194 protein-coding genes, 3 tRNA genes and 1 pseudogene are annotated in these 217,056 nt (G+C 72.5%); 102 read left to right on the forward strand and 96 right to left on the reverse strand.

From position 1 onward, the window contains the following. The first annotated feature begins 65 nt into the window (after window positions 1-65). A complete protein-coding gene (locus ACTMTJ_RS27960) occupies window positions 66-338 on the forward strand; it encodes a hypothetical protein (RefSeq protein ID WP_441221073.1) in 273 nt (90 codons plus the stop codon). Here the strand turns inward: ACTMTJ_RS27960 and ACTMTJ_RS27965 are convergent. The 3 genes from ACTMTJ_RS27965 to ACTMTJ_RS27975 form a co-directional block, all read right to left on the reverse strand. Further along, a complete protein-coding gene (locus ACTMTJ_RS27965; RefSeq protein ID WP_441221075.1) occupies window positions 301-1,080 on the reverse strand; it encodes a succinate dehydrogenase/fumarate reductase iron-sulfur subunit in 780 nt (259 codons plus the stop codon). The two genes, ACTMTJ_RS27960 and ACTMTJ_RS27965, sit on opposite strands and share 38 nt — an antisense overlap. A 103-nt stretch (window positions 1,081-1,183) precedes the next feature. Beyond that, a complete protein-coding gene (locus ACTMTJ_RS27970; RefSeq protein ID WP_441221077.1) occupies window positions 1,184-3,091 on the reverse strand; it encodes a fumarate reductase/succinate dehydrogenase flavoprotein subunit in 1,908 nt (635 codons plus the stop codon). After that, on the reverse strand, window positions 3,091-3,750 hold the full coding sequence (locus ACTMTJ_RS27975) for a succinate dehydrogenase cytochrome b subunit (protein WP_441221079.1): 660 nt from the start codon (window positions 3,748-3,750) through the stop codon (window positions 3,091-3,093). The genes ACTMTJ_RS27970 and ACTMTJ_RS27975 overlap by 1 nt, the downstream gene beginning before the upstream one ends. Before the next feature lie 78 nt (window positions 3,751-3,828). Between ACTMTJ_RS27975 and ACTMTJ_RS27980 the strand changes: the two genes are divergently transcribed. The 4 genes from ACTMTJ_RS27980 (at window position 3,829) to ACTMTJ_RS27995 (ending at window position 6,632) form a co-directional block, all read left to right on the forward strand. Next, complete coding sequence (locus ACTMTJ_RS27980) at window positions 3,829-4,710, forward strand: LysR family transcriptional regulator (protein WP_441221081.1); 882 nt, start codon at window positions 3,829-3,831, stop codon at window positions 4,708-4,710. A 4-nt stretch (window positions 4,711-4,714) separates the two neighbouring features. Beyond that, the gene (locus ACTMTJ_RS27985) at window positions 4,715-5,080 is read left to right on the forward strand and encodes a YybH family protein (protein WP_441221082.1); all 366 of its coding nucleotides are present in this window, start codon (window positions 4,715-4,717) and stop codon (window positions 5,078-5,080) included. Between the two features lie 63 nt (window positions 5,081-5,143). Beyond that, the gene (locus ACTMTJ_RS27990) at window positions 5,144-6,220 is read left to right on the forward strand and encodes a hypothetical protein (RefSeq protein ID WP_441221084.1); all 1,077 of its coding nucleotides are present in this window, start codon (window positions 5,144-5,146) and stop codon (window positions 6,218-6,220) included. Between the two features lie 40 nt (window positions 6,221-6,260). Beyond that, on the forward strand, window positions 6,261-6,632 hold the full coding sequence (locus tag ACTMTJ_RS27995) for a hypothetical protein (protein ID WP_441221086.1): 372 nt from the start codon (window positions 6,261-6,263) through the stop codon (window positions 6,630-6,632). Here ACTMTJ_RS27995 and ACTMTJ_RS28000 read toward each other — a convergent pair. Continuing rightward, the gene (locus ACTMTJ_RS28000; RefSeq protein ID WP_441221088.1) at window positions 6,610-6,981 is read right to left on the reverse strand and encodes a winged helix-turn-helix transcriptional regulator; all 372 of its coding nucleotides are present in this window, start codon (window positions 6,979-6,981) and stop codon (window positions 6,610-6,612) included. The genes ACTMTJ_RS27995 and ACTMTJ_RS28000 overlap by 23 nt on opposite strands. Before the next feature lie 22 nt (window positions 6,982-7,003). On the opposite strand from ACTMTJ_RS28000, the gene ACTMTJ_RS28005 reads away from it, so the two are divergent. The 3 genes from ACTMTJ_RS28005 (at window position 7,004) to ACTMTJ_RS28015 (ending at window position 9,625) form a co-directional block, all read left to right on the forward strand. After that, entirely contained in the window at window positions 7,004-7,312 is a 309-nt protein-coding gene (locus ACTMTJ_RS28005; RefSeq protein WP_441221090.1) for an NIPSNAP family protein, read from the forward strand. 129 nt (window positions 7,313-7,441) lie between these two features. Continuing rightward, window positions 7,442-8,815, forward strand: a complete 1,374-nt coding sequence (locus tag ACTMTJ_RS28010) for a hypothetical protein (protein ID WP_441221092.1) — start codon at window positions 7,442-7,444, stop codon at window positions 8,813-8,815. Between the two features lie 204 nt (window positions 8,816-9,019). Beyond that, window positions 9,020-9,625 (forward strand): response regulator transcription factor, encoded by a 606-nt coding sequence (locus ACTMTJ_RS28015; RefSeq protein ID WP_441221094.1) that lies wholly within the window; start codon window positions 9,020-9,022, stop codon window positions 9,623-9,625. Between the two features lie 511 nt (window positions 9,626-10,136). On the opposite strand, the gene ACTMTJ_RS28020 is transcribed toward ACTMTJ_RS28015, so the two are convergent. Further along, entirely contained in the window at window positions 10,137-11,003 is an 867-nt protein-coding gene (locus tag ACTMTJ_RS28020; protein ID WP_441221096.1) for an SDR family oxidoreductase, read from the reverse strand. 71 nt (window positions 11,004-11,074) lie between these two features. Here ACTMTJ_RS28020 and ACTMTJ_RS28025 point away from each other — a divergent pair, with 71 nt between their 5' ends. Continuing rightward, a complete protein-coding gene (locus ACTMTJ_RS28025; protein ID WP_441221098.1) occupies window positions 11,075-11,455 on the forward strand; it encodes a winged helix-turn-helix transcriptional regulator in 381 nt (126 codons plus the stop codon). On the opposite strand, the gene ACTMTJ_RS28030 is transcribed toward ACTMTJ_RS28025, so the two are convergent. Beyond that, window positions 11,452-12,210, reverse strand: coding sequence for a TetR/AcrR family transcriptional regulator (locus tag ACTMTJ_RS28030; RefSeq protein ID WP_441221100.1), 759 nt, complete (start codon window positions 12,208-12,210; stop codon window positions 11,452-11,454). The two genes, ACTMTJ_RS28025 and ACTMTJ_RS28030, sit on opposite strands and share 4 nt — an antisense overlap. A 67-nt stretch (window positions 12,211-12,277) precedes the next feature. On the opposite strand from ACTMTJ_RS28030, the gene ACTMTJ_RS28035 reads away from it, so the two are divergent. The 5 genes from ACTMTJ_RS28035 (at window position 12,278) to ACTMTJ_RS28055 (ending at window position 17,190) form a co-directional block, all read left to right on the forward strand. Further along, entirely contained in the window at window positions 12,278-13,222 is a 945-nt protein-coding gene (locus ACTMTJ_RS28035; RefSeq protein ID WP_441221102.1) for an ATP-binding cassette domain-containing protein, read from the forward strand. After that, a complete protein-coding gene (locus tag ACTMTJ_RS28040) occupies window positions 13,219-13,995 on the forward strand; it encodes an ABC transporter permease (RefSeq protein ID WP_441221104.1) in 777 nt (258 codons plus the stop codon). Before ACTMTJ_RS28035 ends, ACTMTJ_RS28040 begins: the two co-directional genes overlap by 4 nt. A gap of 10 nt (window positions 13,996-14,005) precedes the next feature. After that, window positions 14,006-14,926, forward strand: coding sequence for a bile acid:sodium symporter family protein (locus tag ACTMTJ_RS28045; protein WP_441221106.1), 921 nt, complete (start codon window positions 14,006-14,008; stop codon window positions 14,924-14,926). Window positions 14,927-14,937: 11 nt separating this feature from the next. Continuing rightward, window positions 14,938-15,360, forward strand: coding sequence for an acyl-CoA thioesterase (locus ACTMTJ_RS28050; protein WP_441221108.1), 423 nt, complete (start codon window positions 14,938-14,940; stop codon window positions 15,358-15,360). A gap of 276 nt (window positions 15,361-15,636) precedes the next feature. Then, window positions 15,637-17,190 carry a GH25 family lysozyme gene (locus tag ACTMTJ_RS28055; protein ID WP_441221110.1) on the forward strand — a complete coding sequence of 518 codons (1,554 nt, stop codon included), beginning with the start codon at window positions 15,637-15,639 and terminating at the stop codon, window positions 17,188-17,190. An 18-nt stretch (window positions 17,191-17,208) separates the two neighbouring features. Here the strand turns inward: ACTMTJ_RS28055 and ACTMTJ_RS28060 are convergent, their stop codons facing one another. Then, window positions 17,209-18,582, reverse strand: coding sequence for a PLP-dependent aminotransferase family protein (locus ACTMTJ_RS28060; protein ID WP_441221112.1), 1,374 nt, complete (start codon window positions 18,580-18,582; stop codon window positions 17,209-17,211). Between the two features lie 113 nt (window positions 18,583-18,695). Between ACTMTJ_RS28060 and ACTMTJ_RS28065 the strand changes: the two genes are divergently transcribed. From ACTMTJ_RS28065 to ACTMTJ_RS28115, 11 genes are all read left to right on the forward strand, one after another. After that, a complete protein-coding gene (locus tag ACTMTJ_RS28065; protein ID WP_441221114.1) occupies window positions 18,696-19,535 on the forward strand; it encodes a nitrilase-related carbon-nitrogen hydrolase in 840 nt (279 codons plus the stop codon). A gap of 17 nt (window positions 19,536-19,552) precedes the next feature. Continuing rightward, window positions 19,553-20,953 (forward strand): dihydropyrimidinase, encoded by a 1,401-nt coding sequence (gene hydA / locus ACTMTJ_RS28070; protein ID WP_441221116.1) that lies wholly within the window; start codon window positions 19,553-19,555, stop codon window positions 20,951-20,953. Between the two features lie 5 nt (window positions 20,954-20,958). Beyond that, window positions 20,959-22,434, forward strand: a complete 1,476-nt coding sequence (locus ACTMTJ_RS28075; RefSeq protein ID WP_441221424.1) for a CoA-acylating methylmalonate-semialdehyde dehydrogenase — start codon at window positions 20,959-20,961, stop codon at window positions 22,432-22,434. 3 nt (window positions 22,435-22,437) lie between these two features. Beyond that, a complete protein-coding gene (locus tag ACTMTJ_RS28080; protein ID WP_441221118.1) occupies window positions 22,438-23,454 on the forward strand; it encodes a TIGR03842 family LLM class F420-dependent oxidoreductase in 1,017 nt (338 codons plus the stop codon). Window positions 23,455-23,506: 52 nt separating this feature from the next. After that, window positions 23,507-24,352 (forward strand): ABC transporter permease, encoded by an 846-nt coding sequence (locus ACTMTJ_RS28085; protein WP_441221120.1) that lies wholly within the window; start codon window positions 23,507-23,509, stop codon window positions 24,350-24,352. Beyond that, window positions 24,349-25,164, forward strand: coding sequence for an ABC transporter ATP-binding protein (locus tag ACTMTJ_RS28090; protein WP_441221122.1), 816 nt, complete (start codon window positions 24,349-24,351; stop codon window positions 25,162-25,164). The genes ACTMTJ_RS28085 and ACTMTJ_RS28090 overlap by 4 nt, the downstream gene beginning before the upstream one ends. Next, window positions 25,164-26,006 carry an ABC transporter permease gene (locus tag ACTMTJ_RS28095; RefSeq protein ID WP_441221124.1) on the forward strand — a complete coding sequence of 281 codons (843 nt, stop codon included), beginning with the start codon at window positions 25,164-25,166 and terminating at the stop codon, window positions 26,004-26,006. Before ACTMTJ_RS28090 ends, ACTMTJ_RS28095 begins: the two co-directional genes overlap by 1 nt. A gap of 21 nt (window positions 26,007-26,027) precedes the next feature. Next, a complete protein-coding gene (locus ACTMTJ_RS28100) occupies window positions 26,028-27,158 on the forward strand; it encodes an ABC transporter substrate-binding protein (protein WP_441221126.1) in 1,131 nt (376 codons plus the stop codon). A gap of 57 nt (window positions 27,159-27,215) precedes the next feature. Beyond that, a complete protein-coding gene (locus ACTMTJ_RS28105; protein WP_441221128.1) occupies window positions 27,216-27,665 on the forward strand; it encodes a cysteine dioxygenase in 450 nt (149 codons plus the stop codon). 85 nt (window positions 27,666-27,750) lie between these two features. After that, window positions 27,751-28,236 (forward strand): rhodanese-like domain-containing protein, encoded by a 486-nt coding sequence (locus tag ACTMTJ_RS28110; RefSeq protein ID WP_441221130.1) that lies wholly within the window; start codon window positions 27,751-27,753, stop codon window positions 28,234-28,236. A 117-nt stretch (window positions 28,237-28,353) separates the two neighbouring features. Next, complete coding sequence (locus ACTMTJ_RS28115; protein ID WP_441221425.1) at window positions 28,354-28,827, forward strand: winged helix-turn-helix domain-containing protein; 474 nt, start codon at window positions 28,354-28,356, stop codon at window positions 28,825-28,827. An 83-nt stretch (window positions 28,828-28,910) separates the two neighbouring features. On the opposite strand, the gene ACTMTJ_RS28120 is transcribed toward ACTMTJ_RS28115, so the two are convergent. Next, complete coding sequence (locus tag ACTMTJ_RS28120) at window positions 28,911-29,807, reverse strand: AMIN-like domain-containing (lipo)protein (protein WP_441221132.1); 897 nt, start codon at window positions 29,805-29,807, stop codon at window positions 28,911-28,913. Window positions 29,808-29,965: 158 nt separating this feature from the next. Between ACTMTJ_RS28120 and ACTMTJ_RS28125 the strand changes: the two genes are divergently transcribed. Further along, window positions 29,966-30,370 (forward strand): thiol-disulfide oxidoreductase DCC family protein, encoded by a 405-nt coding sequence (locus tag ACTMTJ_RS28125; RefSeq protein ID WP_441221133.1) that lies wholly within the window; start codon window positions 29,966-29,968, stop codon window positions 30,368-30,370. Here ACTMTJ_RS28125 and ACTMTJ_RS28130 read toward each other — a convergent pair. Then, a complete protein-coding gene (locus ACTMTJ_RS28130; protein WP_441221427.1) occupies window positions 30,338-31,171 on the reverse strand; it encodes an MFS transporter permease in 834 nt (277 codons plus the stop codon). The genes ACTMTJ_RS28125 and ACTMTJ_RS28130 overlap by 33 nt on opposite strands. After that, entirely contained in the window at window positions 31,168-31,602 is a 435-nt protein-coding gene (locus ACTMTJ_RS28135) for a hypothetical protein (protein ID WP_441221135.1), read from the reverse strand. The genes ACTMTJ_RS28130 and ACTMTJ_RS28135 overlap by 4 nt, the downstream gene beginning before the upstream one ends. Window positions 31,603-32,001: 399 nt before the next feature. Here ACTMTJ_RS28135 and ACTMTJ_RS28140 point away from each other — a divergent pair, with 399 nt between their 5' ends. From ACTMTJ_RS28140 to ACTMTJ_RS28160, 5 genes are all read left to right on the forward strand, one after another. Next, window positions 32,002-32,604 (forward strand): winged helix-turn-helix domain-containing protein, encoded by a 603-nt coding sequence (locus ACTMTJ_RS28140; protein WP_441221137.1) that lies wholly within the window; start codon window positions 32,002-32,004, stop codon window positions 32,602-32,604. Between the two features lie 13 nt (window positions 32,605-32,617). Further along, a complete protein-coding gene (locus ACTMTJ_RS28145; protein ID WP_441221138.1) occupies window positions 32,618-33,322 on the forward strand; it encodes a uridine kinase in 705 nt (234 codons plus the stop codon). Window positions 33,323-33,348: 26 nt separating this feature from the next. Then, complete coding sequence (locus tag ACTMTJ_RS28150; protein WP_441221140.1) at window positions 33,349-34,218, forward strand: DUF72 domain-containing protein; 870 nt, start codon at window positions 33,349-33,351, stop codon at window positions 34,216-34,218. Between the two features lie 95 nt (window positions 34,219-34,313). Further along, entirely contained in the window at window positions 34,314-35,081 is a 768-nt protein-coding gene (locus ACTMTJ_RS28155) for a hypothetical protein (protein ID WP_441221142.1), read from the forward strand. A 12-nt stretch (window positions 35,082-35,093) separates the two neighbouring features. Further along, a complete protein-coding gene (locus ACTMTJ_RS28160) occupies window positions 35,094-35,423 on the forward strand; it encodes a hypothetical protein (protein WP_441221144.1) in 330 nt (109 codons plus the stop codon). Window positions 35,424-35,476: 53 nt separating this feature from the next. Here ACTMTJ_RS28160 and ACTMTJ_RS28165 read toward each other — a convergent pair whose 3' ends face one another. Both ACTMTJ_RS28165 and ACTMTJ_RS28170 read right to left on the reverse strand, forming a co-directional pair. After that, complete coding sequence (locus tag ACTMTJ_RS28165; protein ID WP_441221146.1) at window positions 35,477-36,214, reverse strand: DUF72 domain-containing protein; 738 nt, start codon at window positions 36,212-36,214, stop codon at window positions 35,477-35,479. A 266-nt stretch (window positions 36,215-36,480) separates the two neighbouring features. After that, window positions 36,481-38,877: a beta-glucosidase family protein gene (locus tag ACTMTJ_RS28170; RefSeq protein ID WP_441221148.1), complete on the reverse strand. Its 2,397-nt coding sequence runs from the start codon at window positions 38,875-38,877 to the stop codon at window positions 36,481-36,483. Between the two features lie 349 nt (window positions 38,878-39,226). Here ACTMTJ_RS28170 and ACTMTJ_RS28175 point away from each other — a divergent pair, with 349 nt between their 5' ends. The 6 genes from ACTMTJ_RS28175 (at window position 39,227) to ACTMTJ_RS28200 (ending at window position 46,028) form a co-directional block, all read left to right on the forward strand. Continuing rightward, window positions 39,227-40,531 (forward strand): extracellular solute-binding protein, encoded by a 1,305-nt coding sequence (locus tag ACTMTJ_RS28175; protein ID WP_441221150.1) that lies wholly within the window; start codon window positions 39,227-39,229, stop codon window positions 40,529-40,531. A 119-nt stretch (window positions 40,532-40,650) separates the two neighbouring features. Then, window positions 40,651-41,580, forward strand: a complete 930-nt coding sequence (locus tag ACTMTJ_RS28180; protein ID WP_441221152.1) for a carbohydrate ABC transporter permease — start codon at window positions 40,651-40,653, stop codon at window positions 41,578-41,580. After that, window positions 41,577-42,413: a carbohydrate ABC transporter permease gene (locus ACTMTJ_RS28185; RefSeq protein WP_441221154.1), complete on the forward strand. Its 837-nt coding sequence runs from the start codon at window positions 41,577-41,579 to the stop codon at window positions 42,411-42,413. Before ACTMTJ_RS28180 ends, ACTMTJ_RS28185 begins: the two co-directional genes overlap by 4 nt. Before the next feature lie 126 nt (window positions 42,414-42,539). Continuing rightward, window positions 42,540-43,754 carry a sensor histidine kinase gene (locus ACTMTJ_RS28190; protein WP_441221429.1) on the forward strand — a complete coding sequence of 405 codons (1,215 nt, stop codon included), beginning with the start codon at window positions 42,540-42,542 and terminating at the stop codon, window positions 43,752-43,754. A 242-nt stretch (window positions 43,755-43,996) separates the two neighbouring features. Continuing rightward, entirely contained in the window at window positions 43,997-44,635 is a 639-nt protein-coding gene (locus ACTMTJ_RS28195) for a response regulator (RefSeq protein WP_441221431.1), read from the forward strand. A gap of 232 nt (window positions 44,636-44,867) precedes the next feature. Further along, on the forward strand, window positions 44,868-46,028 hold the full coding sequence (locus ACTMTJ_RS28200) for a hypothetical protein (RefSeq protein WP_441221156.1): 1,161 nt from the start codon (window positions 44,868-44,870) through the stop codon (window positions 46,026-46,028). Between the two features lie 181 nt (window positions 46,029-46,209). On the opposite strand, the gene ACTMTJ_RS28205 is transcribed toward ACTMTJ_RS28200, so the two are convergent. Both ACTMTJ_RS28205 and ACTMTJ_RS28210 read right to left on the reverse strand, forming a co-directional pair. Continuing rightward, the gene (locus tag ACTMTJ_RS28205) at window positions 46,210-47,703 is read right to left on the reverse strand and encodes a glycoside hydrolase family 43 protein (RefSeq protein WP_441221433.1); all 1,494 of its coding nucleotides are present in this window, start codon (window positions 47,701-47,703) and stop codon (window positions 46,210-46,212) included. 75 nt (window positions 47,704-47,778) lie between these two features. Further along, window positions 47,779-48,903, reverse strand: a complete 1,125-nt coding sequence (locus ACTMTJ_RS28210) for an endo-1,4-beta-xylanase (RefSeq protein WP_441221158.1) — start codon at window positions 48,901-48,903, stop codon at window positions 47,779-47,781. 187 nt (window positions 48,904-49,090) lie between these two features. On the opposite strand from ACTMTJ_RS28210, the gene ACTMTJ_RS28215 reads away from it, so the two are divergent. The 3 genes from ACTMTJ_RS28215 (at window position 49,091) to ACTMTJ_RS28225 (ending at window position 52,202) form a co-directional block, all read left to right on the forward strand. After that, complete coding sequence (locus ACTMTJ_RS28215; protein WP_441221160.1) at window positions 49,091-50,104, forward strand: LacI family DNA-binding transcriptional regulator; 1,014 nt, start codon at window positions 49,091-49,093, stop codon at window positions 50,102-50,104. Between the two features lie 317 nt (window positions 50,105-50,421). Beyond that, window positions 50,422-50,745, forward strand: coding sequence for a BatC protein (locus ACTMTJ_RS28220; RefSeq protein ID WP_441221162.1), 324 nt, complete (start codon window positions 50,422-50,424; stop codon window positions 50,743-50,745). Then, complete coding sequence (locus ACTMTJ_RS28225; protein WP_441221163.1) at window positions 50,745-52,202, forward strand: cupin domain-containing protein; 1,458 nt, start codon at window positions 50,745-50,747, stop codon at window positions 52,200-52,202. Before ACTMTJ_RS28220 ends, ACTMTJ_RS28225 begins: the two co-directional genes overlap by 1 nt. Before the next feature lie 175 nt (window positions 52,203-52,377). Here the strand turns inward: ACTMTJ_RS28225 and ACTMTJ_RS28230 are convergent, their stop codons facing one another. The 6 genes from ACTMTJ_RS28230 to ACTMTJ_RS28255 form a co-directional block, all read right to left on the reverse strand. Then, window positions 52,378-53,028, reverse strand: a complete 651-nt coding sequence (locus ACTMTJ_RS28230) for a hypothetical protein (protein WP_441221165.1) — start codon at window positions 53,026-53,028, stop codon at window positions 52,378-52,380. Further along, the gene (locus ACTMTJ_RS28235) at window positions 53,025-55,664 is read right to left on the reverse strand and encodes an FtsK/SpoIIIE domain-containing protein (protein WP_441221166.1); all 2,640 of its coding nucleotides are present in this window, start codon (window positions 55,662-55,664) and stop codon (window positions 53,025-53,027) included. Before ACTMTJ_RS28235 ends, ACTMTJ_RS28230 begins: the two co-directional genes overlap by 4 nt. Then, window positions 55,657-56,541, reverse strand: a complete 885-nt coding sequence (locus ACTMTJ_RS28240; RefSeq protein ID WP_441221168.1) for a hypothetical protein — start codon at window positions 56,539-56,541, stop codon at window positions 55,657-55,659. Before ACTMTJ_RS28240 ends, ACTMTJ_RS28235 begins: the two co-directional genes overlap by 8 nt. An 8-nt stretch (window positions 56,542-56,549) precedes the next feature. Then, entirely contained in the window at window positions 56,550-56,810 is a 261-nt protein-coding gene (locus ACTMTJ_RS28245; RefSeq protein ID WP_441221170.1) for a hypothetical protein, read from the reverse strand. Window positions 56,811-56,996: 186 nt separating this feature from the next. After that, entirely contained in the window at window positions 56,997-57,368 is a 372-nt protein-coding gene (locus tag ACTMTJ_RS28250; protein WP_441221172.1) for a hypothetical protein, read from the reverse strand. Next, the gene (locus tag ACTMTJ_RS28255; protein ID WP_441221174.1) at window positions 57,365-57,586 is read right to left on the reverse strand and encodes a hypothetical protein; all 222 of its coding nucleotides are present in this window, start codon (window positions 57,584-57,586) and stop codon (window positions 57,365-57,367) included. Before ACTMTJ_RS28255 ends, ACTMTJ_RS28250 begins: the two co-directional genes overlap by 4 nt. 102 nt (window positions 57,587-57,688) lie before the next feature. On the opposite strand from ACTMTJ_RS28255, the gene ACTMTJ_RS28260 reads away from it, so the two are divergent. Continuing rightward, window positions 57,689-57,922 (forward strand): hypothetical protein, encoded by a 234-nt coding sequence (locus ACTMTJ_RS28260; protein ID WP_441221176.1) that lies wholly within the window; start codon window positions 57,689-57,691, stop codon window positions 57,920-57,922. Window positions 57,923-58,770: 848 nt separating this feature from the next. On the opposite strand, the gene ACTMTJ_RS28265 is transcribed toward ACTMTJ_RS28260, so the two are convergent. The 3 genes from ACTMTJ_RS28265 to ACTMTJ_RS28275 form a co-directional block, all read right to left on the reverse strand. Continuing rightward, a complete protein-coding gene (locus tag ACTMTJ_RS28265; protein ID WP_441221178.1) occupies window positions 58,771-60,243 on the reverse strand; it encodes a S1 family peptidase in 1,473 nt (490 codons plus the stop codon). 131 nt (window positions 60,244-60,374) lie between these two features. Continuing rightward, window positions 60,375-61,346: a LysR family transcriptional regulator gene (locus ACTMTJ_RS28270; RefSeq protein WP_441221180.1), complete on the reverse strand. Its 972-nt coding sequence runs from the start codon at window positions 61,344-61,346 to the stop codon at window positions 60,375-60,377. Window positions 61,347-61,447: 101 nt separating this feature from the next. After that, the gene (locus tag ACTMTJ_RS28275) at window positions 61,448-62,044 is read right to left on the reverse strand and encodes a hemerythrin domain-containing protein (protein ID WP_441221182.1); all 597 of its coding nucleotides are present in this window, start codon (window positions 62,042-62,044) and stop codon (window positions 61,448-61,450) included. 195 nt (window positions 62,045-62,239) lie between these two features. Between ACTMTJ_RS28275 and ACTMTJ_RS28280 the strand changes: the two genes are divergently transcribed. From ACTMTJ_RS28280 to ACTMTJ_RS28290, 3 genes are all read left to right on the forward strand, one after another. After that, on the forward strand, window positions 62,240-63,064 hold the full coding sequence (locus ACTMTJ_RS28280; protein ID WP_441221184.1) for a GDSL-type esterase/lipase family protein: 825 nt from the start codon (window positions 62,240-62,242) through the stop codon (window positions 63,062-63,064). 555 nt (window positions 63,065-63,619) lie between these two features. Continuing rightward, on the forward strand, window positions 63,620-64,927 hold the full coding sequence (locus ACTMTJ_RS28285; RefSeq protein WP_441221186.1) for a M20/M25/M40 family metallo-hydrolase: 1,308 nt from the start codon (window positions 63,620-63,622) through the stop codon (window positions 64,925-64,927). Window positions 64,928-64,955: 28 nt separating this feature from the next. Continuing rightward, entirely contained in the window at window positions 64,956-65,624 is a 669-nt protein-coding gene (locus ACTMTJ_RS28290) for a hypothetical protein (RefSeq protein ID WP_441221188.1), read from the forward strand. A 136-nt stretch (window positions 65,625-65,760) separates the two neighbouring features. Here the strand turns inward: ACTMTJ_RS28290 and ACTMTJ_RS28295 are convergent, their stop codons facing one another. From ACTMTJ_RS28295 to ACTMTJ_RS28325, 7 genes are all read right to left on the reverse strand, one after another. Beyond that, window positions 65,761-67,968, reverse strand: coding sequence for a hypothetical protein (locus ACTMTJ_RS28295; protein ID WP_441221190.1), 2,208 nt, complete (start codon window positions 67,966-67,968; stop codon window positions 65,761-65,763). 39 nt (window positions 67,969-68,007) lie between these two features. Then, window positions 68,008-68,670: a DUF4386 domain-containing protein gene (locus ACTMTJ_RS28300; RefSeq protein ID WP_441221192.1), complete on the reverse strand. Its 663-nt coding sequence runs from the start codon at window positions 68,668-68,670 to the stop codon at window positions 68,008-68,010. Window positions 68,671-68,906: 236 nt separating this feature from the next. Further along, a complete protein-coding gene (locus ACTMTJ_RS28305; RefSeq protein WP_441221193.1) occupies window positions 68,907-69,722 on the reverse strand; it encodes an SCO1664 family protein in 816 nt (271 codons plus the stop codon). Window positions 69,723-69,858: 136 nt separating this feature from the next. Next, window positions 69,859-70,446, reverse strand: a complete 588-nt coding sequence (locus ACTMTJ_RS28310; protein ID WP_441221195.1) for a DUF3090 domain-containing protein — start codon at window positions 70,444-70,446, stop codon at window positions 69,859-69,861. Window positions 70,447-70,629: 183 nt separating this feature from the next. After that, the gene (locus tag ACTMTJ_RS28315) at window positions 70,630-71,325 is read right to left on the reverse strand and encodes an MSMEG_4193 family putative phosphomutase (protein ID WP_441221197.1); all 696 of its coding nucleotides are present in this window, start codon (window positions 71,323-71,325) and stop codon (window positions 70,630-70,632) included. A 10-nt stretch (window positions 71,326-71,335) separates the two neighbouring features. After that, window positions 71,336-72,169, reverse strand: coding sequence for an undecaprenyl-diphosphate phosphatase (locus ACTMTJ_RS28320; protein ID WP_441221198.1), 834 nt, complete (start codon window positions 72,167-72,169; stop codon window positions 71,336-71,338). Window positions 72,170-72,218: 49 nt separating this feature from the next. Further along, window positions 72,219-73,271, reverse strand: a complete 1,053-nt coding sequence (locus ACTMTJ_RS28325; protein WP_441221200.1) for an LLM class F420-dependent oxidoreductase — start codon at window positions 73,269-73,271, stop codon at window positions 72,219-72,221. An 87-nt stretch (window positions 73,272-73,358) separates the two neighbouring features. Here ACTMTJ_RS28325 and ACTMTJ_RS28330 point away from each other — a divergent pair, with 87 nt between their 5' ends. After that, window positions 73,359-74,339, forward strand: coding sequence for an aldo/keto reductase (locus tag ACTMTJ_RS28330; RefSeq protein WP_441221202.1), 981 nt, complete (start codon window positions 73,359-73,361; stop codon window positions 74,337-74,339). A 69-nt stretch (window positions 74,340-74,408) separates the two neighbouring features. Further along, complete coding sequence (locus ACTMTJ_RS28335; protein ID WP_441221204.1) at window positions 74,409-74,600, forward strand: DUF5703 family protein; 192 nt, start codon at window positions 74,409-74,411, stop codon at window positions 74,598-74,600. A 130-nt stretch (window positions 74,601-74,730) separates the two neighbouring features. Here the strand turns inward: ACTMTJ_RS28335 and ACTMTJ_RS28340 are convergent, their stop codons facing one another. From ACTMTJ_RS28340 to ACTMTJ_RS28370, 7 genes are all read right to left on the reverse strand, one after another. Then, complete coding sequence (locus ACTMTJ_RS28340) at window positions 74,731-75,240, reverse strand: pyridoxamine 5'-phosphate oxidase family protein (protein WP_441221206.1); 510 nt, start codon at window positions 75,238-75,240, stop codon at window positions 74,731-74,733. After that, window positions 75,241-76,326, reverse strand: a complete 1,086-nt coding sequence (locus ACTMTJ_RS28345) for a serine hydrolase domain-containing protein (RefSeq protein ID WP_441221208.1) — start codon at window positions 76,324-76,326, stop codon at window positions 75,241-75,243. It lies immediately after the preceding gene. Between the two features lie 47 nt (window positions 76,327-76,373). Continuing rightward, the gene (locus ACTMTJ_RS28350; protein WP_441221209.1) at window positions 76,374-77,741 is read right to left on the reverse strand and encodes a BNR-4 repeat-containing protein; all 1,368 of its coding nucleotides are present in this window, start codon (window positions 77,739-77,741) and stop codon (window positions 76,374-76,376) included. Window positions 77,742-77,783: 42 nt separating this feature from the next. Then, entirely contained in the window at window positions 77,784-80,612 is a 2,829-nt protein-coding gene (locus ACTMTJ_RS28355; protein WP_441221211.1) for an NACHT domain-containing protein, read from the reverse strand. A 29-nt stretch (window positions 80,613-80,641) separates the two neighbouring features. Further along, window positions 80,642-81,361 carry an ABC transporter permease gene (locus ACTMTJ_RS28360; RefSeq protein WP_441221213.1) on the reverse strand — a complete coding sequence of 240 codons (720 nt, stop codon included), beginning with the start codon at window positions 81,359-81,361 and terminating at the stop codon, window positions 80,642-80,644. Next, the gene (locus ACTMTJ_RS28365; RefSeq protein WP_441221215.1) at window positions 81,358-82,797 is read right to left on the reverse strand and encodes an ABC transporter permease subunit; all 1,440 of its coding nucleotides are present in this window, start codon (window positions 82,795-82,797) and stop codon (window positions 81,358-81,360) included. The genes ACTMTJ_RS28360 and ACTMTJ_RS28365 overlap by 4 nt, the downstream gene beginning before the upstream one ends. 71 nt (window positions 82,798-82,868) lie before the next feature. After that, window positions 82,869-83,786: an ATP-binding cassette domain-containing protein gene (locus tag ACTMTJ_RS28370; protein ID WP_441221217.1), complete on the reverse strand. Its 918-nt coding sequence runs from the start codon at window positions 83,784-83,786 to the stop codon at window positions 82,869-82,871. Window positions 83,787-83,873: 87 nt separating this feature from the next. Between ACTMTJ_RS28370 and ACTMTJ_RS28375 the strand changes: the two genes are divergently transcribed. Both ACTMTJ_RS28375 and ACTMTJ_RS28380 read left to right on the forward strand, forming a co-directional pair. Then, window positions 83,874-84,536 carry a response regulator transcription factor gene (locus ACTMTJ_RS28375; RefSeq protein WP_441221219.1) on the forward strand — a complete coding sequence of 221 codons (663 nt, stop codon included), beginning with the start codon at window positions 83,874-83,876 and terminating at the stop codon, window positions 84,534-84,536. After that, window positions 84,536-85,591 carry a sensor histidine kinase gene (locus ACTMTJ_RS28380; RefSeq protein ID WP_441221221.1) on the forward strand — a complete coding sequence of 352 codons (1,056 nt, stop codon included), beginning with the start codon at window positions 84,536-84,538 and terminating at the stop codon, window positions 85,589-85,591. Before ACTMTJ_RS28375 ends, ACTMTJ_RS28380 begins: the two co-directional genes overlap by 1 nt. Window positions 85,592-85,609: 18 nt before the next feature. On the opposite strand, the gene ACTMTJ_RS28385 is transcribed toward ACTMTJ_RS28380, so the two are convergent. Continuing rightward, the gene (locus ACTMTJ_RS28385) at window positions 85,610-87,265 is read right to left on the reverse strand and encodes a DEAD/DEAH box helicase (protein WP_441221222.1); all 1,656 of its coding nucleotides are present in this window, start codon (window positions 87,263-87,265) and stop codon (window positions 85,610-85,612) included. A 23-nt stretch (window positions 87,266-87,288) separates the two neighbouring features. Between ACTMTJ_RS28385 and ACTMTJ_RS28390 the strand changes: the two genes are divergently transcribed. Together ACTMTJ_RS28390 and ACTMTJ_RS28395 are read left to right on the forward strand one after the other, a co-directional pair. Beyond that, on the forward strand, window positions 87,289-88,509 hold the full coding sequence (locus ACTMTJ_RS28390) for an MFS transporter (protein WP_441221224.1): 1,221 nt from the start codon (window positions 87,289-87,291) through the stop codon (window positions 88,507-88,509). 9 nt (window positions 88,510-88,518) lie between these two features. Next, window positions 88,519-90,594: a molybdopterin-dependent oxidoreductase gene (locus ACTMTJ_RS28395; protein ID WP_441221226.1), complete on the forward strand. Its 2,076-nt coding sequence runs from the start codon at window positions 88,519-88,521 to the stop codon at window positions 90,592-90,594. A 56-nt stretch (window positions 90,595-90,650) separates the two neighbouring features. On the opposite strand, the gene ACTMTJ_RS28400 is transcribed toward ACTMTJ_RS28395, so the two are convergent. From ACTMTJ_RS28400 to ACTMTJ_RS28415, 4 genes are read right to left on the reverse strand one after another with little or no spacing between them, the layout of a single operon-like run. Continuing rightward, window positions 90,651-91,862 carry an MFS transporter gene (locus tag ACTMTJ_RS28400; protein WP_441221228.1) on the reverse strand — a complete coding sequence of 404 codons (1,212 nt, stop codon included), beginning with the start codon at window positions 91,860-91,862 and terminating at the stop codon, window positions 90,651-90,653. Continuing rightward, window positions 91,859-92,779 carry an aKG-HExxH-type peptide beta-hydroxylase gene (locus ACTMTJ_RS28405; protein WP_441221230.1) on the reverse strand — a complete coding sequence of 307 codons (921 nt, stop codon included), beginning with the start codon at window positions 92,777-92,779 and terminating at the stop codon, window positions 91,859-91,861. Before ACTMTJ_RS28405 ends, ACTMTJ_RS28400 begins: the two co-directional genes overlap by 4 nt. A gap of 9 nt (window positions 92,780-92,788) precedes the next feature. After that, entirely contained in the window at window positions 92,789-92,968 is a 180-nt protein-coding gene (locus tag ACTMTJ_RS28410; protein ID WP_441221232.1) for a hypothetical protein, read from the reverse strand. Between the two features lie 44 nt (window positions 92,969-93,012). Beyond that, entirely contained in the window at window positions 93,013-93,648 is a 636-nt protein-coding gene (locus tag ACTMTJ_RS28415) for a hypothetical protein (RefSeq protein ID WP_441221234.1), read from the reverse strand. Window positions 93,649-93,809: 161 nt separating this feature from the next. Here ACTMTJ_RS28415 and ACTMTJ_RS28420 point away from each other — a divergent pair, with 161 nt between their 5' ends. Together ACTMTJ_RS28420 and ACTMTJ_RS28425 are read left to right on the forward strand one after the other, a co-directional pair. Continuing rightward, window positions 93,810-95,774, forward strand: a complete 1,965-nt coding sequence (locus ACTMTJ_RS28420; RefSeq protein ID WP_441221236.1) for a sensor histidine kinase — start codon at window positions 93,810-93,812, stop codon at window positions 95,772-95,774. Beyond that, on the forward strand, window positions 95,762-96,412 hold the full coding sequence (locus ACTMTJ_RS28425) for a response regulator transcription factor (protein ID WP_441221238.1): 651 nt from the start codon (window positions 95,762-95,764) through the stop codon (window positions 96,410-96,412). The genes ACTMTJ_RS28420 and ACTMTJ_RS28425 overlap by 13 nt, the downstream gene beginning before the upstream one ends. A gap of 10 nt (window positions 96,413-96,422) precedes the next feature. Here ACTMTJ_RS28425 and ACTMTJ_RS28430 read toward each other — a convergent pair whose 3' ends face one another. From ACTMTJ_RS28430 to ACTMTJ_RS28485, 12 genes are all read right to left on the reverse strand, one after another. Beyond that, window positions 96,423-100,877 carry a glycoside hydrolase family 2 TIM barrel-domain containing protein gene (locus ACTMTJ_RS28430; protein WP_441221240.1) on the reverse strand — a complete coding sequence of 1,485 codons (4,455 nt, stop codon included), beginning with the start codon at window positions 100,875-100,877 and terminating at the stop codon, window positions 96,423-96,425. A gap of 227 nt (window positions 100,878-101,104) precedes the next feature. Next, window positions 101,105-101,962 (reverse strand): family 43 glycosylhydrolase, encoded by an 858-nt coding sequence (locus ACTMTJ_RS28435; protein ID WP_441221242.1) that lies wholly within the window; start codon window positions 101,960-101,962, stop codon window positions 101,105-101,107. Next, entirely contained in the window at window positions 101,959-103,395 is a 1,437-nt protein-coding gene (locus ACTMTJ_RS28440; RefSeq protein ID WP_441221244.1) for an RICIN domain-containing protein, read from the reverse strand. The genes ACTMTJ_RS28435 and ACTMTJ_RS28440 overlap by 4 nt, the downstream gene beginning before the upstream one ends. A 164-nt stretch (window positions 103,396-103,559) precedes the next feature. After that, on the reverse strand, window positions 103,560-104,630 hold the full coding sequence (locus ACTMTJ_RS28445; RefSeq protein WP_441221246.1) for a LacI family DNA-binding transcriptional regulator: 1,071 nt from the start codon (window positions 104,628-104,630) through the stop codon (window positions 103,560-103,562). A gap of 136 nt (window positions 104,631-104,766) precedes the next feature. Beyond that, entirely contained in the window at window positions 104,767-105,654 is an 888-nt protein-coding gene (gene kduD, locus ACTMTJ_RS28450; RefSeq protein WP_441221248.1) for a 2-dehydro-3-deoxy-D-gluconate 5-dehydrogenase KduD, read from the reverse strand. Between the two features lie 2 nt (window positions 105,655-105,656). Then, window positions 105,657-106,481: a 5-deoxy-glucuronate isomerase gene (gene iolB, locus ACTMTJ_RS28455; protein ID WP_441221250.1), complete on the reverse strand. Its 825-nt coding sequence runs from the start codon at window positions 106,479-106,481 to the stop codon at window positions 105,657-105,659. A gap of 25 nt (window positions 106,482-106,506) precedes the next feature. Continuing rightward, a complete protein-coding gene (locus ACTMTJ_RS28460; protein ID WP_441221252.1) occupies window positions 106,507-107,691 on the reverse strand; it encodes a glycoside hydrolase family 88 protein in 1,185 nt (394 codons plus the stop codon). 23 nt (window positions 107,692-107,714) lie between these two features. Further along, on the reverse strand, window positions 107,715-108,371 hold the full coding sequence (locus ACTMTJ_RS28465) for a hypothetical protein (RefSeq protein ID WP_441221254.1): 657 nt from the start codon (window positions 108,369-108,371) through the stop codon (window positions 107,715-107,717). Window positions 108,372-108,376: 5 nt separating this feature from the next. Beyond that, window positions 108,377-109,270, reverse strand: coding sequence for a carbohydrate ABC transporter permease (locus tag ACTMTJ_RS28470; protein ID WP_441221256.1), 894 nt, complete (start codon window positions 109,268-109,270; stop codon window positions 108,377-108,379). Further along, a complete protein-coding gene (locus ACTMTJ_RS28475) occupies window positions 109,267-110,172 on the reverse strand; it encodes a carbohydrate ABC transporter permease (protein WP_441221258.1) in 906 nt (301 codons plus the stop codon). The genes ACTMTJ_RS28470 and ACTMTJ_RS28475 overlap by 4 nt, the downstream gene beginning before the upstream one ends. A gap of 55 nt (window positions 110,173-110,227) precedes the next feature. Next, the gene (locus ACTMTJ_RS28480) at window positions 110,228-111,508 is read right to left on the reverse strand and encodes an ABC transporter substrate-binding protein (RefSeq protein ID WP_441221260.1); all 1,281 of its coding nucleotides are present in this window, start codon (window positions 111,506-111,508) and stop codon (window positions 110,228-110,230) included. Then, window positions 111,505-113,490 (reverse strand): DUF2264 domain-containing protein, encoded by a 1,986-nt coding sequence (locus ACTMTJ_RS28485; protein ID WP_441221262.1) that lies wholly within the window; start codon window positions 113,488-113,490, stop codon window positions 111,505-111,507. The genes ACTMTJ_RS28480 and ACTMTJ_RS28485 overlap by 4 nt, the downstream gene beginning before the upstream one ends. Window positions 113,491-113,684: 194 nt before the next feature. Here ACTMTJ_RS28485 and ACTMTJ_RS28490 point away from each other — a divergent pair, with 194 nt between their 5' ends. From ACTMTJ_RS28490 to ACTMTJ_RS28520, 7 genes are all read left to right on the forward strand, one after another. Continuing rightward, entirely contained in the window at window positions 113,685-115,592 is a 1,908-nt protein-coding gene (locus ACTMTJ_RS28490) for a heparinase (RefSeq protein WP_441221264.1), read from the forward strand. Further along, window positions 115,589-116,677 carry a substrate-binding domain-containing protein gene (locus ACTMTJ_RS28495; RefSeq protein WP_441221266.1) on the forward strand — a complete coding sequence of 363 codons (1,089 nt, stop codon included), beginning with the start codon at window positions 115,589-115,591 and terminating at the stop codon, window positions 116,675-116,677. The genes ACTMTJ_RS28490 and ACTMTJ_RS28495 overlap by 4 nt, the downstream gene beginning before the upstream one ends. Before the next feature lie 97 nt (window positions 116,678-116,774). Next, window positions 116,775-117,971, forward strand: a complete 1,197-nt coding sequence (locus ACTMTJ_RS28500) for an ROK family protein (RefSeq protein ID WP_441221268.1) — start codon at window positions 116,775-116,777, stop codon at window positions 117,969-117,971. Between the two features lie 74 nt (window positions 117,972-118,045). After that, window positions 118,046-119,440, forward strand: coding sequence for a family 43 glycosylhydrolase (locus ACTMTJ_RS28505; RefSeq protein WP_441221270.1), 1,395 nt, complete (start codon window positions 118,046-118,048; stop codon window positions 119,438-119,440). An 11-nt stretch (window positions 119,441-119,451) separates the two neighbouring features. Beyond that, window positions 119,452-120,906: a glycoside hydrolase family 43 protein gene (locus ACTMTJ_RS28510; RefSeq protein ID WP_441221272.1), complete on the forward strand. Its 1,455-nt coding sequence runs from the start codon at window positions 119,452-119,454 to the stop codon at window positions 120,904-120,906. A 79-nt stretch (window positions 120,907-120,985) separates the two neighbouring features. Beyond that, window positions 120,986-124,177 carry an RICIN domain-containing protein gene (locus tag ACTMTJ_RS28515; protein WP_441221274.1) on the forward strand — a complete coding sequence of 1,064 codons (3,192 nt, stop codon included), beginning with the start codon at window positions 120,986-120,988 and terminating at the stop codon, window positions 124,175-124,177. Window positions 124,178-124,303: 126 nt separating this feature from the next. Continuing rightward, window positions 124,304-125,101 carry a SigB/SigF/SigG family RNA polymerase sigma factor gene (locus tag ACTMTJ_RS28520; protein ID WP_441221435.1) on the forward strand — a complete coding sequence of 266 codons (798 nt, stop codon included), beginning with the start codon at window positions 124,304-124,306 and terminating at the stop codon, window positions 125,099-125,101. A 3-nt stretch (window positions 125,102-125,104) separates the two neighbouring features. On the opposite strand, the gene ku is transcribed toward ACTMTJ_RS28520, so the two are convergent. Next, window positions 125,105-126,019 carry a non-homologous end joining protein Ku gene (gene ku / locus ACTMTJ_RS28525; protein WP_441221275.1) on the reverse strand — a complete coding sequence of 305 codons (915 nt, stop codon included), beginning with the start codon at window positions 126,017-126,019 and terminating at the stop codon, window positions 125,105-125,107. Window positions 126,020-126,149: 130 nt separating this feature from the next. Between ku and ACTMTJ_RS28530 the strand changes: the two genes are divergently transcribed. Both ACTMTJ_RS28530 and nhaA read left to right on the forward strand, forming a co-directional pair. After that, on the forward strand, window positions 126,150-126,737 hold the full coding sequence (locus ACTMTJ_RS28530) for a hemerythrin domain-containing protein (RefSeq protein WP_441221277.1): 588 nt from the start codon (window positions 126,150-126,152) through the stop codon (window positions 126,735-126,737). Between the two features lie 158 nt (window positions 126,738-126,895). Continuing rightward, the gene (nhaA, locus tag ACTMTJ_RS28535) at window positions 126,896-128,119 is read left to right on the forward strand and encodes a Na+/H+ antiporter NhaA (RefSeq protein ID WP_441221279.1); all 1,224 of its coding nucleotides are present in this window, start codon (window positions 126,896-126,898) and stop codon (window positions 128,117-128,119) included. Window positions 128,120-128,131: 12 nt separating this feature from the next. On the opposite strand, the gene ACTMTJ_RS28540 is transcribed toward nhaA, so the two are convergent. From ACTMTJ_RS28540 to ACTMTJ_RS28555, 4 genes are all read right to left on the reverse strand, one after another. After that, window positions 128,132-128,920, reverse strand: a complete 789-nt coding sequence (locus tag ACTMTJ_RS28540; protein ID WP_441221281.1) for an endonuclease/exonuclease/phosphatase family protein — start codon at window positions 128,918-128,920, stop codon at window positions 128,132-128,134. Then, window positions 128,917-129,075, reverse strand: coding sequence for a hypothetical protein (locus ACTMTJ_RS28545; protein ID WP_441221283.1), 159 nt, complete (start codon window positions 129,073-129,075; stop codon window positions 128,917-128,919). The genes ACTMTJ_RS28540 and ACTMTJ_RS28545 overlap by 4 nt, the downstream gene beginning before the upstream one ends. Further along, window positions 129,068-129,253, reverse strand: a complete 186-nt coding sequence (locus tag ACTMTJ_RS28550; protein WP_441221285.1) for a hypothetical protein — start codon at window positions 129,251-129,253, stop codon at window positions 129,068-129,070. Before ACTMTJ_RS28550 ends, ACTMTJ_RS28545 begins: the two co-directional genes overlap by 8 nt. Before the next feature lie 249 nt (window positions 129,254-129,502). Then, the gene (locus ACTMTJ_RS28555; RefSeq protein WP_441221287.1) at window positions 129,503-130,021 is read right to left on the reverse strand and encodes a MarR family winged helix-turn-helix transcriptional regulator; all 519 of its coding nucleotides are present in this window, start codon (window positions 130,019-130,021) and stop codon (window positions 129,503-129,505) included. A gap of 5 nt (window positions 130,022-130,026) precedes the next feature. Between ACTMTJ_RS28555 and ACTMTJ_RS28560 the strand changes: the two genes are divergently transcribed. Continuing rightward, window positions 130,027-131,187 carry an MFS transporter gene (locus ACTMTJ_RS28560; RefSeq protein ID WP_441221289.1) on the forward strand — a complete coding sequence of 387 codons (1,161 nt, stop codon included), beginning with the start codon at window positions 130,027-130,029 and terminating at the stop codon, window positions 131,185-131,187. A gap of 4 nt (window positions 131,188-131,191) precedes the next feature. Here the strand turns inward: ACTMTJ_RS28560 and ACTMTJ_RS28565 are convergent, their stop codons facing one another. Together ACTMTJ_RS28565 and ACTMTJ_RS28570 are read right to left on the reverse strand one after the other, a co-directional pair. Then, entirely contained in the window at window positions 131,192-131,512 is a 321-nt protein-coding gene (locus ACTMTJ_RS28565) for a plasmid stabilization protein (protein WP_441221291.1), read from the reverse strand. Window positions 131,513-131,529: 17 nt separating this feature from the next. Beyond that, window positions 131,530-132,378, reverse strand: coding sequence for a glucose 1-dehydrogenase (locus ACTMTJ_RS28570; protein ID WP_441221293.1), 849 nt, complete (start codon window positions 132,376-132,378; stop codon window positions 131,530-131,532). Between the two features lie 74 nt (window positions 132,379-132,452). On the opposite strand from ACTMTJ_RS28570, the gene ACTMTJ_RS28575 reads away from it, so the two are divergent. Further along, a complete protein-coding gene (locus tag ACTMTJ_RS28575; RefSeq protein ID WP_441221295.1) occupies window positions 132,453-133,211 on the forward strand; it encodes an alpha/beta fold hydrolase in 759 nt (252 codons plus the stop codon). 45 nt (window positions 133,212-133,256) lie between these two features. On the opposite strand, the gene ACTMTJ_RS28580 is transcribed toward ACTMTJ_RS28575, so the two are convergent. Beyond that, on the reverse strand, window positions 133,257-133,628 hold the full coding sequence (locus ACTMTJ_RS28580) for a VOC family protein (protein WP_441221296.1): 372 nt from the start codon (window positions 133,626-133,628) through the stop codon (window positions 133,257-133,259). A gap of 36 nt (window positions 133,629-133,664) precedes the next feature. Beyond that, window positions 133,665-134,843 (reverse strand): MFS transporter, encoded by a 1,179-nt coding sequence (locus tag ACTMTJ_RS28585; RefSeq protein ID WP_441221298.1) that lies wholly within the window; start codon window positions 134,841-134,843, stop codon window positions 133,665-133,667. Between the two features lie 193 nt (window positions 134,844-135,036). Between ACTMTJ_RS28585 and ACTMTJ_RS28590 the strand changes: the two genes are divergently transcribed. Next, complete coding sequence (locus tag ACTMTJ_RS28590; RefSeq protein ID WP_441221300.1) at window positions 135,037-136,155, forward strand: DNA glycosylase AlkZ-like family protein; 1,119 nt, start codon at window positions 135,037-135,039, stop codon at window positions 136,153-136,155. Here the strand turns inward: ACTMTJ_RS28590 and ACTMTJ_RS28595 are convergent. After that, window positions 136,129-136,692: a protein-tyrosine phosphatase family protein gene (locus tag ACTMTJ_RS28595; protein ID WP_441221302.1), complete on the reverse strand. Its 564-nt coding sequence runs from the start codon at window positions 136,690-136,692 to the stop codon at window positions 136,129-136,131. The two genes, ACTMTJ_RS28590 and ACTMTJ_RS28595, sit on opposite strands and share 27 nt — an antisense overlap. A gap of 18 nt (window positions 136,693-136,710) precedes the next feature. Next, window positions 136,711-137,877, reverse strand: a complete 1,167-nt coding sequence (locus ACTMTJ_RS28600; RefSeq protein ID WP_441221304.1) for a TIR-like protein FxsC — start codon at window positions 137,875-137,877, stop codon at window positions 136,711-136,713. Window positions 137,878-138,021: 144 nt separating this feature from the next. On the opposite strand from ACTMTJ_RS28600, the gene ACTMTJ_RS28605 reads away from it, so the two are divergent. From ACTMTJ_RS28605 to ACTMTJ_RS28640, 8 genes are all read left to right on the forward strand, one after another. Next, window positions 138,022-139,068, forward strand: a complete 1,047-nt coding sequence (locus tag ACTMTJ_RS28605) for a LacI family DNA-binding transcriptional regulator (RefSeq protein WP_441221437.1) — start codon at window positions 138,022-138,024, stop codon at window positions 139,066-139,068. A gap of 180 nt (window positions 139,069-139,248) precedes the next feature. After that, on the forward strand, window positions 139,249-141,342 hold the full coding sequence (locus ACTMTJ_RS28610; protein WP_441221306.1) for a glycoside hydrolase family 36 protein: 2,094 nt from the start codon (window positions 139,249-139,251) through the stop codon (window positions 141,340-141,342). 5 nt (window positions 141,343-141,347) lie between these two features. Continuing rightward, a complete protein-coding gene (locus ACTMTJ_RS28615) occupies window positions 141,348-142,655 on the forward strand; it encodes an ABC transporter substrate-binding protein (RefSeq protein ID WP_441221308.1) in 1,308 nt (435 codons plus the stop codon). A 2-nt stretch (window positions 142,656-142,657) separates the two neighbouring features. Continuing rightward, a complete protein-coding gene (locus ACTMTJ_RS28620) occupies window positions 142,658-143,602 on the forward strand; it encodes a carbohydrate ABC transporter permease (protein ID WP_441221310.1) in 945 nt (314 codons plus the stop codon). Between the two features lie 61 nt (window positions 143,603-143,663). After that, window positions 143,664-144,494 carry a carbohydrate ABC transporter permease gene (locus ACTMTJ_RS28625; protein ID WP_441221312.1) on the forward strand — a complete coding sequence of 277 codons (831 nt, stop codon included), beginning with the start codon at window positions 143,664-143,666 and terminating at the stop codon, window positions 144,492-144,494. A gap of 9 nt (window positions 144,495-144,503) precedes the next feature. Further along, on the forward strand, window positions 144,504-147,185 hold the full coding sequence (locus ACTMTJ_RS28630; protein ID WP_441221314.1) for a hypothetical protein: 2,682 nt from the start codon (window positions 144,504-144,506) through the stop codon (window positions 147,183-147,185). A 653-nt stretch (window positions 147,186-147,838) separates the two neighbouring features. Beyond that, window positions 147,839-148,102 (forward strand): hypothetical protein, encoded by a 264-nt coding sequence (locus ACTMTJ_RS28635; protein ID WP_441221316.1) that lies wholly within the window; start codon window positions 147,839-147,841, stop codon window positions 148,100-148,102. Between the two features lie 702 nt (window positions 148,103-148,804). Continuing rightward, a complete protein-coding gene (locus tag ACTMTJ_RS28640; RefSeq protein ID WP_441221318.1) occupies window positions 148,805-149,692 on the forward strand; it encodes a Vgb family protein in 888 nt (295 codons plus the stop codon). Window positions 149,693-149,706: 14 nt separating this feature from the next. On the opposite strand, the gene ACTMTJ_RS28645 is transcribed toward ACTMTJ_RS28640, so the two are convergent. Both ACTMTJ_RS28645 and ACTMTJ_RS28650 read right to left on the reverse strand, forming a co-directional pair. Further along, the gene (locus ACTMTJ_RS28645) at window positions 149,707-151,935 is read right to left on the reverse strand and encodes a carbohydrate-binding protein (RefSeq protein ID WP_441221320.1); all 2,229 of its coding nucleotides are present in this window, start codon (window positions 151,933-151,935) and stop codon (window positions 149,707-149,709) included. An 8-nt stretch (window positions 151,936-151,943) separates the two neighbouring features. Then, the gene (locus ACTMTJ_RS28650) at window positions 151,944-154,673 is read right to left on the reverse strand and encodes an exo-rhamnogalacturonan lyase family protein (RefSeq protein ID WP_441221322.1); all 2,730 of its coding nucleotides are present in this window, start codon (window positions 154,671-154,673) and stop codon (window positions 151,944-151,946) included. Between the two features lie 124 nt (window positions 154,674-154,797). On the opposite strand from ACTMTJ_RS28650, the gene ACTMTJ_RS28655 reads away from it, so the two are divergent. From ACTMTJ_RS28655 to ACTMTJ_RS28675, 5 genes are all read left to right on the forward strand, one after another. Further along, a complete protein-coding gene (locus ACTMTJ_RS28655) occupies window positions 154,798-156,744 on the forward strand; it encodes a DUF2264 domain-containing protein (protein WP_441221323.1) in 1,947 nt (648 codons plus the stop codon). 57 nt (window positions 156,745-156,801) lie between these two features. Then, window positions 156,802-157,866, forward strand: coding sequence for a LacI family DNA-binding transcriptional regulator (locus ACTMTJ_RS28660; protein WP_441221325.1), 1,065 nt, complete (start codon window positions 156,802-156,804; stop codon window positions 157,864-157,866). Window positions 157,867-157,923: 57 nt separating this feature from the next. Continuing rightward, window positions 157,924-158,931, forward strand: coding sequence for a hydroxyacid dehydrogenase (locus ACTMTJ_RS28665; protein WP_441221327.1), 1,008 nt, complete (start codon window positions 157,924-157,926; stop codon window positions 158,929-158,931). A 221-nt stretch (window positions 158,932-159,152) separates the two neighbouring features. After that, window positions 159,153-159,347 (forward strand): hypothetical protein, encoded by a 195-nt coding sequence (locus ACTMTJ_RS28670; protein ID WP_441221329.1) that lies wholly within the window; start codon window positions 159,153-159,155, stop codon window positions 159,345-159,347. A 91-nt stretch (window positions 159,348-159,438) separates the two neighbouring features. After that, window positions 159,439-161,619, forward strand: coding sequence for a glycoside hydrolase family 15 protein (locus ACTMTJ_RS28675; protein ID WP_441221331.1), 2,181 nt, complete (start codon window positions 159,439-159,441; stop codon window positions 161,617-161,619). 548 nt (window positions 161,620-162,167) lie between these two features. Here the strand turns inward: ACTMTJ_RS28675 and ACTMTJ_RS28680 are convergent. After that, the gene (locus ACTMTJ_RS28680) at window positions 162,168-163,364 is read right to left on the reverse strand and encodes an RNA polymerase sigma factor (RefSeq protein ID WP_441221333.1); all 1,197 of its coding nucleotides are present in this window, start codon (window positions 163,362-163,364) and stop codon (window positions 162,168-162,170) included. Window positions 163,365-163,366: 2 nt separating this feature from the next. Then, window positions 163,367-163,714, reverse strand: a complete 348-nt coding sequence (locus ACTMTJ_RS28685; RefSeq protein ID WP_441221335.1) for a YciI family protein — start codon at window positions 163,712-163,714, stop codon at window positions 163,367-163,369. An 82-nt stretch (window positions 163,715-163,796) separates the two neighbouring features. On the opposite strand from ACTMTJ_RS28685, the gene ACTMTJ_RS28690 reads away from it, so the two are divergent. Further along, window positions 163,797-164,795 carry a hypothetical protein gene (locus tag ACTMTJ_RS28690; RefSeq protein ID WP_441221336.1) on the forward strand — a complete coding sequence of 333 codons (999 nt, stop codon included), beginning with the start codon at window positions 163,797-163,799 and terminating at the stop codon, window positions 164,793-164,795. Here the strand turns inward: ACTMTJ_RS28690 and ACTMTJ_RS28695 are convergent. Together ACTMTJ_RS28695 and ACTMTJ_RS28700 are read right to left on the reverse strand one after the other, a co-directional pair. Continuing rightward, complete coding sequence (locus ACTMTJ_RS28695) at window positions 164,776-166,014, reverse strand: hypothetical protein (protein WP_441221338.1); 1,239 nt, start codon at window positions 166,012-166,014, stop codon at window positions 164,776-164,778. The two genes, ACTMTJ_RS28690 and ACTMTJ_RS28695, sit on opposite strands and share 20 nt — an antisense overlap. Before the next feature lie 85 nt (window positions 166,015-166,099). Continuing rightward, window positions 166,100-167,029, reverse strand: coding sequence for a LysR family transcriptional regulator (locus ACTMTJ_RS28700; RefSeq protein WP_441221340.1), 930 nt, complete (start codon window positions 167,027-167,029; stop codon window positions 166,100-166,102). A gap of 117 nt (window positions 167,030-167,146) precedes the next feature. Between ACTMTJ_RS28700 and ACTMTJ_RS28705 the strand changes: the two genes are divergently transcribed. Continuing rightward, entirely contained in the window at window positions 167,147-168,124 is a 978-nt protein-coding gene (locus tag ACTMTJ_RS28705) for a DMT family transporter (protein ID WP_441221439.1), read from the forward strand. A gap of 56 nt (window positions 168,125-168,180) precedes the next feature. On the opposite strand, the gene ACTMTJ_RS28710 is transcribed toward ACTMTJ_RS28705, so the two are convergent. The 11 genes from ACTMTJ_RS28710 to ACTMTJ_RS28760 form a co-directional block, all read right to left on the reverse strand. Further along, window positions 168,181-169,005 (reverse strand): alpha/beta fold hydrolase, encoded by an 825-nt coding sequence (locus ACTMTJ_RS28710; protein WP_441221342.1) that lies wholly within the window; start codon window positions 169,003-169,005, stop codon window positions 168,181-168,183. 185 nt (window positions 169,006-169,190) lie between these two features. After that, complete coding sequence (locus ACTMTJ_RS28715; RefSeq protein WP_441221344.1) at window positions 169,191-169,685, reverse strand: hypothetical protein; 495 nt, start codon at window positions 169,683-169,685, stop codon at window positions 169,191-169,193. Between the two features lie 670 nt (window positions 169,686-170,355). After that, window positions 170,356-171,369, reverse strand: a complete 1,014-nt coding sequence (locus tag ACTMTJ_RS28720) for an SMP-30/gluconolactonase/LRE family protein (protein WP_441221346.1) — start codon at window positions 171,367-171,369, stop codon at window positions 170,356-170,358. Continuing rightward, the gene (locus ACTMTJ_RS28725) at window positions 171,366-171,959 is read right to left on the reverse strand and encodes an acetoacetate decarboxylase family protein (protein WP_441221348.1); all 594 of its coding nucleotides are present in this window, start codon (window positions 171,957-171,959) and stop codon (window positions 171,366-171,368) included. Before ACTMTJ_RS28725 ends, ACTMTJ_RS28720 begins: the two co-directional genes overlap by 4 nt. Before the next feature lie 21 nt (window positions 171,960-171,980). Continuing rightward, a complete protein-coding gene (locus ACTMTJ_RS28730) occupies window positions 171,981-173,192 on the reverse strand; it encodes a hypothetical protein (protein ID WP_441221350.1) in 1,212 nt (403 codons plus the stop codon). A gap of 49 nt (window positions 173,193-173,241) precedes the next feature. Continuing rightward, window positions 173,242-173,313, reverse strand: a tRNA-Lys gene (locus ACTMTJ_RS28735). A 4-nt stretch (window positions 173,314-173,317) separates the two neighbouring features. Beyond that, window positions 173,318-173,400: transfer RNA gene (locus ACTMTJ_RS28740), tRNA-Ser, on the reverse strand. Window positions 173,401-173,427: 27 nt separating this feature from the next. Next, window positions 173,428-173,501: transfer RNA gene (locus tag ACTMTJ_RS28745), tRNA-Gln, on the reverse strand. A 239-nt stretch (window positions 173,502-173,740) separates the two neighbouring features. After that, entirely contained in the window at window positions 173,741-174,643 is a 903-nt protein-coding gene (locus tag ACTMTJ_RS28750; RefSeq protein WP_441221352.1) for a cyclase family protein, read from the reverse strand. Window positions 174,644-174,769: 126 nt separating this feature from the next. Beyond that, on the reverse strand, window positions 174,770-177,568 hold the full coding sequence (locus tag ACTMTJ_RS28755) for an immune inhibitor A domain-containing protein (RefSeq protein ID WP_441221354.1): 2,799 nt from the start codon (window positions 177,566-177,568) through the stop codon (window positions 174,770-174,772). A gap of 239 nt (window positions 177,569-177,807) precedes the next feature. Beyond that, a complete protein-coding gene (locus ACTMTJ_RS28760) occupies window positions 177,808-179,511 on the reverse strand; it encodes a tetratricopeptide repeat protein (protein WP_441221356.1) in 1,704 nt (567 codons plus the stop codon). Window positions 179,512-179,774: 263 nt separating this feature from the next. Between ACTMTJ_RS28760 and ACTMTJ_RS28765 the strand changes: the two genes are divergently transcribed. From ACTMTJ_RS28765 to ACTMTJ_RS28790, 6 genes are all read left to right on the forward strand, one after another. Beyond that, window positions 179,775-180,794 (forward strand): polysaccharide deacetylase family protein, encoded by a 1,020-nt coding sequence (locus tag ACTMTJ_RS28765; RefSeq protein WP_441221358.1) that lies wholly within the window; start codon window positions 179,775-179,777, stop codon window positions 180,792-180,794. A 372-nt stretch (window positions 180,795-181,166) separates the two neighbouring features. Next, window positions 181,167-181,352, forward strand: a complete 186-nt coding sequence (locus ACTMTJ_RS28770) for a hypothetical protein (RefSeq protein ID WP_441221360.1) — start codon at window positions 181,167-181,169, stop codon at window positions 181,350-181,352. A gap of 92 nt (window positions 181,353-181,444) precedes the next feature. Beyond that, window positions 181,445-181,627 carry a hypothetical protein gene (locus tag ACTMTJ_RS28775; RefSeq protein ID WP_441221446.1) on the forward strand — a complete coding sequence of 61 codons (183 nt, stop codon included), beginning with the start codon at window positions 181,445-181,447 and terminating at the stop codon, window positions 181,625-181,627. Window positions 181,628-181,763: 136 nt separating this feature from the next. Continuing rightward, on the forward strand, window positions 181,764-182,003 hold the full coding sequence (locus ACTMTJ_RS28780) for a hypothetical protein (protein WP_441221362.1): 240 nt from the start codon (window positions 181,764-181,766) through the stop codon (window positions 182,001-182,003). A gap of 151 nt (window positions 182,004-182,154) precedes the next feature. Next, window positions 182,155-182,988 (forward strand): alpha/beta fold hydrolase, encoded by an 834-nt coding sequence (locus ACTMTJ_RS28785; protein WP_441221364.1) that lies wholly within the window; start codon window positions 182,155-182,157, stop codon window positions 182,986-182,988. Between the two features lie 144 nt (window positions 182,989-183,132). Continuing rightward, a complete protein-coding gene (locus ACTMTJ_RS28790) occupies window positions 183,133-183,717 on the forward strand; it encodes a hypothetical protein (RefSeq protein WP_441221365.1) in 585 nt (194 codons plus the stop codon). Here ACTMTJ_RS28790 and ACTMTJ_RS28795 read toward each other — a convergent pair. Both ACTMTJ_RS28795 and ACTMTJ_RS28800 read right to left on the reverse strand, forming a co-directional pair. Further along, complete coding sequence (locus tag ACTMTJ_RS28795; RefSeq protein ID WP_441221367.1) at window positions 183,704-184,360, reverse strand: phosphoribosyltransferase family protein; 657 nt, start codon at window positions 184,358-184,360, stop codon at window positions 183,704-183,706. The genes ACTMTJ_RS28790 and ACTMTJ_RS28795 overlap by 14 nt on opposite strands. After that, window positions 184,353-185,018, reverse strand: a complete 666-nt coding sequence (locus ACTMTJ_RS28800; protein ID WP_441221369.1) for a dienelactone hydrolase family protein — start codon at window positions 185,016-185,018, stop codon at window positions 184,353-184,355. The genes ACTMTJ_RS28795 and ACTMTJ_RS28800 overlap by 8 nt, the downstream gene beginning before the upstream one ends. Window positions 185,019-185,106: 88 nt before the next feature. Here ACTMTJ_RS28800 and ACTMTJ_RS28805 point away from each other — a divergent pair, with 88 nt between their 5' ends. The 4 genes from ACTMTJ_RS28805 to ACTMTJ_RS28820 all read left to right on the forward strand — a co-directional run bounded on the left by ACTMTJ_RS28805 (window position 185,107) and on the right by ACTMTJ_RS28820 (window position 186,891). Next, complete coding sequence (locus tag ACTMTJ_RS28805; RefSeq protein WP_441221371.1) at window positions 185,107-185,436, forward strand: glyoxalase superfamily protein; 330 nt, start codon at window positions 185,107-185,109, stop codon at window positions 185,434-185,436. A gap of 12 nt (window positions 185,437-185,448) precedes the next feature. Beyond that, entirely contained in the window at window positions 185,449-185,862 is a 414-nt protein-coding gene (locus tag ACTMTJ_RS28810; protein WP_441221372.1) for an ArsR/SmtB family transcription factor, read from the forward strand. After that, entirely contained in the window at window positions 185,855-186,295 is a 441-nt protein-coding gene (locus tag ACTMTJ_RS28815; protein ID WP_441221374.1) for an SRPBCC family protein, read from the forward strand. The genes ACTMTJ_RS28810 and ACTMTJ_RS28815 overlap by 8 nt, the downstream gene beginning before the upstream one ends. 122 nt (window positions 186,296-186,417) lie before the next feature. Further along, the gene (locus ACTMTJ_RS28820; RefSeq protein WP_441221376.1) at window positions 186,418-186,891 is read left to right on the forward strand and encodes a GNAT family N-acetyltransferase; all 474 of its coding nucleotides are present in this window, start codon (window positions 186,418-186,420) and stop codon (window positions 186,889-186,891) included. A gap of 68 nt (window positions 186,892-186,959) precedes the next feature. Here ACTMTJ_RS28820 and ACTMTJ_RS28825 read toward each other — a convergent pair whose 3' ends face one another. Both ACTMTJ_RS28825 and ACTMTJ_RS28830 read right to left on the reverse strand, forming a co-directional pair. Beyond that, window positions 186,960-188,582 (reverse strand): galactose-binding domain-containing protein, encoded by a 1,623-nt coding sequence (locus ACTMTJ_RS28825; protein WP_441221378.1) that lies wholly within the window; start codon window positions 188,580-188,582, stop codon window positions 186,960-186,962. A 24-nt stretch (window positions 188,583-188,606) separates the two neighbouring features. After that, complete coding sequence (locus ACTMTJ_RS28830; protein ID WP_441221380.1) at window positions 188,607-190,655, reverse strand: sigma-70 family RNA polymerase sigma factor; 2,049 nt, start codon at window positions 190,653-190,655, stop codon at window positions 188,607-188,609. Window positions 190,656-190,870: 215 nt separating this feature from the next. Here ACTMTJ_RS28830 and ACTMTJ_RS28835 point away from each other — a divergent pair, with 215 nt between their 5' ends. The 7 genes from ACTMTJ_RS28835 to ACTMTJ_RS28865 all read left to right on the forward strand — a co-directional run bounded on the left by ACTMTJ_RS28835 (window position 190,871) and on the right by ACTMTJ_RS28865 (window position 199,292). After that, window positions 190,871-192,130, forward strand: a complete 1,260-nt coding sequence (locus ACTMTJ_RS28835) for a pectate lyase (protein ID WP_441221382.1) — start codon at window positions 190,871-190,873, stop codon at window positions 192,128-192,130. 100 nt (window positions 192,131-192,230) lie between these two features. Continuing rightward, window positions 192,231-194,321, forward strand: a complete 2,091-nt coding sequence (locus tag ACTMTJ_RS28840; protein ID WP_441221384.1) for a cellulase family glycosylhydrolase — start codon at window positions 192,231-192,233, stop codon at window positions 194,319-194,321. A gap of 151 nt (window positions 194,322-194,472) precedes the next feature. Then, on the forward strand, window positions 194,473-194,814 hold the full coding sequence (locus ACTMTJ_RS28845) for a YciI family protein (RefSeq protein WP_441221386.1): 342 nt from the start codon (window positions 194,473-194,475) through the stop codon (window positions 194,812-194,814). 85 nt (window positions 194,815-194,899) lie between these two features. Continuing rightward, on the forward strand, window positions 194,900-195,235 hold the full coding sequence (locus ACTMTJ_RS28850; RefSeq protein ID WP_441221388.1) for a YciI family protein: 336 nt from the start codon (window positions 194,900-194,902) through the stop codon (window positions 195,233-195,235). 97 nt (window positions 195,236-195,332) lie between these two features. After that, window positions 195,333-196,583 carry an RNA polymerase sigma factor gene (locus ACTMTJ_RS28855; RefSeq protein ID WP_441221440.1) on the forward strand — a complete coding sequence of 417 codons (1,251 nt, stop codon included), beginning with the start codon at window positions 195,333-195,335 and terminating at the stop codon, window positions 196,581-196,583. Between the two features lie 195 nt (window positions 196,584-196,778). Next, entirely contained in the window at window positions 196,779-198,248 is a 1,470-nt protein-coding gene (locus ACTMTJ_RS28860; RefSeq protein ID WP_441221390.1) for a YfbK domain-containing protein, read from the forward strand. Window positions 198,249-198,542: 294 nt separating this feature from the next. Further along, window positions 198,543-199,292, forward strand: coding sequence for a TIGR03089 family protein (locus ACTMTJ_RS28865; protein WP_441221391.1), 750 nt, complete (start codon window positions 198,543-198,545; stop codon window positions 199,290-199,292). A gap of 95 nt (window positions 199,293-199,387) precedes the next feature. Here ACTMTJ_RS28865 and ACTMTJ_RS28870 read toward each other — a convergent pair whose 3' ends face one another. Next, a complete protein-coding gene (locus ACTMTJ_RS28870) occupies window positions 199,388-200,740 on the reverse strand; it encodes a transaminase (RefSeq protein ID WP_441221393.1) in 1,353 nt (450 codons plus the stop codon). Between the two features lie 117 nt (window positions 200,741-200,857). On the opposite strand from ACTMTJ_RS28870, the gene ACTMTJ_RS28875 reads away from it, so the two are divergent. After that, on the forward strand, window positions 200,858-200,995 hold the full coding sequence (locus tag ACTMTJ_RS28875; RefSeq protein ID WP_441221395.1) for a hypothetical protein: 138 nt from the start codon (window positions 200,858-200,860) through the stop codon (window positions 200,993-200,995). Window positions 200,996-201,042: 47 nt separating this feature from the next. Here ACTMTJ_RS28875 and ACTMTJ_RS28880 read toward each other — a convergent pair whose 3' ends face one another. Further along, entirely contained in the window at window positions 201,043-201,576 is a 534-nt protein-coding gene (locus ACTMTJ_RS28880; RefSeq protein WP_441221397.1) for a TIGR03086 family metal-binding protein, read from the reverse strand. Between the two features lie 66 nt (window positions 201,577-201,642). On the opposite strand from ACTMTJ_RS28880, the gene ACTMTJ_RS28885 reads away from it, so the two are divergent. The 4 genes from ACTMTJ_RS28885 to ACTMTJ_RS28900 all read left to right on the forward strand — a co-directional run bounded on the left by ACTMTJ_RS28885 (window position 201,643) and on the right by ACTMTJ_RS28900 (window position 205,224). Continuing rightward, window positions 201,643-202,419 (forward strand): AraC family transcriptional regulator, encoded by a 777-nt coding sequence (locus tag ACTMTJ_RS28885; protein ID WP_441221399.1) that lies wholly within the window; start codon window positions 201,643-201,645, stop codon window positions 202,417-202,419. Between the two features lie 13 nt (window positions 202,420-202,432). Then, window positions 202,433-202,966 (forward strand): GNAT family N-acetyltransferase, encoded by a 534-nt coding sequence (locus tag ACTMTJ_RS28890; RefSeq protein ID WP_441221401.1) that lies wholly within the window; start codon window positions 202,433-202,435, stop codon window positions 202,964-202,966. 118 nt (window positions 202,967-203,084) lie between these two features. Further along, window positions 203,085-203,855, forward strand: coding sequence for a YaaA family protein (locus ACTMTJ_RS28895; protein WP_441221403.1), 771 nt, complete (start codon window positions 203,085-203,087; stop codon window positions 203,853-203,855). Between the two features lie 37 nt (window positions 203,856-203,892). Next, window positions 203,893-205,224: an APC family permease gene (locus ACTMTJ_RS28900; protein WP_441221405.1), complete on the forward strand. Its 1,332-nt coding sequence runs from the start codon at window positions 203,893-203,895 to the stop codon at window positions 205,222-205,224. Window positions 205,225-205,360: 136 nt separating this feature from the next. Here the strand turns inward: ACTMTJ_RS28900 and ACTMTJ_RS28905 are convergent, their stop codons facing one another. From ACTMTJ_RS28905 to ACTMTJ_RS28915, 3 genes and pseudogenes are all read right to left on the reverse strand, one after another. Beyond that, complete coding sequence (locus tag ACTMTJ_RS28905) at window positions 205,361-206,122, reverse strand: pectate lyase (RefSeq protein WP_441221406.1); 762 nt, start codon at window positions 206,120-206,122, stop codon at window positions 205,361-205,363. A gap of 271 nt (window positions 206,123-206,393) precedes the next feature. Then, window positions 206,394-207,467, reverse strand: a complete 1,074-nt coding sequence (locus tag ACTMTJ_RS28910; RefSeq protein WP_441221408.1) for a glycosyltransferase family 4 protein — start codon at window positions 207,465-207,467, stop codon at window positions 206,394-206,396. A 21-nt stretch (window positions 207,468-207,488) separates the two neighbouring features. Continuing rightward, a pseudogene (locus ACTMTJ_RS28915) lies at window positions 207,489-207,857 on the reverse strand (hypothetical protein); the annotation flags it as partial. Window positions 207,858-207,981: 124 nt separating this feature from the next. On the opposite strand from ACTMTJ_RS28915, the gene ACTMTJ_RS28920 reads away from it, so the two are divergent. Further along, on the forward strand, window positions 207,982-208,203 hold the full coding sequence (locus tag ACTMTJ_RS28920; RefSeq protein WP_441221410.1) for a hypothetical protein: 222 nt from the start codon (window positions 207,982-207,984) through the stop codon (window positions 208,201-208,203). Here ACTMTJ_RS28920 and ACTMTJ_RS28925 read toward each other — a convergent pair. The 5 genes from ACTMTJ_RS28925 to ACTMTJ_RS28945 form a co-directional block, all read right to left on the reverse strand. Beyond that, complete coding sequence (locus ACTMTJ_RS28925) at window positions 208,159-209,622, reverse strand: PhoX family protein (protein WP_441221412.1); 1,464 nt, start codon at window positions 209,620-209,622, stop codon at window positions 208,159-208,161. The genes ACTMTJ_RS28920 and ACTMTJ_RS28925 overlap by 45 nt on opposite strands. Before the next feature lie 231 nt (window positions 209,623-209,853). Continuing rightward, window positions 209,854-213,249, reverse strand: a complete 3,396-nt coding sequence (locus tag ACTMTJ_RS28930; RefSeq protein WP_441221414.1) for an alpha-L-arabinofuranosidase C-terminal domain-containing protein — start codon at window positions 213,247-213,249, stop codon at window positions 209,854-209,856. Between the two features lie 66 nt (window positions 213,250-213,315). Then, window positions 213,316-214,302: a galactofuranose ABC transporter, permease protein YjfF gene (yjfF, locus tag ACTMTJ_RS28935; protein WP_441221416.1), complete on the reverse strand. Its 987-nt coding sequence runs from the start codon at window positions 214,300-214,302 to the stop codon at window positions 213,316-213,318. Beyond that, window positions 214,299-215,318 (reverse strand): ABC transporter permease, encoded by a 1,020-nt coding sequence (locus ACTMTJ_RS28940; protein ID WP_441221442.1) that lies wholly within the window; start codon window positions 215,316-215,318, stop codon window positions 214,299-214,301. Before ACTMTJ_RS28940 ends, yjfF begins: the two co-directional genes overlap by 4 nt. Before the next feature lie 38 nt (window positions 215,319-215,356). Continuing rightward, a complete protein-coding gene (locus ACTMTJ_RS28945) occupies window positions 215,357-216,847 on the reverse strand; it encodes a sugar ABC transporter ATP-binding protein (RefSeq protein WP_441221444.1) in 1,491 nt (496 codons plus the stop codon). Between the last annotated feature and the right edge of the window lie 209 nt (window positions 216,848-217,056).

Genomic DNA, 217,056 nt, shown 5'->3' on the forward strand with positions numbered 1-217,056 from the left:
TGCAACGGCCCGAAGACGACCCCGCGACCGAAGAGGACACGACGGCGGGAGGCCATAATGGACGGATGCTGAGGTGGGAGTACGCGTTGTTGGTCCGTCGCCGGGAGGCGTCGGGGCCGTCCGAGTGGCGCATGTCGTATACCTGGTACTCGCCGGACGGGACCCGGCAGGATGTGTCCGCGCTCGGCGACACCGCGGTCTCGCACCTCAACCGGGCCGGTGCCCGCGGCTGGGAGCTCGTGGCCACCGAGGAAGACATCAACAACCTCGAAGGCACCACGGAGGTCCATCGTTACTACCTCAAGCGCCCCTTGCCCGAGGCCGAGGCGCTCCCGTAGAGCGCCGGCGGGCCGCCTGGAGGTAGTCGCGGTTGAGCTGGCCGATGGTCTCCAGCGGGATGCCCTTCGGGCACACGGCCGTGCACTCGCCCGTGTTGGTGCAGCCGCCGAAGCCGGCCTCGTCGTGCGCCGCCACCATGTCGAGGACGCGCGACTGGCGTTCCGGCTGTCCCTGTGGCAGGCGGGCGAGGTGGGTGACCTTCGCGGCGGTGAAGAGCATCGCGGAGCCGTTCGGGCAGGCGGCCACGCAGGCGCCGCAGCCGATGCAGGTGGCGGCCTCGAAGGCGGCGTCGGCGTCGGCCTTGGGCACCGGGATGGCGTGTGCGTCGGGGGCGCTGCCGGTCGGCGCGCTGACGTAGCCGCCGGCCTGGATCACGCGGTCGAGCGCGCCGCGGTCGACCACGAGATCCTTGACGACGGGAAAGGCTCGCGCCCGCCACGGTTCGACGTCGATCGTGTCGCCGTCGCGAAAGTGTCGCATGTGGAGCTGGCACGTGGCGGTCGCCGGCGCCGGGCCGTGCGCGACGCCGTTGATGACGAGGCCGCACGCGCCGCAGATGCCCTCGCGGCAGTCGTGGTCGAACGCCACCGGCTCGGCGCCGTCGAGGGTGAGGCGCTCGTTCAGCGCGTCGAGCACCTCGAGGAAGGACATGCCGGGCGAGACGTCGGCGACCTCGTAGGCCACCATCCGGCCACGCTCCCGCGGGCCGGCCTGCCGCCAGATGCGCAAGGTCAGATTCACGGCAGCCGCCTCACAAAAGAACTCGTCGATCCGCGTGCTCGCGGGTTGGCGTGCCGCCAGACGCGCAAGGTCAGATTCACAGCAGCCGCCTGAAAAAACGATCTCATCGATAGCTCCGCTGGCTCGGCGTCACGTGCGCGAACTCCAGGTCCTCCCGATGCAGCACCGGCGCCCCACCGGTCCACTCCCAGGCCGCCACGTACGCGAAGCGCGCGTCGTCGCGCAGTGCCTCGCCGTCCGGGGTCTGGCTCTCCGCCCGGAAGTGGCCGCCGCACGACTCGGTGCGGTGCAGCGCGTCCACGCACATCAGCTCGGCCAGCTCCAGGAAGTCGGCCACCCGGCCGGCCCGTTCCAGGGACTGGTTGAACCCGGCGGACGACGGCACCCGGACGCGGGCCCAGAACTCGTCCCGCAGCGACCTGACCAAGGAGATCGCCTTGCGCAGGCCGGCGTCCGTGCGTTCCATGCCGCAGTGGTCCCACATGATGCGGCCCAGCTCGCGGTGGAAGGAGTCGACGGTGCGGTCGCCGTTCACCGAGAGCAGCCGCGCCACGCGATCCCGCACGTCGGCGAGCGCGGCCGACGGGTCCACCGGCGGGAAGGGCCCGTCGGCGAGGTAGTCGTTGATCGTGTTGGGCAGCACGAAGTAGCCGTCCGCCAGGCCTTGCATGAGCGCCGAAGCGCCGAGCCGGTTGGCGCCGTGGTCGGAGAAGTTGGCCTCGCCGATCACGAAGAGGCCGGGGATCGTCGACTGGAGGTCGTAGTCGACCCACAGCCCGCCCATCGTGTAGTGCACGGCGGGGTAGATGCGCATCGGCACCTCGTACGGGTCCTCGCCGGTGATCCGCTGGTACATCTCGAAGAGGTTTCCGTAGCGGGCGGCGACCGCCGGCCGCCCCAGCCGCGCGATCGCGTCCGCGAAGTCCAGGTACACGCCCAAGCCGCCCGGCCCGACTCCGCGCCCCTCGTCGCACACGTTCTTGGCGGCGCGGGAGGCGATGTCGCGAGGGACGAGGTTGCCGAACGACGGGTACATCCGCTCCAGGTAGTAGTCGCGCTCTGCCTCGGGGATGTCGCCCGGCGCGCGCCCGTCGCCGGAGCGGAGCGGCACCCACACGCGGCCATCGTTGCGCAGCGACTCGCTCATCAGGGTCAGCTTCGACTGGTGCGGGCCGCTCTGCGGAATACACGTGGGATGGATCTGGGTGAAGCACGGGTTGGCGAAGAGCGCGCCCCGGCGGTGCGCGCGCCAGGTGGCGGTGACGTTGCAGCCCTTGGCGTTGGTGGAGAGGAAGAAGACGTTGCCGTAGCCACCGGTGGCGAGCACCACCGCGTCCGCGAGCTCGGTCGTCACCTCGCCGGTGACAAGGTCGCGCACCACGATCCCGCGCGCCCGCCCGTCGGCCACGACGAGGTCGAGCATCTCGTGCCGTTCGAACGAAAGGACGGACCCGGCGGCGACCTGCCGGGACAGCGCCTGGTAGGCGCCGAGCAGCAGCTGCTGCCCGGTCTGCCCGCGCGCGTAGAACGTGCGGGACACCTGCGCGCCGCCGAAGGAGCGGTTGTCGAGCAGCCCGCCGTACTCCCGCGCGAACGGCACACCCTGCGCCACGCACTGGTCGATGATCTCGACGGAGACCTGGGCGAGACGGTACACATTGGACTCACGCGAGCGGAAGTCGCCGCCCTTCACCGTGTCGTAGAAGAGGCGGTGCACGGAGTCGCCGTCGTTGCGGTAGTTCTTGGCCGCGTTGATGCCGCCCTGCGCCGCGATCGAGTGGGCGCGGCGGGGGCTGTCCTGGTAGCAGTACGACTTCACCCGGTACCCGGCCTCGCCGAGCGTCGCGGCGGCCGAGGCGCCGGCGAGGCCCGTGCCCACGACGATGACCGTGAGGCGGCGGCGGTTGGCCGGGTTGACCAGCCGGGCCTCGAAGCGCCGCCGGTCCCACCGCGTCTCGAGCGGCCCATCCGGCGCGCGCGAGTCCTTGATCGGAGCACCCTCGGAGAACATCAACCCACCAAACCCACCATCACGGCGAACGGAACGGACAGGAAGCCGGCGCACAACCCCACCGCGACCACCAGCGCGACCACCCGGGCGCGGCGCTCACCAGCCGCCGTGTGCTGCCCGAGCGTGCGCACCGCGCTGAACACCCCGTGCCGCAGGTGGAAGCCGACCGCCAGCACGGCGAGCGTGTAGAAGAGCGTCACGTACCACCGCTCCGGCGCGAAGTCGGCGACCACGTTGGCGTACGGGTGCGCCCGGTCGCCGACCGGGTTGAGCGTGCCGGTGGTGAGGTCGAGCACGTGGTACACGGCGAAGAGCAGGATGATCACGCCACCCCACCGCATCGTGCGGGCGGCGTAGCTGCCCTGGACGGGCCGGCGGTGCGCGTACCGGACGGGGCGCGCGGCCCGGGCCCGCAGCGCGAGGGAGGTCGCCGCCGCCACGTGGGCGACCAGCGCCACGGTGAGCACGGACCGCTGGATCCACAGGTACCCGGAGTGGGGGAGCAGTGGCGCGCCGATCGTGCGCAGCCAGTGCGCGTAGTGGTCGAACGACTCGGCCCCCACGAACACCTTGAGGTTGCCGACCATGTGCGCCACCAGGAACAGCATCAGCAGGATGCCGCTCACCGCCATCAGCGCCTTTTGACCGACCGTGCTCACGCGGCCGACGTTAGGTCGGTGCGTTCGATTCGTCCAATACATCGTTGCCGCAGGAGCGATAGCTGTAGGCTATCGAGCGTGCAGCTCCAGCAGCTCCGGTACTTCGTGGCCGTCGCCGATGAGCGCCACTTCACACGCGCGGCGGCCGGCCTCGGCGTGGCACAGCCGACGCTGAGCAAGCAGATCCACAGCCTGGAGCGCGACATCGGCGCCCCGCTGCTCGACCGCACCCGGGGTGCCGTGACGCTCACCCCGGCCGGCGCCGCGCTGCTGCCGATCGCGCGGCGTGTGCTCGCCGACGTGGAGACCGCCCGCCGCGAGGTGCAGGAGCTGGTCGGCCTGCGCCGCGGCCGGGTGCGGCTCGGCGCCACGCCCAGCCTCTCCACCAGCCTGGTCGCGCGGGTGCTGCCCCGCTTCCGCGCCGCCCACCCCGGCATCGACCTGCACGTCGAGGAGAGCGGCTCGCAGGACCTCGTCCGCCATCTCACCGAGGGCGGCCTCGACCTCGCGCTGGTCATCCTGCCGCCGCACGGCATCGACCCGGCCCTGCGCGCCGAGCCGATCCTCCGCGAAGACCTCGTCGTCGCCTCGGCCGTACCCCTCCCGGCCGCCGCCGGTGGCATGCCCATCGCGGAGCTGCGGCACCGCCCGCTGGTCATGTTCCGCAAGGGGTACGACCTGAGAGACGCCACCTTGAACGCGTGCCACGCGGCCGGGTTCGAGCCGTCGTTCGCGGTCGAGGGCGGCGAGATGGACGCGGTGCTCAGCTTCGTCGCCGCGGGCCTGGGCGTGGCGGTGGTGCCGAGCATGGTGCTGGCCGGCCACCCGGCGCTGCACTCCGCGCCGCTGGCCCGGCCCGGCATCCAGCGCACGGTCGCGATCGCCGAGCGCCGCGAGTCCACACCCACCCACGCGGCCGCGGCACTGCGCGGCGCGATCATGGATTTCCTGCGAGACTGAGCGCGTGGATCACTCCGACGTGCTGCGCTGGGTCGACGCGTACGAGCGGGCGTGGCGCTCGCCGGGCACCACGACGCTCGGCGAGATCTTCACCGATGACGCGAGCTACCTCCAGGGGCCGTACAGGGAGCCGGTCGTCGGCCTGCCCGCGATCGCGCGGATGTGGGAGGCCGAGCGGGAGGGGCCCGACGAGGCGTTCGACATGAGCCGCGACGTGGTGGCCGTCGAGGGCGACACCGCGGTCGTCCGGGCCGAGGTGCGCTACGGCCCGCCGCTCGACCAAGAGTGGCGCGACCTGTGGATCCTCCGCTTCGCCGCGGACGGGCGGTGCGCCTGGTTCGAGGAGTGGCCGATCGCCCCGGGCCATTGACACCTGGCGATCAATCGGCGGATCTTGGGACGATACGGACTATCTCCTGGGGAGGTGGTCCTCATGTCCACGTCGTTGTCCGACACCCCGACCCGCACCGGCCGCGCCACGGAGGTCGCCACGCCGCGCGAAGACCTCGTGGCGGTGGTGCTGGGCGCCTGCTTCGTCGGGGGCGCGCTCTCCGACGGGTGGGCGCACGTCAACATCCTCGACACGATCGAGGGGTTCTTCACGCCATGGCACGCGCTGCTCTACTTCGGCTTCGCCGCCACCTCCGCGTGGATCTTCTTCCTCGCGTACCGGCGGCGTGAACGGCACCCCTACTGGTGGCGCGACGCGTGGCCCAGCGGCTACCGCACCGGCGCGCTCGGCGTCCTGATCTTCCTCGGCGCCGGGCTCGCCGACATGGTGTGGCACGAGACGATCGGCGTGGAGGTGGGCCTCAACGCCGCGTTCAGCCCGAGCCACATGGCGCTGGTCTTCGCCGCGGTGCTGATGCTGAGCAGCCCGCTGCGCTCGTGGTGGGCGACCGGCGCCGGCGGCGGCCTGCGCCTCGCGACCGGCGTGGCCTCGCTCGCGCTCACGGCCATGTTCGCCACGATCCTGCTCAGCCACTCGATCGCGTTCCGCACCGCGCGTCCCACCGTGCCCTACGAGGCGATCGACGACGCCCGCGCCGCGGACCTGCCGGCGCAGGTGCTGGCGGTGCAGGGCGTCGGCGCGTACCTCGTCACGACGATCCTCCTCGCCGCGGCCGTGCTGCTGGCCCACCGGCGGCGGCCGACGCCCGGTGTCGCGACGGCGGTCGTCGGCGGCGTGGCGCTGTTCATGATGGTCATGAACGAGTTTCCCGCCCCGCAGGCCGCGGGAGCGCTCGGCGCGGTGCTCGGGGCGGCGGTCGCCGACCTGGTCCTGGTACGGCTGGACGCCACCCGCGGCACGGACGCGGCGCTCCGCCTGCCGATCGCCGGCGCGGTCTTCGCCGGTGCGGTGTGGAGCGGCCACCTGCTCGGCCTGCACCTGGCAGAGGGCGTCCGCTGGCCGGCCGAGATGTGGACCGGCCTGGTGGTGCTCTGCGCGATCCTCGGCGCACTGCTCGGCGGCCTGCTCGCCCGTCCCGCTGCGCATGCGCACAGCTGACTTTCAGTAGCCTTTCAGCCCTCGGCGCTACCGTCGCGGCATGGACGAAAGCAGGGCCCAGCGGGTCGTCGACGCGCTCCGCGACCGCGGCGTGCCGGCACACCTGGAGCGGGCGGGCGTCGCGCAGTACGGCGTACGGATCGCGCTGCGCGACGGCCGCCAGGCGATGTGGGACACCGACGGCACCGCGGGCCTGGAGGCCCAGGTCATGCGCGACGGCGTGCTGGTCGGCTTCGTGCCGCACATCCAGGGCTCGGAAAACTTCGACGAGCACCAGGTAGTCGACGCGATCGCCCGCACCGACTACGACCAGCCGATCGCCCGGCAGCGCGCCACGGCCCCGCCCGCCGCCGCACCGCTCCCGCGCGAGGGCGGCTTCTTCCGCCGCTTCAGGCAGGGCTTTCGCGAGTAGCGCGGCTCAGGTGCGCCCGCCCCCACGCGCGCGCCTCCTCCACCAGCGGCAGCACGGTCTTGCCGTAGGTGGTCAGCGAGTACTCCACCGGGGCGGGCGCCTCACCCGTCGGCTGGCGCGCCACGATGCCGTCGTCGACGAGCTCGCGCAGCTGCTCGGCCAGCACCTTTTGCGAGATGCCGGGCACGGCCTGCCGCAGCGCCGCGAAGTGCCGCGGCGACTCGGCCAGCCAGTAGACGATGATCAGCTTCCACTTACCGCCGACCGCCGCGAGCGCGGCCGTGAGTGGGCACCCGGTGACAGGATTGGGCCGACCGTTACCTCGAGGTGCGTTCTTGGGCTCGCCCACGGCCGTGATTATAGTCCGCTTCATGATTGTGGAAGTACGCACATATCGGATCACGCCCGGCCGCCGAGCGGAATTCGTCGAGATCTTCGAAAAGCGCGTCGTGCCGCTGCACCGCGAGTACGGAATCGCGGTGCTGGGTCCGTTTCTCGACACCGAGAACCCCCACCGTTTCATCTGGCTGCGCGGCTTTCCGTCGCTGGCCGAGCGCGACCGGATGAAGGCCGCTTTCTATGGCGGCGACGTGTTCAGGAACGAGCTGGAGGGCATCCTGATCCCGATGCTGGAAAGCTACGACGTAACCCTCTGTCAATCCACTGACCTGTTCGGCTGACATTTTTCCGCCGCTGTCATCCCTCCCGGGGAATGCGACCTTGTCGATGTCTTGATATCGTCCGCTGATCGTACGATCGCGGAGGGTGACACAGGCCTGATGACCAGTACGCCGGCATGTCGGACAGCGGTGCGCGCACTGCTGCTGGCCGGTGCGGCGGTGGTCGCCTACCTGGTGCTCGCCCTCTTCGACAGACCCGCGAGAGCGGATGGCGGCGGCCTGGACCTGGGCCCGCTCCCGACCGACCGTTTGGCGGCCACGCTGCCGCACCACGCGCCCGAGCCGCCACCCGCCCCACCGGAGGTCACCCGCGGCGACGCCCCACCCACGATGACGAAGGCCACGCGGGGCGACGCCCCGCCCAAGGCGGCGAAGGCCACCCGCGGCGACGTGCCGCCCACGGTGGCGAAGGCCGCGCGGGGCGACGCCCCGCCCGGGGCGGCGAAGGCCACAAAGGGCGACACCCCAGACCGCGACACCGGACCGGACCGCCTCCCAACTGGTGACGCTGGCCGAGATCGCACCCCAAGCGGTGACGCTGGCCGAGATCGCACTCCAGACCGCGACGGCGGTCGGGACCGCGCCTCAGGCGGTGACACCGGACTGACGGCCGCCATTTTCGGGGATCCCGCGGATGGACCGACCGACACCGCGACGGCCCGCACCCTGGTGACCGAGATCCTGGCCGACACGACGACCGCCGCGACCGGGGCGCCAGCGGGCACCACAACGAAGACCCCGCCGAGCGGCGCCCCCACGACCGCCGCCACCGGGATCCTCGCGGACACGACCGCCGAGGCCGGCCGCGCCCTGACGACCACCGCGGCCGACACCCTTGGGGCCGCCGTGCCGATCGGCGCCCTGACCACCACCGGGACCGGGATCCTCGCGGACACCACGGCCGTCGTCAGCGACACCCTGCGGGCCACGGCGGCCGGTCTCGTCGGGGCCGTCCCCTTGGAGCCTGTCCTCCGGCTGGTGGAGGCCGCCGTGTTCCGCCCGCTCCAGCCTGCCCCGGGCCCGGTGGTCGGCGGGCCGACCCCGGCGCCGGCGCCACCGCTCGCGCCGAGCGACCCAGCCGTCGTCCCGAGCGAGCCACCGGCGGTGCCGCAGGCGCCGCCCCTCGCGACCACGCCGGCCGTGGACGCGGCCGCGCGCCAGGCGACCGCGCCGGCCCCGCGGATGGACCGCGCGGCGGCCGGCATCGTGGGGGCGGTGGCCGGCGCCACCAGGGGTATCACCACGCCACCGTGGCCGCAGGACGCCGCCGCTGGCCGTGGGATCGCCGCCCGGGGTGGCGCACCCCTGCCCGGCTCGGGTTTCGGGGGGTGCGTGCCCGCGGGGTGCGCGCACACCACTGACGTGATCACCGGCGGTGGGCAGCCGCTGGTGTTGTCGGCCGTGTTCGCCGTGCGGCCGGAGGCGCGTGGCCGTCTTGTCGCGCCGCGCGCCGGCTTGGCCTTCGCCGGGCGGCGGCCCGGCGTCACGCCGCTTCCTGGCTGATCGCACCGCCTCGCAAAGGCGCCACAGGCAGCCCTTTCGCTAGATCGACTAGTGGGGCGGCGATGGAGTGCGCCCACTTTTCGGATTCGTGGTGTTGCGGTGTGCGGGTCGGCAGCGATGACCCATAGAGCGACGCGGAAATATCCGGCGGTCCACAAAGGACCGGAATAGAGCTGCGGGCACCAGAGATCGGAGAACACCCTCGTGATCCGCATCATGGTCGTCGAGGAGATGGGGTTGTTGCGGAGCGCGTTGCGCACCGTGCTGACGAGCGAACAGGACCTGGAGGTGGTGGCGGAGATCGACGACGGCACGGAGATCCTGCCGGTCGCCGGGCGGGAGCGCCCGGACGTGGTCGTCGTGGACGTGGACCTGACCGCCGCCGACACGCGTGGCCTGCTCATGCGGCTGCGTGAGGAGGTGCCGCGGGTGGCGGTGCTGGCGCTGAGCGGGCGCTGGACCGCCGACTCGCTGCGGCGGGCGCTGGCCGCGGGGACGCTCGGTTTCGCCGGCACGGACGTGACGCCGGCACAGTTCGTGCGGATCGTGCGGTCGGTGGCCGCCGGCAACCGGGTGATCGACCCGGCGGTCGCGGCGGCCGTGCTCAACCCCCCGCCCAACCCACTGACCAACCGCGAGCGGGAGATCCTCAGCGCCGCCGCGGAGGGCCTCCCGCCCAAGGAGATCGCCAACCGCCTCTACCTGGCGCACGGCACCGTGCGCAACCGCATGTCCGCGATCCTCCGCAAGACCGGGGCGCGCAACCGCCTCGAAGCCATCCGCCGCGCCCAGGAGAGGGGGTGGCTTTAGAGACCTTCAGGGTCCGCTCGAATAGGTTTCCCGGATTCGCGTCAGCTGCGGACCGCCGCTCCCGCCGGAGACCGCTGCGGCCGGCGGCTCGCAGCGCTCGCCGAAACCCCGGCCTCCGCTGCCAGGCCCGCGGTCCACGATCTACAGAAGACGGCCTTTGCGGGCCGGTTGCTGGCTGGTCTGTCGGGAAGGCTGTCGAGCCGCGCGCATTGATGCTTCACGCCCGACGGCCTCCCCGGGTGGCGGCGGGCCGACCAGGGTGGCCACTCTAGGGAAGCAGAGCAAACGCGTCCCGCGCGCACCTACCCCAACCCGGGCCTAAGGCCCGGCGCAGCCGCTGGGGTGAGCGTGACCAGCGGCGGATGGGTGAGGCCGCGGGAGCAACGGCATGGACCACGACGGGCGTCGCGGTAGCTCACATCTGCGCGCCTTGGCCCCAGAAGGGCAGCCCTCTCACCGCCTGGACGTCCAAGAGGGCTGCCCTCTTGAGGGGCGAGCGGCAGGGGAGGCGCTAGGAGAGGCGGGCCAGGCCCTCGGCGACCGACACGGCGAGGGGCGTCGTCTGGCGGCCGATGAGGCGGCTCAGGTCGCCGGTCTCGACGAGCAGCTTGCCCTCCTTCAGCGACACGTCGCAGCCGGCCAGCACCTGGGCGTAGCCCTCGGGCAGGCCCGCGCCCACCAGCGCCTGGGTGTACTCCGCCGGCGGCAGGTCGCGGTAGGCGACCTCCTTGCCACTCTGCCGGGACACCTCGGCGGCGAGCTCGGTGAGCGTGAACGGCTGGTCGCCACCCAGCTCGTACACCGTGTTGTCGTGGCCCTCACCGGCGAGGACGGCGGCCGCCGCGGCGGCGAAGTCGGCGCGCGGGGCCGCGGAGACCTTGCCGTCGCCGGCCGAGCCGAGGATCGCGCCGTGCTGGAGGGCGGGGGTGAGGTTGTCGGTGTAGTTCTCCACGTACCAGCTGTTACGCAGGAACGAGAACGGCAGTCCGCTGGCGCGGACGACCTCCTCGGTGGCGGCGTGCTCCGGCGCGATGGGCAGGTCGGTGTCGTCCGCGTACGGCGCGCTGGTGTACGCGATGAACGACACGCCGGCCTCGACCGCCGCCTCGACCGCGTTGGTGTGCTGCGGCACCCGCGCGCCCACCTCGCTGCCGGAGACGAGCAGCAGGCGGTCGACGCCCTTGAACGCGTCGGCCAGCGTCGACGGCTGGTCGTAGTCGGCCACGCGCACCTGCACGCCCAGCGCGGCCAGGTCGGCGACCTTCTCCGGGCTGCGCACGGCGGCGACGATCTCGCCGGCCGGGACGCCCCGGTCGAGCAGCGAACGAATGACGAGGCGGCCGAGGTGGCCACTGGCTCCGGTGACGGCAACGGTCATGAGGGACTCCACTAACTCCTAGAAAGCACTAACCAGTGGAGAGTACCCCATCATCAGGTAGTCTGTGGAACATGACGGAAGAGGCCCTGGAGGATCTTGTCGCCGACGTGTTCGCGCGCGCCTGCACCTCCCGCCTCGTGCTGGAAAACGTCGCCGGCAAGTGGGGCATCCTCGCCCTCGCCGCGCTCTCCGAGGGGACGTACCGGTTCAACGCGCTGCGCCGCCGGGTCGACGGCATCAGCGAGAAGATGCTGTCCCAGACGCTGCACGCGCTGGAGCGTGACGGCCTCGTGCGGCGCGACGCGCAGGCCACGATCCCGCCGAAGGTGGAGTACTCGCTGACCGAGTCGGGCAAGCGCATCGCGGAAAAGCTGATCGAGCTGATCGAACTGGTCGAGGGGGAGATGCCCGCGGTCCGCGCGGCGCAATCCGCCTACGACGAGCGGGCCTAGCGTCCCTCGATCAGCGCGGCCACCCCGTCGAGCAGCCGCGCCAGCCCGAACTCGAACGCGCGCGCCGGGTCGAGCGGCGCCTGGTACTCCTCGCCGGCCGCGGCGCCCACCCGGGTGGCCAGCGGAAAGCGGTCGGGGTCGTAGACCTTCTCCAGCTGCGGGGCGATCTCGGCCCACCACTCGTCGTCGGTCTTGCCGGTGTCCTTCGGTAGCGAGGCGGCGGCCAGCGCGCTGCGCACCGCGCCGTGCACGTAGTCGCCGACCATCGTCACGACGAGGTCCATCTCGACGTCGGTGAGGCCGATGCCCTCCACCGCCGCCAGCTGGTAGTCGTACTGGGCGATGAGGTTGGGGCCGGGCACCGGGCGGTTCGTCGCGACGTGCAGCAGCCAGGGGTGGCGCAGGTAGAGCGCGTACGCCTCGCGGGCGACCAGCTCCAGCCGGGCCCGCCAGCCGCCCGGCACGTCGTCGGGCTTGGCGGTCTCCGCGCAGACCCGGTCGAGCATGAGGTCGAGCAGCTCCGCCTTGCCGGGCACGTACGTGTACAGCGACATCGCGGTCACCCCGAGCCGCTCGGCGACCCGCCGCATGGAGAGGGCGGCCAGCCCCTCGGCGTCGGCGATCGCGGTCGCCGCCTCGATGATCTGGTCGGCGGTGAGGCGCGGCTTGGGTCCGCGGCGGACGCGCTCGGGCGAACCCCAGAGCAGCTCCATGATCCGCTTCGGGTCACTTCCGCCGGTGTACTCGGTGGTCACTCTGTACAGCGTAGAGCTATACTCCCCGAGCGCCTATTCTGTACGGCGTAGAGAGTTTGAGGGTGTCATGGCTTCTGACCTCGCGGTCCAGGTCGAAGGACTGCGCAAACGCTACGGGGACAAGGCGGCGCTCGACGGCTTCGACCTGCGTGTGCCGGCCGGCACGGTGCACGGCCTGCTCGGGCCCAACGGGGCCGGCAAGACCACCGCCGTGCGCGTGCTGGCCACGCTGCTGCGGGCCGACGGTGGCAAGGCGCTCGTCGACGGGTACGACGTGGCGCGCCAACCCGCCGCCGTCCGCGAGCGGATCGGGCTCGTCGGCCAGCACGCGGCGGTCGACGAGGTGCTCGGCGGGCGGGAGAACCTCGTGATGTTCGGCCGCCTCTTCCACCTCGGCAAGCGGGAGGCCGGGCGGCGCGCCGACCACCTGCTCGAACGCTTCGGGCTCGCCGACGCCGGCGGCAAGCCGGTCAAGCGGTACTCCGGTGGCATGCGCCGCCGCCTCGACCTGGCCGCCAGCCTGATCCTGCGGCCGGCGGTGCTCTTCCTCGACGAGCCGACCACCGGCCTCGACCCGCGCGGGCGCAACGAGGTGTGGGCGGCGGTGCGGGCGCTGGTCGCCGACGGCACCACCGTGCTGCTCACCACGCAGTACCTGGACGAGGCCGACCAGCTGGCCGGCCAGATCTCGGTGCTCGACCACGGGCGGGTCGTCGCCGCCGGTACCCCGGATGAACTGAAGTCCCGGATCGGGGGTGACCGGATCGACGTGGTCGTGCGCGCGGACGCCGACCTCGCCGCGGCCGCGGCGGTGGTCAAGGAGATCGCGGAGGCCGAGCCGGAGGTCGACCCGGACGGCCGGCGGGTCTCCGCGCCGGTGCGCGACCGGGTCGCCGCGCTCACCGACGTGGTGCGCACCCTCGACGCCCGCGGCGTCGCGGTCGAGGACATCGCGCTGCGCCGCCCCACGCTCGACGAGGTGTTCCTGCGGATGACGGAGGTGAACGCGTGAAGTGGCGATGGGCGCTCGCGGACGGGTGGACGATCACCCTGCGCGACCTGAAGCACTGGGCCGCCCAGCCCTGGCAGATCGTGTTCGGGCTGCTGTTCTCGGTGATGCTCGTGCTGATGTTCGGCTACCTCTTCGGCGGCGCGATCGAGGTACCCGGCGGCGGCGACTACCGGGAGTTCCTGCTGCCCGGCATGTTCGCGATGACGATGCTCTTCGGGCTGGAGGCCACCTACACGGCCGTCACCACCGACGCCGACCGCGGCGTGACCGACCGCTTCCGGGCGATGCCGATGGCCGGCTCCGCCGTCGTGGTGGGACGCGCGTCCGCCGACATGCTCAACTCTGTGGTCACCCTCGCCGCCATGGCCGTCTGCGGCCTCGCGGTCGGCTGGCGGTGGCACGAGGGGATCGCGCCGGCGGCAGGGGCGTTCGGGCTGTTGCTGCTGCTGCGGTTCGCGCTGCTGTGGATGGGCATCTGGCTCGCGCTGGTGCTGCGCAGCCCGGAGGCGCTGATGGCGCTCCAGATCCTGGTGTGGCCGCTGGGCTTTCTGTCCAATGTGTACGTCTCACCGGCGACCATGCCGGGCTGGCTGGGCGCCCTCGCCGAGTGGAACCCGCTCTCCGCCACGGTCAGCGCGGCCCGCGAGCTGTTCGGCAACCCCAGCTGGGACGGTGGCGAGCACGCCGTGCTGCTGGCCGTGCTCTGGCCGCTCGCGCTGATCGCGGTGTTCTTCCCCTTGTCCGTGCGCGCGTACCAGCGGCTCAGCCGGTAGCCTCGCGCCGGTGTTCGTCCTGGCCCTGATGGCGGCGGTCGGGGTCGCCGCGCTGCTGCCCGCGCGCGGCCCCGCCGCCACCGTCGCGTCGGTGGCCACGGCCGTCGCCATCGGCGGGCTCTTCTTCCTGTACGGCGCGCGGATCGCCCCGCGCGCCGCCTGGGAGGGCGCCCGCCACTGGCGGCTGCACGCGGTGGTGCTGCTGTGCACGTTCGCGCTATTCCCGCTGCTCGCGCTGGGCGGGCGGTGGCTGGACGGGCCGGTGCTCACTCCCGCCCTCTACGACGGCCTGGTGTACCTCAGCGTGGTGCCGTCCACCGTGCAGACGTCGATCGCGTTCACCGCGCTGGCCGGCGGCAACGTGCCGGCCGCGGTCTTCAGCGCCTCCTTCTCCAACCTCGCCGGCGTGCTGCTCACCCCGCTGCTGGCGGCGGCGTTGCTGGGCGGGAGCGCGATCTTCTCCGCCGGCTCGCTGGGCGAGATCGCCGCCCAGCTGGTGCTCCCGTTCGCGGCCGGCCAGGCGGCCCGCCCGTGGATCGCCGCCTGGCTCGAGCGGCGCTCCTTCGTGGCCCACGCCGAACGCGGCGCGATCCTGCTCGTCGTCTACACCGCGTTCAGCGCCGGCGTGGTCGCGGGCGTCTGGCACCAGGTCTCACCCGGCCGGCTGGCGGCACTGCTCGCCGTGCTCGCGGTCCTGCTCGCGCTCGTGCTCGGCCTGACCTGGCTCGCCGGCCGCCTGCTCGGCTTCGACCGCCCGGACCGCGTCACGATCGTCTTCTGCGGCTCGAAGAAGAGCATGGCTACCGGTCTGCCGATGGCCGCGGTCATGTTCGGCCCGGCGGCCGCCGCGATCCTCGTCGTGCCGCTGATGCTCTTCCACCAGATCCAGCTCGTCGTCTGCGCGATACTGGCGAGACGCTGGGGTCGGTAGTCTCGGCCCCCATGGGGGATCCATTCAAGGTCCGCGTGGGGGTGCGCGGCTACGAGCTCGACACCCTCGGCCATCTCAACCAGGCCGTCTACCTCCAGTACGCGGAGCACGCGCGGTGGGAGGTCCTCCGGGCCGCCGGCGCCACGCCGGAAAAGTTCCTGGCCAGCCGCTCGGCCCCGGTCATGCTGGAAAACACGATCCGCTACCGCGCCGAGCTGCGCGCCGGCGACGAGGTCGACGTGACGTGCGCCTTCGAGTGGGCCGGCGGCAAGACCTTCAGGCTCCGGCAGGAGCTGCGCAAGCCGGACGGCACCCTCTCCGCGGAGGTGACGGCCGTGGGCGGCATCCTCGACCTCGACGCCCGCCGCCTGGTCGTCGACCCCCGCGCCCACCTGCGCAAGCTCGCCGACAACCCCGAAATCCTCGACGCCTAGAGAGCTTTGGCGCCCGGGTCGCTGTCCGTGGTGGTGTTGCTTCGAGGCATTTTCCCAGGTCCGCGTCAGCTGCGGACCGTATGCTCCCGCGGGCACCGCGCCGGACGGTGCGCGGCGGCGTGGCGACCACCGTCCGGCCGCGCCTGAGCCGCGCCGCGTGGCACGGCACGGTCCCGGTGACCGTCGACGGCCCGACCGTGTGCCTACCTCACCTCGGCCTCGAGGGTGCTTGAGCATCGCCGGCCCGCGGAGGACGCTGTTCGTGGGAGGCGGGCCATGGTGCGCAGGGGTCTGGCGGTGCTGTTCGGTGCGGTGCTCGTCGCCGCGGGTCTGACCGTTGTCGGCGCGTCGCCGGCCGGGGCGATTCCGCCGCCGCCCGGTTACCCGATCCGCGGGGTCGACGTCTCCTACTACCAGGGGCCGTCGCTCGACTGGGCCGCCCTCGCCCGGGGCGGCGCGAAGTTCGCGTACATCCGGGCCAGCGAGCAGGACGGGCAGCCCGTCCCCAACAACAACCCCGATCCGTTCCTCGCCACCAACCTGGCCGGGGCCCGCGCCAACGGCCTGTACGCCGGTGCGTACCACCGCGCCCGCCCGGACCTGAGCAGCGGCCGGCAGCAGGCCGGCGTCCTGCTCGACTTCGCGCCGTACACCGTAGACGGGCGCACCCTGCCGCCGATGCTCGACATCGAGTGGCCGCGGCCCGCGTGGGGGCTCGACGACTGTTTCGACATGACGCCGGCCCAGATGGTGGCCTGGATCGAAGACTTCGTGAACGAGATCGCGGTGCGCACCGGCCGCCAGGCGATGATCTACACGAACACCAACTGGTGGAACCCCTGCACGGGCGGCAGCACCCGCTTCGCGGCCAACCCGCTCTTCATCGCCAACTACTCGCAGGACCCGCCGCCGCTGCCGGCCGGCTGGCCGTCGTTCGCCCTGTGGCAGCACGCGGCGGGAGCGCAGATCCCCGGCTCCGACTGGGCCACGCCGGACCTGGACGTGTTCAACGGCGGCTACGCGGCCCTCGCCCAGCTTGTCGGCGGCCCGGCCACCAGCCTGCTGGCCACCGTCAACGACAAGTACGTGAGCGCGGAGAGGGCCGGCGCCGACCCGCTCATCGCCAGCCGTCCCGCGATTGGATCCTGGGAGCAGTTCGACCGGATCGACGCCGGCGGCGGGTTCGTCGCGCTGCGGTCGCGGATCAACGGCCTCTACGTCTCCGCCGAGCGGGCCGGGGCGGCGCCCCTGATCGCCAGCCGGCCGGCGATCGGCGGCTGGGAGAGGTTCCGGGTCGTCGACAACGCCGACGGCACGATCAGCCTGCTGGCCAACGCCAACGGCAAGTACGTGAGCGCGGAGAAGGCGGGTGCCGCGCCGCTCATCGCCAGCCGCACCGCCATCAACACCTGGGAGAAGTTCCGCGCGGTCCAGCCGCCGCCCCTGGTCACCCTGCTGGCCAGCGTCAACCGCCGGTACGTCAGCGCGGCGAACGCGGGCGCGGCACCGCTGGTCGCCAGCCGGCCGGGGGTCGGGTCGTGGGAGCAGTTCGACCAGGTCGACGCCGGCGACGGGTTCGTCGCGTTCCGCTCCCGCGGCAACGGCCGCTACGTCTGCGCCGAGCAGGCCGGTGCCGCGCCGCTGATCGCGAGCCGGACGGCGATCGGTGCCTGGGAGAAGTTCCGGATCATCGACAACGCCGACGGCACCACGAGCCTGCTGGCCAACGCCAACGGCAAGTACGTGAGCGCCGAGCAGGCGGGTGCCGCCCCGCTGATCGCCAGCCGCACCGCGATCGGCACCTGGGAGAAGTTCTTCCGCCTGGTCTAGGGCCTGTTGAAACAGGCCCTAGCGGGCGGCGCGGTGCAGGGGGCCGGCGCGGTGGCCGCTGGCGCGGTGGCGTGCCCCGGCGGCCTCGGCGAGGATGGCGGCCAGGTCGTCGAAGCCGTCGCGCACCAGGCCGACCGTCACCCGGATGTGGTCGCCGCCCAGCGGGCGCACCTCGAACGGCGCGCCCGGCGCCGCGCCGATCCCGTGCGCGGCCAGGGTGACGAGGGCGACCTGCTGGTCGCGCACCGCGATCCACATGTTGATGCCGTCGGCGGCGGTCGCCTCCACCCCGTGCCCGGCGAGCGCGGCCAGGAGCAGGTCGCGGCGGCGGGCGTACTCGCGGCGGGCGCCGGCCACCGCGCGCACGGTCGCCGGGTCGGTCAGCAGGTCGAGCAGCACCGCCTGGAGCACCCGGCTGGACCAGCCGGGGCCGAGCAGCCGCCGGTCGGCGACGGCGGTGACCAGCGCGGCAGGGCCACCGACCGCGGCCAGCCGCAGGTCCGGGCCGTGGCTCTTGGAGAAGCTGCGCACGTGTACCACCCGGTCGGGCAGGTGCGCGCCGAGCGAGACGGCCGGCGCCGTGGCGATGTCGCCCACGTGGTCGTCTTCGACCACGATGATCGACTCATGGTCGGCGAGCAGGGCGGCGAGGTCGGCGGCGCGCTCCGCGGTCATCGAGACGCCGGTGGGGTTCTGCGCCCGCGGCTGGAGGAAGACCGCGCTGGGGGATTGCTCCAGCGCCGCGGCCAGCGCGGCCGGCACCGGCCCGGCGGCGTCCAGCGCCACGGGCACCGGCACCGCGCCGACCGACTCCAGCAGGTCGAGCAGGGGCGGGAAGGTCGGGTTTTCCACCACCACGTGGGCGCCGAAGCGCACCACCGCGCCCACCACCCGGTCGAGCGCGTCGAGGGCGCCGTCGACGACGGTGAGCTGCTGCGGCGGGTACGGCCAGCGCTCCCGGAGCACCACCTCCAGGCGGGGGAGCACCGGGTCCTCCAGGTACGACGTGGTGAGCCGGGTGTCGCCGATCCGGCGCAGCGCGGGCGCGAGGTCGGGGAGCAGGTCGTGGTCGGGCACGCCGGTGGAGAAGTCGTGCGGCAGCGACGACGGGTTGGCGACCAGCCGGGAGAAGCGCATCTTCTGCCGGGGGCGGGTGGGTGTGAGCACGAAGGTGCCGGAGCGCCCGCGCGTCTGGATCGCCCCCGCGCTGGCCAGCGAACGCCAGGCCTCGCTGACCGTCGTCGGGCTGATGCCGAGCGCCTGCGCGACCGAGCGGACCGTGGGCAGGCGGGTGCCGGCGGGCAACTCGCCGTTGTGCACGAGGCGGCTCACCGCGGCGGCGATCCCGCGGGCGGTGCGATCGTTGACCGCACCGGCGATGAGCTGGAGCATGTTACTCCTACGCAATATCCTGTAACAATCTCGCCATTGTCCGCCCGCACCTGTGTCACTAAAGTCCTACGCCATCAGCTGCGAAAAGAACAGAGCCGAGAGGGGACGACCCCATGGCAGACCTTGTCCGCGCCGCGCTCGTCCAGACCACGTGGACCGGCGACAAGGAATCGATGATCAAGGCTCATGAGGAGTACGCCCGCCAAGCCGCCGCACAGGGCGCGAAGGTGATCTGCTTCCAGGAGCTCTTCTACGGCCCGTACTTCTGCCAGGTCCAGGACAAGGAGTACTACTCGTACGCCGAGTCGATCCCCGGGCCGACCACCGAGCGCTTCCAGGCGCTCGCCGCCGAGCTCGGCATGGTGATGGTCCTGCCGATGTACGAGCAGGAGCAGCCCGGCGTCCTCTACAACACCGCCGCGGTCGTCGACGCCGACGGTCGATACCTCGGCAAGTACCGCAAGACGCACATCCCGCAGGTCAAGGGCTTCTGGGAGAAGTTCTACTTCCGTCCCGGCAACCTCGGCTACCCCACGTTCGACACCGCGGTCGGCCGCATCGGCGTGTACATCTGCTACGACCGCCACTTCCCGGAGGGCTGGCGCGCGCTCGGCCTCGGCGGCGCGACGATCGTGTTCAACCCGTCCGCCACCCACCGCGGCCTCTCGTCCTACCTGTGGAAGCTGGAGCAGCCGGCCAGCGCCGTCGCCAACGAGTACTTCGTCGGCGCGATCAACCGGGTCGGCGTCGAGCCGCTCGGGGACAACGACTTCTACGGCACGTCGTACTTCGTCGACCCCGAGGGCAAGTTCGTCGGCGAGACCGGCGACCCGTACCAGGCCGAGCTGATCGTCCGCGACCTCGACCTGGCCCTGCTGGCCGAGGTGCGCGACCGGTGGGCCTTCTACCGCGACCGCCGCCCGGACGCCTACGGCCCGCTCACCCAGCCCTGATCCGGAGGAACAAGAACATGACCCTGCTGATCACCGGGGGCACCGTGATCGGCCCCACCGGCGCGAGCCCGGCCGACGTGCTGGTCGACGGCGAGAAGATCGTCGCGATCCACGCGCCCGGCACCGGCCCGTCGGACACCGAGACCCTCGACGCCACCGGCAAGTACGTCATCCCGGGCGGCATCGACGCGCACACCCACATGGAGCTGCCGTTCGGCGGCACGTTCGCGTCGGACACGTTCGACACCGGCACGAAGGCCGCGGCGTTCGGCGGCACCACCACGATCATCGACTTCGCGGTGCAGCGCACCGGCGAGGTGGTGCAGGACGGGCTCGCCGCCTGGCACGCCAAGGCCGACGGCAACTGCCACGTCGACTACGCGTTCCACATGATCCTCGGCGGCGTCGACGACGACTCGCTCAAGGCCATGGACCAGCTCGTCAACGACGAGGGCATCAGCAGCTTCAAGCTCTTCATGGCGTACCCGGGCGTGTTCTACTCCGACGACGGCCAGATCCTGCGGGCCATGCAGAAGGCGCGCGACAACGGCGCGGTCATCATGATGCACGCGGAAAACGGCATCGCGATCGACGTGCTGATCCAGCAGGCCCTCGCCCGCGGCGAGACCGACCCGATCCACCACGGCCTCACCCGGCCCGAGGCCCTCGAGGCCGAGGCGACCCACCGGGCGATCATGCTGGCCGAGGTGGCCCAGGACTGCCCGCTGTACATCGTGCACCTGTCCGCCAGCCGGGCCCTGGCCGAGGTGGCGGCGGCCCGCGACGCCGGGCGCAACGTCTTCGCCGAGACCTGCCCGCAGTACCTGTACCTGACGCTGGAGGACCAGCTCGGCGCGCCCGGCTTCGAAGGCGCCAAGTGGGTCTGCTCCACCCCGCTGCGCAGCAAGCACGAGAGCCACCAGAGGGACCTGTGGCAGGGGCTGCGCAGCAACGACCTCGCGATCGTCTCCACCGACCACTGCCCGTTCTGCTTCAAAGACCAGAAGGAGCTGGGCGTCGGCGACTTCTCCAAGATCCCCAACGGCATCGGCGGGGTCGAGCACCGGGTCGACCTGCTCTACCAGGGCGTCGTCGACGGCAAGCTGTCGCTGGAGCGCTGGGTAGAGACGATCGCCACGACACCGGCCAGGATGTTCGGCCTCTACCCGCGCAAGGGCGTCATCCAGCCCGGGTCGGACGCCGACATCGTGGTCTACGACCCGAACGGGCGCACCCGGATCAGCGTCGAGACCCACCACATGAACATGGACCACTCGGCGTACGAGGGCTACGAGATCGCCGGCAAGGTCGACACTGTCCTGTCCCGCGGCGAGGTCATCGTGCGCGAGGGCGCCTACCACGGCTCGAAGGGGCGGGGCCAGTACCTGCCCCGCGGGCTCTCGAGCTACCTGGTGTGATGGCTATGCGAATCGTTCCACATTGGATCAACGGAGCCCAGGTGGAGGGCGCGGGCGACCGCCGCCTCCCGGTCTGGGACCCGGCCACCGGCGAGCAGCAGGCCGAGGTCGTCGCCGCGACCGGCGCGGAGGTGCGCGCCGCCGTCCAGGCTGCCCTCGACGCGCAGCCCGGCTGGCGGGCGGCCTCGCTGTCCCGCCGCGCCGAGGTGATGTTCCGCTTCCGCGATCTCGTCGACGCCAACCGCAAGGAGATCGCCACGCTGCTCTCCTCGGAGCACGGCAAGACCGTGGCCGACGCGGGCGGCGAGGTCGCCCGCGGGCTGGAAAACGCCGAGTTCGCCGCCGGCGCGCCGCACCTGCTCAAGGGCGGATACAGCGAGCAGGCGGCCACCGGCGTCGACGTGTACTCGATCCGCCAGCCGCTCGGCGTCGTCGCCGGCATCACGCCGTTCAACTTCCCGGCGATGGTGCCGATGTGGATGTTCTGCAACGCGCTGGTGGCCGGCAACACGTTCGTGCTCAAGCCGAGCGAGAAGGACCCGTCCGTCTCGCTGCTGCTGGCCGACCTGTTGCGCCGGGCCGGGCTGCCGGACGGCGCGTTCAACGTCGTGCAGGGCGACAAGAGCGCGGTCGACGCGCTGCTCGCCGACCCGGACGTCCAGGCGGTCTCGTTCGTCGGCTCGACACCCGTGGCGAAGGCGATCTACGAGGCGGGCACCCGGGCCGGCAAGCGGGTGCAGGCGCTCGGCGGTGCGAAGAACCACATGGTCGTGCTCCCCGACGCCGACGTCGGCGCGGCGGCCGACGCCGCCGTCTCGGCCGGCTTCGGCTCGGCGGGGGAGCGGTGCATGGCCGTCTCCGTCGTGGTCGCGGTCGGCGCGGCCGGCGACGCGCTCGTCCCCGCGATCGCCGACCGCCTCGGCAAGATCCGCGTCGGTCCGGCGTCCGACCCGGACTCGGAGATGGGGCCGCTGATCACGCGGGAACACCGCGACCGCGTCGCCTCCTACCTCGACACCGCGGGCGGCGACGTGGTGGTGGACGGGCGCTCCGTCTCGGAAGGTCCGGGCTTCTTCCTCGGCCCGTCCCTTGTGGACAACGTCGAGAAGGAAAGCGCCTACTACACCGACGAGATCTTCGGGCCGGTGCTGTCGGTGGTGCGGGTCGACACCTACGACGAGGCGCTCAAGCTCGTCAACGACAACCCGTACGGCAACGGCACGGCCATCTTCACCCGCGACGGCGGGGCGGCGCGCCGCTTCCAGTACGACGCCGTGTGCGGCATGGTCGGTGTCAACGTGCCCATCCCGGTGCCGGTGGCGTACTACAGCTTCGGCGGCTGGAAGGCCTCCCTCTTCGGCGACCTGCACATGTACGGCCCCGAGGGCTTGCAGTTCTACACCCGCACCAAGGTGGTCACGTCGCGGTGGCCCGATCCGGCAACGTCCGAAGTGGACCTGGGCTTCCCGAAAGTGAGATAGCGTATGGACATCGGCGTCGTCTTCCAGTGCGACCCACCCGCGTCCACCGTGGTCGACCTCGCGGTGGAGGCGGAGGCGGCGGGGTTCAGTCACGTGTGGACGTTCGACTCGCACCTGCTGTGGCAGGAGCCGTTCGTCATCTACTCGCAGATCCTCGCGCGGACGTCCAATGTGGTCGTCGGCCCGATGGTGACCAACCCGGGCACCCGCGACTGGACCGTGACGGCGTCGCTGTTCGCCACGCTCAACGAGATGTACGGCGCCCGCACCATCTGCGGCATCGGCCGGGGCGACTCGGCGCTGCGCACGCTCGGCCTCCCGCCCAACAGCCTCAAGGAGCTGGGCGAGTGCGTGCACGTGATCCGCGAGCTGGTGGCCGGCCGCCCGGTGACCCTGCGCGGCAACGAGGTGCGGCTGCCGTGGGTCGAGCCCGGCACCGAGCTGCCGGTGTGGGTCGCCGCGTACGGGCCGAAGGCGCTCGCCCTGACCGGCGAGGTGGGCGACGGGTACATCCTCCAGCTCGCCGACCCGGACATCGCCGCCTGGATGATCCAGACGGTGCGGGGCGCGGCCGAGAAGGCGGGGCGCGACCCGGCGGCCATCAAGTTCTGCGTGGCCGCACCGGCCTACGTCGGCGACGACCTGGCCCACCAGCGCGAGCAGACCCGGTGGTTCGGCGGCATGGTCGGCAACCACGTCGCCGACATCGTCGCGCGCTACGGCACGAGTGGGGCGGTGCCGCAGGCCCTCACCGACTACATCGAGGGCCGCAAGGGATACGACTACGCGCAGCACGGCAAGGCCGGCAACACGCACACCGCGTTCGTGCCGGACGACATCGTCGACCGGTTCTGCGTGCTCGGGCCGGTGGAGTCGCACCTGACCAAGCTGCGGGCGCTGCGCGACCTGGGCGTCGACCAGTTCGCGGTGTACCTCCAGCACGACGACAAGGAGCACACCCTCGCCGCGTACGGCGAGCACATCATCCCCGCGCTGCGCGCCGAATCAGTGGCGGCATGAGCGCGGAGCGAAGCGGAGCGCACATGCTTCGCGGTCCGCAGGGGATGGTCGCGTGAAAAGGGCGCTCGCCACCGGGATCGGCGCGGTCGTCGTGGCGGTCCTGCTGTGGGAGGCGTACAAGTGGGTCGGCAGCGACGACGGCGCCACCGTCCTCGGCGTCCGGGTGCTGCCGCGGGCGGACGACGCGGCCATGCCGCACGTCCTCGACGTGCTGCGCCGCTTCGGCGAGCCGGAGCTGGCCGGTGGTGACCCGATAGCGCTCGTCGTGCTGAAGGCGTGCCTGTTCACGCTCCGCAGTGTCGCGGTCGGGTTTGGCGCCGGCGCGCTGATCGGGCTGCTGCTCGCGGTCGTGATGCAGCGCTTTCGGGTGGTCGAGCGCGGCCTGCTGCCCTACGTCATCCTCTCCCAGACCGTGCCGCTGATCGCGCTCGCGCCGGCGATCGCCGGGTGGGGCGGGAAGCTGTCGCTCGGCTCGTACCCGTGGCAGCCCTGGATGTCGGTGGCCACGATCGCCGCGTACCTGGCGTTCTTCCCGGTCGCCGTCGGCATGCTGCGCGGGCTCCAGTCGCCGCCCGCGGTGGCCGAGGAGCTGATGCACAGCTACGCCGCCGGGTGGTGGCACACGCTCGTCAAGCTGCGGCTCCCGGCGTCAACCCCCTATCTCTTCCCCGCGTTGCGGCTCGCGGGGGCCGCGGCCGTCGTCGGGGCCGTGGTGGGCGAGATCTCCACGGGTACCCGCGGCGGCATCGGCCGCCTCGTCATCGAGTACTCCCGGGAGGCGACCGCCGACCCGGCCAAGGTCTACACCGCGATGGTCGGCGCGGCGCTGCTCGGCCTGGCCGTGGCGGGGCTCGTGGGCGCCGCCGAGTTCGCACTCAACCGACGGAGGGCCGCATGACCGAGCGCTCGCGCGAGGGGACGGCCGGCTCAGCCGCCGCTGTGGAGCTGACCGGCGTCGGCAAGGTGTTCAACCCGGGCCGCGCCGACCAGGTCGTCGCGCTCACCGGCGTCGACCTGACCGTCGAGAGTGGGCAGTTCGTGTCGCTGATCGGCCCGTCCGGGTGCGGCAAGTCCACATTGCTGCGACTCGTCGCCGACCTTGTGCCGCCCACCGAGGGCACCGTGGTCGTCGCCGGCAAGCCGGCCCGGAAGGCGCGCCTGGACCAGGAGTACGGGATCGCGTTCCAGCAGGCCGGCCTCTTCGACTGGCGCACCGTGCAGCGCAACGTCGAGCTGCCCCTGGAGCTGCGCGGCGCCTCCCGCGCGGAGCGCCGCGAGCGGGCCCGGGAGATGCTCGACCTGGTCGGGCTCGGCGACTTCGCCGGCCACTACCCGCCGCAGCTGTCCGGCGGGATGCAGCAGCGGGTGGCGATCGCGCGGGCCCTGGCGGTACACCCGCCGCTGCTGCTGATGGACGAGCCGTTCGGCGCGCTCGACGAGATGACCCGCGAGCGGCTCCAGGACGAGCTGCTGCGGATCTGCGCGCGCACCGGCACCAGCACGATCTTCGTCACCCACTCGATCCCCGAGGCGGTGTACCTCTCCAACCGGGTCGTCGTCATGTCCCCGCGCCCCGGCCGGATCACCGACACCGTCGAGATCGACCTGGGTCCGCGCTCCGACGCGACCCGGCAGTCGGCCGGCTTCTTCGCGGGCATCACGAAGGTCCGCAAGGCGCTGCGCGGTGCGCCCGCGGAGGTGTCGGCCTAGTGACCGCGACCGTCGACCCGATCGCCGCGACCGACCCGACGGCGCCGATCACGCTTGGCCGCCGGCGGCGCCGCCGCGGGCTGTCCGGTCTGGTCCGCGGCCTGCTGCCGCCGCTGGTCGTCGGCGTCGGCGGGCTCGCGCTGTGGGAGCTGATCGTCAAGGCGGGGCGGGTCGCGCCGTTCATCCTGCCGGCGCCGAGCGCGATCTGGGAGCAGTTCTGGCTCAGCCGCGAGGTGATCTGGAAGACCGGCCTGGCCAGCGGCACCAACGCGCTGGTCGGCCTGGTCGCCGGCGCGGTGCTCGGCATCCTCGCGGCGATGGCCGCCAGCCGCTTCCGGCTGCTCGGCGAGGCGTCGATACCGGTCGCCGCGGCGCTCAACGCGCTGCCGATCATCGCGCTCGCGCCGATCCTCAACAACATGTTCGAGTCGACCAGCAGCATCCCGCGCCGCGTGGTCGTCGCGATCGTGGTGTTCTTCCCGGTCTTCGTCAACACGCTGCGCGGGCTGCGCCAGGTCGACCCCACCCACCGGGAGCTGATGGACAGCTACGCCGCCGGCGGCTGGACGTTCACCCGGCTGGTGCGGCTGCCCGGCGCCCTCCCGTTCGTGTTCACCGGTCTGCGCCAGGCGTCCTCCCTGGCCGTGATCGCGGCGGTGGTCGCGGAGTACTTCGGCGGTCTACAGGACGGCCTCGGCTCCCGGATCACCTCGGCGGCGGCGAACACCGCGTACCCGCGCGCCTGGGCCTTCGTGGTCGGCGCGTGCGTGCTCGGCCTCGTGTTCTACGCCGCCGCGCTCGCCCTGGAGCGGATCGCCACGCCGTGGCGCCGTTCCGGATAACCAAACCCCTTGGAGGATGCGATGAGAAGGTTGATTGGCGGCGCGCTCGCGGGTGTCCTCGCGCTCGCCGCGTGTGGCACCGCGGACGAGTCGGGAACCCCGAGCGGTGACGCCACCGGCGGCACCAAGACGGTCAAGCTCCAGCTCCAGTGGTTCGTGCAGGCCCAGTTCGCCGGGTACATCGCCGCGGTCGACAAGGGCTTCTACAAGGAGCAGGGCCTCGACGTGCAGATCCTGGAGGGCGGCGTCGACATCGTGCCGCAGACGGTGCTCGCGCAGGGGCAGGCCGACTTCGCGGTCGCGTGGGTGCCGAAGGCGCTCGCCTCGCGCGAGCAGGGCGCCCAGATCACCGAGATCGCCCAGGTCTTCCAGCGCTCCGGCACCTACCAGGTGTCGTTCGCGGACAGCAACATCAAGGCGCCGGCCGACCTCAAGGGCAAGAAGGTGGGCAACTGGGGCTTCGGCAACGAGTTCGAGCTGTTCGCCGGGATGACCAAAGCCGGACTCGACCCGGGCAAGGACGTCACGCTGGTGCAGCAGCAGTTCGACATGCAGGCCCTGCTGCGGCGGGACATCGACGCGGCGCAGGCGATGAGCTACAACGAGTACGCGCAGCTGCTCGAGGCGAAGAACCCGAAGACCGGTCAGCTGTACCAGCCCGCCGACTTCACGGTGCTCAACTGGAACGACGTCGGCACCGCCATGCTCCAGGACGCGGTGTGGGCCAGCAGCGAGAAGCTGAACGACAGCGCGTTCCAGGACACGGCGACGAAGTTCCTGACCGGCTCGTTCAAGGGCTGGGCGTACTGCCGGGACAACGCCGAAGAGTGCCGTGACCTGGTGGTCAAGCGCGGCTCGAAGCTCGGCGCCAGTCACCAGCTGTGGCAGATGAACGAGGTCAACAAGCTCGTCTGGCCCTCGCCGGCCGGCGTCGGCATGCTCGACGAGAACCAGTGGAAGCAGACCGTCGACCTGTCGCTGACCACGAAGAACCAGGACGGCCAGACGGTCATCACCAAGCAGCCGGAGGGCACGGCCTACACCAACGACTACGTCCAGAAGGCGCTGAACGCGCTCATGGCGCAGGGCGTCGACGTGAAGGGTACGTCCTTCGCGCCGAAGACGGTCGAGCTCGAGGAAGGCGGCGCGTAGAAGAGATTCGCGCCATCCCTACTAGACCGATGGGGTTTATAGGGTAGGGTATGGGCCATGACGTTGTTTCCGGACTTGCTCGCCGCGACGCGGCGGTGGGCGTCGGACCCCGACTCGTGGCCCATCCAGCCCCAGTACGACCCGGACGAGCGGTGGTACGCGCGGATCGCGGCGACCCGTGAGCACGAGGTCTGGCTCCTGACCTGGCTGCCCGGCCAGGAGACCGACTGGCACGACCACGGCGGCTCGGCCGGCGCGTTCACGGTGGTGTCCGGCGCCCTTGTCGAGCGGACGGTCAGCGGCGGGCGGGTGCGCCACCTGGACCTGCCCGCCGGCGCCGGCCGCCGCTTCGGGGCGCACCACGTGCACGGCGTCGCCAACCGGGGCGCCGTGCCGGCGATCAGCATCCACGCGTACGCGCCGGCGCTGCGGTCGATGACCCGCTACCGCCTGCTGGACGGCAAGCTCCGCGTGGCCGAGGTCGAGCGGGCGGGGGTCTCGTGGTGAGCCCGAGGAGTGAGCGTCGGCGGCCCGAAGCCGCCGACGGCGGCCCGCTCGCGAGCCCCGCGGTCGCGAACGAAAGGTGGGCACGGTGAGGACGGCACTGGCGTGTCCGGGCCACACGGGGGCTCCGGCCGGTTCGCGGGGGATCGACGAGATCCTGGCCGAGGCGCGGGCCAGGCTGCGCCGGCTGGAGCCCGAGGAGGCGCACCTCGCGTACCGCCGCGGCGCGCCCCTCGTCGACATCCGCCCGGCCGCCCAGCGCGCCGCCAACGGCGAGATCCCCGGCGCGCTGATCGTCGAGCGCAACGTCCTGGAGTGGCGCTTCGACCCGCGCAGCGCCGCGAAGCTTCCGATCGCCGGCCGGTACGACCTGCCCGTGATCGTCTTCTGCCAGGAGGGCTACACGTCCTCCCTCGCGGCCGCGGCCCTTCAGGACCTCGGGCTGCACCGCGCCACCGACGTCGCGGGCGGCTTCGCCGCCTGGCGCCTGGCCGGCCTGCCCGCCTTCGGCCCCGCCGACGTCTACGCGTATCTCGAGGCCACGGGTGACCCCCGCTTACGGCCGGCGACCTGAGGAGACTTCCCGATGACCGTGACCGCCATCCCGCAGCGCCGGCATCCCCAGCAGCTCACCGGGCCGGGCCGCGCGCCGAGACGCCCGGCGGGCGCTCCCTCGTCCCCGGCGCTGACCGTGACGTTCACGGTGCCGCTGGTCGGCGAGTCGATGAGCCCGCAGGCGTTCCGCCTGCTTGAGGTGGTCCGCGACCTGGTCGAGCGCGGCGAGGGCACGGTGACGATCACGCCGACCCCGGTGCCCCCGGCGCCACTCGCGCTGCCCATGGCGATGGAGGTGGCCGGCGCGCCCGGCCACCTCCACGTCTCCCGCGACTCCCGCACGGTCCGGCTCGGTGGCACGCCGCTCGAGCTGACCCGCCTGGAGTTCGACCTGCTGGTCTTCTTGGCCGAAAACCCGCGCCGCGTCTTCACCCGGCTCCAGCTGCTCGGCGCCGTCTGGGGCTACGAACACGCGGTGGCCCGCACGGTCGACGTCCACGTCCGCCGCCTGCGCGCCAAGGTCGGCGAAAAGATCCCTCTGATCACCACGGTCTACGGCGTCGGCTACCGCCTCTCCGACGACGCCCACGTGTCCCTGGCCGACGCCTAACCCCTCCCCGAGTCGATCAGGGACTTGGTGGGCGGGTCGCCCGGCGCGCCACGCCACCAACTCCCTGATCGACATTGCGTGAGCTAATGCTTGACGTCGACCACCAGGCGCGTGGGGTTCGTGAGGAGCATCACGCGGAAGCCGGTGCGCTTGCTGGTGTCGGCGAAGACGGCGACCGTGCCGTTCTCGTGGGCCACGATGGACACGGCGCGCAGCCGGGTTAGTCCGACGTGGATCTGGCGGGGGCCGGCGATCTGGGCCGGTGCCGTCGTCAGGGGCACCAGTCCGATGTAGACCCTGGTCGGGTTGGGCACGGTGTAGGCGACGTTGATCAGCGGAAACCGTGCGGTGCGCAGGTCGACCACGAGCCGGTCGTAGCCGGGGTGCGCGCCGGTGCGGACGCCGCCGATCGACACGATGTCGGGCAGCGGAGGCGCGCCGCCCTGGAAGCGGGCCGTGCCGAACGGCTGGGTCGGCTGGTGCGCCACGTCGACGGCGATCCGCGGCGGGTTGGACAGGCGCAGGACGCGGAAGCCGACCCGGTCGGCCAGCCCCAGGCCGGCGACGATGTGGCCCTCGAACGCGCCGCCGAACTTCACCTGCCGCAGGGTCGGGTAGCCGGGGTTGACCACCTTGTTCATGTTCACGGTGGTCGAGGGGACGCCGGTGAATGCGATGCGCAGGTCGGCCGGGCCGTCCAGCGGGATCGGGTGGCCGCTGGCGACGCCTTCCAGCGGGGCGTACTCGACGCGGTAGGCGGGCGTGCCGCCGGCGAAGTCGAACACCACCCGGTCGTACCGGTCGTGCCGCCCGTGCCGCACCCCGGTGAGCACCGGTCTGTCCGGCGGGGCCGTGGCCGTGCCCACGACGGGCGCGGTCCGGGTGGGCGCGGGCAGGTCGGCGGTGCCGGCGGCCGCCCCGGTCGCCACGAGCAGCGGTGTGGCGAGGGCCACCACCGCGAGTGGGTACTTGATCCACATATCGTCCTCCCTGGGGTTGTGATGGGAGGCAGACGCGGCAGGGGGGCGGCCGGTTTACCGCCGGCGTGCGGCACCATTGAGCGGGAGTCGCGAGGCTACGGCCTTGCGCACGACGGCGGACGAGCGCCGAGCGACGGAGCGGAGCAGGCAGGGTGGGTATGGATCGTCCGACCTTCGTGTACGACGGTGACTGCGCCTTCTGCACCACGTGCGCGGAGTTCGCCAAGCGGCGCGTGTCCACGGCGGCGCGGATCGTGCCGTGGCAGTTCACCGACCTCGACGCGCTCGGGCTGACCGAGGCCCAGTGCGCGGAGGCGGTGCAATGGGTCGACCCGGCCACCGGCGCCACCGCCGCCGGCCCGGACGCGATCGCGCTGCTGCTGCGCTCCAGCCGGCCCTGGTGGCGGGCCACCGGCGCGGTGCTCCGCGTGCCGCCGGTGCGCGCGCTGGCCTGGCCGGTGTACCGCTGGGTGGCCCGCAACCGCCACCGCATGCCGGGCGGCACGCCCGCCTGCGCCGTCCCGCGGCGGTCAGGTCTGGGCGACTCGCGCCCGAGCGCGTAGCCACTCGATCGGGCGCACCTTCTCCAGCGGCAGAAACGACGTCATCGCCACCAGGTGCGGGGCGAACGAGATGGTGATCGCCGCGTACGTGAACAGGTGGAACGAGTAGAAGAACCCGATCCCGGCGTACCGCCAGCGGCCGCGCAGCGCGAAGATGAGCGGGCTGGCCAGCTCGAACGCCACGATGCCGATCTGCGCCGCGATCAGCAGGTAGGGCACCTGGGCGATCAGGTCGGCGAAGTCGGTGCCCCGGCGGATGATCGCGCGGGCCAGCACCGAGCTCCACAGCCAGTCGACGCCGCCGAAGCGGAGCTTGGCGAACGCGGCCAGGAAGTACGTGCACACCACCGCGATCTGGGTGACCCGCAGCGCCCACCCGCCGGCCTCGGTCGGCGTGGCGTCGCCGTGGCGGGCCCGCCCCACGGTGGGCAGCACCGCGAGCGCCACGAGGAAGCCGAACCGGTCGTGGTCCACCTTCCCGTAGCTCATCGCGATGACCATCCACTCGAAGTAGAGCGCGAAGACGGTCCAGCCCAGCGCGCGCGGGGCGCGGCCGGTCGCGGCGGCCAGGCTCGTCACGACCAGGAGCCAGAAGATCCCGTGGACGAGCAGGGGAGTGGGAGTGGGCAGCGGCAGCAGGCGACCGACGAGCAGCGGCTGGTAGAGGTCGCCGGGCACGTCGGCGTGGGTGCGCACCCAGGGTGTGACGACGGTGATGTCGGCGACGACGAAGAGGTAGACGAGCGTGCGGAACGCCGCGATCCGCCCGCGTGGCACGGGCTCGAAGAGCCACCGCTTCACAGCCGCCACGACGCCACCACCTTGTCGGTGTGGGTGCGGGTGGGGCGGCTGTCGCGCACGCCCTCGTACCGGATCACGATGCGCACCTCGACGAGCGCGGGTGCGTCCGGGTTGCGGGCCACGTAGGCGTCGGCGACCTGCCGCAGGCGGGACGGATCGCCCTGGTACGCCGCCATCTGCCCCTCGATCTCGGCCCGCCGGATGCCGGTGCTCCGCTCGGTGAGCGACACGACCGCGCCGGTGGTGTCGACGCCCTCCACGCGGGTGTCCGGGGCCGGCTCGTCGGCGCCGGGTGCCGTCGAGTACATCCGGAAGGGGCCGAACGGGAAGTCGTCGTCGACGCCCGACAGGGTGCCGGCCAGCAGCAGCACGCCGGCGGCCACGGTGGCCAGCAGGCGCGCGGCGCGCCCACGGGTCGTCAGCGTGTCCACAGCACGGTGACGATACCCGACCGATTGTCACTGAGCGTCCGTGGCCCTTTCACCGCGCAATCGCGAAAGCCAGCGAGAGATATCGATTCCTGCAAAGGTTGTCGATTGTCACATTTCTGCAACGCCCACGCCTATTGACCGGGGACCGGGCGTACCGGGACCATCGTGACATGCGGTCTGTTGGGGATACTCGTGTGCCTTCTGCGATCCTATTCGTCCTACCTTACGCGTGGGTCTCTCCCTGGTCGGAAACCGTTTGACGGGTGGAATGTTGCCGGAAATTCCTCCGGCGGCACCGCTGTAAAGAACTCGAGTTTCCTGGGGATTCGTCTCGCGTACTTAACGCCGGCCCAATTCGCGTGCCGGACGCGGGCGATATCCGATCGTTGAGGAGGACCCATGTCGGTCGTCGCCACATCCACGCGCACCGGCTGGCACATGTCGCAGCCACCGGGCCCCGGCAGAGCGCCCGGCGGACGCCGCCCAGCCGGCGGCTCGCCCACACTCACTGTGACGTTTTCGATCCCACTCGCCAGCGACGACGGGCTCACCCCACAGGCCTTCCGTCTCCTCGAGGTGGCACGCGAGCTCGTCGAGCGCGGTGAGGGCACCGTGAGCCTCTCGCCGCCACCCACGGAGCCCGCCCTGGGCGACGACGGCGACGAGCCGATTCCGAGCGTCACCGGGCCGGCCGGCGAGGGCACCTTGCGCGTGCTGGCCGCCTCCCGCACGGTGCTGCTCGGCGACGAGACGCTGCGGCTCACCCGGCTCGAGTTCGACCTGCTGCTCTTCCTGGCGGAAAACCCGCGCCGCGTGTTCAGCCGCCTCCAGCTGCTGACCGGCGTCTGGGGGTACGAGCACGCCGGCGCGCGCACCGTCGACGTGCACATCCGCCGCCTCCGCTCCAAGATCGGCATGCACGTGCCGCTGGTCACGACGGTGTACGGGGTGGGCTACCGCCTCGCCGACGACGCCCACGTGATCGTGGAGCGCGACGCCTGATAAAGCTGGTGGGATGCGCGTGCGTCCCATCGCTCCTGACCTGCTGGTCGACGAGCTGGCCGACCGGCTCGCCGCCGACCGCCCCGGGCAGTGGCTCCGGGTCGCGGTCGACGGGCCGCCGCCGGCGACCCCGGAGATCCTCGCCGCCGCGCTGGTCGACCCGCTCCGCGCCCGCGGGCGGGCCGCCGTCCACATCCCGGCCGGCGGCTTCCTGCGGCCGGCGTCGCTGCGTCTCGAGTTCGGGCGGGACAACCCGGACGCCTTCTACACCGCCTGGCTCGACGAAGACGGGCTGCGCCGCGAGGTGCTCGACCCGCTCGCGCCCGGCGGCACGGGCGAGGTGCTGCCCAGCCTCTGGGATCCGGCGACCGACCGCGCCACCCGCGCGCCCTACCTGAGCGTCCCGCCCGCCGCCGTCGTGCTGGTGAGCGGCCAGCTGCTGCTCGGCGGCGGCCTCCCGTTCGACGTGGCGCTGCACCTGGTCGTGTCGCCCGCCGCGCTCGACCGGCGGATGCCGGCCGACCTGCGGTGGACGCTGCCCGCCTACGCCCGCTACGCCGACGAGGTAGCCCCGGCCTCCTTCGCCGACGTGGTCGTGCGCGTGGACGACCCACGGCATCCCGCGCTGGTGCTGCCAAGATCCGATCCGAGGAGCGGAGCGACGAGGCCGGATCGCGGCGGCACCTGGGCGGCCAGCGAGCGAAGCGAGCGCGGTTAGCACAGCGCTGGTGCAGACTGGGTGACGTGGGTGAGATCAAGGTAGGCACCGCCTCCTGGACCGACCGCACGCTGCTCGAATCGGGGTGGTACCCGGCGAGCGCCGACACGCCGGAAAAGCGCCTCGCCTTCTACGCCGAGAAGTATCCGCTGGTCGAGGTCGACGCCACCTACTACTCGCCGCCGGCCGAGCAGACCGCCGCGCTGTGGGCGGCCCGCACCCCGCCCGGCTTCACGTTCAACATCAAGGCGTTCAGCCTGCTCACCGGCCACCCCACCAAGGTCTCGGCGATCTACAAGGACATCCGGCCGGAGACCGAGAAGAAGAGCATCTACCCCGGCGACCTCGAACCAGCCGCGTACGAGCAGGTGTGGGAGCGGTTCCTCTCCGCCCTCCAGCCGTTGGTCGACGCCGGCAAGCTCGGCGCGTTGTTGTTTCAATTTCCGCCCTGGTTCACCATCCGCCGGTCCAACAAGCAGTACCTGCTGGAGGTGCAGCGCCGGGTGCGGCCGTTACGCGCCGTGTACGAGTTCCGCCACGCCTCCTGGTTCGACGGCGGAAACCGCGACGAGACGCTGGAGTTCCTGCGCAAGCACAAGCTGCCGTACGTCTCGGTCGACATGCCGCAGGGGCACAAGTCGTCGGTGCCGCCGGTCCTCGCCGCGACGGCCGACCTGGCGGTGGTGCGTTTCCACGGGCACAGCGAAAAGTGGACGAGCAAGGACATCCACGAGAAGTTCGGCTACCTCTACAGCGACCGCGAGCTGAAAGAGTGGGCGCCGAAACTGAAGAAGCTGGCCAGCGAGACGGCACAGACGCACGTTCTGACCAACAACTGCTACCGCGACTACGCGCAGCGGAACGCGAGCCAGCTCGTCGAGCTGCTGGGGGAGTAGCGTGATACCCCCTCCCGGGGTCGGTTAGGCGACTGCGGAAGGGAGTGCCGTCCCAGAAACTGTCCTGGTCGTCGAGGACGCCAAGGAGGTAGCTGATGGGGTGGAGGCTCAATCCGGCTCTGACCGCGTTTCGGGTGGCCGTCGACGCCCGCTACCCGCACCGCGACACCAAGTCGGACGGCACGATCGGCGACAAGGCCCACCAGACCCGCAAGTCCGACCACAACCCCGACAAAGACGGTTCGGTCGACGCGTGGGACATGGACGTCGAGCTCAACGGCCGCGGCAAGCCGTACGCGGAGGACGTCGAGCACCTCAAGCGCGTCTTCCAGGCGCACGAGGCGTCCCGCTACTGGATCCACGACGACCAGATCGCCGAACGCGCCAACGACTGGCGCCGCCGGCCGTACAAGCCGGACGACCCCGACCGCAACAAGCACATCAAGCACGTCCACTGGAACACGCGCCAGTCGATGGAGCGTTCGAAGGCGCTCTGGCGCGTCGGCGACGACGAAGACCTCGACACCGAGCAGGCGAAGCTGCTGCTGGACGTGCAGTTCCTGCTGTGCCGCGCGGTGCCCAACCCGGCCGGCAAGGGCCGCGTGCCGCTGCACGTGTGGGCCGGCTGGCTGACCGGCGCGGTCAAGTCGCTGGCCATCGCCACCGCCGGCGCCGACGAGGCCACCAAGGCGCAGCTGCGCCGCGACCTCGACGACCTGGACGCCCAGGTGCGGCCGTCCAGCGACGACGCCATCGAGGCGGTCCGCGCCGCCGACGACCTGGAAGACATCGTCCGCCGCCTCCGCGAGGTGCTCGGCGACCAGACCACCGCCGTCGGCACCCACCTGCTCAACGGCTTCTGAAAGGACGAAAGGGTGACCCCCGACCAGGCAAAGCTGCTCAAGGACTCACACTTCGTGCTGGCCCGCGGAGTGCCCAACCCGGCCGGCAAGGGCCGCGTGCCGCTGCACGTGTGGGCCGGCTGGATGACCGGCGCGGTCAAGGCGCTGGCCACCGCGGTGTCGCGTGTGGACGAGGCGACGAAGGCGCAGCTCAAGGCCGACCTGGACAAGCTACAGGCCCAGCTGGCCGGCGCCGCCGACGCCGACCCGGGCGACTCGGCCATCGAGATCGCCGCCCGCCTCCGCGTCGAGCTCGGCGACAAGGCCGCCGAGGTGGGGGCGCTGCTCGTCGCCCGCGACTGACGTTCTCCAGGCGGACTTCCCGGGTCCGCGTCACTCGTGGACGCGGATCCGGGTCAAGGGGTGCGGGTCGTGGGGAGCTCGCGGCGGCGGGCGAGTGTCGCGAACGTCGAGGCGTCGGCGACGGCGGCGCAGCCGGGGTCGTTGTTGAAGTAGACGTACGTGTCGACCGACGGGTCGACGCGGTCCAGCCACGACCGCAGCGCCGCCCGCCCGTAGTGCGGCCAGGGGCGGGCGCGGCCCTCGTGCATGCGCAGGTAGCCGAAGTCGGCCGTGTGCCACAGCGGCGTGACCGGGCGGCCCTTGCGGTCGGCCCAGCACAGGGCCGCGTTGTGTCCTTTGAGGACGGACTCGGTCTCGGGCGTCCACCACGACGCGTGCCGCGGTTCGACCGCCACGCGCACGTCGCGCGGGAAGAGGGCCAGCGTCGCGTCCAGCGTGTCCGGGTCGGCGCGCAAGGTGGGCGGCAGCTGGAGGAGCACCGGCCCGAGGCGGTCGCCGAGCGCCGTCGCGCGTTCGAGAAACCGGGCGACCGGCTCCTCGGGGTCGCGCAGGCGCTTGACGTGGGTGAGGTAGCGGCTGACCTTCACCGCGACGCAGAAGTCGTCCGGTGTGCGGGCCCGCCACTTGGCGAACGTGTCGCGTTCGGGCAGCCGGTAGAACGCGTTGTTGACCTCGACGGTGGCGAAGTGCTCGGCGTAGTGCTCCAGCCAGAGCCGCTGCGGCAGCCCTTCGGGGTAGAAGGGGCCGCGCCAGTCCCGGTACTGCCAGCCGGACGTGCCCACGTGGATCACGCCTGCTCAGTACCCGCTCCGCCCCGTGATCAAAAGCTGCCACGAGCCGCGGCTGAGCGGTCTTTCACCACGGCGGACATGAGGAGTCAGGAATCCGCGCGCACCTAGCCACGGCCGGGGCCGTAAGGACCCGGCGCAGCCGCCGGGGTGAGCGTGACCAGCGGCGGACGGGTGAGGCCGCGGGAGCAACGGCATGGACCACGGCGGGCATCGCGGTAGCTCAAATCTCAATAGGGGGTCGAAGCCACCCCGACTCCGGAAGGTCTCTAGTGGAGGGTGACCTCCGTGGTGAGCTGGCGGTCGGTGCCGACCTCGCGCTCGGCGCCGACGAGGCGGAGCGCGACGGTGTGGGCCACGTCGGTGCTGGAGCGGGAGAGGCGCAGCTCCAGCGCGCCCGGCTCGACGACCCGCGTGCCGGCCAGCCCGGTGAACGCGGACAGGTCGGCGTGCACCCGGAAGTCGACGCGGCGGGACTGGCCCGGTGCGAGCGCCACCCGCGCGTACCCGATCAAACGGACCACCGGGCGGGTGACCTGCGCGACCGGGTCGTGGAGGTAGAGCTGGACCACGTCGGCGCCGGGGCGGTCACCGATGTTGTGCACGGTCATCGAGACGGTGACCGCGCCCTCGGTCGGCACCTCGACCGGGTGGTCGGGGTCGTGCGGGGCGCCGTCGACGCGGACCCCGTCCCAGGCGAAGGCGGTGTAGGACAGGCCGTGCCCGAACGGGTACAGCGGCGTCGGGTCGACCGACGTGACCGAGGAGGCGTGCGCGAGCGGCGGGCCGAGGTAGGTGGTGGGGCCGCCGGCGGGTCGGCGGGGGACGCTGACCGGGAGGCGGCCGGACGGGCAGACCCGGCCGGACAGGACGCCGGCGACCGCGGGGCCGCCCTCCTCGCCGGGGAAGAACGCCTGCACGGTGGCGGCGAGCCGGTCGGCGTAGGCGCCCAGCGCGTACGGGCGGCCGGTCAGCAGCACCGCGACCACCGGCTTTCCGGTGTCGAGCAGCGCCTCCAGCAGGGCGCCCTGCGCCCCGGGCAGGTCGAGGCTCTCCACGTCGCAGCCCTCGCCGGAGGTGCAGGAGTCGCCGAAGATGCCCGCGCGGTCGCCGACCACGGCGACCACCACGTCCGCGGCCTGCGCGGCCGCCACGGCCGCGGCGAAACCCGCGGTGTCGGAGCCGTTGACCTCGCAGCCGGGCACGTGGGTGACGGTCGCGCCGGGCAGCTCGGCGCGGAGCGACTCCAGCGGACTGGGGATCGCCACGCCGGTCGGCAGCTGCGGGTGGTGGATGCCCACGTGCGCCGGGAACGTGTAGCAGCCGAGCATCCCGGTCGAGCCCTCGGCGAGCGGGCCGACCATGGCGATCCGGGCGTCCGGGCGGAGCGGGAGGGCGCCGCCGTCGTTGGCGAGCAGCACCACCGACTCCTCGGCGACCTCGCGGGCGAGGGCCCGGCCGGCCGGCGGGTCGAGGTCGATCAGGCCGTCGATCGGCGCGTCGCCGGCGGCCTCGACCTCGGCGGGGAACGGCTGCCAGTCGCTGTCGAGCAGGCCCAGCTCGAGCTTCTGCCGGAGCACGCGGGCGGCGGCCCGGTCGACGAGCGCCTCGGAGACCTTTCCTTCGCGTACCGCTTCGACGAACGCCGGGCCGAAGCACCGTACCGCCGGAAGCTCGACGTCGACCCCGGCGGCGAGCGCGACCGCGGCGGCCTGGACCGGCCCGTCGGCCAGGCCGTGGTGCAGCTCCAGGAAGGACACGCCGAAGTAGTCGGCGACCACGGTGCCGGTGAAGCCCCACTCGTCGCGGAGCAGGCCGGTCAGCAGCTTGGCGCTCGCCGCGGGCGGCAGGCCGTCGATCTCCGTGTACGCGTGCATCACCGACCGGGCGCCGCCGTCGCGCAACGCCATCTCGAACGGGAACAGCAGCACGTCGGCGAGCTCGCGCGGACCCATGTGCACGGGCCCGAAGTTTCGCCCGGCGCGGGAAGCGGAGTATCCGACGAAGTGCTTGAGCGTGGCCACCACGCCGGCCGACTCCAGCCCGCGCACGTACCCGGTGGCGAGCGTCGCGACGAGGTACGGGTCTTCGCCGAGGGTCTCCTCGGTGCGGCCCCACCGGGGGTCGCGGGTGACGTCGAGCACCGGGGCGAGGCCCTGGTGCACGCCGAGGCGGCGCATGTCGGCGCCGATCCGGGCGGCCATCCGCTCGACCAGCGCGGGGTCGAACGTCGCGCCCCAGGCCAGCGGCGTCGGGTAGACGGTGGCGCCCCAGGTCATCACGCCGGTGAGGCACTCCTCGTGGGCGACGGCCGGGATCCCGAACCGGCCGGCGGCCACGATCTCGCCCTGCACGCGAGCCAGCGCCCGGGCGCCCTGCGCCGGGTCGATCGGCGCGGTGCCGAACGGGCGGGAAAGCTGCCCCAGGCCGGTGCGGATCAGCCCGGTCCAGTCGAGCGTGTCGCCGACCAGCTCGTGCTGCTGCGGCGCCATGTCGTCGGGCGTGGCGTTCGCGCCGAGCCAGACGCCGTACAGCTGGGCGACCTTCTCCTCGAGCGTGAGCCGGCCCAGCAGGTCGGTGACCCGCTTGTCCGCCGGGAGGCTCGGGTCCTGCCAGGGCTCGGGGATGGTCACCGCGTCCGGCGCCGCGGCGCTCCGATCACTCATGGAGGAGTGTCTCCTGTCGTCTGCATCGCGTTGTTTCGGGCATGTTCCGGTATCCGCCTGCGCCTCCGATGCCGGGCTTCCGGGCCGCTCGGATCATCTTCCGGGATGTTTCCGGAACATCTTTCGGGCGTTTGGCGGTCTAGGTTGCCTTACGGTAACGCTTGTATCCGCCCAGCGATAGGGCTTGACCGCTAGTTCACGTCGTCGTAGCGTGCGCCACATCACCTTGAATTATCGGGCCGACGCCGAAAACTTCCGGGCACCTGGCGTCGGCTCCGCGACTGGCCTATCGGACCCACCACGGCCGCGAGCGAGCCGTTACGCTCCGGCCCACCCGAAGGGATGGCACATGACGACCCCCTCATACTTCTCGCGCCGATCGGTCCTGGGCCTCGCCGGCCTGGGCGCCGGCGCGGCGCTGCTCGGCGGCTGTGGCGACGACGGCTCCGGCGACTCCGGCAACAGCGGGGGCGGATCGGCCACGATCGACTGGTGGCACATCTCCAACGTCGACCCGATGCTGACCACGTGGGCCAACCTGGCCAAGGACTTCCAGACCGCCAACTCGGGCGTGGAGATCAAGATCACCCCGTTGGAAAACGAGGCCTTCAAGGCGAAGCTGACCACCGTCACCCAGGCGGGCACCCCGCCGGACATCTTCCACTCGTGGGGCGGCGGCGTGCTCAAGCAGCAGGTCGAGGCGGGTCTGGTCAAGGAGATCGACCTCGGTGACGCGGCCGCCAACATCAACAAGAACGGCCTGGACATCTACAAGGTCGACGGCAAGCAGTACGGCGTTCCGTTCGACCTCGGCATGGTCGGCTTCTGGTACAACAAGGAGCTCTTCGACAAGGCCAAGATCGCGGCGCCGCCGGCCACCTGGGGCGAGTTCATCGACGCGGTCGGCAAGCTGAAGACCGCCGGTGTCACGCCGATCGCCCTGGCCGGCTCGGAGAGCTGGACCGCCCACTTCTACTGGGCCTACCTGGCGATCCGCGTCGCCGGCGTCGACGGGCTCGCCGCGGCGGCCGCGGACGGCTCGTTCGACCAGCCCGACTTCGTGGCCGCGGGCGCCCGGTTCAAGGAGCTCATCGACCTCGACCCGTTCCAGAAGGGCTTCCTCGGCGCCAAGTACTCGGCGACCGACGGCCAGGCTGCCATCATGGGCAACGGCCAGGCGGCGATGGAGCTGATGGGGCAGTGGGCCCCGACGACCGAAGCGGCGTACTCCACCACGAAGAAGGGCATCGGCGAAAAGCTGGGCTTCTTCCCGTTCCCGGCGGTCGACGGCGGCAAGGGCTCGCTCGAAGACGCGTTCGGCGGCGGCAACGGCTTCGCGCTCGGCAAGGACGCGCCGCCGCAGGCGACCGAGTTCATCAAGTTCCTGCTCTCGGCCGACAGCCAGCGCAAGGGTGCGTCGAGCGACTCGATCCTGCCGGTGACCGCGGGCGCCGAAGACGCGCTCAAGGACGCCAACCTCAAGTCGGTGCACGCGGCCATCGCCAAGGCGCCCAAGTTCCAGCTCTACCTCGACCAGGCTTACGCGCCGGCGGTCGGCACGCAGGTCAACGACAGCGTCGCCGAGCTGGTGGCCAAGAAGGCCACGCCGGAGAAGGTCGCGCAGGACATCGCCAAGGTCGCGAAAAACCAGTAGCCGCTTTGAAAACGACGACGCAGGGGCCGGAAGGACGGCTTCCGGCCCCCTCTTCCCACCGGACCGCCACCCGCGCCGAGGCCCGCCGGGGGCTCGCCCCCGACCAGCTTCGGCCGCGGGTGGATGGTTCGCTGCGCCGACGCCGCCGCCTCGACAAACTGACCGTCGCGCTGTTTCTCGCCCCCGCGCTGGCGATCTTCGCGGTGCTGGTGGTCGGGCCGATCGCGCTCGCGATCTACACCAGCCTCTTCAAGTGGAACGGGTTCGGCGGGCTGCCGGAAAACTTCGTCGGCCTCGACAACTTCCGCCGGCTGATCGAGGACGACATCTTCATCGGCGACCTCAAGCGCGGCCTGATCCTGGTGCTGCTCTCGGTCTTCGTGCAGCTGCCGGTCGCGCTCGGCCTCGCGCTGCTGCTCAACCAGCCGCTGCGCGGGCGGGCCTTCTACCGCCTGGTGTTCTTCGCGCCGTACGTGCTCTCCGAGGTCATCACGGCCGTCCTGTTCACGATGGTCTTCTCGCCCAACCAGGGCCTGACCAACCAGCTGATGTCCGCGATCGGCCTGGAAGGCCTCCAGCAGGAGTGGCTGGCCGACACCTCGACCGTGCTGTACGCGCTGTTCTTCGTGATCAGCTGGAAGTACTTCGGCCTGCACATGATCCTGTACCTGGCGGGGCGGCAGGGCATCCCGAAGGAGCTGACCGAGGCGGCGGTCACCGACGGCGCGGGGAGCTGGCAGGTGTTCCGCCACGTGACGCTGCCGCTGCTCGGCCCGACGATCCGGATCAGCATCTTCCTGTCGATCATCGGTGCGATCCAGCTCTTCGACATGGTGTGGGTGCTCACCGGCGGCGGCCCGATCCACGCCTCGGAGACCATGGCGGTCACGATGTTCCAGTACGGCTTCCGCCGCTCCGAGGTCGGGTACGCCAGCGCGATCAGCGTCGCGATGTTCCTCATCAGCCTCGTGTTCGCGCTGCTCTACCAGCGGTTCGTCATGCGCCGTGACATCGAGGGCGCCATCACCACCATGCGGGAGAAGCGATGAGTACGCGGTCCGGGACGCGGGTGCGCCACTTCTGGCTGCACGTGATCGCGATCGTCGTCGGCGCGGGCGTCATCGTGCCGGTCGCCTTCGGCGTGCTGGGCGGCTTCAAGGACAACGGGCAGCTCTCCAACAACCCGTTCGCGCTGCCCAGCCCGTGGGTGCCGGAAAACTACACCAGCATCCTGCGCTCCAGCAGTTTCTGGCGGCCGCTGTTCAACAGCACGCTCATCGCGGTGGCCACGGTGGTGCTGCTGGTGCTGGTGGCCGCGATGGCCGCGTACGTCTTCGCCCGCTTCAACTTCCGCGGCCGCGAAGGCCTCTACACGCTCTTCGCCGCGGGGCTGATGTTTCCGTTCGCGGTGGCGATCCTGCCGCTGTTCGTGCTGCTGCGCGAGCTGAGCCTGCTCAACAGCCCGCTCGGCGTGATCCTGCCGCAGGTCGCGTTCGGGCTGCCGATGACGATCATCATCCTGCGCGCGTTCTTCCGCACCATCCCGGGAGAGGTCGAGGAGGCGGCGATCCTCGACGGCTGCACCCCGTTCGGCTTCTTCTGGCGGATCCTGCTGCCGATGGCCCGGCCGGCGCTCGCCACCGTCTCGGTGCTGGCGCTCGTGGCCAGCTGGAACAACTTCATGCTCCCGCTCGTCGTCTTCACCGACCCGAGCTGGTGGACGCTCCCGGTGGGCGTGCAGCAGTTCCAGGGCCAGTACGCCTCCGACACCGCGCGCATCCTCGCGTACGTGGTGCTGGCGATGATCCCGGCGCTCGCGTTCTACGCGGTCGCGGAGCGCCAGCTCGTCGGCGGCCTCGCGTCGGGCGCGACGAAGGGCTGAGCTCCCGTCCCGCCCGCCGCTCCGCGGGGGCGGCGGGCGGGAGCGGTGGGCCCTCGTGACCGGGCTCGGCGCGCGGGGCGGCGGCCCTCGCGACCGGGCTCGGCGGGGAGAATGGGCCGGGTGAGGATGCCGGCCCCGCTCTCCCCGCTGGTGAGCGGCACGACCTACCGCCGTGGCGTGCACCTGCTGCTCGGCGGCGTGATCCTCCTGCCGTACCTGCTGCTGGGCGTCGTGTTCGCCGACATGCTGGCCGGTCCGCGCGGCGGGCGCACGGCGGCGCTGCTCCTGCTCGTCGCGGCCGCGGCGATCGCCGCCGTGCCGGCCTTCCTGCGCGGCACCCGCTCCCTGGAGATCGCCGCCGCGCGGGCGCTGCTCGGCGTCGACCTGCCCGACCCGCCGCCCGGACCCGTCGCGCGGGAGACCCGGGTGCGGGGCGCGCTCTGGTACGCCACCCACCTCGCCACCGGTGGCGTCGTCGCCGGCGGGCTGCTGGTGGCGGTGCCGATGGCGCTGGTGTTCGCGGCCGGGTGGTTCGGCGTCAGCACCGACGCCACCGACGGGCTGCGGCTGGGCCCGCTCGACGAGGGCGACACCGGGTGGCTGACGCTGGTGGGGCTGATGCTGCTCGTCGCGCTCGTGTACGCGGTGGCCGGCCTCGGCGCGCTCGCCGCCCTGATGGCCCCGGTGCTGCTCGGCCCGTCGACGGCGGAGCGCATCGCCGCCCTGGAGGCGCGGGCGGCCGGCCTGGCCGAGCGCAACCGGCTGGCCCGCGAGCTGCACGACTCGGTGGGCCACGCCCTCACGGTGACGACGCTCCAGGCGGCGGCCGCCCGCGAGGTGCTGGACGCCGACCCCGACTTCGCCAAGCGGGCGCTGTCCGCGATCGAGGAGACCGGCCGGGCCGCGATGGCCGAGCTCGACCACATGCTCGGCCTGCTCCGCGACGGTCCCGCCGCCGCTCGCGCGCCCCAGCCGACGCTCGCCGACCTGGACCGCCTGGTCGCCGACGCCCGGATCGAGGTGCGCCTCGACCGGGCCGGCCCGCTGGCCGACCTGCCGGCGGTGATCTCCCGGGAGGGGTACCGGATCGTGCAGGAAGGGCTCACCAACGCCGCCCGGCACGCCGGCGGCCAGCCGGTGGCGCTGCGCGTGGCCGTGGCGGGTGAGACGCTCGCGATCGAGCTGACCAACCCGGTCGCCGACGGCGCGACAGCCGGCGGCGGGCGCGGGCTGGCCGGCATGCGGGAGCGGGTGACGCTCCTCGGCGGCGACATGACGGCCGGCCGCGACGGCGGCGTCTGGCGGATAGCGGTCCGGCTCCCTTCGGGAGCGGCCCGGTGAGCGCGGGCGACCCTGACGACGCGGCGGGTGCGGGAGGCGCGGCGGGTGCGGGCGGCGCGGCGGGTGCGGGAGGCGCGGTGGGCGCGGGCGGCGCGGCGGGTGCGGGAGGCGCGGTGGGCGCGGGCGGTGCGGATGGCGCGGGCGACCCTGACGACGCGGCGGGTGCGGGAGGCGCGGCGGGCGCGGGCGGCGCGGGCGGCGCGGGCGGCCCGTCGCGGTCGGGTCCGCGTCGGGTGGAGGGCGTGACGCGGGTGCTCGTGGTCGACGACGAGGAGCTGATCCGGGTGGGGCTGCGGGCGATCATCGCGGCCCAGCCGGACCTCGACGTGGTCGGCGAGGCCTCCGACGGCGCGGAGGTGACGCCGCTCGTCGCGAAGCTGCGGCCGGACGTCGTGCTGATGGACGTGCGGATGCCCGACATCGACGGCATCCAGGCCACCCGCCACCTGCTCGCCACCTCGGCCAGCCCGCCGAAAGTGCTGGTCGTGACCACGTTCGAAAACGATGAATACGTATACGACGCGCTCCGCGCCGGCGCCAGCGGCTTCCTGCTCAAGCGGGCCCGGCCGGCCGAGGTGGTCGACGCGATACGCGTGGTGGCGCGCGGCGAGTCGCTGCTCTTCCCGGCGGCGATCCGGCGGCTGGCCGGCGCCTACGGTGCGCGCCGCCGCCTGCCCGGGCCGGCCCTCACCGAGCGGGAGGCCGAGGTGCTCCGCCTCGTGGCGGCCGGGCACTCCAACGCGGAGATCGCCGCCGACCTCGTGCTCGGCGTGGAGACGGTCAAGACCCACGTTGGCAACGTGCTCGCCAAGCTCGGCGCCCGCGACCGCACCCAGGCGGTCGTGCTCGCCTACGAGTCCGGGTTCGTGACGCCGGGCTGAGCTCCCGGGGGAGGCGGCTCCCGTTCCCGGCCGGGTTCGTGACGCCGGGCTGAGCTCCCAGGGGAGGCGGCTCCCGTTCCCGGCCGGGTTCGTGACGCCGGAATGAGCTCCCAGGGGAGGCGGCTCCGGTTGCCGGCCGGGTTCGTGCCCCTGGGTGACTCCCTCGCGCGGGGGAGGCGGTTCCCGTTCCGGCGGGAGGTGTCGACGGCGTGCGCCCGCGAACGTGAGAGGCATGACCAGATCTCACGCCGCCGCGGCCTGGGCCGCGCTCTACGGCACGCTCGCGCTCGTCTGGACGGCGACCGGACGCGGCTTCCCGTTCGGCACCAACGACCCGGCGGGCGACGCCTCGCTCCTGCGCGGGCTCCCGGCCGAGGTGGGCGCCCCGCTCTTCGCGGTGGTGCTGCTCGCGACCGCGGTCGCCGCGCTCAGCCTGCCCACCCTCAACCCGCGGGGCGCCGCCCGCACCGCCCTGCTCGCGGCGGGCTGGTCCGTGGTGGCGGTGCTGCTCGTGGTCGTGCCCGACATGCGCCTGCTGGCCCGCGCCGGCTACGCGCCGATGCTGATCGTGGGTGCCCCGTTCGGGTGGCCACCGGTCGATTTTGCCGACGTGTTCACCTGGCCCGTGATCAACATGGCGGTGAGCGTGCTCGGCGGGCTGCTGCTGGCGCGGGCGCTGCTCGCCTGGCAGTTCCGCACCGCCGGCGCGTGCGTCTCCTGTGGACGGAAGGGCGGCACGGCGTCCGCGGCGCGCGTCGCCCGGTGGGGGCGGCGGGCGGCATACACGGCCGTCGCGATCCCGGTGCTCTACGCGGTGACCCGCTTCGGCTGGCTCGCCGTCGTGCTGCTGGGCGTGGTCGAGCTGGACCCGGCCGACTTCGACGACGACTCGGTGGTGTGGGCCGGGGCGGGGCTGGGGGCGTTCGCCTGCGTGGGCGCGGTGCTCACGCTCGGCCTGGTGCAGCGCTGGGGCGAGGTATTTCCCCGCTGGATGGTCGGGCTGGCCGGCAAGCGGGTGCCCGTCAAGCTCGCCACCGTGCCCGCGACGGTCGTGGCCATCTTCATCACCTCGGCCAGCCTTGGCCTGCTCAGCTCGGGCGCGATGAGCCACCTCGGCGACGAAGGGGTGTGGCTCGTCGCGCCCATGCTGCTCTGGCCCGTCTGGGGCGTCGCGCTGGGCGCGGCGACACTGGCCTACCACCTCCGCCGCCGCGGCACCTGCCGGGTCTGCGGCGCCGGCGACCAGGAAGCGCCGACGACCGCGTCGCCCACAGTGCGCGGCGCTGGCGGTCAGGGAGCGTCGATAACCGCGTCGCCCACAGTGCGCGGCGCTGGCGGTCAGGGAGCGCCGACGACCGCGCCCGCGGCGGGCTCACGATCATCGGCGCCGTGAGCGGAGCCGCGGATTGGGCTTGGCGCGCGGAGGTGGCAGTGGAGGCCGGGGGTTTCGGCTCGCCCGCGAGCCGCCGGCCGGAGCGGTCTCCGGCGGGAGCGGCGGTCCGCCGGTGACGCGGACCCGGGAAAGGAAATCAGGGGTGCTCCGGGTCCGCCGCGAACGGCGGACCCGGAAGCCGCTAGAGGTCGTCGCCGTCCTGTTCGTAGGCCAGCCAGTCGAAGCGGACCGTGCCGGACACCGCGTACATGCCGATGACCCGGCCGGTGAAGCCGCCGGCGACCTGGGTCGACAGGTAGCGACCGTCGAGCTCGTCGAGCACGACGAAGCGGCCGGTCGGTGTCTCGTAGCCCAGGCGCACCACGTCCGGCTCCTGCCTCGGGTGGTCGGGGCTGGGGCCAGACGGCTGGGTCTCCACGCGCAGCACGACCGGGCCGTCCGGCACCGGGCCGGCCGAGCGCCACCGGTCGAGCGCGCCGACCCGGGCCCGCACGCCCACCTCGCCGCCGCCGGCCTCGACCTCGTAGTGGTGCTGTTCGTCGAGGCGTACCGCCAGGCCGCCGCGGCCCTCGGCGGCGTCGACCAGCGCGCGTACCCGGCAGGCGTGGTGCTGCTGGCGGCGGCCGATGAACGACACCGACGGGTCGTCGAGCGAGCCGTCCTGCGCGTGCAGGGTGAGCCAGCCCGGGCGGTCCTTGAGCGACCAGGCGTGCGCCGGCCGGGAGCGGATCGAGATCCAGCACGGGCGCAGGTCGGCGCCGTCGAAGTCGTCGCGGGCCGGTGGCACCGGCACCGGCTGTGGCGGGAGGCCGCCGCTCATCCGGGTGTCCACCTCGCCGACGACCGGCCAGCCGTCGACCCAGGTGACCGGTGCCAGGAACGTCTCCCGCCCGAGCACGTGCCAGCCGGGTGGGCCGCCGCGCGGTCGGGTGCCGAGGAAGACCAGCCACCACGAGCCGTCGGCCGCCTGGACCAGGTCACCGTGGCCGGTGTTCTGGATCGGGTGGTCGGTGCTGCGGTGGCTGAGGATCGGGTTGTGCGGGCAGGGCTCGAACGGCCCGTCCGGCGCCGGCCCGCGGGCCACCGAGATGCCGTGCCCGGAGTCGGTGCCGCCCTCGGCGATCAGCAGGTACCAGGTGCCGTCGACCTCGTAGAGGTGCGGGGCCTCGGGCCACTGCGCGCCGGGTGTGCCGGACCAGATCTTGCGGGGGGTCTCCAGCGCGGCGCCGGTCGCGAGATCGACCCGGACCTGCTGGATGCCCATGAACGTGCACCAGGCGGTGCCGTCGGCGTCCCAGGCGAGGTCGGGGTCGATCCCGACGTCCGGCAGCCACACCGGGTCGGACCACGGGCCGGCCGGGTCGGTGCTGGTCACGACCAGCGTGCCGGCGTGCGGCACGACCGACGTGATCAGGTGGAACCGGCCGTCGTGGTAGCGGAGCGTGGGCGCGTACACGCCGCCGGAGGAGGGGGTGCTCGGCGGCAGGTCGAGCTGGGTGGTGCGGTCCAGCGCGTTGCCGATCTGCTCCCAGTGCACGAGATCCTGGCTGCGGAAGACCGGCACGCCGGGGAAGTACTCGAAGCTGGAGCAGGCGAGGTAGTAATGCCCCCCGACCCGGCAGATGCTCGGGTCGGGGTGCATTCCGGGGATGACGGGGTTGGCGAAGGTGCCGATCGGATCCTCCCGTCCGGTGCGTCACACGGCACCCCGTGGGGTGGGTGCCTCTTCGCTAGTCTGGCCCGCCGGCTATCAGCCGGCCAATGCCAGGGTCTGGCTTACCGTCTGGTACGCGGGCTTCTGCCCGTAGTTCTCGTCGAGCAGGTTGGCCGCGCCCTGGCCGGTGAAGACCCCAGGTACCCAGGAGTACTTGTCGGTGAACCCCCAGACGGTGAAGGACGTGCACCGCTTGGCGAGCAGGCAGGCGCGCAGCAGGATGCCGTACCCGTTGGCCTGTGCCTGGAGCTTCGGGTTGTCCGGCGGCATGACCATCCGCACGTCGACCTCGGTGAACGAGGTCTCCAGGCCGAGGGCCTCGAAACGCTGCACGTTCTGGAGGGCGCGGCCGTCGAAGCCGAACTGCACGCCGAGGTGGCCCTGCATGCCGAACCCGTGGATCGGCACCCGGTCGGCCTTCAGCTGCTGGACCAGCGCGTAGTACGCGTCGGCCTTCGCGTTGAGGCCCTCCACGTTGTAGTCGTTGATGTACAGCTTGGCCTTCGGGTCGGCCTGGTGGGCCCAGCGGAACATGTCCGCGATGTAGCCGGGGCCGAGCTTCTGGAGCCAGATCGTGTCGCGGAGCTGGGCGTTGTCGTCGATCACCTCGTTGACGACGTCCCACTGGTAGATCTTGCCGCGGAAGTGGCCGGCGACGTCGAAGACGTGCTGCTTGAGGATCTGGCGCAGCTCGGTGGCGTCGATGTCGCCGGACGCGACCCCGTCGGTGAGCCAGGTCGGAAGCTGGTTGTGCCACAGCAGCGTGTGCCCGCGCACGCTCTGGCCGTTGGCCTTGGCGTACGCGACGAGCTGGTCGGCGGGCGCGAAGTTGAGCACGCCGCGGGTGGGCTCGATCTCCGACCACTTCATGACGTTTTCCGCGGTGACGCTGTTGAACTCGGTCGCCACCTTGTCGTTGTAGGTGGCGTCGTTGGCGAGGGCCGACATGTCGACGGCCGTGCCGATCTTCATCCCGGTGCGCTTGGCGAGCTCCCGGAGGGTCTTGCTATCGGCGGCAACCTGTGTCGCGGATTCTTGCAGGATCGCCCCCGGAACGGCGGGGACCGAAGCGACGGGCGCGGCCGGCGCACCTGTCGCGTTGAGGGAGACGAGGACGGCCGCGGCAACAGCGGCGCCGGCGACCACGCGAGTCACCTTCATGGATTTCCCTTTCGGAGTAAGCTTCCGGAACACTTCCGTAACTTGTTCGGAACGCTATGCGTGTCGATGCGGGCCGTCAAGCCCTGGAAGTGCGACAGGATGGGCCTCGGAAGGCTGCCGGAGGGTCGAGTTCGGCTCGGAAGTGTTTCGGTCGTACGCTGGCCTCCTTAAGACGAAGGAGCGGAACGTGACGGTCGACGAGGGGCGCAGGATCACCATTACGGCGATCGCGCGCGAGGCCGGCGTGTCGGTGCCGACCGTCTCGCGCGTGCTCAACGGGCGCTCGGACGTGGCGCCGCAGACCCGGGAGCGGGTCGAGGAGCTGCTGCGCCGGCACGGATACCGGCGCCGGGCGGCCCGGCCGCGGGTCAGCGCGAGCCTGATCGACCTGGTCTTCAACGACCTCGACAGCCCGTGGGCCGTGGAGATCATCCGGGGCGTGGAAGACGTGGCGCACGCGGCCGGCGTCGGCACGGTGGTGTCCGCGATCCACCGGCGCACCGCCTCCACCCGGCAGTGGCTGCAAAACCTGCGTACGCGCGCGACGGACGGCGTGGTGCTGGTCGCCAGCGACCTCGCCCCGCCCGTGCACGCCGAGCTGCGCCGGCTCAACGTGCCGATGGTGCTGGTCGACCCGGCCGGCGTGCCGACGCTCGACATCCCGACGATCGGCGCCACCAACTGGACCGGCGGGCTGCGCGCCACCGAGCACCTGATCTCGCTCGGCCACGAGCGGATCGGCTTCATCGCCGGCAGCCCCTCGATGCTGTGCAGCCGGGCCCGCCTCGACGGCTACCGGGCCGCACTGGAGGCGGCCGGCCTGCCGATGCACGAGGAGCTCATCCAGCCCGGCGACTTCTACCACGAGTCCGGGCTGGAGGGCACGAAGGCGCTGCTCGCGCTCGACAAGCCGCCGACGGCGATCTTCGCGTCCAGCGACCAGATGGCTTTCGGCGCGTACGAGGCGGTCCGCCAGCGCGGCCTGCGCGTGCCCGACGACGTGAGCGTGGTCGGCTTCGACGACCTGCCCGAGGCACGCTGGTCGTCGCCGCCGCTGACCACGATCCGGCAGCCGCTCGCCGAGATGGGGCTGCTCGCCGCGCGCACCGTGCTGCGGCTCGCGCAGGGCGAGGCGGTGGAGACGCCGCGGGTCGAGCTCGCGACCGACCTGGTGGTGCGCGACAGCACGAAGGCCCGATAAGTTCCGGGACGGCGGGTGCCACCGCCCTTCCGTTACGCGCCGGACGATTTCCGGGAGATTACCGGTACGTCATTGACGTACGGGGGTCGGCAATCGATACTTGGGAACGCTTCCATTGATGGCGGTGAGCGGGAAGCCTTCCATGGACCGGGCACGGCGCGACAGACTGCCCAGCTGCCGCGCCGTGCCCCTCTTTGTTGAACGCCCGTGTCGGATTTGTCATCCCTTAGCCGGTCGAAAGCCCCTACGTTAGAAGTGTGTGTGGCCGGGTACTTCGGGGGCCCGGCACGAGGGTGACACGACATAGGGGGGCACCGATGCGAATCGACGAAGACGACTTCAACAGCAGCGGCGGCGGCAGCGGCGAGGGCCCGGCCGACGGCGGTGCGAACCCGCTGGGCCGTGACGGCGGCGCCGACGGTGGCGCGGGCGAAGGTCCCGCGGACGGCGGCGCAAACCCGGCCGGCGTTGACGGCGGCGCGGACGGCGGAGCCGGTGGCGAGGGCCCGGCCGACGGCGGCGCGAACCCGTCCGGCCGCGACGCCGGCGCCGACGGTGGCGCGGGCGAAGGCCCCGCGGACGGCGGCGCCAACCCGCAGGGCCAGGACGGTGGCGCCGACGGCGGCGCCACCAACTACTGATGGACACGGCGGTTCCGGACGGCGCGCCGGGTGGGACATCTCGCCCGGCGCGCCTCGGGTCTTCGCGGCCGGCTTTTTCGCCGAGGGCCGCGGGCGCCGCGCCGCAGGGCGCCGCCTCGCGGGAGGCGGGTGCGGCGCGCTCGGCTTCTCCGCCGGCCGCCGCGGGGCAGCCGGCCGCCGCGCGGCATGAGGCCGCCTCGCCGAAGGCGGGTGCGGCGCGGCCGGCGCTCGCGCGGTGCGTGGCGGTCGAGCCGGCGAAGTTCGCCGGCGCCTACTGGGGCCGTGCGCCCGTGCTCTCCCGGGCGGCCGAGCTGGCCGGCGCGACCGGCTTCCACGACCTGCTCAGCCCCGCCGACGCCGACGAGCTGCTCAGCCGCCGCGGCCTGCGCACCCCGTTCCTGCGCGTGGCGAAGGACGGCGCGGTGCTGCCCGTGTCCCGCTACACCGGTGGCGGCGGCGCCGGCGCCGAAGTCGGCGACCAGGTGCTCGACGAGCGGGTGCTCGCCCTCTACGCGGACGGCGCCACCCTTGTCCTCCAGGGCCTGCACCGGCTGTGGCCGCCGCTGGTCGACTTCGCCCGCGAGCTCGGCGGGCAGCTGGGGCAGCCGCTCCAGGTGAACGCGTACCTCACGCCCGCCGCCAGCCAGGGCTTCGCCACCCACTACGACACGCACGACGTGTTCGTGCTCCAGGTCGACGGCCGCAAGCGGTGGCGGATCCACGAGCCCGTGGTGGCCGACCCGCTCGAACGCCAGCCGTGGGGCGGCCACGCCGACGAGGTCTCGGCGGTCGCCGACGGCCCACCCGCGCTCGACGAGGTACTCGAGCCCGGCGACGCGCTCTACCTCCCGCGCGGCTGGCTGCACAGCGCCGCCGCCCAGGACGAGCCGTCGCTCCACCTCACCGTGGGGATCAAGGCGCTGACCCGATACGCGCTCGTCGAGGCCCTGCTGGAGCTTGCCGCCGAGGACCCGAGGCTGCGGGCCACGCTTCCGTTCGGCCTCGACCCCGCCGACCCCGACCAGGTCGAACCCGAGCTGACCGAGACCGTGGACGCCCTGCGCGACTGGCTCGGATCAGCCCAGCCCGGCCCGGTCGCCGACAAGCTCCGCGCCCGCGCCTGGCCGGCCGCCCGCCCCGCGCCGATCCGCCCGCTCGCCCAGGCGCGGGCCGCCGCCGCCCTGACCCCGGACGACCACGTGACCGTCCGCCCCGGCCTCAAGTGGCGCCTGACCGCCGAGCCCGACGACCGCGTCGCGCTGCACGCCTTCGACCGCACGGTGACCATGCCCGGCGGCTGCGCCTTGGCCCTGCGCGCCCTGCTGAGCGGCGGCCTCACCCGGGTCGGTGACCTGCCCGGCCTCGACACGGACGAAGACCGCCTGGTGCTCGCCCGCCGCCTGCTGCGCGAGGCCATCCTGATCCCCGGGCGGCCATCACCACACATGGAGATGTGAGCTACCGCGACGTCCGCGGTGGTCCCGACCGTCGCTCCCGCGGCCGCACCCGTCCGCCGTTGGTCATCTGGACCCCCTCCAGGGGGACCAAAAGACCACGATCACCAGGATTTGCCTACCCTGTCGCCGATCAAGGCCTTGCGGCAACAGGCACGTTGGCCATCGAGGCGCCCTTTCAGACGAGCAGGTAGAGGGCGACCGTCGTGGCGAGGCCGGTGGTCAGGACGACCGTGATCGTGGTGGCGTCGAGGGCGACGTGGCGGCGGTCGGCCACCACCCGTGCCGGCCACAGGCCGACGAACGGCGCTACCAGCAGCACCACCAGCGCGAGCACCGGCAGGCCCACCGCGAGGTCACCGCCGTAGGAGCGGCCGGCCCACAGGGCGGCTTCGCGCAGCCCGAACGCCACCGCCGCGCCGAGCGCGCTCCACGCCACCAGCCACGGGAACGCCTTCTGCGGCATCCGCCCCGGGCGCCAGGTCTGGTCGAGCAGGTCGGAGGCGGCCTCGATCATCTGGTGCGGGTTGTACTCCTCGCCGGCTTGCAGCGGCACCGGCGGTGGCGGGCCGCCGAATCGGGTCGCGGACGGGCCCAGCCGGCGGATCGTCGTGCGCCACACCTCCTCGGCCTCGGCGTCGATCCGCTCCACCAGCTCGGTCGCGGCGTCGAGTGCCTCCTGGGCGGCCTCGACCGCGGCGGCGGCCTCGCGTTCGGCGCGGGCGGCGGCGGCGACCTGGCGCTCGTACCACTCGTCGGCCTCCGTGCGCTGGGCGTCTACCCCCGCGTACGTCTGCGCCAGCCGCGCGATGGCCTGGTGGTAGCTCATCCGCCCAGTCCGTACGGGATGACGACCTCCGGGATGCGGTGGCGGGCGCGGTCGAAGAACAGCGCGCGCCACGGGCGGGGGTACCACGCCGGCCCGCCCTGCTGCGGGAAGAACCCGGTCAGGTCGGCGCCCTGCACGTCGAGCGCGACCCAGGCGCCGATCGCGTCCGTGCGGGAGCCGACGCCGCCCAGGTCGTCGCGGAGCCGGCCGACGCCGCGCCACCAGCCGAGCACGTGGGTACGCCGTTCCGGGCCGGTGTTGAGGATGCGGCGCAGGTGGTCGTGGCCGGTACGCCCGCCCTCGTTGACCGCGAGGCGAGAGGCGGCGGCGTCGGCCGCGAACAGGAAGATGTAGTGCGGCAGCGGACCCGGCTCGACCGACGGCAGCAGCGCGGCCAGGCCCTCCGTGTCGTACCAGCCGGTGTCGGCGGGCAGGTCGGCGCGGAGCGACTCGGCGGTGGCCGCCGCGTCCGGGTCGAGGCAGGCGACCGAAAAGCGGGCGTCGCCGTCGGCGTGCTGGCGGGCGAGGGAGCGGGCGGCGGCGGCGAGCACCGCGCACGCCTCGTCGACGCGGGTGCCGAGCACGGCGAGGTTGCGGCCGGGGGAGCGGGTGAGCGGCAGCCGGGCCGACCTCGCCCGCACGTCGATCGACTCGCCGAGCAGCACGACGGGGTCGCGGACGTCCGGGCGCAAGGCCTGGAAGTCCGGCGAGGCGGTGAGCCGGGGCACCGCGTCGCCGTCGAAGAGGCGGGGCGCGCCGAGCCACGGCGGCCGGTCCTGCCACAGCTTGTGCTGGAGCTCGCTCCACACGCGACGGTCGCTGGCGGCCGGGACGCGCACGATGCGGTTGGCGTCCGGCGCGCCGGAGTCGGCGTTGACGACCGCGTGGTGGCGGGGGAGCGTCTCGGCCGCGAGGTTGGTCTCGTGCAGGATGCGGCGCGCCTTGGGCAGCGCGATCCGGAGCGTGAACTGGGCGACCAGCGCCGGCCGCCCCCACAGCGCCTCGATGCCGGAGACGTCCTGCGAGGCGAGGATCAGGTGGATGCCCTGGGAACGGCCGCGTCGGGCCAGGTCTTCCAGCAGCGTGGCCGCCTCCTGGGCGAGCGCGTCGCGGCCGGTGAGCAGGATCTGAAACTCGTCGATCACCGCGACGATCCGCGGCCAGTGCCCCTGCGGGTCTTCGTGGCGCAGCTCGGCCAGCTTGGTGACCTCGTGCTCCTTGGCCGCGTCCGCCCGGCGGCGCAGCTCGCCGCCGAGGAAGCGGAGCAGCGCCAGCCCGAACTCGCGGTCGGTGTTGACGTTGACGCCGACCAGCCGGACGTGCGGCAGCCAGCTCGGGTCCCGCCGCCCCGGCGCGAACCGCGCGAACGACACGCCCTCCTTGAAGTCGAGCAGGTAGAAGGCGAGCTCTTCGGGGGAGTACCGGGCGGCGAGCGCGCCCATCCACGCGTAGATGAGGTTGGTCTTGCCGGTGCCGGAGGGGCCGGCGATCAGCGCATGCGGCGGGTAGTCGGAGAGTGTGACGTCGACCGTCCGCCCCTCCGGGCTGTCGCCGACCGGCGCGGTGAGGCCGCCGGCGGAGTGCTCGGTCCAGAACACCGGCGGGATCAGGTTGGCGAAGACTGCCGGCGCCGGCCCGGTCGACACCCGGTCGGCGATCTTGCGGCAGGTGGCGGTGACGAGCTCGGCCGGCGGCGCCTCGTCGAGGAACACCGGCAGCGTGCCGCACCCGGAGACCTGGGCCCGGTAGCCGTCGACGCGGATGACCTGCACCGAGGGGCGCGGCTCGACGGTGATGCCGCGCACGATCAGGTGTACGCCGCAGGCCGCGCCGGTGCGCAGGATCCGGTCCAGCTGCGCCCGCTCGTGGCGGGACGGCTCGTCGCCGCCGAGCAGCACCGCCACCCGCCACGGCTCGGGGCGCCGCCCGGTGCGCTTGGCCATCTCCTCCAGCGAGGCGTAGTCGCCCGCCAGCACCGTCTCGTTGATCCGCCGGATGTGGTCGACGAGCCCGTCCAGCAGCGGGGTGAGCCCGCCCGGCCCGACGAACGTCAGCAGCCCGGCCGGGGCCAGCGGCGCGAAGCCGGCGAGGCCGCCGCCAAGGCGCTCCGGGTCGTACCCGGTGATCTCGATCTGCCCGTGCGACGTGCGGCCGAGCGCGCGCAGCAGGAGCCCGGCCACGACGGCGTCGCCGCCCACCTGGATGTCGTCGACGAGCGCGACGTGCCCGCGGTCGAGGAGTGGCACGAGTGCCGGGGAGGTGCCGGCGCGCGGTATCCGCACCTCGCCGACGCGCAGCAGGTCCGGCCGTTCGCCGCGGGCCGCCGGCGTGGGATGCCAGGTCTCCCACGGCTCGCTCGCCGCGCCGGGCGCCCGCATCGCGCCGGCGACCCGGGCCTGGTGGGCGAGGTCGGCGAGCGTGGCGGTGTGATTCGCGTCGAGCTCGGCGAGCCGGCGGTCGCGCTCGGCGGCGGCGCGGGCGGGGCGCTGCGCGGCGGCCTGGCGTACCCGTTCCAGGCGGGCCTCCGCGGCGGCGAGGTCGGCCTTCGCCGCGTCCTGGTGGGCGCGGGCCGACGCGCGGGCGCGCGACAGGGCGGCGCGGACCGACTCGACGACCGACGTCCGGACGTCAGGCATGGGTCTCCGCGTCGGGCACCGGCTCGGGGGCCGACGGGTCGAGCGAGTCGGGCTCGCGGTCGAGCAGCCGCAGCAGCACGCCGGTGACGACGCTGCCGGTCACCGCGAAGTCGGCCGGGTGCGGCGGCGGCCCGTCGCGGTCCTTGCGCTCGACCGGCACCCGGCAGATCCGGCGCAGCTGGATGTCGAGGATCTCCGGGGGCAGCCCGGGCAGCAGGTCGCGCACTCGCGGCTGGATCTCCTTGGTCAGCTTCGGCAGGTCTTCGGCGCGCGGCTGATGGCGCAGCAGGTCGCCGGCGAGGCGGTGCAGCACGGTGGGCGTGAGCGCGGACAGGCCCAGCCCGACCGGCGGATCGGCGCCGCCCAGCTCGCGGTGCAGCTTGTCGCGGTCTTCGGCGCGCACGCCGGCGGCCACCCGGCGCAGCAGGTCGGGGCCCTCTTTCGCGGCGGAGTCGCTGCGCGTGGCGGGGCTGCCGTGCCCGGTCAGCACGGCGACCCGCTCGGACCACCACCGGCCGAGCCGGGGCGGCTCCGCGCCGCTGGGCGCCGGCCGCTCGCGCCGCTCACCCTCGGGCTCCTTCAGGGCGGTGCGCCACCTGCCGTCCGGGCCGGCCGCGCCGTCGTGGGCGAGGCCGATCGAGGTGAGGTACGCCAGCAGCGCGTCCTGTGCCACGCGAAGCGCCTGGGCGGCCTGCTCGGCGTGCTCCATCGCGCCGGCCAGCCGCGGCACGCCGAGCGGGTCGACCGACTCCTGGCGGACCCACATCAGCAGCTCGGCGGCGGCGCGCAACTTGTCGATGGCGACCGCGACCTGGCCGACCGGTAGGCCGTCCGATGTCGCGCGGACCTGGGCGCCGAGCTCCTGGACCAGGGACATGGCGGGCGCTACAGCGCGGCTGAGTACTGCTGTGCCTGCTCCACGGCGGCCATCGTGGCGGCGAGGCACTCTTCCAACTCCTGCGTGGCCTGCTGCAACGATGCCCGTGCCGTGCTGACCGCGTCGTGGCCGCTGCCGTCGAGCGCGACGGCGAGGCTCTGCTGCGCCTCGGTGAGCTTTTCGCTGGCCGCGTGGACTGCGGCCTGTCCCTCGCTCACCTGTTGGATCGCGGCATCGATAGCCGACTTGACCTCGGCGACGCTGGCCACGGGGGGACCTCCTGGGGGGCGGGGGGAGGTGCTATTCCATCACGGTAAACCGGATGCCCCCGCCTCGACCCCCTACCGATTTACCGCACAGCGCGAACAAGCGACTACGACGCGTCGATATCCGGAGCGTGCGGTGGGGCCGGCGCGGGACGCACCCGGCGCGAATGAGCATGAGTGACGAGTCAGTCAGTACGCCGGACTGAGGGTGCGAGGCCCGCGCACCTCGGCGCCGAGCGCCTGGACCCGCTCGCGCAGCCCGCGGTCGGCGGTGACCACCACGGTACGGCGGGGGCGGGCGGCCGAGACGAGGTCCACGATCGTGTCGTCACCCGATCCGGGTGCGTCGACCACGCGTACCGCGCCGGCCGTCTCGACGCCGCGCGCCCTGCCTTCGACCACGAGCACCACCTCCAGCGGGGGTGGCAGGTCGGGCAGGCCGTCCGCGGCGACCGGGAGCAGCGCGTCACGCAGCCGCGCCGCCGCGCCGGCCCGGTCGCGCCACCAGCCATCCGGACGGGAGCCGACCACATTCGCGCCGTCGACGACCAGCAGCGTCACGGCTCGACGCTCGGTGCCTCCAGGGCCAGCGCGGCCAGCAGCTCCTGCCGGTCGGCACGGGTCGCCTCCTCGCGGGCCAGCAGCGTCGCGTACTCGGCCAGCGCCGCCGCGTCCGGCGTGCCGGCGAACCGCTCGATGAACCGCTCCATGTCACGCACCGCGTCCAGGTGCAGCTCCGCGGCCCGCCGCGCCCGCCGCACGATGTCGTCGTCAGTCACCCGCTCTTGATATCCGATCGCGCGCCGAGGCACACGTGTTTGAGCCGGTCGCCTGCCGGCAAAGCCCCACGGTGGGACGATGGAACCCTTGGGGGTGATCTTGTGACGGACGACCGCGACCCGGCGCTGGACCGTTTCGCGCAGTGGTGGGACGGCGAGGCCGACGACGACGAACGCGCCACGATCAAGGCGGCGGTGGCCGGCAGCTACCAGATACCGCTCGCCCTGGCGACCCGCCTGTCGGAGCTCGGCGCGCTGGTGACACTGCCGACCGGAGACCAGGACCCGCGCCTGCCCGACGCGTACGCCGACTACGCGATCAGCCACCCGAGCTGACCGAAGGGCTTTCGAGAAGATTTCCCGGGTCCGCGTCAGTCGCGGCCGCCGCTCCCGCCGGAGACCGCGGCGGCCGGCGGCTCGCCAAGGCTCGCCGAAATCCCCGGCCTCCGCTGCCAGGCCCGCACACCAAGCCCAAACCCGAACGTCGCGGATCTGGAGACCTTTGGATTCGGGGTGGCCTGGGCCGGTGACTTCGGCGTGGTCCGGACCGCTGCTCCCGCGGCCCCGTTCGGTGCCTCTCGCGAGGGCCTGTGGTGCGGCTCGGGTTTGGTGTCCAGAGTGGTGCGGCAAGGCCTTGATCGGCGACGAAGGTGCGGGAACCCCGATTCTGGTGACGCTGCGTCAGGACGTCGTTGGTAGGGGCTTGTCCCGCGGGAGCTGGCATTGGGAGCGGTGCCCGCGGGAGCATACGGTCTATCGCTGACGCGGACCTCGGAAGCTTCTGCCTCGGATTTGACCGTGCGTTGTGGCCGGGCCCGCGAACCCTGACTCCGAAAGGTCTCTAGATGACGCCCCGCGAAGATCATCGGGGTCGCGACTTTCGCGGTTTGGCCGGCTATGGCCCGGCAGCAAGGGCTTCGCAAGCCCGGTGTCTCTCGCGCTTCGGTGATCGTTAGCCCAAAACCCGCGTTCTCGCCCGCGTGTTACACGGGTTTCGGGCTAACGATCATGGCGCCGCCCACATGCTGAGCCACATCCCCAAACACTGGGAAGATGGGCTGGCGATTCGCCTCGCCGGAGCGACCACGACGGACACCGCGGTAGCTCAAATTTCGAATCTCGACGGCGTGGTCGAAGCCCCTCTCGAGCAGATCAGATGAGGAGCTTCGACCACAAAAGCGGCCCTACGGGTTGCTGAAGCCGAGCGTGTAGCTGCCCGAGCCGCTGTACGCGTGCACGCGGTACCGGTAGTAACCGGCCGTCCCGCTGTACGACACGGTCTCGTCCGGGTTCGCGGACGTGCCGCTGGCGACGTTCGCCCACGCGCTGCCGTTCCACTTCTGGAGGTAGAGGTCGAAGTCAACGCCGGACGGGCCGTCGAGGCAGGCGCGGTGCGTGCCGGAGGCGGACGAGTAGTAGTAGCTGCCGTCCGGCTGGTACACGCTGGCGCCGCTGGAGATCGACCCGCTGCGGGTGAACTCGTACCCGGAGCACCCGGTGGGCGGCGGAGGCTCGCCGCCGCCGCTCGTGGTGAGCGTGAGGCCGTACGCGGAGAGGATCTCGTTCACCGGCTGGTAGTACGTGGTGCCGCCGGAGGTGCAGTTGCCCGAGCCACCGGAGGTGACGCCCTGCGCCTGCTGGCCGGAGAGCCACGAGCCGCCCGAGTCGCCCGGCTCGGCGCACACGTTGGTGCGGGTCAGGCCGGTGACGGTGCCCTCGGCGTAGTTCACGGTCTGGTTCTTGGCCGAGATCGTGCCGCAGTGCCAGCCGGTGGTGGAGCCGGAACGGCAGATCGACGCGCCCACGGCCGCCTCGGTGGAGCCGGCGACGGTGACGTTGCCGCCCGCGTAGTTGTTCACCCACGGCTGCGGCGTCCAGTTGGAGTTGACCTGCACCCACGCGTAGTCGTTGCCGGGGAAGGACGAGCCGCGGAACGTGCCCTGCGCGACCCGGTTGAAACCCTGCGTGGCGGTGCCGGTCGTGCCGCAGTGGCCGGCGGTGACGAAGCCGCCCGAGACGGAGAAGCCGATCGAGCAGCGCCCGCCCATGTAGTACGCGTCGCCGCCGCGCACGTCGTAGAGGGGCACCGGGTTTTCGCTGGTGGCGACGACCCGCACCGCCGCCGACCGGGCCGTGGCCGCGAACGCGCGGGCGGCCGACGTGTCGCCCCGGGCGAGCACGACGACGGTGTTGGTGACCACGTCGACGTACCAGCCGGGCACCGCGGCGGCCGGTGCCTTGGCGGCGTTGCGGTCCAGGGTGGACTTGACCGCGTCGAGCTGGGCCTCGCTGCGGGCGACCACCTTGGCGGTGGCGCCGGCCGCGGTGACCTTCGCGGCGTGCGCCTTGCCGGTGACCGCCACGACCAGCGAGGTCGCGCCGGCGGTGAGGTACGCGCCGCCGTACGCGGCACCGAGCTCCTTGCGCAGCCGCGCGTCGGTGCGGCCGGCGTCGTCTTCGCGGGCCAGCCGGGCCCGCGCCTCGTCGGCGCTCAGGCCGAGGTCGCGCTGGAGGGCGCCGAGCATCTCGGCCGAGGCGGCGCCGCCGGCCGGGGGTGTGCCGGGGCCGGGGGCCGCGGCCGTGGGTGCCGCCGGCAGCGCGACGGCGCCCACGGGCAGCAGCAGCGCGGCCGCCAGCATGGCGAATCTTCGCTTCATGGGGGCTCTCCTGGGGGTTGGAGTGAGGTGTTACGGCGGGACCCTAACGGCCGTTCAATAGATCTCGGCAGATACCAGTCGGGTAATACCGCGCCGTACCGCTCCGGGAGAGCCGGCTTGTGTCGGGGAGGTCAGAGGGGGGCGACCTGCTGGGCGCCGAACGGGGGGTTCTGGCTGAGCCAGCGCTGGTAGAGGGGGTTGCGGCCGACCATGTCCTCGTACGCGGCGACCGCGTGTCCGAGCACGTCGTCGGCGAACTTCGCGGCCAGCGCCTCGGGGTGCCAGCCGAGCAGCAGCCGCCAGCGCAGGGGAGCGCCGGCGAGCGGCCGGGTCACCAGGCCCGGGACCGGCCGGAACGTGGCCTGGCACAGCGCCACCGCCTCGCCCGACTCGACCATGTCGATGCAGCCGCGGATGTCCGTCTCGTACACCTTGCGGGGCGTGAACCCGGAACGCGCGCACGCCGCGGCGAAGCAGTCGCCGAAGCAGCCGTCACCGGGCGCGGCCACCCATTGGGCCTCCGACAGGTCGGCGAGGACGACCTCGTCGGACCCGGCGAGCGGGTGCGCGGTGGGCAGCATGACGAACACCGCGTCCACCGAGACCACCCGCCAGGCCAGGCCGTGTGCCGCCGAGGGCGCGGCGTCGCCGCACACCCCCACGAGCACGTAGTCGAGCCGCCCGCCGAGCACCATCTGGGCGAGCTCGTCCGCGTACCAGGACGCGTAGGTGCTGATCTGCGCTTCCGGCTGCGCGGCGGCCAGCCGGTGCACCAGGCCGCCGACGATCGGGCTGTTGGCCCCGCCGACCCGGTAGCGGGTCATCACGTCCCCCGTGCCGGCGAGTCGGGCCGCCTCGTCCTGCAACCCTTTCATCGCCGGCAGCAACACCCGGGCCCGGGCCAGCACCAGCTCGCCGAGGGCCGTGGGGCGCGCACCACGCCGGTCGCGCTCGAAGAGCGGGCCGCCGAGGGTGCGTTCAATGCGCTGGAGCTGTGCCGTGAGTGCCGGTTGTGCCAGCCCCAGCTGAGAGGCAGCCTTCGTAACGCTGCCTGTCTCCGCGATCGCGACGACCACTTTGAGGTGCCGCAACTCCAGGTTCATAGCGTGACGGTAGGACCAACGTGCGATCACCGAAAGACCTTCGGCTTGTGAAAGGTCCCCCAAACGCCAGGTTGACTGTAACCGAATGGTTAACGGGAAGATCAAAACAGCCGACTGGCATACCTGTCGGACAGGCTTTCCTGGCGTGTCGGGCGGCCGGTCGCCGCGTCCCGGAGCCGGTCGACGAGCCCGATAGCGGGATCGGTGATCTTGTTCCACGGCGGCGTGGCCGGCGCGCCCGGGTGCGGTCGCGTGGGTGCGGCCTCCTCGGCGGTCTCGATCCGGTTGCCCAGCCGCACGAGGTCCTCCTCCGATGCGACGGCGGCCAGCCGGTCGAGCAGGTCCGCGGTGGCGTAGGCGTGCCGCCGAAGTCGCTCTTCCGCGCCTTCGCCGGAGCGCAGGGCCGCGAGCAGCTCACGCGTCGCGGCGATCTCCCGGTCCGCGAGGGCCGGCCCGTCATCGGGTACCGCCGAGCGGACGGCCGGGTACAGGTACTGCGCCTCGGCGGACAGGTGCCGGGCGGCGGTCGCGGTGAGCACGTCGGACAGGTCGCGCCGGCGGCGGGGCGGCAGGCCGGGCTCGGACAGTGCGGCGCAGAGCGCGGCGAGCCGGCGGTGCTCGTCGGCGAGCACGTCGGCGGCGGGCCGGCCGGCGGGCGTACCCCGGCTCGGAGGGAGGGGCGGAAGGCCGAGGGTCACGGCCTGCTGGTACCCGGTGTGCGGGACCGGGAAACTGCCTGATTTGTGGGCCTTTTGTCGAGACACGCCGCTTAACCATTGCCACCGATGTGACGCAGAGATTACCGTCTGATCACCCCCTGCAACTTCGCCATCTCGCGTCCCGGAGGCTCACCCATGTCACTCCCGCGTCGCATGCTGCCCAGATTCAGGCCGATGCCGGCCCTCGCGGTCACCGTGGCGACCACCCTCATCGCCACCCTCGCCCTCGCCGCGCCGGCCGCCGCGGCCGACCCGTTCCCGTCCTCGATGGCGAGCACGGGCGACTCCATCACCCGCGGCTTCAACGCCTGCGGCTTCTACGTCGACTGCCCGTCGCGCTCGTTCAGCACGGGCACCGACACCGGTGTCAACAGCCACTACCGGCGCATCCTGGCGGCCAACCCGGCCATCAGCGGGCGCAACTTCAACGACGCGGAGAGCGGGGCCACCGCCTCCGACCTGCCCGGCCAGATCGACTTGGCGGTCGGCCAGGGCGTCGACTACGTGACCGTGCTGATCGGCGCCAACGACGTCTGCGCCGGCAGCGAGGCCGGGATGACGCCGGTCGCCACCTACCGCGGTCACATCGACACCGCCCTGGCCCGGCTGAAGGCCGGCCGGCCCGGCGCGCGGGTGTTCATCATGAGCATCCCGGACATCAAGCGGCTCTGGGAGGTCGGCAAGGGCAACTTCCTGGCCCGCAGCGCCTGGTCGCTCCTCGGCATCTGCCAGTCGATGCTCGCCAACCCCACCTCGACCTCGGCCGCCGACAACGCCCGCCGCGACCGGGTGCGGCAGCGGGTCGCCGACTACAACGCGCAGCTCGCGGCCGCGTGCGCGGCGTACGGGTCGCTGTGCAAGTACGACGGCGGCGCGATCTTCAACTACCGGTTCGTGCTGTCGCAGGTCTCCGGCTGGGACTACTTCCACCCGGACACCGACGGCCAGATCGTGCTCGCGTCGGCGAGCTGGGCGGCCGGCTTCTCCTGGAGTGCCTAGGAGACTTCGTCGCGGCTGCCGCCAGCCGCCCGACGCCCGTCCCGCCTGCCGTGCCGTTAGGTAACGCGGCGTAAGCGGCTAAGGGCGGCCGGACTTGAGATCTAGGAGATTTAGGGCTGAAATAGCGCCCTAACTCTCCTAGATCTCGAATCTTGCCCCTGTCCGCACCGTCGTAGCGGTTACTGCCGGCGACCACGCCCGCGGTGGTCGTGCGCCGCGTAGCGCACCCGGGCCGCGGGGCTGGTGGGGACGACCGCGGCCAGCGGCGGAGGGCAGTCCGCACGGCGGTGGGCGCATTGCCGCGCGCGGCTCGACGGCCGACCAGCGGGGCTTGTGGCGCGGACCTGGCAGCGCGGGTCGGGGATCTCGGCGAGCCCTGGCGAGCCGCCGACCCGCGCGGTCTCCGGCGGGAGCGGCGGTCCGCCACTGACGCGGACCCGGGAAACCTGTTTCGAAGGAGCTTTCCAGACCCGAACCCGAAAGCTCTCCGGTGGCTTTACCGGCGCCGCTTGTGGCGGCGCGGGGACCGGCCAGGTCGCCTGGTAAGAAGGGCGGATGAGCAGCCCACCGGTCGACGAGGTCGTCGACATCTGCCGCGACCTCCTGCGTATCGACACGACGAACACCGGCGACAACGCCACGAGCGCGGGCGAGCGGGCCGCGGCCGAGTACGTGGCGGCGAAGCTGGACGAGGTCGGCATCCGCTCCGAGATCCACGAGTCGGCGCCCGGCCGGGCCAGCCTCGTCGCCCGCATCGAGGGCACCGACCCCGGCCGCGACGCGCTGCTCGTGCACGGCCACCTCGACGTCGTGCCGGCCGAGCCCGACGAGTGGACGGTGCACCCGTTCGCCGGCGAGATCCGCGACGGCTTTCTCTGGGGTCGCGGTGCGATCGACATGAAGGACTTCGACGCGATGGTCCTCGCCGTCGTGCGCGACTGGGCCCGCACCGGCGTGCGGCCGCCGCGGGACATCGTGCTCGCGTTCACCGCCGACGAGGAGGCCGGCGGCGAGTACGGCGCGCACTTCCTCGTCGACAAGCACCGCGACCTGCTCGACGGCTGCACCGAGGCGATCGGGGAGGTCGGCGGCTTCTCGTTCACGGTCACCAACGACCTGCGCCTCTACCTCGTGGAGACCGCCGAGAAGGGGATCAACTGGCTGCGGCTGCACGCCCGCGGCCGCCCCGGCCACGGCTCGATGGTGCACGACGACAACGCGGTGACCGCGGTCGCCGAGGCGGTCGCCCGGGTGGGCCGCCACCGCTTCCCGATGGTGGTCACCCCGACCGTCCGGGCGTTCCTGGAGCACCTGTCCGACGCGCTGGGCGTCGAGCTCGACCCGGACGACCCGGAGACCGCGATCGCGAAGCTCGGCCCGATCGCCAACATCATCGGCGCCACCCTCCGCAACACCGCCAACCCGACCCGCCTCGCCGCCGGGTACAAGGACAACGTCATCCCCAGCCGCGCCACGGCCACCATCGACTGCCGCACGCTCCCCGGCCAGGCCGACCTCTTCCTGGAACAGCTGCGCGAGGTGATCGGCCCCGACCTGGAGATCGAACACGTGCAGCGCCAGCCGGCGATCGAGACCACCTTCGACGGCGCCCTCGTCGACGCGATGGCCGCCGCGCTGCGCGCGGAGGACCCGGGCGCGCGGCCCGTGCCCTACATGCTCTCCGGCGGCACCGACGCCAAGGCGTTCCAGCGGCTCGGCATCCGCTGCTTCGGCTTCGCACCGCTGCGGCTGCCGCCCGACCTGAACTTTTCCGCACTGTTCCATGGCATTGACGAGCGCGTCCCGGTCGAGGGACTACAGTTCGGCGTGCGTGTACTCGACCGATTCCTACGCACGTCCTGACTGACCCGCTGAAGGGACCCTCCTCACCATGACCGACCAGCACGCGGAGCTGGACGCCGCTCTCGAGCGGGTGATCGAAGCCGCGCGCGGCCACCTCGCCGCCGTCAAGGCAGCCGAGGGCCGCATCGACGACGACGACGTCTGGCAGGCGTACGTCACGCTCAACAACGCCTCCTACGAGTACGACGAGCTGTTGCTCGACGCGTTCGGCGAGGTCACACCCTGGGACGTCGAGTCCATCGACCCCGACGAAGCCGACGAGCGCTTCGGCGTCGGCCTGGGTGGCGTCGACGGCAACGAGCCGGAAGACCCGCACCCGGCCGTCGTCTCGGTACGCCAGCGCCGCGACTACCGCGTACCCAGCGTGGCCGCCCTGGTCCGCGTCGCCGAGGCCGCCCGCCGCTCCGGCCTGCCCGAAGACGAGGAAGAGGCCGAGCCGGTCGAGACCGTCGGCGAGGCCGTGCTGGAGCTCCTCCAGGCCGGCGACGGTTCGCTGGGCGCGCTCGACATCCCCGAGCTCGAGCCCCTCGACGGCGTGGTGATGGTGTCGGAGGTCGCCGCCCCGCTCGACCTCGAGTCGTACAGCGAGGACGACGCGGCCGGGCCGTTCGCGCCGGCGGCGGAAGACCGGCTGGTCGGGCGGCTGGACGAGCACCCGTTCATGCCCCTGGACGACGAGGTCGAGCAGACCTCGTAGACGGATCACCGCTGGCGCGGGGGCGGCAAGCCGCCCCCGCGCCCCGGCGCCGCCACACACGATCCGCTCGCGCGAGGCTGGGTCATGAATGAATGGCGCCCGTCTGGTAGGCCCTCAGCGAGGGAGCTGTTTCGGGTCACCTTTGCGCATCGGCGAAGCTATCGGCGAGCCGATCTTGCAGGCTGGCGTGGCGGAACTGATAGACCGGTCCGGCGGTTCGTAGGACATGCCGAGCGCGAGCGTCCTCAAAAAACGTCATCGCATTTCTCGGTAGCAAGCCGGCCCGACGTAGCCGCCAGAAGGTAAAGGACGCATGCCAGGTTGCCGAGCGTGGCAGCGCAAACGCAATCCCCGCCAAAGGGCCGAACAACAGCCCTACAAAAGGCGCAAACATGATACCGCCGAGCGTGAACACGAGTCCTACCGTAAGACCGGACACAATCGTGTACTCCCTGTCCCGGCGCCAACACGTGATCGGATCAACTGGACTATCTATTGTATTTGACGGTTGAGCCATCGCCGACATCAAGGCGATCGAAATCGCGGTAAGAAGCCCAAACAAAAGCGCACTCGCGACGCCTACACGAAGCCCAAACGAGAGCCCGCCGGCAAGCCCGAAAACCAGCGAGAAGCCACATCCCAACGCCACTCCAAGCCGGATGTTCTCCCCCCTCAGCGTTCCGCGCCATCGAAATCTAACCAGCTGCCGCGGCTGAACAAGCGGTCGGCTGGCGGCGAGGCCGGCTACGAATGCGAAGACGGCTCCAACCGCTAGGCCGACAATCTGCCCGACGATCGGGGTCACCCGCGTCCCGACCGCGAATCCTGCTGAGGCCCCAAAAGCTGCTCCTACGATCAAAGCAGTTGTGGCTACACGGGGGCCGGCGCCTACCCAGTCTGGCATACTCCACCAAGGCAAATCGCGACTGCAACTGTGGTTGAGTCGGTAGGCAAGAAAGCCTAACCAGCGTTGAGCTTCAGCGGAGCTGTAAGGCAGAGACGGCTTGCCTGATCGGGGTGCGAACGCAGCAGGTACAACGCGGTCAAGAAGGGCGCTTTCGACGGCGTCGCGGGTGCTGGTGGAAGCTGTTTCGACGAAGTGATCCAATTCTTTTGGATCAGAAAAGGTGTCGCGTACGAGCGTCAGCATCAACGGTGTGTCGAGGGCATGCGCCAGCACGCCGTCAGGACAATGGCGCAAATGAAGGATGAGGCGATCCCATGCTGCTGGCATAGGTTCAGGTCGACAACCCGCCAGGTAGTCTGCTTCGTCGTCAGCAGCCAGTGGCAAGAGCTCCAAGCTCGCCGCACCGGACAGCGGGCCTTTTGTCATCGAAGCTGCCAGTTCGTCACTACGAGTCAACAACACGAGCCGGAATGTCGCCTGATCACCTAGTGCCTGAAGCGCTCCCGTGCGTAGCGGCTCAGACATTTCGTCTAGTCCGTCCAACATAACCGCGATATGCCCGCGATGAACCAGCTTTCTCGCGGTCTTTCGGCCGAGCGGCCCCGACTCCAGGAGCGGAAAGTCAGCCACGAGCCGTTCTGCCACCCAATCTAGGACGCCCTGCGCGAACGGATCCCATCCGTGCATCGTCAGAAGAACTGGAACCGGCGTCATCGCACGATCTCTTTCGCTCAGGTTCGCTCTGTGTCTCAATGCATCGAGCAGCAGCAAGATAGCTGCACCGGATTTCCCCGAGCCGGCATTACCCGCGATGATTATTCTTCCGGAATCCAGGCCGCCATATATTCTGAACAAGTCGGCCAAGCCACCATTGGACAAGTCACGCTCACTGATACGCGACATGCCGGGCAGCACCGGAAAGCGCACAATGCGATTGCCAACCGCTTGGCCGATCGGCCCTCCGATCGATGATCCCGACCAGCGCCAGCGTACGGAAGCGGGTACCGGATATCGCAGTCGTCGCTCGCCGGCCGACCTCTCCCACTGGGCTCGAACAACGATGGCCAACTCGTCCATAAAAGAATCGACCAGCCGACCTGCCGGAGCCTGCCCAGCTTCGCCGCGGCGCCACAACCACATCACCAATGGGACACCCAACGCGATGACCGCTGCGGCGGACTGCGCCAACGCGAGTACTCGATCATCGGCGCCAACCAGGTATCCGATGATGGCCGCTGTCGTGCCGACGATCAAGGCTGGTCCGAGCCACGGCCGTGCTCCACGGCGGTGGGAATTGTCCACAACCACAGTATGCCGACTGTCGTCGACGTAACGGAACTCTTCCGGCCAGCGTGGTGTCCGTCGATCTTGCATATAGTTCGCCACATCAAAGATCACAGTCATCGCATCAAAGACCGCAAACACCGAGCGGATCACGCGACCCTCTTTTGAAAAGGGCGCAGCACGTTTCGGTGGTCAATGTGACACGGTGGCCGGTTCGGCGGTCCGAGGCAGCCGCACGCTCCCGAACAGGAGCCAGCCGCCGAGGATCACCTCGAAAAGGAATACGGGCACGAAGCGACCGACCGAGACCGCGGCCATATCTTCGGCACCGGGGAAGATGAGGACCGCCATGGTGAACGTGGCCAGCACGATGTTGGCGAACACGCCCCACCCGGCCAGCGCCCTGGGTACGTATCGCGAGGTGAACAGCAGGTAGCTGAAGACGGCGCTGCCGAGGCCGAGCAGGACCAGGCCGACACTGAATCCCGTGGTGTGTGCGCCGATGTACGTGTTGGCCAGGGCCTCGAGCTCGCCGGTTTCGAGCCTGCCGGTGTTCTCCGGATTGGTCAGCGCGGCGGGGACCGACAGGAAGGCGATCGTATTTGTGATCATGATCGTGGCTTGTGCCGTTCGCCAGAGGGCCGCGAGTAGGGCGAGGCCGGGATTCACCGATCGGAGCAGCACGTACAGCGCGACGGCCATGACGATGTCGCAGGCGAAGATGAGCACGTCGAGGGAGGCGGCCAGGCGAAAGAGCCGTTCCGATTCAAGGATGTTTGCGCGCGGTCGCCGTCGCGTCGGCGGCCACGATGAGGCTGGCCGGCACGAATACCTGGGCGAAGAAGCCGGCGCCATCAATAGCAGCAGGAGGAACCCGCGACGCGGGCCGTGGTGCGTTGCTGCGATTCGGTGTACATCGCGTGCCCCTCACGTTCGGGCCGGGGTGGTCCCGGCCGTCATGACCCCGATCGTGACGGGAGCGAGGGTGGTGGTTCATCGCGACATGGGCCGGAGTCCGACCGGCCGGTGGTGGGAGACAGAGGTCGTACTTCGGTCGCCGGCTCGCGGTAGGCCACGCCGCGACCGCCTGTTCAGATCGGGGGCCAGGGGACCGCGGGCCAGTCGTCCGACGGGGTGGGGAAGCGGCGCGTAGCCAGCAGCGCACCCACCCGCTCCAGCGTCCGCGCGACCTCCGCCCCCGTCAGATGCCCCGCCAACTCCTCGCCCAGTGACCCGCCCAAAGCCTCGCCGAGCCGCTCCAGGACCTCGACCGCTTCCTCGGGCAGACGTGACCGGCTCCAGCCCCACAGCACCGTGCGCAGCTTGTCGTCGACGTTGAAGCTCACCCCGTGGTCGCAGCCGAACACCTGGCCGCCGGCGCCGACCAGCACGTGGCCGCCTTTGCGGTCGCCGTTGTTGATGACCGCGTCGAAGACGGCCATCCGGACCAGCCTGGGGTCGTCGGCGTGGGCCAGGGCGTAGGCGTTGCCCTCCTCGTCGCGGGCCGAGGCGATGCGGAACCAGCCGGCCGGCAGCTCGAACGCAGGCACGAAGCCGACCAGCGCCTCGCCGTCGTCGGGTTCGTCGATCCACAGCTGGCATGCGCCGGGGCCGAGCGGGCCGTCGCGGAGGACGGTGGGCGGGACCACCCGCCAGCCGGTGGCGCGCGAGACGAGGTAGGCGGAGACCTCCCGGCCGGCCAGGGTGCCGTCGGGGAAGTCCCAGAGGGGCCGCTCCCCGCGCACCGGCTTGTACACGCAGCGGGTGGTCACCCCGTCGAGGGTGAGGAAGCCGCGCAGGGTGGTGTTGGAGGCGTCGACGAGGCGGCCTTCGATCTCGAACTCGCCCCGCTCCAGCAGCCGGAGCGCGTCGCCCTCGTCGAGCACCGGGGACGCCTCGACAGTCACGCGACGCGCCGCCGAGACCACGCCCCGGCGCCCCGCCGAGACGTCCCGGCCTCGCGCCGAGACCACGCCCCGGCGCCCCGCCGAGAGGTCCCGGCATCGCGCCGAGACCACGCCACCGCGTTTCGCCGAGAACGCTTCATCGGTGGTAGCCGTTGTGGCGGGGGCAGAGGTGCCCGCGCGGGTCGAGTGGCTGGCCGCACAGCGGGCAGGGCGGCCGCCCGGCCGCGAGCACCCGGCGGGCCCGGTCGATGAACGCCCGCGCGGCGGCCGGCGTGAGCCGCACCCGCAGGCGGTCGAGGTCGTCGTCGGGCTCCTCGTCGTCGTCCTCGTCGTCTTCGGTCAGCTCGGCGTCGCCGCCCAGCTCCACCTCGACCTCGGCCTCGCCGGCCGCGATCGCCTCGATGACCACGGTGGCGGTGTCGACGTCGTAGGCGAGCCCGAGCGTGCCCACACGGAACTCCTCGTCCACCGGCGTGTCGAGCGGCTCGTTGTCGGAGAGGGCCGCGGGTGCCTCGGGCAGCTCGGCGCCGAACCGGCGGTGCGCCTCGGCGAGGAGCTCTTCGAGCTTTTCGGCCAGCAACGACATCTGCACCTTCTCCAGTGCGACGCTGACCAGCCGGCCGCCGCCGCGGGCCTGGAGGAAGAACGTCCGCTCCCCCGGCGGACCCACGGTCCCAGCGACGAACCGCTCCGGCGGCTCGAAGGCGTGTACCTGGTGGGTCATACCTAAGACCCTATCCGTAGGGCGGCGCGTGTGTGCAGTGCGTTCAGCCACCGACCCGGCCGCCCGCCGCGGCGGCGCGGAGGCCACCTCACCACGGGACCGGGCCGGTGTTCAGCCACCGGCCGAGGCGCGAGACCGGGCCGGTGTTCAGCCACCGACCGAGGCGCGGGACCGGGCCGGTGTTCAGCCACCAGCGCGGCCGCCGACCGTGGCGTCGGAGTCGGCGGGGCGGGCGCGCCGCGGGCGCCGCCTTTTCCGGGGGACCAGGCCGGTCAGGTCGCCGCCGGTGTCGTTCAGGCGGAGGAGGAACGGGCGGGTGGGGGTGAAGCTGATCGCGGTCAGTGACGCCGGGTCGGCCACGATCCGTTGGAAGAGATCCAGGTGTACGCCGAGCGCGTCGGCCACGATGGCCTTGATCACATCGCCGTGGCTGCACGCCAGCCACAGTGCCTCCGGCCCGTGCTCGGCGGTGACCTGGGCGTCCCAGCGGCGCACCGCCTCGGCCGCCCGCGCCGCCATCGCGGCCATCGCCTCGCCGCCCGGGAAGACGGCGGCGCTGGGGTGCTGCTGCACGACCGGCCACAGTGGATCCTTGGCGAGCTTCTTGAGCGGCTGGCCTTCCCAGGCACCGTACCCGCACTCGGTCAGCCCTTCCTCCTCCACCGGCTTGGCGTCGGGGAGGGCGAGCTCGAGCGTCTGCCGGCAGCGGATGAGCGGGCTGGTGACGACGGCGGCGAGGGGGAGCGCCCGGAGCCGCTCGCCCACGGCGGCGGCCTGCGCCCGGCCCGTCTCGTCGAGCTCCACGGGGCGGCGACCGGCGAGCCCGCCGTCCGCGTTCGCCGTGGTGCGCCCATGGCGCAGGAGCAGCACAGTAGCCACGGAACCAACCCTATGTCGCGGTGATCGTGCCCGCCGCCAGGAGGCAGAGGACGAGGCTGCCGAGCGCCACCCGGTACAGCACGAAGGCGTACAGGGTGTGATGTGCGACATAGCGCAGCAGCCAGGCGATCGACGCGTACCCGAGCGCGAACGCGATCACCGTCGCCACCACCATCTGCGGCACCGACGGGGTGAGCCCCTCGCCGCTCTTGTCGAACACGTCCGGGATCGAGAAGATGCCGGACATCACGACCGCCGGGATGGCGAGCAGGAACGAGTACCGGGTCGCGGTCTCCCGGGTCAGGTTGAGCAGCATGCCGGCGGTGACCACGCCGCCCGAGCGGGAGACGCCCGGCACCAGCGCCATCGCCTGCGCGAAGCCCATCACCACGCCGTCCTTCAGCGTGAACTGCTCGATCGTGCGCACCTTGCGTCCCCAGTACTCGGCGAACGCGAGGATCAGCGCGAACACGATGAGCGTGGTGGAGACGAGGTACAGGTTGCGGGCGGCGGAGCGGATCTGGTCCTTGAAGAGGAAGCCGAACAGGCCGATCGGGATCGAGCCGATGATCACGTACCAGGCCATGCGGTAGTCCAGTGTGGACCGGACCGACCGGTCCCACAGCCCGACGATCCAGGTCTTCGCCAGCCGGTAGATGTCCTTGGCGAAGTAGATGAGCACGGCCGCCTCGGTGCCGAGCTGGGTGACCGCGGTGAACGAGGCGCCCGCGTCCTCCTCGAAGAAGATCGCCGAGGTGATCCGCAGGTGGGCGGAGGAGCTGATCGGCAGGAACTCGGTGAGCCCCTGCACGATCCCCAGCACGATCGCCTCGACCCAGGTCATGCCCGTCCTCGCTTCGCCGCGGACGGGCACGAGGCCGCGGTCCGCCCACTCATTCGCCAACCCCCGCGAGCTCCAGCGCCTCGGCGACGGTACGGAGCGTGTCGATCCCGATCTCCGCGTCGCCCGCGAAGAGCGTGAGCGAGAGGGTGGTCACGCCGGCCTCCGCGTACGCCGCGAGCTTGTCGGCGATCCGCTCCTTCGGCCCGAGCAGCGAGGTGCGGTCGATGAACTCCAGCGGCACCGCCGCGGCCGCGTCCCGGTGGCGTTTGGCCAGGTACAGGTCCTGCACCTCGCGCGCCTCGTCGGCGTACCCCATGCGGGCGGCCAGCTGGTTGTAGAAGTTGGTCTCGCGGCTGCCCATGCCGCCGACGTAGAGGGCGGCGTACCAGCGGACCAGCTCGGCGCAGGAGGCGTAGTCGTCGCCGACGACCGCGGGCACGCTGGGCACCACGTCGAAGCCGGTGAGGTCGAGCCCCGCCTTGGCCCGCCCGGCGGCGACCGTGGCGAGCTGCTCGGCGGCCGAGTCGGGGGCGAAGAAGATGGCCAGCCACCCGTCGGCGATCTCGCCGGCCAGTTCCAGATTCTTGGGGCCGACCGCGGCCAGGTAGATCGGGATGTGCGTGCGCGGCGGGTGGAAGCCGAGCTTGAGCGCCTTGCCCGGCCCGTCCGGGAGGGGGAGCGTGTAGTGCGCGCCCTCGTAGGAGACGGTCTGGCGGGCGATGGCCATCTTGACGATCTCGACGTACTCCCGGGTGCGGGCGAGCGGCTTGCCGAAGCGCACCCCGTGCCACCCCTCGGAGACCTGCGGGCCGGACACGCCCAGCCCGAGGCGGAAGCGGCCGCCGGAGAGCGAGTCGATCGTGGCCGCGGTCATCGCGGTGGCGGCGGGCGTACGCGCCGGGATCTGCATGACCGCGCTGCCCACGTCGATGGTGGAGGTCTGCCCGGCGATCCAGGCCAGCGTGCTGGGCGAGTCCGACCCGTACGCCTCCGCCGCCCACACCACCGAGTAGCCCAGCCGCTCCGCCGCCTGAGCCAGGGCCAGGTGGTCGGCGGGCGTGGTCCACGCCGTCTGGTACCCGAGTGTCAGTCCTAGCCGCACACTTGCCCCCAACCGTTCGAGTCGCACCAGGGTACGCAATAGCCACTCGCCTCTGGACAGTGACACAGCACTGAATAAGGTTCACCCATGCAGCAGCGACCGCTCGGGCGCAGCGGGCTGGCGGTTTCCCGGCTCGCGCTCGGCACCATGACGTGGGGCCGGGACACCGACCCCGACGACGCGGCCGCGCAGCTCAAGAGCTTCCTCGACGCCGGGGGCAACCTCGTCGACACCGCCGACGTGTACGCGGACGGCGAGGCCGAGGTGGTGATCGGGGAGTTGCTCGGCTCGCTGGTCGCCCGCGAAGACCTGGTGATCGCCACCAAGGCCGGCCTCCGGCCGGGCACCGCCCGCCGCCGCGACGGGTCGCGCGCACACCTGCTGAGCAGCCTCGACGCCTCGCTGCGGCGGCTCGGCACCGACCACGTCGACCTGTGGCAGGTGCACGGGTACGACACCGAGACGCCCCTGGAGGAGACGCTCACCGCCCTCGACCACGCGGTGGCCAGCGGCCGGGTGCGGTACGCCGGCGTCTCCAACTTCTCCGCCTGGCAGACCGCGCGGGCCGCCACCTGGCAGGCGGCGTTTCCGGGGCGCGCGCCGATCGTGGCCACCCAGATGGAGTACTCGCTGCTCGAACGCGGCGTGGAGCGCGAGGTCGTGCCGGCCGCCGCCGCCCTGGGCCTGGGCCTGCTGCCCTGGTCGCCGCTGGGCCGGGGCGTGCTGACCGGCAAGTACCGCAACGGCCGCCCGGCCGACTCGCGGGCCGCGTCACCGCACTTCGAGCCGTTCGTCGCGCCCTACCTGGAGCCGCGCTGCTCCAGCATCGTCGAGTCGGTGGTCACGGCCGCGAGCGGGCTCGGCGTGTCGCCGCTGGAGGTGGCGCTGACCTGGGTACGCGACCGCCCCGGCGTGGTCGCCCCCATCCTCGGCGCGCGCACGGTCGGCCAGCTGCTCGGCGCGCTCGCGGTGGAGGAGATGACGCTCCCCGCCGAGATCACCCAGGCCCTCGACGACGTCTCCGCGATCCCGGTCGGCTACCCCGAGCGCGACGGCCGTTCCTACTGATCACGCCGAGCGACCCGGCTCGTAGACAAGGGCTAGCGATACACCACAGGCGTGTGCAATATGGGTCGCATGGACTACGAATACGCGCCGCTGCGGTTACCACCGAATGTCGACCGCCTCACCGCCGCGGCGCAGCTGGCGATCCAGGCGGAGTTTTCGGGTTGGGAGCTCGCGCGGGTGCGGCTCTTCCGTGACGGCACCCGGCAGGTCGTGCTCCGCCGCCGGGTCGCCCCCCAGCCCCAGCCCGGCCTCTCGTACTGACGGCCAGCTCGACACAAGCGCGGCCCGCGTTGCGTCGCGCCCGGGGCCGGCCGCGCCAACCAGCTCCGCGGCCCCAGCCGGCCTCCTCCAGCGCACGCCGCTGGAGCGCTTTCCCGGGCGATTTGTCGCCCTAGCTGAAGCGGTAGCGGGTCTGGCTGTAGGCGTCACCCTTGCCGAACGCGAACGCCACCGCCGGCTCCACCCGGTAGAGCTGCACGCCGCCCGCACGGATCGTGTCGCCCATCCCGGCGAAGGTGCCCTCCGGGCTGGTCAGGTGCGCGCCGTACTTGGCCTCGAACGCGCTCGCCGCCCCGTCCCGCTCCGCGGCCTCGGTGACCAGGCGGGCCATGCCCTCGACGATCACGTCGAGGCCGCGCAGCGTGTTGGTGCCGGTGGCCAGCGCGCAACGGTCGTTCTCGCGCAGGTTGGCCGCCTTGCGCTCGCCGGCGCCGGTCGTGAAGTACACCGCGTCGGCGTGCCACGCCGCGATCAGCGGCGTGACGTGTGGCCGCCCGTCCGGCCGCACGGTGGACAGCCAGAAGACCTCGGCCCGCGCGATCTCCTCCAGCACGTCGGCCCACGGCGTGGCCGCCGCGTCCGGACTGCTGAACCGCCCGTCGAACTCCACCTCCGGCGCCATCTAGCGCCCCCCTTCCGCCACGATCCGTCCTACCGTCTCGACCGCCGTGAGGTCGCCGGCCGCGAACCTGTTGCGCATCACCGCGACCGCCACGCCGGTGTCGATGTCCGCCCACGCGGCCGAGCCGTTCACCCCGATCATCCCGAACGTCGAGCCCGCGCGCCCCTCGACACCGCCGGGCCGGTAGAGGCTGTAGCCGTACGCCCACGTGGTCGGGAAGCCCATCACCTGGTCCACCCCGGAGAACGCGGGCGCCGCCATCAGCGCCAGCCGCTCCGCCGACACGAGCGCCACGCCGGGCACGTGGCCGAGGAGGGCCGCGTACATCGTGGCCACGCCGCGCGCGCTCATCGTGCCGGCCGAGGGGATGTCGGCGGTGAGCACGTCGCGGCGGTTGGCGTAGGCCGCGTCGGGCATCACCGCCGCCGGCGTCGCACGCGCCGCCGGAGACCCTGTCGGTGGTCGCTCCAGCGCCGGGCCGGCCTCCTGCGTGGCCACCCGCCCCAGCAGACTCTCTGGTACCGACAGGAAGACCTCGGCCTCGACGGACAGCGGCTCGGTCACCAGCTCACGGAGCAATGTGGACAGCGGCCGCCCGGTTGCCCGGCGCAGCGTCTCGCCGAGCAGGTAACCGAACGTCTGCGCGTGGTAACCGGTCCGGGTGCCCGGCGGCCACCACGGCTCCGCGGCGGCGACCAGCGCGCACATGCGCTCCCAGTCGCACATGTCCTCGACCGTGACGTCCGCCGGCAGCCCCGGCACGCCCGCGGTGTGCTGCAGCACGTCCCGGAGGGTGACCCCGCCCTTGCCGTGCGCGGCGAACTCGGGCCACACCTCGGCCACCCGCGTGTCGTACCCGATGAGCCCACGCTCGACGGCGACGTGCGCGAGCGTGACCGTGACGCCCTTGCCGGTGGAGGCCGCGTAGAAGAGCGTGCCGGGTGTGACCGGTCGCCCATCGGGTGCCGCGCGGCCGGCGACGGCGTCCACGGAGGTGTCGCCGCCGCCCCGCACGGCGACCTGGAGGCCGGTCTCGCTCCCGCTCGCGACGAGGTCGTCGATGGCGCGCTGGATCCGCTCCCGCACCCTCCCTTTCTACCCGCACGCTCTCCCCGCGTGGGCGTGGCGGCGCGCTATCCGCGTGGGCGTGGTGGCGCGCCGGCCACGTAGATGTCGCCGTCGGCCACGTCGGCCGGGCGGGCGCTGCTCGCGCCGGTGAGGATCACGCGGGCCGGGTCGCGGTAGCCGTCGACCACCTCGACCCGCTGCACCGGCCGCGGCGTGGGGATCGTCGCCTCCGGGCGCCACAGCAAGCCGGCGGTCAGCGTGTAGGTGGCGACGGCGGTGACGGCCGGGTCGCTCGACGTGGTGTAGACACGCCAGGTGAGCGGGTCGACCCGCTCCATGTCGCGCACCCGGAGGCCGGACGCCACCTCACGGTCGTGCCAGCCGAGCGGCGTGCGAACGGTCACATGGGTGTGGACAACCCCCGCGGCGTCGAGGCGCATCCACACCGCGAACGGCAGGTGACCGCCGAGCGTGGCGCCGACCAGCTGGATGTAGTCGGGGGAGCGCGGGTTGACCGTCTGGAGTGGAGTGTCGACCACCTTGAGGTGCCGCTCCTGCTCCGCGTCGTCGACCGCCACGCCCAGGTCCACACCGGAGGCCGACCGGAAGCGCAGGTCGGCCGGGCTGAAGTACACGTGGTAGACGTTCTTGTGGTAGCGGTCGTGCAGGTGTCCCTCCGGGCCGCCACCGGCCAATGTGTACACGATGCCGACCCGCTCCGGTCGGCCGGGCGCGGCGGGCTCGTAGCGCAGCTGTCCGATGTAGATCTCGTTCATGTTGTCCGGCCGGTCACGGGGCGCGATCACCCACCGCTCGCCGGTCAGCGTCTCGGCGCTGGCCCAGGTGCGGCCGCCGTCGGTGGAGCGGACGTACTTCATCGGGCGAAAGTCGCTCGGATACCGGGGATCCAGGTCGCCGGCGGTCTCCCGGACGAAGACGACGATGTCGCCGTTCGCGGCCTTGACGACCATCGGGTAGGTGGCGCCGAGCCCTTCCGGGATCTCCGTGTCGGTCCAGGTGCCGGCGATGGAGTGCGGCTCGGGTGAGCGGGCCACCCACAGCTCCCGGTTGTGCATGCCGCGGAAGACCAGCAGGTGCCCGTCGCCGGCCTGGACGATCGTCGGGTAGTTGTGGGTGTCGTTGCCGCCGCCGGCCACCTTGACCGGCGCCGACCACCGCCCCGTGCGGTGGTCGTACTCCTGCACGTAGTTGTCCTCGAACCGCCCGCCCCAGGAGATGAAGGTCTTGCCGGCGCGGCGGTCGTAAACCCCGCCGTTGGTCGGTCGGCGGTCGGTGCGGGCGGCCACGTTGGACGCGACGGTGGTGAACGCGGTGGGCGCGCCGCTCACGCTCGCCCCGGCGGCCGCGGCGGGGGTGTGCAGGGCGAGCGGGGCGGCGATGGCGGCGGCGACGACGTACGGCAGGGCGCGCATCGATCCTCCTCAACGGCGAGGTCTGCGACACGATTGTGCATCCTAATCGCCATCGAGGAAAGCTTCCACATATGTGGATGCCTGGTCGCCGTCGTCCTCCTCCAGCCATGCCTCCAGCAGCGCGTGTGCCATCGACTCGAGCGGCTCGCCCGGCCGGTCCTTCATCGTGCGGCTGGCGTCCGGCATCGCCGCTTCGAGGGGCTCGAGGGTGTGGACGACGGCGTCGTCACTGGTCCGGCAGAGAAGGTGGGTGCGCCGGCGCAGGTACTCGGTGTCCCGGGACGCCATCATGCTGATCGTGCCCCGGCGGGGGTCGTCCGGCCGGATCTCGTAGGTCCAGTGCAGGTCGATCGGGGGCGTCTCGAACGTGCCGTCGTCCGCGCCCACCACCACGTCCCGGGCGCCGCCGACCCAGACCCGATCCAGCGTCAGCGCGTCCACCAGGCTCTGCCACTCGTCCCAGAGCAGCTGCGAGCGCCACAGCATCGCCTGCCGCTTCCAGCCGGACACCGGCTCGCCGTCGACGAAGTCGGCGCCGCGCAGCGGGCCGGCCGTGTGCACGGCGAGCAGCAGCAGGTTGGCGCTGTACGCGGCGTACCGGCCGGGCACCGGGAGCACCCGCGGCTGGTACGCCTCCAGCCGCCGCGGCGCCCGCGCGTGGTGCACGGTCCGCAGCAGGCGCACCAGCAGCCCGCCCAGCGCCCGCCGCTCCGCGGCGTCCACCCTGGACAGCATGCCGCGCAGGAAGCCGACCACCGGCGTGCGCACGCTCAGCACCGAGAAGGACAGCAGCGCGTGCAGCAGGTCGTCGTCGACCGGCGCGGCGCCGAACGAGAGCGTCGCGGCGGCGTCGCGGGCGGCGAGGTCGCGCAGTGCCTGGAGGGTCATCCGCGCGACGAGGAACTCGCCGAACGTGGCGTGCAGGAACTCGTACGTGCCCAGCCGCGTGCCGTCGCGGACCGCGCGGGCCCGGTGCACGAAGAAGAACCGCCCGAGCACGACCTCGGCCCGGCCCAGCGGTGCGCGCAGGTCGTTCACGGCGGGTAGTGGCTCGCCCATGACGGCGGCGAGGTCGGCGGCGAGGTCGGCCTCGGTGACCCATTGGGTGTTGCGGTTGAACATCGCGAACGCGACGAGCGACAGCCGCCGCAGCTCCTCCTCGACCGCCCGCTCGGTGTCGGGTGTGGACAGCCCGGGCCGGTGCTTGGTGACCTCGCGGCGGGCGAAGCTGCGCAGCAGCCGCTCGTACAGCTCGTCCTGCCCGAGCAGGCCTTCGTCGCTCGCGACGGTCAGCTGGCGCAGCGCGTTGCCGTCGGCGTCGTACAGCGCGAGCATGAGCAGCAGCAGCGGCTGCCCGGCCAGGTGGGGATGGGCGAGCACCACGGCCGGCATGAGCGGTGCGAGGCCGCGGGCGGCGAGGTGGGCGGCGTTGGCCCTGTTCCACACGTCGAGCCAGGCGGTGATGCGCTCCTCGTCGAACGGCTCCAGCCGCACCGCCACCGTCCCCTCCGGCGGCCGTGCCCGGTCGGCGACGCTCGTGCGGCTGGTGACGACCACCGCGACCGGGCGGCCCTGGTCGGCCTCGCGGCGCTGGAACGCGGCGACCCGGGTGAGGTAGTCGGACTGGCTCACGCCGGTCGCCTGGAGCAGCTCGTCGAAGCCGTCGAGCATCACGACCGGCAGCGCGTCGCCGGCCGACCGGGCCAGCGCCGGCCACTCGAGGCGTTCGCCGGTCTCGGCGCGGATCGCGTACTCGATCTGGTCCTGTAGGTCGGCGGTGATCGGCACGTCGCGGAGGGCGACCCGCACGGGCAGGAAGTCGGCCGCCGGCAGGCGGGCGGCGAGCACCTTGGTGAGCACCGACTTGCCGGATCCGGGCTGGCCGAGCACGAGCAGCGGCGCCTCGACCGCGCGCGGCGAGGTGAGGAACCCGGCGAGGAACGCCTCCAGGTCGTCGCGGACGTCCACATCGGACCACCAGGCCTCGTCGCTGGTGCGCCCGCCGGCGTTGGCGACCCGGTAGAGCGGTGTCACGTACGCCTCGCCGAGCGTGGGCACCCGCAGCCCCGGCGGCACGTCGCCGGCCTCGACGATCGGCCGGTCGAGCACGGCCTCGTTGGCCCGCGCGAGGGCGGCGCGCCGCGCGTCGGGCAACCGCCCGGTGGAGATGGCGTCGAGCACCCCGCCGAGCCCGGTGAGCGCGACGCCGAGGCCGCGCAGCTCGGCGCGGGTCGCCGAGTGCTCGCGCAGGCCGGACCAGAACGCCACCTCCGGGAAGTCGGCGCCGAGCTGGCGGAACAGCTCCTCGTACCGCGCGCGGGCGGCGGGCGGCAGCGCGTCGAGGGCCTGCCGGAAACGGTCCCGGTCGGTCTCCGGCAGCTTCTCCCACACCGCGAGGCCGCCGGCGAACCGGGCCAGCGCGCCGGACACCTCGCCGTAGTAGCGGTGCAGCCGCTCCAGGAGGCGGTCGTGCGGATCATGCGGGTCGGGCAGCCGCGGGCCCGGTTCGAAGACGAGGTGCGGGAGCGCGGCGCCGCCGCCGGCGACGGCGAGCTGCTCCTCCTTGGTCAGCTCCAGGTCGGCGAACGCGAACGGCAGGTCGGCCTCGGCCAGCGCCTCGAAGAACGCGGTCACGACGATGACCGCGTGTGCGGCTTCGAGGCGCTGGGTCCGCCCGTACCGGGACAGCCCGCTGCGCCGGTCGGACAGCCCGCGGACCACCTGGTGACCCAGGCGCACGAGCTCCGCCGGCAGCGGCACGGCCGCGCTGAGCACCGCGCCGCTGGTCAACGCCTCCAGCGCGTCGACGACCTTGCTGTCCCGTCCGCCGAGCAGGCGTACCGCGTCCGCGTAGCTGAGAACCTGGGGCATGCGCCCGACGCTAGCCGAGCCCCGCTCCTTCAGGCGTCGCGGGTTTGCAGGGCGAGGGCGGCGGCCAGGAGGGCGCCGGCCGCCCACAGGGCCACGACACCGAGGCCGGCCCACGGGCCGATCGGCAGGTCGTCGAGGCCGGTGGTGGCCTGGATGGACTGACCGGCGCTCATCGGGCCGACCTTCTCCAGGCGGCGCTGCCAGTCCTCGTCGGCCATCGTCGCCGCGACGATCGGGAAGAGGTAGAGCAGGCCGAGCACGCAGCCGACGGCCGCCGCCGGGTTGCGGACGAGCGTGGCGACGCCGAGCGCGAGCAGCGCGACGAGCAGCAGGTACAGCACCGAGCCCACCGCCGCGCGGAGCACCGGGCCGTCCGTCATGGACGGTCCGTCGCCGGCGAGCAGCGAGGCCGGCACCGCCACCGCGGCGGCCGGGAGCACGACCGTCGCGAGGACGGCCGCCTTGGCGGTGAGTACGGCCGGGCGGTGGGGGAGGGCGGCCAGCGTCAGGCGCATCATGCCGGTGGCGTACTCGCCGCCGATCGTGAGCACCGCCAGGACCGCGACCACGCACTGTCCGATGTGGAGGCCGGTGAGGCTGGTGCGGGTGGGGTCGCCGCCGGCGCACTCGCCGGGGGAGCAGGCGGCCGCGCCCAACCCGGCCGTACCCACCACGGCGGCCAGCAGCAGCCACACGGTGCCGGGTACGGTCCACAGCTTCGACCATTCGGCGCGGACGTAGGGTCTCACGCGTCCCTCCGGCGCAGCAGCCAGGCGGCGGCGGCCAGCGCCACCGCGGTCCACGCGGCCAGCACCCCGAAGCCGGCCCACGGCGGCAGCGGGAAGTAGCCGTCCTGCGGGATGTACAGGTTGGCCACCTGGTCGTACTGCTTGGCGCTCTGCTGTAGCGCGAACGCCGCCGCCGGCGTCACCCGCAGCACCCACCGCCCGACGTCCACCGGCAGCGCGGCCATCACCAGCAGGTACGGCAGCACGATCGTGGCCACGGCGGCGGTGACCGCGGTGGTGCCGCGGCGCAGCAGCGTGCCGAGGGCCAGCGCGAGCACCGCGGCGACCGCGAGCAGCGCGCCCGTGCCGGCGATCACGCGCAGCTCGGTGGCGGTGCCGACCGGGTGCACGTACACGCCGCTGGAGCGCAGCAGCCGCTGCCCGGCCGTCACCACGACCGCCGCGGCGACCACCCCGGTCACGAACGTCACCGCCGCGACCACCAGGGCCTTCGCGGCCAGCACCCGGCCGCGGTGGGGCGTGGCCGCCAGGGTGGTGCGGATCAGGCCGCGCCGGTACTCGCCGGTCGCCATCATCGTGCCGACCACGACCATCACGATCAGGGCCGCGAACGTGCCGACGAGCGTCGCCGTGATCGAGGTGCCGAGGCCGGCCGCGCCGGACACCGCCGGGGCGATGTCGCCGCTGCCAGTGAGCGTGTGGAGGTCACCGTCCCTTGTGTACTGGCTGTCCCGCCCGGGCAGCTCCCCGACGACCGTTTCGGTCCACCCGTCGCCGGGGGTGACGCTGTCGAAGGTGGCGGTGATCCGGCTGGGCTCGGTGGACGCGCCCATCCCGCCGATCGACTCGCTGACGATCTCCGCGTACTGCGGCGAGGTGGCGAACAGTCCGATCTCCACAGTGGAGGGCAGATCGTCGAGCCGCACCGAGCCGACGTCGGTCCACTGTGCACCATCCACCGACTCCGCGCCGGTGATGGTGTCGCCGGCCCGGGTCAGCCGCAGCCACCGCGGGCCACCACCGGACGAGCCGGCCCGGTCGTGCGTGTAGTCGTGCTGCATCCGTACCCCGTGTGCCGCGGTGAGCATGACCGCCGCGTAGCTGGAGCCGGGCCGGGTGCCGTCCTTGACGATGAGACCGGCCTTGGCCCACGGCGGCAGCGCGGCGCGGCCGGTGGCCAGCCGGCCGGTCATCGACGCCACCCGGGCGGTGACGCTGCCGTCGCCGGTCAGCGGGCGGTGCACGAAGGTGAAGCTGTCGGTCACCTCCGCGCCGTCCGGTCCCACCGGCAGCTCGCACTCCGAGCCCGGGCCGCGCTGCCCGCACGAGCCGCTCATGCCCCCGGTCAGCCCGAGCCCGACCATCGCCACGGCCGCGGCCGCGGTCGCGACCACCCAGCCGCGCACGGTCCGGAACTTCGTCCACTCCGCCCGCACGGCGGTCCAGAACGCTTTGCGGGGCCCCGGGGGAAACGTGGAGCGAAGCGGAGCGTTTTTTTGGGGTGCTTTCACGACGCGGCCCCCCGATATTCGACCGCGTCGCGGGTCAGGTCCAGGTACGCGTCCTCGAGCGTGGCCCGGTGCGCGGAAACCTCGGAGAACGGCACCCGGCGCGCGCCTAGCAGCCCGATGACCTCCTCGGCCGCCAGCCCCGACACGGTCAGCGTGTCCGGCCCGGCCGGTGTCACGCTGCCGCCCGCCTCGGCCAGCACGGCGCCGGCGACCGGCGCGGTGGTCCGCACGGTGACCCGGCCGCCGGCCGCCGCGTTGAGCAGGTCGGCGACGCCCGCGTCGGCGATCACCCGGCCCCGGCCGACGATCACCACGTGGTCGGCGGTGCCCTGGAGCTCGCCCATCAGGTGGCTGGAGACGAGCACCGCCCGCCCCTCGGCGGCGAGAGCCCGCAGGAAGCCGCGGGTCCAGATGATGCCCTCCGGGTCCATGCCGTTGAACGGCTCGTCCAGCATGATCGCGGCCGGGTCGCCGAGCAGTGCGGCGGCGATGCCCAGGCGCTGGCGCATGCCGAGCGAGAAGCCGCCGGCCCGCCGCCGGGCCACCGAGCCGAGCCCGACCACCTCGACCACCTCGTCCACCCGGGACGCGGGCAGGCCCTGCGAGTGGGCCAGCCACAGCAGGTGGTTGCGGGCGGTGCGGCTGGGCTGGAGCGCGCCGGCGTCGAGCAGCGAGCCGACCACCCGCATCGGGTACGGCAGGCTCCGGTACGGCCGCCCGCCCACCAGCGCGGTGCCGCCGTCCGGCCGGTCCAGGCCGAGGATCACCCGCATGGTCGTGGACTTGCCGGCGCCGTTCGGCCCGACGAAGCCGGTCACCTGGCCCGGCCGTACGGTGAACGTCATCCCGTCCAGGGCGAGGTGCGGCCCGTACCGCTTGCGCAGCCCGCGCACCTCGATAGTCGCGTCATCCATGGCCAGGATTTGTACGCCCCGGGCGGTGTCAGCCCGGTGCCGCGCGGCGACACCTCGTTGACACTTTCGGCCTGGCATCGTTGGCACATGCGCGTGCTCGTGGTGGAAGACTTCGAGATCCTGGCCCGGACGATCGGCACCGGGCTGCGCCGCGAGGGCATGGCCGTCGACGTGGTGCTCGACGGCGACGACGCGCTGGAGCACCTGGCCGTCACCCGGTACGACGTGGTGGTGCTCGACCGCGACATCCCGGGCACGCACGGCGACGAGGTGTGCCGGCGGATCGTGGCCGCGCACTCGGCGAGCAGGGTGCTGATGCTCACCGCGGCCAGCACCGTCAAGCACCGGGTCGACGGGCTCGGTCTCGGCGCCGACGACTACCTGCCCAAGCCGTTCGACTTCGCGGAGCTGGTGGCGCGGATCCGGGCGCTCGGGCGGCGCCCCACCACCGTGCTGCCGCCGGTCCTGGAGAGCGGCGACCTGACCCTCGACTCGAACACCCGCGTGGCCGTGCGCGGCGGGCGGCGGCTCGACCTGAGCCCGAAGGAGTTCGCGGTGCTGGAGTGCCTGATGGCCGCCGGCGGGCGGGTGGTGTCCGCCGAGGAGCTGCTGGAACGGGTGTGGGACGAGGCGGCCGACCCGTTCACGACCGCGGTGAAGACGACCGTGCGCCGCCTGCGCGCCAAGCTCGGCGAGCCGCCGGTCGTCCATACCGTGCGCGAGGCCGGATACCGGATCGGCGCCGCCTGATGGGCCGCCTCACGCTGCGCACGCAGCTCGTGCTCCTGTACGCCGTGCCGTTCCTCATCTCCGGCTTCCTGCTGCTGACCTTCTCGTTCGCGCAGAGCAGCTCCTCCGCGCCGGTGGGCAGCGGCCCGGCGCCCGAGGCGAGCGTGCGGGAGGGGCCGGACATCACCCTGTACGCGGTCGTCTTCGTCGTGACCGTGGTGGTCGCGATCGGGCTCGGCTGGTTCGTCGCCGGCCGCTTCCTTCGGCCGCTGCGCGCGATCGTGGCGACCGCCCGCGACATCTCCGCCACCAACCTGCACCGGCGGCTCGGCGACACCGGCCGCGGCGAGTTCGGCGAGCTGGCGCACACGCTCGACGACCTGTTCGCGCGGCTGGAGGCGGCGTTCGAGTCGCAGCGGCGGTTCGTCGCCAACGCCGCGCACGAGCTGCGCACCCCGCTCACCGCCGAGCGGACGCTGCTCCAGGTCGCGCTCGCCGACCCGAAGGCCACCACCGGCACCCTCCGCGCCGCCTGCCAGGAGGTGGTCACGCTCGGCGCCGCCCAGGAACGCCTCATCAACGCGCTGCTCACCCTCGCCAGCGGCGAGCAGGGCGTGGAACGGCGGGAGCCGTTCGACCTCGCGGCGGTGGCCCGGGAGGCGGTGGCGGCCCGCCGCACCGAGGCCCACCGGCGCGGCGTCCGGATCGAGAGCGCGCTGTCGGCGGCGCCGGCGGCCGGCGACCCCAGCCTGGTGGAGCGGCTCGTGGCCAACCTCGTCGACAACGCCGTGCGCCACAACACGCCCGGCGGCCGGGTCGAGGTGAGCACGGCGGCGACCGGCGCGGGCGGCCTGGTCCGGGTGTGGAACACCGGCCCGGTCGTCCCGCCCGGCGAGGTCGAGCGCCTGGTCCAGCCGTTCCAGCGCCTGGGCCGCGACCGCACCGGCCCGGACGGCCACGGCCTCGGCCTGGCCATCGTGCGCGCCATCGCCGCCGCCCACGGCGCCGCCCTCCGGGTCACCCCGCGCCCCGAAGGCGGCCTCGACGTCGAGGTGGCCTTTCCCCGAGGTACCTGACCGGCTGGGAGCGATGGGCTAGCGCGGGCGGGTGTAGCGCTCCCGTCGCACGGTGGCCTTGCGGCCCTTGATGGTGGTGCCGCGGAGGGCGGCGATCACCTCCTCGGCGGCGCGTTCCGGCACCTCGACGAGGGAGAAGCGGTCCGCGATCTCGATCGCGCCGATGTCGCGCCCGCGGAGGCCGGATTCGCCGGCGATGGCGCCGACAAGGTCCTGCGGGCGGACGCCGGCCGAGCGGCCCAGCCCCAGGAACAGGCGGGTCATGCCGCCGCCACCACCCTGGGAGGGGCGGCCGCCGCCCTGTGCGCGCGGCGAGCGGTCTTCGCGGGAGCGGGCCGGCACGTGCGGGATCTCCTCCTCGTCCTCCACGTCGCCGCCGGTGGCGTCGTGGGCGAGCTTCACCGCGGCCAGCGCCACGTCGAGGATGTCGAACTCGTCGGTGAGGGTCTCCACCACGACCCGGAAGCGTTCCAGGTCGTCGTCGGCGAGCAGGCTCTCGTGCAGGGCGGCGCGGGTCAGCTCCAGGCGGCGGGCGCGCAGGTCGGCGACGGTGGGGATCTTCTCGACGGCGATCCGCTGGCCGGTCACCCGCTCGATGGCCTTGAGCATGCGGTGTTCGCGCGGCTCGGCGAGGGTGATCGCGACGCCTTCGCGGCCGGCCCGGCCGACGCGGCCGACGCGGTGTACGTACGCCTCCGGCGCCGACGGGACGTCGTAGTTGACCACGTGGGTGAGCTGCTCGACGTCGAGCCCGCGGGCGGCCACGTCGGTGGCGATGAGCAGGTCGGCGGTGCTCGCCCGCAGGCGGCCCATGACGCGGTCGCGCTGCTCCTGGCTCATCCCGCCGTGCAGCGCCTCGGCCCGGTAGCCGCGGCCGTTGAGCGTCTCGGTGAGCTGGTCGACCTCCTCGCGGGTGCGGCAGAAGACGATCGCGGCGGTGGGCGCTTCGACGTCGAGCACCCGGCCCAGCGCGGCGGGCTTGTGCGCGCGGGCGACCACGTACGCGCTCTGCCGCACCGGCGGCGCCTCGCCCGGCGCGACCGGTGCGCGGCCCATCTCGATGCGGACCGGGTCGCGCAGGTGCCGCTTGGCGATCGCGGCCATGCGGGGCGGCATCGTGGCCGAGAAGAGCACGGTCTGCCGGCCCTCCGGCGTCTGTTCGAGGATGGCCTCGATGTCTTCGGCGAAGCCCATGTCGAGCATCTCGTCGGCCTCGTCGAGCACCACGGTCGCCACCCCGCCCAGCCGCAGCGTGTCGCGGCTCATGTGGTCGAGCGCGCGGCCCGGCGTGGCGACCACGATGTCGACGCCGCGGTCGAGCGCCTGGAGCTGGCGGCCGATCGGCTGGCCGCCGTATATGGGCAGGACCCGCACGCCCAGCTCGCGGCCGTACCGGTGGAACGCCTGCGACACCTGCACGGCGAGCTCCCGGGTCGGCACCAGGACGAGGCCGACCGGGTCGCCGGACCGCCCCTCGCCGGGCAGCCGCTGGAGCACCGGCAGCGCGAACGCGGCCGTCTTCCCCGTGCCCGTCGCCGCCTGCCCGAGCAGGTCACGGCCCTCCAGCAGGGGTGGGATCGCCTCGGTCTGGATCGGCGTGGGCTCCTCGTAGCCCAGGTCGGTCAGCGCGCGCAGCAGCTCCGCGCGCAGCGCGAGGTCAATGAAGGTGGTCACGTGCAGACGTTACGCTGGGCCGCGTGGATCAGCAGGTCGCCCCGCGAACGTTGCGGGGCAATCGCAGCTTCCACGCCTTCTGGGCGTCCCAGATCATGTCGGTGCTGGGCGACTCGTTCACGCAGCTGGCCGTTCCCCTGCTGGTCCTCGACGCGACTGGTTCGGTCGCGAAGGCCGGCCTGCTGACCGGCGCGATGGGCACGACGGCGGTGGTGGCGGGGATCTTCGCCGGCGTCCTGGTCGACCGGGTCGACCGCTGGCGGCTGCTGATTGGCTGCGACCTCGCCCGCATGCTGCTGCTCGCGGTGGTGCCGCTCGTGTGGCTGGCCCCGGATCCGCCGATCTGGGTGCTGTTCGTGCTGCTCCCACTCGCCTCGGCGGTCGGCATCACGTTCCAGGTCGCGGCCGTCACCGCGGTGCGCGGCATGGTCTCCGCCGACGAGGTCACGCGGGCCAACGGCCGCCTGTTCGCCGGCACCGCCCTCGCCTCGGTGGCCGGCCCGGCCGCGGCCGGCGCCGTGTCCGGCTGGATCGGTCCGGCGGCCGCGATCGGCGTCGACGCGGCGAGCTTCGGCTTGTCCGCGCTGCTGCTGCTCTTCGTCCGCATCCCCGCCCGGGAAGCCGCGCCGGAGGCCCGGGCCGGCCGGTGGGACGAGTTCCTGGCCGGCGCGCGGTTCCTGTTCCGGCAGCCGTCCCTGCGCGCGCTGACCGTGCTGCTGACCGCCGTCATCCTGCTGACCTACGGCATCGACGACGTGGTCATCTACCACCTGCGGCAAGGCCTGGACCAGCCGGACGGCACGATCGGCCTGGTGCTGACCGCCGGCGCGCTGGGCACGGTGACGGGTGCCCTCGTCGTCGCCCGGCTCCGCGAACGGCTCGGCTTCGGCGCCACCTGGATCGGATCGGGGGTCGTCACCGGCATCGCGGTGGCGGCGCTGAGCCTGACCAGCCGGCCCGCCGAGGTCGGTGTCCTGATGGGCGCCTACTTCGCCTGCGTGAGCGTGGGCGGCATCTGTTCGATGTCGCTGCGCCAGCAGGTCACGCCGGAGCACCTGCTGGGCCGGGTCACGTCCGCGTTCTGGACGATCCACTTCTCGCTCGGCGGCCTGGGCGCGGCGGCGTTCACGTGGCTGGCCGAGCACCACGGCACGACCCTCACGTTCCTGGTATCCGGCGCCGGCTGCCTGGTCGTGGCGGCGCTCGCGCTGGCGACCCCGGTCCGGCGGGCGCATCCCACGTAGGATCGGTCGATGGGTAGCACCCGGACGGTCCACGGTGCCTGCAACCTGTGCGAGGCGATCTGCGGCCTGCGGTTCACCGTGGAAGACGATCGGATCACGGCGATCAACGGCGACCCCGACGACCCGCTGTCGCGCGGCCACATCTGCCCCAAGGCCATCGCGCTGGGCGACCTCCAGGCCGACCCGGCCCGCCTGCGGCGACCGGTCCGGCGCACGGCCGACGGCTGGGCGGAGATCTCCTGGGACGACGCCTACGACCTCGTCGTGCGCAAGCTCCTGGAGACCCGCCGGCGGTACGGGCCGGACGCGGTCGGTGTCTACCTCGGCAACCCGAGCGTGCACAACTACGGCATCCTCACCCACGGGCGCCACTTCCTCGGGCAGCTGCGCACCCGCAACCGCTTCTCCGCCACCTCCGTCGACCAGCTGCCGCACCAGCTCGTCGTGCACTGGCTCTACGGGCACCAGCTGCTCATCCCGATCCCAGACATCGACCACACCAGCTACTTCCTGGTGTTCGGCGCCAACCCGCTCGCCTCCAACGGCAGCCTCATGACCGTGCCCGACGTGCGGCGCCGCCTCACCGACCTGCGGGCGCGCGGCGGCAAGCTGGTGGTGTTCGACCCGCGCCGCACCGAGACCGCGGCGATCGCCGACGAGCACCACTTCGTGCGGCCCGGCACCGACGCCGCGCTGCTGCTCGCGTTGCTCCACTGTGTACTGGCCGACGGCTCGGCCACACCCACGCCCGGCGTCGACGGCCTCGACGAGGTGCGTGCGGCGGTCGCCGGCTTCACGCCCGAACGCGCCGCCGCGGTCACCGGTGTCGACGCCGCCGTCATCCGGCGCGTCGCGCGGGAGTTCGCCGCGGCCGCCGGTGCCGCCGCCTACGGCCGGGTCGGCGTGTCGATCCAGCGTTTCGGCGCCCTGTCGCAGTGGGCGATCCAGCTGCTCAACCTCGCCACCGGCAACATCGACCGCCGCGGCGGCGCGCTCTTCACCCGCCCGGCCGTCGACCTCGTCGGGGGTGGGATCGTCGGCCCCGGCCACTACGACAAGTGGCGCAGCCGGGTGCGCGGGCTGCCCGAGTTCGCCGGGGAGCTGCCGGTGGCCGCGCTCGCCGAGGAGATCCTGATCCCCGGCGACGGGCAGGTGCGGGCACTTGTCACGGTCGCCGGCAACCCGGTGCTCTCCACGCCGAACGGCGCACAGCTCGACCGCGCCCTGTCCGGCCTGGACTTCATGGTGTCGGTGGACTTCTACGTGAACGAGACCACCCGCCACGCCGACGTCATCCTGCCGCCCACCACCGCGCTCGAACACGACCACTACGACCTGATCTTCCACACGTTCGCGGTACGCAACACGGCCCGCTACTCCGGCCCGGTGCTGCCCAAGCCGGAGGGGGCCCGCCACGACTGGGAGATCTTCACCGAGCTGGCCCGCCGCTACCGGCGCCACTCCGGCGCGAAACGGCGGCTCCGCGCCGACCTGCGCCGCGGCGTGCTGATGCGGCTGCGGCCCGACCAGCTCGTCGCGATCGGCCTGCGCACCGGCCCGTACCGCCTGCGCCTGCGCACGCTGCGCCGCCGACCGTCCGGTGTGGACCTCGGCCCGCTGCGCCCCAGCCTGCCCGCGGCCCTGCACACGCCCGACAAGCGCGTGCACGCCGCCCCGCCGCAGCTGCTGGCCGCGCTCCGCGACGGCACCGCCGAGCTGCTGGCCGCGCCCGCGGACGGCGAGCTGCGCCTGATCGGCCGCCGCCACCTGCGCAGCAACAACTCGTGGATGCACGGTTTTCCCCGCCTGACCAAGGGCCGCCCACGCCACCACCTGCTGATGCACCCCGACGACCTGGTCGCCCGCGGCCTGCACGACGGCGAACGGGTCCGGGTCACCTCGCGCGTGGGTGAGGTCGAGGTCGAAGTGGCCGCGACCGCCGACATCATGCCCGGCGTGGTGAGCCTGCCGCACGGCTGGAGCCACACCCGCGTCAACGACCTCACCGACGACGAGTTTCTGGACGCGCTGTCCGGCAACGCCGCCCTCAACGGCGTCCCGGTCACCGTCGTCGCGCTCCGGTAGCGTCCGGTCAGGACCCGACGTCGAGCGGCGCCGTGCTACGACGAGCCGCCCTACCGTCAGGCCCGGCGCAACGTGCCGGACGTGACCGCCAGGACGCCGACCGCGACGAGCAAAAGTCCGTCGACGACGGCCACCGGGCGGGGGCCGACGGAGTCGGCGAGCCCGCCGAACCCGAAGAACGTGGTGACGATGCCGACGTTCTGCACGATGCCCATCATGGCCGTGGTCCGGGACAGATGCGTCGGCGGTGACGCCGTGACGACCAGGGGAGTGAGGTGGGTGGCGGCGAGTCCGTATCCCGCTCCGACCACCAGCGCGCCGGCGAGGCCGAAGAAGAGGTTCGGCATCAGGGCGATCGAGATCGCTCCCGCGCCGGCGACGACGATGCCGGCGGCGGCACCGACCCCGAGCCGGCGCACCGTCCCGCGACGCGAGATCGCCGCCGCCACGACGAAGAACGCGAGGCCCTCGGCGCCGATGAGCCATCCGACGGCCGTCGCGTCCCAGCCGTGCTCCCGTACCAGCAGCGGTACGAAGAGGGTCACGACCGGGCCGAGGAACGCCGCCGCCGCGGCCATGAAGAGCAACGCCGTTCGCAGCAGGGGATCGCGCGCGACGAGCCGGATCCCGTCCCGGAGCTGCGCGCCCACGGGGGTGCGGTCGGCCGGTGGTGGCGGCGTGAAGGCCGGCCGGACCGCGGCCAGGGTCGCCATGACGAGCGCGAGGGCCGCCGCGTTGACGACCGCCGCCACCGCGAGGTCGCCGGAGGCCAGCACACCGCCCAGTGGCGCCGCGACGAAGGCCGCCATCCGCAGGCCCGCCTGCTGGGTCGCGTGGGCGCGGGAGAGCTGGTCGTCGGCGACCAGCCGGCGCACCATCGACATCGACGCCGGTAGGTAGAACCCGTTGACGACGCCGGAGACCGTGCTGTACAGGATCAGCACCCACAGCGCTGTATCGACAAACCTCGCTACGGTGGCCAGGCTGAGCGAGACCACCACCATCGTCACGAGTGCCGTGGTCATGACGCGCTTCGGGCCTACCCGGTCCACGATGGTGCCGCCGACCATCAGCAGCACCATCTGGGGGCCGATTCCGCACGCCAGCACCGTCGCCGCCGCGGTGCCCCCATGGGCCGTCGCGGCCCACTGCAACGCGATCACGAACGCGCCGCTCCCGATCGAAGCGACGGCCGTGCCGCGGAACCACCTGCGGTAGTCCCTCGGCAGCGACGCGCTGGCCACTGCCGAGGGTTGGCCGGGGATCATGACACCGCTGTCGTCCGATGGGGATCGATGGTGGCCACGAGGGCGCGACCCGCGTCGGTCAACGGCAGCTCCGCGGCGGCCGTCTCGTGGGCCGCGAGCAGGTCCTCCCGCGACTGGGCCAGCCGCTCCGGGATGGCGTGCTCGCCCAGCCGGCTCTGCCACTCGCACAGCCGCGCGAGGACGAACAGCTGGTGCAGCAGTCCCGCCGCCGTGCGGAGGTCCTCGCGCAGCGGGGTCTGGTACAGCCGGCCGCCGTCGTCGTGCAGGCAGGTCGTGCTCGAAAGGAGCCCGTTGAGCCGTACGTGCGACGACTCATGGATGATTTCCTCCGCCAGGACCACTGGCTGCAAGAGGTCCGAGGCGCGGATGCCCACCATACCGTGCGTATAGATATCGGTAAAGCCTATCGTCATGCCGGCGGTGAAGAATGTGAGGCAGCACAAGGTTACCGACATTTCCTCCAGCATGTCCGGCCAACATGTGGCCACCAAGCTGTGCGCCTCGCGGAGAGGTTTCCGGAAATCGAGGTCTTCCGGCTGGTAGAAGGTAATTGGTTCGAGATCGTCGAAGCGGGCCGAGTCGGCCTGGTGCCGCTCGACGGTGCGCGCTACGACGGCGTCGTCCGGAGGGACCAGGTCGACCGCGAACATCCCGTCCGCCGCGGTCTTCCGCGCCCGGTCGCGACTCTCGACGATCGTGCGGACCACGTCCGCCCTGGACAGGGCCGGGGTTCGTCCGGCCTGCACCGCCCATCCGACGGAGATCGACGCCGGGTGCACGAGGTCGCCGCCGATCTCCCGTTCGAGCTCCAGCGGATCGCATTCGAAGGCCTTGCCCAATTGAGTCCCGAGAAACCGCGAGAGCGCGGCACGTTCGAGCCGCGCTCTCGACGGATCGGGCTGCCAATGCAGCTCCATCAGGGATACTCAGCCGAAGACCGTGCCCGCGGCCCGCTGCTCGGAGATGGCGATTTCGGGAAGGGCCGCCACCGTGAGTTCGACCTGAGCCATTTTTCCTCCTTGTTTCGTTGGGGCGAAGGCACTATTTGCCGACGCCTGTCGATATTGGCAAACCGTGCTTACGCCCCACTTGCACCAGACTTTCATGTGACTAACGTCAATGCGTATGGTGCTGATATTTGTTTCGCGGTTCACCGGTGGGTGGCGACCGGCTGCGGCGCGGCGGTGGCCGGCGCGGGCTGGGTGTAGAGCGCGACGGCCATGGCCAGCAGCAGGGCGCCGTAGACACCCACGCCGCCGGGCAGCGCCTTGGTGAACGAGAGGCCGAGCAGGATCGTGGTCCAGACCCCGGCCGCGAGCGGGGTGTACCGCCGCCAGCCCCGCCACACGCCCGCGCTCAGGGTCGCCCGCCCGGCCAGCAGCAGACCGACGGCGGAGACCAGCGTGCCGAGGCCGAACATCGAACCCACGGTGGCCGCGGTGGTGTCGTCCATCGCCGCGTCGCGGATCGGGATCGAGGCCAGCTCGGCGAGCGTCAGCAGCAGCGTGCCCGCCACGGCCAGCGCGGTGCCGGCCCGTCCGGCGCGGGAGGTACCGGTGGCGCCGGCGCGGGCGAAGGCGACCAGGCCGACCGCGATGAGCAGGTGCAGGAGCGCGTAGACGGCGGTCACGACGACGAACGCGCCGGCGGACCACGGGTAGCTCCATCTGTCGTCGGAGACGTCGGTGGTGGGCTGGACGGCGAGCTGGACGACGGCGCCGGCGAGCGCGGTGCCGGCCGCGCCGGTGGCGAATGCCAGGGCGCCGCGGCGGATCGAGGTGGTCATTGCCTTCTCCCTCCGGTTTCGGGTGTTGACGGAAACGTAGGAACCGGCGGGCCGGCGGGGCATCGGTGCGGGAGCGCAATCGCGGATCAGTGCTGGCACTGATCGGGGACGAGCGGTCGCACGATTGCCCGGCGGCTCCGGCGGTTGGGAGAATTTCGCAGGTGAGGGGCTTGCGGCTGGCGGTGTTCCCGGCGGCGTTGTGCGCGGCGACGCTGGTGCTGGAGGCCGCCGGCGCCGGGCTCTCGTGGGGGTTGGAGTCGCGGTTCGAGACCGTGGTCTACGCCGTCTACGTCCTGACGCTCGCCGTCTCCGGAGCGCTGATCGCCTCGCGGCATCCGGGCAACCCGATCGGCTGGCTGTACCTCGGGACGGCCCTCTTCACCGCGATCACGGGCGATGTCGCCCAAGGGTGGGGGCTGCGCGCCGCCGCCAACGGGTGGCCGGGCGGGCCGTTCGGGGAGTGGGTCGCCGCGGTGAGCTGGATCCCGTGCGGGACGGCGGTCGTGTTCACGATCCTGCTCTTCCCGGACGGGCGGCTGCCGCGAAGCCGGTGGCGCGCGGTCGGGTGGGCGAACGCGGCCGGCGCCGCGCTGCTGCTGCCGGGCTGGGCGCTCAGCCCGGACATCGACTACGTCTTCCTGAGCGGGCGCAACCCGTACGCGATCCCCGCCGTACCGACTGGCGGGCTGGTCGCCGCCGGGATGGTGCTGTTTCTCGGCTCGCTGGTCCTGTCCGTGGTGCCGCTCGTTCGGCGTCTGCGGCGGGCGACCGGGGTGGAGCGGCAGCAGCTGAAGTGGGTGGTCTTCGGGGCCGGGCTCGCCGCCGCGCTGCTGCCGCCGGTGGCGCTGCTGTGGGGCGTGACGCCACTGGTCCAGCCGGTCGCCGCCGTGGCGCTCGTCGCGCTGCCGGTGGCCACCTGCGTGGCGATCCTGCGCTACCGGCTGTACGACATCGACCTGGTCATCAGCCGCACCCTCGGCTACCTGGCGCTCACCGCGCTGCTTGCCGCGGCCTACGCGGCCAGCGTGCTGTTGCTGGGCATCGTCGTCGGGCGCCGGTCGCCGTGGGCGACCGCCGGCGCCACGCTCGTGGTGGCCGTCGCCTTCAAACCACTGCGCGACCGGATCCAGGCCGCGGTCGACCGGCGGTTCAACCGGGCGCGGTACACGGCGCTCGAGCGGGTGGAGACGTTCCTGGAACGGCTGCGCGCCGGCCGGGCGGTCCCCGAGGAGATCGAGACGGTGCTCCGCGAGGCGGTCGAGGTCGGCGACCTCGACGTGCGGATCAACCTTCCGGACGGCGTCGTCGACCTGCGTGGCCGGCCGATCGCCGGGCACCGCGACGACGGGCGCGACCGGTGGCCGATCCGGCGGGGCGGCACCACGCTCGGCGAGGTGCTGGTCGGCGCCCCGTCCGAGCGGGTGCGGGCGCTGCTGCCGACGCTCGTCGACGCGGGCGCGCTGGCCGTGGAGATGGCCCGGCTGCGGGTCGAGCTGCGCCGCCAGCTGGCCGAGGTCGGCGCCTCCCGGGCGCGGATCGTCGCGGTGGCCGACGCCGAGCGCCGCCGGATCGAACGCGACCTGCACGACGGCGCCCAGCAGCGCCTGGTGTCGATCGGGCTGGCGCTGCGGCACGCGCAGCACGCCCTCGACGGCACCAACCCCGAGGCGCGCCAGACCCTCGACGGGGCGATCGCCGAGATCACGGTGGCGATCGACGAGCTGCGCGAGCTGGCGCAGGGCCTTCGGCCGGCCCACCTCGACGGCGGGTTGGGGCCGGCGCTGCGCGAGCTGGCCCGGCGCGCGCCGCTGCCGGTGCGGGTCGACACGACCGCCGACCGCTTCCCGGCGGAGGTGGAGACCGCCGCGTACTTCACGGCCTGCGAGGGCCTCACCAACGCGGTCAAGCACGCCCGCGCCACCGCGATCGTGCTCAGCGCCGGCCGCGACCGGGACACGCTCGTCGTCCGCGTCGCCGACGACGGGGTCGGCGGCGCCCACCCGCGCGACGGCTCCGGCCTGACCGGCCTCTCCGATCGGGTCGCCACCCAGGGTGGCAGGCTCACCGTCGACAGCGTGCCGGGACGCGGCACTGTCCTGACCGCGGAGTTTCCATGCGTGTGGTGATCGCCGAAGACCAGGCCCTGCTGCGCGAGGGCCTCGCCCGCCTGTTCCGCGACGGCGGTCACGAGGTGGCGGCCACCCACGCCGACGCGGAGGGTCTACTGTCGACGGTCGCGGCAACCGGGCCCGACCTCGTGGTGCTGGACATCCGGATGCCGCCCACGTTCACCGACGAGGGCGCCCGCGCCGCCGCCACCATCAAGGAGCACCACCCCGCGGTGGGCGTGCTCCTGCTCTCCCAGCACATCGAGACCGCGCACGCGATGACGCTCGCCACCCGCGAGGGCTTCGGCTACCTGCTGAAGGACCGGGTGCTGGAGGTCGGCGACTTCCTGGCCACCGCCGAACGCGTCGCGAACGGCGGCTCGGCGCTGGAGCCGCGCGTGGTCGCGCACCTCGTCGCGCCGGTACACGGTGGACCCCTCGCCAGGCTGTCGGAGCGGGAGCGGGGCGTGCTGGAGCTGATGGCGCAGGGCCTGACCAACACCGGCATCGCCGGCCGGCTCGTCGTCAGCGAACGCACCGTCGAGGCGCACGTCCGCCACATCCTCGTCAAGCTGGACATCCCGGAGAGCGAGGACGGGCACCGCCGCGTCCTCGCCGTCCTGGCCCACCTGCGGGCGGTCCACGAGATCCCTTGAGTTGCGGGCCCTAGGTGGCGCAGAGCAGGCGGGCACCACCCCAGTCGCCGTGGTCGGCGCCGTTGCCGTTGCCGCCGTCGGTGATCCGCAGCTCCAGCCGGGCGCCGCCGGTCACGTCGGCGGTGATCGGCTGGGCGGCGGCCGAGCCGGTCAGCACGCCGGTCGCGGCGCGGCGTTCGCCGTCGACCCACACCTCGAACGCGACCGAGCCGCTCGCGCCCATCTCGTCGTCGACGCCGACGTCCGCGCGGAACGACGTGCAGCCGCCACCGAGGTCGACCACCACGCGGGAGGTGGCGTGGGCGCCGACGCCCTTCTCGTACACCACCCCGCCGATCGTGATCGGCCGCCCGTCGCCAGCCGGCTGCTCGGCGTTGCTCATGTCCCGCTCGACCGGGCCCCAGCCGTTCTCCGCGACCAGGAACGGCAGGTCGCTGACCCACCGGCCGCCCGGCGGCAGCGGGGCGCGGACCGTCGCGGTCGCCGTCGCGGTGGTCGGGAAGCCGTTGGTCGTGGCGGTGACGGTGGCGGTCAGGTCGTAGCGGCCGACGTCTGTGCCGGCCGGCGCGGTCACCGTGAAGGTCGCTTTCGACGGCGTGCCGTACGCCACGGTGCCCAGGTCCGCGGTGGCGGGCGTGACGGTCCAGCCGGCCGGCGCGGCAAGGGTGGCGGTGGTGCCGGACGCGCCGCCCGCGCACCGCGCCGACACCGTGACGGCCACCTCGTGCGGCTGGCCCGGCGTGATCTGTTCGCCGGCCGCGACGGCCACGTCCGGCGGGCAGGGCGCGGGCGCCCGCGAGTCGGGTACCCCGCCGGCGCGCATCTCGTCCCCGGTCAGCGGCCGGATGACGAGGGAGTACTCGTGCGTGCGGGTGGGGGAGACGCGGAACTCGTCGAGCACCGAGTTGGGCGTCTCACCCATGCCGGTCTCCCCGGCCGCCGCGTGCAGGGTGACCCAGCCGTCGTTGCGGACCAGCGGCAGCTGGAAGTCGTACTCGGCGCGGGCCAGCTCGTCGTACGGCGTCACGCTCACGTCGATGTCGCCGCCGACCAGCAGCCCGCGCCGTCCATCGTGGAGGGTCGCCCACCGGGCGCCGGTGTGGTTGCCGTACGCCTGCGGCCGCGAGTAGCGCACGTACTGCCCGTCGACCGTGTCCCGCCACACGCCGGTGAAGGCGCCGCTGGACCGGTCGTTGTACGTCTCGTGTGGACCCTTGCCGTAGTAGGCGAACCGGTCCATCGACTCGGGCACCCGCAGGCTGACGCCGACCCGGGGCAGGTAGGGCAGCGAGCCCAGCCGGCTGCCGCGTGGCGTGACCGTGTGGTCGAGCGTGATCGTGCCGCGCCCGTCGATCCGGTAGCGCAGCACCTGGTCGAAGGCGAGCAGGCCGGGCTTGCCGGTGGCGGTGGCGCGCACCTCCACGACCGCCGCACCATCCACCGTGGACGCCGACACGCCGGTTACCGCCGTGGTGAGCCGGTCGAGCCCCAGATCGTGCCACACCTCCCGGTCGGCGGTGCCCCAGCCGTACGTCTCGTTGCTCGTCGGCGGCCGGTACACGTCCAGCTCCGGTCCGGTGCGCAGCAGCTCCCGCCCGGCGGCCGACATCGAGGTGAGTGTGCCGGTGGCGGTGTCGAAGCGGTACCGCCAGCCCTTCCCGGCGACCACGACGGCCTTGTCGTCGCGGGTGAGCGCCGGGCCGGTCGCCGGCGGCGCCTGTGCGACGCCGGGCACGACCCGACCCCCGGCGGCGAACTGGTCCCAGCCGTACCGGACGCCGTCGCGGCCGACCGCCTCGACGCGGAGCCAGCGCTCCCGGTCGTGCGGGTTGGGCGGCGCCTGGCCGACGTCGAGCGGGACGGTGGTGCCGGGGGCCAGGCGCAGGCGCCGGCTCCCGGAGCGCAGCGTGCGGTCCACCTCGACCAGCGACCACCGCACGGTCACGTCGAGCGCGCCGGCCGGCTGCTCGTTGTGGACGTCCACCGTGGAGCCGGCTTCACGCGCGAACCGGACCGGGGCGTGCGCCCAGGCCACCTCGACGGTCTCCGGCTGCCGGTACCGGTCGGTGCCGACCATCCCGTCCGTGCCGGAGAGGCTGATGCCGAGGCTGTCGAAGTCGCCGCGCCGGGACGAGCGCTCGAAGTCCAGAGCCAGCGCCGGCGTCGCCGAGGCGCCGTAGATCCGCACCGTGTCGATGGCGCCGCGAGCCAGCCGGCCGCGCAGGTCGTCCTGCTGGGTTTGCGCGTTGCGGCCGACGTTCACCTCGTACAGGCCGGGGTCGAGCGCGCCGGTGCGGGCGGCGCTGGCCACCTCGGTGCCGTCGATGGACAGCCGCAGCCTCGACCCGTCGTAGACGCCGGTGACCCGGTGCCAGGCGCCGTACCAGTCGGCCGGCACCGGCGCGGCGACGGTGGCCCACGCGTCGGTGGTGACGCCGAACTCGAGCGTGTTCTGGTCGCGCATCTGGAGCGCGTACGCCCGGCCCTTCGTGACGATCGGGAAGCTGCCGGCCCAGGCGCCCGGCCGCACCCACGCGTCGAGCGTCACCGCCGTGCCGGTGAAGTCGAGCCGCGGGTCGCGGAACGTGCTCACGAAGTCGTCCAGGCTGGACAGCTCCAGGTGACCATCCACTATGGCCGGCTTGCCGACGAAGAAGGCCGGTATGCCGTTCGGCGACGAGTCGGGCGTGAAGACGAGTGGCTGGCGCAGGTTGGCCTCGGCCCAGTCCCAGATGAAGCCACCCTGAAGCGACGGGTACCGGCGGGTCAGCGCCCAGAACCGGTCGAAGTTGCCCATGCTGTTGCCCATCGCGTGCGCGTACTCGCCGAACACGATGGGGCGCGTCGCAGTGCGCCCGATCGACTCCACGTAGGACGGTGTCGGGTAGCGCGGTCCCCACACGTCCGCGTACGGCGCGTCGCCGTTGGGGCTGTTCGACTGGTGGTAGAGCAGCCGGGTCGGCTCGTTGGCGTCGGCCCACGCGGCCATCGCGAAGTGCGCGGTGCCGAGCCCGGCCTCGTTGCCGGTGTCCCAGATGATCACGCTCGGGTGGTTCTTGTCGCGGGCCACCATCGCCTGGAACCGGTCGGCGAACGCGGCCTGCCACTCGGGCCGGGAGGCGAGGCAGTCGTCGGGGCAGTTCTCGTGCGAGTGGGTCTCGATGTCGACCTCGTCGGCGACCCACAGCCCTTCCCGGTCGGCCAGGTCGTAGAAGTACGGGTCGGACGGGTAGTGGGAGGTGCGGACCGCGTTGATGTGCATGCTCTTCATGAGCGCGACGTCGCGGCGCTGCGCCGCCCGGGTGACGTGCCGGCCGGTGTCCGGGTCGGTCTCGGCCCGGTTGGTCCCCTTGACGAGGACGCGCTCGCCGTTGACGAGCATCTGGGCGTCGCGCACCTCGACCTCGCGGAACCCGACCGCCTGCGCGGTGGTGTGCGTGACCCGCCCGCGGGCGTCGACGAGCTCCAGCACCAGCGCGTACAGGTGGGGCGCGTCGGCGCTCCACTTCGCCGGGTCGGCGACGGCCGCGGTCAGCGTGTCCCGGCCGGCCATCGTGGCGACGGTCCGGCCGCGGGCGTCGCGCAGCGTGCCGCGCACCGTGTAGCCGTCCGTCGCGCCGCCGAGTGCCACCCGGGCGGTCAGCGTCGCGTCGCGGTAGTCGCCGTCGAGGTCGGTCGTGACGTACGCGTCGCGCAGGTACGTCGCCGGCGTCGAGTACAGCCAGACCTCCCGGAAGATACCGCTGTAGCGCCACTGGTCGACGTCCTCCAGGTAGGCGCCGGAACCCCACCGGTGCACCTGCACGGCGACCCGGTTGCGGCCGGGCCGCACCGCGTCCGTGACGTCGAACTCGGCCGGCGTGTAGCCGCCCTGGTCGTACCCGACGTAGCGGCCGTTGACCCAGACGAAGTAGCCGCTGGTGACGCCCTCGAAGCGGAGCACGGTGCGGCGGCCCGACCACGACCGCGACACGTCGAACTCGCGCACGTACGCCCCGGTGGGGTTGACGTCGCGCGGCACCCGCGGCGGGTCGTCCGGCCAGATCTCCTCGGGAATGTTGCGAAACATCGGGTGGTCGACGAAGTCGGACTGCCAGGTGTGCGGCACCTTCGCCACCGGCCAACCGGACACGTCGTAGTCCGCGCCGTGGAAGCCGGCCGGCACCTCCTCGGGCCGGTCCGCGACGCTGAGCCGCCACTCACCGTCCAGCGTGGACGTCCACGGCGACCGTGCACTGTGCTCGGTCACGTCGTCGGCCGCCGTACGCGCGTCCGCGTAGGGGCGCAGCATCGCGTGCGGCGCCTCCTGGCCTTCCCCGGTCATCCCGGGATCGTCGAGGTACCGGTAGACGTCCTCGACGGTCACCGGACCCGCGCCGCCCGGCGGCGCCGCGGCCGCCGGCAGCGCACCCGGCCAGGCCAGGACGAGAAGGGTGAGGGACGCGAGCAGGCGACGAGCTGTCACAGCTCTTCCTAACATCCACCTATGCACATGTTCAAGCCGTTCTGTTCGAATGCGAACGCTTTACACCCCGCCCAAAGACAGAGATCCGGGCTACCGCGACGTCCGTCGTGGTCCCGACCGTCGCTCCCGCGGCCTCATCCGTCCGCCGCTGGTCCCGCTCACCCCTCCCACCCTGCTCCTTGGGACGGGCGGGGCGGGCGGGTGAGGCGGGGACCTGGCAGTGGTGGCTACAGGGGGATGGCGGTGCCGTGGCGGCAGCCAGAACAGGCGACCGAGCTGAGCCCGGTCCAGGTGTTGAGGTCGGTGCTCGTCGCGGGGTAGACGCCGCCGCCGGTGGAGTACCGGTCGACGTAGATGCGCCAGCGGCCGTCGTCGAGGCGGACCAGTGACGGGCCCTCGTAGCCGGAGCTCCACAGTCGACCGCGGTTGACCCAGCCCTCGTAGAGGTTGCCGGTGGTGGTCCAGTGTTCGATGTACTTGCCGGTCTCGTCCTTCGTGAACGCGTGCCACGTGCCGCCCGACTTCACGACGAACGTGTCGATGTGGTTGGTGCCCAGGCCCCACATCTGCGACGGGCCGCTCCACGACGTGAGCGCGGTGTTCTGCGCGGTGTACACGTACGGGCGGAAGCAGTTGGAGCACGTGGTCGCCGCGATGCTCGCGATGATCCGCACCGTGCTTCCCTCCACGTAGAACTCCGGCGCCCAGGTGAAGCGGGTGTTCGCGATGCCGGAGTTGACGCTCGCCACGTGCGTCCAGGAGGTGAGGTTGGTGCTGGAGGCGATGTTGAAGTAGGTGGAGTTGGTGGTCCACGACTGCACGGTGTACGCGATGTAGTACCGGCCGTTGTGCTTGAGGATGCTCGGGTCGCGCAGCACGCCGGTCGGCCCGTGGTAGTTGGTGTCGGCGAGCACGCTGTAGCTTGTGCCGCCGTTCGTGGACCGGTAGACCCACAGCTCCTCGTCGGCGACGGCGTCGCCCTTGAACGTCGTGTACACCAGCGTGGTCGCGGCGGTGGCCGGCGCGGGCGCGACCACCAGCGCGCCGACGACGGTGAGCAGCGCGGCGACGAGACGGCGCGTCATGACTGGGTCCTCGTCCACTGCTGGTTGGTGCCGGAGCCGCACGCGTACTGCTGGATGTCGGCGCCGTCGGCCGTGTTGGCGCTGACCACGTCGAGGCACTTGCCGCTGTGCCGGGCGCGGAGCTGGAAGTAGCCGCCCGTCGCCACCCACTGCCATTGCTGGTTGGTGCCGCCTCCGCAGGTGTACTGGATGACGTTGGCACCGTCCGCTGTGGACGCCGACACGACGTCCAGGCACTTGCCGGAGTTCTGGTTGACCAGGCGCACGTAGCCGCCGCCGGCGTCCTGGAACTCCCACTTCTGGTTGCCGCCGCCGTTCCACGGGTACTGCTTCACTTCGGCGTTGTTGGCGGTGGAGTTGCTGACCACGTCCATCACCTTGCCGCTGTGCCGGGCGGTGACGCGGTAGTACACGGGGGAGTTGCCGGTGATCGTGCCGGTGGCCGCGTCGATGGTGATCGACGGCGACCAGCTCAGGCTCATGCTCGTGTTCGACGGGAACGTGATCGGCAGCCACACGTACTGCGAGTCGTTGACCGGCCCACCCCAGGCGCCGGCCCAGCGGTCGCCCATGTACAGGTAGCTCGTCGTCGAGGTGCCCTGGATCGGCAGCACGTACGTGGGCTGCGAGCTGAACGTGGTGCCGTTGCCGACGTTGGTCCAGCCGCTCCACGGCCCGGAAATGCTCGACGCGGTGGCGTACTGGGCCTGGTTGGGGTTCCAGCCGGTCGCGCCCGAGGTGAGCAGGAAGTAGGTGCTGCCCCGCTTGAACATGGCGGGCGCCTCGCGGTGGGCGCCGTCCCAGAAGTTGCCGACCAGGCTGGCCACGTTGAGGTAGTCGGCGGTGAGCCGGTAGATGTGCAGGTCGTAGTTCTCGTCCGCGGCGGAGATCATGTACGCGGTGCCGCCGTCGTTGTACAGCGTGATGTCGCGCGACATGTGCTGCCCGAGCGGGCGGAAGCTGCCGTGCCAGGTGTAGGCGCCGTCCACAGTGGTCGACGAGGCGACGGCGGCCCGCGCCTCGCTGTAGTTCGACCCGTTCTCCTTGTGCATCCACATCACGTACCGGCCGGTGCTGGCGTTGTAGATGACCTTCGGCCGTTCGATGTTGGCGACGTTGAGCTCGGCGGCCGACGACTGGGTCAGCACGTTGTTGCGAAACTCCCAGTTGCGCAGGTCCGTCGAGCGGTAGACGGAGACCGCCCGGAAGGTGTTGTTGGCGTTGCGGTTCTCGCCGAACCAGTAGTAGTAGCTGCCGACCTTCAGGACGCCGCCGCCGTGCGCGTGCACCACGGCGCCGGAGGTGTCGGTGAACTGCGTGCCGTTGGTGACGGTGACCGGTGCCGCCTGCGCGGGAGCGGCCGGCACGGCCAGCGCGCCCGCGGTCAGGGCGAGCGCCGCCCCGAGCGCCAGCAGCCGTCTGTTGCTTCTCACGTCGTTTCCTCCCGGGCGAAGGCATCGATGGCTATCACATTGGTAACACCCTGGTAACGTTCACACCAGGGTTCGAAGCCAGCCGATCGAGAACGTTCACACCCGAACAGACGCGTGATCAAAGGTCCTCTCAAGCAGCTCCAACTGCTGGAGAGGACCTTTGATCACGCGCGGGTGACCGAGGACGCGCGCACGACCAGGTCGGGTGCGAGCAGGACGCGGTGGGCCGGCCGGCGTTCGCCGCCGAGCAGGCGGGCCACCATCAGCTCCACCGCGAGGCGGCCGATGTGGCTCTTGGGCGGGCGCACCGCGGTGAGCGCGGGCTCGGCGAGGTGGGCGACCTCGTCGTCGTACGAGACGATCGCCATGTCACCGGGCACCTGCATGCCGTGTTCGGCGCAGCACCGGGCGAGGTCGGCGGCCTGCGGGTCGCTGTGCACGACCAGTCCGGTGATCCCGGCGCGGCGGCACTCGCGCAGCAGCTTCACGCTCTGGCCCGGCGTCACCCACCACTGCGACGCGAGCACGGCCGCGAGGGCGGGGTCCGCGCGGGCCGCGTGCCACGCGCGCAGCAGGTGGGCGGAGGTCGGGCTGTCCCGGTCGAGGACGAGGCCGACCCGCCGGTGCCCCTGCTCGCACAGGTGCCCGACGGCGAGGTCGAGGCCATGCGCGTGGTCGGTGCGCACCCACTCGACGGCCGGGGTGGAGGCGAGCGCGGCGGGCCAGCTTCGCGGCTGCCGCTCGACGAAGACGACCGGCACGGACAGCCGGCCGATCCAGTCGGGCGGCACCCGGCCGTCCAGGCTCGGCGCCAGCAGCAGGCCGGCCACCTCGCCCGCCTCGACGAGCCGCCCGACCTGGCGGCGGTCCTCCTCCGGGTCGTAGCTCGACCCGCGCAGCTGGAGGTCGACGCCGAGCGCCGCCGCCGCGGCCCGCGCACCGGCGATGACCGCCGGCCAGTAGAAGTCGAGCGACGGCACCACCATGCCGAGCGTGTACCGGATCGAGACCCGGTGCGGCGGGCTGGTCGCGGCCCGGCGGGACGGCAGCGTGGCACCACCGTGCACTTTGGACACCAGGCCGCGCTCGGCGAGCGCGGCGATGTCGCGGCGGATCGTCAGCTCGCTGACGCCGAGCTCGCGGGCCAGGTCACGGACGCGTACCGCGCCGCGCCCGCGCAGCTCGGCGAGCAGCCGCTCCTGCCGCTGGGTCCCGAAGAGACGCTCAGTGGTCACGACACACCCTCCTTGCCTGCCGGGCTCGGTCGCTCGTGCGGCGCTCAAGGCGACGTCTTCCCTCGCCACGCCGAAACCCCGACTTCGTCGGCGGCGCGGCTCAGTCCAGACGCCGCAGCGCCAACTCGCTCCTCGCTTAGCGGGCCAACCAGCCTCCGTCCACGGCCAGGACGGCGCCGTGCACGTACCGGGCGGCATCGGAGGCGAGGAAGACCACGGCGCCCATCAGGTCCTCGGGCGTGCCCCAGCGGCCGGCCGGGATGCGTCCGCGGATCTCGCGTTCCCGGTCGGGGTCCTCGCGCAGGGCCGCGGTCTGGTCGGTGGCGATGTAGCCCGGTGCGATCGCGTTGACGTTGACGCCCGCGCCGGCCCACTCGTTGGCCAGGGCCCGGGTGACACCGACGACGGCGTGCTTGGCCGCGGTGTACGACGGCACCCGGACGCCGCCCTGGAAGGAGAGCATCGACGCGATGTTGACGATCTTCCCGTGTCCCTGGCCGAGCATCACCCGCCCGGCCGCCTGGCACAGGTGGAACACCGCGTCGAGCTGGATCCGCAGCACCGCCGACCAGTCCTCCGGCGGGTGCGTCGCGGCGGCCGAGCGGCGTATCGTGCCGGCGTTGTTGACCAGCACGTCGAGCCGGCCCAGCCCGGCGACCACCGCTGCGACCGCGTCGCCGAGCTCGTCCGGGCCGGCGGTGGACAGGTCGGCGGGCACGACCAGCGCCCGCCGGCCGAGCTCCTCGATCCGCGCCACCGTCTCGGCGGGTTCGGTGCGGGCCAGCAGCGCGACGTCCGCGCCGGCCTGCGCCAGCGCGGTGGCGAGCGCCTGCCCGATGCCCCGGCCGCCGCCGGTGACCAGCGCGACCCGGCCGTCCAGCCGGAAGCTGTCGAGGACCAGCGCCTGATGGTTCGCTCGCTCGTGCGGCGCTGAAGGCGACGTCTTCCCTCGCGGCCCCGAAACCCCGACTTCGTCGGCGGGGCCGCTCAGTCCAGACGCCGCCGCGCCAACTCGCTCGCTCACTGTTACAGCCCCACGCTGCGCAGGGTCGGCACGGTCTGCCCCACCCACGCCAGGTCGGCGTCCTCCCGGGCGCCCTGCGTGCGCTGCGTGCCGGCGAGGAACCACAGGTAGTACGTCGTGTAGCCGGGCGCGCTGACGACCGTGTGGTAGCCCTCCGGCATCATCTGCACGCCGTGGTCGCGGGCGGTGAAGTTCTCCTCGTACCCCTCGTCGGTGTACACCCGGGAGATGCCGAAGCCGCCGGGGCGGTCGACCCGGAAGTAGTACATCTCCTCGTGCGCCGCCTCGGCGGGCAGGTCGTCGACCTTGTGGCGGTGCGGGGGATAGGTGCTCCAGTTGCCCGACGGCGTGTACGTCTCGCCGACGATGAGGCGGGCCGCCGGCAGGTCCGGCTGGGCGATCTCGGTGAGGATCTGGTGGTACTGGCGGCCGAAGTTGGCCGCGCCCCACCGCCCGCCCGCCACCCGCTCGGGGCCGATCACGTACGGCTCGACGGCCAGGTCGCTGGGCGCGCTGGGCAGCGCGATCTCCACCTCGGTGAGCGCCTCCACGGTGACGGTCGCGCCGGCCGGGATGTACACCGAGTGCGGCTTGCCGCCGAAGACGCCGGCCCGCTCGCCGACCTCCGCGAAACGGTGGCCGCCGACGGTGAACGTCGCGGTGCCGCCGAGGACGACCGCGAGGATCTCCCGGTCGCCCGCGTCGCCGGTCCAGGACTCGCCGGCCGGCAGCCGCAACAGCGCGAGGTCGAGCAGCCGGCACGGGTTGACCGGCAGCTTGTTGAGGCCGTCGCCGGCCGGGATCGTGCAGTGGTACCGGTACTCCATGATCATCCTTCTGTGCGTGAGGTGGTCACCACGGACTCGTCCAGTCGGAGACGGTGGCCCGGGTCAACGCCTCCAGGTAGAAGTAGTCGCCCCAGAGTGTGCCCTCGTCGACGCCGATCCCCTTCGGCTTGTCGTACACGCCGTGCAGGATCAGCGCGTTCGCGGCCGGATGCCCCGCCGTGGAGTAGCCGTCGACGAGCGAGCGGAGGATCCGCGCGGCGGCCTCGCGGTAGCCGTCCGCCCGAGCCGGGTCGGCGACCGCGCCGGCCAGCTCGGTCAGGCCGCAGGCGGCGATCGCCGCGGCCGAGCTGTCCCGCTCCTCGCCGCTGCCGTCGGTGAACACGAGGTCCCAGTACGCGACGTGGTCGGCCGGCAGGTGGGCCAGGAAGTGGTCGGCGCAGGTCTGTGCCGCGGCCAGCAGCGCCGGGTCGCCGGTGTACCGGTGGTTGAGCGTGAACCCGTAGATGCCCCACGCCTGCCCGCGGGCCCAGCAGGAGTCGTCCGCGTGCCCCTGCTCGGTCTCGCCGCGCAGCGGCACGCCGGTCTCCGGGTCCCAGTAGAACGTGTGGAACGTGGTGCCGTCCGGGCGCAGGATGTGCTCGCGCAGCTGGGCGGCGTGCCGGCGGGCGGCCGCGGCGTACCGGCCGTCGCCGGTGGTCTCGCCGGCCCAGAAGAGCAGCGGCGTGTTCATCAGGCTGTCGATGATGGTGCGGCCGCGCTGCCGCGGGTCGCTCAGGTCGCCCCACGCCTGGATGATGCCGGCCGGCTCGAGCACCCGGGTCATCAGGTGGTCGGCGGCGGCGACGGCCGCGTCCCGCGCCCACCGGTCGCCGGAGCGCCGGGCCGGAGTTACGCAGGAGAGGGTGTAAAGGAAGCCGAGGTCGTGGGTGTCCAGGTCGATGCCGCGGGCCACCCGGATCGCGAAGCTGTCCACATGGGACATGGCGGCGCGCAGGTAGCGTTCGTCACCGGTCAGGTCGTAGGCGAGCCAGATCGTTCCGGGCCAGAAGCTCGTCGTCCAGCCGACGTTGGCGCCGCGCGGCTGGCCCGCGCTCGGCGGGCGAAACGGGTACCTCCCGCCGGTCGTGGTGTCCGCCGGATAGCGGTCGCCGAAGGCGTCGATGTTCGCGTCGACGGTGCGCAGCGCGGCGGACACCGCGGCCGCGACCGCCTCGGCGTCAGGACTGGGACGGACGTCGGTCGCCGTCATGGATGCGTTTCTCCCTACGGTTTTCAGGCCGGGTCCAGCGCGGGGCGCAGGCTCCAGCGGGTGTTCGCCCAGACCACGTAGAGCAGCGGTGCCGCCGCGAAGCCGAGGCCGAGCGCCGGGCGGGCCGCCACGAACTGGGCGAGCAGCGCGAGCACGAGCAGCGACACGGCGGTCAGGTACCAGCGGCGCACGGACAGGTACAGGCAGGCGCGGGCCACGTCGCGCAGCCGCGCGGTGGGCCGCTCGGCGATGGCGACCAGCCCGAGCAGCGCGGTGGCGACGGTGAGGACGGCGAGCATGGCCAGCACCGGCAGCGCCAGCGCGCCGATCCGGTGCCCCCAGGCCCAGCGGGCGTCCACGCCGAGCACGACGAGTGCGGCGGTGGCCCCGGCGGCCCAGAGCATCGCCGGCCGCGCGGTCGCCCGCCAGGTGCGCCAGAAGACGCGCGGCGGGCCGCCCGCGGGCTGGCTCAACCCACCGGACATGACCGCGAACACGCCGCACAGCCCCGGCGCGCAGAGCGGCGCGGCCAGCGCGTAGAGCGGCCAGGAGCGCGCGCTGTCGGTGGTGAACGCGAGCAGGACCAGCGGCAGGCCGCCGACCACCAGCAGCATGTTGCTGACCAGCGCGACCTGGATCCCGTCGAAGACGGCGGCGATCGTGTCGTGGCGCAGGCGCATGACTCTCACCCCTTCAGCCCGGTGGTGGCGATGCCTTCGACGAAGTACCGCTGGCCGAGCAGGAAGATGACCGCGACCGGCAGCACCGACAGCACCGAGCCGGTCATGATGAGCGCGTACTCGGCGTTGTACTGCGAGACGAACGTGTTCAGTCCGAGCTGGATCGTGCGCAGGTCGGGGCTGCGCAGGTAGATCAGCGGCCCGAGGTAGTCGTTCCAGGTGGTGACGAACGTGATCAGCGCGAGGCTGGCCAGCGCCGGCCGGGACAGCGGCAGCATGATGCGCCGGTAGATGCCGAACTCGGTGAGCCCGTCGACCCGTGCCGACTCGCTCAGCTCCTCGGGGATCGTCTCGTAGAACTGCTTCATCAGGAACACGCCGAACGCGCCGAACGCCTGGATCGCCACGATCGACCAGAGCGTGTTCGACAGGTGCAGCTTCGACATGAGGATGAACTGCGGGATCATGTACGACTGCCAGGGCACCGCGATCGTGCCGATGTAGGCGAGGAAGAGCAGGTTGCGTCCGGGAAATCGGACGCGGGCGAAGCCGTAGGCGGCGAAGCTGCCGGTGAGCACCTGGAGCGCCGTGACGACGACCGACAGCAGCAGCGTGTTGCGCAGCCACGTCGTCAGCTCCGAGCGCTGCCAGATGTCGACGTAGTTGCCCCATACGAAGTCGTCGGGCACCCACTTGATGGGCACGGTGAAGACGTCGTTGTTCGTCTTCAGCGACGACATCACCATCCAGTAGAACGGCAGCAGCAATGCGGCGGCCGCCAGCACCAGGGCCGCGTAGCCGGCGATCCGCCAGCCCCGCGAGGCACGGCGCCGCCGCGTGGCGAAGCGTCCCGGCACGGTGATGCTCGTCGCCGGCGGCCGGATGTCGGTGGCTGTCATCGTTCCCCCCGCCGGTTGACGAGAAACTGGATCGCCGTCACGCCGAAGCAGATGGCGAACAGCACGATGGAGACCGCCGACGCGTAGCCGAACTGGTTCTCCACGAAGCCCTTCTGGTAGATGTACTGCGACAGCACCAATGTGGACTGTCCCGGCCCGCCCTGCGTCATCACGAGGATCAGGTCGAAGACCTTGAAGCTCTCGATCGTGAGGATCACGGTCACGAAGAACGTGGTGTGCCGCAGCCCGGGGAGCGTCACGTTGACGAAGCGCTGCCACGGTGTCGCGCCGTCGATCTCCGCGGCCTCGTACAGCTGCGCCGGGATCGTCTGAAGCCCGGCCAGGAAGAGCAGCATGTAGTAGCCCATGTAGCGCCAGGTGCCGACCAGGATGACCGCGGGCATCGACCAGTCCGCCGACGTGGTCCAGCCGGGCGGGGTGTCCACGCCGACCGCGCGCAGGAACGCGTTCACGGGGCCGTACTCCGGGCTGAACAGCTGGTTCCACACCACGGCGATCGCGACGATCGACGTGATGTACGGGAAGAACGCGACGGTGCGGAAGAAGGCGACGCCGCGCAGCTTCCGGTTGAGCAGCAGCGCCAGCCCCAGCGCGGCCGCCATCGTCAGCGGGATGTGGAAGACCGTGTAGTACAGGGTGTTTCGCAGCGCGGTCCAGAAGCTCGCGTCGTTCCACATGCGACGGAAGTTGGCGGTGCCGGTCCAGTCGGCGACGCCGAAGACGTTCCAGTTGGTGAACGCGAGGTAGAAGAGCGCGACGACGGGCACCAGCGTGAGCGCGGCGAAGCCGACGAAGTTGGGCAGGATGAACGACCATCCGGCCACCGTGTTGCGCCACACCAGCCGGCGGGGCCTGGCCCGCAGCCGCGGCATCGTAGCCATAGGACTCTCCGGGTACTGAAAGGGTGGCGGGCCCGTCGCCGGACCCGCCGTCGCGTCACTGGTTGAGGACCTCGTTCTTGGCGCGGTTCTGCGCCTCGGTGATGGCCTCGTCGAGGCCCTTGCTGTCGGACAGCACCGCCGTGTGCATGTCGTTGAGGAGGTTCTGCAACCCGGCGGTGTGCTTCGACACCGGGTTTTCCGCCTTGGTGTCGTGCTTGGCGTAGGCGAGCTTCGAAAGGTCGTCCTGCGGCACGCCGTCGAGCCCGAACAGGGTCTGTGTGACCGCGTCGGACGTCGTGGCCGGGGTGATGCCGATGGCGGCCAGGGCCTTGCCGGCGTCCTCGCCCGCCACGTACGCGAGGAAGTCCTTCGCGGCGGCCTGCTTGGCCTTGCTGGCCTTCGGGTTGATGCCCATGCCGGTCGGGTCGCCGAACGTGACGGGTGTCGCGGAGGCGCCGGTGGTGGACTTGTCGAACTGCGGCGCCGGGGCGATGCCCCACTCGAACGTGTCGGCGTCGCCGCTCTTGCGCTGCTTGAGCAGGGTGGCGATGTACCAGGTGCCCATCAGCAGCATCGCTGACTGCTGCTTGCCGAACTCGGCCTGGTAGGTGAGCTTGTTGGTGGTCGCCGTCCCGAACGTCGGCTGCGCGCCGGCCGCCTGGAGGTCCAGCGACCGCTGGTAGTAGGGCTTGAGGTAGCCGAAGTCGCCGGAGAGCAGGTCGGCGCCGGGCGTCTGGGCGAGCGCGAAGCCCTGCACCGTCGACTGGAACACGTGCTGGTAGGTGCCGGTCGCCTTCGAGCCGGCGGTCTTCAGGCCGGTGGTCAGCGCCTTGGCCGCGGTGGCGTAGTCGTCCCACGTCCAGCTGCCGTCCGGCGGCGCCACCTTCGCCTTGGTGAAGAGCTCCTTGTTGTAGAACAGGACCCACGAGTCCTGCCGGTACGGCACCGCGTAGGTCTTGCCGTCCACCTGGTACGCGGTGCTACCGCCGGCGTTGGGCACGTCGAGCAGCTGACCGCCGCTCTGGTACGTGTAGAAGTTCTTGAGGTTCTTCAGCACGTACACGTCGGGTGCGGTGCCGGCGGCGAGGTCGGCGGTCATCTGCGTGTCGTAGTTGGTCGCGTCGTACTCTTTGAGCTCGACCGTCACGTTCGGGTGTGCGGCGTGGAATCCGTCGGCGAGCGTCTTGAACTCGGGCGTCGTCGACAGGCTCCAGCCGGCGAGGGTTATCGTCACCGGGGCGTTCGGGTCGGCTGGCTCGTCCTCGCCGCCGCAACCGGCGAGGACGAGCGTCAGCGCCGTCGCGGCGCTGATCACGGCCGGTATCGCGCGCTTCATCCTTTCTCCTTCGGGTTCAGGGGCCCGGGGGCCCACACTGCTACCGGGGTGCCTGGCCGGCGTCCCCCGGGCAGGTCGAGGCGGGTCGCGGTGGCGACCCCGTCGGGCCAGTCGACCGCGACGTGCGCGCCGTCTCCGACCACGGCCCGGCAGGGCCGGCGCTCGGGCGGCTCGGCGCCGGTGAGTTCGACGAGGGCGGCGATCCAGGCGCCGACCCGGGTGGTGTGCGCCAGCCAGGGCACGACCGACGACCCGCCCAGCGGCCCACCGTCGGGGACCGGGGTGGCGGCGGCGGTCCCGCCGCCGACGACGCTCTCCAGCCGGCTGGTCAGCCGCGCCCCGGCCACCGTCACCACGCCGCCGTGCACGGTGATCCCGGCGCCGTCCGGCACCGGCCAGCCACCGACGACGAGGCTCAGCGTGGCGGCGTCGACCCCTTCGGCCAGGTCGTCGACGCGGGCCAGGCGCAGCTCCCACGGGCCGCGGACGAGCGAGAAGACGGTCAGGTGGCCGGCCGGCCAGGATCGGCCCGCGCGGCCGCCGCCGTGGTCGCGGTGGCCGGGGTCCGGGTCGACCCAGTGCGCGAGGGCCCGCGACCCGGCCACACCGACACCAGCCTCGTCCACGTGTACCGCCAGCAGGCGCATGCCGGCGCGATGCGTGGCCCGGCCGGTGCCGTCGACGAGCGTGACCGACTGGTCCAGCGGCTTGCGCCAGCCGTAGTCGTTGAGGATCGGGCTCGTCGCCGTGGAGTAGCCGAGCCGCGCATACAGCGGCGAGTCGCCGACCGTGGCGCCCTCCACGGCGTGGTCGGTGCCGTGGTTGACGACCCGGACGACGCCGTCGGCGCGGGTGGCGGAGACCAGCCAGCCCGGCGCGCGTACCGCCCGCACCGCGTCCCGCTCCTCGACCGGCAGCGGCTCCTCCGGGACCGTCCACACCGGATGGTCGGCGGGCAGCGCGATGCCGAGCATCCCTTTGCTCGCCCAATACGGCGAGCCGGGGCCGGAGTACGCCTGGGCCAGCCGCGGCCACGGGCCGTGCCAGCCGAGGGTGAGCAGGCCGCGCTCGTCGGGGGCGCCGCGGTCGGCGAAGTGGCGCACGATCGCGGTGGCGGCGCGGCGCAGCCGGCCGGGGCCGACCGACGGCACACCGGCGAGGGCGCCGACCCAGAACGGCGCCGCGGCCGCGAACCGGTAGATCAGGCTGCGTCCCTGGATGAGCGGTGAACCGTCGGCGCCGACGAGCGTGATCGCGTCGAGCAGGTACCGGTCGAGGCCGGCGAGGTCGCGGGCGCGGCGTTCGGCGGCGAGGTCGGCGGCGCCGGCCATCCGGGCCCACAGCGTCGGGTACACGTGCAGCGCCCAGCCGGTGTAGTGGTCGAAGGCGCGCTCCGGCCCGTCGGAGAGCCAGCCGCCGGCGCGGGCGAACGTGTCGTGGGTGGCGAGGTCTTCGGCCATCTCGCCGAGCGAGTGCGGCCCGCCGACCGAGCGCAGGAACGTCTGCACCACGAGCCGGAACCAGACCCAGTTGATCTGCGGGTAGGTGTCGTCGCCGACCGCCGGGGCGAGGTAGTCGACCACCCGCTCCTGGACGGCGGGGGAGAGCCGGTCCCAGATCCACGGCCGGGTCATGTCGAGGACCAGGGCGATCGAGGCGGCTTCGACCTTCGCCTGGGCGTGCTCGTCGAGGCGCGTCCACCGGTCCGGCGCGGCCGGGTCGGTGCCGGCCGCGATCCCGTCCGCGTACCACTCGGTGAGCTCGTCGACGCCGGCGCCGCGCGCCCCCGCGACGCGGAAGCCGGCCAGCAGGAAGGTGCGGGCGAACCCTTCCAAGCCGTCGACCGCCCGCCCGTACCCACCGGGAGCCCCGGGGAGGGTGACCAGCGCGCGACCGGGAGACGCGTACGGCCGGACCGCGGCGAGCATCCGGTCGGCGAGCGCCAACCAGGTGTCACGCGTCCAGACGCCGCACTGCACCACGATTCGTCTCCACAGATGTTTGCGTTGCCATCGTGCTGGTTCGTGACGGCCAGGCAACGGCTGGGTTTCCGAAGTAAAACGCTCACAACCGAGCAAGTCAATAACTTGGCAACACTTGATCGCGCAGATCCGATCAGGACGATCTGATATGATCACGAGCGATCACACCTGCTCAGCTGCTCGCCGAGGTGTCAATGCCCCCCACCGAACGCTTCGCCGGCCCGCTCGCCGCGGCCTGGCCGGACGTCGGCGCGGCGTTCCTCGACCGGGTGCTCCGGCCGCCGCACGAGTCGCTGCCGGTGTCCCCGGCACACGACCGTGCCGCCTGGGCGCAGCCGCACGCCGCCACGCTGCGACACCTGCGCGCGCGGGCCGAGCGAGACCGCGCGGATCCCTGGCCGACGCCGCTGGCCAGCCAGTATGCCCGCTATTTCCGGGATGGCAACCGGGTTGACTACGAGCGGCGGGTCTTCGCCCGGCAGCGGCGCCTCACCCGGGCCGCCGTCGTCGCCGCGGCCACGCTCGACGACGGCTGGCTCGACGAGGTCGTCGACGGGGTGACGCTGCTGTGCGAGCAGAGCGGCTGGTGCTGGCCGGCCCACGACGACACCCGGGCCGCGCACGGCGCGGTGCTGCCGACCGTCACCGACCCCTACCTCGACCTCGGCGCCGGCGAGGTCGCCGCGCAGCTCGCCTGGGTCGACCACCTGCTCGCCGAGCCGCTCGACGCCTACGCGCCCGGCCTGCGCGCCCGCATCCGGCACGAGGTCGACCGGCGCGTGCTCGACCCTTTCGCCCGCCGCCGCGACTGGCACTGGCTCGGCCTCGACGGCGACGTGCACAACTGGAGCGCCTGGATCCACGGCAACGTCCTCGTCGCCGCGCTGCGCCTTGTCGACGACCCGATCCGGCGCGCCGCGCTGGTCGACCTCGTCGTCGAAGGGCTCGACCGCTACGTCGCGTCGCTGCCCGCCGACGGCGCCATCGACGAGGGTCACGGCTACTGGTGGAACGGCGCCTGCCGCGCGCACGAGGCACTCGACCTGCTCGACCACGCCACCGGCGGCGCGCTCGGCGGCGTGCCGGGCGAGGCGCTGCGTCACACCGTGGCCTTCCCGCACCGGATGCACCTGGGTGGCGACTGGTACCTCAACTACGCCGACGGGACGGCCCGGCTCGCCGAGACCCCGCCGTGGCACGCGCTGCACCGGGCCGCCCGACGCGTCGGCGACCCGCTCGCCGCGGCCCACGCGGCCGCACACCGCCGGCCCGACGCGCCCGTGGCGGACGAGGAGCAGGGCCTCGGCCGGCTCCTGCGCGCGCTGACCGATCCGGAGTGGACAGTCCATCGTGGAGCGGCACCGCCCGCCCCGCCCGGCGACGTGTGGCTCCCGTCCGTCCAGGTGCTGGTGGCCCGCTCGTCCGGTGGTCTCACGCTGGCGGTGAAGGGCGGCCACAACGGCGAGCACCACAACCACAACGACGTCGGCGCCGTCGTGGTCGCCCTGCACGGCGTCCCGGTACTCGTCGACGCCGGCCGCCCCACGTACACGGCGCGGACGTTCGGCCCGGACCGGTACGACATCTGGACCATGCGTAGCGACTGGCACAACGTGCCGCACATCCGGGGCACCGCGCAGGCACCCGGCCGCGCCTACGCCGCGCGCGACGTCGCCGCCTCCGCCGCCGCGCTGAGCCTCGACCTCGCCGGCGCCTACCCGCGCGACGACATAAGGCACTGGCGGCGTACGGCGACGCTCGACCGCCACAGTGGACGGATCGTGGTCACCGACGACTGGCGGCTCGACCCGGACCCGGCCGCCGCGCCCACGCACATCCACCTGCTCGTCGCCGGCGAGGTGAGCGTCGGCCCCGGCCGCGTCGACATCACCGCCCTCGACGGCGCCGGCCGGGTCACGCTCGGCTGGCGCCCCGAGTCCACTCCGTGCGCGGCCGAGGTGCGCCCGCTCGACGACCCTATGCTCGCCGGCGTGTGGGGCGAGCGGCTCACCCGGCTGGCGTTCGACGTCACCGCCGCCGGCCCGACCGGCACGTTCATCCTGACGGTCGAGGAGACCGTGTTTCCCGGAGGTGCACCGTGACAGAACCTCGGGGGCCGCTTCAGGTCGCCCGCCGCCAGCAGCTGCTGGAGGCGCTGCAACGCGACGGCGCGATGCGCATCTCCGACCTCTCGCAGGCGCTCGGCGCGGCCGCGGTCACCATCCGGCGCGACATCGCCCAGCTCGCGGCCGAGGGCTTGGTCCGCCGGGTACACGGCGGGGTCGCCCTGATCGAGCCCGACGGCTCGGCGGTCGACGACCTGCCCGCCGCCGGCCGCACCCTGGGGATGCTCGTGCCGTCCCTCGACTACTACTGGCCCGACGTGGCGAGGGGCGCCGAGGAGGCCGCGCAGGAGCTGGACATGCGGGTCGTGCTGCGCGGTTCCTCGTACGACGCCGAGGACGACAAGCCCCAGCTGGAACGCCTCGTCGACCGCCTGGAGGTCGACGGCCTGATCGTCGCCCCGCGGATGGACGCGCCGACCTCGGAGCGCACCATCGACTGGCTGGCCCACGCCGGCGTCCCGGTCGTGCTGCTGGAGCGCACCGCCACGGTCGGCGCCCACCACGCGGTCATGGAGTCGGTGGTCACCGACCACGCGCTGGGCGCGGCGATCGCGGTGCGCCACCTCACCTCACTCGGGCACCGGAAGGTCGGCGTGGTGCTCGACTCCAACAGCCCCACCCGCCCGCACGTACGCCGGGGATGGCTGGAGGCCGCGGCCGAGTGCGGCTTGGACCCGGCGGCCACGGTCGAGGTGGTCGTGCCGGACGCCCGCTCCGCCGACCGCGACGCCGCCCTCGACCATGTCCTGGACCGCTGCCGCGCCACCGGCACCACGGCCCTGCTGGTGCACGCGGACGCGGAGGCGATCGCGCTGGTGCAGCACTGCGAGGAACGCCACCTGTCCGTGCCCGGCGATCTGTCCATCGTGGCCTACGACGACGAGGTGGCCGGCCTCTTCAGCCCACCCCTGACCGCGGTGCGGCCACCGCGCCGCTCGATCGGCCGCGCCGCGGTGCGCCTGGTGGCCGACCGCCTGGCCGACCCCGACCGCCCCACCCACCGCGTCGTCATCAGCCCCTCCCTCCGCATCCGCGAATCGACCGCCCCACCCCACGCCTGACACGCCACCCGCGACCACCTTTCGGTGGCGCGGCCCCTCCCGCCCTGTCCGCAAGAGGGCAGCCCTGTCACTGTCTGGGCGGGTTTAGAGTTTGCGTGTGCGCCGCACGTCCAGGGACATCCGGGTCACCAACCGCTTCGAGGTGATGCGGCACATCATCGCGGGCGCCACCGTCTCGCGGCAGCAGGTCGCCGGCGACACCGGGCTGAGTGTCGCCACCGTGGCCAACCTCGTCGGTGAGCTGCTGGAGCTCGGGCTGCTGGTCGAGGTCGGCTACCAGGACTCCGGCGGCGGCCGGCCGCGCGGCCTCGTCGCCGTCAACCCGGCCGGGGGTGTGCTGGTCGGCATCGACGTGGCCGAGACGTACGTGCACGTCGAGCTCTTCGACCCGGCGTTGACCGTGCTCGCCAGCGTCGAGGAGACGTTGCACCCGGAGGAGGCGCGGCCCGAGCAGGTCGTCGGCCACATCCTGTCCAGCCTGCGGCACGCGCTCGACCAGGCCGGCGTACCCCACGAGCGGGTGCTCGGCGTCGGGGTGAGCGTGCCGGGCCAGGTCGACCGGGAGGGTGGCGTGTCGGTCTTCGCGCCCAACTGGGACTGGCACGACGTGCCGCTGCGCGGCATGCTCGCCGCCTCGCTCGACCTGCCGCTCTACCTGGACAACCCGCTGCGCGCCTGCGCGGTGGCCGAGCTGTGGTTCGGCGCCGGGCGGGGGCGGGACGACGTCGTGGTGGTCAACCTGGGCACCGGGGTGGGCGCGGGGTTCGTGTTCGGCGGCGCGCTGCACCGCGGCGCGACCAACAGCGCGGGGGAGTGGGGGCACACCACGCTCGTGCTCGACGGGCGGCCGTGCCACTGCGGCAGCCGCGGCTGCGTCGAGGCGTACGTCGGTGCGCCCGGCATCATGGAAAACCTGCGCGACCTCGCCCCGGGCAGCGCGATGCTGCACCCGAACGACCAGACCGCCACGATCCGGGCGCTGGCCGATGGCGTGGCGGCCGGCGACCCGGTGGCGGTGAAGGCAGTGGCCGAGTCCGCCCGCTACCTGGGTGTCGCCGTGGCCGACCTGATCAACCTGGTCAACCCCGAGGTCGTCGTCCTGAGCAGCTGGGTGGCGAGCCTGCTGGGCGAGCCGCTGGTCGCCGAGGTGCGGGCGGTCGCGGCCGAGCGCGCGCTCACCCGGCCCCTCGCCGCCGCGGAGATCACGCTCTGTGGCATCGCCGGCAACCCGGTGAGCCTCGGTGCGGCCACCTTCGCGCTGGAGCAGTGCCTGGCGGGAATCGGCCTGCGCTGACCTTTTTACATGGGTTCGGATAAGCCTCGCTCGGGGGTTGACAGTTGTAACTGTTATCGTTAACACTCGTCCGCATGACGCGCCGTCTCGTTCCGGTCCTGGCACTGTCCACATTGGTCACCGGGTTTGTCGTTGCGGTCAGCGGCGGGCCGGCGCAGGCGGTGGCGCTGCCGACCGGCGCCCGCTCGCTGGAGTCGGTCAACTATCCCGGGCGGTACGCGAACACGCTCGGTCAGCTCGCCGCCGTGACGACGAGCAGCACCGCGCAGGCCAAGCGCGACGCGACGTTCACCGTCGTCAACGGGCTTGCCTCGCCGGCCTGCTACTCGTTCCAGACCAAGGACGGGCTCTTCCTGCGGCACCGTGACTACCGGCTGCGGGTCGACGCCAACACCGGCGACGCCACGTTCCGCGGTGACGCCACGTTCTGCGCGGTCGACGGCTCGGTCGCCGGGTCGGTCGCGCTCGTCTCGTACAACTACCCCACCCGGCGGATCCGCCACCGCGACTTCGCGCTCTGGCTCGACACCTACCAGGACACGGCCACCTTCCGGGCGGACAGCTCCTTCCGGCTCGCCGCGCCGTGGGCGCCCAAGACCGCGAAGGGCCCGGTCATCCCCGGCCTCTTCGCCGACCCGCACATCGCCACCTTCAACGGGCGCTACTACCTCTACCCGACCACCGACGGGTACGCGGGTTGGGGCGGCACCTACTACAAGGCGTTCTCCTCCACCGACCTGGTCAACTGGACCGACCACGGGGTGGCCCTCGACCACGGTCCGGACGTGTCCTGGGCGGACAACTCGGCCTGGGCGCCGGCGGTCGCCACCCGCGACGGGCGCTACTACCTGTACTTCAGCGGCGGGCTGGCGAGCGGCAACACCGCAAAGCAGCTCGGCGTGGCGGTCGCCGCCAGCCCCACCGGCCCGTTCCGGGACGCGCTGGGCCGCCCGCTGGTGCGCGCGGACCAGTTCTCCGGCGGGCAGGCGATCGACCCGATGGTGTTCACCGACGACGATGGACAGTCCTATCTGTACTGGGGACAGGGCGTCGCCCGCGCGGTGCGGCTGAACGCCGACATGGTCTCGTTCGACCCGGCCCAGGTGCGCGTCATCACCCCGGCCGGCTACAACGAGGCGCCGTTCGTGCTCAAGCGCAACGGCACCTACTACCTCATGTGGTCGGAGAACGACACGCGCAGCGAGGACTACCGCGTCGCCTACGCCACCGGCACCTCGCCGCTCGGCCCGTGGACCAACCGCGGTGTCGTGCTCCAGAAGCGCCTCGACCTCGGCGTCAAGGGCACCGGTCACCACTCCGTGGTGCGCGCGCCCGGCACCGACACCTGGTACGTGGCCTACCACCGGTTCGCCGTGCCGGCCGGCAACGGCACCAACCGGGAAACCACTATCGACCGGCTGGAGTTCAACGCGGACGGCACCATCCGCCCGGTCGTCCCCACGCTCTGAAGGAGACACCCATGTCCAGAGCCCTGCACCGGGTGGGGGCGCTGCTCGCGGCCGCCTGCCTGCTGTTCGCCTCGTGGTCGGCCGTCAGCCCCAAGGAGGCCGCGGCGCTCGACCCGTTCACCGGATACCTGATGGCTCACTTCACCGGCGAGTCGGCGACCGGTGAGCAGATCTACTTCGCGCACAGCAAGGACGGCCTGCACTGGACCGACCTCAACAACGGCGGCCCGGTCCTGCTGTCCACAGTGGGCACCCGTGGCGTACGCGACCCCGCGCTGGTCCGCTCGCCCGCCGGCGACCGATACTGGATCGTCGCCACCGACCTGCGCATCGCCAGCGGCACCTCGTGGAGCGACGCGGCCAACCGGGGCAGCACCTCGCTCGTGGTCTGGGAGTCGACCGACCTCGTCAACTGGTCCGCGCCGCGCCTCGTCAACGTCGCGGGCGGCATCTCCGGCGCCGGCAACGCGTGGGCGCCCGAGGCCATCTGGAACCCGGCGACCAACGACTACGTTGTCTACTGGGCGACCAACTCGGCCCGCAACGGCGTGACCAAGCACCGCATCTGGTACGTGCGCACGAGCGACTTCCGCTCGTTCACCGCGCCGCAGCTGTACATCGAGCGGGGCGGCAGCCAGGGCCTCATCGACACCCAGATCGTCGAGGTGGCGGGCAGCGTCGGCGGCTACCGGTACTACCGCGCGTCGGCCGACGGCCACATCACCATCGAGGCGAGCAACTCGGTGCTCGGCTCGTGGACCACGCTCGGCAACCTGTCGCACATGGGCATCTCCAACGGCACCGGCGGCGGCAACGTGGTCGAGGGTCCGATGTGGGCGCAGTTCAACGGGCGCAACGAGTGGGCGCTGTGGCTGGACCAGTTCGCGACCGGCCGCGGGTACATGCCGATCGTCTCCACCAACCTGGGCAGCACGCAGAACTTCCGCACCCAGTCCAACTACGCGATGGGCGGCAGCCGCAAGCGGCACGGCTCGATCCTCAACCTGACCGCCGCCGAGGAGAGCCGGGTGCTCGCCCGCTGGGGGAGCAGCGCGCCGATCAACCGGATCCAGTCGTACAACGTCCAGGACCGGTACGTGCGGCACGCCGACTACGACGTGCGGATCGACGCGAACGTGAGCCCGGCGCAGGACGCGCAGTTCCGGATCGTGCCCGGCCTCGCCGGCGCCTCCGGCACCGTCTCGTTCCAGTCGGTCAACTTCCCCGGGTACTACCTGCGGCACTACGGTTTCGACTTCCGGCTCGAGGCGAGCGACGGCACGAGCACGTTCGCCGGTGACGCCACCTTCCGCCAGGTGGCCGGGCTGGCGAGCTCCTCCTGGGCCTCGTTCCAGTCGTACAACTACCCGGACCGGTACATCCGGCACTACAACTACCTGCTGCGGCTCGACCCGATCACCGACGCCCAGGGCCGGAGCGACGCGACGTTCCGGGTCGTCAGCTGACCGGTCTTGTATCGGACCACGTCGCTCCCGTACATTGCGCAGAGGTTTCAATAACCCCTTTACGAAGTGAGGGTGGGCGATGGCGACTCGACGCGGCACGACCCGGATGGCCAGCGCGGCGGCGGTCGCGACGCTCGTCGCGGGGCTCTCGGCGAGCGTCACGCCCAGCCCGGCCGCGGCCGAGCCGGAGACCCCGGCGGCCGCGGCCGGCGTCACGATCCGGATCGACCCGTCCTACCAGCAGGCGCCGTTCCAGGGGTGGGGCACCAGCCTGGTCTGGTTCGCCAACGTCACCGGCGGCTACCCCGACGAGGTGCGAAACAAGCTCGTCGACCTGCTCTTCGGCGAGGACGGGCTGCGGCTCAACATCGCCCGCTACAACATCGGCGGCGGCAACGCGCCCACCGTCGACGACTACCTGCGCCGGGGCGGCGCGGTGCCGGGCTTCTGGAAGGCGCCGGAGGCGTTCGGCCCCGGCGACAAGGAGTGGTGGGACGCGGACAACCCCGACCATTGGAACTGGGACGCGGACGCCAACCAGCGCTGGTGGATCGACCAGATCAAGGACAGGGTCGACACCTGGGAGGCGTTCAGCAACTCGCCGCCGTGGTTCCAGACCGTCAGCGGGTACGTCTCCGGCGGCTTCGACGCCAGCGCCGACCAGATCCGGACCGACCGGGTCGACGAGTTCGCCGACTACCTCGTGCGGGTCAGCGAGCACATCGAGCGGTCGCACGGCATCAGGTTCGACACGATCGACCCGTTGAACGAGCCGAACACCCCGTACTGGCGCACCACCCTCGGTCCCGACGGCAAGCCCACCGGCGGGCGTCAGGAGGGCGCCCACGCCGGCCCGGCGTCGCAGGCGCAGGTGGTGCTCGCGCTGAAGCGGCGGCTCGCCACGGCGAAGACCCGCGCCGAGGTCTCCGCGCCCGACGAGACCAACCCCGGCATCTTCCTCCAGGACTGGTACGGCTACCCGGCCGAGGCGCAGGCGGCGGTGTCCCAGCTCAACGTGCACACGTACGGCACCGGGCAGCGCACCGCCGCCCGTGACGTCGCCAAGGCCGAGGGTCGTCCACTGTGGATGAGCGAGGTGGAGGGCAGCTGGGGCAACGACTTCACCAGCATGGACTCCGGTCTCGGCGTGGCCCGCCACATCATCGACGACCTGCGCGAGCTGGAGCCGGCCGCCTGGGTGCTGTGGCAGCCGGTCGAGGACGCCGAGAACATGGTGGCCGAGGGCAACCTCCAGTGGGGGAGCATCCACGTCCCGTTCACCTGCACGGCGGCCGACACGCTCGCCACATGTCCGATCAGGACGAACACCAAGTTCGACACGGTCCGCAACTTCACTCACCACATCCGCCCCGGCGACCGTCTGGTCAAAGTGGACGACCCGGCGAGCGTCGCGGCGGTCAAGAAGAACGGCCGGGACGCGGTCGTGGTGCACGCCAACGCGGACGCCGGCGCCCAGGCGGTGACGCTCGACCTGTCCCGCTTCGGCACGGTGCGCCCCGGCGCCACCGTCACGCCGGTGGTGACCAGCGCGGCCGGCAAGCTCGTGCGCGGCACGCCGGTACGGGTCAGGGGCGGCTCCGCCACGCTCACCGTGCCCGGCGAGTCGGTCACCACGTTCCTGGTCACCGGCGTCTCCGGCGTGGCCGCCGGTGCCGACCACGTCCAGGCCGGCCACCCGTACCGGCTGCGCGGTGTGCAGAGTGGACGGTCGCTCGCGCCCGCCGCGGACGGCGCCTCGGCGGTCCTGCGCACCACCGACCCGGCGCGGCCGGACCAGCTCTGGTACGTGCGCGAGCTGGGCCGCGACGTGACCAACCGCGACCGGTACGCCATCGTCAACGCCGGCACCGGCCAGCGCCTCGCCGTGCGCGGCGACGCCACGGTGCTGGAGGCGGCCACTACCCGGCCCGACGCCGGCGCTCAGTGGATCGTCTCCACGACCGGCGACGGCACGTACACGTTCGTCAACGTCGGCGCCCGCCGCGTGCTCGACGTCTCCGGCAGCGCCACCGCCGACGGCAGCCCGATCTCGGTCTGGCAGCCCAACGGCGCCGCGAACCAGCGCTGGGCGCTGCTCGACGAGTCGGTCGCCAGCACCGAGACCGCCGCGCTCTACACGGTGCCCCGCCGCGCGCCCGCGCTGCCGGAGACGGTGACCGCGGTCCTGCGCGGCGGCGACCGCCGTCCGCTGCCGGTGACGTGGAAGGAGCCCGCGCCAGCGGCCTGGCGCAAGCCCGGCGTGGTCACCGTCCGCGGGGTCGCGACCGACGTGCTCGGCAAGCGGGTCACGGCCACCGCCGAGGTCACGGTGGACACGTTCACCGCCACCGAGCCGGGACGGGCCAAGACGTACACCGGCGGGGTCCCGGAGCTGCCGGCGACGGTGGCCGGACTGGGCGCGCACGGCGGGCGCGCGACGCTGCCCGTGGTCTGGGATCCGGCGCCGCCCGGGGCGTTCGACCGGGCCGGGGTGACGACGCTGACCGGCGTGGCCCGGGTGGTCGACGGCACCTCGCTCCCGGCCACCGTCCGCGTGCAGGTCACCGCGCCGGGCGAGGCCAACGCCGCGCTCGACGACGGCGCCTCGGTCGCCGCGACCTTCACCGAGAGCGGCTACTCGCCGGCCGGCCTGCGCAACGGCGTCACCGCGGAGAAGGCGTGGTCCAACTGGAAGCCAGGCACCCAGAACCCGTCCGAGACCATCACGGTCACGCTGCCCCGGCCGGCCGACGTGGCGCGCGTGGTGACGCACTTCTACCGGGACAGCGCGGGTGGCGGCGGCCTGGCACAGAGCCTGCGCGTCCAGGTGCGCGCCGCCGACGGCACGTGTGTGGACGCCAGCGGTGAGGTGGCGGTCGGCACCGACGGCACGCCGGCGGTCGGCGTGCCGGTGAGCGCGGGCGCCACGACCGGCGTGTGCGTGGTGCTCACGCCCCGGCCCGGCGGCTACCTGACGCTGGGCGAGATCGAGGTCTTCGCCAAGGCGCCGGGCGTCTCGGCGGACGCCACGCTCTCCGGGCTCGCCGTGGACGGCGTGCCGGTGGCCGGCTTCGACCCGGCCCGCACCGAGTACCGGGCGACCGCCACGCGCCCCGCCCAGGCGGTGGTCACCGCGACCGCCAACGACCCGTACGCCACCGTCCACGTCGGTCGCGACCGCACCGCCGCGCGCCCCACCTGGCTGGTCACGGTGACGAGCGAGGACGGGGCACAGACCCGCGTCTACCGGGTGGAGGTCGCCCGTCGCTGAGCCAGTCAGCCCCATTGGTGTATTTATGTCTGTTAAATACATCAGCCTTTCGGCTAGTGTCCGGGTGGCCGAATGGGTACGCTGGCGTGACAACTACAGCGGAGGGGGGAGTCTGTCGTGTCCACAATGAACGCCGTCTCCGGCGACACCGAGGCGCTCACCGCATACCGGGAGGCCGGCCACGACGCGGTGCGGCTGCTTGTCGCCTTCAAGGCCCTGCCCGAGCGGCATCCCTCCCGTGCCGCGCTGCGCGACCGGGCCATCACCGCCTGGACGCCGCTGGCCCGCCACCTCGCCAACCGCTACCACGGGCGCGGGGAGCCGCTGGACGACCTCGTGCAGACCGCCATGGTGGGGCTCATCAAGGCGGTCGACAGGTTCGATCCGGAGCGGGGCACCGACTTCACCGGCTTCGCCATCCCGACGATCGTGGGCGAGATCCGGCGGCACTTCCGCGACCGCACCTGGGACGTGCGGGTGCCGCGGCGGCTTCAAGAGCTCCGCATCGCGATCAGCGACGCCAACTCCACGCTGGCCCACCGCCTCGGCCGTTCGCCGACGGTCGCCGACATCGCCGCCCACCTGGAGCTGACCGAGGAAGAGGTCCTGGAGGGGCTCGAAGGGGCCCGCGCCTACAAGTCCGCGTCCCTGTCCGCCCCCGTCGGCAGCGAGGACAGCGGCACCACGCTCGGCGAGAGCATGGGCGGGGAAGACCACGGCTTCGAGCTGGCCGACGTGCGGATGACCATCGGCGCCGCGCTGGAGGTGCTCACCGCCCGCGAACGCCGGATCGTCATGCTGCGCTTCTACGGCAACCAGACGCAGACCGAGATCGCCGAGCAGGTCGGCATCTCCCAGATGCACGTCTCCCGGCTGCTCGCCAAGGCCCTGGGCAAGCTCCGCGACCGGCTCGCCGAGGAGTAGGGGTCAGGCGGCCTTCTTGGTGGCCTTCTTCTTGGCGGTCGCCTTCTTCTTCGCGGTCGTTTTCGTTTTCGGAGTCGACGACTTCTTCGCCGGCGCGCGCTTCGTGGCCTTCTTGGTGCTCTTGGTACCGCGCCGGGACTGCTTGGCGGCGTCGACGCTGCGGCGCAGCACCTCCATGAGGTCGCTGGCGCTGGTCGCCTCCGGCGCCTCCTCGGCCACCGTCACCTCGGCGCCATCCTTCTTGGCGTCGATCAGCTCCTTGACCCGGTCGGTGTACGTGTCGCGGTAGTCGGCCGGCTTCCACGGGCCGCTCATCGAGTCGATCAGCTGGGTGGCCATCTTCAGCTCGTTCGGCCGCGGCTTCACCCGGCCGGGCAGCTTGTCGATCTCCTCGTGCGGGTCGCGTACCTCGTCGGCGAAGTACATCGTCTCCAGCACCAGCAGGTCGTCGCGGGGCCGGATCGTCGCCAGGTACTCCTTCCCGCGCATCACCAGCGTGCCGATCGCGGCCCGGTTGGCGCCCGCCATCGCCTCGCGCAGCAGCGCGTACGTCTTGGCGGTCTCGTCGCTGCCCGGCGCGAGGTAGTAGGACTTCTGGTAGTAGATCGGGTCGATCTCGTCCAGGTCGACGAACGCGTGGATGTCCAGCGCGCGGGAGCGGCCAGGCGCCACCGCCTCCAGCTCGTCCGGGTCGAGCATCACGTAGTGGCCGCCGCCGATGTCCGCGCCCTTGACGATGTCGTCGTAGTCGACCTCCTTGCCGGTGCGCTCGTTCACCCGGTGGTAGCGGATCCGGTCGCTGGTGCCCTTCTCGAACTGGTGGAACGACACCTCGTGCTCCCGGGTCGCCGAGTACAGGGCGACCGGCACCGACACCAGCCCGAAGCTGATCACGCCACTCCAGATGGCACGTGCCACAGCGCATCACCTCCCGCGTGTCATCCCCTCCCGTACCCGGAAAGCGCGAGGTGTAGTCGCCGCCCGAACGGGTATCAGGCGCGGCGCCCCAGGCGGGCATTGCCTTTCGTCGAAGAAGGAGGCGGGGACGATGGCGTCCGACGCGGTCACCCTGATCAAGAACGACCACCGTGTGATGGAACGGCTTTTCGAGCGCATGCGTACCGAGAAGAAGCAACGCGCGGCGCTCGTGAAGGAGTGCATCGCGCGGCTCTCCGCCCACTCGTGGGCCGAGGAGGAGAAGGTCTACCCGGTGCTGGTGCAGGCCGACCCGCCCGAGCGCGGCGAGGTGTACCACGGCGTGGAGGAGCACCACGAGGCCGAGCAGCTGCTGCACAAGCTGGAGGAGGCCGACCCGAACAGCGACCGCTTCGAGGCGGTGCTGTCCGAGCTCACCGAGGCGGTGCTGCACCACGTCGAGGAGGAGGAGACCAAGATCCTGCCGGCGCTCGCCGAGTCGGTCGACCAGGCCCGGCTGGTGCAGCTCGGCGCCGACTTCGAGGAACGGCGCATGGCGGTGCTCACCGAGCACGGCTTCGGCGACGCCGGTACCCGGTCCGAAGGGTCTGAAGACCTGACCCGCGACGAGCTGTACGAGCGGGCGAAGGCGGCGGACGTACCCGGCCGGTCCTCGATGACCAAGCAGGAGCTGGCCGACGCCGTCCGCGACGAGCGGTAGCGCCGGACCCGGTCACGCCGGGCCGGGCACCGCCTCGTGCGGTCAGCGGGCGACGAAAAGTTCCCGGGCCGGTCGGACCGCCGGATAGGGTGGGGGCGGCGCGCCGGGAAGTCTGGTCGGCACTCGCTGTCGGCCTGCCCCGGAAAGGCGATCCCGCTATGGCTGCTCCCCGCTCCACGCCCCGGCTGTTTCGCCCCGGGTCGTGGATCGAGGCCAGGCGGGTCGCGGAGATCCTGCGCCAGGAGACCATCGGCGGCGCGTTGCTGCTCGGCGCCGCCCTCGTCGGCATGATCTGGGCCAACACGCCCTGGTCGGCGGCGTACGAGTCGCTGCGCGAGTACCACCTCGGCCCGGCCGCCCTGCACCTGGACCTCAGCCTGGCCACCTGGGCGGCCGACGGCCTGTTGGCGATCTTCTTCTTCGTGGCCGGCCTGGAGCTCAAGCGCGAGTTCGTCGCCGGCGACCTGCGCGACCCGCGCCGCGCGGCGGTCCCGGTCGCGGCCGCTGCCGGCGGCGTCGCGGTACCCGCGATCCTGTACCTGATCGTCGCCGGGGGAGCCGGCGGCGACGCGGCCCGCGGGTGGGCGGTCCCGACCGCGACGGACATCGCGTTCGCCCTCGCCGTGCTGGCCGTCGTCGGCCGCCACCTGCCGAGCGCGCCGCGCACGTTCTTGCTGACGCTGGCCGTGGTCGACGACCTGATCGCCATCCTGATCATCGCCGTCTTCTACACCGCCGACCTGGCCGTGCTCCCCCTGCTCGGCGCACTGCTCCCGCTCGGCCTGTTCGCCCTGCTGGTGCACCGCCGCGTACGCAGGTGGTGGCTGCTGCTGCCGCTCGCGGTCGCCACCTGGGTCCTGTTCCACGAGTCAGGCGTGCACGCCACGGTGGCGGGCGTGCTGCTGGCGTTCACGGTGCCGGTGGGCCGCGACGGCGACGGCCTGGCCGAACACTTCGAGCACCGCTTCCGCCCCATCTCCGCCGGCGTCGCTGTGCCGGTCTTCGCGTTCCTGACGGCGGGCGTGACCGTCGGCGGCCCGCACGGCCTCGCGGACGCCCTCACCGAGCCGGTGGCGCTCGGCGTCATCGCCGGCCTCGTCGTCGGGAAGGGCGCCGGCATCACGGCCGCGACCTGGCTCGTCGCCCGCTTCACGAAGGCCACCCTGGGCGAGGGGCTGGGCTGGGCGGACGTGGTCGCGCTGGGCATGCTCGGCGGCATCGGCTTCACCGTGTCGCTGCTCATCGGCGAGCTCGCCTTCGGCCACGGCACGCCCCGCGCCGAGCAGGTCACCGTCGCCGTGCTGGCCGGCTCCGTCGGCGCCGCCCTCCTGGCCACCGTGTTGCTGCGCCTCACCGCCCGGCGCCGTGCGAAGAGCGCCTGAGAGCGGAGCGGGTCACCAGGACAGGTCGCAGGCGATCGCGTAGTGGTCGGAGGCCTTGAAGTCGCCGGCCAGCGTGGCGTCCGAAAACGTGAGGTGCTGGTCCGGGTGGCCGGGGCGGGCCAGGAGGTGGTCGATGCGGCGGTCGAGCAGTTCCTTGGCCTCCAGCGGGGCGTGCGGGTGGGCGGAGCTGAGCGTGACCGCGTCCGGGTCGCCGCCGGCCGCCGTCCACGCGTCGACGAGGCCGGCGGCGGGCAGCGGGCGGAGCACCGGACTGCCCGGTGCGGCGTTGAGGTCGCCGGCCACCACCACGGGCGCCGGGCCGTCCAGGGCCGGGTCGGTGGCCAGCCCGGCGAGGCGCCGGGCCTGGGCGTAGCGGTCCTCCTGGAAGGCGGGCTCCCACTCCAGGCAGGCGACCAGCACGTGCAGCGGCCCGGCCGGGTGCTCGACCGCGGCCCGCAGCGCCACGGTGGGCGCCCGGTAGCGGGCCGGCATGCGCACCGCGTCGCACGAGGCGATCGGCCAGCGGCTGACCAGGCCGAGTCCGACGTGGACACCGGGATGTTCCTCCGGACCGGTGGGCGGGGGCGGCAGCGACGGCTGGGCGTAGGCGGCGTGGTGGCCCAGCGCGTCGGCCAGCTCGTGCGCCTGGCTCGTGCCGTCGGTGCCCCACACCTCCTGGAGCGCGGCGATGTCCGGGTCGACCGTACGCAGCGTGTCGCGGATGTGCGGCTGGCGCTCCTCCCAGTCCGGGCCGAAGCGCCACCACAGGTTCCACGTCAGGATCCGGGCGCGGCCGCTCATGCCGGGTCGGCCGGACGTAGGTCGGTCACCACCGGCGCTCCCTCGGTGTCGTGCTCGCAGACCAGGTCGACCACCCGGCCGAGCGGCTCGCCGCCGGGTCCGGGCGCCGTGCGGCCGAGGAGGTCGGACGCGCGTAGCGGGTGTCTGTCAGTCATCGCCGGCTCCGGGGATGTGGCCGATCAGGTGTGAGTTGAGCCAGGCCTCCAGTGGCGGCTCGGCCCGCAGCTCGCGACGGACGCGTAGCCGCACCGCGGAGTCTACTTCGGACACCAGGCGGTAGGGAATGCGGCGCGGGCCGCGACGGTCGGTGTCAAGGCGGGCGGCGGCGACCACGACCACAAGGTAGACGACTCCCAGCGTGTTGGCGAGCCGTCCGTTGACCTTGTCGCCCAGGTAGCCACGGGGTCGAGCGCGGCGCGGAGGGCGGCGACGTCGCCCGCGTTCTCCAGGCCGTAGGCGGACCGCGCGGCGTCGACCGCGGTGACCCGGTAGTCGCGGAACGTGGTGGGCCGGGTGACCAGGTAGCCGGCGCCGCCCCATTAAGCCGGTTCGGGTGGGTTGGCCTGGTACGAGGCACCGGGCTTACGCCTGGGCGTCCAGGTAGCCGGCGTGGACCGGGCACACCGTGCACTGTGTACGGTCGCAGAGGCGGCACAGCCGGGCCAGGCAGCGGTCGTCGTGGGCCTCGGGTCGCAGGATCGCCCGCGCGATCGTGGCCAGCTGCGCCTGCTGCTCGTCGGTCAGCGGCGCCATCGCCTGCTCCAGCGCGCGGCGCCGGGCCGCGAGGATCTCCGCGGCCGCCGCTTCGCCCGCCGCCGTCAGGTGCAGGGCGCGGACCCGCGCGTCGGTCCCGGACCGGCGCTCCACCCAGCCGGCCTGGACCAGGCGGCGGACCAGGTGCGCCGAGCCGGGCTGGGACAGGCCGAGCACCTGGGCCAGCCACTCGGCGGTCGCGCCGGGCTGGTCCTTGACCACGACGATCGCCTCGGCGAGCGCGCCGCCCGCGCCGGCGGGAGCGGTCACCGCCGCGCGCATCAGCGTGTCGACGTGCAGTGCGAGTGCCCCGAGGAGGTTTGGACCGTTGGTGTCCGGCAAACTCATAAGTTATGAATCTACCTGGCCGCGCTCTGGCTGTCATCGGCCTGGCCAACCTGGCCCAGCTGCCGGTCGCCATGCGGCAGCTGCTGGTCGTGCTGCTCGGGCACCACAACACGGGTAGCTTCGCTGCGGCCGGCGCGGCCAGCGCGGCCTGCGGCCTGGGCCTCGCGGTCAGCGCGCCGGTCGCCGGCCGGCTGATGGCCCGGCTCGGTCACCGGCCGGTGCTGCTCGTGCTGGGCGCCGCGCACCTGGCCGCGCTGCTCGGGCTCACGGTGACCCGGGACGCCCTCGCGTTCGGTGTGCTGGCCGCCGTCGCCGGGCTGGCCACGCCGCCGGTGCTCGCCAGCGGGCGGGCGCTGCTGCCGGTGCTGGTGCCGGGCGACGCACTCACCCGGGTCTACGCGGTGAACGCGATCGGGCAGGAGCTGCTCTACATCGGCGGCCCGCTCGCCGTCACCCTGAGCCTCGCGGTGTCCGGGCCGGCGGGCGCGCTGCTGGCGTTCCTCGCGGTGGGGAGCGCCGCGCTCGCCGCCCTCGCCGGGGTCATCCCGCGCCGGCCGGGCCCCGCCGGCGAGCGTCCGGCGGGCGGCGACGGCGCCCGCCGCGACCTGCCGGCCGCGCGCACCATCATCGGCGCGCACGTCGGGTACATGGCCTGCATGGGCGCGATGTGGGTGCTGCTGCCCGCGTTCGCCGCGACGGCCGGCAGCCCGGGCGCGGCCGGCGTCCTCGTGACGGTGTGGTCGGTCGCCAGCCTCGCCGGTGGTGTGCTGCGCGCGGCGACGAACCGGCGACCCAGCGGCGGCGCCACGTACCTCACCCTGCTGGCCGCCCTGGCGGTCACGGCGGTGGCCCTGCCGCTGCCCGGCACGGTGCCGCGGATGGCGTTGGCGGTCGCCCTCTTCGGCCTGCCGCTGGCGTCGTTTCTGGCGGTCACCGACGAGCTGCTGGCGCGGGCGGTGCCGCCGCCGCACACCGCCGAGGCGTACGGCTGGCTCCAGACCGCCGGCCAGCTCGGCGTCGCGGCGGGTGCCTCGGCCGCGGGCCAGCTCAGCGACCGCGCCGGCACGGCGGCCGCGTTCGTGTTCGTGCCGGCCGCGCTGTGCGCCGCGCTGGCGTTCGCGGCCAGCCGCCGGCGAACCCTGCGGCTGACCGCCGGCTCGGCCTGAGAGGTCAGGACAGGGCGCGCTGTAGCTCGGCCTTGCTCATGCTCGACCGGCCCTTGATGTCGCGCTTCTTCGCCTCGTTGTACAGCTGCTCCTTCGTGCGCCCCTGCGCGCCGCTGTGCGAGCGCTGGCCGCCCCGGCGGCTGGCCGACATGTCCTTCGTGGACGAACGGCTGGCGGTGCGGGACTCGCCGGCCTGGGCGCGCTCCTTGTTGACGGTGCGGGCGGCGATCTCCTTGGCGCGCTTGGTGGAGGCGCCGCGCTTCTTGGCGCTGTCCTTGATGTGCTCGTACTGGCGTTCCCGTTTGGGGCTCGATCCTGCGGGCATGGCCGCCTCCTTGGTACTCAGAGAATGGGTTTGCCTCCGGTGACCGGAACGACCGCGCCGGAGATGTAGCTGCCCTCGTCGGAGGCGAGCAGCACGTACGCCGGCGCCACCTCCTTGGGCTCGCCCGCGCGGCCGAGCGGCGTGTTCTGGCCGAACTTCTCGACGTGCTCGGGCGGCATCGTCGACGGGATCAGCGGGGTCCAGATCGGGCCGGGCGCGACGGCGTTCACGCGGATGCCGCGCCCGCCGAGCATCTGGGCCAGGCCGGCGGTGAAGTTGGCGATGGCGCCCTTCGTGGTCGCGTAGGGCAGCAGCGTCGGCTTCGGCATGTCGTAGTTGACCGAGCTGGTGTTGATGATCGACGCCCCCTCGCCCATGTGCGGCAGCGCGGCCTTCACGATCCGGAACATCGCGGTGATGTTGATGTCGAACGTGCGCGTCCACTCCTCGTCGCTGATCTCCTCGAGGGTCTCGTGGGTCATCTGGAACGCCGCGTTGTTGACCAGCACGTCGATCCCGCCGAACTCGGCGACCGCGCGGTCGACGAGTTCGTGGCAGTGGTCGCGGTCGGCGAGGTCGCCCGGCACCAGCACGGCCCGGCGGCCCGCCTCCTCGACGAGCTTGGCGGTCTCCGCGGCGTCGTCGTGCTCGCTGAGGTAGGCGATCAGCACGTCGGCGCCCTCGCGGGCGAACGCGATCGCGACGGCGCGGCCGATGCCGCTGTCGCCGCCGGTGACGACCGTGCGCTTGCCCTCGAGGCGACCGGAACCGCGGTAGGACTCCTCGCCGTGGTCGGGCTTGCGGCGCATGGCGGTCAGCGTGCCGGGCGGCTCCTGCCGCGGCTCGGACTTCTGCTGGTCAGACATGCTTTTTCCATATCCGGGCCGGGCTTTCTTAAACCCGATGACGGCTGGGCGCCGGCTATCTAGGGTCGTGGTCGATGACGATCGCGTATGACGTGGCCGGGAGCGGCCGCACAGTTGTCCTGCTGCACTCGACGGTCTGCGACCGGCGGATGTGGGATCCGCAGGTGCCGGCCCTGGTCGATGCCGGCTACCGCGCGGTCCGCGCCGACCTGCGCGGCTTCGGCGAGACCCCGATGCCCGACCGGCCCTACAACAACGCTGACGACGTGGTCGAGGTGCTGGACGAGGTCGGCGGCGGACCCGTGGCGGTGGTGGCGGCCTCCGGCGGCGGCCGGGTCGGGCTGGAGCTGGCCGCCCGCTGGCCGGCGCGGGTGACCGCGCTGATGCTGGTGAACACCGCGCTGGCCGGCCACGAGCCGAGCCCGGCGCTGGCCGCGTTCGACGCCCGCGAGGAGGAGCTCTTCGACGCGGGCGACGTCGCCGGCGCCACCGAGCTCAACGTGGCGACCTGGCTCGGCCCGCACGCCGACGAGGCGGTCCGGGCGAAGGTGCGGGAGATGCAGCGCCACGCCTTCGACGTGCAGCTCGCGGCTGCCGAGGAGTTTGCCCAGGTCAGGGTGGCCTACGAGGTCTCGGCCGTCACCGCCCGGACGCTGCTGCTCTCCGGCGTCCACGACCTGCCCGACTTCGGGCAGATCGCGGACGAGCTGGCCGGCCGGCTGCCGCGCGCCCGTCACGTGCCGCTCGACTGGGCCGGACACCTGCCCAGCCTGGAGCGGCCGGACGCCTTCAACGCGCTGCTGGTCGACTTTCTGCGCGCCGGCGATGCCTGACCGCGCGAGCCGCGTCGCGGTCGCCGACCGCGGCTGAGCGACCGCTCAGCCGTTGGGGCGGGACTCCATCGCCTGAAGCGACCAGCTGTTGCCGTCGGGGTCGCGGAAGTAGACGAAATTGCCCCACGGCTGCGGGTCGACCTCGCTGGCCTCGACGCCCGCGTCGAGCAGCTGCTTGCGGGCCGCCTCGGCGTCGGCGACCACGACCTGGATCTCCTGGGTGCCGGGCGTCTTCTCGGTGATGCCGTCGCCGATCACGATGGAGCAGGCCGAACCGGGCGGGGTCAGCTGCACGAAGCGCAGCCCTTCCTGCACCTTGTGGTCGTGGTCGGCGTTGAAGCCCACCTTGACGTAGAAGTCTTTCGCCCGGTCGATGTCGGTGACCGGGACCGGGATGAGTTCGATCTTCCAATCCATGCCCCTCACCCTAGGGCGGTGGTGTGACATCCGGGCTCAGGTCACCGGCATTGACTCGGCCGGGAGGCGGCGGGCGAGCAGGCGGTACAGGCCGGCGCTCGCGGCGATGACCACCGGCGCCAGCACGAACCCCGCCGCCACGCCGCCCGTCCGGTCCAGGATGGCGCCGTCGAGCGCGGCCCCCAGCGCCGCCCCGCTGGTGAACGCCGTCGCCACCCACGCGAACGCCTCCGCCGCCGTGCCGCTGGGCGCGATCCGGTCCACCGTCACGAACGTGGCGGTCAGCAGCGGCGGCAGCGCCAGCCCGGAAACCACCGCGAGCGGCAGCATCACCGGCGGGGCGGCGGCGAGCACCAGCGGCAGGTACCCGGCGGCCAGCGCGGCGGCGATCCACGGCGCGTACCGCTCGGGCAGCTTGACGCGGGTGTTGACGAGGCCGCCGACCAGCGCGCCGGTGGCCTGGGCGGCGAGCAGCCAGCCGGCCCACGCGCGGTCGCCGGCGTCCTCGGCCAGCCGGGTGACCGCCACCGGCAGCGAGCCGACGCCGGCGCCGACCAGCACGACCGCGACCAGCAGCAGGCGCAGCGGGATGGAGCGCAGCGGGCCGGCCCAGTGCCGTTCGGCGGCGACGCCACGCCACCGCCGCACGGCCGGCGTGGTGACGAACCAGGCGGTGCCGAGCACCTGGAGCGCGGCGGTCGCGTACAGCCCGGCGGCCGGGCCGCCCGCACCGATCGCCGCGACCGACACCAGCGGCCCGACGATGAAGATCAGCTCCTGGACGGCGATGTCCAGCGAGTACGCGGTGTGCACCCGCGACTCGGGCAGCAGGTCGCGCCAAAGCACCCGCAGGCCGGACTCGAACGGCGGCGCGCCGGCACCGGCAAGCAGCGCGGCCGGCACGGCCAGGCCGAGCGGCGGTTCGCCGGCGGCGAGGGCCAGGAAGCCCGCGGTCGACACCGCCACCCCGGCCAGCATGACCGGCGGCTGCCGCCACCGGTCGGCGATCCGCGCCAGCATCGGGCCGCCGGCGGCCAGCCCGACCGTGTACACGGCGACGAGCAGTCCGGCGACGCCGATCGACCAGCGCTCGCGGGCGAAGAGCAGCAGCGCGACAGGTGAGGACGCGAGCGGGATGCGGCCGACGGTGCTGGCGGCGAGCACCCGGGCGACCTGGGCGACGCGCAGCACGGCAAGCACGCCCGAGTTGGACATGACGAATACTCCCCGACTTATCGGCGCGAACAAGCGATAAAACGGGAGAGCCTAAGGAGCGAAGTCGCCGCGCTCGTGGTCGTTGCCGTAGAGCGGGAGGTCAGGCGTGATCCACTGGCGGAAGGCACAGCGCGAGATCACCGCGTCACCGTACCCCGCCCCGGTTGTCGGGGGCCAGGCATAACCTGTCGCCGTGACCGTCCACGAGCTTTCGCGGCAGGAGGCCCGCCGCGTCGCCGTGAGCGCGCAGCTCCTCGACGCCGGGCGGCCGTCCGACCTGATGGAGGTCGTGCGCCACCTGACGTTCCTCCAGGTCGACTGGACCGCCGCCGTCGCGCCGAGCGCCGACCTCGTGCTGTGGAGCCGCCTCGGCTCGGCCTACCGGCCGGCGGAGCTGGCGCGGGCGCTGGAAAGGCGTGAGCTCGTCGACCTGCACGCCAGGATCCGGCCGCGCGAGGACCTCGCGCTCTACACCGCCGAGATGGCCGCCTGGGAGACGCGCACCGGCCTCAAGGACTGGGAGGTCGCCCAGCGCGGATGGGTGCGCGCCAACGATGCCTGCCGCCGCGACATCCTCGCCCGGCTCGACGTCGACGGGCCGCTGCCGGCCTCGGCGTTCCCGGACACGTGCGCGGTCAAGTGGGGCTCCTCGGGGTGGAACAACGACCGCAACGTCGGCATGCTGCTCGGCTTCATGGTGCGGCGCGGCGAGGTCGCGGTCGCCGGCTTCGACGGGCGGGAACGGCTGTGGGATCTGGCCTCCCGGGTGTATCCGGGAAATGTCGTGCCGGAGGCGGAGGCGGTGCGGATCCGCGGCGAGCGGCTGCTGCGTTCCCTGGGCATCGTCCGGGCCAGGCAGCCGGAGACGCAGGTGGAGCGGGCCTACCACCTGAGCGAGGTGGGCGAGCCGGCCCGGATCGAGGGGGTCAAGGGCGTGTGGCGGGTCGACCCGGCGCGGCTGGGCCGGCCGTTCGAGGGGCGGGCGGCGCTGCTGTCGCCGCTCGACCGGCTCGTCTTCGACCGCAAGCGGGTGCTGGAGCTCTTCGAGTTCGACTACGCCGTGGAGATGTACAAGCCGGCGGCGAAGCGCCGTTGGGGCTATTACGCGCTGCCGATCCTCTACGGCGACCGCCTGGTCGGCAAGCTCGACGCCACCGCCGACCGCAAGGCCTGGATGCTGCGGGTCGACGCGATCCACCAGGACGTCCCGTTCACGAAGGCGATGACCGCGGCGGTGACCGCCGAGATCGCGGATCTGGCCCGCTGGCTCGGCCTCCCGCTCGACCTACCGGCCGAGCTGGCGCGGCGCTGAGCGGCGGGGCGCGCCGGCGGCGAGCCAGGTCTCGACGCTGCGCGCGTACGCCTCGACGAGCACCGCCTCGGCGCGATGACCGGTGATCAGCGCGACGGCCTCGGCGGCTGAGCGGCCGCGCAGGCGCAGCACCGCGTACGCCAGCATCACCGACCGGCGGCGGCCTTGGTGGCAGTGGATGAGCACGCCCGCCTCGCCGTCGCCGGCCAGCACGTCGGCGGCGAAGTGCGCGGCCGCGGACCACAGCCGCGGGCGCTGGTACTGGCCGAAGTCGAGCAGCGGCACGTGCACCACCCGGCCCGGCCCGAAGAGCGCGCGCTCGACGGCCAGGTCCTGCGACACCCAGATCTGGGCGCGGGAACGGCAGTTGACCACGTGGGTGACGCCCTGGGCGGGCAGGTCGGGCAGGGCGGCGGCGAGCGGCAGGTTGCCGACCGCGATCCGCTCGTCGCCGATCCAGCTCAATGGTGCCGAGGCCCGGTCGGGCCGGTAGAACCTGGTGCTGTAGCGGTAGTACCGCTCCCGCCACGTGAACATGGATCAAGAGTAGGCACGTCACGCCCGCCGGTGGATGTGGCCGCTGACGAACATGCGGTTGACCGCGACCTCCAGCACCGCCGGCAGCTCCTGCTCGAACACCTGGCGGCTGGGGATGTTCGCGCGGTAGAGCTCGTCGTAGTCGGACCTGCCGCGGAAGATCCGGCGGCACTCCTCGGAGAGCCGGCGCCAGTGCGCCACGGTCTCCCGGTCGTCGAGGGCGCGCGGGATCAGCACGGCCGTGGTCGGCTCGCGCGCGCGAATGTCGCGGGCGTTGTACGCGGTCAGAACCTGGGTGGCCGCCTCGACCTCGGTCACCCACGGGTCGACCAGGAGCACCACGATCTGGTTGTGCTGGCCGGCCATCTCGGCCCGCTGCGGCAGCTCCTCCAGGTCGGCCACCCGCGCGGCGAAGCCGTGGCTCTCCGCGAGGCCCGACGCGAACTCGGCCAGCGGGCGAGGGTCGTCCGGATGGTAGGGCGCCCAGTCGCGCGGGCGGTCGCCGTAGAAGTGCCGATCGGAGCGGACCGCCAGCGCGCCGCCGCGGGTCAGCGCCGCGACGACGAAGTGGACGGTGAGGGGGTCGAGGGTGGGCGGCTCGGCGCGGACCGGCTCCGGCGCGTGGAAGACGCTCGGCGCGCTCTCCAGGTCGGGATACCGGTGCCCGACCGGGATCGGGTGCGCCTCGGCGCTCTCCACGATCTGGCCGGCCAGCTCGAACACGAACTCCCGGTAGGCGTCCTGGTGGCGCTGGAGCCGCATCAGCTGGCGTACGGACGTGTCGCCGACCAGGTCGGAGGAGAACTGCAGGCGGCCCGCGACCGGATGCATCTTGCCGGGCGGGAGGGGCACCCAGAGCAGGGGTTTGAGGACCGACGGCTCGAGGCCCGTGTCGTCCTCGTAGCGCGCCACGCGATCGGCGAAGATCTGCCACTCCTGACCGCACGGGCGGCTCAGGAAATAGCGCGGCGAGAGCAGGGCCACGAACGAACGGCTCTGGGCCAAGGCCTCGACGAGCTCGCCCGCCCATATCGTGCCCGCCTTCATGCGGGCGTCGATGAACCCGACCTCGGCGTCTTTGTGCAGGCCGGCGCGGACCCGCACCTCCACGCTGAGGTCGTTGTAGAACTGCCGGACCAGGTCGTCTTCGTCGCCGCGCGCGTAGCTGAGAAAGAAGTACAGCAAACCGCGCTCCCTCGGCCTCGGAGGTGCCCCATACGCGACGTCGCGCCGATTATCCCCAGATTCACGTTCGTCCGACAGACGCGTTTACGGGGTGGGCGGCGTCTTTGACCTCGGGTGGCACGACCCCGCACGATGTCTGGTGTGATGCGACCATCTCCGGACCGGCAGGTAGGGCGGCGGCGCGAGAGCGCACCCAGCATCCGCGACGTCGCGGCGGCGGCGGGGGTGTCGTACCAGACGGTGTCGCGGGTCCTCAACGACTCGCCGAAGGTCAGCCCGGACACCCGCCAGCTGGTGCTCGACGTGATCGGGCGGCTGGACTACCGGCCCAACCGGGCCGCGCGGGCGCTCAGCTCCGGCCGGGCGAAGGCGGTCACCGTGGTCACCGCCGACACGACCCTCTACGGGTACGCGTCCACGCTGCGCGGCATCGAGGAGGCGGCCCGCACGCAGGGGCTCGCGGTGGGCGTGCGCGTGGTCGAGTCCGATCTGCCCATCGACGTGCGCCACGCGATCGACTACGTCAGCGACCCGAGCGCGGGGAGCGTGATCGTGGTCGCGTTCGACGCGCCCGGCGCCGGTGTGCTGCGGGCGCTGCCGGACGGCGTGCCGGCGGTCGCGGCGACCGAGGCCGGCGGCCTGGCCGACTCGACGCGCACCATGCTCTACCTCGACGAACGGCAGGCGGCCGCCGAGGCGACCCGGCACCTGCTCGACCTCGGCCACCGCACCGTGCACCACGTGGCGATCCCGTCGGAGACCGGCACCAGCGCGCGCCAGGCCGGCTGGCGAGACGTGCTGGAGACCGCCGGCGCGCCGGTGCCGCCGGTCGAGCCGGTCGGCTGGGACCCGCACTCGGCCTACCTGGCCGGGCGGGAGCTGGCCGCCGATCCCGCGGTCACCGCGATCCTGTGCGGCAACGACGACACCGCGCTCGCGGTGCGCCGCGCGCTGTACGAGGCCGGCCGCGACGTGCCCGGCGACGTGAGCGTGGTCGGCTTCGACGACGTGCCGGGCGCGGCGTACTGGACGCCGGCGCTCACGACCGTGCGGATGGACTTCGTCGGGCTGGGCCGGGCCTGCCTGGCCGCCGTCGTGGCCGAGGTGACCGGGCGCGAGCGGCCCGAGCCCGAGCTGGCCGCGCCGCGCCTGGTGGTGCGCGAGTCGACCGCCCCGCCGCGGCGCCGCTGAGGACGCCTGAGGGGCGCCGCGGAAATCTGTTAGTAACAACAAGGTAACGAGCCCTTCCCGCCGGCCCGTGTGACCGATCACACTCACATCTCAGCCGGCGCGTGTGACCGATCACATCGATGGTCTCGACCGCTCCGGTCGGCGCACGAACTCGCCGCACACTCGGCAAGGAGCACGTACGTGACCTCGTTGGAATCCGTCACCAGCCTCGTCTGGGGCCACGCAGCGCTGACGCTCGTCGTCGACGTGTCCCCGGACGGGCCGGTGGCCCTGCGGATGCTCTCCGCCGGCATCGCGCCACACCCGCCGCGGGCGACCCAGCCGCTGGTGGAGGTGCTGGTCGCCGGCGAGGGGCGGGCGCAGGTGTCGCAGCGCTTCTCGGAGACGGCGATCGGGCGGCGGCTGGTGTACGCCGGCAGCGCGCAGCGCCGCGACGGCGCCTGGCGCGAGCTGACCGTCGAGCTGCGCGACGAGCGGACCGGCCTCACCGCCGAGCTGCTCGTCCGCTCGCCCGAGGGGGTGAGCGCCTGCCAGGTCCGCACCCGGCTCACCAACCACGGCGCCGCGCCGGTGCGGCTGCTCGGCCTGACGTCGTTCGCCGCCGGTTTCGGCGCCACGCCGGTGGCGGACCTCGACCTGGTACGGGCCGACAGCGAGTGGCTCGGCGAGAGCCGGTGGACCCGGCACCCGCTGCGCGACGCGGTACCCGACCTCAACCTCGGCCTGCACGGCCAGGACGCCCGGGGTCGGGTGGCGCTCACCAGCCAGGGCACCTGGTCCACCGGCGCGCACCTGCCGACCGGCGGGCTCGTCGACCGCGTGGGCGGGCCGGCGTGGCTGTGGCAGGTCGAGCACAACGGGCCCTGGCGCTGGGAGGTGGGGGAGCGGCGTGGCGGCGCGTACGTCGCGCTGCTTGGCCCCACCGACATCGACCACCAGTGGGCGCAGTGGCTGGCGCCGGGCGAGTCGTTCACGTCGGTACCCGTGTCCGTCGCGGTGTCCGCGGACGGCCTGGACGGCGCGGTCGCGGCGCTGACCGCCCACCGGCGGGCGCTGCTGCGGCCGCACCCGGACCGGTCCGCGCTGCCGGTGGTCTTCAACGACTACATGAACACGCTGGCCGGCGACCCCACGACCGCCAAGCTGCTGCCGCTCATCGACGCGGCCGCGGACGCCGGCGCGGAGGTCTTCTGCGTCGACGCCGGCTGGTACGACAACGACGCGAACTGGTGGGACAGCGTCGGCGAATGGCAGCCGTCGCAGACCCGCTTCCCGCGCGGCATCGAGGAGGTGCTCGCGCGGATCCGCGCGCACGGCATGCTGCCGGGACTGTGGCTGGAGCCCGAGGTTATCGGGGTGCGCAGCCCGATGGCCGACAAGCTGCCGCCCGAGGCGTTCCTCCAGCGCGGCGGCGTGCGGGTGGTCGAGCACGGCCGGTACCACCTGGACCTGCGCCACCCCCGCGCGGTCGCGCACCTGGACGAGGTGGTCGACCGGCTGGTCGAGCAGCTCGGCGTGGGCTACTTCAAGCTCGACTACAACATCGACCCGGGCGCCGGCACCGACCTCGACGCGGACAGCGCCGGCGCCGGGCTCCTCGGCCACAACCGGGCCCACCTGGCCTGGCTGGACCGGCTCCTCGACCGGCACCCCGACCTGATCCTGGAGAACTGCGCCTCCGGCGCCATGCGGATGGACTACGCCGTGCTGTCCCGCATGCAGCTCCAGTCGACCAGCGACCAGCAGGACTTCCTGCGGTACCCGCCGATCGCGGTGGCCGCGCCGATGTCGGTGCTGCCCGAGCAGTCGGCCAGCTGGGCGTACCCGCAGCCGGACATGACGCCCGAGGAGCTCGCGTACACGATGTGCACCGGCATGCTCGGCCGCCTCTACCTCTCCGGTCACCTCGACCACATGTCGCCGGAGCAGCGGGCGTCGGTGCGCGCCGCGGTGCGGACGCACCAGGCGATCCGCGCCGACCTGGCGGCCGCCGTGCCGCTGTGGCCGCTCGGCCTGCCCCGGTGGGACGACCCGTGGCTCAGCCTCGCGCTGCGCACCGGAAACACCACGTATCTGGCGGTGTGGCGGCGCGGGGGCGCCACCGCGCCCGCGACGCTCGCCCTGCCGCACCTGCGGGGCCGGGACGTCCGGATCGACGTGCTCTACCCGCGCGATCTGCCCGCCTGGCGGCTCGACTGGGCCGCCGGATCACTGACCGTCACCCCCACGGGCGCCGAACCCGCTGCCCGGCTGATCAAGATTACTGAAGGATGAACGCGATGAAGAGATGGACCAGCCTCGCCACCGCGGCGGTGCTCACGCTCGGTCTCGCGGCGTGCAGCGACCCGGCCGCGGAGACCGGCACCGACACCGCCGCCACGTGGGCGGACCCGACCGCGAAGCTCGATGGCGTCAAGCTCACGATCTGGGCCGCTCAGAACAGCAACACCGTGCCCAAGAAGGTCGTCGAGGGCTTCCAGGCCGCGACCGGCGCCACCGTCGAGGTGGTGACCATCCCGGACCCGTACGAGCAGGGCATCCAGACCAAGGTCGCCACGGGTGACAAGCCGGACATCGCTTTCTGGCAGCCGACCGCGTCGATGCTCACCGCCATCAACGCCAAGACCAACCTCCAGCCGTTGAACGACGCGCCGTGGCTGACCAAGCTGTCCCCGGACCTCAAGGACATCACGGGCATCCTGGACGGCACCCGGTACGCCGCGCTGATCACCAGCCCGGCCGTCGAGGGCGTCTACTACAACAAGGAGGTCTTCGCCGCGAACGGCGTCACGACCACGCCGAAGAGCTTCGACGAGATGGTGACGCTGGCCCGCACGCTCAAGGGCAAGGGCGTCACGCCGTTCTACGAGATGGCCGCGGACCGGTGGGCCACCCAGTGGTGGGTGCAGGTGCAGCTCGCCGACGCGGCGAAGGCCGGCTTCTGGGAGAAGGTCAACAAGGGCGAGGCCACGTTCAACGACCCGGTCGTGCTGGACGCGATCAAGACCTACAAGTCGCTGATCGACGAGGGTCTGTTCAACAAGAACATCAAGACCGCGAAGTTCGAGGACCAGGGCGCCGCGCTGCTGGCCGGCGAGGCGGCGATGGTCGTGCAGGTCAACTCCTTCTTCGGCCAGCTACAGGCCAAGGCCGACACCGCCACGCTGGACAAGAAGATCGGCTTCTTCCCGATCTCGCCGTCGGGCAACGTCGGCACGTTCATCCCGGACCAGTCCAACGCGCTGGTCGCGTTCAAGACCGGTGACGCCAAGCGCGAGGCGGCCGCCCGGCAGCTCATGGCGTACTGGATGGGGCCCGGCTACGCCGACTTCGTCACCGACCGCAACACCGTCTCGCTGGAGACCGCCGTGCCCAACCCGGCCGGGGTGCCCAAGGCGCTGCTCGACGTGCACGCCGCGCTGCCCACCTCGGTCGGCTCGATGCAGGCGCTCGCCGTCGCCAACCCCGACCTCTACATCAACCTGGCCGACATGATCACCGGAACGATGTCGCCGGAGCAGGTCGCCAAGGCGACGCAGGACCAGTTCGCGCAGCTGGCCAAGGCGGCCGGGGCGCCCGGGTTCTAGCGATGCCCACTCTCGAGGAGACGCGGGTGCCGGAGCGGGCCGCGAAGCCCGCTTCGGCGCCGCGCCGCGCCCGTGGCGCCATCAACCGCAGCACGCACCCGATGTGGTTCCTCGCCCCGGCGCTCGCGATCCTGCTGGTCTTCTTCTTCCTGCCGACCGTCTACAACTTCGTGTACGCGTTCACCGACTGGTCCGGCTTCAAGGCGCAGATCAACCCGGTCGGGTTCGACAACGTCGAGGAGCTCGCCGGAAGCGGCACGCTCTTCCGGGCGCTGCGCACCACCGTCGTGTACGCGGTGCTGGTCGCGATCTTCCAGAACGTCTTCGGGTTCGCGCTGGCCGTGCTGCTCGAACGGGACACCTGGCTCAACCGGCTGGCCCGGGTCTTCTTCCTGGTCCCGGTGCTGATGTCCGCGCTCGCGGTCGGCTACATCTTCCAGGCGCTGCTCAAACCTGAGGGGAGTGTCAACAAGCTCATCGGTGGTGTGACCGGTCAACCGTTCGACTACGCCTGGCTGGGGGACACCACGTGGACGATCGTCGTGGTGGCGGCCATCCACGGGTGGAAGTGGATGGGCCTGTCGATGCTCATCTACCTGGCCGGCCTCAAGACGATCCCGGAGGACCTGATGGAGGCGGCCCGCATCGACGGGGCGTCCCGGTGGCGCACGTTCTGGCGGATCCGGTCGCCGCTGCTCGCCCCGGCGGTCACGTTCAACGTCGCCACCGCGCTGCTCGGCTCGATGAACGGCTTCGACATCGTGCAGGCCACCACCGGCGGCGGACCGGCCCGCACCACCGAGATCCTCAACATCTTCATCTACCGCACGTTCGGCCAGGGCCTGTTCGCCCAGGCCACCACGATGAGCCTGATCCTCTTCCTGCTGGTCGCGCTGATGGCGTTCCCGGTGATCTACCTGCTGCGCCGAAGGGAGCGGGTGCTGTGAGCGAGCGTGGCAAGCGGCGCTTGCCCGCGACGACGGTGAGCGAGCGATCAAAGGAGGCGTTGTGAACAGCGACTCGGCGATCTGGCGCCGGCTACAGCCCTTCGTCGCCACCGCGCTCGTGGTAGTGCTGATCGGCGTTCCACTGTGGCTGGTCGTGGTGACCGCGGGCAAGTCGCAGGGGGAGGCGCTCAACCCCGACCTGTCCCTGCCCTCGGACTGGCAGCTGTGGGCCAACCTGAAGTCGGTCTGGAGCGAGGGCGACGTGCCGGCCGCGTTCTTCGGCAGCCTGCTCGTCGTCGCACCCACGGTCGCCGGCGTGCTCACGTTCGGCTCGATGGCCGCGTGGGTGCTCGCCCGGCGGGCCACCCGCGTCAGCGCGGTCCTCTACGCGCTGGCCATCAGCGGCATCGTGCTGCCGCCGGCGGTCGTGACCGTGGTGCTGCTGCTGCGCCAGCTCGGGCTCGCCGGCACCGCGGTCGGGATGATCGGCGTCTACATGGGCATCTACATGTCCACAGTGGTCTTTTTCGTCACCGGCTTCGTGCGCACGATCCCGGCGTCGCTGGAGGAGGCCGCGCAGATCGACGGTGCCGGCCCGTTCACCGTCTTCCGCCGGGTGGTGCTGCCGATGCTGCGCCCGGTGCTCGCCACCGCCACGATCCTCATCTGCCTGTACGTGTGGAACGACGTCTTCTACGCGTTCTTCGTCGTGGGCGGCCGGCTGGACACGCTGCCGCTCAACCTCTTCCGGGTCGCCAGTGCCGGTCTCTACCTCAACAACTGGCACCTCATCTTCGCGTACGTGATTCTCATGAGCCTGCCGCTGGTGGCGGTCTTCGCGGTAGCCCAGCGGAAGATCATCTCTGGCATCACCAGCGGCGCTGTGAAGTAGGAGTCTCCCTTGAAGGTTCTTTCCGTCCTTGCCCTGGTGGTGGTTGGATTGTCCGTGCCCGCCTCCGCGGCCGCCTCCGCCTCCGCGGCCGCCTCCGCCGACGTGCTCGCTGTCGACTTCGGACAGACCACCGGCGCCTTCCGCGGCGGCGCCACCGGCACCCTGTACGGCTTCGGCGACGACGGGGCGCCCACCCAGGCGCTCATCAACGGCGCGCACATCACCAACACCTCGCAGAAGGCGCCGTACGGCACCCAGCACCCGAGCGGCGACGCCCTCAAGGTGGAGGACGGCTTCTTCCGCAAGCACGGCGAAGACATGTACATCTACGTCCAGGACTACTACCCGGACTGGTCGTACAACGGCGGCCGGCGCCCCGGCGACACCCGCACGTACAACCAGGCCGACGGCACCTACGTGGACACGCCGAACGGGGTCTGGGACTACCTGGAGGTGGTCGAGTTCGTCACCGAGGCGGTCGCGGCGCGCTCGTCCCGGCCGGAAAGCTACGTGTTCATCCCGTTCAACGAGCCCGACGGCGGCAACTGGTACGCCGACTGGGGCACGCTGAAGGACACGTTCCTGGCCGACTGGAAGGCCACCTACGACAAGATCCAGGAGGTGTACGCGCGGCACGGCCTCGGCCACGCCCGGATCGGCGGCCCCGGCGACACCCGGTGGCAGCCGGCCCGCTCCGCCGACTTCCTCGTCTACGGCAAGGCGCACGGCGTGCTGCCCGACATCTTCATCTGGCACGAGCTCGGCATCGACAACCTGCGCACGTTCCGCGGAAACTACGCGGCGTACCGCCAACTGGAGAAGGACCTCGGCGTCGGCCCGATCCACGTCAACGTCACCGAGTGGGGCATGCTGCGCGACATGAGCACGCCCGGCCAGCTGATCCAGTGGCTGTCCATCATGGAGGACCTGAAGATCGACGGCCAGACCGCGTACTGGAACTACGCCGGCAACCTCAGCGACAACAGCGCCCGCGCCAACGCGGCCAACGCCGGCTGGTGGATGTTCAAGTGGTACGGCGACCTGGCCGGCAGCCGCACCGTGGCGGTCACCCCGCCGGCGCTGAACACAGTGGACACCCTTCAGGGCATCGGCGCGATCGACAGCCGCAACAAGCGCGCCACCGTGCTCTTCGGCGGTGGCGGCCAGCCGGTGTCGCTGCGCCTGTCCGGCCTCGGCTCGCTGGGCCACCGCGTCGACGTCGAGGTCCGCGAGATCACCCTCTCCGGCGCCGAGGGCGTCTCCGGCGCACCCCGCGTGGTCAAGGTGCTCGACGACGCCCGCCTCGACCGCGGCAAGCTGAGCCTCGACGTGCCGGTGTACGACCGCTACGCCGCGTACCAGGTGCTCGTCACCCCGGCGCAGGACCGCGCGCCCACCCTCTCCGGCTGGCAGGCGAGCATCGAGGCGGAGCAGGCAAGCCTGACCGACGCCACCGTGTACCAGCAGGACCCGCTGAACGGCGGCGGCTGGAAGTTCCTCGCGTCGGGCGGCCACGACGTCGGCTCGTTCAACCGGCCGACCTCCAAGGCGGAGTGGACGGTCACGGTGCCGCGCACCGGCAGCTACCGCTTCCAGGTCATCGGCGGCACGCCCGGCGTACCCGGCCGGCACGCCCTCTTCGTCGACGGCGCCGGCCCGACGATCGTCCAGTACCGGGCGGACCTCGCGCTCACCTCGGTGCAGCGGTGGCAGTACCGGGGCAGCGCCGAGGTGACGATCCCGCTCACCGCCGGCGAGCACACGCTCTCGCTGCGGTCCAGTGTGGACGGCGCGACCGTGCTGCCGAACTCCGACATCACCCTCGACAAGCTCCTGCTCACCGACGTCACCGGCGGCGAACCCACCATCTACCCGGCCTCCACGCTGCGCTACTACGGCGGCGCGCACGTCACGTACGACGTGGCGAGGGCCCGCGGCCACGGCCTGATCCAGGGCCGCGGCGAGCGCGCCGACGCGTACCTCCAGGCCTGGGAGACCGGCTACCACGACCTGACCGTCGACTACCGGAGCCAGCGCGCCACCGACCTCGGCCTCACCGTGAACGGCCGCCAGGTCGCCACCTTCCGCGCGCCCCGCGCCGGCGCCTGGCGCTCCACCGTCCGCGTCCACCTCAGCCACGGCATCAACGAGGTCGAGGTGCGCTCCAGAAACGGCGCCCTGGTCGGCGAGCTGACCACCACCCGGGTGGCCGAGGCGGACAGCGCGGCGGTCACGGTCGAGGCGGAGGACGCGATCCGGCACGGCGCCACGGCGGTCGCCACGTACGCGGACGGCTCGGGCAGCAACGCCTCCGGCCTGAAGGGGCTCGGCTTCGTCGGCAACGGCGCCGCGAACACGTTCGAGGTGCCCCGCGGCCCCGGCTTCGACCGTCCGGGCGACTACGACATCGCGGTCACGTACGCCAACGCGGAGCTCAGCGGCCGCCACGACTACAACCCCCAGGTCGTCGACCGCCGCCTGGAGGTCACCGAGACCGGCGGCGGCAGCGCGTACGCGTACTTCCGCTACACCTACGCCTGGAACAGCTTCCTGGAACGCACCATCCCGATAACCCTGACGACAGCGGACGCCCCACTCGTCTTCGGCAACCCCAACGCCTACGCCCCCGACATCGACAAGCTCGTCATTGCCCCCGCGGTCGTCGGCAAACCCACGACAGCCCCCCGCTGACCATCCATGTAGATCAGGGACCTCGGTGGCGTGTCGCACGGCGCGCCGCGCCACCAAGTCCCGATCGACAAGCAGATTGCCCCCGTCCGCGCCAGCTGCGGGCCGTATGCTCCCGCGGGCACCGCTCCGGCCGGCGGCTCGCCAGGGCTCGCCGAAACCCCCGGCCTCCACTGCCAGCTCCGCCGTTCAAGCCCCCAGACGCGCGGCGCCCGCGCGGCAAGCTCTCGGACGCGCGGTGCCCGTGCCGCCAAGCTCATCGGCGAGACAAGGCAGTAGTCTTCGACGCGCTCGACGACCTCGTCCGCCGCTTGGTGCCCTGCGGGCTCCCTCTTGGCGAGGGTGATAAGTGGGGGCGGCGCCCCGGGTATCGCGAAGGTGATAGGAACCGGGGCGGACTTCGTGGCTGGACTGACGTCGCGCGCTCAAACGATGCGATGTCGATCGTGAATTCGGTCGGCCGGTGAATTGGTTGTCGTTGGCGCGAGATCCACCGCGGCCTGGTCCTGAGGAAAGGAGCGGTCCTTGCTGATGCTGGCGATGGTCGGCGATGCGGCGATCTCGCCGGCGCGTTTTTACACCGCGCGGATGCCGCCCCCTGGAGACGCCGGGAGTTTCCGCTGCTCAGGTGGGGTAGACGTCGAGGTTGCGGGCAGATGTCGAGCTGGGTGTGGTGGGTGGTCCCGGTGCGGCTCTGCTGGTGGGCCTGGCGCGACCGGACTGACCGCCGGTGCGGCGCGGGAGCTGTCGCGCAGGTGGCGGCGGCGGTGGCCGTGGCGCTGGACCAGACCCCAGGCGCGATGGCGCTCATGCGCGCGACGGAACTCGTCACGCTCGGGAGAATAGTTTCGCGACGCGGTCCGGTCACGCATTTGGGCGAGCGCGGCCGACGTGAACAACTGAAGCTGCCGCATACCTAATTGTCCCGCGGCCGGCGGGAAATTCTCGCCCCTAACCGATGGTGGATCATGCCAAAAACGTTTTGCGTCGCTGGCTCCTATGGCTTCCGATATCTCAAGCGTTTGGTACGCCGATAGTGGTGACCAACGGCGGATGAGTGGGGCCGCGGGAGCGACGGTCCGGACCACGACGGACGTCGCGGTAGCTCGAATTCGCCTTGGCGATACATCGCCTAGAGCCCTTTCGGAGTCGAGGTGGCCAGGCGCTGAGTTCCTTTAGGACAAGGATTTGGGCTACCGCGATGTCCGTCGTGGTCCAGACCGCTGCTCCCGCGGCCTCACCCGTCCGCCGTTGGTCGCGCTCACCCTGCGCGTAACCGGCCCGGGGAGAAAGGGGGCGGATGGATTGAGTTCGTGCCAGGCAGTGGTCGACGTTTGTCCACAATGCCCGTTCCCGGATCGGCGATCCGGGAAAGCAACAAGTCTCGTCCCCTGGCTGGTGACGCTGCGTCAGGATGGCGGAGGTAGCGCCGCGAAGACCCTTCGGGCTTGTCCCGCGGAGCCGGCTGTGGACGGCCGGGGGTTTCGGCGAGCGCTGCGAGCCGGTGCCGGGAGCGGTGCCCGCGGGAGCACACGGTCCGTCGCTGAGGCGGACGGGGAAAATCTGCCGGAACGCCGCCGCGCGCGTAACCCCGACTCCGAAAGGTCTCTAGAGTGGGCTTGATGATCACGGAGTTCGCGGTGGCCGGCCCGGGGGCCGGTCCGTACGGAATTGTGGGCGGGCCCGACGGGGCGCTGTGGCTCACGCTGGTGCACGGCGGTGGGATCGCCCGGCTCGACCTCGGGGGTGGCGGGGTCACCACGTTCCCGCTGGACGCGCCGGCCTGCGGGCCTTCGGTCATCACGGCGGGGCCGGACGGGGCGCTGTGGTTCACCCGCAACCGTGACCACCGGATCGGTCGGATCACGACCGGTGGGGAGAGTGTGTCGTTCCCTACGCCTACGGCGGAGAGCGGGCCGTTCGGCATCGCGGCGGGCGCTGACGGCGCGCTGTGGTTCACCGAGATGAACGCGGACGCCGTCGGTCGGGTCACCACGGATGGCGAGGTCACCGAGTATCCGCTGCCGGTGCGCGGCGGCTTCGCCTCGATGATCTGCGCCGGGCCCGACGAGGCCATGTGGTTCACGCTCAACCAGGCGAACGCGATCGGGCGGATCGGTCTCGGCGGTGCGGTCACCTTGCACGCGCTGCCCACCGAGGGCGCCGCGCCGGTCGGCATCGCCCGTGGCGCCGACGGCGCGCTGTGGTTCGTCGAGATCGGCGCGGGTCAGGTCGGTCGCATCGCGCCCGATGGTGAAATCACCGAGTATCCGCTGCCGGACCGGGGCGCCCGGCCGCACGCGATCGCGGCCGACCCCGACGGAGGCTGCTGGTTTACCGAGTGGGGTGCCAACCGGGTCGGGTACGTGAGCCCCGGCGGGGAGTTTCGCCACCACGACCTGCCGACGCCCGGCGCCGAGCCGCACGGTCTCGCGGTCGGGCCGGACGGTGCGGTCTGGGTCGCGCTGGAGACCGGCGCGGCCGCCCGGGTCACGCCGTGGGGGACGTGACCCGGGCGGCGCGGCTACCGAGCGGGGTAGGTGATGGCCGGCCGGGGTGGTGTGGCCATGCCCGAGCCGAGGAAGTAGTCGACGTGGTGTGACTGCATGTACCCCTTGAGGGTCATGGCGTTGCGGTAGGCGGGGTTGTGCGCGAGCGTGTACAGCCTCGTGGTGGACGGCTGGTTGGTGGTGAAGACGATGAGCTCGTTGAAGGCGGCGTTGGTGTAGACGACCTCCTCGCGCCAGTCGCCGAGGATGTCGCCGTAGAACGTTGGTTGCACGCCCTGGCTGGCGTCGACGGCGCCGTAGTTCCAGGTGCTGACGAGCCGTGGCACGCTGCCGGTCCCGGTCGGGGCGGTCGGGTTCCACTTCTCGATTTTGCCGTCGTTGAGCAGCTCCATGGTGATGTCGCCGTCCCACCACAGGCCCAGCTGCGGCCAGGGTTGGAGCGTGGTGTTCGACTGGGTGAGCTGGTTGGTGGGGGCGTTGTAGAGGCCGGAGAAGGCCCAGACCTCCATGCCGGGGAAGCGCGGGTCGACGTCGCCGGCCATGCCCCGGCCCACGTCGGCGGTGCCGGACTCGACGTGCTGCCAGATCATGTTGCCGGTCGTGGCGTCGTAGTAGTAGTCGCGCAGGCCGCTGGGGTTGACCTGCTGCACGCCGTACCCCTGGAGGCCCGGCCGGTTCGGGTCCATCTTCGTGATGTGGAACCGGTCGCCGTGGATGATGCCGCGCGGGGCGAGGGAGTAGCGGAGGGTGCCGTTGCCGTTGAGTACGAAGCCGATCTCGGCGATCTCGTCCCGGCCGTCTCCGTCGACGTCGACGATGCGGGTGTTGTGCCCGTCGGGAAGGTTCTGGTTGCCGCGCAGGAACTTCCACTGCATGCTCAGCGCGCCGCCGGTGAACCGCCACGCGGTGAACATCAGGTTGAAGTCGCCGGAGCCGATCCGGTTCTTCATGTACGCGACGAGGCTGGGGTTGACGCCGTCGAGGTGGCCGACGCCGAAGCGCGCGTACAGCGGACCGTCGGAGAGGTAGTCGGTGGGCACCGCGGCGGTGGCGCGGGCCGCGCCCGTCATGCCGTCGAGGATGGCGATGGCCTGGCGGGTGTTGTCGCTCAGGCCGTTGTACGTGACGCCGTTGCCGAACCGGACGCCGTTGGCGATCCGCACCGCCACCTCGGCGCGGCCGTCGCTGTCGAGGTCGTACACGGTGACGCCGTCGTTGTGGCCGATGTCGATGGTGGACGATCCACCCTCGATGTTGTCCTGGTTGGTGCTGTTGGGTCCCATGTCGACGGACCAGAGGAACTGCCCGTTGCTCCGGTACGCCTCGATGGTCTGCGGCGACGTCTGCCGGTCGAGCACGTAGTCGTACTCGCCGTCGCCGTCGAGGTCGCCGACCCAGACGAACTTGACCGCGCCGCCGCCGCGGATCGGCACCCGCACGACAGGCTCGGTCGCGTGGTTGGCGGTCAGCGTGAACGCGCCGCTCGGTGCCTGCTCGGCGCCGCCGACGACCGGCCGCACCCGGTAGGTGTTGGCCTGGGCGAGGTTGGCCGTGCTGTCCACATAGTTCGTTCCGCCGGTCAGGACGGCCGGGTTGAGCCTGGTCTCGGCGCCGCCGCCGGTGGAGCGGTACACGTTGAAGCCGATGCCGGCCGGGTCGAGGCCGAGCAGCCGCCAGCTGACCAGCACCTGGTTGGTGCCGGAGCGGACGGCCACGACGCCGCGGCCGAGGCTCTCCATCCGGCGGCCGTTTGGCGGCGGGGTGGTGGTGCCACCGGTGGTGACGTCGAGGTAGTCGACGTTGGGCAGCCCGCCCGCGGTCGTCGCGGCGAGCCGGATGGTGTTGTTGCCCGCGTTGAGCTGGACGGTCAGCGTGCGGGTCGCCCAGGCGTTCCACGCGCCGGTGCCGTCGAAGGGTACGCCGGCGTGTGCCACCGAGCCGTTCACGCTGACATCGGCCGGGCGCCCGGCCGCGGCACCGTTGGCGTACCGGATGTCCACTGTGGCGCTGCCGGCGGCGGGCGCGTTGACCGTGAACTGCGCCGCGACCCCGGTGCCGCTGTTGGTGTCGCAGAACCCGCCGCCGGAGTAGCCGGAGTGGTTGGAGGCGATGGTGCCCTCGCAGGTGGCGGGGGCGTTCTCCGCCTCGTAGCGGGTGGTCGCGGCGGACGCGTGGAGCGCGACGACGACGCCGGCTCCGAACAGGAGGGTCGCGGCGGACGCGACCGTCAACGAACGTCTCATGGTAAGCCTCACGGAAGGTGGTCGCCGACCAGCGCGAGGCACTGGATCGCGGCGAGTCCGTACTGGGCACTTGCGTTGGTGGACACGAACGCGGCCTCGTCGACGGGCTTGAGCACGGCGGAGCCGCCGACCCGCACGGAGCGCCAGTTGAGGTTGCGCGGGTAGCCGGCGTGTCCGGTGTAGAACTCCTGCCAGGCGCGGGCCGCGAGCGCCTCGTTGCCGGTCTTCACGGCGGCGTACGCGGTGAGCCGGGAGTGCGCCTGGCGCAGGTTGAGGTTGCCGAACGACTGGCCGGTCTCGGCGATCTGCTCGGCGGCGGTGCCGTTGTACAGCCGGCAGTACTGGAGCCAGGCGTCGGTGAACTCCGGCATGTCGACGAGGTCGATCAGCTCGCTGCACATCTCGACGAGGCCGAACACCGCGCCGAGCGAACCGACCGACACCACCGGCTGGGCCGGCGCGAACTCGCCGGTGTCGAGGTCGTAGAGGCCGCTGCCCTGGATGAACCCGTTGGGCATGGCGGCGATGGTGCGCGCCGTGTTGAGCAGCTTGGTGCGGGCGATCGGGTTTCCGCCGCGTTCCCACTCGGTGAGCCAGGCCGCCGCCAGGCCGCTCCAGTCGGTGCCGGTGCCGATCGACAGCGCGTGCGGGTCCGGCTCGTACGGCTCGGTGCGGATCTTGCGGATCGGGTCGAGCACCAGGAAAGTGCGGTCGGAGTCGACGAGGTCGCGCATGAGGTCGCCGACCCGCTCGTCGGCGGTGAGGAAGTAGTAGACGCGGCGGTACGCGGCGCTGCTGATCCGCAGCTGCTTGGCGCTGTCGGCCCAGTGCAGCACGCCGTGCCGGGTGCCGAGGTCGCGCCACTTGCCGAGGTGGTAGACGTCGACCTCGCCGGTGTGCCGGGTCATCGCCTCGGCGAAGCGGAACACGTCCGCGCGGCCGGAGCGCAGGTACTGGTACCACAGCCAGAGGTCGGGGGAGAGTTCCGAGTTGGCCCAGGCGTAGCCGCCGACGTCGTACCGCCACACGTGCCGGTCGGTGTCGTAGCTGTGCATGATGTCGCCGTAGTGCCAGAACCCGTACCAGGAGCGCTGGTCGACCTGCTTGCGGTGGTGGTCGAAGAGGAAGTCGAGCCGGTCCTCGATCTCGCGCCGGGCGTCGGTGCTCCGGTCGACCGGGCTCCAGTCGCCGAACACGCCGGCGGCGTGCAGGTGCTCCGGCGTGCTGACGACCAGCGGCGGCGCGGCGGTGGCGGCGGCGAGCTGGGCGAAGCGCTCGGCGGAGGGGGTGGCGTCGAGCGCCCAGAACGACAGCTCGGTGGTGCGCGCGATCCCGTACGGGGTGCCGAAGCCGGGCTCGTAGTCCTCGTACGTGATCTCGAGGCCTTCGAGCTGCTCCGGGTAGGTGTCCTGGCCCATGCCGTCGTGGTAGAACCGCAGGTCCATCGGGGTGGCGTCGGGCGACCACAGCCAGGCGGTGACCTCGGCGTGCTCCCCGGCCGCGCCGCGGACGTCGAGCTGGGTCGGGTGCAGCTGCCAGAAGTCCTTCATGCCGAACGCGAGCCCGCCGGAGACGCCGCCGGCGTAGGCGAGGCCGCTGGCCCGTCGCCCGGTGTCGACCTGCACCCAGCCGTGCCCGGCGCTGGTCCGCTTGCGGATGTCGAAGCAGCCGTCGGCGAGCTGCCGGAGGCTGTAGTCGCCCCAGGCCGGGATGAGGTGCAGCCGGCTGGTCACCCGCTGGTCCCATGTGGACGGATCCGGGAGGGGCCGGCCGGCGATCTGCGCCTGGCGCACGGCCGCGCCGGGATCGCGGCGCAGGCCGGTGATGCCGCGGACGGCCTCGCCGAGCACACCGTCGCCGTCGCCGGCGAACCGCACGTGCCGGTCGTAGAGCTGGTCGGCCATCGGCACCCGGAACCGGACGCCGAGGCCGCTGATGAAGTCCTTCTTCTCGTTGCCGTCGAAGACGAAGGTGTGCACCATCCGGATGCCGTCGCTGCCCGCGTAGAGGTAGAACCGCACGGTGAACGGCAGCCACTCCCGGCGGCCCTTGTCCGCGCGGTGCTTGCCTTCGACCCGGACGACCGCGCGGACCGGGCCGCTCTGCTCGACGGTCACCTTGTGGATCTCGCTGGTGAACCGCTCGGTGTGCACCGTGGCCGGGGCGTCGTCGGCGTCGTCCTTGCGCAGGCACACGAGCGTGCCGTGGGTGGCGACGGTGCGGTCGCCGCGGACGATCTCGCGCACGAGCACCCGGCCCTGGCGGGCGAACACGCAGCGGATGGCGCCGGTGTCGACCTCCACCTCGCGGCGGGTCTCGGTGACCTTCAGGGGAGCGGCCGGCGCGGCCGGGGCGCCGGGGCGCAGCGTGTATCGCTCGGCGGGCGGGACGCCGGTGCCGATCGCGTGGGCGGTCCACTTGACGCTGCCGTCCGGCCAGAAGCCGATCGGCCACGACTGCACGGGCACGGCCGCGCCGTCGGCCGTGGCCAGCGACAGCTCCTGGCCGCGGGCGAGCGTGCCGCGCGCCCAGGGCACGCCCCAGGTGGAGCCGACGAGCGCCGAGGGGGTGCCGCCGTCGAGCCAGCGCAGGGGCACGTCGGCCGGCTCGACCGCGGCGAGGGTCTCGGCGGTGGCTCCGGCGGGCGCCGCGGCGGCCGGGCGGGTGAGAGGCAACTGGGACGCGGCGCCGGCGATCGCCGCGCCCATCAGCAGGCTGCGCCTGGGCAGCTGGGGCATGGCGCACTCCACTTCGTGGGGGTGGAAAACGCTTACTATGACCATGCAGGTAACCAGGAGTGCTGACAGCTGTCAATACCTACTTGTACCTGCTTGATCCGCTGCCGGAGGCTCGTCTAGGCTCGTGCGCATCGCTACAAACGTTTTAACAAGGCTGCCGCCGGTCGACCCCCCGCTGTCGCCGTACACCGGGTGGACCCGCGCGCACTGGGAGGCGCTCGCCGACCACCTGCTCGACGCGGTGGTGCCCTACGCGACGCCCGGCTTCGCGCGGTTCCGCCTGCCCGGCCGGCCCAGCATCTCCGGGCTGGCCAGCGACGGCCTGGAGGGGTTCGCGCGCACGTTCCTGCTGGCCGCGTTCCGGATCGCCGGCGCCGGGGGCGAGGTCGCGCCGTCCCTTCTGGAGCGCTACGCCGAGGGGCTGGTCCACGGCACCGACCCCGGGCACCCGTACGCGTGGCCGGTCGCCGCCGACTGCTCCCAGCAGATCGTCGAGGCGGCCTCGATCGCCGTCGCGCTGCACGAGACCCGCCCGTGGCTCTTCGACCGGCTCGACCCCGGCGAGCGTGAGCGGGTGGTGGCCTGGCTCGACGGCTTCGCCGGCAAGCGCACCTGGCAGAGCAACTGGGTGCTGTTTCCGGTGATGGTCCAGCAGTTCCTCGCCGGCGCCGGTGGGCCGCACGACCCGGCCGCGGTGGAGGCTGGGCTCGACCGGATCGAGCAGTGGTACGTCGGCGACGGCTGGTACACCGACGGCGACGGCCGCAGCTTCGACTACTACGCCGGCTGGGCGCTGCACCTCTACCCGCTGCTGTGGGCCCGGATGTCCGGCGACGAGGCGCGCGCCGCCCGCTACCGGGAGCGGCTGCGGGTGTTCCTCGACCAGTACCAGCACATGTTCGCGAGGGACGGCGCGCCGGTCCACCAGGGACGGTCGCTGTGCTACAGGTTCGCCGCGGTCGCTCCACTGTGGCTGGGCGAGCTGTTCGACGCGACCCCGCTGCCGGCCGGCCGCACCCGGCGGATCGCCAGCGGGGCGCTGCGCCACTTCGTCGAGCGGGGCGTGCCCGACGAGCGCGGGCTGCTCAGCCTCGGCTGGTACGACCGGTTTCTGCCGTGCGTCCAGCACTACTCCGGGCCGGCCTCGCCGTACTGGGCCAGCAAGGCGTTCGTCGGCCTGCTGCTGCCCGCCGACCATCCAGCGTGGACGGTGCGGGAGGCGGCCGCGCCGATCGACGAGGGCGACCGCGTGGTCGCGATGCCCGGCCCCGGCTGGCTGGTGCACGCCACGCGGCACGACGGGATCGTCCGGCTGGTCAACCACGGCAGCGACCGGGCCCGCCACATCGCGCCCGAAGGGCTGGAAGACCCGCACTACGCGCGGTTCGGGTACGCGTCGCACGCCGCGCCCGAGGCCGGCGAGGACTCCCGCGTGCGGGCGGTCGACGGGCACCTCGCGGTCATGGCCCCCGACGGCACCGTCTCCCGGCGGCGCCGGATCGAGCCGGTCGCCGCGCACGACCGCTTCGCCGCGTCGGCCTATGTGGACAAGACGCCGGAAGGCCCCGTGCGGGTGGTCACGGCCTCGGTCGCGCGCGGGCCCTGGGAGGTGCGGGCGCACCGGGTCACCGCGCCGGCCGGCCGCACGGTCAGAGACGGCGGCTACGCGCTGGCCGGCTCGCGCCCGCCGTCCGTCCACACCGGACCCGGCTGGGCTCGGGTGAGCCGGCCGGACGGGCTCTCCAGCGTCGTCGTCGGCCTGCACGGGCTGGGCGGCGCCGCGGTCGCCCCGGCGGTCGACGCGAACGCGTACGGCGTCCGCTCCGCCACGCCGTACCTCACCGGGCCGCATCCCGGCGGGAGCGCGGTCTTCGTCTCGCTTGTGGCACTGACCGGTGACCGGGTCGAACCGGCCGCGCTGGCCGACGCGTTCGCCGTGGCGGTCGACGGCGACACGGTCACCGTGACGTATCCGGACGGGGAGCGGGTCGAGGTCGCGCTCGGCGACACGCCGTCCTACGCACGCCATCCGGCCGGCGGCGGCACGCCGGTCCGCTGGTCCGCGGGTTGACACCGCCCGGTGTTTCTGTAACCGTTTTCTGCAAACTTGCCGAGGGAATGGGGGACGATGGCGCGGCAGGCGAGCGATCCCGCGGACCGCCGGCGGTCCACGATCCGCGAGGTCGCCGACCGGGCCGGCGTCTCCGTCGCCACCGTGTCCCGGATCCTGACCGGCAGCTACCCGGCCGCCCCGGCCACCCGGGCCCGGGTCATGCGCGCCGTCCGCGATCTCGACTACGTGGCCAACGCGCACGCCCGCGCCCTGGCCGGCACGCCCAGCAAGAGCGTCGCCATCGTGCTCAACTCGGTGATCTCGCCGCACTACGCGCACGTCGCGCAGGGCGTGGAGACCCAGGCGGCCGCCGAGGGGCGGCTGTGCCTGGTCGGCACCACCGGCGGCGACCCGGAGCGCGAGCTGGCGATGGTCAAGTTCATGCGCGAGCAGCACGCCGAGGCGGTCATCCTCGTCGGCAACGTGGTCGCCGACGACAAGTACCGGGAGCGCATGAGCCAGTACGCGCACGCGCTGGCCGCCATCGGCTCCTGCCTCGTGCTGTGCGGCCGCCCGCCGCTCGGCCCCGACGTGCCCGCGGTCGTGGTGGAGTACGACAACGCGGGCGGCGCCTTCGCGGCCACCAGCCACCTGCTCTCCGCGGGCCACGAGCGGATCCTCTTCCTCGGCCGCCGCCCCGGCTACACCACCGCGGAGGGGCGGCTGGCCGGATACCGGCGGGCGCTCGACGCGCACCGCGTGCCGCACGACCCGGCGCTGGAGGTCGAGGGCACGATGGAGTGGCACGAGGGCTACCGGATGATGAAGGCGCGGCTGGGCGACGGCCCGCCGGACTTCACGGCGGTGTTCTGCCTCAACGACCTGATCGCCGGCGGCGCGCACAAAGCGTTGCGGGAGCGCGGTCTGCGGGTGCCCGACGACGTGTCGATGGTCGGTTTCGACGACCTGCCGCCGTCGCTCGACCTCGACCTGACCACCGTGCACCTGCCGCACGAGGAGGTCGGGCGCACCGCCGTGCGGCTCGCGCTGGAACACGAGACCCGCGGCGGCACGCCACCCCACGTCACGCTGGGCACCCACCTCGTGGTGCGCGACTCGGTCCGCCCCCGCCTGCCCTGACCGACCCGAGGCCGGTCGGGGTAACCGTTACACGAGCCGTTTCCGAGGAGGTCGACCGTGCCGGACCGCCCCGCCGCGGCGCTCGCCATGCAGGACTGGGCGCTGTCCGGACTGTTTCCGCCCGACCTGCTGGAGCGGCTGCGGACACTGCTGCGGCTGCCGCCCGGCCCGGCGCTGACGTCGTTCGGCACGGCGGAGGCGGGCGCCGCCCTGCGCGAGGCCGAGGTACTGGTGACCGGCTGGGGCTGCCCGCGGATCGACGCGCAGGTGCTCGCCGCGGCGCCCCGCCTGCGCGCCGTCGTGCACGCGGCCGGCTCGGTGAAGCGGCACGTCGACCCGGTCGTGTTCGCGCGCGGCGTCGCCGTCTCCTCGGCCACCCGGGCCAACGCGGTGCCGGTCGCCGAGTACACGGTCGCCGCGGTCGTGTTCGCGGCCAAGCGGGTGCTCACCCGGGCGCACTGGTACGCCCACGACCGCGCGGCCGGCGACTGGCGCTCGGGGGCCGGCACCGGGCTGTACGGGCGGACGGTCGGCGTCATCGGCGCCTCGACGATCGGCCGGCTGGTGCTGGAGCGGCTCCGCGCGTTCGACGTCCGCCCGCTGGTCGCCGACCCGTACCTGACCGCCGCGGAGGCCGAGGCGCTCGGGGCGGAGCTTGTCGACACCGACGAGCTGTGCCGCCGCGGCGACGTGGTGACCGTGCACGCGCCCGCGCTGCCGGAGACCCGCCACCTGCTCGACGCCCGGCGGCTGGCCCTGCTGCCGGACGGCGCGACCGTCGTCAACACCGCCCGCGGCTCGCTGGTCGACACGGCCGCGCTCACCGACCACTGCGCCAAGGGTCGGATCGACGCGGTGCTCGACGTCACCGAGCCTGAGCCGCTGCCGGTCGACCACCCCCTGCTGCGCCTGCCGAACGTGTTGGTCACCCCGCACCTGGCCGGGTCGCAGGGCAGCGAGCTGCGCCGGCTGGGCGACTTCGCGGTCGCGGAGGTGGGCCGTATCGTGCGCGGCGAGCCGCTTCTGGGGCTGGTGCGGGCAGACCAGCTGCACCGCATCGCCTAGACTGCGGGCGCGATTGACCCGCATCAAATGGGTGATGCCGCGGCGCACAACGAATTGCGCATTGCCTGGGGCAAAGAAGATCGCTAGGTTGCTGTTGTTCACGCTCACGTGAAAATTTTTCACCACGAGTGAAGAAACTGTCGGCCAGCGCGAGAAGAGCGATGTCGCACACCAGCTTATTCGTCGGGAGACTCGGCGTGCGGGTCCAGATGGATGGCCCTTTGGCGGCCATCGACGGGCTCCTGACCTGGCAGGAGTTCGAGTCCACGCTCGCCGCGATCGTGGGCGGGCCGGTCGCGCTCGCCGAGCGGAAAATCGCCGTCGAGCGCGACGGCGAGCGCGGCACCGTGGTCACTTACGGACATCTGACCGACGGCTCGGCCGCATTGTTGCGCCAGGTCCTTTCGCGGACATAAATAGGCAGGACTCTTAACCGGACACCCAGTTTGGGAGGGGACGAGCGGGGAAACATCGCGCGTGTAGATATCTCGATCCCGGGAGTCCGCCATGCGCGTGTTCGCCATGCTCCTCGCCATCGGCGCGACGCTGTTCGTCGCACCCTCCGCCGCGCCGCCCGGCACCGCGAAAGCCGCGCTGGCCGGTGCCGCGCCCGGCGCCCCGGTAGCCGCGCCGGCCGGTGCCGCGCCCGGCGCCCCGGGAGCCGCCGAGGACTTCCTGCCGGCCGACAAGTCCGGCTTCGGCACCGCGACCGCGACCGGCAGCCGGGTCTGGCTGACCGTGCAGAAGGCGGGCGGCCTCGGCGAGGTCTTCTACCCCGACCTGAGCACGCCGAGCGCCCGGCTGCTCCGGTTCGCCGTCGCGGACGGCCGCCGCGCGGTGGCCGCGAACGACGCCGCCCGGGTCCGCACCGAGCTCGTCGACGACCGCGCGCTCGTCTACCGGCAGACGTTCACCGAGCGGACCGGCCGGTGGCGGCTCACCGCGACGTACGTGACCGACCCGGCCCGCGCCACCGTGCTCACCGAGGTCCGCTTCACCGCGTCCGACCGCCGCCACTACGACGTCTACGCGCTCTACGACCCGGCCTTGGCCAACACCCGCCATGACGACACGGGCCGCACCGAGGGCGCCGCGCTCGTGGCCACCGACGGCGCCGCGGCGAGCGCCCTCGCCGGCTCGCCCCCGCTCGCGGCGACCTCCAGCGGCTACCGCGGGACCAGCGACGGCTGGACCGACCTGCTCGCCGACGGCCGGCTCGACCACCGCTACGCCAGCGCCCCGTCCCCGGGCAACGTGGTGCAGACCGCGCGGCTGCGCCTCGGCGGCGGCGGGCGGGCCACCCTCGCGCTCGGCTTCGGACCGGACGCCGGCGCCGCGCTGACCGCCGCCCGCGGGTCGCTCACCGCCGGCTTCACCGCCACCATGCGGGGGTACGCCGCGGGCTGGCACCGGTACCTCGCGTCGCTCCACACCCCGCCGGCCGTGCTCGACGGCGCGGAGCAGCGGCGGCTCTACCGGGTGTCGGTGATGGTCCTGGCCGCCGGCGAGGACAAGACCCACCGCGGCGCCTACGTGGCCTCGCCGAGCATGCCCTGGGTGTGGGGCCGCGACGACCCGTCCGGCCCGTACCACCTCGTGTGGTCCCGCGACCTCTACCAGATCGCCACCGCGCTCATCGCGGCCGGCGACGTCGCCGGCGCGGGCCGCGCGCTCGACTACCTCTTCACCGTGCAGCAGAAACCGGACGGCTCGTTCCCGCAGAACTCGCGCGTCGACGGCACCCCGGTCTGGGAAGGCCTCCAGCTGGACGAGGTGGCCTTCCCGATCGTGCTGGCCCACCAGCTCGGCCGGACCGACGCGCGGTCGTGGGACCACGTGCGGCGCGCGGCGGACTTCCTGCTCGGCGCCGGCCCGGTCACGCCGCAGGAGCGGTGGGAGAACCAGTCCGGCTACTCGCCCGCCACCATCGCCAGCGAGATCGCCGCGCTGGTCTGCGCCGCGGACATCGCGCGGGCCAACGGCGACAGCGCGGCCGCGGACCGCTACCTGGCGACGGCCGACGAGTGGCAGTCGCAGGTGAAGTCGTGGACCGTGACCACCACCGGCCCGTACTCGTCCGGCCCGTACTTCCTGCGCCTCACCAAGGACGGAAACCCCGACGCCGGCACCACCTACACGATCGGCGACAGTGGACCGTCCAACGTGGACCAGCGGCGGGTGGTCGACCCGAGCTTCCTCGACCTGGTGCGGCTCGGCGTCCTGCCCGCCGACGACCCGGCCGTCGTCAACACGCTGCCGGTCATCGACGCCCAGCTCGGCGTGCGCACGGCGCGGGGCCTCTACTGGCACCGGGCCTCGTTCGACGGGTACGGCGAGAAGCGCGACGGGAGCCGCTGGGAGTTCGGCCTGCCGGACGACTCGCGGATAACGCTGGGCCGGGCGTGGCCCCTGCTCAACGGCGAGCGCGGCGAGTACCAGATCGCCGCCGGGGACAAGGCCGGCGCCCGCCGGCAGCTGGCGGCGATGGCCCGCGCGGTCGGCCCCGGCTACATGCTGCCCGAGCAGGTCTGGGACCACCAGCCCCCGGCGACGTTCCCGGCCGGGACGCCGACGTTCTCGGCGACGCCGCTGACCTGGACGCACGCCCAGTTCGTGCGCCTCGCCCAAAACCTGGCGGCCGGCCGCGTCCTCGAACAGCCCGCCGTGGTCGCCGCCCGCTACACGTGAGCCCGCCCGCCGCGCTTCCAGAGGCCTCTCCGTGTCAGGGTCGCCGCCCGCCGTGGCATCACTTCGAGGCATATTTGCCCATGCTCGCGTCAGCGGGGGACCGTATGCTCCCGCGGGCACCGTTCCCGGCCGGCGGCTCGCCAGGGCGAGCCGAAATCCCCGGCCGTCCACTGCCAGCTCCGCGAGACAAGCCCCGAAGGGGTCTTCGCGGCCCGACCCCCGCGGTCCTGACGTAGCGTAAACCAGCTAAGGGGAGGAGATCGCGGTTGCTTTCCCGGATCGCCGATCCGGGAACAGGCATTGTGGACAAACGTCGACCGCCGCATGGCGTGTGAGCTCAAGCTAGCTGCCCCCGCCGGTTGCGCGCAGGGTGAGCGTGACCAACGGCGGACGGGTGAGGCCGCGGGAAATGCACCCCAAGAAAACGCTCCGCTGCGCTCCACGTTTCCCCGGGGGCCCCGCGCAGCGGTCTGGACCACGACGGACATCGCGGTAGCTCGAATCTCTGTCTAAATAGGGGGTCGAAGCCACCCCGACTCCGAAAGGTCTTAGAGTGCGGCGCGGCGGCGCCGGAGGAACGACTGCTCGGCGGTGTTGGCGGTGTGGGAGATCGCGGCGTCGTAGGCGGCCGCGGCCTCCGCTGTGCGGCCCAGGCGGCGGAGCAGGTCGGCGCGGGCGGCGTGGTAGACGTGGTAGCGGTCCAGGTCCAGCGCCTCCACGAGGGCGAGCGCGGCGGCCGGGCCGTCCACTTCGGACACCGCGATCGCCCGGTGCAGGGCCACGACCGGGGTGGGCGTCAGGGCCAGCAGCTGGTCGTACAACGCCAGGACCTGGCCCCAGTCGGTGGCCGAGGCCGCCGGCGCGTCGCTGTGCACGGCGTTGATCGCGGCTTGGATCTGATAGGGGCCGGGGCTGCCGCGGCGCAGGCAGGCGCGCACGATCGCCTGCCCCTCGGCGACGAGGTCCGGGTCCCAGCGGGTGCGGTCCTGTTCGGACAGTGGCACCAGGTCGCCGTCCGGTGTGGTGCGGGCGGCGCGGCGTGACTCGGTGAGCAGCATCAGGGCGAGCAGGCCCATGGCCTCCGCCTCGTCCGGCATCAGCTGGACGAGGACGCGGGTCAGCCGGATCGCCTCGGCGCACAGGTCGGCGCGGACCAGGTGCTCGCCGGAGCTGGCGGTGTGGCCCTCGGTGAAGACGAGGTAGAGCACGGCGAGCACCGAGCGCAGGCGGTCGGGGAGGTCCGCCTCGCGGGGCACGCGGTAGGGGATGCGCGCGTCCCGGATCTTGCCTTTGGCGCGCGAGATGCGTTGGGCCATCGTCGGTTCCGGCACCAGGAACGCTCTCGCGATCTCCGCCGTGGTGAGCCCGCCCAGCAGGCGCAGCGTCAGCGCGACCCGGGCGGCCGGCGCCAGTGCCGGGTGGCAGCAGGTGAAGATGAGCCGCAGCCGCTCGTCGTGCACGGGGCCCTCCTCGGTGGGCGGTTCGGCGGCGTGCAGCAGGGCGGCCTCGGCGTGCCGGTCCGCGCGGGTGGCCTCGCGGCGGAGGCGGTCGATGGCGCGGTTGCGGGCGGTGGTGACGATCCACCCCTGCGGGCTGGGCGGCGGCCCGGTCTCCGGCCAGCGCCGCACCGCCACCGCGAACGCCTCCTGGACCGCGTCCTCGGCGACGTCGATGTCGCCGAAGGCGCGGACCAGGACGGCGACCGCGTAGCCGTAGTGCTCGCGGAAGACCTGCTCGACCGACACGCTCAGTGCTCCTGGAACGGCCGGACCTCGATGTGCAGCGGCTTGACGATGGTGGCGAGGCGGCGGGCCCAGGCGAGCGCGGCGTCGAGATCCTCCGCCTGGATGATCGTGAACCCGCCGAGGTGCTCCTTGCCCTCCAGGTACGGGCCGTCCGTCATGAGCACCTCGTCGTCGGTGGCGCGCAGCACCGTGGCGGTGCTCGGGTCGTGCAGCCCGGCCGCGAAGACCCACGCGCCGGCGGCCTTCAGGTCCGCGTTGAGGGCGTCCAGCTCCCGCATGATCGGTTCGAGGAACTCGGGCGGCGGGGCTTCGCCGTCGGGCTGGTAGATGCTGAACAGGTACTGCTGCATCGTCGTGCTCCCTTCTTGTCCCATCCTGTACACGAACGACCCGGGACCACTTCGACACCGCTTCCGTGATTTCATCTGGACCGTGGTCCGGACTACCCCTCCTCGCCCCGTCGACGTCGTGGCGCTGTTTCCCGCGCTGGCGGCGCACGCGCGCTCGACGACGCGGCTGCACCCTCGCCCCGGCGCGCCGGCGGCTACGCACAGCTCCGTCGGCGGCCCGCTGCTGTGGCCCGCCGACGAGCCGTGGCCGCACTGCGACGACCCGCACGAAGACGTGAGCGACCCGGCGGACCCTGCGGCGGTGCGGCGGCGGCGCGCCATCCTGGACGCCGCCTGGCGCCGCACGCCGCGCGACGAGGACCTGCGGATCACCGACGCCGAGCAGGCCGAGATCGACGCGCTGGAGGAGGCCGAGGCGCCGGAGCTCGACGGACGGCCGGTCGCGATGGTGCCGGTCGCGCAGCTCTACCGGCGGGACACGCCCGGATTCATCGGCCCGGACGGCGCCGACCTGCTCCAGGTGCTGTGGTGCCCGCTCGACCACGCCGACCTGGAGTACTGCCCCCGCGTGGCGGTCCGCTGGCGGCGCGCGGCCGACGTCGCCACCGCCCTGGACGCGCCGCCCGAGCCGCTGGCCGCCGACGAGCACTACCTGCCCGTGCCGTGCGTGGTGCACCCGGAGCCGGTGGTCGAGTACCGGTACGGCGGCCTGCTGCCCGAAGACCTCGACGGCGAGATCGAGGAGTGGGAGGAGGAGGCGGAGCACTCGTACCAGTACGACCTGTCGATCGCCCCGGGCTGGAAGCTGGGCGGCTTCGCCTCCTGGCACCTGACCGACCCGTACCCGATGGACTGCGACGACTGCGGCACGCCGATGGAGCTGCTGCTCACCGCGGCGAGCAGCGAGTGGGACGGCGGCAGCGGCAGCTGGCGCCCGGTCGAGGACGCGGCCGAGCCGGAGACCGACGCGCTCTTCGGCCCGAGCGAGCCGACCGGTGTCCAGATCGGCCGCTCGTACTCACTGTGGGTCTTCTACTGCCCGCGCTCCTTCGACCACCCGGTCAAGACGGCGATGCAGTAGGCGGCGGGGTCGGCGGCGGCGTCGACGGGATCAGGGTGGCCGACGGGCCGCGGGTGGCGTTCCAGGCGGCGTCGTAGGCGACCACCCACACCTGGTTGGGCATCGTCCCGGGCGACGACACGGTCGCGCTGGTCACGCCGCCGGGCACGATCGCGCGCACGCGCACCTCGTCGACGTTGAACGAGTGCACCACGTGGTACTCGACGATCCCCGTGTCGTCGGTGGCGGGTGCCCAGCTGACCAGGGTGCCGCTCGCCGTGCCGGTGACCACGGGCACGCCCGGCGCCGTGGGCGGCACGGTGTCGCCTGGCACGCGCGGGACGGTGGGCGGGTGCGGGAAGCTGACCCGCGGGCCGAAGCCGCTCATGTTGCCGGCCGCGTCCACGGCGCGTACCGAGAAGTGGTAGCTGGCGCCGGTGTTGCCCCCGATCGACAGCGTGACCGGCGCGTTGGTGGCGACCTGGCGCAGGAAGTGGTCCTCGTAGAACTGGCCGCCGAAGTAGATCAGGTAGCCGGTCACGCCGGTGTCGTCGGTCGAGGCCGGCCAGGTGATCGTCGCGGTCGTCGGGGTCACTTCCAGCAGCTCGGGGCGGCCGGGCAGGGACGGTGCCCGGGTGTCCTGGACGGTGTCGACGGTGACGTCGTCGAACGAGGCCGCCGCCCGCTCGGTGAACAGCGCGACCGCGCCCGCCGCGAAGGTGGCGTCGGTGGCGGTGAGCGTCGCCGCGCCGACCGTCGCCTGGAGCCGGTCGCCCTCGACGCGCAGGCTCAGGTCGTACCACCGGCCGGTGCGCACCGGCAGCGTCGCGGTGGCCAGCACGGTGCGCCGCCCGGCCGCCACGCGGGCCAGTTCCACGCGGTCGCCGGGGCGCAACGCCAGCGTGTACCCGCCGGATGTGGTGGACCGGGCGACGATGCCGGCGGCGGCCCACGGACCGGACAGGGAGGTGGGTTTGACCCGCGCGGAGAGCGTGTAGCCCGCCCAGCCGGCCTCGCCCGCGGTGGCCCGTGCGGACGTGGCGCCGGAGCGCGACTGGCGCAGGACGCGCGAGCCGTCGGTGGAGACGCCCCACCGGCCGCCGGTGAGCTGCCAGCCGGCGGAGCCGCCGTCCTCGAAGTCGTGCGCGAAGACCACCGTGGCGGCGGCGCTCTCCGCGACGGCGACGGCGGTGCCGGTCAACAGCAGGGCGGCCGCCAGCCCTGTCCACATGCGACGCATGCCGACACCCTAGGTGTGGCATCGACAACTGACAATGCATCCGTCCTTGGTCATCGCCGCGTGGGCCCATTTGTTCCGGTACCTGTTACTCGGCTCTGACCGGGTCGAGTCCGCGCACCTGGTCCGTCACGGCCGTCAGGAGGGCGGTCAGCGCGGGAGCGGGCGGAATGTCCCGCGTGACGGCGACAAGGCGGCGCCCGAGGGCGGCTTCGGCGACGTCCCGGATGGCGACAGCGGGGTCGCCGGCCGGCAGAGCCAGTGGCGGCATCAGGGCGACCGCCGCCCCGGCGCGGACGAGTTCGAGCTGGACGTCGGCGTCGCTGGAGCGATGCCGCAGGTCGGGCTCGTAGCCGCCGAGGGAGCGGCAGGTCCCGACGACCATGGCGTGGTGACCGGTGCCCTCGGCGGACGCGGTCCAGACGTCGGATCGCAACGCGGCGACCGCGACGGCTCCTCCGGGCCGGGCCAGCGGATGTGCCGCCGGCAGCACGACCTTGATCGGCTCTTCGAGCAGGACCGTGAAGCGCAGCCCGGCCGGGCGGGGGCGGGGATGGCCGTCGTACTCGTCACCGATGACCAGGTCGACCGCGCCCAGCCGCAGGCCCGGCAGCGACTGCTCGAGCTCCAGCTCGAAGATCTCCATGCGCACCCGGGGGTGGTCGACCGTCATACGGGCCAGTGCCGGGACCAGCAGGCGCCGGGCGGCCGACTGGAGTCCACCGGCGCGCACGGTGCCCCGGATGTCGCCGCCCAGCGCCGCCAGGTCGGCCTCCGCCGTCTCGGCGGCCGCGAGCAGCACGCGGGCGTGCCGGGCCAGGAGCTGTCCGGCGTCGGTGAGCCGCACGCCCCGCCCGGCCTTGACGAGCAGGGCGGCGCCGACCTCCTTCTCCAGCAGCGTGAGCTGCTGGGAGACCGTGGAGGGGCTGTAGCCCAGAGCCGCGGCGACCGCGGCCAGGGTGCCGCGCTCCTCGAACTCCCGGAGGAAGCGCAGCCGCCGAAGGTCCAGCGTGACCATGCGAGAATCCTAACGAGTTGCCTCCATGAATCATCGCTGGACCCGACGAGTAGGGCCGCTGATCCTTGGAGCGTGGGTCCCGCACTGTGTCTTCTGTCCGCGGCGTGCTTCGGCGCCATGGCGATCTTCGGCAAGTTGGCCTACGACGACGGCGTCTCGCCCGGGGCCCTGCTGCTGGTGCGCTTCGGCCTGGCCGCGGCCCTGCTCTGGGCGGTCCTGCTCGCGCGGCCGGGCCTTCGCCGTACGGAGCCGAGTCCGCGCCAGGTCGAGGCCGCGGAGCCGGGCCCGCGCCGGGTCGAGGCCGCGGGATCGGACCGGCGCGGGGTCGCGGCCGCCGCCCCGGACCGGCGTCCGGGCGAGGCCGCCGGCCGGCCGGCGGTGACGCGCGGCCGGGCACTGGCCACCGCCGTCGGGCTGGGGGCCATCGGTTACGCCACGCAGGCGAGCCTGTTCTTCTCGTCGCTGGAACTCATGGACGCCTCGCTGCTGGCGCTGATCCTCTACACCTACCCGGTCCTGGTCACCGTGGCGGCGGTGCTGCTCGGCCGCGACCGGCTCACCGGTGGACGTGGCGCCGCGCTGGCGGCCGCGTCGGGCGGGACGCTGCTGGTCCTGCTCGGCGCTGGCGGCGGGAGCTTCCACCCGCTCGGTGCGCTGCTGGCCTTCGGGTCCGCGGTCACCTACACGGTCTACATCCTGGTCGCCGACACCGTCGTGCACCGGCTGGCGCCGGTGGTGCTCTCCACCCTCGTGATGACCGGCGCCGCCGGCACCCTCGGCGGCCGCGCCCTGCTCACCGGCGGCGTCGACCTGGGCTTCGGGTGGCGGGGATGGTTCTGGCTCGTCTGCATCGCGGTGGTCTCCACCGTCGTGGCGATGCTGGCCTTCTTCGCCGGCCTGAAGCGGACCGGTCCGTCGACCGCCGCCATCCTGTCCACCTTCGAACCCGTGGTCACCACCGCGCTGGCCGCGCTCACCCTCGGCGAGATCCTGACCCCGGTGCAGCTGGCCGGCGGGGTGCTGGTCCTGTCCTCCGTCGCCGTCCTCCAGCTCCGACCCACCCCAAGCGCGCTGGCGGTGAAGCTGGACTGGTGACACCCGGTCTATTGTGGACGAGGCGCACGCCCCGCGGGACGCGCGCCTTTCCGGGGTCAGGCTCGCGGGCGGATCACCGGCGACAGCGTGGCGGCGAACGGCTCGGGTGCGTCGACGAAACCGGTGTGGTCGCCCGGAAACATCACGACCTGGGCGTCCAAAGTGGACGCCAGCGCGCGGGACGCGCGGTCGCAGAGCTGGCCGGCCGAGTCCTCACCGATGCCCACCACGACGCGCGCGCCGCCGGCGCGCAGCGCGGCCGGGTCCGGGCGCCAGAACGTGCTCGCACGCACCTCGTGTGCGAACCAGCGGCGCTCGTCGGCCACGTGCCGCGGGTCGCGCTCGCCCCCGAACATCGCCTCGAGCGCGCCCTCGGGCAGGTCGATGCCGGCCTGGGCGAAGAACATCCGCCAGGCGCCGAGCGGGTCGCCGGCCAGGTACCTCGCGATCATCTCGTCGGTGCCGGCGGCCAGGGTGTCGCGGTCGGGCAAGAGGTCGGCCAGCGGCGGCTCGTGAGCGACGACCGTGTGCACCGTCTCCGGGTGGGCCTGCGCCAGCGCGAGCACCGTGCATGCGCCGCCGCTGGAGCCGAACACCGCGGCAGGCCCGCCGCCGACGTGGGTGAGCAGGGCGGCGAGGTCGCCGGCCCGCAGCTCCGGGGTGGACTCCTGCTCGGGGTCGGCGAGCGGGCTGCGGCGGATGCCGCGCGGATCGGTGGTGAGCACCATGTGGTCGGCGGCGAGCAGGTCGGCGAGCGGGGCGAACGCGTCGGCGTCCATCGGCGCGCCGACCAGGGCCACGAGCGGCCCGTCGCCGCGGATCTCGAAGTGCAGGGTGGCGCCGGGCACGTCCAGCGCGTGGGTGGCGGTCGAAGTCGTCATGCCCTGATCCTGGCCCCGCCGCACCGCCCGGATCCAACACCCGCAACGCCAAGATCTACACATCTGGGGCGTTAATCGGGGTCCGCGTCAAGAAAGCGCACCGCCTCGTCGTCGCCGGCCTGGCGGTGCTCCTGGTCGCGGCGGCTGAGCGGCCCCGCCCGACCGTCCTTTCCGGACGGACCGGACTACCGCTGGGTCGCCTCGTTGTACGTCTCCAGCGGCAACGTCGACGGACTCGCCTCCCGCTCCGCCTGCTTCGCGGTCGTCGCGGGCGGCACCGGCCGCTCCCGCGCCAGCAGGCCCTTGCCGAGCGCCGTGACCGTGGCGATGATCGCGACGTTGAGGGCGGCGTCCCAGTTGAAGGTCGTCACGTCGAAGACACCCGCCGCGGCGATGGAACCGGCCAGGGAGGCGAGAAACGTCTTCGCCAGGCGCACCAGCAGGTCCGGCCAGAAGGACAGGTCGGTGATCCGGCCGACGTACTGCAACACCGTCAGCAACGCCGACGACACCGCCGCGCTGATCGCGACCGTGATGGCGTACCGCCACGGCAGGTTGGCGACGGTGCTCGCGGTGCCGCCCGCGAGGAGCGTCGCGAAGAACACCTGCCCGGCCGACCAGCCGGCCCGTTCGAGGATATCGAGCAGGACGGCCTTGACCTTCTCCTTGCTCCACGCCATCGGTCTTACCTTTCGAGGGGGGAAAGATGCTCCTATGTGTACAGGATCCCGGCGGTGGCGTAAGGCGGGCTATCACCCGTTCGGGCGCGGCCACGATGCGAGCTGTCGCCGCACGGCCCCACCCGTGTCACATCCGGCCTTGTCGCGCCCACCCCGTGCTGTCGAGCTGCCCCGTCTGTGCGAGCAGGTCGACAGCCCTCCGAGGTTGATGGCCGCCGGGATGGCACCTCCCCGTCTCGCGGCCTGCGGGCCGCGGCACATACCGACTCCGGGAGCGCGGTCGGGGTCGGCGCGCTTGGCCACAATGCACGGTCAGACTCGAGACAGATTTTCCCAGGTCCGCGTCAGCTGCGGACCGTATGCTCCCGCGGGCACCGCTCCCGGCCGGCGGCTCGCCAGGGCGAGCCGAAATCTCCGGCCGTCCACTGCCGGCTCCGCGGGACAAGCCCCCACCTACGACATCCTGACGCGGCGTCACCAGCGTCGGGGGTCGGGCTTGAGATCTAGGAGACTTCGGGTTGATATAGCGGCGTAACTCTCCAAGATCTGGCATCGGACGCCGTTCACATCGCAGTGGCGGTTACTCGCGGTGACGGCGCCTCTGTCGGGTCTGGTGCCCGTCGACTCGGCACGCGGCATTGTGGACAAACGGACCGTGCGCGAAAGGTCTCTAGAGGGGGAGGCGGGCGATCGCCCGCTCGGTGAGGCTGCCCAGCCAGAGGGTGTCGCCGTGCTGGCGGACGCCGGTCACCATCACGTAGCGACCGGCCGGGCCGTGGATCGTGCGCAGCACCCGGCCGTCGCCGTCGACGCGGGCGACGATGCTGTACGGCATCGGTTGGGGTTGTAGGCGGGTGGGGAGGATGGCGGCCAGCCGCCGGATCGCCGGGTGGGGGAGCAGGCGTTCGGCGATGGGCACGCGGGGGCTGGCCAGCGCGACCCAGTAGGTGCCGTCGCCGGCCGACGACATGTTGTCCGGGTAGGCGGGCAGGTCGCCGAGGTGGGTGACCGTCGCGTCCGGCAGGGACAGGCGGACGAGTTGGTGGGCGGCGGTCTCGCAGACCAGCAGCGCGGACTCGTCGGGGGTGAGGGCGGTGCCGTTCGGAAAGTGGAAGCCGGTCGCGACGACCTCGGTGGTGCCGGCGGCGGGGTCGTAGGCGAGGACGCGGCCGTTGGGGCGGTGTTCGAGCAGGTCGCGGCGCCAGTGTGAGACGGGGAAGCGGTTGGAGCTGTCGGTGAAGTAGACCGTGCCGTCGCGGGCCACGGCGGCGTTGTTGCACAGCAGGATCGGGGTCCCGCCGGCGGAGCGGGTCAGGTCGGTGATGGCGCCGTCGCCGGTGATCCGGAGCAGGCCGCGGTAGGCGTCGCAGACGATCAGGCTGCCGTCGCGCGGGTCGAGCTCGATGCCGAGGGGGCGGCCGCCGGTGTTGACCAGGCGTTCGGGTGCGGCGCCGGGCGGGAAGCGCCAGATCCAGCCGTCTTCGGTGCCGGTCACGATCCGGCCCTCGGGGTCGGCGACGACGTCCTCCGGGCCGCGGGCGCCGCCGGGCACGGCGAGGATGTCGGCGGTGTCGAGGCCGGTGTCGGCCGGCGCCCACGGGCCGGTGAGGGGCGGCGGGGTGGTGGCCGGCAGCTTCGCCGGGCGGATCAGCCAGGGCGCCGGTGGGCGGGGGACGGCGTTCATTTGGACTCGCTTCCGAAGACCATGTCGAAGTCGCGCAGGGCGAGCGTGAGCAGCGGGCGGCGGCCGGCGAGGTAGGCAAGCGGGCCGGCTGGCGCCACCTGCCAGGTGGCCTTCGCGAGGCGGACGGCGGCGCGGGCGCGTACCGGCGAGACCTTCGCCCGGCCGGCGAGCTCCTGGATCACGGAGAACCGCGTGGGCCAGCGACCCGGCAGGCGCCGGCCCGTGGCGAGGTGGGCCTCGGCGATCCCGCCGGCTCGCGCCCGGGTCTCGGTGAAATCGAGCTCGGCCAGCTCCTTGGGGATGCCCCACAGCTCGCGGCCGCCGTCGCGGGACGCGGGACTGTCCACCCAGATGTCCACGATGGACACCAGCGGGCGGGCGGCCCGGCGGACGAGCACCGCCGAGAGTAGCTCCCGGTACTCCAGCACACCACCCGGGCCGTAGTCGACCCAGGCAGTGCCGACGAACCCGCGGCCGGCGACGGTGAGCGGCCGGGCCTGGGGCGGCGGCGGCAGCGCGGCACGCGGCACCATCCACAGCGACACGTACATCTGGCCGCGCAGGTGCCACGGCTCCGGCGGGTAGCTCACCCGTCCATGGTGCCCCACGGGTCAGGCGCTCACCTCAACGGTGGACCACGTGCGTGCCGGGCCGGTGCCCGGGCTGAGGTACGTGACGCCGGGACGGTTGTCGCGGCCGAAGAGCGTGCCGTCCGGCAGCTGACCCACCCAGTCCAGTCGGGGCGCGCCGGGTGCGGGGGAGTAGGCGCCACCGTCGAGGTATCCGGTCAGCTCCGGCCCGGCGAGCACCAGGAGGCCGCCACCGGCCGGCGCGACCGAGTAGGGCCAGTTGGCCTTCTCCTCGATCCCCCTGATGGGGTACGGCACCCAGGCGCCCGCCTCGAACCGCCACAGCAGCGGCAGCCCGGTGCCCTTGCGCGCGCTCGCCACGAGCCCGACGGGCGCGAGCCGGGCGGGTGCGAGCCGGGCGGGTGCGAGCCGGGCGGGCGCGAGGCGGGCGGGCGCCGCGGCGGCGTCCGCCTGCTCCTGGCCGGCCACGAGCCAGATGTCCCGGCCGTCCGCGGAGGTCACCACCCGGGCGTTCCAGACGGCGCGGCCCGGCTGGTCGGGGACCGGGAGCCGGGTGAACCCGCCGCCGGCCGAGCCGACCGCGGTGACGATCCGCCCACCGTCCACACCCGACAGCCAGATCCGGCCGTCGCGTCCGTTGGTCAGCGAGCGGGCCGCCGCCAGCTCCGCCGGCACATCCCGCCGCCAGCCGGTGCCGGCCGTCCAGTCCCGGACCGCGCATCGGCCACCGGACTCGGGGCAGTCGAGGTAGTACGTGCCGTTGGCCGAGTGGTACTCGACCGGCGTGCGTCCCCGGGCGTCGTAGGGGCGCGGCTGCCAGGAGGCGCCGGCGTCCCGCGAGACGTACCAGGAGTGCGGCTCGGCCAGCAGCACGACCACGTGGCCGCCACCGCTGTAGAGCTGGTGGTTCTTCGCCTCCGGACGCGGGTGCTCGCGCGGCCGCCAGGTGCGCCCGCCGTCCGCGGTGTGGAAGAGCCGCGCGTCGCAGAGCGTGCCGCAGCGGACGAAGAGCGCGTACCCGTGCCACGCGTCGGCGAACTCCACCGACACCGGCGCGTACCCCTCCGGCAGCCCGAGGTCGACCTTCACCTCCGCCAGCGGCGGCGGCGCGTGGCCGGGCGTCGTCGGCGCGGCGGCCGGCCGGCCGGTGTCCGCGTCGCAGGCGGTAGCCGCCGCCAGCACGGACAGGGACAGGGCGGTGCCGGCCAGGATGCGGCCCCAGTGATGCGCCATGCCGGTAGGAGCCGTGGAGGCGGCGGCGGGTTCCCGTCGCCGGTGAGGGTGCCGCCGGAGGGAATCGAACCCCCGCAGTCCGCATTAAAAGTGCGGAGCCCGTCCATCAGGCGCCGGCGGCGAAGAGGAGGGTGCCGGAGTCGAACCGGCAACGGTGTGACCCGCGACGGGTTAGCAACCCGCGTGCCTTGCCAATGGCGAACCCTCCGCGAGCCAGCGGCCGGACTCGGCGCCGCTCCGGGGGCGGGAATCGAACCCACGGGCCCCGCGTTCAAAGCGCGGTCACGGACGCCAACGCCGTACCCCGGAAGGTGGAGCGGTGTGGGTGGGCGGCGCCGGCGCGGGAGTGTCCCCGGCTAACTTCGCCGCCGCTGGCACTGGCCGGGCCCGCCGACGGAGGGCGTGCCCGCGAAACCGCACAGCGCGCAGCGCCGCGGTTTGGCGGTGGCTTGCCGCAACATGTCGGTGACTCCCCGGTCGGTGTGGTATCGACAATGACGGTAAGCCCGCGCCGGCAGCCGGCGCAACGCTTTTAGCCCGCCACCGTCCTATTCGGTCAGTACCGCGTATGCGCGCACCGGGAACGTACCGAAGCCGCGCACCCGGGGCGGTGCCGCGTGCAGGCGGGCGCCGGTGGGTGGGAGCTGGTCGAGCCCGGTGAGGTGTTCCAGCACCGGTATCCCGGCGGCGAGCAGGATCGAGTGCGCGGGGCGGGTGTCGCCGGCGACGCTGTCGATGTTGACGCTGTCGATGCCGACCAGCCGCGCGCCGGCCGCGGCGAGGGCACGTGCGCCGTCCTCGGTGAGGTACGGGGCGTCGGGCGCGCCGTACGCATCGGTGCCCCAGTGCCGGTCCCAGCCGGTGTGCAGCAGCACGGCGGCGCCGGCCACGCCGTACGGGGCGAGAGCCGTCGCGGTCACGCCCGGCTCAGCACTGCCGGTCAGCCGGACGAGCACGACCGGCAGGTCGGCGACCGCGTCCAGGGGTACGCCGGCCAGGTCGGTGCCGTCGGCGTACCGGTGGAAGGGGCTGTCGAGGTAGGTGCCGGTGTTGCCCACCATGCTGATCCGGTCGATGGCGAACTCGGTGCCGGGCGCGTAGCGGCCGCGCGAGTCGGCGCGCGTGAGGTGCGGGGTGATCTCCGGTCCGGGCAGGCCGGGGTAGGTGGTCATGCCGGCGGTGATGACGTGGTTGAGCTCCACGAGCCGGCCGGCTCGCCGCGGAGCCGCGTCGGCGGTGCGCAGGCCCTTGTGCGCCTCGGCGAGGACCCGCACGTCGCGCAGCCGCACCTCGCCGACCATGAGCAGGCCGAGCTCGCGGACGAACAGGTCGGCGAGCGCCTCCTCGGCGACGTCGGCGCCGGGGACGTCGAGCCGGAAGCCCCGCACTTGCAGCCCGCCGCCGTTGAGGAAGGTCACGTCGGCGTCGAAGGCCGCCCGGTACTCGGTCATGGGCCGATCATCCCCCAGAGACAGGTTCAGTAGTAGCGCACGCTGCTACATCCCGCCTTCAGCGGTGCTAAACGCGGGACCGCCGCCGGCGGATGCCGGCGGCGGTCCCTTTCGGAAAGTGGTGGGTTACGGCGCGGCGGCCGGTGGGGTCACCAGGACGGTGGCCCACTTGTTCTGGTAGCCGGGGTAGACCAGCCGGAACCCGACGCCGAACTCGACGTTGGCGTCGCCCGGGTTGCCGGTGCCGGTCAGGACTCCGCCGCCCAGGTCGATGCCGAACTGGCCGGTGGCCCGCTTGCCATCCTTGTTGACGATCCGCACGGTGTACGGCGCGCCGCCAACGGAGGGCACCACGACCGACGCGTCGGCGTCACGGAAGAAGAGCGGGTCCTCGGGGTCGAGGTCCGGCCGGTACTCGATGCCGGGGTACCAGCCCTTCGCGTCCGTGAAGCCCTTGACCGGGGCCTGCGGACCGAACCTGGTGCAGTATCCGCTGAACGGTTCGCCCGGCGCCTCGAAGCACTCCTTGAACGGGTACGTGTTGCCGAAGCCGAACGCCGCGTTCGAGGACTGCGGCCGCGACGGGAGGTTGTTGAGCGCCGACGGGTCCTTGTCGGCCGCCACGCCCTTGCGGCGGAGCGGGTCGAAGTGTGAGTCGACGATCAGCAGGCCGCCCTTGGCGCCGATGCTCGGCGGGTCGAACACGTTGTTGAGGACGTGGTTGAGGTTGCCGTAGCTGGTGTCGCGGTACCACACCAGCATGCCCGGCGCGTTGTACGGCACCCGGTCGACCTTCCACGCGCCGTCGCGCAGGTAGTTCGTGTTGTACGCGTACTTGAGGCCCTCGTCGAAGCCGTCGTGGTTGCGCCACTCCGCGAGGTAGTAGTGCGCGAACGAGAACTCGCCGGGCGAGATGCCCCAGCCGGTGCCCGTGGTGTTGGTGAACGTCTCGACCGTCGGCGTCCAGCCGTTGGTGCCGCTCTCGACGTCGTCGGACCACGTGGTGGTGCCGTCCGCGGTGACCGAGAAGTCGTCCGCGAACCAGCCGGTGTCCTCGAAGCCGGCGTCGGTGGCGTACCGCAGGCGCAGCTGGACGGTCTGGCCGGCGAAGGCGTTCAGGCTGACGTAGTCGTGCCGCCACTGCCCGCCGGTGGAGCCGGTGAGGCCGTACTTCTTGTCGCCGTAGTCGTGCATGCGGCCGTTCGGGTCGGCGTAGTCGTCGTCGGTGGAGACGAGGTTGCCCGCCGCGTCGAAGATCTTCTGCTCGGCCCACGTGGCGCCACCGTCGGTGGACACCTCGACGAAGCCGAAGTCCCAGTCCTCTTCGATCGAGTAGTTGTCCCACAGCCAGAACCGCACGTCGGTGCCGGTCGGAACCGCGATCTCGCGGGTCAGCCGCACGTCCGCCCAGGACTGGTCGTTGTTGGTCCACCACTGGTTGGCGCCGCTGTGCGGCGTGGAGAGGGTGACCTCCTTGGTGGGGAGGTTGACCCGCACGCCGTCCTCGGTGCCGACCGGGGTGCGCGACGTCTGTCCGATCTTGACCTTCGCCGGGTCGTCGCCGGGGTTGAGGATCAGCGGGTCGGCCCAGCCGAGCACGAACTTGTCCCACAGGCCCATGTGCGTCGGGATGCCCTGGAAGATCGGGCCGGTGTGCGATCCGGAGGCCATCAGGTCCCAGAAGTCCACATCGGAGTCACCACCGGACGCGGTGTCGTACCAGTCGGGCAGGCCGAGGTCGTGGCCGTACTCGTGGGCGAACACGCCGACGCCGGAGTCCTCGGGCTGGACGATGTAGTTGCTGATCTGGACGTCGGTACCCGGGACGGTGTGACCCGGCACGATGGCGGAGGAGTGGGCCCAGATCGCGTAGGGGCCCTGGGCGCCGCCGCCACCCGACTTGTCCTCACCGGCGTGCACGAGCACGAGGTGGTCGACGACGCCGTCCGGCTCGAGGACGTTGCCGTCGCCGTCCGCGTCCGACACGTCCTCGATGTCGTAGTCGGCCCACGGGAAGTCCGGGTTCTGGGCCGCGAGGACGTTCACCGCGTCGACGCCGAGCGCGCCGGGGCCGGAGGGGTTGTCCGGGTGCCCGTTCATGTCCTGGCTCGCGCCGGCCTCCCACACGCCTTCGGCGTTCTGCGTGCAGGTGTCCGCGCCGTACCACGCCTCGGAGTGCGGCACCGTCACCCACGGCGTCGCCTCACCGTCCACGGTGTACGCGCCCTTGGACATTTCCAGGTACATGTTGCTCATCGTGTACCCGCGCAGGTTGATGCCCTTCTTGCCGTCCGGGCCGCGCAGGTCGGGCCGCACCCGCTCGGTGATGCCGTCCTTTGTGTACAGCATGTCGTTGTACAGCTCCGGCGAGAAGTCGGGCACCCAGAAGCTGTTGTTGTCCGGGTGCGAGGCCTCGGCCGGGTTGGGGATGTTGTTGTGCAGCGGTCCATTTTGGACGTTGCCCGGCACGCAGTCCCGCTCGTTCTGCGGTGTCGTGGCGTCGTCGAACGTCGCCTGCGGCACCATCACGCCGCTGAAGTCGTCGTTGGCGTTCGGGTTGAACTCGATGAGGATGGTCAGCAGCTTGGCGACCTGGGTCTGGTCGGCCTGCTTGTAGCGGATGTCCCGGGGGTTCTTGCCGGTGCGGATCGCCTCGGCCTCGGTCTTGGCCAGCCCGCGGGCGGCGACCGGGTTGCCCTCGGAGAACTTGCGGCCGTACTCCGCGACCGGGTCGGGAAGCGCCCGCTTGACCTTGCGCTTGCCCTCCGTGGTCACGACCTCGCGGCCGTCGGTGGTGCGCTCGACCTTCGGGTCGACGTAGTTGATGTAGAAGTCACGGTCGGTGGGTGTGAAGTTGGCGGGGCGGTCGGCCGCCGCCGGGCCGGCCGAGGTGACCGACACACCGGCCACGGCGATGACCAGCACTGGTATGGAAACTAACGCCCGTCTTTTCCTACTTGTCCACATAGTCGCCCCGCTGGATCCACGGCCTAACAAGGTCCTCCCCTTTCTCGCGCGTCCTTGCACGAGCTCGGTCACTCCACGCATCCAACCGAATACGCGGGCAACGAAAGGACGTTATTCCACCCCACGGCCATGGACAACCACCGTTGTCGCTTCGGGGACGGTCGAGTTCGGACAACCGGACAGTTGCCGCTTGTCCGTCATGCCGGCTGTTCCCGGCGGCTCGCTCCTTCCAGGAGCGCCACCAGTGCCGGCGGCGCCGGCTCGCCGGGCGCGACCTCGCTCACGTCGCGGAGCGCCTGGGCGATCTCCGCGCGGCGTGACTCGGTCAGCTCCGCGCCTGGGGCGACGGCGGCGAGCCGCGCCACCGCCGCGACCGCCTCCGGCGGCCGGCCGCCCGCCGCGTGTACGCGGGCGAGCCTGGTGAACAGCACGGTGAGCGGCGTCCGCGCCGCCACGCGGCCGTCGCGGCCGATCCGTTCGTAGAGCGCGACCGCCTCGTCCAGTGTGGGCACCTCGGCCGGGCCGGTGCGGGCGAGCGCGAAATTTCCCAGTGCCTTCGCCAGCGACGGCTCGTGGGTGTCGGGATCGTCGGCGGCGAGCGACCGGAGCAGCGCGACCGCCTCCTCGAGCGGCGGCTCGGCGTCCTCGACCGGGCCCACGCGTAGCAGCAGCGCGCCCAGCTCCGCCAGGCACAAGGCCAGGGTCGCCGGCTCGACCGGTGGCCGCCGGGCGAGGGCGACCGCCTCCTCGCCCGCCGCCAGCGCGTCCGCGCGCAGCCCGATCCGGGACGCGCGGGCGGCGAGCACGACTAGATGCCGCGCGAGCGTGGTTTCGTACGACGGATCCACCGCCAGGCGCCGCGCCACGTCGACGGCTTCCCGCTGGGTCGCGTGCCCGCGGTCCTGGTCGACCGACCAGTGCAGGTCGCCGAGCACCCCCAAGGCCCCCAGCAGCCCCGCGTCCGAGTCGGGCAGGCGCCGCCACAGGGCGACCGCCTCACGCACCAGCGGCTCGCCCTCGCCCGGCTGCCCAGCGTGGCGCAACCGCTCGCCGAGATCGGTCAGCGCCCGCGCCAGCTCCGGCTCGTAGGCCACGCCGTGTACCGCGACGTTTCCGCGGAGCGCCTCGACCGCTCGCCGGCCGTTGGTCAGCGCGTCGTCCGTGCGCCCGAGCGCGGCCTGCCAGCTCGCGACGGAGCGGAGCAGCGGGCCGGGCATGGGATTGCCCTTGTTGAACCGCGCCTCCCAGGCCAGCAGGGGTATCACGTGCGAGACAGCGGCCAGCGCCTCCTCGTGCCGGCCGGTCTCGGCGAGCGCCAACGCCAGCCGGCGCTCCGCGAACAGCTGCCAGCCGGCCTGGACCAGCCAGCGCCGGACCGGCTGCCGCCCGTACAGGTCCACCGCCTCGCGATGCGCGGCCACCGCCTCCTCGTGCCGGCCGTGCCAGCTCAGGCAGACGCCCAGCTGGGCCAGCGCTCCGGCGAGGTCGGCCGAGGCGTGGCCGCGCAGCCGGGCGACCGCCCGTTCCGCGGCGTCGAGCGCCTCCGCCGGACGGCCGGCCGCGAAGAGCGCCGTCGCGAGGGCGCTCAGGGCCGCTCCGTCCTCCGTCGACGCGGGCTGTGCGCCGAGGTGGAGCGCCTCGTCGAGCGCCGTGGCGGCCCGGTCCGCCTCGCCCGCCTCGCGCAGCCCCAGCGACGCGGTGGCGAGAGCCACGACAAGGGTAGGTGCCGGGACTCCGGGCCGGCGTGCCGCCGCCACCGTCTCCAGGGCCGCCGCGACGGCTTCGGGCCGGCGTGCACGCGCCGCCGCCCGGACCGAGCGCCGCCGAAGGGCCGGGATCAACCGTCCCGTGTACCGCCGCGGTGCGACCCGCGCCAGCCACCGGAGGAGCCACAAACGCATGCGTGAAGATATCGCACCGGCCTTCCGGAAGACTTGCGGTATCGACTTCTCCATCGCTCGGCTCCGCTTCACGCACGGCGACGCCCCGTGGCCGGAATACCGCTGACATACAAGGGTCTTGTGCTCCGAAAACCTCCGGGTCATACTTCGAAACGTTCCAGAGGATCGCGACTCATCGATATTGCGTCGCGCCGTCGACACGCGCCCGGACCCCACGCTGGGCGCCACTGCCCGCGCATCACCCACCGAAGAAGGGCATCGAGATGTTCGGTAAGTCCGGCAGTCCCCGCCGGCTGGGCCACACCGCCCGGCTGGCCGTCCTCGCCACCGCCATCGCGATGGGTGGCGTCGCCATCGCGACCGCCGCGGTCCCGTCCAGCGCCGCCGCCTGCAACGGCTACGTCGGGCTCACCTTCGACGACGGGCCCACCGGCAGCACCACCGCGCTGCTCAACGTGCTGCGCGACAACGGCGCGCGGGCCACGATGTTCAACGTCGGGCAGAACGTCCAGAACAACCGGTCGGTCGCGCAGGCCCAGGTCGCCGCCGGCATGTGGGTCGCCAACCACAGCTGGAACCACGCACACATGACCTCGATGAGCCAGGCGCAGATGCAGTCCGACCTGTCCCAGACGAACTCGGCGATCCAGTCGGCCACCGGCGTGCGGCCGCAGCTGTTCCGGCCGCCGTACGGCGAGACCAACTCCACCCTCCAGTCGGTCGCCTCGTCGCTGGGCCTGCGCCAGGTGATCTGGGACGTCGACTCGCAGGACTGGAACGGCGCGAGCGTCAGCGCGATCGTGTCCGCGGCCGGCCGCCTCCAGAACGGCCAGGTCATCCTCATGCACGACGGCATCCAGAACACCCGCGACGCCATCCCGCAGATCATGGCGAACCTCTCCAGCCGCAACCTGTGCCCCGGCATGATCTCGCCGTCGACGGGCCGCGCGGTCGCTCCCGACGGCGGCGGCAACCCGGGCAACCCGACCACCCCGCCGCCGGGTGGCGGCACCTGCACCGCGACGGCGTCCTACCCCAACGTCTGGGGCGACCGCTACAACACGTCGGTGACGGTCAGCGGCGCCAGCAACTGGACCGTGGTGGTCGGCCTGACCTCGCCGCAGCGCGTCACCACGACCTGGAACGGCACGTTCAGCTGGGACGGCGGCGGCACCGTGATGACGGTGCGCTCCAACGGCAGCGGCAACACGTTCGGCTTCACCACGATGATGAACGGCAACAGCGCCGCCCGCCCCCAAATCCGCTCCTGCGCAGCGGGCTAAGGGCCCAAACCCAACCCAGATCGTGGTACATGACTGTCGCTATCACTGCGGTCAGGTACCACGATCTGCCGTTGTCCACAGCCCTCGCGCCTACCGTCCACCTTCGACAGGCTTCTGGTGTGGCGGATCTGGACTTTCTGTTGTTCGTGCAGGACGGGTGATTAGCCGCCGTCAGGCGTTGCTTCGTCTGTCCGAAGGGGCGGTCCGGCACCGTCTGGCGACGGGGCGGTGGCAGGTCGCCCATCCCGGGGTCTACCTCACCCACAGTGGGCCGATGGCGGTGCGGCAGCGCCTCTGGGTCGCCGCGCTCGCCATCGGGCTCGGCCCGCCCGCGTTGCTGGGTGGGTCATCTGCGTTGGCCGTCCTGGGCACGTGGAGATCGACGGCGCCCAGCACATGGACGTCCGGTCGTGGTACGCCGACATGCGCCAGCACAACGAGATCGCGATCGCCGGTGAGCGGCTGCTCCGCTTTCCCGCGTGGATGATCCGGCACAGGCCGGACGAGGTGGTCGACCAGGTAAAGGCCGCGCTGTTTGCGGCCGGCTGGCGCCCCTGATCGTGGTACTCGACTGTCGCCATCACCGCGGTGATGTACCACGATCTGTCCGTGCGGGAGTGGAGCGGGCGCGCGGGGGTAAGGGGCAACGTATGACCGAGAGTAGGGATGGGCGGGCGCCGGAGGAGCGGGTGCGGACCGGGGCTGAGCAGCCGTGGGAGCCGGAGGATCTGGTGGTCGCGGAGGGGAAGGATCCCACGCCGGAGAACGTCGAGGACGCGCGGCGGCGGCTGGCCGAGGAGGGGCCCGCGGCGATCGAGAAGACGGTGCCGTAACGCGATCGAGATGACGGTGCCGTAAACGCGATCGAGAAGACGGGGCCGTAACGCCAACGCATAGCCGATCGAGCGACGGCGCACTACATGGACGTGGCCGCTGGAGGCCACCGCCGCGGACGGCACGTGGTTCAGGATGGTGTGGCCCGGCACGTACAAGGTGATGTACCAGTCCGGTGGCCAGGTGCAGTGGGCGACCGGCGAGCGCACCGAACGGACCGCCGACCCGGTGGGGGTCACCGCCGGAGGCACCACCCTGCTCGACGAGGTGCTGCTCCCGACCGGCACGCTCGCCGACGACGTGCGTCCCGACGCGGTGTACCCGAACGTGCGGGTCACCACCGGCCGCCTGGCCACCCTCGACGCGCGGCTCTGAGGCCCGCGGGCGGGACGCGACGCCGCGCGCAGTATCGCGTCCCGCCGGCAAGGCGCGCAGGAGAATCCGAAAGGCGGTCGAACGCCGGAAATCGGGACGGGCCCGCACGCACGATGGGCGGAGGCCGTTACGAGGAAAGGGCAGGACCGTCATGTCACGACTGAAGGTCGGCACCGAGAACGGCGCCGACATCGAGATCTACTACGAGGACCACGGTCAGGGGCAGCCGGTGGTGCTGATCCACGGGTACCCGTTGAACGGGCGCTCGTGGGAGCGGCAGCACCGCGAGCTGCTGGGGGCCGGCTACCGGGTCATCGCCTACGACCGGCGGGGCTGGGGCGAGTCGAGCCGACCCACGCTCGGCCACGACTACGACACGTTCGCCGGCGACCTCCATGCGCTGATGGAGCACCTCGACCTCACCGACACCGTGCTGGTCGGCTTCTCGATGGGCACCGGCGAGGTGACCCGCTACCTGGGCACGTACGGCTCGGCGCGGGTGCGCAAGGCGGCGCTGCTGGGCGCGATCCCACCGTTTCTGCTCAAGACCGGCGACAACCCGGACGGTGTCGACGGGAAGGTCTTCGACGGCATCAAGAAGGCGGTCCTCGCCGACCGGTACGCCTACTTCAAGGCATTCCTCGACGACTTCTACAACACCGACAAGCTGGACGCGAAACGGATCAGCCCGCAGGCGTGGCAGGCCAGCTTCAACGTGGCCGCCGACGGCTCGCCGTACGCGTCGTACGCGTGCGTCGACACCTGGCTGACCGACTTCCGGGACGACCTGCCGAAGATCGACGTGCCGGTGCTCGTCGTGCACGGCACCGAGGACCGGATCCTGCCGTACCCGAACACCGCGCGGCGACTGCCCGGTCTGGTCAAAGACCTCCGCCTGGTGCCGGTCGAGGGCGGCCCGCACAACATCGGCTGGACCCACCCGGAGGAGGTGAACCCGGCCCTGCTGGGCTTCCTGCGCGAGTAGAGCTAGTCAACCGCTCAACAACCTTGATTTACCGTCATCTATATGTCTAGGCTGGCGGGGCGGGAACGGGCGACATCTGGGCACCCACAAATCCAGGTTGCCGCTCCGCCTCGTGGAGTGGCGCGGTCGCCGCCGGAGGCGCGCATGTCCACAGCCACCCCCGCTCCGCCCGAGGACCAGCCCTACACACCCCGGCACGCCGGAGTGACGCTCGGCCGGGCGCGGCCGATCTTCCTGCGCGCGGCCGCCGCCATCACGGTCGTCTGGGTGGCGGTCGTCTGGACCGCCCCGCACATCGAGGTGAGCGCCGAAGTGCACCGCCTCGCCCTCTTCTGCCACCTCGCCGCGCTCGTCGTGGGCTTCGGCGCGGTGCTCGCCATGGACTGGCTCGGTCTACAGTGGATGCTGCGCCGGCTGGACCTGCCGACGTTGCTGCGCACCACCCACAACGCCCACCTTCTGGTCTGGCTCGGGCTCGCCGGCCTCGTCGCGAGCGGTGCGCTGCTCGGCCCCGACACCGACGCCACGCTGACCCGGGTGAAGCTCGCCGCCGTCCTGGCCGTCGCGCTCAACGGGCTCTGCGTCGGGCGGCTCCAGCACCGGCTCGCCGCGTACACCGAGTCGCGTCCACCGTGGACGGTGCTGGCCGCCGGCGGGCTGGCCGCGCTTCTGTCGCAGGCCGGCTGGTGGACCGCGACGGCCGTCGGGTTCCTGTCTACGCAGGGCTGACCAGGGCCTTCTCCACGTCGGCGTCAGTCAGCTGGGCGAAGTCCAGGTACCAGGCGCCGACCGCGGTGAGGTCCACCGGCCGCAGCAGGCAGAAGACGCCGTCCGCCTCCTCCCCGGCCACCACCGACGCGGCGTCGGCGGCGCAGACCGGTGCGGCGAAGTCGAGCCGCGCCGGCCCGCCGGCCCGCACCGCCCGCAGCGCGGCCCGCGCGGTGACGCCGGTGGCGAGGCCGTCGTCGACGACCAAGACCACGCGGTCGCGTACCCGGGGCGGCGGGCGGTCGCCGCGGTACCGGCGCAGCCGCCGCTCGGCTTCGGCCCGCTCCCGCTCGACCGCCGGCGCGAGGCGTTCCGGGTCGAGGCCGAAATGGTGCAGCGCGTCGTGGTCGAAGACCGGCGGGCCGCCGGCGGTGACCGCGCCGATGCCGAGCTCGGGCTGTCCGGGCAGGCCGATCTTGCGCGCGACGAGCACGTCGAGCTCGCCGCCGAGCACCTCCGCGATATGCCGGGCCACGGGTACGCCGCCGCGGGGCAGGCCCAGCACCAGCGTGTCCCGCCCGACCAGCTCGGGTGCCTCGGCGGCGACCGCCTCGGCCAGCGCCCGGCCGGCCTGGTCGCGATCGGCGAACCTCGCCTCACGCATGGCCGCCGCCCTCCATGACGACGCCTTCCGGTCCCGCGTCGTCCCGGCCGCGGCCGAGGTGGACGCCGAACCACGCGCGTGCGGCGTTCGCCACCTCTTCCAGCGCGCCGGGCTCCTCGAAGAGGTGGCCCGCGCCGGCCACGATCCGCAGCGCCCACTCGCCGGTGAGCTGGGCGGCCGCCGCGCGGTTGAGCGCGATCACCTCGGCGTCCCGCTCGCCGACGACCAGCAGCGTCGGCGCGGTCACCCCGGCCAGGTGCGCGCCGGCCAGGTCGGGGCGGCCACCCCGGGAGACCACGGCGCGTACCCGTTGCGGCCGGGCGGCGGCGGCCAGCAGCGCGGCGGCGGCGCCGGTGCTGGCGCCGAAGAGGCCGACCGGCAGCGCGCGTACCTCGGGCAGCTCGGCGAGCCGGTCCAGGATGCCGGTCAGCCGGCCGGCGAGGAGGTCGACGTCGAACCGCCTGTCTTCCTCCTCGGGCGTGAGCAGGTCGGTCAGCACCGTCGCGAAGCTCGCGGCGCCGAGCTGGGTGGCGACCAGGCGGTTGCGCGGGCTTAGCCGCGAGCTGCCGGTGCCATGTGCGAAGAGCACCAAACCCCGGGGCTCCGGGGGCACGGCCACGTCGGCCTCGAGGAGGGCACCCGCGGCATCCAGCTTCATAGGGAACGTGTACCCCGCGCGACGGGGTTGACGCGTAGGAAATCTCCTACGTATCGTCTCCGGCATGATGATCGACAGCGTGCGAACGATGACCGTTTTCGTTTCCGACCAGGACAAGGCCCGCGACTTCTACGTCGACGTGCTCGGCTTCGAGGTGAAGACCGACCAGAGCTTCGGCCCCAACCGGTGGCTCGAGGTCGGCCCGGCGACCGGCACGGCGCTGGTGCTCCACAAACCCTTCCCGGGGGCGACCGCCGGCACCGGCCAGGGGACCATGCTGGCCAGCTCGGACGTGGACGCCGACGTGGCCCGGCTGCGGGCGGCCGGGGTCGACGTCGACGGCCCGAGCGACACGCCGTGGGGGCGCCAGGCGACGTTCGCGGACCCGGACGGCAACGGGTACGTCCTCCACGGGTGAGATGCTGGCCCGGTGCCGCGACGCGTCAAGGAAAGCCCGCTCGACCAGCTCTTCGGTGCGCTGGCCAACCCGACGCGCCGGGACATCCTCGACGCGCTGCTCGACGGCGACCGGAGCGCGGGCGACCTGGCCCGCCTGTTCGAGATGAGCCGGCCGAGCGTGTCGGAGCACCTGCGGGCGCTGCGCGAGGCCGGGCTGGTGGAGGAGCGGGCGGTGGGCCGGCGGCGGATCTACCGGGTCACCGCCACGCCCCTCGCCGGCCTGGTCGACTGGCTGAGCCCGTACGAGCGCTTCTGGCGCGACCGGCTGGCCGCACTCGGCGACGTCGTCGACCGGATGAGCGAGAGTCGCGAGGCTACGGACCTCGAGCACGACGGCGGACGAGCGCCGAGCGACGGAGCGGGGTGGGCAAGGCGCGATGACTGAGGACCTGAAGGCGATCCGGGTCGACCAGTTCCTTCCGCATCCGCCGGCCAAGGTGTGGCGGGCGCTGACCACGCCCGAGCTGATGGCGCAGTGGCTGATGCCCAACGACTTCCGGCCCGAGCCGGGGCACCGGTTCACGTTCCGGGCCCGGCCGGTCGGCGCGACCGGGTTCTCCGGCGTGATCGCCTGCGAGGTGCTGGAGGTGACCCCGCCGCGCCGGCTGCGGATCAGCTGGGCCGACGCCGCCCACGCGGACGCGGCGCGTACCGAGGTGTCGTGGACGCTGGCCGCCGAGGGCAGCGGCACCCGGGTGCTGCTGGAGCACAGCGGCTTCGACCCGGACGACCCGACCCAGCAGCTCGCCCGCCGCCTCATGGGCGGCGGCTGGCGCGGCCGCCTGCGGCGCGCGCTCGCGGCGGTGCTCGACGCCTGACCGGCCGCGGGTGCACGGCCGCACCCACCGTCCGCGCGGGGAGCGACGGCGGGCCGGTGTATGACGTACCCGACACCATTCCCGGTACCGGAACCGAGCATGCGACCAGGCAGGATGGGCCGGTGGAGAAGATCGACATCAGGCCCGTCGGCTACCTCGACCCGGACGCCCAGGCGTTGGTCGCGGCGGCGCTGGCCGACCTGCGCGAACGGTACGACGACGGCGACGGCGACGCGACCCCGATCGACCCGACCGACTTCGACCCGCCACACGGCGCGTTCCTCGTCGCCTACCTCGACGGCGAGCCGGTGGCGTCCGGCGCGTGGCGCGGCCACGGCACGGACGGCACGACCGCCGAGGTCAAGCGGATGTACACCGCGCCGGCGGCCCGTGGGCGGGGGATCGCGCGGGCGGTGCTCGCCGAGGTCGAGCGGTCCGCCCGCGCGTCCGGACGGAGCCGGATCGTGCTGGAGACCGGCGGCCGCCAGCCCGAGGCGATCCAGCTGTACCTCACCGCGGGGTACAGCCGGATCGCCGACTTCGGCTTCTACAAGGACGAGCCGGACGTCCGCTCCTTCGGCAAGGACCTCGTCTAGCGGGTGCCTCGGCCGCCGGCCCTTGTTCGAACCGGATGCGAGCTACCGCAATGTCCGCCGTGGCCGCTCTAGCGGGTGCCCAGGACGGACGCGGCGGTCAGGCGGGCCGGGCCGGCGCACCGGTCCACGGCCACCCGCACGTGCCGGCCGAGCCCGGTGAACTCCACCCGGCCGAGGCCCGCCGTGTCGGTCGTGTCCCGGGCCGCCACCGTCCACCTGCGACCGTCCACAGAGGTCTCCACGCGGTACTCGGCCGCGTGCCGGCGGGTGGCGAACGCGACCCGCACGCCGGTCAGCTCGCGCAGCCGGCCGAGGTCCACCCGCCAGCCGGCCGGCGCCGCCGTCCAGCGCCGCCCCTTGGCGTGGTCGGTGGGGATCTCCTCGGCGGTGTACCGGCTGTAGTTGTAGTGCTTCTTCGCCTGCGGCAGCGGGCGGCCGGTCACCTTCGCGGCGAGGTCGCAGACGTCGCTCGCGTACAGGTACGCGCGGTCGCCCATCACGTAGTCGACCACCTCGGTGCGGTCGTCGCCGCAGACGTCCGCGCGCACCATGCGGCCGTCGACTCCGAACGTCGCGACCCGCTGGCCGGCGCCGTCCCAGATGCCGGCCACCTCGCCGCAGCCGCGGTTCCAGGCGAGCAGCAGGTCGCGGTAGGTGCCGTCCCAGTTGTGCAGCGGCTCCAGCACGGTGCCCCAGCAGCCGAGCGTGCTCCGCGTCTCCTTCCAGAGCGTCTCGCCGGTGGCGGAGACGAGGTAGAGCGAGTCCTTGCCGGTGGTCGCGGTGCGGTCGACCCGGTCGAGGCCGGCCACCTCGAGTCCGGGCAGGTCGGGCCGGAAGTCGCCGAGGCCGATCTGCTGTGCCTCGACCGCGTCGACGTTCTTCCACAGCACGGTGCCGTCCGACCGGTACGCGTTGGTGCTGTCGCCGCCCAGCCCGGCGCCGCCGAAGACGATGTCCTCGCTCCCGTCGCCGTCGATGTCGCCGACCGCGATCGAGTCGGGGTGGTCCGCCATGTCCGCGGTCCAGACCAGCTCCCCGTCGGGTGTCACGAAGTCGTACCCGGCCAGCAGCTCCTGCCGGCCGTCGTCGTCGAAGTCGTGCGGGTACGGCCGGTGGCCGACCGTGCCGCGGTGCGTCCAGAGCAGGTCGCCCTCGCTGTCGGTGACCCACACCTGCTCGTACCGGTCCTTGAACACGATGTCCCGCGGCCGGTCCAGCCCGCGCGTATTGGCGATGACGATGGTGTCCCACGCGTTCGGGCCGGGCACCGGGAAGGCGCGGGTGAGCTCGCCGGTCCGCCCGTCGAAGACCCGGAACTCGCCCTCCATCACGGCGAGCACCTCGTTGTCGCCGTCGCCGTCGAGGTCGTAGATCTCGGCCGGGATGTCGGTGCCGTTGTTGGTCACCCGCGGGTCCGGCGTGCCGACCTGCCACAGCAGGCCGCCCTCGACGTCGAACGCGGCCAGCGCCTGCACCTGGCGGCCGATGAACCGGTCGTCGGCCGAGTAGGTGGGCTGCATCGTGACGATGTCGAGGCGCCCGTCGCCGCTCACGTCGCCCATCAGCAGCCGCGCCCCGGTGCCGCCCGCGCTGGTGTCGACGCTCGCGACGAGGCGCGGTTCGAGGGAGGGTGGTTCTGCCGTAGCGGTCGCACCTGTGACCACCAGGGCGACGGTCATGAGGATTTTCATCGCCGAAGCTCCTTCCATTGTGGACTAGCCCGTCTTCGCGCCAATGCCTGAGTCGGTGGTCAGGAAGCGGGTGGCCGGCAGGGAGCCGTCCGGGCGCCGGCCTCCCTGTGCCGTGGCCGGGTCGGTGGAGCGGAACCGGACCGCCGCGCCGTCCCAGGTGTTGCCCTCCGACCGGGCCTCGTCGTCGCCGATCTCGGTGGGTGTGCCGTTGCCGGCGGCGGCGTTGCCGGTCAGCACGGCCGCCGCGGTGGGCAGGTGGAAGCCGATGTCGCCGTTGCGGAACGCGGTGTTGTGCGCCAGCCGGAGCGCGCCCGGGTTGCCGCCGTCGCTGAACCCGTGCCCCACGTTGTCCCACGCGGCGTTGTCGCGCAGCTCGTGCGCGGCGGGCGGGGCGGGGCTGCCGCCGCCGAGGTGGAATCCGTCGGCGTTGGCCTGCCACTCGGCCGCGTTCCACCGGTTGACGCCGTTGCCGTACGCCCAGTTGCGCTCCAGCCGCACCGGGTCGGCGAAGTGCCCGACGTCGAAGCCGCTGTCGGCGTTGTCGAAGGCGCGGCAGCCACGGACCAGGTTGCCGGTGCCGCCGCCGAACTTGACGGCCAGGCCCACGCCCGAGCGGCCCTTGTCCTTCGGGTCGTAGTTGCGGTAGAAGTCGCTGTCCAGCACCTGGTTGTCCACTGTGCCCTCGTCGCGCAGCGTGAGCCCGGAGCGCACGTTGTCGTGGATGGACAGTCCGGTGAAGACGTTGCCGCGGCACGAGCGGCAGACGTACGCGTGGCTCGACGAGCCTTTGATCTCCAGCCCGCGCACGGTCCAGTAGTCGCCGTGGTGGGTGACCGCCCACTGGCCGGCCGGGATCGCGCTCGCGTCGATGACCGGGCGCTCGCCGCGGTAGTTGGTCAGCGTGATGCGGCGCCCCGGCTCGCCGTCGGTCTCGATGACGGTGCCCCGCGCCGGCCGGTACGTGCCGCCGCGCAGCGCGATCGTCTGTCCGGGTCGGACGGTGGCGACCGCCTTGGCGAGCGTGGCGTACGGCCGGGCCAGGCTCCCGTCACCACGGTCCGATCCGTCGGGCGCCACCACGATCGGTCCCTCGCCCGGCGGCGGCGGCGCGGCCCGTGTCGCGACGGTTGCCGGCTCTTCGACGGCCGGCAGCGGTGTCTCCAGCACCGCGTACGTGAAGCCGCCGCCCGCCACCGCCGTCACCGTCGCGGCGACCAGCAGCTTGTTCTGGAGGTAGCCGAGCAGTCCCGGGCCGGCCGAAAACGACGTGCCGGCCGCCGCCTGCACACCCGCGGCGAGTGCCGCCGGCACCGGGAGGGCGGCGCCGAGCAGCAGCCGCTCCACCGGCACCAGCCCGTGGCGGTGGCCGGCGCAGCGGGCGCAGTCGCGGGTGTGCCGGACCAGGCGCTTGCGCCACAGCGGAGCGGTGGCGCCGTTCCAGCCGCGCAGCTGGCCGGCGAGCTCGGGGCAGCGCGGGCGGGCGCCGAGCGCCCGGACCACGCCCCGGGCCGCGTCGAGCCGCTCGCGCAGGCGCTGGAGGCGTACCGCGGCATGCTTGGCGTCGACGGCCAGAGCGGTCGCCACCTCCGCGCGGGTCAGCTCGCCGGCCGCCTCCTGCCACCAGAGGGCGAGCAGCTGGCGGTCGCCGTCGTCGAGCCAGCGGGCGGCCTGGGCCAGCTCCCGCCGCTGCCCGGTGAGCGTGACCGCGCTGACCGCCTCGTCGGCGAGGTCGGCGCGCGGGTCGGGCAGCTCGCCGGGCACGTCCCGGACCCGCAGCAGGCTGCGCCGGCGGTCCCGCAGGTGGCGCTGCACCTGCCGGTACGCGATGGTCACCGCCCAGGCCCGGAACCGGTCCGGCTCGCGCAGTCCGGGCAGGCCGCGGATCACCTTGATCATGGTGTCCTGGACGAGGTCGTCCACGTCCGCGTGGCCGCCGAGCGCGCGGCCGACGACGTTGTAGATCACCGGCAGATGGGTCGCGATGAGCGTGTCGAGCGCGTCGCGGTCGCCGGCCTGCGCGCCGATCACGAGCGCGGTGACGTCGGGGGCGGCCTGGATCTCACTCTGCGTCATGGCTGCACCGCTCACTACCGATCGATCCGGCCGGCACGATGGTGACACAACGAGGTTAGTAAGTAAAGACGCTCAACTATCTCTTGCATAACTCCTTAGGTAAGCGTATTCCTGTACCCAGATCGAGGATTTTCGTTGTTTGTTCTTGCCCTTGGGCGTCTACCGGAGTACTGGTCCACCATCTCGCTCACCGTTACCACAGAGGAGCCCACGCGATGATCCAACTGAGACGCACCGGCAGCGGGCGTCGCCTCGCGCTCGTCGCCGGCGCGACCGCCCTCGTCGCCGCCGGCGCGATCACCACCGTCAGCGTCACCACGGCGTCGGCGGCGACCGTCAGCACCAGCGTCAACTACGTGTTCGTCAACCGGCACAGCGGCAAGGCGATGGACCTGTACAACTGGGCCACGAACGACGGCGCGCCGATCACCCAGTTCACCCGCAACAACCTCGCCGTCCAGCAGTGGCGCTTCGTCGACGCGGGCAGCGGCTACTACAAGGTCAGGTCCGCGCACAGCGGCAAGGTGCTGGAGGTCCCCAACGCCACCGACGGTGCCCGCCTGGTGCAGATGACCGACAACAACAACACCCGCCAGCACTTCCGGCTCGTCGACTCCGACAGCGGGTACGTGCGGTTCATCAGCCGGCACAGCAACAAGGCCCTGGACCTGTGGGAGTGGTCCACCGCCGACGGGGCGCCGATCGCCCAGTTCACCGATCTCAACGGGTGGAACCAGCAATGGCAGCTGATCAACGTGGGCGGCGGGACGCCGACGACCGGGCCACCGCCGTCGGGCAGCTGGCCGACGCCGACCGGGCAGGTCGCGGTCAACGGCACCATCAACGTGCCGGCCAGCGGCCTGGACGGCGGGATGCGCCGCTACTGCTGCATCGGTGACGGCGGGCAGGAGGAGAGCCAGGACCCGATGTTCAGCCTCGCCGCCGGTGCCACCCTGTCCAACGTGATCATCGGCGGTCCGGCCGGTGACGGCGTGCACTGCGCCGGCGCGTGCACCCTGCGCAACGTGTGGTGGGAGGACGTGGGCGAGGACGCGGCCACGTTCCGGGGCAGCGGCTCGCCGCAGTTCCTCGTCGACGGCGGCGGCGCGCGGAGCGCCGGCGACAAGGTCTTCCAGCACAACGGACCGGGCACGCTGACGATCCAGAACTTCCAGGCCACCAACTTCGGCACGTTCTACCGGTCCTGCGGCAACTGCTCCACGCAGCACGGGCGCCACGTGGTCATCCGGAACGTGACGCTGACCCGGCCCGGAAACACCGTCGCCGGCATCAACGTCAACTACGGCGACACCGCGCGCTTCAGCGGGATCACCATCGTCAACGACTCGTCGCGCGCGATGGTCATCTGCCGCAAGTACCAGGGCAACAACAGCGGCGACGAACCGAGCCAGGTGGGCACCGGTGCGGACAGCACCAACTGCTTCTACTCCAGCTCGGACCTCACGTATCGGTGACGGCCAATTGACAAAGTTTGGACGTCCAACTTAGTGTTCACGGCGCGCGCGGGTGGCGCCCGGCATCCGCGTGCGCCTGGACACAGAGGAGGGCACCCCAATGAGGCGAACACGTTGGCGGCACGGAGTCGTCGCGGCGGCCACCGCCGGACTCGTGGCCGCGACCGGCATCATCATGGCCACGAGCGCGCAGGCGGCCGTCGGCTGCCGCGTGACCTACACGGCCGGCAGCCAGTGGCCCGGCGGGTTCACCGCCAACGTGGGCATCACCAACCTCGGCGACCCGATCAGCGCGTGGAGCCTGGTCTGGACCTTCCCGGCCGGGCAGCGGGTGACCCAGGCGTGGAACGCCAACGTCACCTCCTCCGGCGACCAGGTCACCGCCACCAACGTCAGCTACAACGGCGGGCTCGCCACCAACGCGACCGTGTCGTTCGGGTTCAACGGATCCTGGACGGGCACCAACACGGCGCCCACGTCGTTCGCCCTCAACGGGGTCACCTGCACGGGGAGCGTGGGTGGCACGACCCCACCCCCCACCTCCTCGACGCCGACGACCCGGCCACCGACCACCTCGCCGACCACGCCGCCGCCGGCCGGTAACGCGATGGCCGCCGTGGCCGCGATGCAGCCGGGCTGGAACCTCGGCAACTCCTTCGACGCGGTCGGCGCCGACGAGACCGCGTGGGGCAACCCGCGGGTCACCGAGGCGCTGCTGGACAACATCCGGGCGCAGGGCTTCAACAGCATCCGCATCCCGGTCACGTGGAGCAACCACCACGGCGGTGCGCCCAACTACACGATCGACGCGGCCTGGCTCAACCGGATCCGCGAGGTGGTCAACTGGGCCCTCGCCGACGGCTTCTACGTGATGATCAACCTGCACCACGACTCGTGGCAGTGGATCAACACGATGCCCACCGACCGCACCAACGTGCTCGCCCGTTACAACGCGCTGTGGACCCAGCTTGCCGCCGCGTTCCGCGACGCGTCGCCGAAGCTCACGCTGGAGAGCGTCAACGAGCCGCAGTTCACCGGCGCGTCCGACGAGGCGCAGAGCATCTCGCTGCTCAACGAGCTCAACACCTCGTTCCGCAACATCGTGCGCGCCTCCGGCGGTGGCAACGCGACCCGGCTGCTGGTCATCCCGACCCTGCACACCAGCGCCGACGCGGCCCGGGTCGACCCGGCGCTGGCCTGGTTCCAGGCCGCGAACGACCCCAACCTGATCGCCACCGTGCACTACTACGGGTACTGGCCGTTCAGCGTGAACGTGGCCGGCGGCACCCGCTTCGACGCCACCGCGCAGGCCGATCTGACCGGCGCGTTCGACCGCGTCTTCAACGCGTTCGTCAACCGGAACATCCCGGTCATCGTCGGCGAGTACGGCCTGCTCGGCTTCGACCGGCACACCGGCACGATCCAGCAGGGCGAGAAGCTGAAGTTCTTCGAGTTCTTCGGCCACTACGCGCGCAGCCGCCGGATCACCACCCAGCTGTGGGACAACGGCCAGCACTTCGGCCGCACCTCGTTCCAGTGGAGCGACCCGGAGCTGATCAACCAGATCAAGTCGAGCTGGACCACCCGCTCCGGCACCGCCTCCAGCGACCAGATCTACGTGCCGCGCACCGGGGCGATCACCGCCAAGAGCCTGACGCTCAACCTCAACGGGCTGTCGTTCCAGGGGCTGCGGCAGGGCAGCACCGACCTGGCCAACGGCACCGACTACACGGTCTCCGGCAGCACCCTCACGCTCACCCCGGCCGCGGTCACCCGGCTGGTCGGCTCCCGGGCGTACGGGGTGAACGCGACCATCCAGGCCCGCTTCTCGGCCGGCGTGCCGTGGCGGATCAACGTCATCACGTACGACCCGCCGGTGCTGTCCAACGCCACCGGGCAGACCGGGTCGTTCAACGTGCCGGCGCAGTTCCGCGGCGACCAGCTCGCCACGATGGAGGCCAAGTACGCGGACGGCAGCAACGCCGGCCCGCACAACTGGACCTCGTTCAAGGAGTACGACGTGACGTTCGCGCCGAACTACAGCGCCAACACGATCACGCTCAAGCCCGAGTTCTTCGCCGAGGTCAACGACGGGCAGCGGGTGACGCTGACGTTCCACTTCTGGAGCGGCACGACGGCCACCTACTACGTCACCAAGTCGGGGAGCAACGTCACCGGCAGCACCAGCTAGCTTCTTCGGGGCACCAGGGGCACGGCCGGCCTCCCCGCCGGCCGTGCCCCGGTCCGCGCCTAGGATCTTTTTTCGGGTGGCTGTCGATTCCGGCGGAGGTCGCACGTCGGGGAGACGTAGGAACACACGAACGAGATCTAGGAGCAGACAAATGCCCCAGTACGCCGTCCTCATCTACTCGCCCGCGCCCGCCGACCCGATGAGCATCTCCGCCGAGTACATGGAGCGCCTCGAAGGCTACGGCGCACAGGTCGCCGCGCTCGGCGGCACCGTGGACACCGGCTTCGCGCTCCAGGCGAGCACCACCGCCACCTCGATCCGCGGCGACGTGGTCACCGACGGGCCGTTCATCGAGGCGAAGGAGGTCGTCGCCGGGTTCTTCATCCTGGAGGCGCCCGACCTCGACAGCGCGCTCGCCATCGCCAAGCTCAACCCGGCCACCATCGACGGCGGCGTGGAGGTGCGGCCGCTGTTCGAGCCGCCGGCCGAGTAGCGCCAAGATTTTTCGGCGCGGGCTGTCCGGTATCGCGTCGGCCGTTCGTCAGGGTGGTGAGATCCAGACGAGAGGGAGTGCCGAGATGAAGTACATGATGTTCGTCTGCACCGACACCGAGCCGGACACCGACAAGAGCCCCGACAAGCCGGACATCTACACCTGGGTGGCGGAAAACGACGCGAGCGGCCGGCGCCTCGACGGCCACCAGCTCGCGCCGGACACCTCCGCCACCACGGTACGGGTGCGCAACGGCGAGCTGCTGGTTTCGGACGGCCCGTTCGCCGAGACCAAAGAGGTGATCGTGGGCTACGACCTGCTGGAGTGCGCCGACCTGGACGAGGCGATCGAGGTCGCGCGGACCCACCCGATGGCGCGGGGCGGCCGGATCGAGCTGCGCCCGTACGCGGTCGTTGACTGACCCGGCCGGCACCCCGACGGGGGCGGCCGAGGCGGTGGAGGCCGCCCCGGCCGCGGGTCGGGACGGGGAAGCGGACGCGGTGGTCGAGGCCGCCGCGGTGAGGGATCGGGACGTGGCGGCGGACGCGGTGGTCGAGGCCGCCGCGGCCGCCGCCCGGGAGTCCCACGCGCAGATCGTCGCGACGCTGATCCGGGTGACCGGCGACTGGACGCTCGCGGAGGACTGCGCGCAGGAGGCGCTCGTGCAGGCGCTCCAGCGCTGGCCGGCCGGCGGCGTGCCGGCCAACCCGGCCGGCTGGCTCATGACCGTGGCCCGCAACCGGGCCACCGACGTGCTGCGCCGCGCCACGGTCGAACGCCGCAAGCTGCGCGAGCTCGCCGCGCTCGCACCCACCGACGCCGCGCCGCCGGCGGGGGAGGAGGAGGTCGTGGACGACCGGCTGCGGCTCATCTTCACCTGCTGCCACCCCGCGCTCGCGCTCGACGCCCGCGTGGCGCTCACCCTGCGCACCATCTGCGGGATACCGACGGCCGACATCGCGCGCGCGTTCCTGGTCACCGAGTCGACCATGACCCGCCGCCTCACCCGCGCCAAGACGAAGATCGCGGACGCCCGCATCCCGTACGCGGTGCCGGCCGGCCCCGCCCTCGCCGAGCGGCTGCCCGGCGTGCTGGCCGTGCTGTACCTGCTGTTCACCCGCGGGTACGACGGCGGCGGCGAACCGGCGTTCGCCGACGAGGCGATCAGGCTGGCCCGCCTGCTCGACGACCTGATGCCCGGTCAGCCCGAGATCGCCGGCCTGCTGGCCCTCTGCCTCCTCCAGCACTCGCGCCGCGCCGCCCGCCGCGACAGCGCCGGCGACCTCGTGCCGCTCGACCGGCAGGACCGCACCCGCTGGGACCACGCCGCGATCACCGAGGCACTGGGCGTGCTGTCCCGCGCCGGCGACGGCGGCCCGTACGCGCTCCAGGCCCGCATCGCCGCCTGCCACGCCACCGCCCCGACGTTCGACGCCACCGATTGGTCCGCGATCGCCACCTGGTACGACGCCCTTGCCCGCCAATCACCCTCGCCGGTGGTCGCGCTCAACCGCGCGGTGGCGCACGGCTATGCGTACGGCCCGGCGGCCGGGCTCGCGCTGCTCGCCGAGGCACGGGCGGGCGGCGCACTGGACGGATACCCGCTCGCCGTCGCCGCCGAGGCCGACCTCACAGCCCGCGCCGGCGACCGGGAACGCGCCGCCGCTCTCTTCCGCCGGGCCGCCGCCGAAACCCACGCCGAGCCGGAACGCCGCGCCCTCCTCGACCGCGCCGCCGAGCTCCTCCCGCCCGGGTCCCCGCCTTCGTAGTCTGAGATTTGGGGCAGATCCGTTTTGGAGAAAGGTCTTCGGCGCTTGGTGTACATCGCAACCATATGCGGGTCACGGGTTACGCACGAGCTGGTCACGAGGCTCACGCTTGGGTCTCGGCTTGGCCACGGCAGCGTCCCACACGCCGATTGATCCGTCCAATGGCCATCAGGTCGCCGGTACGGGGAGGGCACGATGGTCACGCTTCGACGGTTCACGATGGTCCTGGGGGTCGCCGCGGTGCTGGGCGTTTCGGCGTGCGGGGGAGGCGATGGCGGCAGTGGCGCCGAGGCGCCGCAGCAGGGGCGGCAGCGGCCCCCCAGCGCGGGGCCGTGCGGTGACGGTGAGACGGCCGTGGGCGACGATCCACAGTCGACGTTCGCGATCGACGTGGACACCGCGTCGTACGGCTACGCGCGCCGGCTCATCACCGACGGGCGTAAGCCGGAGGCCGGGGCGGTGCGGCCGGAGGAGTTCGTCAACGCGTTCGACCAGGACTATCCGGAGCCGCGCGGTGACGGCTTCGCGGTGCACGTGGACGGTGCGCGGATGCCCGAGTTCCACGAGGCGGGCTCGGACACGCGGCTGATGCGGGTGGGCTTACGGACCCGCGGCGAGGACTCGGAGACGCGGGAGGACGCGGCGTTGACGTTCGTGGTCGACGTCTCCGGTTCGATGGGTGAGCCCGGCCGGCTCGACCTGGTGAAGGACTCGCTGCACACGCTGATCGACGAGCTGCGGCCGACCGACTCGGTGGCGGTCGTGGCGTTCAGCGGTGAGGCGGAGGTGGTCACCGAGATGACGCCGGCTTCGGACGCACGTGCCCTGCACCGGGCGGTCGACGCGCTGCGTACGCGCAGCAGCACCAACCTCGAGGCGGGGCTGGTGCTCGGATACCGGGTGGCCCGGGAAGGCTTCCGGCCGGGGCGTACCAACCGGGTGATCGTGCTGTCGGACGGGCTGGCCAACACCGGTGACACCGACGCCGACGCGATCCTGCGGCGGGTGAGCGAGGAGGCCGGCAAGCAGATCGCGTTGCTCGGCGTCGGTGTGGGCAGCGAGTACGGCGACGCGCTGATGGAGCGGCTGGCCGACCGCGGCGACGGATTCGTGGTGTACGTCAGCGAACGCGCGCAAGCCCGCCAGGTCTTCGTCGACCGGTTGCCCGCCACGCTCGCGGTGCGCGCGCTGGACGCCAAGGTGCAGGTGACGTTCGAGCCCGAGGCGGTGCGGTCGTACCGGCTGATCGGCTACGAGAACCGCGCGGTCGCCGACGAGGACTTCCGTGACGACGCGGTCGACGGCGGCGAGGTGGGGCCGGGCCACAGCGTGACCGCGCTCTACGAGGTGCGGCTCACCGGTGAGGCGGACGGCGGCGCGCGGGTGGCGCAGGTGCGGGCGCGCTGGTTGGATCCGGGGTCGCGGGAGGCGTCCGAGGCGTACGAGTCGCTGACCGTCGCCGATCTGGGAGCCCGCTTCGACGCCGCCGGTCCGCGGCTGCGGATGTGTTACGCCGCCGGGTATTTCGCCGAGGTGCTGCGCGGCACCGGCACGGTGTCGTTCGACGCGCTCCTCCCGGTGGCGCGCCGGGCCGGTGAGGACACCGGCGACCGGGCCGTGGACGAACTGGCGACGCTGATCGGCCGCGCGGCCGAGCTCGACTGAGCCGTCACTCAGCGCCGGGCGGCGGGATGCGGCGCGGCTCGGCGTCGTCCGGCGCCGCTCGGCGTCGTCCGGCGCGGGTCAGCACGAACGCGCCGGCGGCGACGAGGAGCAGGCCTCACCCGTCCGCCGCTGGTCAGCGTTTGTCCACAATGTCTGTTCCCGGATCGGCGATCCGGAAAGCAACAGGAGTCCCGGCCCCGGGCTGGTGACGCTGCGTCAGGATGGCGGAGGTCCGCGAAGACTGCCCAAGGGCTTGTCCCGCCGACCCGGGAGACAGGGCCTAGGCTGGCGGGCATGCTGCCGACCAGCCTGACCGCACAGCCGGACACCGGCAGGGCCCTGATCACCTACTGCGACGGGGCCACCGGCGAGCGCACCACGCTGACCGCCGTCGAGCTGGGGGAGTGGGCCGCCCGCACGGCCGGGCTGCTGCGCGACGGGTGCGGTCTGGTCGCCGGCGACCGGGCGGCCGTGCTGCTGCCGCCGCACTGGGAGACCGCGGCCGTGCTGCTCGGCGCCTGGTCGGTGGGCGTCACCGTGTCGTACCGGTCGTGGGCGACCGCGGGCCTTCCACAGGTCGGGCCCGGCGAGGACGGGCCGTTCGACGCCATGTTCGTCTCCCGACAGCGCCTGGGGAGCTGGCTGGAGCAGGTGCCCGAGGCACGGCACCGCTACGTGCACGGCCTGGCGCCCGGCGGCGCGGCCCTCGCCTTCGACGACGTGCCGGCGGGATACCTCGACTACGTTTCCGAGGTGCGCCGCCATCCCGGCGACGGCCCGGCGCCGCGGGTGCGTCACACCGACGCGGCCAGCCCGGACGGCACCAGCTACCGGCAGTGGGGCGGCATCGCCGCCGAGATCGCCGGCTCGCTCGGGCTGCGCGCCGGCGACCGCGTCCTCGTCGACGCGGGCGCGCACGTCGAGCCGGTGACCTGGCTGCTCGCGCCGCTGGCGGCGGGAGCGTCCATCGTGCTCTGCGCCAACCTGGACCGCGACGGGCTGGACCGGCGGGTCGCCGCCGAGGGCGCCACCCACGTGCTCTGAGCGCGGTGGGCCACAAGCGTTGGCCGGCTTCGCCGGCCCGGGGTGAGCGGTGGCCGAAGGCCGCCGCTCACCAGGTGAAGGTCGCGGTCAGCGCACTAGCCGACCAGCTCACCCAGCGCGGCGGCGAAGACCTCGTGGTGGCTGGCCACGTCGGCCGGCGTGGTCCGCGGGCAGGCCAGCGCCATGTTGTGAAACGGGGTGAGCAGGATCCCCCGGTTCGCCAGGTAGGCGTGCAGGTAGTCCTCCAGCTCGCCGTCCGCGGCCGCCGCCGACTCACCGCCGGTGCGGGGCGCGGGGGAGGCGAAGCGGTACTCCACCCGGGCGCCGAGCTGGGTCACCGACCACGGCAGCCGGTACCCCTCGATGATCTTCCGGGCTCCGGTGGCGAACCCGGTCGCCACCTCGACCATCCCGGCGAACGCCTCGTCGGTCAGCACCTCGCCCAGCGTGGCGCGGGCGGCGGTGAGGGACAGCGGGTTGCCGGCCAGCGTGCCGCCGACGCCGCCCATGTCGACGAGGTCGAGGTCTGAGCGGCCGCTCAGCGCGGCGGCGAGCTCCTCGGTGAGGCCGTACGCGCCGATCGGTACGCCGCCACCGATCGCCTTGCCGATCGTGACGGCGTCGGGCTCGAGGCCCCACGCGGCGGTAGCCCCGCCCGGCCCGGCGGAGAACGTGTGCGTCTCGTCGTTGACGAGGTATGTGCCGTGCCGGCGGGTCAGCTCGCGGACGCCGGCGAGGTAGCCGGGTTCGGGCAGGACGATGCCGATGTTCGTCAGCGCGGGCTCCATCAGCACCGCCGCCACGTCGCCGTGCGCCAGCTCCCGCTCCAGGCGGTCGAGGTCGTTGTACTCGGCGACGCGGCTGGTCCGCGTGACGTCGTACGGCGCGCCGACGTTGCCCTCGCGGCTGCGCGCCCGCCCGTCCGGCCCGACCACGATGAGCGACTCGTCGACCGAGCCGTGGTAGCAGTAGCTGTTGACCAGCACGCGGGGGCGGCCGGTGACCGCGCGCAGCAGCCGGATCGCCCACCGGTTGGCGTCCGTCGCGGTCAACGTGAAACTCCATTGTGGAACTCTGAAGCGCCGCGCCAGCTCGGCGCCTACCTCGGCCGCCTCCTCGGTGGGCAGCATCGTGGCCAGGCCGCCCCGCTCGGCCAGCCGCCGGGTGACCGCCTCGACCACCGGCGGGGGCGCGTGGCCGGCCATCGCACCGGTGTCGCCGAGGCAGAAGTCGACGTACTCGTGACCGTCCACATCGGTCACCCGCGCCCCGTGTGCGGTCGCGAGGTGGATCGGGAAGCCGGCCGCGGTCTTGTTCATCCACGTCATCGGCACCCGGCCGAAGAGGTTGCCGGCCCGTGCGTACGCGGCGGCGGAGCGCGGGTGGCGGTCGGCGTAGGCGGCCCGCTCGCGGGCCAGCAACGCGGTCAGTCGGCTGCGGTCGAACATCCGTAACGCTCCTCACCTGGGCTTTCACCGGCAGCCTAACCGGGCACCCGGATTACTCAGGACAGTTGCGGCCGCGGCTTCTACGCTGTCGGCAGCCCCTTCCGGAAGGAGTCATCCATGTCCGCACGCCTGCGCCTGCGCCGCATCGCCGTCGCGTCCACCGCACTGGCCGGGGCGGCGCTGGTCGCCGTCGTGTCCGGCGGCGCGCAGCTGCTCGCCACCGCCGCCACCGCCATCGAGTACGCCGTCATGTAGCCGACGCCGTGGTCGCGTTCACGGGTCAGCCCGAGAGTGCCGATCGGCTAGCCGGCGGCGGCCGGGACCCAGCCCGGGTCCCGGCCGCTCAGCCCGAGCGCCCGGTCCAGGACCGGCGCGTCCGCCGCCACCGGCACCGGCTCGGCGTAGATGCCCATCCGGCGGCCCTGCTCCCCGGTCTCCGCCACGAACCGGTGCGCCACCTCGGCCGCGGCCGGGTCGCAGCGGTACTCCTGCCCGGTCGCGCGCGCCAGGTCCCACCCGTGCAGCACGACGTCGCTGGCCAGCATCGCCGCGATCACCGGTGCCGCGCCGGCCCAGTCGGACGTGGTGGCGGGCACGGCGAGGGACCCGAAACGGTCCGCCCACCCGTCCGCGATCAGCTCGCGGCCCCACACGCCGTCCGGTATCGGCTCGCCCCGCCCGGCCAGGCCGAGTGCGGTGGCCACCTGGAGCAGGTGGTTGGCGAGCGTCCGGACGTCCCAGTCCCGGCACGGCGTCGGCAGCCCCAGCTGGTCTGGCTCGACGCCCCGCAGCACGGCCGAGGTCTCGGTGATCGCTTTCTCCAGTGCATCGCGCATCCCGGCAGGCTAGGCGCCGGCGCCCGGCCCGGTCTTGAACAAACGCGACCTTGCTAACCTGCCAGGATGCCGGCGATCCTGCACCCGGCCGCGGGCCTGCGCAAGTTCCGGTTCAGCACGGTGGAGCCGGCGCCGGCGCTGCGCCCGTTCGTCGCGCACTACTGGATCGTGAGCTGGGACCTGCGCGGCGAAGAGCCGTACGAGCAGCGCGTCCTGCCGTACCCCGCGGTCAACGTCACCTTCACCGCCGGCCGCTGCCGGGTGGCCGGCGTGCCGCGCGGCCGCTTCGCCGAGGTGCTGCGCGGCGCGGGTCGCGTCTTCGGCGCCCGCTTCCACCCCGGCGGGTTCCGGCCCTTCCTCGGCGCGCCGGTCTCCTCGATCACCGGCCGCTTCCTGCCGGTCGAGGCCGTCTTCGGCCCGGAGGCGCGCGGTCTCGCCGACGCCGTCCTCGCCGCCGGCGACCCGGCCGCCGCCGCACTCATGGACGACTTCCTGGGTACCCGTGCACCGGCCGATCCCGACGCGGCGGCGACACTCGTCGCGGGCGCCGTCGCCCGCGCGGCGGCCGAGCCCGGCATCACCCGCGTCGACGACCTGGCCGCGGTGGTGGGAGTGGGTGTGCGGCGGCTCCAGCGGCTCTTCGCCGAGTACGTCGGCGTCGGCCCCAAGTGGGTCATCCGCCGCCACCGGCTGCACGAGGCGGCCGCCCGCGCGGCGTCCGGCGCCGCCCTCGACCTCGTGGCGCTGGCGGCCGAGCTCGGCTACGCCGACCAGGCGCACCTCACCCGCGACTTCGCCAGCCTCGTCGGCGAGCCGCCGTCCCGGTACGCGCGGGCGCAGTGACGTGTACCCGACGATGGACCTGGACCTCGACGGCCTGCGCGTGCGGACGCTGGTCGCCGGTGACGCGGACCTGGTGGTGGAGGCGACCCGCGCGGAGCGGCGGCCCGCCCTGTGGGGGCCGCGTCCGGCCGGTCCCTACTCGCAGGACGACGCGCGGGCGGCGCTGCGCGCGTGGGAGGCGGAGCAGGTCTCCTACGGCGTGCTCGACGGGCCGCGGCTGGTCGCCGCGCTCGGCCTCATGCCCTCCGGGCCGGGCGCGGCGGAGCTGGCCTACTGGGTGCGGCCGGAGCGGCGCCGGGAAGGGCTCGGCCGGCGGGCGGTGCGGGCGGTCACCGCCTGGGCACACGCGCACGCCGGCCTGACCCGCGTCTGGCTGGAGATCGACCCGGACAACGCGCCCTCGCTGCGGCTGGCGGAGAGCGCCGGCTACCGCTACGAGGAGCGGATGCCCCGCCACTGCCGCACCTGGGCGGCGGACGACCCGGCCCAGGACGTGTGGCACGACTGTCTCATCTGGACGCACGAGGCGAGCGGCCGTCGACGGTGAGGCGGTGCGGATATCCGGCGGAGGGCTCGCCGCCGCTGGTGTGGGCCGTGTCCGGGACCGGGCAGCGGGCCGTCCGGGCCGCATAATGAGCCTCGATTCGGGAGGTACCGCCAACCAAATGATCATCTTGATGCACAGCTCGAAGACGATGCGCCCGCCCACGTCGGGGCTCGCCCCCACCGGCACGCCCGCCCTCCTCGACCGGGCCGAGGAGCTCGTCGGGTACCTGCGGACCCTCTCGCCGGCCGAGCTGGCCCGGGTCATGAAGGTCTCCGCCGACCTCGCCGCCAAGGTGCGCGACACGCACGAGGAGTGGAGCACCAAGCCGGACCGCCAGGCGCCCGCGGCCGCCACGTTCGTCGGCGACATCTACAGCGGGCTCCAGGTCGACACGTTCACGGCGGCCGACCGCGCGTACGCGGACAAGCACCTGCGCATCCTCTCCGGCCTCTACGGCATCCTGCGCCCGTTCGACGGCATCAGCCCGTACCGGCTGGAGATGGGCTACCGGCTTCCGCGCGGCAACCTCTACACCTTCTGGGGCACCGCGATCGCGGAGCAGCTGCCGGCGAAGGGGCGGATCGTCAACCTGGCGGCGGGCGAGTACAGCCGGACCGTCCTCCCGCACGTCGACCCGGCGCGGGTGGTCACGCCGCGGTTCCTCACCGTGGACGCGGCGTCCGGGGTGGCGAAGTTCGTGGTCGTGCACGCCAAGATCGCCCGTGGTGCGTTCGCGCGGTGGCTGGTGACCGGGCGGGTCAAGGAGGGCGCGATCCGCGAGTTCGCCGAGATCGGCTACCGGTACGACGAGGAGCGGAGCACGCCGGCCGAGCCCGTGTTCGTATGCGAGGAGTTCGGCGGCAAGGGGCTGTCGGTCCGCCTGACCTGACCGCATCGACGGCCGCCTAATTGGGTACCAGGGGAAGGTGACCTCGACGGCAGAGGCCGACACCGGCCTGCGGCGCGTGATCAGCCGGCCCATGCTGGCGTTCTTCATCCTCGGCGACATCCTCGGCGCCGGCATCTACTCGCTGACCGGCGAGGTCGGCGGCGAGGTGGGTGGCGCGATCTGGCTGGCGTTCCTGGTGGCGTTCGCGCTCGCGTTCCTGACCGCGTTCGCCTACCTGGAGCTGGTCACCAAGTACCCGCAGGCCGCGGGCGGCGCGCTCTACACCGACCGGGCGTTCCGGCTGCCGTTCCTGACGTTCCTCGTCACGTTCGCCATCATGGCCTCGGGCGTCACCTCGGCCACCTTCGCCGCGAGCCGGGTTGGCGGCGACTACTTCACCGGCCTGACCGGCGTCGAGTCACCGCCGACCGTGCTCATCGGCGTCGCGGCGATCCTGCTGGTCGCGGCGATCAACCTGTGGGGCGTCGCCGAGTCGGTGCGCGTCAACATCGCCATCACCGTCGTCGAGCTCGCCGGCCTGCTGTTCGTCATCGGGATCGGCGCGGTCGTGCTCGCCCGCGGCGACGGCGCGCCCGCGCAGGCGTTCGAGCTGGCCGGGTCCGGCTTCGGCGTGGTGACCGGCGTGCTGGCCGGGGCCGCGACGGCGTTCTACGCGTTCCTCGGCTTCGAGGACTCGGTCAACCTCGCCGAGGAGACCAAGGAACCCAGCCGCACCTTCCCACCCGCGATGGTGACCGGCCTGCTGCTGGCCGCCGTCGTGTACCTGCTGGTCGCCTTCACCGCCGCCATGACCGTCCCGCTCGACGTGCTCACCGAGTCGACCGGCCCGCTGCTGGAGGTGGTCCGCCGCGGCGCGCCCGACCTGCCCGTCGAGGAGATCTTCTCGGCCGTCTCGATCTTCGCGGTCGCCAACACCATGCTGATCAACATGCTGATGGCCTCCCGCCTGCTGTACGGCATGGCCGGCCGCGGCGTACTCCCCGGCGCCTTCGGCCGCCTGTCCACGCGCCGCACGCCGTGGGTGGCGATCGCGTTCACGAGCGGCCTGTCGATCCTGCTGCTGGCCACCGTCGACGACCTGGGCGACCTGTCGGACACCACGGTGCTGCTGCTGACCGCGGTCTTCCTGCTGGTCAACGCCTCCGCGCTGGTCCTGCGCCGCGATCCGGTCGCCCATCAGCACTTCCGGGCCCCCACGGTGGTACTGGTCCTGGGCGCCCTCGTCTCGGCGGTCTTCCTGCTGCCGATCACGCGCGAGGCGTCGATCTACGTGCTGGCGCTGTGGCTGCTGCTCGCGGGGGTCGGCCTGTGGGCGGTGAACTGGCTGCTGCTGCGCCGGTCCGGGTGATGGTTCCTTGGGCTCTGCTGCTCGGCCGGTCCGGGCGATCGGTTCGGTTGCCGCCGCGCCGGTCAGGGTGATGGTTGCTTCGGTTCTGCTGGTCCGCCGGTCCGGGTGATCGCGCCCGGACCGGCGGGATGGCCCTTTAGGAGACCACGCAGTTGGTGCCGTTCGGACCCTCGCCCACCTTCTCCGGCTCGTCGCCGCTGTCGTTGCCCTCGAAGAGGTCGCAGAGCCCGATGTCACCGCCGTTGATGGTGACCCCGGAGAGCCGCGCGGTGTCGCCGAAGTTGACGTTGATGCCCACGAGCACGTCACCGGGCGCGGTGGCGGTGACATTGCTCAACACCACGTCGCGCCGGGCCTGGGTGGAGCAGTTGCCGCAGGAGCGGTACAGCTTGCCGAAGTCCTCGACCTCGAAGTCGCGGATCGTCACCGAGCCGCCCGCGCCCCGATTGTCCTGGAACACCTTGTCCTCCGCGCCGCTCGCCCCGCCGCCCTCGATCACGACGGTCGCGCCGGTGCCCCGGAAGGTGGCGGCGTCTTCCCCCACGTCCTCCCAGAACACGTTGCGCAACGTGCAGGTGCCCTGGCAGTGCACGCCGTCGGCCGCGGGCGCGCCGATGATGACGTTTTCCAGCGTGGCGCCGTTGGCGAGGCGGAACAGCGGGTCCTGCCCCTCGTCCTGGCCCCCGCCGCCGAGGTCGCCGCCGCCGATGAAGCGGCGGTTGGTGCCGTCGAACGTGCCGCTGACCGCCATGGTCTCGGTGAGCGTCACCTGACCCGTCGCGGGTGGCGCGTCGGCCGCGGCGAAGTGCGCGCCGCCGATGCCGGCGACGACAAGCGCGGTGGCGGCCGCCCCGACGATGATGCCGCCACGCCATCTACTGATCTTTCGAACTGACATTGTCTGTCGTGACCTTCCGTGGGAACTCTTGCCGGTCTGGAATGCGCAAGAGTGCCCAGGTCAACGAGCGGAGAGCCGCGGACGGATCGCACCGTCCACGCGGGTCGACCAGGGCGTTTCGTCCATACACCTCCTGAAGAAAGCGGTTTCCTCCTCCGAAGGCTAGGGCAGAACGCCGACGGCAGTCAATGCATTGCCCGGTTTGGGCCCGCTGCTCCCGGCGGCCCGCGCGGCCAGGGTCACGTGCTGCGGGCGATCTCCTATGAGTGACTCACGGCTTGGGCGGGTGCGGGCGGAGCCGTGCGGCCGGGGGAGCGGCGAGCGTCCGCGCCCAGAGCGACTCGTACCGCGCCGCCATCCGCGCGGCGGTGAACGCGGCGAGGGTCCGCTCGCGGGCCCGCCGGCCGAGCCGTTCCCGGGCGACCGGGTCGGCGGCCAGGCGGCCGATCGCCCCTGCGAGCGCGGCCGGGTCGCCGGTGGGCACGAGCCGCCCGCAGCGGCCGCCGTCGAGGAGCTCGGGCACGCCGCCGGTGGCGCTGGCGACGCAGGGCAGGCCGGCGCCCATCGCCTCGACGAGGGCCAGCCCGAGCGTCTCGTAGCGGGACGGCTGGCAGTAGATGTCCACATCGCCCAAGAGGTCGGGCACCCGGTCGCTCCAGCCGGTCAGCTCCACCCGGTCCGCGACGCCGAGCCGCGCCGCGCGGGCACGCAGCGCGGCCTCCTGGGCGCCCGACCCGATCAGCCTGGCCCGCACGCCCGGCAGCCGGGTCAGGGCGTCGATCAGCACGTCCTGTCCCTTGACCGGGTCGAGGCGGCCCACGCAGCCCACGACCACATCGCGGTGCGGGCGGGTCCTTATGACCACGGGGGGCGGCACGCCGTTGTGGATCACGTGCACCGAGCCGCGGCCGAGGGCGTAGAAGTCCTCGATCCGCTTGGCCCCGTCGCCGCTGACCGCGACGTTGCCGTCCAGCCGCAGCGCGAGCGCCCGCGTGCGGAGCAGGAGCGCCAGGTCGACGGTGCGCGCGGCCATGTGCTGCACGGCGAGGACCCGCGGCCGCCGCAGTGCCAAGGCCGCGCCCAGCATGGTCGGCGACGCCCACGGCACCTCGAGGTTGGCCTGCACCACGTCGGGGCGCAGGCGGCGCAGCAGCCGCGCGTGCGCCAGCACGCCGCCGCCGGTCACGTGTCCCGGCACGCCGGGGCGGTACCCGGCCAGCCATCGCACCACGGGTTCGTGGAGGCCGGCCACGTGCACGTCGTACGCGTCGCCGAGGCCGCCGACGAGGTGGCCCAGCGCGACCTCCGCGCCGCCCACCGCGCTGACGCTGGTGTAGAGCAGCACGCGGGGCCTCCCGGCCACGGGTCAGGCGTCCTCGCGGCAGGGGTTCTCCAGCCGGAAGAAGTTGCTCTGCCGGCCGTCGCTGCGCTCCTCCTGGTAGATGAAGTTGAGGTGGCGCTCGTCGAAGGTCCTGAACCATTCGTCCCAGCTGATCCGGCGCAGCCGCCCGTCGCTGTCGCCCAGCGGGAAGACGAAGGTCAGCACCCCGGCCCGCCCGTCGTGTTCGGTGCCGTCCACCGTCGCCGGTGCGGCGTCGCGCCGGTCCGCCCACTGCTGGATCACCGCGCGGTCGGCGGTGACGAGGCTCCGGCCGGGGCGCTCCGGCCGGTCGTCCGGGGAGGTGATCTCCTGCGCGTACCGCAGCGACCGCGAGGTTTCCGGGCCCGTGCGGATCCCTTTGTGTTGAGTCATCGTGCGTTCCCCCTCGTCGTCGGGTCAGGGGATGGCTACCCGCGCGCCGCGATCAGATTCGTCGGGCCGGCCGCATATCGCCGGTCGGGGAGGGTACCCACGCGCGGTGAGCACAGCACATGAGCCCAACCCGTACGGCTACGCGGGCGAGGGCACGATGCCGGACCGGCGCCCGGACGACCAGCTCGAAGACACGGCCGAGAGCATCGCCATCCCCGGCGACGACCTGACGACCGCGGTCGCCGAGGCCGTCGACGAGGAGGAGGAAAAGCGGGAGCGGCGGCTACACGCCGATCCGGCGCCACGGGCCCCAGATCGCAAACGTTAGCCCGCGGCTGGCCTGGATGTTCACGAAGAGGGTGTGCCCGTCCGGGCTGAACGTGGAGCCGGCGAACTCGTCGTTCGACCGGTCCGCGCCGGTGCTGCTGGTGAGCCGGTTGAGGGCGATGTCGAAGAGCCGCCCGCCGCTGGTCAGCCCGCGCACGTAGTTGTCGGCGACGTTGTCCTCGCAGACGACGAGCGTGCCGCGGGGGCTGGTCGTGACGTTGTCCGGAAAGTCGAGCACGTCCGGGCCGGGCGACTCGTAGAGCAACTGGAGCCGCGCCGAGCGGGTGTGGTACGCCCAGATCTGCCCGTGGCCGTTGCCGAACCCGTCGGCGATCGGGCCCAGTGACGTCTCCGCCGGCCCGCCACCCTGGGTGGAGGTGAAGTAGACGACGCCGTCGTCGTACGCCGAGCCTTCCAGGCGGGAGAAGTACGCCGCGCCCTGGGCCCAGCCCTGCCGGGCGACGTGGGTGAGCGCGGTGTCGTTGGTGGTCGCCGCCGGCTGACCGGGCGTGTACGGGAAAGTGGGCGCCGGGTCGTCGATGTCCACCCACTCCACCTTGTACGAGGCCCGGCGCGCCTGACTGGCGGCGAGGTCGAGGTTGGGTCGCCCGCGCACGGCGAGCATTTGCAGCCGCCCCCGGTTGTCCAGCCGGCCGCTGCCGCGGGGGTGGCGGCGCGGCTTGTACCGGTAGAAGCCCGACGGCCAGCCGAAGTTGTCCTCGGTCAGGTAGAGGCATCCGCTGTGCGGGTCGTAGGCGACGGACTCGTGGGCGAAGCGGCCGGCGGCGGTGATCGGCTCGCCGCTGGATCGTCCGTCGACCGGCACCTCGAAGACGAAGCCGTGCGGCCGCGTGAGCGGCACGTTGGAGGTGCCGGTGAAGTCGGGCCCGACGTCGGGCCCGTTGACCGTCTCCTCGCAGGTGATCCAGCTGCCCCACGGCATGCGGCCGCCGGAGCAGTTCATCATCGTGCCGTTGCAGCTTGTGTACGCGTGCACCACCTCGCCGTACCGGGTGACCTCGACGGTGGTGGTGCCGCCCTGCGCCATCGGGTCGTACGCCCGCGTGGCGTCGCCGAAGGCGGGCCCGGGGCTGTTGAGCTCGTGGTTGCGCACCAGGACGTACCGTCCGCCGCGGCCGCGGAACGCGCCCATGCCGTCGTGGCGGCCGGGGAGCGCGGTGCCGTCGTCGAGGGTGACGGGTGACTCGGTGTCGTGAAAGGAGCGGTACTGGAAGCCCTCGGGCAGCCAGAGTCGCACCTTGCCGTCGCGCAGGTCGGGGATCGGCCCGAGCCGGGGCGCGTGTGCGGTGGCGCCCGCCGCGCCAGCGCGGTTGACGAACCCGAGGAAAGGCCCGCCGATCAGTGCGCCGCCCGCGGCGGCGGTGCCGCGGAGGAGGGTACGCCGGTCAAGTTCAGCCATCCCACGATCCTGGACAGCGATTCACCCGCTGGCAACCTCTCGTTCATGCCAAGGTCAGGTGGCCGGGCCCGTGCGGGGGGTGGCCGCCGGGCGGTCCACTCCCTGCCGCAGGCGGTCGGTCAGCCCGTCCGACGACCTGGGGTGCCCGGCGAACCGGGCGCGGGGTGGACCGCCCAGCGGCCCGCCGCGGAGCTACCCGCCCACCAACCGGGCAGCCCCGCGGACGCGTGGTCACTTCTCCGTCAGCCTGATGAACGTCACCGAGTGGGCGGGGAAGTCGTACGTGAACCCGTTCGAGAAGCCGCCGACCCGGCGCTCCACCGGGGACACCCGGGTCGGCTGCGCGAGCGAGTTGACGTCGCCCGGCTCGCCGGTCAGCGTCGTCACCGTGGCGGTCGGCCACACGCGGCGGCCGTCGAGCCGTACGGTGGTGCGCACGCCGGTGTCCTGCGCGTTGACGACCTTGAGCGTGACCGCCTTCCCGTCCCGGGACACCACCTGGTAGAGCGGCTCCACCGTGGCGCTGTCGACGAAGCTGTTGACCTGTTGTCCGTCGAGCCACGTGGTGATCGTGCGACCGGTCACCTGGATCTTGAGGCGGTAGTCGCGGCCGGTCTCGACCGTGGTGGCCGAGGTGGCGATCGACGACTTCGCGCCGTTGGTGGCCTTCTCGATCGCGGACTGGGTGTTGTTCCAGCCGCCCACGTTCCACCAGTAGAAGTTTCCGGTGTCCCGTACGCCGAACATGACCAGGAAGCCTTCGGCGCCGGCGGTCTTCCGCGCGGTCACCTCCATCGTGTAGTTGGACCAGTCGACCGAGCCGGCCGTCGAGCGGGCGTCGGTCACGTTCGCGGTCTGCACGTAGGCGCCGTCTTCCACAGCCCAGGTGCCCAGGCCGGGCGTCCACCGGGAGGCGCCGGTGGAGAAGTCGTCCGCGAAGAGCACCGTGCCGTCGGCCGCGGTCACCTTCACGTCGTCGTAGCGCACCTGCGTGTTCCACGAGCCGAGGCCGACGGCGCCGGCGATGTCGGGCACCGGCCGCACACCGCCGCCGCGGAACGCGCTCGGCACGATCCGCTCGCCGACGTTCGTGGAGAACAGCTTCTGCACGTAGTAGCTCGGCGAGCCGTACAACTGGTCGTTGTCGAACCAGATCAGGTCCGGTGTCCAGTTGACATAGTCCACGTTGGACAGCAGCGGGGCGTACGAGGCCAGCTCGATGACGTCCGAGTTGCGCTCGATCCCGGTCAGGTACGACGCCTCGGCGAGCGCGTTGCCGAACGTGTTGCCCTGCGAGGCGTACTCGCCGACGAACACCTTCGGCCCGCTCCGGTCGTACGTGTCGTACCGGTGGTTGTTGGCCAGGAACCAGCTCGGGCTGTTGTAGTAGTGCTCGTCGACCAGGTCGGCGCCCTGGTCGCGGGCGAACTGCCACATCCGGTCGAACCACGGGCCCTGCGAGATCGCGCCGGAGTTGCTGATTATCTTGATGTCCGGGTACTTGGCGCGGATCGCGGCGGCGAATTTCGGGTAGGTCGTGAAGAAGTACTCGTCGCCTTCCTCGTTACCCAGGCCGACATATTCAAGGCCGAACGGTTTCGGATGCCCCATCGCCGCCCGCCGCGCGCCCCACGGCGAGGTGACCGGCCCGTTGGCGAACTCGACGAGGTCGAGCGTGTCCTGCACGTACTGGGCGAGCTTCTGCTCGTCGGTCAGCCGCCGGCTCTGCCCGCACGCGTTGACGCCGACCGACTGCACCGGCAGGGGCTCGGCGCCGACGTCCTCGGCGAACTGGAAGTACTCGAAGTAGCCGATGCCGTACGACTGGTTGTAGCCCCAGAAGTTGAAGTTCGTCGGCCGCTCCTCGACCGGCCCGAGCGTCTCCTTCCACTGGTAGATGCGGCGCCGGTCCTGGTTCACCGAGTACGGGTCGTAGGTGCCCACGTTGGTCACGCACCCGCCGGGGAAGCGCACGAACCGCGGCTGGAGGTCGGCGACCATCTTCGCGAGGTCGGCACGGAGCCCGTTCTTGCGCCCCTTGAACGTGTCGCGCGGAAACAGCGAGACCATGTCGAGGTCGGTCCGGCCGGCGGGCGCCTGGACGACGAGCCGCCCGGCGTCGGTGGTGCCGGACGCCCGGAACGAGGCCGTGTACTTCGCCCACGCGCCGGCTCGCACGTGAAGGGTGGCCGTGCCGAGCACCGACCCTCCATCCTCGACAGTCACGGTCAGCGGAGCCGAGTCGACGGGCCGCCGGGCCCACAGCGACAGGTCGTACCGCTTACCCGCCCGCAGCGGCAGCCCACGGTTGAACCCCGCGTTGCTCACCCCGGCGGTGCCGTCACCGGTAACGTCCAACCGCAGGTAGTTGCGGTTGTTCGCGTTCAGCGGAGCCTCCGCGGCGACGACGGGGGAAGCCGCCGCCCCGCGCGACACCGGGCTCCACGCGGTCATCCCCGTATAAGACGCGTTGTCGCTCGCGTCGAACTCGAACGACCGGTTCCGCACCAGCTCGGCGTAGAGGCCGCCGTCCGCCGCGTGGTTGATGTCCTCGTAGAACACGCCGTACAGGTTGGGGCTGACCGCCGTGCCCCGGGACCGGGTGTCCACGGTGAGGTCCCCGGAGGCGAACTCCTCGACCCGGAACTTGGTCGGCGGCGCCGTGCCGGTCACCAGGCGGCCGCCGCTGACCGAGACGTTCAGGCCGCCGGAGGTGAGCACGGCCTTGCCCCCGCCGGCGTCGGTGAGCTGGAACTCCGAACCGGTGGAGGAGAGCCGCACCGGTGTGCCGGCGCGCAGGTACCGCCCGCTGGCGGTGTCCCTGAGCAGGCCACCCGACGGCGTCAGCACCAGGCCGTTCTTCGGCGGATCGGAAGATACCCGCACCACACCGGACCGGTCGGCGCTCAGGTTGACGCCGGGCGCCCGCAGTGTGAACGGTCCCACCGGTGTGACCGGTCGCCCCGGGCTCGCCTGGACCGCGAAGTAGTCGAAGTCGGCGCGGATCGCGGTGCCGTTCTGCGCCGAGAGGCCGAACAGCCCGACCTGCCGCACGTCGAGGTCGGCGGTCACCCGCCCGGCCTCCACCCACGCGGCACCGTCCCAATAGGACGATACGAACTCGTCGCCGGTGCGGGCCAACTTGAGCGTCTCGGCCGTCGAGCCGGGCCGGGCCGCGAAGCTCGCGCTGAACGCGGCGCCCACCTCGCGGTCGGTCTCGATCACCGGCCCACCGGCGGAGCCGACGTGGCAGAGCCCGACGCGCACGTAGTTGTCCCAGTCCTGCCAGGCGAGCAGCCCGGCGTTTTGGAAGTCGAGCGCGACCGGCGCGCTCACCCGGGTGACGATCTCGAAGTCGCCGGCCGGGATGTCGACGAGGAAGAGGTTGCGGGCGGTGTTGACGCCCTGGTACGTGTCGCCGGCGAGGGTCTCCAGGCGCAGCGCGCCGCCGGAGACCGACCAACGGGAGTCGTCGGGGGACAGGACCGTCCAGTCAGGGCCGAGCGTGGTGCCGTCGAACTCGTCGACCACGGCACCGGACGGCAGGACCGGGTCGGCCGCCGCCACGGCGGGCGGCGTCGCGACGACGAAGGGGACGAGGAGCGCGAGAGCGGGGAGGAGCTTCATCGAGACCTCCGTATGTTTGCGCTAACACAGAAGCGCGCGAGAAACCCGCCGCGAAGGCGGCGGGTCTCAGCGCTTGCGAGGGGTGATCAGCCGCTGGAGGAGGATGAACGCGAACAGCAGCGCGCCGATCACGATCTTCGTCCACCAGGAGCTGAGCCGGCCGTCGAAGGTGATGAGGGTCTGGATCAGCCCGAGCACCAGCACGCCGAGCACGGTGCCGAGCACAAACCCTGTGCCGCCGGTCAGCAGCGTGCCGCCGATGACGACCGCGGCGATCGCGTCGAGCTCCATGCCGACCGCGTGCAGGCTGTTTCCCGAGGGCAGGTAGAACGTGAAAAGGACGCCGCCGAGGGCGGAGCAGAAGCCGCTGATCGTGTAGACGCCGATGCGGGTGCGGGCGATCGGCAGGCCCATCAGGTGCGCGGAGCGCGGGTTGCCGCCAATCGCGTACGTGTTGCGGCCGAACCGGGTGAACGCCAGCACGTACGCCGCGACGAGCACTACCACGAGCGCGATGATGACGCTGGGGGAGATGCGGTACTCGCCGATGTGGATCGAGTCGGCCATCTTCGTCCAGAATGGATCGTTGATCCGGATCGACTCGGTGCCGATCGTGTAGCAGAGGCCGCGGGCGAGGAACATGCCGGCGAGCGTGACGATGAACGGCTGGATCTCGAAGTAGTGGATGATGCAGCCCATCGCGAAGCCGAGCGTGGGGCCGATGAGCAGCGCGATCGGGAGCACCACGAGCGCAGGCCAGTGCGCCTGCTCCAGCAGCGCGGCCGACACCATCGTCGTGAGCGCGACCACCGAGCCGACCGACAGGTCGATGCCGCCGGTCAGGATCACGAACGTCATGCCCACCGCGACCACGAGCAGGAAGCCGTTGTCGATGAACACGTTCAACACAACCTGCGGATCGCTGAACGCCTCGTACTGCACCACACCGCTGCCGTACATGAGCGCGAGCAGGGCGAGGGTGGCGTAGAGCGGCAGGTACTTGCGCTGCTGCGGCCGGGCCAGCCGGGACCGCACGTCGGCGAAGGTCGTCATGCCGGCACCTCGACCTTCTCCGTCGTGGCGGCGGTGGGTCCGGCCGGTGGCGCCGCGGGTCGTCGGCGCCGGCCTTGGAAGACCTTGGCGCGGAAGGCCGGCGACTGCACCAGGCACACGATCGTCACGACGAGTGCCTTGAACAGCAGCGTGGTCTCCGGCGGGATACCCGTGGTGTAGATGGTCGTGGTGAGCGTCTGGATGAGCAGCGCGCCGACGACGGTGCCCGCGATGGAGAACCGCCCACCGGCCAGCGACGTGCCGCCGATGACGACGGCGAGGATCGCGTCGAGCTCGTACCAGAGGCCGGCGTTGTTGCCGTCCGCGCTGGACACGTTCGAGCTGATCATCAGCCCGGCGATGCCGGCGCACAGGCCCGCCACGATGTACGCCATCATCGTGATCCGCCGCGAGTGGATGCCGGCGAGGCGGCTGGCCTCGGCGTTGCCGCCGACCGACTCGATGAGCATGCCGAGCGCGGTGCGGCGGGTCAGCAGCACGGCCAGCGCCGTGACCGCGAGCGCGATAAGGATCGCGACCGGCACGGTGAAGAGGTAGCCGCCGCCGATCCGCTTGTACGGCGAGCTGTTGATCGTGATGATCTGGCCGTCGGTGATGAGCTGGGCCAGGCCGCGGCCGGCGACCATCAGGATGAGCGTGGCGATGATCGGCTGGATGCCGATGACCGCGACCAGGAGGCCGTTCCAGGCGCCGAGCAGCAGGGCCAGCCCGAGCGCCAGCGCGACCGCGACGGCCACACCGGCCACGCTGTTCTGGTCGCCCTGCTCACTGATCCGCCAGCAGGCGAACGCGCCGCAGATCGCGACCACCGAGCCGACCGACAGGTCGATGCCGCCGGTGGCGATGACCAGCGTCATGCCGAGCGCCACCAGGATCAGCGGCGCGCCGAAGCGGACGATGTCGATCAGGCTGCCGTACAGGTGGCCGTCGCGCACCTCGACGCTGAAGAAGTTCGGCGTGAAGATCAGGTTGGACAGCAGCAGGACCACCAGCATGGCGACCGGCCAGAAGAGGCGATGTTTGACCAGGGTGTTCACGGCTTGGCTCCACTGGCGATGGTTTCCATGACGCGGTCGACGTCGAGGGTGTCGTCGTTGGGCAGCTCGGCGATCAGGTGGCGGTCGCGCAGCACCGCCACCTTGTGGCTCAGCCGCAGCACCTCCTCCAGCTCCGCCGAGACGAAGAGCACGGCCATGCCGCCGTCGGAGAGCTGCGCGACGAGGCGCTGGATCTCCGTCTTGGCGCCGATGTCGATGCCGCGGGTCGGCTCGTCGAGGATCAGCAGCCGCGGCTCGGTGATGAGCCAGCGGGCCAGCAGCACCTTCTGCTGGTTGCCGCCGGAGAGGTTGCGGACCTGGGCCTCCGGGTTGGCCGGCCGGATGTCCAGCGCCTTGATGTACCGGTCGACGAGCTCGTCCTGCCGGCGGCGCGGGATCGGCCGGGTCCAGCCGCGGGTGGCCTGCATGGCGAGGATGATGTTCTCCCGCACGGTGAGCTCCTCGATGAGGCCCTCCGTGCGGCGGTTTTCGGAGCAGAAGGCGATGTCCTTGGCCATCGCGGTGCGTGGCCCGCGCATCGTCACCGGCCGGCCGTCGACGGCCAGTTGCCCGTGGTCGGCCTTGTCCGCGCCGTAGAGCAGGCGAGCCACCTCGGTGCGGCCGGAGCCGAGCAGGCCGGCCAGGCCGACCACCTCTCCCTTGTGGATGGTGAGGCTGAACGGCGCCACCGCGCCCTTGCGTCCCAGCTCGCGCGCGTCGACCAGCGGCACGTTGTCTTCCTGGAACCGCTTGGGCCGGTCTTCGAGCCGCTCCAGGACCTCGAGCTCCTTGCCGATCATCTTCCCGATCAGGTCGATGAGGGTCAGCTCGCTGGTCCGGTACTCGCCGACCCGCCGGCCGTTGCGCAGCACGGTGATCCGGTCGGCGATCTCGTAGACCTGGTCGAGGAAGTGGGTGACGAACAGGATCGCGATGCCCTCGTCCTTGAGCTGCCGCATGACCCGGAAGAGCTGCTGCACCTCGCCGGCGTCCAGGCTGGACGTCGGCTCGTCGAGGATCAGCACCTTGGCCGAGATGTCGATCGCGCGGGCGATCGCCACCATCTGCTGGACCGCGATCGAGTACGTGCCGAGCTGCGCCGACACGTCGATGTCGAGCTGGAGGCGGCGCAGCAGCTCGCTCGCCCGTCTTTCTACAGTGGACCATCGAATGTGGCCGAGGAAGCGCGGCTCGCGCCCGATGAAGATGTTCTCCGCCACCGACAGGTTGGGACAGAGGTTGATCTCCTGGTAGACGGTGCTGATGCCGGAGTGTTGCGCTTGCAGCGGCCCGGAGAAAGAGACCGGCTGCCCGTCCAGCACGATGCCGCCCTGGTCGATGTCGTACACCCCGGTGAGCACCTTGATGAGCGTCGACTTGCCGGCGCCGTTTTCGCCCATGAGGGCGTGCACCTCACCCGGCAGCATCCGGAAGTCGACCTCGCTCAGCGCCTTGACGCCGGGGAACTCCTTGCTGATCCCCGTCATCGTCAGGATGGCCTCGGTCACCTGCCTGCCCTTCTAGCGGCGATGGGTGGCCGCCCCACCCCATGCGGGAGGGTGGGGCGGCCGTGGTCGGGTCAGTACTGGCGTTCGGGCAGGACGGTCTTGGCCTGCTCCTGGGTGAAGGTGGTTTCCTTGGTGATGATGCGGGGTTCGACGGCTTCGCCGGCGTTGACCTTCTTGACCAGTTCCAT

Origin of the sequence: Phytohabitans sp. LJ34, assembly GCF_052068095.1 — a bacterium.
Lineage (GTDB): Bacteria > Actinomycetota > Actinomycetes > Mycobacteriales > Micromonosporaceae > Phytohabitans.

Bases quoted from the DNA above. Each gene is read 5' to 3' on its own strand.
- ACTMTJ_RS28370 (WP_441221217.1), bottom strand. From the start codon at position 83,786: ATGGATGACGCGACTATCGAGGTGCGCGGGCTGCGCAAGCGGTACGGG.
- ACTMTJ_RS28405 (WP_441221230.1), bottom strand. From the start codon at position 92,779: ATGGAGCTGCATTGGCAGCCCGATCCGTCGAGAGCGCGGCTCGAACGT.
- ACTMTJ_RS28480 (WP_441221260.1), bottom strand. From the start codon at position 111,508: ATGAAGCGCGCGATACCGGCCGTGATCAGCGCCGCGACGGCGCTGACG.
- ACTMTJ_RS28780 (WP_441221362.1), top strand. From the start codon at position 181,764: ATGGTGTGGCCCGGCACGTACAAGGTGATGTACCAGTCCGGTGGCCAG.
- ACTMTJ_RS28555 (WP_441221287.1), bottom strand. From the start codon at position 130,021: ATGAGTTTGCCGGACACCAACGGTCCAAACCTCCTCGGGGCACTCGCA.
- nhaA (WP_441221279.1), top strand. From the start codon at position 126,896: ATGGCTGCTCCCCGCTCCACGCCCCGGCTGTTTCGCCCCGGGTCGTGG.
- ACTMTJ_RS28870 (WP_441221393.1), bottom strand. From the start codon at position 200,740: ATGTTCGACCGCAGCCGACTGACCGCGTTGCTGGCCCGCGAGCGGGCC.
- ACTMTJ_RS28220 (WP_441221162.1), top strand. From the start codon at position 50,422: ATGCGAATCGACGAAGACGACTTCAACAGCAGCGGCGGCGGCAGCGGC.
- ACTMTJ_RS28775 (WP_441221446.1), top strand. From the start codon at position 181,445: ATGACCGAGAGTAGGGATGGGCGGGCGCCGGAGGAGCGGGTGCGGACC.
- ACTMTJ_RS28035 (WP_441221102.1), top strand. From the start codon at position 12,278: ATGGCTTCTGACCTCGCGGTCCAGGTCGAAGGACTGCGCAAACGCTAC.
- ACTMTJ_RS28895 (WP_441221403.1), top strand. From the start codon at position 203,085: ATGATCATCTTGATGCACAGCTCGAAGACGATGCGCCCGCCCACGTCG.
- ACTMTJ_RS28395 (WP_441221226.1), top strand. From the start codon at position 88,519: ATGGGTAGCACCCGGACGGTCCACGGTGCCTGCAACCTGTGCGAGGCG.
- ACTMTJ_RS28465 (WP_441221254.1), bottom strand. From the start codon at position 108,371: ATGCGCCTGCGCCACGACACGATCGCCGCCGTCTTCGACGGGATCCAG.
- ACTMTJ_RS28720 (WP_441221346.1), bottom strand. From the start codon at position 171,369: ATGAACGCCGTCCCCCGCCCACCGGCGCCCTGGCTGATCCGCCCGGCG.
- ACTMTJ_RS28510 (WP_441221272.1), top strand. From the start codon at position 119,452: ATGTCCAGAGCCCTGCACCGGGTGGGGGCGCTGCTCGCGGCCGCCTGC.
- ACTMTJ_RS28695 (WP_441221338.1), bottom strand. From the start codon at position 166,014: ATGCGTCGCATGTGGACAGGGCTGGCGGCCGCCCTGCTGTTGACCGGC.
- ACTMTJ_RS28200 (WP_441221156.1), top strand. From the start codon at position 44,868: ATGACCAGATCTCACGCCGCCGCGGCCTGGGCCGCGCTCTACGGCACG.
- ACTMTJ_RS28435 (WP_441221242.1), bottom strand. From the start codon at position 101,962: ATGACGCGCCGTCTCGTCGCCGCGCTGCTCACCGTCGTCGGCGCGCTG.
- ACTMTJ_RS28595 (WP_441221302.1), bottom strand. From the start codon at position 136,692: ATGTTCACGTGGCGGGAGCGGTACTACCGCTACAGCACCAGGTTCTAC.
- ACTMTJ_RS28005 (WP_441221090.1), top strand. From the start codon at position 7,004: ATGATTGTGGAAGTACGCACATATCGGATCACGCCCGGCCGCCGAGCG.
- ACTMTJ_RS28185 (WP_441221154.1), top strand. From the start codon at position 41,577: ATGAGTACGCGGTCCGGGACGCGGGTGCGCCACTTCTGGCTGCACGTG.
- ACTMTJ_RS28710 (WP_441221342.1), bottom strand. From the start codon at position 169,005: ATGACGACTTCGACCGCCACCCACGCGCTGGACGTGCCCGGCGCCACC.
- ACTMTJ_RS28830 (WP_441221380.1), bottom strand. From the start codon at position 190,655: ATGACGCAGAGTGAGATCCAGGCCGCCCCCGACGTCACCGCGCTCGTG.
- ACTMTJ_RS28270 (WP_441221180.1), bottom strand. From the start codon at position 61,346: ATGAACCTGGAGTTGCGGCACCTCAAAGTGGTCGTCGCGATCGCGGAG.
- ACTMTJ_RS28355 (WP_441221211.1), bottom strand. From the start codon at position 80,612: ATGCCCCAGGTTCTCAGCTACGCGGACGCGGTACGCCTGCTCGGCGGA.
- ACTMTJ_RS28400 (WP_441221228.1), bottom strand. From the start codon at position 91,862: ATGATCCCCGGCCAACCCTCGGCAGTGGCCAGCGCGTCGCTGCCGAGG.
- ACTMTJ_RS28050 (WP_441221108.1), top strand. From the start codon at position 14,938: ATGGGGGATCCATTCAAGGTCCGCGTGGGGGTGCGCGGCTACGAGCTC.
- ACTMTJ_RS28650 (WP_441221322.1), bottom strand. From the start codon at position 154,673: ATGCCCCAGCTGCCCAGGCGCAGCCTGCTGATGGGCGCGGCGATCGCC.
- ACTMTJ_RS28685 (WP_441221335.1), bottom strand. From the start codon at position 163,714: ATGCAGCAGTACCTGTTCAGCATCTACCAGCCCGACGGCGAAGCCCCG.
- ACTMTJ_RS28925 (WP_441221412.1), bottom strand. From the start codon at position 209,622: ATGGCTGAACTTGACCGGCGTACCCTCCTCCGCGGCACCGCCGCCGCG.
- ACTMTJ_RS28285 (WP_441221186.1), top strand. From the start codon at position 63,620: ATGAGCAGCCCACCGGTCGACGAGGTCGTCGACATCTGCCGCGACCTC.
- ACTMTJ_RS28560 (WP_441221289.1), top strand. From the start codon at position 130,027: ATGAATCTACCTGGCCGCGCTCTGGCTGTCATCGGCCTGGCCAACCTG.
- ACTMTJ_RS28065 (WP_441221114.1), top strand. From the start codon at position 18,696: ATGGCAGACCTTGTCCGCGCCGCGCTCGTCCAGACCACGTGGACCGGC.
- ACTMTJ_RS28795 (WP_441221367.1), bottom strand. From the start codon at position 184,360: ATGCGTGAGGCGAGGTTCGCCGATCGCGACCAGGCCGGCCGGGCGCTG.
- ACTMTJ_RS28815 (WP_441221374.1), top strand. From the start codon at position 185,855: ATGACTGAGGACCTGAAGGCGATCCGGGTCGACCAGTTCCTTCCGCAT.
- ACTMTJ_RS28240 (WP_441221168.1), bottom strand. From the start codon at position 56,541: ATGTCCCTGGTCCAGGAGCTCGGCGCCCAGGTCCGCGCGACATCGGAC.
- ACTMTJ_RS28120 (WP_441221132.1), bottom strand. From the start codon at position 29,807: ATGTGGATCAAGTACCCACTCGCGGTGGTGGCCCTCGCCACACCGCTG.
- ACTMTJ_RS28225 (WP_441221163.1), top strand. From the start codon at position 50,745: ATGGACACGGCGGTTCCGGACGGCGCGCCGGGTGGGACATCTCGCCCG.
- ACTMTJ_RS27970 (WP_441221077.1), bottom strand. From the start codon at position 3,091: ATGTTCTCCGAGGGTGCTCCGATCAAGGACTCGCGCGCGCCGGATGGG.
- ACTMTJ_RS28565 (WP_441221291.1), bottom strand. From the start codon at position 131,512: ATGCCCGCAGGATCGAGCCCCAAACGGGAACGCCAGTACGAGCACATC.
- ACTMTJ_RS28705 (WP_441221439.1), top strand. From the start codon at position 167,147: ATGGCGATCTTCGGCAAGTTGGCCTACGACGACGGCGTCTCGCCCGGG.
- ACTMTJ_RS28060 (WP_441221112.1), bottom strand. From the start codon at position 18,582: ATGCTCCAGCTCATCGCCGGTGCGGTCAACGATCGCACCGCCCGCGGG.
- ACTMTJ_RS28845 (WP_441221386.1), top strand. From the start codon at position 194,473: ATGCCCCAGTACGCCGTCCTCATCTACTCGCCCGCGCCCGCCGACCCG.
- ACTMTJ_RS28290 (WP_441221188.1), top strand. From the start codon at position 64,956: ATGACCGACCAGCACGCGGAGCTGGACGCCGCTCTCGAGCGGGTGATC.
- ACTMTJ_RS28505 (WP_441221270.1), top strand. From the start codon at position 118,046: ATGACGCGCCGTCTCGTTCCGGTCCTGGCACTGTCCACATTGGTCACC.
- hydA (WP_441221116.1), top strand. From the start codon at position 19,553: ATGACCCTGCTGATCACCGGGGGCACCGTGATCGGCCCCACCGGCGCG.
- ACTMTJ_RS28330 (WP_441221202.1), top strand. From the start codon at position 73,359: ATGCAGCAGCGACCGCTCGGGCGCAGCGGGCTGGCGGTTTCCCGGCTC.
- iolB (WP_441221250.1), bottom strand. From the start codon at position 106,481: ATGGAGTACCGGTACCACTGCACGATCCCGGCCGGCGACGGCCTCAAC.
- ACTMTJ_RS28475 (WP_441221258.1), bottom strand. From the start codon at position 110,172: ATGGCTACGATGCCGCGGCTGCGGGCCAGGCCCCGCCGGCTGGTGTGG.
- ACTMTJ_RS28175 (WP_441221150.1), top strand. From the start codon at position 39,227: ATGACGACCCCCTCATACTTCTCGCGCCGATCGGTCCTGGGCCTCGCC.
- ACTMTJ_RS28080 (WP_441221118.1), top strand. From the start codon at position 22,438: ATGGACATCGGCGTCGTCTTCCAGTGCGACCCACCCGCGTCCACCGTG.
- ACTMTJ_RS28415 (WP_441221234.1), bottom strand. From the start codon at position 93,648: ATGACCACCTCGATCCGCCGCGGCGCCCTGGCATTCGCCACCGGCGCG.
- ACTMTJ_RS28140 (WP_441221137.1), top strand. From the start codon at position 32,002: ATGTCGGTCGTCGCCACATCCACGCGCACCGGCTGGCACATGTCGCAG.
- ACTMTJ_RS28155 (WP_441221142.1), top strand. From the start codon at position 34,314: ATGGGGTGGAGGCTCAATCCGGCTCTGACCGCGTTTCGGGTGGCCGTC.
- ACTMTJ_RS28075 (WP_441221424.1), top strand. From the start codon at position 20,959: ATGCGAATCGTTCCACATTGGATCAACGGAGCCCAGGTGGAGGGCGCG.
- ACTMTJ_RS27960 (WP_441221073.1), top strand. From the start codon at position 66: ATGCTGAGGTGGGAGTACGCGTTGTTGGTCCGTCGCCGGGAGGCGTCG.
- ACTMTJ_RS28825 (WP_441221378.1), bottom strand. From the start codon at position 188,582: ATGAAAATCCTCATGACCGTCGCCCTGGTGGTCACAGGTGCGACCGCT.
- ACTMTJ_RS28125 (WP_441221133.1), top strand. From the start codon at position 29,966: ATGGATCGTCCGACCTTCGTGTACGACGGTGACTGCGCCTTCTGCACC.
- ACTMTJ_RS28905 (WP_441221406.1), bottom strand. From the start codon at position 206,122: ATGTCAGTTCGAAAGATCAGTAGATGGCGTGGCGGCATCATCGTCGGG.
- ACTMTJ_RS28715 (WP_441221344.1), bottom strand. From the start codon at position 169,685: ATGGCGTGGAGCAAGGAGAAGGTCAAGGCCGTCCTGCTCGATATCCTC.
- ACTMTJ_RS27990 (WP_441221084.1), top strand. From the start codon at position 5,144: ATGTCCACGTCGTTGTCCGACACCCCGACCCGCACCGGCCGCGCCACG.
- ACTMTJ_RS28425 (WP_441221238.1), top strand. From the start codon at position 95,762: ATGCGTGTGGTGATCGCCGAAGACCAGGCCCTGCTGCGCGAGGGCCTC.
- ACTMTJ_RS28835 (WP_441221382.1), top strand. From the start codon at position 190,871: ATGATCCAACTGAGACGCACCGGCAGCGGGCGTCGCCTCGCGCTCGTC.
- ACTMTJ_RS28410 (WP_441221232.1), bottom strand. From the start codon at position 92,968: ATGAAAGTCTGGTGCAAGTGGGGCGTAAGCACGGTTTGCCAATATCGA.
- ACTMTJ_RS28605 (WP_441221437.1), top strand. From the start codon at position 138,022: ATGCGACCATCTCCGGACCGGCAGGTAGGGCGGCGGCGCGAGAGCGCA.
- ACTMTJ_RS28515 (WP_441221274.1), top strand. From the start codon at position 120,986: ATGGCGACTCGACGCGGCACGACCCGGATGGCCAGCGCGGCGGCGGTC.
- ACTMTJ_RS28880 (WP_441221397.1), bottom strand. From the start codon at position 201,576: ATGCGCGATGCACTGGAGAAAGCGATCACCGAGACCTCGGCCGTGCTG.
- ACTMTJ_RS28055 (WP_441221110.1), top strand. From the start codon at position 15,637: ATGGTGCGCAGGGGTCTGGCGGTGCTGTTCGGTGCGGTGCTCGTCGCC.
- ACTMTJ_RS28805 (WP_441221371.1), top strand. From the start codon at position 185,107: ATGACCGTTTTCGTTTCCGACCAGGACAAGGCCCGCGACTTCTACGTC.
- ACTMTJ_RS28350 (WP_441221209.1), bottom strand. From the start codon at position 77,741: ATGCGCGCCCTGCCGTACGTCGTCGCCGCCGCCATCGCCGCCCCGCTC.
- ACTMTJ_RS28380 (WP_441221221.1), top strand. From the start codon at position 84,536: ATGGGCCGCCTCACGCTGCGCACGCAGCTCGTGCTCCTGTACGCCGTG.
- ACTMTJ_RS28340 (WP_441221206.1), bottom strand. From the start codon at position 75,240: ATGGCGCCGGAGGTGGAGTTCGACGGGCGGTTCAGCAGTCCGGACGCG.
- ACTMTJ_RS28635 (WP_441221316.1), top strand. From the start codon at position 147,839: ATGTCGAGCTGGGTGTGGTGGGTGGTCCCGGTGCGGCTCTGCTGGTGG.
- ACTMTJ_RS28335 (WP_441221204.1), top strand. From the start codon at position 74,409: ATGGACTACGAATACGCGCCGCTGCGGTTACCACCGAATGTCGACCGC.
- ACTMTJ_RS28310 (WP_441221195.1), bottom strand. From the start codon at position 70,446: ATGACCCACCAGGTACACGCCTTCGAGCCGCCGGAGCGGTTCGTCGCT.
- ACTMTJ_RS28530 (WP_441221277.1), top strand. From the start codon at position 126,150: ATGGCGTCCGACGCGGTCACCCTGATCAAGAACGACCACCGTGTGATG.
- ACTMTJ_RS28840 (WP_441221384.1), top strand. From the start codon at position 192,231: ATGAGGCGAACACGTTGGCGGCACGGAGTCGTCGCGGCGGCCACCGCC.
- ACTMTJ_RS28585 (WP_441221298.1), bottom strand. From the start codon at position 134,843: ATGTCCAACTCGGGCGTGCTTGCCGTGCTGCGCGTCGCCCAGGTCGCC.
- ACTMTJ_RS28865 (WP_441221391.1), top strand. From the start codon at position 198,543: ATGCTGCCGACCAGCCTGACCGCACAGCCGGACACCGGCAGGGCCCTG.
- ACTMTJ_RS28700 (WP_441221340.1), bottom strand. From the start codon at position 167,029: ATGGTCACGCTGGACCTTCGGCGGCTGCGCTTCCTCCGGGAGTTCGAG.
- ACTMTJ_RS28875 (WP_441221395.1), top strand. From the start codon at position 200,858: ATGTCCGCACGCCTGCGCCTGCGCCGCATCGCCGTCGCGTCCACCGCA.
- ACTMTJ_RS28105 (WP_441221128.1), top strand. From the start codon at position 27,216: ATGACGTTGTTTCCGGACTTGCTCGCCGCGACGCGGCGGTGGGCGTCG.
- ACTMTJ_RS28265 (WP_441221178.1), bottom strand. From the start codon at position 60,243: ATGAAGCGAAGATTCGCCATGCTGGCGGCCGCGCTGCTGCTGCCCGTG.
- ACTMTJ_RS28640 (WP_441221318.1), top strand. From the start codon at position 148,805: ATGATCACGGAGTTCGCGGTGGCCGGCCCGGGGGCCGGTCCGTACGGA.
- ACTMTJ_RS28765 (WP_441221358.1), top strand. From the start codon at position 179,775: ATGTTCGGTAAGTCCGGCAGTCCCCGCCGGCTGGGCCACACCGCCCGG.
- ACTMTJ_RS28210 (WP_441221158.1), bottom strand. From the start codon at position 48,903: ATGAAGGTGACTCGCGTGGTCGCCGGCGCCGCTGTTGCCGCGGCCGTC.
- ACTMTJ_RS28790 (WP_441221365.1), top strand. From the start codon at position 183,133: ATGTCCACAGCCACCCCCGCTCCGCCCGAGGACCAGCCCTACACACCC.
- ACTMTJ_RS28750 (WP_441221352.1), bottom strand. From the start codon at position 174,643: ATGACCGAGTACCGGGCGGCCTTCGACGCCGACGTGACCTTCCTCAAC.
- ACTMTJ_RS28300 (WP_441221192.1), bottom strand. From the start codon at position 68,670: ATGGCGCCGGCTTCTTCGCCCAGGTATTCGTGCCGGCCAGCCTCATCG.
- ACTMTJ_RS28375 (WP_441221219.1), top strand. From the start codon at position 83,874: ATGCGCGTGCTCGTGGTGGAAGACTTCGAGATCCTGGCCCGGACGATC.
- ACTMTJ_RS28800 (WP_441221369.1), bottom strand. From the start codon at position 185,018: ATGAAGCTGGATGCCGCGGGTGCCCTCCTCGAGGCCGACGTGGCCGTG.
- ACTMTJ_RS28615 (WP_441221308.1), top strand. From the start codon at position 141,348: ATGAAGAGATGGACCAGCCTCGCCACCGCGGCGGTGCTCACGCTCGGT.
- ACTMTJ_RS28280 (WP_441221184.1), top strand. From the start codon at position 62,240: ATGCCGGCCCTCGCGGTCACCGTGGCGACCACCCTCATCGCCACCCTC.
- ACTMTJ_RS28620 (WP_441221310.1), top strand. From the start codon at position 142,658: ATGCCCACTCTCGAGGAGACGCGGGTGCCGGAGCGGGCCGCGAAGCCC.
- ACTMTJ_RS28945 (WP_441221444.1), bottom strand. From the start codon at position 216,847: ATGACGGGGATCAGCAAGGAGTTCCCCGGCGTCAAGGCGCTGAGCGAG.
- ACTMTJ_RS27995 (WP_441221086.1), top strand. From the start codon at position 6,261: ATGGACGAAAGCAGGGCCCAGCGGGTCGTCGACGCGCTCCGCGACCGC.
- ACTMTJ_RS28020 (WP_441221096.1), bottom strand. From the start codon at position 11,003: ATGACCGTTGCCGTCACCGGAGCCAGTGGCCACCTCGGCCGCCTCGTC.
- ACTMTJ_RS28320 (WP_441221198.1), bottom strand. From the start codon at position 72,169: ATGACCTGGGTCGAGGCGATCGTGCTGGGGATCGTGCAGGGGCTCACC.
- ACTMTJ_RS28730 (WP_441221350.1), bottom strand. From the start codon at position 173,192: ATGGCGCATCACTGGGGCCGCATCCTGGCCGGCACCGCCCTGTCCCTG.
- ACTMTJ_RS28645 (WP_441221320.1), bottom strand. From the start codon at position 151,935: ATGAGACGTTCGTTGACGGTCGCGTCCGCCGCGACCCTCCTGTTCGGA.
- ACTMTJ_RS28460 (WP_441221252.1), bottom strand. From the start codon at position 107,691: ATGACGGCGACCGACGTCCGTCCCAGTCCTGACGCCGAGGCGGTCGCG.
- ACTMTJ_RS28025 (WP_441221098.1), top strand. From the start codon at position 11,075: ATGACGGAAGAGGCCCTGGAGGATCTTGTCGCCGACGTGTTCGCGCGC.
- ACTMTJ_RS28860 (WP_441221390.1), top strand. From the start codon at position 196,779: ATGGTCACGCTTCGACGGTTCACGATGGTCCTGGGGGTCGCCGCGGTG.
- ACTMTJ_RS28785 (WP_441221364.1), top strand. From the start codon at position 182,155: ATGTCACGACTGAAGGTCGGCACCGAGAACGGCGCCGACATCGAGATC.
- ACTMTJ_RS28145 (WP_441221138.1), top strand. From the start codon at position 32,618: ATGCGCGTGCGTCCCATCGCTCCTGACCTGCTGGTCGACGAGCTGGCC.
- ACTMTJ_RS28675 (WP_441221331.1), top strand. From the start codon at position 159,439: ATGCGCGTGTTCGCCATGCTCCTCGCCATCGGCGCGACGCTGTTCGTC.
- ACTMTJ_RS28930 (WP_441221414.1), bottom strand. From the start codon at position 213,249: ATGAAGCTCCTCCCCGCTCTCGCGCTCCTCGTCCCCTTCGTCGTCGCG.
- ACTMTJ_RS28890 (WP_441221401.1), top strand. From the start codon at position 202,433: ATGGACCTGGACCTCGACGGCCTGCGCGTGCGGACGCTGGTCGCCGGT.
- ACTMTJ_RS28580 (WP_441221296.1), bottom strand. From the start codon at position 133,628: ATGGATTGGAAGATCGAACTCATCCCGGTCCCGGTCACCGACATCGAC.
- ACTMTJ_RS28575 (WP_441221295.1), top strand. From the start codon at position 132,453: ATGACGATCGCGTATGACGTGGCCGGGAGCGGCCGCACAGTTGTCCTG.
- ACTMTJ_RS28760 (WP_441221356.1), bottom strand. From the start codon at position 179,511: ATGCGTTTGTGGCTCCTCCGGTGGCTGGCGCGGGTCGCACCGCGGCGG.
- ACTMTJ_RS28190 (WP_441221429.1), top strand. From the start codon at position 42,540: ATGCCGGCCCCGCTCTCCCCGCTGGTGAGCGGCACGACCTACCGCCGT.
- ACTMTJ_RS28100 (WP_441221126.1), top strand. From the start codon at position 26,028: ATGAGAAGGTTGATTGGCGGCGCGCTCGCGGGTGTCCTCGCGCTCGCC.
- ACTMTJ_RS28170 (WP_441221148.1), bottom strand. From the start codon at position 38,877: ATGAGTGATCGGAGCGCCGCGGCGCCGGACGCGGTGACCATCCCCGAG.
- yjfF (WP_441221416.1), bottom strand. From the start codon at position 214,302: ATGACGACCTTCGCCGACGTGCGGTCCCGGCTGGCCCGGCCGCAGCAG.
- ACTMTJ_RS28540 (WP_441221281.1), bottom strand. From the start codon at position 128,920: ATGAGCGGCCGCGCCCGGATCCTGACGTGGAACCTGTGGTGGCGCTTC.
- ACTMTJ_RS28850 (WP_441221388.1), top strand. From the start codon at position 194,900: ATGAAGTACATGATGTTCGTCTGCACCGACACCGAGCCGGACACCGAC.
- ACTMTJ_RS28470 (WP_441221256.1), bottom strand. From the start codon at position 109,270: ATGACAGCCACCGACATCCGGCCGCCGGCGACGAGCATCACCGTGCCG.
- ACTMTJ_RS28885 (WP_441221399.1), top strand. From the start codon at position 201,643: ATGCCGGCGATCCTGCACCCGGCCGCGGGCCTGCGCAAGTTCCGGTTC.
- ACTMTJ_RS28940 (WP_441221442.1), bottom strand. From the start codon at position 215,318: ATGCTGGTGGTCCTGCTGCTGTCCAACCTGATCTTCACGCCGAACTTC.
- ACTMTJ_RS28230 (WP_441221165.1), bottom strand. From the start codon at position 53,028: ATGAGCTACCACCAGGCCATCGCGCGGCTGGCGCAGACGTACGCGGGG.
- ACTMTJ_RS28660 (WP_441221325.1), top strand. From the start codon at position 156,802: ATGGCGCGGCAGGCGAGCGATCCCGCGGACCGCCGGCGGTCCACGATC.
- ACTMTJ_RS28570 (WP_441221293.1), bottom strand. From the start codon at position 132,378: ATGTCTGACCAGCAGAAGTCCGAGCCGCGGCAGGAGCCGCCCGGCACG.
- ACTMTJ_RS28490 (WP_441221264.1), top strand. From the start codon at position 113,685: ATGCCCCCCACCGAACGCTTCGCCGGCCCGCTCGCCGCGGCCTGGCCG.
- ACTMTJ_RS28520 (WP_441221435.1), top strand. From the start codon at position 124,304: ATGAACGCCGTCTCCGGCGACACCGAGGCGCTCACCGCATACCGGGAG.
- ACTMTJ_RS28545 (WP_441221283.1), bottom strand. From the start codon at position 129,075: ATGACTGACAGACACCCGCTACGCGCGTCCGACCTCCTCGGCCGCACG.
- ACTMTJ_RS28235 (WP_441221166.1), bottom strand. From the start codon at position 55,664: ATGCCTGACGTCCGGACGTCGGTCGTCGAGTCGGTCCGCGCCGCCCTG.
- ACTMTJ_RS28090 (WP_441221122.1), top strand. From the start codon at position 24,349: ATGACCGAGCGCTCGCGCGAGGGGACGGCCGGCTCAGCCGCCGCTGTG.